This window comes from Pseudomonas sp. TE3552 (assembly GCF_056278945.1).
The window spans coordinates 2,013,668-2,239,970 of sequence record NZ_JBWBQJ010000001.1 but is presented as its reverse complement, the minus strand read 5'-3'; the positions used below and the strand labels follow the sequence as shown (position 1 = coordinate 2,239,970).

Here is a 226,303-nt window from a genome sequence, read left to right as displayed (position 1 = left end):
GTCGAGATAGTCACCAGCGTTTCGAGGAAGGCCTGAAGAAAGCCCGTGCCACCCTCGGCTATGACCAAGTGTCGGCCCTGATGACAACCACAGATAAGAGCCTGCCACGAGCACGTGAGATCATTGATGAATACTTGCGCCTTGGCTTTGATGGCATCTTCCTGCGCACGCTTTCCCCTTACGGCTTTGCTATCAAGACCAAGAAATTCATGTCTTATGACACGGAGCGCTGGCTGGAGTTTTACAAGGAAGGTCTTGAGTACATCATTGAGCTAAACAAGTCGGGCATACGATTTGTTGAGCAGTATTCCGCGATCGTGCTTACAAAAATGCTGACATCAGGGGACCCCGGGTTTGTTGACTTAATGAACCCCGCCGGTGCTGTTATCGCAGCCATCGTGTTCAACTACGACGGATCGGTCTACGCCTCAGATGAAAGCCGTATGCTTGCCGAAATGGGTGATCATACATTCCGGCTGGGGAGCATTCTTGAGCATTCATATGAGGAGATCATCCTCTCGGATCAGCTTCTCGATGCACTGGAAAGCTCCTTCACTTTAAGTGTCCCCATGTGTTCTGACTGTGCATTCGAACCTTACTGTGGCGCTGAACCTGTCTACCATCACGCAATACACAAGGATGTGGTGGCAAGAAAGCCTGAGTCGGCTTTCTGCAAGCGGAATATGTCGATCTTCAAGCACCTCATAGAACTGATGGGAAGCGATGAGCAAACAAAACGGATTTTTATGGGGTGGGCCAACCGATGCTGAAGCTCGGCGGAAAGATTATCCGAATACATGCGGTTGATGTTGATAAGGCCATCACCTTGGCCAAAGTATCAACCAGTCGGAATCTGCCCGAAGTTTTGCGACGAGAAATGGCCTACTTGGTTTCCGATAACCAGATACCCCAAGGATTCGCGCACTATCTGCTGGTTGAGAAACATCGGAATCTGGTTGATGCGCTCCCTTTGGACTCTGACTTTTCAATTCTGCCGGATGACTACAGCTATATCGGTGATGGCGACGTTGTCCGGCTTTCAGCGGATCGTCAGAGCATCCGAGTGTTGTTTCGTGCATCGTCGCTGCACAACAGTATCCTGGTCACAGAGCAGTGTAATCATTACTGCCTTATGTGTTCCCAACCGCCGAAAGCCGCTGATGACTCATGGATACTCGACGAGATTGAGAGCCTGATTCCGCTGATTCCAAAAGACACCCACGAATTGGTGTTTACTGGGGGAGAGCCAACGACCAACCGGGAGCGCTTCCTTAAGATCATCATGCTGACAAAAAGTTATCTGCCAAGAACAGCCATCCACATTCTCTCGAATGGACGTAGTTTCAAAGACCCTGCGTTCGCTGAACAGTATGCGCAGATTGAATTGCCTGACGCGATGATCGGAATCCCTGTCTATTCAGATGATCCGACACTGCATGACTACATTGTCCAGGCCCGGGGCGCATTCGATGAAACCATTCAGGGCATTCTCAATCTGAAGCGCTTGGGCCAGAAGGTTGAGATCCGAGTCGTCATTCACAAACTCTCAGTAAAGCGCCTTCCTGAATTGTGTGAGTTCATCGCACGCAATCTTCTGTTTGTTGACCATGTAGCGCTGATGGGCCTTGAGATGATGGGTTTTACCAGAGCTAATCTCGATGAGCTGTGGATCGATCCATTCGAGTACAAAGACACACTTAGCAAATCGGTTGCCATTCTGGCCAAATATGGCATGCATATCTCGGTTTACAACCATCAGCTATGCTTGGTGAATCCAGACATTGAGCCTTACTATCGCCGGTCAATCAGCGACTGGAAGAATGAATACGCCACCGAGTGCGAGGCATGCACTCGCAAGTCGGACTGCGGAGGATTTTTTTCGTCAGGGATCAAGCATGGCTACAGTAAGAGCCTAATACCTTTTGTTGATCTACGCTAATGGTCGGCATCAAGATTATTTTGTGATTTGTTGCGCGGCGGAGTAAGTTTAATTATAGAAAAATACAGTCGACATAAAAAGCCAATATCCAATGAGCCGTCAAGTTTTTTGGCGAGAGAGATATCAGGACTGAATTTACCTAAAGGGTCTCTTGCTCTTGATTTGGGGTGCGGCTATGGTCGCAATTCCGTACTATTATCAAGGTACTTTGCGAATGTAATAGCTGCTGATCTTTCTTATAAAAGCTTCAGCGATTTATGGCATTTAAATTGCAAAAATATACACCCAGTAATCCTCGATTGCAGGCAGCCACTCCCATTCTTAAATAATACATTCTCAGCTGTCATAGTTGTTCATTTATACCATGAAGATTTAATTGTTAACTTGATTGATGCAGTCCAGCCGGAAGGTTATTTTATTTATGAAAGCATTGCTGGCAATGGTGACAACTGGCGAGAGTTGAGTCTTCCTGGAGAAGTAAAAAGGCTTTTAGAAAAGCAGTTTATTGTCAAGTATTACTTAGAGCGACCTGTAGGCCCTGATAAAAGAAATGCTACCGTGAAAGTGGTTGCCCAGAAAAAAACTGGCTGACAAACAAATTTTCCTTATCAATCCTAGCGCACGCTCAATGGCTATAAGTGGCCGAAGCCCACCATATCTGCCAGTCCATCTTCGAACGCCAGCTATAGGCTTTGCATCACTCGGCACTTGGGAAACGCCGAGCATCCCCAGAACTGTTGTCCTGCTTTCGGACCTGACTTCACGGTGCAAATGAGTAATGCACTGCCGCATTTTGGGCACTTGCGCTCAGCTCTTGGATCGCTGCGGCGTTTGAGATTTCGCACATGCTCACGGTGGGTGGCCAGGGTTGGTGCGCGTCGGCCGGCTTGCAGGGCATTCACTAGTGCGTCGACTTCGGCCTCGCTGAATACCGGCTGCTGGGATGACTTGATGTAGCGGATGAAGCCGATGCCTTGGGTGACGTTGGCCGGCATCTCGGTCTTGAAGGTACTGCCACCAACGAAGGTAATGACCGAATGCAGGTGTTCCGGGTTTACGCCAAGGGTGGTCTCCAGTACCTTGAGATGCTTGTAGTTCTGCCGCAGCGGGCTCTGGAACTTGAAGGTTCTCCTGTAGAGTTTCTGCGTCCACTGCGGTTGCTTTTCGCTGCCGAAGATCCAGCCGCTCATATTCTTGGTCTCCAACACGAAGATGCCGAAGGGGGAAAGGAAGACATGGTCGATCTGGGTGCTGCCGTCGGAGGTATTCAACGTGACGTTGTGCAGGCGGCGGTAGGTCTGCTTGTCCAGTTGCCAATGAGCGAACAGGCGTACCAGGAGTTCGCCTATATGCCCCTTGGCCCAAGGTGATTTGAGCAGGCCGATTAGCAGCATCAGTGGGATAAACCAGCCGAGAGTGCCCCAGACCTGCGCGATGATGGGGGTGAAGTCCATTTCTCTGCCTCAATGATTCAGCGATTTGGGGATGCCGTGGACGCTTTCGAGCGTCTCCTTCTGGCCGATTTCTGCCCGTCACAAAGGGCTGCAGTCCAACGCAGCCGCTCGCCTAGGTGTACTTTCGGTACTTCCTGAACAGGGAGCCAATGTCGTCATCAGCCTATTCAATTCCCCCCTGGCTGTTGAGGGAAGCCATTGCTCGCTGCTCTGAAATCGGCATAAGCACAGGTTTTGTGTCCTCGACATGGATGTAGACAAACCAGCGATCCGGCGGGCAGTGAAGAATCCTGTGGACATCGAACAGCCTTTTCCCGACTTTGCCACGGGCCCCTAACATTGTGTGATCCTGTCGGATTTCCACATTTTCAATACCGTGCTGCGCCATGGCTTTGCGAAATGCTTCGTCGATTTGTTTTTTGTTGCGGCGCTGATAGGTCACATGCGTGTGGTACATCGCATAGCAAAAAAGTACGCTGAACGTCATCAATATCAGTTCGAGGCCGAACCTGCTCCAGAAAGAATCGCCCATGCCAGGTAGTCCTGAGATAGTCCTTGGGTTGTACTGTCTGTAAACATCTACCTACCATCCCTGCGTATGTTGATCAGGCGTCCATTTATGTTATGCGGCAGCAGCTCGGCAATGTCATTTGCCTGCTGCGTCGGCAGACACCTGAGTACGTCCTTCAAAAAAGCATACGAACCATGCCCGTTGAGCCGTGCTGACGGGATTCGACTCAGCATAGCAGCGGCTCGCTGGCCGTTGCTTAGCGACGTTTACTTCTGCTCGAAAGCAGCTTTGGATCGAACGTCTGCTTCTGGCCGATTCTGTTGAAAAAGTCGGCTTCGGTTTCCACGGCAGAAAAGTACGCGCCTGAGATTGAAATCTGTGTTTTTGGCAGAAGGTTCAGGACTCGGATTTCACGTAGCAGTGTGCAAAAGAGGTGTTTTCACCCATCAATGTTCGAGCGTTTTGGGAAAACCGACTTTTTCAACAGAATCGGCCAAAAGGGACACCTGGAATTCCCCAACCTTTACATCGCCTTGGAAGAGATCGCATTGGCCAACCAAACATGCCATGAGCAAACGCGGCTAGGCGCGTTCACGCCGTTATAGTCGACTCTATTGCCGACCGTACTTCCAGGAGCCTTTTCCCAGTGTCTGACATGCCGATCAACTTCGCTTACACAAAACGCTTCAACGCCGTACTCGCCTACATTGATGCCAATCTCGAAGGTGACCTGTCGGTGAAGACGTTGAGCCATGTGGCGAACTTTTCGGTGTTTCACTTCCATCGACAATTCACCGCGTTCGTAGGAGTGCCGGTCTCACGTTATGTGCAACTGATGCGGCTACGACGCGCGGCACATCGCCTGGCCGCCCTTGCTGATCACTCGGTACTGGACGCCGCACTTGGTGCCGGTTTTGAAAGTCCCGAGGCATTTTGCAGGGCGTTCAGGCGGGCGTTCGGTATGACGCCGAGTGCGTTCAGGAAGGAACCGAACTGGCAGGTCTGGAATACGGTATTCGCAATCCCCCACTTTTCCAGGACGATCATCATGCAAGTACGAATCGTAGAATTCCCTGAAGTCAGGGTAGCGGCGCTTGAGCACCGCGGACCAGCCGGGCTTGTCAATGAGAGCGTGCGCAAGTTCATCGAGTGGCGTATGCAGAGCGGACAGTCGCCGGTGGCATCGAGTCGCAGCTTTGGCATTCCCTATGGCAACCCCGATACGACACCTCCACAAGCATTCCGCTTCGCAATCTGCGGCGAGATTCACGAGGCTGTGGTGCCGAATGAGTTCGGTGTGCACGAGATCGTCATTCCCGGCGGTCGCTGCGTCGTGGTGCGACACGTGGGGTCTGCGGATCACATCGGCGAAACGATCTATCCGATTTACCGCGATTGGCTTCCTGCCAGTGGAGAGGAACTTCGTGACCACCCGTTGTTCTTCAATTACCTGAGCGTCTATCCCGAGACGCCGCAGGATCAATGGCAAACTGACGTGTATGTTCCGCTGCAATAGCGGAGCGAGCAGCTTTCGACCCAAAGCACACGCTCGCCAGGTATTTAACCGGCCAAGAGCCAACCTTCGACCGGTAAATGCGCCTGGGCAAAGTGCCTGCCATCAATGGCAGCACCCATCAGGCTCCCACTGACAATCGGATGGGTGTGGTGGCCTTGATGGATTCTCCAGGGGGGATCCCCCCCTGCAGCTGGGACTTTTCCCGTGCACGCCACTTTCCTGGGGTCATACTAAATTTCCTGGAGAACATTCTGCAGAAATGGGATTGATCAGCAAACCCGCACTCCAAGCCCACTTGAGAGATAGAAAAATCAGTTTGCTCAAGGAGTTCTTTCGCTCGGGTTAATCTTGCAAGCTGAAGCCAATAACGTGGGGCGTGGCCCGTAGCATTCTTGAAAGCTCGGGAGAAATGACTTCGTGACAAGGAACACTCCTTGGCTACAGCCGAAATCTGAATGCCGCAATCAAGGTTTTCCATCATGACTTCTTTTGCTTTTCGCTCCTGCCAATAACTCAGTCTGCCCCGCCCGTTATTGGTCGCTATGAGTCGCAGATAGGCGCATGACATCGTCATGATCTGCTCAGCGCCAAGCCCGGCGGCACCGATTGCGATGGATGTCCGTTTGTCACCGCCCGGGCTGGACTCGAAGACTTCAAAAACGTCCACGTCGCTCATTGTGACCTCTGAATGTTGGAGACGAGGTCTATTGTGGCCAGCATCAACTTGGCGAAAGCGCTTGATCGGGCCGTCCATGCGCCCGTTTGGGCCAGATCGTTAGCGGGGTTTGCGTAACCCGCTTGGGGTTAGACCCAGGTAGCGCTTGAACAGTCGAGCAAGGTAAGAGGGGGAGTCCAGGCCTACCGCGAGGCTGACTTCGAGGATCGATAGTGAAGTGCATGAGACAAGCCGGGCGGCCGTTTCCACTCGGGTGCGGTTGGTGAAATCCAGCAGGGTTTCGCCCGTAATGGCTTTGAAGATACGAGTAAGGTGACGCCGTGACAGGTGAAACTCATGCCCAATCGACTCAATATTCAACTCGGCTTCCAGATTCTCCCGAACGTAGCGCTGTATGTCGTGAACCAGCATCGCCTGCTGCTGATGTTCACTCGGCTGTGGCTGTGGCTGTGCCTGCTGACAAGCGATAACCCGCGCGCACTCCTCGAAGAGCAGATGATTGAGATGGGGTAATTGGCGCTGAAAGGCCTGCGCAGATGCACTGTCTTGCAGTTGCTCGTACAAGCGCAAGATGGTTTCTAGCGCCTCGGTTCCTTGCCAGGTCCCCGATCGATTTACCTGTTTGGCGAAACCGCAGTAACCGGCCATCTGTCCTTGGCGTTTGACGTAAGAGGGGGCGACATACAAGGTCATATGTTTCTCCCGTCCCGGAGCCGCGTGGGTTGCGTGTGCAAAGTCTGCTGGCACAAAGGAAAACGACCGGCGCGAAACGTGAGAAGTCTGGCTGCTTTCGGTCGACAGCAATAGCCCACCCTGGCGGGGTAACAGCAGCATATGACAGTCGTGGGCGTGCCAATCCACGGCGTAGCCGCTGGTGTCGCTAGTCTCCAAGTGAAACACTTCGGGCGATTTACCACTGAGTTTGGGCGACATATAGGCCATTACGTAGACCCCTTGATATTCACTGCTGTCTTGGCCATGTCCAATTGGTATTGCGCTGGCTTTACCGTGCGGTCACTGGGCGAGAGTGCCTGTTGCAACCGCCAAGCCACCGCTACACCAGGACAATACGTTTGAGCTTGGCGTTCAGTGCGGCGAACGCCGCTTCGGTACTGGCCTTATGGTTGGTGATGAGCACGTCGATGCGTTCTGGCGGGCAGAAAGCGACACGGCTCTCCACGCCAATCTTGCTGTAATCGGCGAGGATGACTACGCCTTCGGCATTGTCGGCCATGGCGCGCGCCACTTCGGCTTCGCGGTGGTCGTAGTTGCTGGCACCACGCTGGGCGTCGATGCCGACCGGCGACAACAGCGCCAGGTCGGCCCGATAGCGGCCAATTTCCGCCACCGTGGTGCTGCCGACCGTTGCTGGCGCACGGTCATCGAGTGAACCGCCCAGTACCAGCACCTCGTTGTGCCGACCGCCCGACGCGGCGGGGTTGCGCAGTTGCAGTGCCACGTTGAACGAGTTGGTGATCACGGTCAGCCCTCCCAGCTTGGCCAACTCTTCGGCAAGGATGACGGTGGTGGTGCCCGCGTCGATGAACACCGTCTGCCCATGCGACAGCAGGCTGACCGCGGCGCGCGCGAGGTCGCGCTTGAACTTGACGTTGCTTTGCGCCCGCTCGGCGATTGGCGCTTCGTCTTCAACGCGGATGGCGCCGCCGTGTATCCGCTTCAACTCTCCCTGTTCTTCCAGAGCGACCAGGTCGCGCCGCACAGTCTCGCGAGAAACATTCAGCTCCGTGACGATGCGGTCGGTGGTGACGCGCTGCAAGGTCGATAGCAGTGCGCGGATCCGCTGGTAACGCTCTTCTTGCCACATACCGGGTGTCCCTGCTGTTCGAGTCGCTGTCCGAGCCCGCATTGTGGAGGGGCGTCAGTCGCTGTCAAGTTTGGCGCGGCCCCATGATCATTGAGCTGATACGGTCTGCGCGCCATATTTGTGTAATGTTGAGGCATTATTGTTTTTTTGTGTATATGGAGCTAGCCTCGTGGCCGGACGGTTTCTTCCCCACGTCCGCATTTCGAAACACGCTTTCGCCATCGCCTCGGTTGTAACCTCTCGTCTAGAAGTAGGAGCTATGCCATGCAGCGTCGCCAGTTTCTGAACACCCTCGCCACCGTTTCCGTCGTCTCTCCGCTGTTGTTGTCATCCCGCCTGACGCAAGCCGCCACACCCCCGGCCACACCAAGTGCGCTGGACCCGGCGCGCTGGTCGCCGCTTAACCAGAAGCGTCTGCAGGCGGTGATCGATGGGCACGGCGTCAAGAGCGCGTCCTACCGTCCAGAGCAGCGCCCGTACGCGGTGTTCGACTGGGACAACACCTGCATCATGAACGACTGTGAAGAAGCGCTGCTGGTCTACCAGATCAATCATCTGCAGTACAAGCTGACGCCCGATGAGTTCGCCGCTGTGGTGCGTCAGGACGTGCCGAACGGCGCGTTCATGAAGGACTACACCACGGTGGATGGCAAGCCGGTCAAGATGGAAGACATTGCCAGCGACGTGGAAGCGGATTACCGCTGGTTGCACGCCAACTACAAGGGGCTCGCCGGCGACAAGAGCCTGGAAGAGATCCAGGCGAGCGAGCAGTACAAGGATTTTCTCGCCAAGCTCTACTTCATGTACGACGCGATCTGCGACAGTTACCCAGTGGAGATCGGCTACAAGTGGATTCTGTATTTCTACAAGAACATGACCACGGCTGAGTTGCAGGCGATGGCGGAGGCTTCCAACAACTACGCCATCGGCGACGCGCTGCGCAAGATCAAGTACGAGAGTTCGCGCACATTACCGGGCAAGGCCGGAGTGGTAGCCGATACCCATTTCCATGGCATTCGTATCCATGAGGAGATTCGCGGCCTGATGCACACGCTGCGCGCCAACGGCATCGACGTCTATGTCAGCACCGCCTCGATCGACGATGTAGTACGCGTGTTCGCGGGCAATCCCCATTACGGATACGGCGTGCCGCCTGAGAACGTGATCGGCCTGCGCATGGCGATGGAAGACGGCAAGTACACCACTCGCTATCAGCCAGACTGGCACTTCAATTACGGTCCGGGCAAGACCGTCGGCATCAAGAACGTGCTGGTTAAACAGAAGGGCTATGGCCCGGTGTTGGTGGCTGGCGACAGCGACGGCGATGCCTGGATGCTGCGCGACTTCAACGATACGGCGGTGGGGGTGATCGTCAACCGCATGAAGAAGGGCGAGATCGGCGCCGACAGCCAGCAGGCTGCTGCCCAACTGGGAAAACCGGACGCCCGTTTCGTCCTGCAAGGGCGCGACGAGCACACTGGCCTGATGATTCCAGACGAGAAATCGCTCAAGTACGGTAAAGACGAGCTTAAGCTGCTGGCTTGATGGCACTGGCTCGCGGGTGGCCGGCGGCCATCCGCGAGCCGCAGTGCAACCGGCAACCTTTGAACTGGCGGCATGAAGAGTCCGGCCACCCTGAAACAGCGACTGCGCAGAGTCGCTGTTTTTTCCTCAATGGCCTTCCGAGGCGCCAAACATGGTCTTGGCATAGATCAGGCCCAGGCCATAAGCACCACCGTTGGCGATGGAGGTTTTCACCGTCTCGTCGTAAGTCTCGGTACGTGCCCAGTCGCGCTGCAGTTCAAGCAGGTATTGCAACGAGGTCATGGGGCGGGCGCCGATCTGGATCATGCGTTGCAAGGCCATTTCGTGAGCCTCGGTGGTGACATCACCGCAGGCATCGGCAATCACGTAGACCTCGAAACCCTGGTCAATCGCCGAAAGGGCCGGCCCCACGATGCACACGGAAGTCCACAGACCGGCCAGGACGATTTTCTGTTTGCCGAAGGCGTTGACTTCGACGGCAATGCGCTCGTCTTCCCAGGTGTTCATGCTGGTGCGGTCGATCACTTTGTGGTCCGGGAACACCGACTTGATTTCGTCGAAGATCGGGCCGGAAAAACTCTTCTCGGCGACGGTAGTGAGGATGGTCGACACCTCGAAGCCACGGGCTGCCTTGGCCACAAGTGCGGCGTTATTGCGCAGGGTGACGGCATCGATCGACTTGGTCGCGAAGGACATTTGCGATTGATGGTCGATCATGATCAGGGTGTGATCGGTTGGGTTGAGCAGGGTTTTGCCAGGCGCTGCCTTTGCGATAGCCATGATGTTTTCCTTACGTATTGAGAGCGGGTTACTCATCAAGTCGAGGCCATGGTTACGCATTCCACCCAATCGGGATTGAATGGATGTGCTGCGTTTTGCAGGTTGTCGAACGCGTGCGTGGCCCGGTTTTTTTTGCCTCACTACTTGGCATTTTTGTTTTGCCTGAAAACTCTTGGTGCATTTTTTCGAGCCTTAATAGTGCAGTCGATATTAATCGAGGTACCGAGGACGAAGCTTTGTATTACAGGGGGAATAAAACTAATGAGTAGAAATTTCCCGCTTATAGGGCAAAAAAACCCCTTTAGTTGCTAATCGCACCATTTTTGCCCGCTCCAGACTTGTGCAAGTGACAAGTGGGAAAGTCGTTTTAGCGATTTGACTGGTTTTTGTCTCAAAAATGGAAATAAATGTCTCAAGGTCGTCTTTTTGCAAAGATTTTTCGTTTTTTTTCAGTGGTAACAAGAGTGGGCACAGCCCTTGCAAAAGTACTTTCAAACCACCGCAAGTGTGGTTTTCAACGAAAAAAGATAATGGGGAACGTTATAAATGGGGCGCCAGAAATCAAACCGCAAAGGCCAAATCCCTGGCGTCGGGACGCGTCAGAAGATTGCCGGAGTCATGGGGAATTTATTTCCGAATGTGACAGGAAGTTAACGACGCACACTGAGGTGCTTGACAGAAACAGTACTCACTAAAACAACGTAAGGCCTTATTTTATTGAAATAGCAAAGTGATAAGAAAATGCCGTCTGTATTGCGGCAAGGAGTGGGGTATGTCCCGAGCTTTTTTTAACGAAATGTATGATGCGAGTGGTGGCTGCCGCCCACATTACCAGGAGTTCGCGCGTTGGTTGGCGGACACACCTCTGGAGTTGCTGGATCAACGTCGTCGCGAAGCCGACCTGTTGTTCCACCGAGCCGGCATCACCTTCACCTTATACGGGGACGAGCAGGGCACCGAGCGGTTGATTCCGTTCGACATCATTCCGCGCAGCATCACAGCCCGCGAATGGCAAACGGTGGAGCGTGGCTGCATTCAACGGGTCCAGGCATTGAACATGTTCCTGGCCGACATCTACCACGGGCAACGCATTCTCAAGGAGGGCATTATTCCGGCCGAACAGGTATTGGCCAACGAGGGTTATCAGGTCGCCATGCAAGGCCTGGATTTGCATCGCGGCATTTATGCCCACATCTCCGGGGTCGATCTGGTCCGCGACGGGGATGGCAGTTACTACGTACTGGAAGACAACTTGCGCACCCCCAGCGGTGTGAGCTACATGCTCGAAGACCGCAAGATGATGATGCGCTTGTTCCCCGAACTCTTCGCCGCCCAGCGTGTGGCGCCCATCGATCACTACCCCAATCTGCTGCTGGACACCCTCAAGAGCTCCAGCCCCCTGGACAACCCGACGGCCGTGGTATTGACCCCGGGTCGCTTCAACAGCGCTTACTTCGAACACGCATTCCTGGCCCGAGAAATGGGCGTGGAACTGGTGGAAGGCGCCGACCTGTTTGTCCGCGACGATCATGTCTACATGCGCACCACCGCCGGCCCGAAACAGGTGGATGTGATCTATCGCCGCCTCGACGATGCCTTCCTCGATCCGCTGTCCTTCAATCCTGACTCCATGCTGGGTGTCCCGGGGCTGGTGGCGGCCTATCGCTCGGGGAACGTGGTCCTGGCCAACGCCGTCGGCACCGGTGTGGCCGACGACAAGTCGATCTACCCCTATGTCGACGACATGATCCGTTTCTACCTCAGCGAGGAACCGATCCTCAAGAACGTGCCGACCTGGCAATGTCGCAAACCCGAAGAGTTGTCCCATGTGCTGGCCCATCTTCCCGAGCTGGTAGTGAAGGAAACCCAGGGTTCCGGCGGCTACGGCATGCTGGTGGGCCCGGCGGCCACGGCGGCGGAAATCGAGGACTTCCGCGCGCGCCTCAAGGCACGTCCCGAGGCCTATATCGCCCAACCCACCCTGTGCCTGTCGACGTGCCCGACCTTTGTCGAGAACGGCATCGCTCCACGCCACATTGACCTGCGCCCGTTTGTTCTGTCGGGCAGCGAAACCCGTCTGGTGCCCGGTGGCCTGACCCGCGTGGCATTGCGCGAAGGCTCGCTGGTGGTGAACTCGTCTCAGGGCGGCGGCACCAAAGACACTTGGGTAGTGGAGGACTAAGACATGCTTTCAAGAACCGCTTCGGACCTCTACTGGATGTCCCGTTACCTGGAGCGCGCCGAAAACCTGGCGCGCATGCTCGAAGTCAGTTACTCGCTGTCGCTGATGCCCCAGGCCGGGCGCACCGATGGCCGCGCCGAGCTGGCGATGTCGTTATTGGCCGCCGGCACGCTCGACGACTACAACGAACGCTACGGCGAACTCAACACCGAGCGCATGCTGCATTTTTTTGCGCTGGATGAAACCAACCCCGGCAGTATCTATTGCTGTTTGCAGGCCGCCCGGGCCAACGCTCACGCGGTGCGCGGACGCATCACCGCCGACATGTGGGAGAACATCAACGCTACCTGGCTGGAGATGCGCAATATCGCCAGCAATGGCCTGGCGCGTTATGGCATCAGCCATTTCTGCGAGTGGGTCAAGGAGCGCTCGCACCTGTTTCGCGGCGCAACCTCGGGCACCATCATGCGCAACGATGCCTACTGCTTCATTCGTCTGGGCACCTTCCTTGAACGGGCCGACAACACTCTGCGCTTGCTGGATGCGCGCTACGAAATGTTCGGCGAAGAGTCGGAGGAGGTGAGTGACAACTCGGCCCGCGGCTACTACCAGTGGAGCGCCTTGCTGCGCGCCTTGTCGTCCTTCGAGGCGTTCAACGAGATCTACCGCAACGCGCCCGGTGCCGAGCAGGTGTCCGAAATGCTGCTGTTGCGCGGCGATGTGCCGCGTTCGCTGCACGCTTGCATCGAGGAACTGGACCAGATCCTCGCCAGCCTGCCGGGCAACAACGGCCGACCGGCCCAGCGCCTGGCTGCGGAACTGAATGCGCGGCTGCGTTATACCGGGATTGACGAGATTCTCGGCTTCGGTCTGCACCTGTGGCTGACTGATTTCATCTCTCAGGTTCGCCATCTTGGTCAGACCGTGCACGAGTCCTATCTGGAGGTCGTATGAAACTGTCCATACGCCACGACACCACCTACAGCTATGCCGACGAAGTCTGCACCAGCATCCAGTTCCTACGGCTGACACCGCAGAACAGCGATCGCCAGCGCATCCTCGAATGGCACCTGGAATTGCCGCGCCTGGTCCGCAGCCAGTTCGATCCTTACGGCAACATCCTGCATGTGTTGACGATGGACGAGCCCCACGGAGCTCTGGTGCTGACGGCTTATGGTCAGGTGGAAATCGATCCGGACCGTGAGTTTGAACGCGACAGCCAATCGCCTTTGCCATTTCTGCGCACCAGTCACCTGACAAAATTGGACGATGCCCTGAATGCCTTTACCGTGCAGCACTGCGGTACGCGGCGTGATCGGACGGCGCTGATCGACCTGATGACTGGCCTGGCCGACCACATGGTCTACAACCCGGGTGCGACCACGGTGGATACCACCGCAGCCGAGGCGTTTGCGGGCGGAGGAGGGGTGTGCCAGGACCACACCCACGCTTTCCTTGCCTGCGCCCGCAGCCTGGGAATTCCCGCACGTTATGTCTCTGGCTACCTGTGTACCGAAGATGAAAATCACTTGGCCAGTCATGCATGGGCCGAAGCGTGGCTCGACGATGGCTGGTACAGCTTCGACGTGACGAATCGGTTGGCCCGGCCCGAACGCCATCTGAAACTGGCGGTGGGTCTGGACTACCTGGACGCCTGTCCGGTACGCGGTATGCGTCGTGGCGGCGGGGCTGAGTCGATGCTGGCTCGGGTACAGGTAACGTCCCTGTTTCAGGTTCAACACCAATAACCCCGAGTCAGTCGCAGCAACTGGCCATACCGTCGTGGAGACGGTATGGCCTCTCATCTCAAATTCACGAGTTAACACGAATGACTTATTGCGTCGCTATGCACCTGGCCGACGGGCTGGTGTTCATCTCCGATTCAAGGACCAATGCCGGTATCGACCAGATTTCAACCTTCCGTAAGTTGTTTATTTTCAGCACGCCAGGAGAGCGGCTGATCGTACTGCAAACAGCGGGCAACCTGGCCACGTCGCAATCGGTGGTCAACCTGCTCAAGCAACGTGCTAGCGGGTCGGGTACCCATCTGCTAAATGTCCGCACGCTCTATGACGCCACCGTGCTGGTGGCCGAAACCATTCGCGAAGTCGTCGCCCGGGATCGCACCAAGTTGGCGGGCAAGACCGACTTGAGTTGTTCCTTTCTGGTCGGTGGGCAAATCGCGGACGGGCCCATGGATGTGTACAGCATTTACCCGCAAGGCAACTTCATTCAAGCGACGGAGGACACGCCGTTCCTGCAATTGGGTGAAAGCAAATACGGCAGGCCGATCCTGGATCGCAACCTGAAGTTTCGCACCTCACTCGACGAAGGCCTGCGCTGCGGGCTGATCTCGTTCGACTCGACCATGCACAGCAACCTGTCGGTGGGCATGCCGCTGGACCTGCTGGTGTACCGCAAAGACAGTTTTACCTGTGCGAAAAGTTATCGCATCACGGCCGACGACCCTTACTTCAATCGTATCCGTGCACAGTGGGCCGCCGGACTGCAAGACATGCTCGCTGCACTGCCGGAGCCTCCCGACGTGTACATGATGCCTGCATGACGTAGTCGGCTGATAACAAAAATAACGATTCACCTCTTGTTCAAGCACCGCCCCGATTCAAGGGCGGTTTGCTTGCTGCCCGGTTCAGCGCACTTGAGCGGATAAAAGTCGTTCAGTGCATGGATCAACCTGTTGCGAATGAATCGCTGCCATTGAGGCAATTGGAACTGGGTTAAACCCATGGAGGTGTTTTATGAAGAGCAAATTACCGGCTGCGGCATGGATTCTGATCGCCATGACCCTGGGGATCCTTATCGGTTACATGGTGTTCATCAACTTTCCGGACAAGGAATCGGCGACCAAAGTAGCGGGGTACATCTCCATTGTCTCGGATGTCTTTTTGCGTCTGATCAAAATGCTGATCGGGCCGCTGGTGTTCTCGACGCTGGTGGTTGGTATCGCGCATATGGGCGATGCCGCGTCGGTCGGGCGCGTTTTTGCCAAGGCTCTGGGTTGGTTCGTGACGGCTTCGTTGGTGTCTCTGGTGCTGGGGCTGGTCATGGCCAATCTGCTACAACCTGGCCACAACCTCGGCCTTCCACTGCCCGATATCGGTGCCCACACTAACCTTGCGACGTCAGCCTTCACCCTGAAGGATTTCGTCGTCCACCTGGTACCCAAATCCTTCGCCGAGGCGATGGCCAACAACGAAATCCTGCAGATCGTGGTGTTCTCCATGTTCTTCGGTGTCGCGCTGGCGGCGCTGGGCAAAAAGGCCGAGCGCCTGGTGGGTCTGATCGAAGAGTTGTCCCACGCGATGCTGAAAATCACCGGTTACGTGATGAAGTTGGCACCCATTGCAGTGATGGCCGCCATGGCCGCGACCGTGTCGGTGAACGGGTTGGCAATCCTGTTGAAATTCGCCGTCTTCATGGGCGATTTTTACCTGGGGCTGTTCTTGTTGTGGGGGCTGCTGGTGCTGGCTGGCCTGCTGTTTCTCGGACCGCGGGTGTTCAAGCTCGTGGTGTTGATCAAGGAAGCCTTTCTGCTGTCTTTTGCCACGGCGAGCTCCGAATCGGCGTATCCGAAAATTATCGAGGCCCTCGATCGCTTTGGTGTAAAGCGCAAGATCTCCAGTTTTGTCATGCCGATGGGGTACTCGTTCAACCTCGACGGCTCGATGATGTACTGCACGTTCGCAGTGCTGTTTATCGCCCAGGCTTACGGCATCGAGTTGTCCATTGGTACCCAGATCACCATGTTGCTGATTCTGATGCTGACCTCCAAAGGTATGGCCGGTGTACCGCGGGCGTCCCTGGTGGTGATTGCCGCGACGCTGAACCAGTTCAATATTCCCGAGGCCGGGCTGTTACTGATTCTGGGGGTCGATACGTTCCTCGATATGGGGCGCTCGGCAACCAATGCGGTGGGCAACTCCATTGCCACTGCCGTGGTCGCCAAATGGGAAGGCGAACTGATGAGCGAAGAAGAGGCCCTGGCTCACGCCAGAACGCTGGATCTTGAGGACGCGGTGGTATCGGCGGTCCCGGTAAAGGCCTGAAACGCGGGCGTGCAGCCTAATAGAATAATGCCCCTGCGTTTCTGATCTGCTTTTGGTACCAGCCCCGCGGGACATCAGCTCATTGCGCGGGGCTATCGGTCATTACCATCCGGTTGATTGAAAGGACACCAACAAACACAACAATGACCTACGCTTATTCCCAGATGCCTGTTCAACGAGCAGGGGCTACCCCTGATCGAAAACAACAAGAACTGTTATCGGGAGATCACACATGCTTGCCTTGTTCCGTCGATTCAGCAGCAACATGGCCGCCGCCGTCATTACCGCCGCCACGCTCGCATCACCTGTTTTTGCGCTGGACACTGTCAAGTTCATGGCCCCAGGCTCGGTCGGGGGCGGTTATGACCAGACCGCGCGGGTGCTGGGCAAAGCCATGGTCGAGGCCAAAACGGCCAAAGCCGTCACCTTCGAAAACAAGGGTGGCGCTGGCGGCACCTTGGGGTTGGCGCAATTTGCCAACGGCACCAAGGGCGATGCCAATGCCTTGATCGTCGTCGGCGCCATCATGGTCGCGGCCATCGAGCAGAACAAACCGCAAATCACCTTGAAAGACGTGACACCCATCGCCCGGCTGTTTACCGAATACAACGTGATTGCCGTGCGTGACGATTCGCCGTACAAAACCCTCGGAGATTTGCTCAAAGACTTCAAAGCCAACCCCTCCAGCATCAAGTGGGGCGGTGGCTCCAAGGGCTCGATCGATCACATTGGCATCGCCGAACTGGCGAGCAAAATGGACGTGCCCGTCAACAAGGTCAATTACGTGGCCTTCGCCGGTGGCGGCGAAGTCGTCGCCGCGGTGCTGGGTGGCCACATCACGGTGATCACCGGCGGCTACGCCGAGCTTGCCAAATACGTGCAGTCCAAGCAGTTCCGCCTACTCGCCATCGGTGCGCCCAGCCGCGTTGAAGGCATCGATGCACCGACCCTCAAAGAGGCTGGCTACGACGTGACCATTGGCAACTGGCGGGGTGTTTACGGCGCAGCAGGCCTGACGCCTGACCAGCGCAAAGAACTGACCGAAGCTGTCCTGACCGCCACCAAAAGCACTGTTTGGCAAGAAAACGTCAAAACCAATGCGTGGACTCCGAGCATTCTGACCGGAGATGATTTTGGCAAATTCGTCGAAGAAGAACATGGCCGCCTGCGGGCGATGCTGGTCAAGGTCGGGCTGCTTTGAAATGACCGGGCGCTGGAGAGTCATACCGGCCCAACTGGCGATTGGCATCGGTGTAGTGGTCATCAGCGCGGTATTGGCAATCGGCGCCTCGCGGTTTCCTCCCGAGATGGGCTTCGTCATCATGGCGGCCTACGTTTATCCCTACGCCGTCGCGGCGTTTCTGGGCATCGTTGGCCTGTTGATGTGCTATCAGGCGCTCACCGGTGGTTTTCGCAACCTTGGCGATGAGCATGACACCATCGAGGCGCAGCCCGGCGGCAAGTCCGGGGCGTCGTGGGTCACGGCGGGGCTGGTGGGCGTCGCCGTGCTCATTTCCTACATCGGCTTCGTCTTGGCGGCCGCATTGCTATTTGCCTGTTCGGCACGGGGCTTTGGCAGTCGCAGCCCGTTGCGAGACCTGGCTATCGGCATCGCGCTGACCTTACCGATCTACTGGCTTTTCACCGCAGGGCTAGGGGTTTCCCTGCCGCCCCTGATCAACGCCTGGATCTGATCCGGGCCGAAGGAGGTCGATAAGGTGGATATTCTTGCAAGTCTGGCAAGCGGCTTCGGTGCCGCGCTGGCGCCGATCAATCTGATGTGGGGCTTTATCGGTTGCCTGCTGGGCACCGCGATCGGTGTTTTGCCGGGGATCGGGCCGGCGCTGACCGTCGCCTTGCTGCTGCCGATTACCGCCAAGGTCGATCCTACCGGGGCGCTGATCATGTTCGCCGGTATCTATTACGGCGCTCAGTTTGGTGGCTCGACCACCTCGATTCTGCTCAACACTCCTGGGGAATCGTCCTCCATGGTCACGGCCCTGGAAGGCAACCTCATGGCCCGCAACGGACGGGCAGGCCCGGCGCTGGCGACGGCGGCTATCGGCTCGTTTGTGGCCGGTACTATCGCGACAATTTTGCTGACGCTGTTCGCCCCTCTGGTTGCGGCCCTGGCCCTGAAGTTCGGGCCGGCGGAGTATTTCGCGATTCTGGTGCTGGCTTTCACAACGGTGTCTGCGGTACTCGGCGCGTCGATGTTGCGCGGCTTTGCTTCATTGGGTATCGGCCTGACCATCGGCTTGATCGGCCTGGACTCGACTTCAGGCATTGCCCGCTACACCTTGGGCGTGCCCGAATTGGTCGATGGCATCGAAGTGGTGCTGGTCGCGGTGGGCTTGTTTGCGGTCGGCGAGGCCTTGTACAGCGTGCTTTACCAAAAGGAAGAAACGGGCAGTCGACATCGCCTGACCTCGTTGTGGATGACCCGCGCCGACTGGAAACGCTCGGTTCCCGCCTGGCTACGGGGCACCCTGATCGGCTTTCCATTCGGGTCGATTCCGGCCGGGGGCGCGGAAATTCCGACGTTCCTGTCCTATTCGACCGAACGCAAACTCAGCAAGTACCCCAAAGAGTTCGCGGCCAGCAAAGGCGTGGGCGCCATCGAGGGCGTCGCCGGGCCCGAGGCGGCCAATAACGCGAGCGCGACTGGTTCGCTGGTTCCGCTGCTGACGTTGGGCATACCGACCTCGGCCACGGCAGCGATTCTGTTGGCCGCGTTCCAGAACTACAACCTGCAACCGGGCCCGCTGCTGTTCCAGACCTCAGGCGAACTGGTCTGGACGCTGGTGGCTTCTTTGTACATCGGCAACGTCATCCTGCTGGTGCTGAACCTGCCGTTGGTGGGCCTTTGGGTCAAACTGCTGCAGATTCCGCGACCGTACCTGAACGCCGGGATTCTGGTGTTCGCGACCATCGGCGTGTACGGCATGCGCCATTCATCCTTCGACTTGTTTCTGATGCTGGGCATCGGCTGGGCCGGGGTGTTGATGCGGCGTTTCGACTTCCCCGTCGCCCCGGTGATAGTGGGCATGTTGCTGGGGCCGATGGCGGAAAAACAACTGCGTAACGCCTTGTCCATCAGCCAGGGCGACTGGATGATCTTTGTCACGCAACCCATCGCGGCCTCGGTGCTGGCGCTGACGCTGTTGGTGCTGCTGGTGCCATACCTGCTGCATAAACGCGGCATCAAATTGCATGAGGATGATTGAGCACTTCGGGATATTGCGCCAGTCCCGAGCTGCGTCCTTTCCGGAGCCGAACGCGGAGCGTGCGTTGAGGTATTCCCACGCAGAGCGTGGGAACGATCAAAGGTTGCGCCGTGCTGGATCACATCCAGCATCACTATCATCTGACACCCAATAATCCCTGTGGCCAGTGAAATCTTTGTGGCGAGGGAGCTTGCTCCCGTTCGGCTGCGAAGCAGTCGCAACCCCGGGATGCGGTATGCCCGGCACAAAACCGACTCATGCGAAAATCAGAAACGATACGCCTGTCGTCCTACCAGTAACCATTTTCCATCCTGTTTCTGCCAGATCTGGAAATTCTCGATTTCCGTAGGGACGATCTCGGTTCCCTTGATGGCTTGCGCCGAAAAATGATGGCGAACCAAAGCCACATCACCCGACACGGTGATTTTCTGGTTCTGCATCTCCAGGGTTTTGAACGCGCTTTTTCCGGTTTCGATGTCGGCGATGAATTCTTTCTTGTCCTGGATTTTTCCGCTGGAATGCCCGTAGGTAAGGCTTTCAGCGGTCAGCGCATTCAACTGGGGAATGTTTTTGTTCAGCATGGCTTGAGTCAGATGGTCTACCGCTGCGGCAACGTCTTTCTCGCCCGATGAGGGGGCTGCCAACACATAGCCACTGACGAGGCACAGAAAACCGATAAGCAATTTCATTTTTTTCATGGGTATTTCCTTGTTGTTATGAGGGATGACAGATGAACGCACCATCTCGTCTGTCATCGTACAACTTAGCAGGTTTTTAATTAGATGTGCATTCAGCAAATGCTAAGGAAGCCGCCCTTCGTGCCGCAGACGCGCGCTGGTGATTCGCCCTATGCCCATAACGCTCTGCGGGTGGTGGAGGCATTCCTGGCGCTAGAGCCCACTCGGCAAGCCAGAGCGTTCCATGCATCAGCAGTGCTGTTCGAAAGCCCTCTATAATGCGCGAGCTTTTGACGCATGTGTCTTCAACCGCCCGGTACTCCTTTGAAACGCGATCTTCGACTTGCCACTTTGCTGATCTTTCTGGTGTGTGTATCCGTGGTGCTGCTGACGGCCTGGCAGATATGGACAGCCCGACAAAACACGTTGAGCGATATCAATATCGACACATTGAATCTGACCCGTGCGCTCAACACTTACACCGAGGGCACGTTCAAGCAAAGTGAAGTGTTGCTGCTGGGCCTGACAGAAAGGATCGAGAAAGACGGCAGCGGCCCACCGCAGCTCGAGTGGTTGAGCAGGGTGATTGCTCAGGAGATGGCTGCACTCCCGCAATTGAATAGCGTGGTGCTGTATGACGCCCAGGGGGACTGGATATTCTCGACCAACACGTCGTTTTCAGCCAATAGCAACAACGCCGATCGTGCGTTCTTCCAGCATCACCGCGACACTCCGGATCGCGGCATATTCATCGGCCCGGCGATTCTCAGCCGTGCCACTTGCGCCTGGGTGATTTCGGTCAGTCGACGCATTGATCATCCAGATGGGCGTTTTGCCGGGGTGATCGCCGCGACCATCAGCCTCGAACATTTCCTCAAACTTTACCGAAGCATTCATGTGGGGCAATTCGGCGCGATCAGCCTGACCTCGGCCGAAGGGCGCCTGCTGGTGAGGTACCCCTTTGAGGTGGACGACATCGGTCGCGACCTGTCTCGCGCGCCGATATTTTCCGAGTACTTGCGCAACGTCTCATCAGGCACCGTGGACTTTGCCTCGAAAGTCGATGGCATCCATCGCCTCTATGCATTCAAGAGAAGCGAGCAATATCCCTTCGTGACGACGGTAGCGGTGGGGCAGGACGAGGCGATGCAGGCCTGGTGGAGACAGACAGAACAATCCGTCGCTGTCGTGGTGTTGCTGCTGGGACTCTTGGTCGCGCTGGGGCGCCGGTTGATTTCCCACATCAGTCGGCGTATTCGGGCCGAGAACAAATTGCTCTCCACCCAGACCGCGCTGATCGAGCTTAACCAGACGCTGGAGATTCTCGCCAGTGAGGACAAGCTCACCGGTCTCGCCAACCGTCGCCATTTCGATCAGTTTCTGGATGTCGAATTCAAACGCGCCAAACGACTCGCCAGCCCTCTGTCACTGATCTTGATCGATGTGGATTATTTCAAGCGCTACAACGATCACTACGGGCATCTCGCGGGAGATGAATGCCTGCGGGTCATCTGTCAGGCGATCAAGCACTGTGTGCGTCGTCCGGGGGATATGGCTGCTCGCTATGGCGGAGAAGAAATCGCCGTTGTGATGCCCAATACGGACGAGTCTGGAGCACGCACGGTTGCCGAGGCGATCCTGTCCGGGATCGCTGCCGAGCGATTGGCGCACCTGTCGAGTCCGTTCGGTATCGTGACGGTCAGCCTGGGAGTGGCGACCTGCGTCGCCAACGATAGCGATCCTGATGAAAAAGCGCTGATCGATCGCGCAGACCGCGCCCTTTACTCGGCAAAGTCGCAGGGTAGAAATCGGTTGAGTGTCGCGTGATCGATCAGGCACTTGGGGTCAAAAAATGGCCGATCCATGGCCATGCTCTGACTTCAGCTGTGCTGCCTGGCTGCGAGGCTGGCCAGGTTCCTGCTCCTGAAATGTGAGAATTGGTAGGCGATTGCCAGCCAGATGAACCATGCAGGCATCACGCACAGTGCGAGGCGGGTGTCTGGGCGAAGGGCAAGCAGGAATAGCACAAATGCAAGGAATGCCAGGGAGAACCACGCCATCGGCACGCCTCCAGGCATTTTGTAGCGGGATTGCGCATGCAGGTCGGGCCTTGCTTTGCGATAAGCAATGTAAGACGCCAGGATGGTCGACCAAGTAAAGATCACCAAGATGGCCGACACCGTCGACACGATGGTAAAGGCGGTCATGACTTCAGGGATGATGAACAGCAGCAGCACCCCCAGCAGCATCAGAAAGGTCGTGAAGGCCAGACTGATGAGCGGAACGCTGTTTTTCGACAGCCGTCTGAAGATACCGGGTGCGTTGCCCAGGTCGGCCAGGCCGAACAACATACGGCTGGACGAGAACACGCCGCTGTTGGCGGAAGACGCCGCAGAGGTCAGCACCACAAAGTTCACAATGCCGGCCGCCGCTGGAAAACCCGCGATCAGGAACAGTTCGACAAAGGGACTTTTGTTGGGCGATACCTGCTGCCATGAGGTCACCGCAATGATGCAAACCAGCGACAGAACATAAAAAAGGATGATCCTGAGCGGTATGGAATTGATGGCTTTGGGCAACGTCTTTTCGGGCGACTTGGTTTCGGCGGCCGCGGTGCCGATCAATTCCGTACCTGCGAACGAAAAGATCGCCATCTGAAAGCCGGCGAAGAAGCCGAACAGGCCATTGGGGAAGGCAGCCTGCTTGTCCAGCAAGTGCGTCAGCGATGCCGTTACGCCAGTGGGGGAGACGAAGGAGCTGGCGATCAGCAGCATACTCACGGAGATCAGCGTGACGACGGCAATTATCTTGATGATCGCGGACAAGACAGTAAGCCTGAGTTTTCAAGCCTCGATGATTGGATGCAGCCACAATTAATCGGAGAACAGCTCGAACATGAGCTGGCGCAACCAACGATTGGCCGGATCCTTGTTGTATCGGGCATGCCAGAACAGATTGATCTCGATTTTCGGCAGCTCCAGAGGCGGCGGTAGAACGGCGAGTCCGAAGGGTTGTTCGCAACTGATGGCAAACCGTTCAGGCACTGTTGCCAACAAGTCCGTGCGTTGCAGTATGTGACCTACCGCGACGAAATGCGGAACCTCCAAACGTATATTTCGCTCGATGCCGGCCCGTGCGAGGAAGCTATCGACGACGCCGTGTCCGGTGTTCGCCGCTACCACACGAACGTGGTCATAGCTGCAGAACCGTTCCAGCGTCAACGGTTCCTTGGTGGCAGGATGGCCTTTGCGGCACATGCAGACGTAGCGATGGTGGAACAAGCGCTGCTTGAAAAAACCGGCCTGAAGGTGAGGAAGCAATCCGACGGCAAGGTCGATTGCACCGTTCTGCAGCCCTTCGGCCAAGGTATCGGTGTTGTTGCGCAGCGTACTGATCGAGCAACCCGGCGCGCGTTCAGCCAGAGCATCCATCAGCCGTGGCATGAAGTAGATTTCACCAATATCGGTCATGGCCATGGTGAATCTGCGATTGCAATTGAGCGGGTCAAACGTGTCCTGTCGGCCAAGCGCATCGCGCAATGTTTGAATGGCTTGCGCAATCGGCTCAGCCAGCTGACGGGCGTAAGGCGTGGGCTCCATTCCTTGGTAGGTGCGTACGAAAAGTTCGTCGTTCAAGGCGCTACGCAAGCGCTTTAGCGCATTACTGACGGCAGGTTGAGTCAACTCAAGATTATCCGCCGCCGTTGAAACCCGACGGTCGATGAGCAGTTGGTTGAACACCAAAAGAAGATTGAGATCCAGCTCACGTAATTCCATAACGCCTCGTGCAGATTGGCTCATACCAAGGCAATAAATCGTTGCCCGTCGTTGGGTCTGCACCGCTCTGAAATGGCCGCTGCAAGAATCGCAAGCCTACCAAGTGCTAAACCGTCGCGTCCATTGTAAGGGTCGCTTGGCTTTTGCTCGTGTCCGATCTTTATTCACGTTCGAAATAATAGGTATTCGGATCACTGCATTTATCACGGTTGATGCCTTGGCCATGATCGCTGCAATGCCCAATCCTCAAGCACGTCGGCCAGCGAGTTGGGCACTGCGCAACTCCCGGAGGCATCTGAACCTCCGGCTCTATAACAATGACAAAAAGAGCGATGCCATGCGTACGATCGATGTATCAGCCCTGATTGACGGGGCACGTTTCAACGCCTTCCATGCGCGCGTGCTGTTCTGGTGCGCACTCATCATCATCTTCGACGGCTATGACCTGGTCATCTATGGGGTCGTGTTGCCCTCGCTCATGGCCGAGTGGGGGCTGAGCTCATTACAGGCGGGAGCGCTGGGTAGTTGTGCGCTGGTGGGAATGATGTTGGGCGCGCTGTTTTTCGGATCTTTGTCGGACCGGATAGGCAGACGCAAAACCATCATGATGTGCGTGACACTTTTCAGCGGTGTCACCGCGATCAACGGCTTGACGCAGAGCCCGGAGGCATTTGCGTTGTGCCGGTTTGTTGCCGGCCTGGGAATTGGCGGGGTCATGCCGAATGTTGTCGCGTTGATGAACGAGTACGCACCCAGGAAATCGCGCAGCACCTTGGTCGCCCTCATGTTCAGTGGCTACTCCCTAGGGGGGATGCTGTCCGCCGGACTGGGCATGGTGCTGATTCCCCAGTGGGGATGGCAAGCGGTGTTCTATGTGGCCTTGATCCCGCTGTTGGCATTGCCTCTGCTGATATGGCAGTTGCCCGAATCGATGGATTTTCTTCTGCGCACCGGGCAGACGGTCAAGGCCCAGACGTTACTGACGCGGGCCGTACCTGGTTATGTACGCGGCGCAGCCGATCAGTTGAACCACACCGTCGCTAAAGGCACGAACGTGTCGATTGCGCAGTTGTTCCGAGAGGGGCGCAAGTTGAGCACCTTCATGCTGTGGCTGGCGTTTTTCTGTTGCCTGTTGATGGTCTATGCATTGAGCTCCTGGTTGCCGAAACTCATGAGTGCCGCAGGATATGGCTTGAACTCGAGCCTGGCGTTTCTGGTGGCACTGAACCTTGGTGCGATCATCGGCGCGGTAGCCGGTGGGTGGCTGGGTGATCGAATAGGCATCGCCAAGGTCTTGTTCGCCTTCTTCAGTTGCGGGGCTTTGGCCCTGAGCCTGCTCGCACTCAAAGCTCCATTACCGGTGCTCTATTTACTCATCGCCGTTGCCGGCGCATGCACCATCGGCACGCAAATCCTGGCCAACGCTTGCACGGTGCAATATTACCCGCCGCAGATACGGGCCACAGGCCTGGGGTGGGCGATGGGCGTGGGGCGCACCGGTGCAATCATTGGTCCGCTGCTGGGCGGCGCACTGCATGCCTCATCGTTGCCGCTGCAGGCGAGCTTCCTCATTTTCGCAATCCCTGGATTGGTCGGGGCAATAGCCATTCTGGTCTTCCTGATACAGAACGGGGTGAACCGATCCGCACTATTATCAAGTACTGATACGTGCCCTGGAGCTCAGGCTCCAGAGACAGTTCGAATACTCCCTGATACTGGAGGTTCATCGTGAGCAATTTGAAGCTTCATCCTTCACTGGATAACGGCATAGAGCCAAGCGCCGCAAACTTCTCTGGCGGTACCCTGCAATGCCTGTGTCCGACCGATAAGGTTGAAATCAGGATTGACGCTCAGACCCTGCACAATCATGCCTGTGGCTGCAGCAAGTGCTGGAAACCCGCAGGTGCGAAATTCGCGGTCGTTGCTGTCGTTCCTCGCGATAAAGTCAGCGTCATCGCGAACGCTGAGAAGCTGGCCATCGTTGACGAGCGCGCCACCATTCAACGACATGCTTGCAAAGCGTGCCATGCGCATATGTTCGGCCGCATCGAAAATAAAGACCATGCGTTCTATGGCCTGGATTTCGTGCATACCGAGCTTTCTCCGCAAAAAGGTTGGGCGGCACCGGGCTTTGCAGCCTTCGTTTCGTCGCTCATCGAAACCGGCACTGCGCCGGAGGACATGAAGGAAATTCGCGAAAAACTGCGCGCGCTCGGTTTGGAACCTTATGACTGCTTGTCGCCAGATCTGATGGACGCATTGGCTACGCAAGTGGCGAAGTTGAATGGTGTTCTCGCATCCCGTTAAACCCCTTTGCCGAATGTATTATTCGGCACGATCCACCTTGGCTGAACCATTGGTGCAACGCCCTTCACCTGGATCCGTTTCAGGTGAAGGGCGTTGCGCTCAAGCAGCATTTTTCCGGCGAACGAATATTCACATTCGTAATGTTGAGTATGGGAGTTACGGTATTTATCAATAGCACTCAGATGGCGATGATTCAGTTACTCCAATAACAATCAGCCTCATGGGTACCTTGCTATGCATACTTCTCAATCTACTTTGCACATCGGTATTGTCGGCGGCGGTATCGCCGGCGTGGCATTGGCACTGGATCTGTGCCGCCACTCCCATCTCAGCGTGCAGTTGTTCGAATCGGCCCCCGCCTTTGGCGAGGTCGGTGCAGGTGTTTCCTTCGGCGCCAACGCCGTTCGTGCCATCGCCGGCCTGGGTATTGCCGAACCCTACCGGCAGATCGCCGACCGCACGCTTGATCCCTGGCAGGATATTTGGTTCGAATGGCGCCGCGGCGAGGATGCCGGTTACCTCGGCGCGAGTCTTGCCGAAGGGGTAGGGCAGTCTTCGGTGCACCGTGCTGACTTTCTCGACGCTCTGGCCAGCCAACTTCCTGAGGGCATCGCCCAATTCGGCAAGCGTGCGGTGAGTGTGGAACAGGATGCCGAACAGGCCCGCGTGCTGTTCACCGATGGCAGCGAGCACCGCTGCGACCTGTTGATCGCCGCTGACGGCATCAAGTCTTCGATTCGTGATCATGTGCTTCAAGGCCTCGGCCAGCCCCTTGCGGCGCCACGCTTCAGCGGTACCTGCGCCTACCGAGGAATGATCGACAGCCAACAGTTGCGCGCGGCCTATCGGGCTCGGGGTGTCGATGAACACCTTGTCGACGTTCCGCAGATGTATCTGGGGCTCGATGCACACATCCTCACATTCCCGGTCAAGCAAGGCCGGCTGATCAACGTCGTGGCGTTCATTTCCGATCGGAGTCGGCCTGACCCCTCCTGGCCGAGCGATTCCCCATGGGTTCGTAATGCCAGCCAGGAAGAAATGCTGGCGGCTTTCACCGATTGGGGCGATGCCGCGCGAGTGCTGCTCGAGTGCATTCCGGCACCGACCCTTTGGGCTTTGCATGAACTGGAAGAGCTGCCGGGTTACGTGCACGGCCGTGTAGGGCTGATCGGCGATGCGGCCCACGCCATGTTGCCGCACCAGGGCGCTGGCGCAGGGCAGGGGTTGGAAGATGCCTGGCTTTTGGCCCGGCTGCTGGCCGACCCACAGGTTCTGACGAGCCGCCCGCAAGCGGTGCTTGAGGTCTATGACGCTATTCGTCGTCCACGCGCCTGTCGTGTGCAACGTACGTCCTGGGAAGCCGGCGAGCTCTATGAACGGCGTGATCCGGCAGTAGCCGATAACGAGCAGTTACTGGGCAAAACCCTGGCAGAGCGTTTCGACTGGCTGTGGGATCACGATCTGCAATCCGACCTGCAGGAGGCTCGTGAGCAATTGGGCTGGCAAGCACCTGCCTGGTGATTTGAACCGGTACGCACGGGGCAGGCGGAGATTGCACTGCACAGGAATGTGTCGGCGACCTGGATAAATGCAGTTTGGCCAAAGGTGTCCCACCTGCGGCCTGGGTCAAGCTATGTGAGCATTGGCGGTGATGCCGCGTGTTGATGCTGCGCTGACATCCCCGTACTTTCGCCAGAAAAATCAGACAACCGGCTCGGCCGCACAACGCATTTCCCCTGAGCCTGGCTTCTGGAAAAGGACCACGTTGCCGTCTTGCCAGAAGCTGTAGCTCCCCAGGGAATCCTTGCCCGTGTAGTGGGTTCCCGAATCACTCTGCACCTGGTTCAGGGTGATCGAAGTGTTCGCCCATTTCAGGTACACGACGCCAGGCTGCGTCATAAAGAAGGTAGCGGCAATCACCGCGTTCAACCCTGCACAACGAAAAGCCAGGGGGCCTTCGGTGAGTCTGTCCGGATCCTTGGTCCTGACAATGGCCGAGCCTTGGCGTAACTGGTGCGCGCGCTCGGCATAACGTCGGATCGTGCACGCCTTGGGCGCAGGCTCGGAGGCACACTGATTGCGGTCCTCGATCCAGAACTCCTGGTCGATCAAGACTTTGTCTGGTCGCGGTACTGAATGTTCATCCGTGAGCGCCAGGCGATAAAGACGTGTCAGTTCGATATCCATCTGCGCCAGTTGCGGATCGCGACAGATAAGCTTTTCGACGGATGCCCTTGCCTCGGCGCAGTCGAAGCTGGCCTTGAAGATTGGCGGAGGAGGGGGCGCAGCATTTGCACAGGTGCTCGTCGCCGCGTACACGCTGGCAGCGAGCAGACAGGTGAAAAGGGCCGTGACCGTTTTCATTTTGGCTTCACCCAGATCATTACGTGATGCCCGGAATTGTCGTGGGGCCTATCGAGCCGTTGAACAGTCATTCGTTCGCATTGGGTGTATCGCAGTGTAAGTCAGTGTTCAAAACTTGCCACACCGTCCGGCGACCGTCTGGGGTCGTCGGATCCATACATTTGAGCGAGTGAACGTACTCAGTAGAAAGCTATACAAGACCGACAAACGACAGAATAACCAGGACGATCACAACTGCCCCGACGATGTAAATAATATTGTTCATGAAAACCACCTCTCTATCTCAACAGGATTGCAACACCAAAGGTGCCTAATACAAATGACACCCTCGCTAGCAGTTCCGTTCCTATTGATCCAGCCAGGCAGTCACCCTCGGCAGTTCCACCTGCAGCCAGTTGACCTGTGCCTAAGGCCTACGAGATCGCGTTTCGTCGCACAGTTCCAAGCTCGAATGAGCGCCAGTGCAATCAAGGGCAGCTGCCTGCTCATCATCGCCCGAACTCCGCCGGCTCTCCCAACAATGCCTTTTGCCGCCAGGCCGGTGCGCTGGTGGGGAAAAGTACTTCGGTCGGCCGGAAGCGGGCGATGCCGCATGCGGCGGCGATACGCTGGCGTTGCTGGCCCCGGGCAAGAGCTTGCTGAAAACTGCTTTCGCGCTGCTGCAGCCCCAGCACATAGCCGACGCCCGCCTGGAAATCGCCTCCATGGGCCTGCCACCAGGCTGCGATCAACTGCGGGTCGGGCCAGGGCAGATTCTCATCGGGGTCCATGTCGACATTGCAATCCTCAGGGTCGTCGTTCGGGCCAGCATCGAAATCCGGCAGGTCCTGCAATTCCAGATCGAGCAGCGCCAGGTCAGCGCCGGTCATCAGGCTGAAGGCTTCGCCGGCGACGCGGGCATGAGGCAGGTCGCTCATCTGCTGGATCAGCCAGGGCACGCTGACCGGATCGCCCAGCAGCCCAATGGCCTGGATGCCGATGCGCCGTTGTTCAGGGTTCTGTAGCAATTGGCGTATCCAGGCGATGCTGTGCTCGCGCTTTTGCCAGGCCAGCAATACACAGAGCGCGCGGTACTGGAACTCGCCCGGTTGCTCGGCGAACTGTCGCAGTGGCTCCAGGGCTTGCTCATCGCCCATTTGTGCGGTGGCCCAGTTGGCCCAGAAGCGGGTGGCTGTGTCCTTGTGTTGACGGTGGGTGCGGATTGTCGGCATCAGGTCACGACGGCGCAGCTCGCCGGCAGTGCGGGCGGCACGTGCCAGCACGCTTGGGTCAGTATCGGAAAGTCCGGTAAGCAGGGCAGGGCCGGGGTCGTGGCGGTGCATGCCACAGGCGGCCAGGCCTAGGCGGTGGAACAGGGGCTCAGGGGATGCGAGCATGCGATCGATCCAGGGCGATACCCACTCCCAGTCGAGCCAACCCAAGGCCATCAGATAACCGCGCTCCGTTTCCATGGCACTTCGCAAGTGTTCGCTAAGCCGAGACAACACTTCCGCATTTCCCGCCTCGAAGGCCAGCACCACACTGGTGAACATCTCACCGATGGCGTGTGGGTCGAGCTGAGCCAGCAAGGTGTCGTATCCAGTCTGGCCGGCGATGGCCAAGCCGTCGATGTGCGCCTCGATGCGCTGGTCGAGTTTCCGCAGCTCCTCTAGGTCGTAGTGCGGGGCGCGTACGGCGTAGCCGCGAAGCATGGTGAGGAAAGAGGCTTCCTCGGCGTGAAGGGCGACCATCTGACTCACCACGCCGTCCATCAATCCTTCCACACGAACCGCTGGATCATGTCCAGCACGGTATAGCCGGCCGCGTTGAAACAGCGCGGATCATCTTCGGGCAGTTCCCACAGCTCACGCATCCGCTCACCGGACAAATAGGTCGAGCGCACCCCGGTAATCGATCCCGGCCGCCGTCCGTGGAGACTCATCTCGGGCGCGGTAAGGCGCTGCATGACTTCATCCAGCTCGATGCTGCGGAACTCGCCCTGATCCTGAAGCAGGATGAATGCTTCAGCACCGACCTGCCGCACGACCGTCATGCAGACCGCTAGGAAGTCGCGCTTGATCTCAGCATCGAACTGGCCGTCTGTGCCGTCCTCGAACTCATAGATCGCCGGAAACGCACGGTCGCCGAAATTGAACTGGAGTCCGCCGCGATCCGTTCCTTCGCCATCAGGAAAGCTGCATAGCGCCGCGAAATAACGTCCCTGTCCGAGCCGTAGCTCTACCTCCAGGCTCAGCCAGCGATACCGCTCCAGGCATTGTTCCAGCGACACACAGTCGGCCGCGACCGAGACGGTGTCGAGCCACTCGCCGGAAACGGGGTCGACCACCAGCTCTGACACGCAATCCTGCAATCGCGCGGCCATGATATGTCTTGTCTTCAAGGCCGTGATCACGGCCAGCAACTTCTCTCTCAGACTGTCCCGAGGTAGCGATGGGAAATGGATCGATATCGGATACGAAAACGCCATACGCTAGTGCTCCTGAATTTTCCCCGACATGTGTGGCTTGTTTTCCTTCCCGAACTTGTTTTCCAGGTTGCCCCGCTGGCCTTTCGGGATGGCGACGTGCACGACGGTTCCCGGGCCGAACACATCCGGTCGCTGCGCCAACTGTTCTTCCCGCTTGAGCTGTGTGAGTCCGACCTGGCCCCAGCTCGCCTTGCACTCCTTGACGACACCCTCGCGCGTCACCACGTCGAACTCCTGGATCACCAGGCCGCAGTCCCGGCAGGTTATTTTTACCGCCACTTCCTTCGCCTGGGTCTGCTCAGCCACTTTCACCTCGAAACGCTCGCCCTTGATCAGGGTGTCGTATTTCAGCGCAGCCTCGAACAGCTCCTGTTTCTCCTTGGGGCTACCAGCCTTGTTGGCCTTGTCCACTATCCGATCCAGCTTTTTCTCCTTGCGCTGCTGCAGTTTCTTCTGTCGCCTGATGCGCACCTGCTGGTTGATCTCGTGTTCGTCCTTGGGCGGGTCACGCTTGAGGTTGGCATGAGGGCAGGACGAATCCTGGGCGACCCCGTCGGTGGTCGGTCCCGGGGGCGTCTGCGCCGGCATCGACGCATGATTGTGTGTGGTCAGGTCCAGGTGCCGGTCGACGTTCTGCCCCTCGAACTTGACGTTCATCGACCACGAGACGAAATACACCTTGCCCTTGATCTTGCTGGTGACTATACCTTTCTTGGGCGCGTTGCCCGCCTCGTCGCCGGTGCTGGTCTTGAAGTAGCTCTTGTCCTTGAGCATGACTTCCTTGCCACTGATCCTGACCGTTCGGCTGCCACGCGTCGTGTCTTTCGCATAGCCGGTATTCGGATAGGGGATGGGTACGCCGGCAGGGGTCGCCGCAGTCTGTGGCGGGGTGAAGCAGACATCAGGAAACCTGGCGATCGATACCCCGTCCCCCGCCTTGCAGGAAATCTCCCGATTGTTGGCATACACCTCGTTGGCCATCACGCAGCCCTCACAGTCTGATAACTGAGCATCGCGGCGGCGCGTTCGCCGGCGTCGTTGCCGAGGTGACAGAAGAAATTCGGGCCTTCGCCATAACCCTTGCGGCTGGCGGCCAGGGCCACGGCAAGCATGGCCGGGCCAATTGCGGCGCCGACTTCGCCGATGCAATCGGCCGGGTGCCAGAGATGGAAGAACTCCTTGCGCACGCGCAGGGTGCGGCTCAGGGCCAGGGAGGCTTCCTTGAAGTAGTACTGCTCGCCGGAAATATCGGTCAGGCGGTAGTCCATCCGTTCCAGGCCGCAGCCGGCCTCGCCGAGCGCCGCACGGATGGCTTGGGTCAGGCCTTCGGCGCGCAGGGGGATGTCTTCGGCCTCCACCGTGGCCTTCTCCACGCCGAAACCCAGGCCGATGCAAGCTAGCTGTGGCGTTTCGCTGGCGGTCGGGGCGTTGACCACCACGGCGGCGGCGCCTTCGCCAGGAATAAAACCGTTGGAGTTCTGGCTGGTGAGGAGGCGTTCGCGCTCTTCGAAAGCGGACAGGGTCGGTCCGTTGAGGAAGGAGTCGACACCGGCGATCAGCACGTGGCGATGGCCACCCCGGTAGATCAGCGTGCGCGCATTGAGCAGCGCCACCGCGGCGCTGACCCGGCCGCGGGCGATGACGTTGGAGCTGGGGTGAAAGTGCAGGCCGAGTTCGGCTTCGATGGCGTGCAGCAGCCCCTTGTCGAGGCCATCGAGGCGGCCGGGCCGTTCGGCTTCCGCCACCCCCAGCAGCAGCGGGGTCTTTTCCGGGTCGACGTTGGGGGTGCTCTGCAGCGCCTCGGCGATGGCGCGGGCGGCCATCTTGATCAGCTTGGTGCGGCCGCGCCAGGACTGTTCCAGAGGCACGCTGGCAGCGATCAGCCATTCGCCGCCGAGGTCGATAAAGCGTGTTTCCTGGAAGTTGTCGATGCCACAACGGATCGCCGCGCAGCTCGCGGGTGCGCTGAGGCCGACAGCGCTGACCATGCCGGAGCCGATGATGCAAAGCGCGGTCATCAGTCCGTCTCCTCGGGGGCGTGCTTGGCTTTTACCAGGGAGGAGAGCGACGGGTAGTAATCCTTGCCCAGTTCGCGGGCGCGCCACCAGCCCGTGGACATAGTGCCGACCAGCACCTGAGCGATCTCGAACATGTTGCGTCGTAGCGGACGGGAGACACGCCAGGTCAGTTGCACCTGGAGCGCGTCAGTGTCGATCAGCAGGGTGTCGATCACCGCCTGCACGGTTTCATGACCGCCCTTTTTCAGGAAGTAGGTCACCGGCACGTCCATTTCGGGAATGCGAAAGCCCGCGCGCTCCTGGGGCGTGAGGTTGAGCAGCAGCACATCCTCGCCGCCGCGCAGGTAATCGGTCTGCTGATCGTCAGGGGCAGCCTGAAAGTAGCGGCTGTCGAAATCCGCCGGCAGAAAGGGAAAGCAGTCGGCCAACCAGGCATCGTCGTAAGTACCGGCGAAGCGGGCGCGTCGCGGCCAGCTACGGCCGATGGGGCCGAGGGCCATAGGGCGGAAGTCGCCAGAGGGGCTGTCGATCGGCTTGCCCAATTCCTCGGTGCTCGGCATCGGCATGCCGATGATATTAATTCTATCAATGCTGCGCGGGTACCAGCCGCAACCACTCGGGTTGTCCAGGTAGCAGTGACGTATTTCGGGGGCGTTCACCATTGGACGGGAGCCACCAAAGGCTTGGGCATAGGAGATGTTCTGTTCGGTAAAAGGCTGCGGTAAGCCGGGAGAAACGCCTAATAGCCCCAGTTGCCATTGTCGGGGGCCGAGGACGGAAAAGGCCTTGCGCACCCGACCGACGCGAATGCCCGCGGCCAACTGCGTCACAGGCCGCCCGCCCGGTGCATAGGCCTTGCCACGCACCAGTACATCGCAGAATGGCTTGACCGGGGCGAAGTCCATTTCCTGCAGCGGAGCGCTGAGGCCCGGTTCGCCGAGGAAGGTGTCGGCCATCAGTAGCGGTTGCTGGGTGTCAGCAAGGGTCGCCGCGTGGCCGTCCAGCGGCAGATTGAAAGTGCCTTTGGCTACCACCACCAGGGATTCGCGGCCATCGGGCTCCATGCCCTGGGTATAGGCAGCAAGCAGTTTGCTGGCGTTGAGCAGTTCCATAGGCCGAATACCTGTCTAGTTGATCTGCACCGAACCGCCCTTGATGCGGTTGACCCCGCTGGAGCGACTGGACAGGTAGGCGCCCTGAATGATCACTTTGCCCGCGCGGGTCAGGGTGATGCTGGCCTTGCCGCAACGCAGCACGATCTCGCGTTCGGCGCTCAGTTCCAGGCATTGCTCATCCAGCCGCACGCTGGCGACTGGCACAGGTGAAGCCTGCGCGCTGACTAGATGACCGATCACCAGTGGGCGGGCTGGGTCGCCTCCTTCGAACATCAGCGCCACCTGGCCGCCGATATCCGCAGGTCTTAGCAGCGCGGTGCAACGGGCAACGATGCCGCTGCTGCTCGGGCACCCTGGATAGGTGACCGTGGGCGCACCGGCGTGCGGCAGATCGAGCAGGGTGCCGATGACGACTGCGTCGATGCGGGCCTGGATGGGTAGCGGGTACTGAACCGTCATATACATACCTCCATGTGCTAGTTCTGCAGGATCTTCTGACCTTTGATCACCACGTTCCTGTTGGCCTTGATGTTGATTGCTCCGGAGCCGTCGATGGTGATGTTCTTGCCGCGAATCATGATGGTGCCGTCCTTCTTCATGGTAATGCTGGCCGCGCCCGTGGTCAGGGTGATGGAGTCGCCGGCGGTGAGGGAAAAGTTCTTGCCGACGTCCAGGCTGTCGTTCTGCTTGATGTCAGTGGTGCGGTTCCGGGCGACGTCGCGGGATTCGTTCTGGCCGATCTGGGTACTCTGGCTGCCGTTGATCTCGATGCCTTCGTTGCCTTTGACCGTTTCATTACGGTTGCCCGTGATGCCGATGGTCTCGTTGCCGCCGACCTTTTCAGTGCGGTCCGCACCTATGGTGATGGTCTCGTTGTTGCCCACGTCCTCGGTGCGATTGGCGCCGATGGTGATCTTCTCGTCGCTGCCAACATCCTCGGTACGGTTCACGCCGATGGAGATGGTTTCGTTATTGCCGACTGTTTCCTTGCGGTCCACCCCGATTTTGATGGTTTCGTTGTTGTCCACCGTCTCAGTGCGGTCGTGTTTGACATGCACGGTTTCGTCGTTGTCGATGGTCTTGGCACGGTCGTGGCCGACCCAGTGGGTCTCGTCGTTCTCGACCTCGATGTCCTGGTTCTTCTCGGCGTGGATAAACAGTTGCTCTGCGCCTTTCTTGTCCTCCATGCGGATTTCATTGAAGTTGGCCGGTGAGCCGTCCTTGCTCGAACGGCTTTTCACCCCGCTCTGGGTGGCATTGGCCGGCAGCTTGTAGGGCACGGTCTGTTCGGCGTTGTAGACGCGGCCGGTGATGATCGGACGATCCGGGTCGCCTTCGAGGAAGCTGACGATCACTTCCTGACCGATCCGCGGGATCTGCACCGCCCCCCAGTTCTTGCCGGCCCAGGCCTGGGACACGCGTATCCAGCAGGAGCTGTTTTCGTTGGATTGGTCGTGGCGATCCCAGTAGAAATGCACTTTGACCCGACCATATTGGTCGGTCCAAATCTCCTCGCCACCGGGGCCGACCACCACGGCGGTCTGCGGCCCGCGAACAATGGGCATGGGGGTCAGGGGGAGGGGGCGGAAGGCCTGACTGGCATCCATGCAGTCCAGCTCGCTGGTAAACTGCTCAGAGAGATCCTGGGCGCCGCTTTCATAGGGCTCCTGGTGGATGTGGTATCGCGCGCTGACCACCAGGTACTCGCGGTTCTGGTCGTCGCGCTCGTAGCCGGTCAGCTTGAACAGATGGCCGGAGCCCAACCCGCGGGCGCGACCGCGAAGCTGCACGCGCTCGAACTGGCTGTGAATGGCTTCGATGCGGGTACGCGCGTAGTGCTCGCCATCGTTGCTCTGTACGTATTCACCGGGGTAGTCGTAGAGCCGGTGGTCGCCGTTGCTGTGGCTGCGCGACACACTGGAGCGCACCTCAAGGCTGGCCTGGGGGCGCTGGAAGTCGTAGTCGTTCAGCTCCAGCGAACCGGGTTGGACTTCCCGCGCAAGTTGCCAATCGTAGAAATGATCGCGCTCGCGCATTTGCTGATCGGGCGGGTAAAAGGGTACCGAGGCGTAGTCTGCCACCGTGGAGTGGGCGCCATAGTCGTCGGCCAACACCAGTACATGACGCTCCTTTTCATGGCGAAAGTAGTAATAGATGCCTTCCTGCTCCATCAACCGACTGACGAAGTCGAAGCTGGTTTCGCGGTACTGCACGCAATATTCCCACTCGCGGTAGCTGCCGCTCAGGCTGTCTTCGAAATCGGAGAAACCGAGGTCGCGGAACACCTGCTTGATGATGTCCGGCACCGTATTACTCTGGAAAATCCGGCAGTCCGAGGTGCGCGTGAGCAGCCAGAACCAGGGCCGTAGGCTGACGCGGTAGCCGGCGAACTGGCCGTGGCCGGTCAGTTGCCGGCAACTGCAGGCAATGCCGTGGAAGTAGCGTTTGCCGCCGTCGTGCAGCTCCAGGTTCAGCCCCATCGGCTTGCCCAGCAACTGGTCGAATGTGATCGAGCGGTCTTCGGAGGTGAGGTCCAATTCGTAGTGGAACAACCGCCCCAGCTCTTCTCTGCCTTCCATGCTCTGCAGCAGCAGGACATCGCCGCCGAGGGGACTGTCGACCTGCACCAAGCGGTTGTTTTGCGTGATTGCCATAAACGGCTTCCTCTGGCTCGTGTCCGGGCGTCAGTCGGCCGTCTCGAATACATAATGCAGCGCATTGTCCCGCTGGCTGATGTGCACGCCAGCCAGCGGTTTGCCCTTGAGCATGCGAGTGAGAAATTCCCGGTACATATCCGGCAACAAGGTATTGGTCAGGATGGCGTCGATCATCCGCTCGCCGCTTTCGATATCGGTGCAACGCGAGACAATCAGTTCGACCATGCTGTCGTCATAGGCGCAGGTCACCTTGTGTCCGCTTTCCACGCGTTTCTTGATCCGTTCCAGTTGCAGGCGGGTGATGGCTTTGAGCATCGCGGCGGTGGGTAACACGGCATCGCCCATCTGCCGTTCGGGTTGGCCTTGCGCTGCACATTCAAGCTCAAGGAATGCGGCGTCGTACTCTAGGTCGTCGCCACAGGGGGGGGCAGGGAAAATCGTGTCCAATAATCGCTGTATATCCACCACAGAGGTGATCTCCATATCGGCCTCGCAATCAGCATTCCGTCAGAGCGAACGTACGACTAAATCCGTTTCCTGCGGATTAACGTACTGTCTAGAGCCACTTTTGCTCATCTCTAACAACTCAAATAAAGTTTTAGCGTTGTTTAATTCTTGTCAAGAAACTCTCCGACCAATGGGGCGAACACCGAGGCGTTTCAAGATAGGTGACCGGAGGTCATTTATTTAGTTTCCTTGGTTATAGGCTTTATTCTAAACCCAGCAGAGTGCAGATCCAGTCGGGCGGTTCGCCCCTGGATAGCAAACCCGATTTGTTCAATTTCCATCGGTGCCGCCGCCGGCCTTGGCCGACCACGTGCCGGCCGAGCCCAACAGCGGGTGTTCCAGGCCCGTCGAGACCTACTCAATACCAGGCTCGACATGCTGCAAAGCTATGTGAACCTGCACACCCACACCGGCCAGATGAACCGCGCGGTCCTGTAGCAGGTGCAAAGCCTGTTTTGAGAAGTGAAGTACGGGCGAGATTGACGCCTGCCCCCGTACCAGAATGCAAAATCCTGTGGGAGCGGGCTTGCTCGCGAAAGCGATGGGTCAGCTTGCATTCATGCTGAATGTGCCGCCGTCATCGCGAGCAGGCTCGCTCCCACAGGATATGGGCGTAACTCAGGCTATAAAGTCGCTGGCGTGCAGCTCCTGGACCCCCACCAGTTGGATTTCGAACTCGGGGGTGGCGTCGGCATCGACACTGCCATAGAGAATGCCATCGGCAAAGCGCAGTTGGCCGGTGGCATTGGCAGGGTCGAAGGCGTTGCTGCCGATGAAGGTGAAGGCGTCGATAGCAGTGGTCAGCGGGTTGGCGTCCAGGCCGGTGAAGTCCAGATGATCACCCTCGGTGCTCTTGAAACCGTTGATCACATCGCGTAAAGCGCCGGCGCCCATGTCCGACAGCGCATCAAACACGTAGGTATCCGCGCCAGTGCCACCGGTGAGGTTGTCGGTGCCTGCTCCACCGATCAGCCGGTCATCGCCCGAACCGCCCACCAGCGTATCGTTGCCCGCGCCACCGTTCAGAACGTTCGCACCGCTGTTGCCCGACAGAGTGTCGGCGTAGGCGCTTCCCGTGAGGTTTTCGAAGAGCTTCACGGTGTCGAGCCCGGAGCCCACAGTGTTTTGTTGCGCTGACGTCGAGAGGTTTACGGTAACGCCGGACAGGGCGCGTTCAAAAGACACCGTGTCATTGCCATCGCGCCCGTCCAGCACGTTGTTGCCGGCTCCGGCGAACAGCGTGTTGTCCAGCGCGTTGCCCGTGCCATTGGCTGCGCCTGTGCTATCGATATACAGATGCTCGACGTTGTTGCCGAGGGTATAAGCCGCCAGGCTGCTGTGCACACTGTCGACCCCTCCAGACACCGCATTGCTGTTGGTCTCGATCACTGCGTCGTCGGCGTTGTCGACATAGTAGGTGTCGTTGCCATCGCCGCCGCTCATGCTGTCGTCCCCTGCGGCACCATCGAGCACGTTATTGGCGGCATTGCCGGTGATGAAGTTGTGCTGCTCATTGCCGGTGCCGTTGATGCCTGACACGCCGGTGAGCACCAGGTTCTCGAGATTGGCGCCCAGGGTCCAGCTGACCGAGGCCTGTACCGTATCGATCTGCGAGGTCGAGGTGTTGCTTTCCACCACGCGGTCGAGCACGTTGTTGACCACATAAATGTCGTTGCCGTCGCCACCGGTCATGGTGTCGGCGCCCAGGCCGCCATCCAGCGTGTCGTTACCCGAGCTACCCACCAGGGTATCCGCCTGGTCGGTACCGGAAATCATTCTCCGGTTGTTGTCGAAAATGTCCTGCACGCTGTTGTTGTCGTTGGGGTTGCCCTGGAAGCCAAGGTCATTGGCGATGTAGTCGGCCAGGCGCTGGCCGACGATTTCCGCCGATTCCTCGTGCAGGTGCCAGACGTCGTCGGGATACGTCAGCGGATCGACTTCGTGGCGCAAGGGGAGGTCGTTGTAGTCCACCGCCAGCTTGACGTCGGCGCGCTCGGCGGCGATGGCTTCCTGGGCGGCGTGGACATAGCCAACCCCCTCGACGATGGAGGCAATCTTCTCTTCCGAATAGCCACGGGCGCGCGCCGCGTCCTGCTCGTAGTGACCGGTTTCCATCATGTACACGTCGAAGTTGCCGAACTGGGCATGCAGGTAATCAAACACCTTTAGGGTCGCAGCCTTGTAGGCCGCTGCTGCCGCTGCTTTGTCCGTGGCTTGGGCGATCTCCTGGGCGGCTTCCTCGCCCTGGCCCCAAATGATGCCCATGGTGACGTTATTGATCGATTGCAGTTCGGTGAGCTGGTCGCGCAGCAGCGTCACGGCGCGCAACAGCGCAGCCCCGGGTTGGTTGGTGTCGGTCAGCCACCAGCACAACTTGAGTTCCTCGGCGCTGAGCGTCGACAGGCCGGTGACCGTGCTGCCGCCCACCGCGATGTCGATGCCATTGCCATCGGCATCGGTGAACTGGCTGCGCACGTCATAGGGGGTGTAGCGGTCCAGGTCGTTGACCAGCGTCGAGGTGCCGGACTGATTGTCGTCCTCCGTCATGCGCAGCAGACGCGCATTGGATTGGCCGAGGGTGGGCAGGTAGAGGATCCCCTGCTGGGCGCTCTCGGCGAACACGAAGTCGCTGGCGGTCAGGGTGTTGAGGTGGTTGCCGCTGAGGGCGATTTCAAAACGATTGCCGTTGGCATCCGCTTCGGCGGACTTGATGTAGGTCTTGTCGCCGGCTGCGTTGAGGGTGATGTACAACGTGCCATTGCGGCCATCGCCGAGGCTGAGAAAGCCCAGGCCCGAGACATCGATCTTGTCGACGCCCTCGATGAAGTCATAAATCGTGTCGGTGGCCGTGACACCACCCGTGTCGTAGTCGCGGTAGCTGTCGAGTAGGTTGGTATAGCGGAAGGTGTCGGCGCCGTCGCCGCCGTACAGCGAATCGCGCCCGGTACCGCCGTCGACGATGTCCGCGCCGGTGCCGGCCTTGATTGTGTCGTTGCCACCGAGGCCGAGGATCAAATCCGCACCCGCCGTGCCATTGAGGGTTTCGGCGTTGTTGGTGCCGGTGATGGTGTTGGCGGGCGAATCGGCCACGACCAGGGCGAAGCTATCGCTGACCGAAGCACCGGCCGGGTCCGTGGCGTTGACCTGCACGTTGTAATTGCCGGACGCGGTGCTGGTCGGCGTGCCGGTGAAGGTCAGGTTGGTGGCATTGAAGCTCAGCCACGCGGGCAGGGCGCTGCCATCGGCAAGGGTCGCGGCGTAGCTGAGGCTGTCATTATCCGGATCGGTGAAACTGGTGGCCGGCACCACGTAGCTGAACGGGGTGTTTTCGGTCGCGTTCTGATCCAGCAATGCCGTTGCCACCACCGGCGCATGGTTGGTCGGTGACGACGTGGCGAAGACGAAGTTGGCGCTGGTCAGCTTGTCGAGGTAGTTGCCGTCCAGTGCCACTTCGAAGCGGTTGCCGTTGGCGTCGGCGGTCAGGGACTTGATGTAAGTCTTGGTGCCGGTACTGTTGAGCACCACGTACACGGTGTTGTTCTTGCCATCCCCCAGGCCGGTGAAACCCATGGCCGAGAGATCGATCTTGTCGGCGGTGATATCGAAATCGGTGATCAGGTCGCCAAGGTTGGCGCCGCCGGTGTTGTAGTTGCGGTAACTGTCCAGGCGATTGGAGAACACAAAGATGTCCGCTCCGGCACCACCGGTGAGGGTGTCCATACCGGCGCCGCCGTCGAGTTTATCGTCGCCCGCGCCACCATTGAGGCTGTCGTTACCCGCCAGGCCGAGCAGGGTGTCGGCCGAATCGCTCCCCAGCAGCGAGTCGCTGCCGCTGGTGCCGGTGACCACACGATTGAAGATGAAATTGCTGGCGGTAAGGGTGCTGGCGAGGTTACCCGAGAGAATCAACTCGAAGCGATTGCCGCTGGCGTCGGCATCGTAATCCTTGATGTAGGTGCGGTTGCTGCTGGCGCTGTAGCTGACCTGCAGGGTGCCGCCATGGCCATTGCCCAGGCCGGTGAAACCGAGGCCGGCGAGGTCGATCTTGTCCTGGGTGACGTCGAAATCGGTGATGGTGTCATCGAAACTTGCGGTTGCGTTGCGGTAACTGTCGGACTGGACGGTGAAACGGAAGGTGTCGGCGCCGGTACCGCCGGTGAGTTTGTCGATGCCTGCACCACCCACCAGAATGTCGCCACCGGCCCCGCCATTGATGGTGTCGTTGCCGGCACCGCCGTAAAAAATCTCGCTGCCGGCGCTGCCCAGCAGGGTGTCATTGCCAGCCGTGCCTAGCACCGTGATCATCGGCACTGTGTCACTGACATAGCTGCCGTCGCCATAGACCAGCGTGGCACCGTTGCTGGTGTGGCTGATGATGTTGCCAATGATGGCGTTGCGATCGGTGCCGTCTTCATTGCGCTCCGCAACGCCGTAGGTCGACAGGTTGCTGCCAGTGATGATGTTGCTCTGGATGGTGTTATCGCTGCCGTTGAAGTACTTGCCGGACACACCCAGGGTGTCGTTGTAGGACTGGATGATGATCTCCGGTACGGGGTTGCCCAAGGAGTTGTTGTTGAGCGTGTTGTCGATGATCTCGACGTGGTTGCTGCCGTAGATGCGTATCCCGGCGCTGGTGTTGTCGTGAATGTCGACGCCGCTGACCATCACCTCGCTGGACATTTTGATCAACACCCCTTCGGCGCCGTTGCCGTACACCTCGCCACCGGTGATGGTGATGTTGCTGGGGGAGGGGATGTCCTCGCTGCCGCGCTGGATCACGATGCCATTGCCGCCGTTGTCGTAGGCGACGTTATTGGTCATGGTGAAATCGTGGGTGCTGGTAACGATGTTGAAACCGTGGCGGTCGTTGTCGTAGGCGATGTTGTTTTCGAAGGTGCTGTCGCTGAGGAAGTCAGCGACGAAGCCATCCAGACCGTTGCCGTGGGACACGCTGTTCTTGATGACCATATTGACGGTCTGCTCGTGGGGGTCGAAACCGTACCCGGAGCAATCCTTGATCTCGACGCTGTCGAGGGTGACGTTGGAGTCGTAGCCTGCTTCGCCGGGAATGTAGCCGTTGAACCAACCGTCGATCTTGCCTGTAGTGTTGTCACGGTTGCCGTCAATGGTGAGCTTGCTGACGCCGAAGTCGTGGGTTTCTTCGCCATAGGCGGAGCGGATGACTCCGGTGATCTTGGTGTCAGAACCGTCAGCCACCTTGACGGTGGTTGCGCCCATGCCGTCGCCGTACAGGTAGACGTTGCTCTTGAGCATCAGGCAACCGTCGGAAGGTTCCACACCTCCCGAAACGATATAAGTTCCGGTGGGCATATACACCTGCCCACCGCCTGCAGTGGCCGCCGCATCAATTGCACGCTGTATCGCCGCTGTATCGTCAGTGATGCCATCTCCTTTGGCGCCAAAATTTTGTACATTGAAAATCATGAGCTTATCTCCGTATCAGGCGAAAACCTCGGAAGATGCCAATATTCCATCGACAACCACCGTGGTTTGACCCAGCGGAGTGCAAAAGTTATGACCACATATCGGTGATGTGTCAAAAAACCGGACTAACTGATCAGCGGTTGGAGAGGTGTATCAAAAAAGTAACAGTTTGTTGGCGCTTGCTTCGATAGCGAGCGATGGCGTTGTGGGAGATTCTATGGTTGGGGGGAAGCCCTCAACCTGCTTTCGGTTGGGGTTGCGCACGCTTTGTCCGTGAGCTTGCCCAGTGATCCGCATCGACGCTATCTGGCTCGCCACCATGCCCATGGATATGCGCGCATGAACGGGCACGATCCGCATGCCTGTCTCAAAGATGTGCTGATGCGTCTGCCGACGCACAGGGCCAACGAGATTGAGCAGTTAATGCCGCACGTGTGGAAGTCCTTTTGACCACGTAGTATGTCGGTCGGCGTTCACTCCAAGATCAAATTGGACTAAGGTTTATCCCTATCAGCGTAAGTACCTAAAGGATTAGCGATGACGACTCGTATAGAAATGATGGTCGACCCGGGAGAGGAAGAGCGCTTAGCTATCCTCAGACCTTTGCGGGCTTATAATCTTTCTCATGGGAGTGATCCCAAGCCTGAGACAATCGCGTTGCTAGTCCGCGATGAGCAGACCGACGAAATTATTGGGGGGCTTTATGGTGAGATATTTTATCGCTGGTTATACATAGAGCTACTTGCGATACCCGAGCAAACTAGAGGTCAAGGCGTAGGTTCACGGCTGATCCGCATGGCGGAAGATGTCGCACGCGAAAGAAGCTGCGCTGGAATCTGGCTCGATACTTTTGATTTCCAGGCCCCATCCTTCTATGAGCGACATGGTTTCACTGAGTTTGGGCGTCTCAATGATGTCCCTCCAGAACCTAAGCGCTTTTTTCTACAGAAGCGCTTAGGTTGAGGGCAGTCCCTGCAAGGCCAGCCAGAATCACCAGGCCACCAGCGAGCATCAGCGGCGCGGTGGTGAAATCCGCCCCGGTATTACACAGGCCAGCGAAGCTCGACTCCTGTCCTGCAACATGCGCCCATTCAGGTGCTTGCGTTAACCCGCGATCTTTATTGCAAGCTCAGCGACGTGTTGACCCTGGAAACGCGCAATATCCAGTTCATTTTGTGACGGTTGCCGTTTACCGTCAGCGCCTGCCAGGGTGGTCGCGCCATAGGGCGTACCGCCGGTGATCTCGCTCATGTTGGTCAGCCCTGCGCAGGTGTAAGGCACACCCACGATGATCATCCCCTGATGCAGGAGTGTGCTGTGGAACGACGTAATAGTAGTTTCCTGGCCACCGTGCTGGGTGCCGGTCGACGCAAAGACACTGCCGATTTTCCCGACCAGCGCGCCGCTCATCCACAGTCCGCCGGTCTGGTCGAGAAACGTGCGCATCTGTCCCGCCATATTGCCGAAGCGCGTCGGGGTACCAAAGAGGATGGCATCGTAATTGCCCAGCTCGTCAGGTGTCGCCACCGGTGCCTTCTGGTCAAGTTTGACGCCGATGGCCGCTGCCTGTTCGGCCGGGATGGTTTCAGCGACACGCTTGAGCGTCACGTCTGCGCCGGGTACGGATCGTGCGCCTTCGGCCACTGCGCCAGCCATCGTTTCGAGGTGACCGTACATTGAGTAATAGAGAACCAGTACCTTCGCCATGATTTTCTCCTGGATTACGCCATTCGATTGATTAGGAAGATCTTGGGTTACACCACTGCCAACGAACAGCAGTGGGAGGCGTAGAGCACTTGGTCACGAACAACACGGTGGCTCACACCCACCCGACTGCTGGGACTTTGACGGCATGCGGATTAACACTAGCAGCTCAATATGCTGCCTGCTGGCAGACACAGACGCTTTTATTGCCCCTTCGCTTCGAGATAGAGGAGGAAGGGCGCGCAGCAAGTCCCGCATCTCGCTCAAGCATGGGCATGCGAATGGATGGTCAGGGCATCAGGTACCTTGGTGCGCTCGAGCCCACCACGTTCCAGCCACCGGAGGGTCTGCTCATAGGCGCGCTGCAGCAAAGACTCGGTCTGGTCAAAGTTGAACACCGAGACATCCACGGGGCACAAGGGCGGGACGATGTGCAGGCTGATGAGAGTACGGAAGCGTTCGATGTCGCTCACCAGTTGGCGCATGCTCATCAGATTGACGGTGTGCAGGGCTAAGGCAACCAGGCCTCGGGGCGGTTGTGTCAGGGCGCAACTCACCCCGGTCGGGATGACCACGACGTTGGTGGCTCCCAAGGTTACGGCAGTCGAAATTGGTGTATTGCTTGCCACGCCGCCGTCAACCAGGAACTGATCGGCGATTTGTACGCAGGGGAACACCAATGGGATGGCAGCGCTGGCCAGTAACGCCTGCTCAAGTTCGCCACTGGACAGAACCGTCTCGGCACCACTGAGCAGGTCGGTGGTGACAATGTGTAGGGGCAGCGCCGCCTCCTCAATACGATGAATGGGCAATGCCTGACCCAGCAATCGGTTCAAGGCCGCCGGCTGCAACAGAAAACCACGCCGTTTGATCAGCCCTCTACAGGTATCGAGCCAGGAGAGGGGAAAGATGTCCGTTTTACTCAGCCCGCGCCAGAATCCGGCGAGCGCCTCGACGCCATCGGAATCGGGTCTTGCGGCAAAGTAGGCTCCGTTGATAGCGCCTACCGAAGCGCCAACCACCATGTCGAATCGAACATTGGCCTCGACCAGGGCCCGCAACATACCCACCTGCACCGCACCCAAACTGCCGCCGCCAGCGAATACGATTGCGGTTTTGGTCGCCATGGTCGAAGTCTCGGTGCAGAAATGTATCGAATGAGTGTAGCTGGCGTGTCGACGATGGCGTTCTTGAGGACGCTATCGCCGACACGGCTGCCGTTAGCCGGTAACAATTCCATTTGTGGGACCTGCAAATGGGAAAATCATGCCTTTAAGCAATTTGAGGCAAAAAGCACGATCCGTTTCTGGGACGATGTGGGTAATTTATATATGCACTAAAATTACTCCATGCGGGAACGTTATGCTGCCACTTAATTATTTATGTTGGTTGCCGGATCGTATTTCATTAGAACCCTTGAGCACGCTTGGGCAATCCCATGATTTAAAGTCGGGTACTTGCAAGGTATTACAGCGCTATTATTCCTTACGCTCTGTCGGGATGTCTTCCAGAACACACGCAGAGATGCTTGTGGATACGCTGCGCGCGCTGATTATTGCAAACCCTCATGTGAAAGAAGTCAAAGGGTGCCTGGTGTATGCCAAAACACAAACGCATAACACATTCTTTGATAATCATTGGCTGGAAGATGTTGCCGAAGCGTGCGGGATAGGGCATTGGGAAGTACTCAGCGTCAGCTTGAACCATTGCTCTTCTGCCTTATCGGCGATTCACCTATTAAAAAACAGATTGATTAAGCGCAGCGAGCCAATGCTCCTTCTTACGGGGGAGAAGGCTTTCCACAGTGCTGTTAATCGACTGGATGATAGCGTATTGGCCGAAATACCGGCGGCGATGCTGCTCAATGCGGGGCCTGCCCAGTGGAATGTGAAGCATACAGCCGTAAGGCACATGCCCTCTTTTTATGACAATCACCGGCATGAGTCTGCTGTGCGCCGGCGCGAATTATATGCGTCGCTGGATCAGGACTATCATGATTTTTATCTGTACGCGCTGGATAAATTCAATGTTCCAGCTGAAAGCATCGACGCAATCGTTCCAGGCAATGTGGACCTGCCGATGCTTAAAAGATTCGTCAACAAATTGAATTTCAAAGGCATCCTGTTTACCGAGCATATTGCCGAGTATGGACACGCTTATTGTTCGGACGTTTTATTTAACTTGTCTGCCCTGTTGAAGAATTTCACAGGGAAAAGAATTCTCTGCCTCACCATGGGCATGGGCATTACGCTTTCATGCGTTTTAATTGAAAAAAATGAAAATAGCGAGGTTGTACATGTCAAGTCTTCTGTCGGCGGTTAATGAAGCACTCAGCGATATTATGTCTTCGGCCGTGTCGGTCAGTCTGGAAACGGATTTCAACGAAGACCTGGATTTGGATTCGGTGTTGTTTGTGCAGTTTTTATTGACACTCGAAGAAAAAGTCCCTGGGTTGATGTTTGAGCCTGATCAAATCGATCAGGATGCATTTACCACGGTCGGTAAGTTGATCAGTTGGATTGAGCAGCACGTGCAATTGGAGAACTCATATGCCTGATGGTCCGTTTAACAGAATTTATCAGCTGTTTGCGGGCAACGAGCCCGCAGAAGCCATGCGGCTATTGCGTCTTGAATTGCCCGATCAGACCAGGCGGGTGTTCAGCCAAGGTTATCAACTCATGCCGGGCGGGCGAGAGGTCACGGCCGGCCAATCAACGCAGGCGGACAGGGTGCTTGCCTCTCTTGGCCTGGATCTTCAATACCTGGAAGGGGAGCAGGCGATAGCCGCCGATGACACCTCACTCATGTTCTCCGTCGCCGCCCGTTTGGGGCTGTTGATGCGTATGTTGGACATGAGTTGGACGCATTTGTCCGCACGCCGGAGCTTTGGTGTGAAAACCACCCGGCATCAGCTGATTAAAGCCGAGTTTGCGGATGTGAACAGTCAGTGCAGCCTGTTGGTGTTGCAATGGGAAATGCGCATCGCGGCGCAGGATTTTCAGGACGTTGAAGAAGACCATTGGCAGATCACCCTGCTGACCAACAGAGCGGAAAAATTGATGGGAGGCCATGGCTATCTGCTTGGCGCGACGCACACGCTGGCCTATCTCTCGATGATGATTTATAGCCTGCATGGCAAAACGACGGGGCATTACGCCATGCCACGGCGCGATAGAGTGGGGGAGGTTGTGTGAACACATCACCGGGCTTGGTTCTGTCGCAACGCCAGGGGGCAGGCCGGGATATTGCGGATCTGCTGAAGCTTGCCTGGCCAATGATTGTCGTCGCCGTCGCGGTGTCTTTTTCACAAAACATCCAGACCGCTATTTTGGGACATGGCGCTGAGACAACGTCGATTTACTGGTTGTCGATGATCCAGCCGTTCAGCTTTTTGTTCCTGGCGATTCTCGAATGCCTGGCTATCAGTAACCAGGTATTCAGCGCCAGGTCTTTGAACCTTTGGTCAAAACAGAAGGTGCTGACGGCCACGTCCATTTTATCCGTGCTGGGCGTCCTGGTCGTGGCTTTGCTCAGTGGGACGATCGCACTCTCTTCGCCTTGGCTGGAGAAGCTGCTTCCCGTGTCGGGTGGGAGCTTTTATCAAGAGGCACTTCCCCTCTACTTCCTTTCGGTGTTGCCATTCATTCATCTGGAGATGTGTAACAGCGCCCTGCGAGGGCAGGGCAAGAGCGCATTGAGCATGTTTCTTGTGATTGCCTTTATCGTCCTGAACGCCGGTATTTGCTACACCGGCTACCACGTCTACGGGCTGGGCTTCTATTCCATTATCGTGGCCAATGCCTTGGCGTCGGGCCTGTTGATCCCGGTCGCGACATGGCTGGTATGGCGTGTCGGTCGCCAGGCGCAGGATGACCGACCGCAGGCGTTCATTGCGCGATTGAAAGGCCTGATCCAGCAGGTGGGCTTGCCGATTTTTGCGTCTTTTATCGTGGTCTTTTTCAGTTCGCTGCTGGTGTTTCCATTGATTGGAACGCTGGGTGAACAGTATGTCGCCGCGTTCCTGATCATTACCAAAATCAGGATGTTTATTGTTATTCCCGCCGTGGCCTGCGGCTCTGCCCTGGCGATCTTGATAAACCAGCGTTTGACGATCAGTAGCGGTGAAGGGCTGAAATGGCTCCTGCACCGTGGGTTGATGTTTATTGGTGGGATTTATCTTGTGCTTACCGTCGCGGTCTACTTTAGTGAAAAAACGCTGATCGGCATTCTTTCGGGTGATGGAGCGATCAGGGAAGCCAGTAGCCAGATGATGCTGATTTTATTACCGACGTTCTTCCTCACGGCGTTTGTGGCGTCTTTGCAGGCACTACTCGAGCAACTTGATCAGGCGCGCCGTGTCTTGATTCTGACGGTGATCATAGAAGTATTGATGGTGATCGTTTTATTGGTCGGTTGGGAGCGCTTCTCTAACTTGAATGCGATCATGAGCATCATCATCCTGTTCAGCGCTATTAACTTTTTGGCGTTCGCCAACGAGTACTGGCGGCTCGCGAATAAAATAGGGAGTGAGCATGTTCTTTAGTGTTATCTATCCCCTGTTGCTGATCGTTTCGCTGATCCACCAAAACTACCTTCGCGTGCTGGTGGTGATGCGGCTTCGGCCTACATTGTTAATGAAAGCCAGGGTCAGGCCAACGACTCACTATGTCCGCGTGTGCCGTTTGATAAGGATGTTCGACCTCTATTCGCTGGACATGATGTCCTCCTATCTTTCAGCGCTGTATGCATTGCATCTGTTTGAAAAGACCCGACCGTTACCCTATAAGCCCGCGGAGATGAAGCTGCTCAGCCAGTGCCGGCAGGAAAATTTCACCTGGCGGCACACTTTCGGAAAGATGTTTATTTACCCTCAACCAGAGCAGCAAACAGAGAAAGTATTGCTGCTGCATGGCTGGGATGGGCGAAGCATCATGCTCAGGCACCTCGCCCAGCGTTTGCAGGCGAAGGGATACACCGTCTTTGCACCAGACTTGCCGGCGCATGGAGTGTCCCCGGGTAAGGGCGTCTCTTTTTACGATCTTTCCAAGGCTGTCATCGATATCGAGCGACAATACGGTCCGTTTTCAGTGGTTATCGGGCACTCGTCCGGCGGGTTGGTAGGCTGCATGGCCGCATTGCAAGGGCTGCTCTTCAAGAGAATGATCTTGATCAGCAGTCCTTGCAGCTTCGGTGAGGTGCTGGATAATTATGTTCTGAGTCATAAACTACCCAGGCATATTGCAACGTCGATGAAAAAGCTCTATCAGCTACGTTATGGCGTGCACCCTGACAAAATCGGGCCCGAATTAATCGCAAAAATTAAACAGCCAGTACTGATATTGCATGACAAGGGGGACGTAAGTATCGATATGGAAGAGGCCATGGTACTTAACCATGTTCTGGGCAAAAGCAAACTGATTGTAACCGAAGGCAAGGGGCACAATGGTGCATTGCGCGATGCCACTGTGTTCAACCGTATTTCTGCTTTTCTGGACCCTACAGCGCAGGAAGATTATTTCGCTATTGTTGATCCCGCATTGCGCTTGCGCGCCACCATTAATATAGGTATCAAGCGCTCAAAGCGTTAGTTTTAAGTTCGCTGATCGCGGGTGCCAACCAAGATAACTGAGTGCCACCTCTGCATTTTCCTGCCTTCCCCTCAAGTCCTCGCCACTCTTCTTCAGCCGAGTTTGACTATCGCCTCCACTGTCGCTTCTGCTTTTTCCCGGTAATAGGGGCTGCAGCTGCACAGTGCCGCTGATTTTTTCGTGCCTTATCGATTGTACGAGTGACCTGAGGTTCGTGCGTAATCAGCTGGTTTTTATTGATTATAATGAGTTGATGTTGTTGAGCAGCATGTTGCGTGAGAAACCATTTCTTTGCATGCCAAAGATAAAATCATACTCGGAAGATTCTTTCTTTGCTTTCTGCCTGGTCGACTTCATTACGTATTGTTTGAATTTTAGCGGTGTTTCATTATAGGTTTTACTGAAGCTTCGAGAGAAATGCGGCAGGGAGGAAAAACCGCAGGCGTAGCTGATATCGGTTAATGACCATTCCGGAGCCAGATGAATAAACTCCTTTGCCAGCGCCAGCCGGACTCTCCACATCCACTTTATCGGTGTGACGTCGTAAAACAGGTTGAACATTCGACAAATATCAAACCGGGTTTTGCCACAGATTCTTTCCAGGTCATCCAAGGTGATCTCCTCTGAGATATTCTCTACGATGTAGTTTATCACTGTGACAATGCACAGCGCTTTTTCTGTATGTGCATGTTTGCTATAGATCTCAAAATGACGCTTATACAAGTCGTCCATTATTTTTTGTGTAAAGAGGGTCTTTTCAGCATTCGAGATTTTAAGATCCCACATACAGACTCCGTTCTGCAGCGTTTATGGCAAAAATTTTTTATTGTTGGGATAGGCTTTTGACTCACCCACGAACAGGCAATTGCTATGCCAGATTTTTAGCGATTCCAAGTACTTGTTTATTAAGTGTTTTTTAGGCGCTTCTCGATTTAGGGAAAGTGGAATCCCATTTTCGAACAGTTTTTTTGCGAGTCGTTATTTTACGTCCCATTATTGGGATTGCTGATTTTCGTATGGTTTGCCCATAGAAATCAGCCAATAATAAGTGCACGTTTTACTGTCGTTCCGAAAATGAGACGTCCCGCCACTGACATCAAGTCGTCCACGTGCCACCTTTATTTTTTTTGCTTAAATATCATAGCGTTACATGATTTTTTTATTTTGGCACGGAATGTGCTTTGAGTTATTCCAGTTGTTCACACTGGTATTAATATGGATATCTCGATCCCGCAGCCGGGAAATAAACGCGTACTGAAAAAGCACAGTAAGGCCATTGCGAGTGGCGTCTTTTTGCTGGTGCTGTTGCTGATTATCTATAACTATCGGTTCTCGCCTTACCAGATTGCTCGTAGCAGCGTGACGGTTGCCGAGGTCAAGTACGGTGATTTCGCCGTTGAGGTACGGGGCAATGGAGTACTTTTACCTTTGGACATCAACTGGGTCGCGGCGAACGTTGACGCTCGGGTGGAGGAAGTCATTTATAAGGCCGGGATGAAAGTCAGCAAAGGAGAGTTACTGGTTGTCATGAGTAACCCAACGCTGGAGCAGCGACTTCAGGAGAGCCAGCTGGAACTTAACGCACGCCGAGCAGAAACCGAGGCCAAAAACGCCGAGCTGCAAAATAAAATTCTCAATCAAGAGGCGTTAATGATGGATGCGAAGAGTCGATTACTTGCATCTACACTGCGTCTTGCTGCCCAGAAAAAATACATTTTGGCTGTGCCAAGGCTGGAATATGAAACCACACGCATTCTGACTGAACAGTACACTCAGCAGGTCGGTTTTGAAGAACGACGGTTAAGGACGCTTAAGCTCAGCGTCCAGGCGGATATAAAGGCGAACTTTATGCGCCTTAATAAATTGGAGTCTCTGGTTGCTTTGAATCAGCAGGAGGTTGATTCGCTCAAGGTCAAATCGCCGATAGATGGCATTTTGCAGGATGTGAAAGTCCAGGTCGGACAACGGGTAACGGTAGGCAGTGATATTGCTCGCCTTGCCAAAGAGAAAGAGCTGTATGCCGAGCTCAAAGTGCCCGAGTTGCAGTCGCGCGATCTCGCGGTCGGGCAGGCAGTCACGATCAACACGGGCCGGAGCCGGTTCACGGGTGTGTTATCGAGGGTTGATCCCGCGGTTACCAACGGTACGGTCAAGGTGGATGTAACGTTCAATCAGCCGCTGCCACAAGAGGCACGTCCTGATCTGAGTGTCGATGGATTGATCGCGGTGACGAAAATCAATAATTCGTTGTATGTCGAGCGCCCGCCATTCGCGCAGAATAACCTGCCCTCTATGCTCTACCGGCTGGATGAAAAAGATCGTTCAGCGACCAAAATGAAAGTGGATTTCGGGCAGGGTTCTGCTGACTACATTCAGATCACCAGCGGGCTTAAAGCTGGCGACAAAATAATTCTCAGTGACAGCACCGCCTGGCAGGGTGCCGATCAGATTGAAATTGCCAACTGATGCAGCTCGCGCCGGCTACCGGAACAACGCCCTGGAGACAGTAAAGATGGAACCTTTAGTAGAACTGACTGACGTAAACAAAATTTTCCTGACCGATGAAATCGAAACCCATGCGCTCAGCAAGATCACGCTCACTATTTCCAAGGGCGAGTACGTGGCCATATCGGGGCCCTCGGGCTGTGGGAAATCCACTCTGCTCTCAGTCCTGGGGTTGCTGGATACGGCTTCGAGCGGCACTTATCAGTTGGCGGGTCACAATGTCGACAATATTTCCAAGAAGCAGCGTGCGCAGGTGCGTAATCGGGACATCGGCTTCATCTTTCAGTCGTTCAACCTCATCAGTGATCTGACGATCGAAGAAAATGTCGCGCTGCCACTGACCTACCGCAGTGATATTTCCAAATCGGAACGTCAACAGCGGGTCGCCGAGGCTTTGGCCAAGGTCAATATGTCCCACCGTAGCCGTCACTATCCTTCACAACTCTCCGGCGGTCAGCAGCAGCGCGTCGCGGTGGCTCGGGCCATCGTGGGTAATCCGTCCATCCTTCTGGCGGACGAACCCACCGGTAACCTGGATTCGCACAACGCAGAAGCAGTATTGAATATCCTCGATAAGTTGCATCAGGAAGGTGCCACGATTTGCATCGTGACCCACGATCCTCGTTCGGCTGAGCGTGCACAGCGCAGTATTGTCCTGTCTGACGGAAAGGTCGTCGGCGATGGGGAACACGCGCGACAACTGACCCTGGTGAAGGAAGCATAAGATGCTTTTTGATATTCGCTATGCCTTGCGTTTACTCCTGAAAAGCCCCGGCTTCACTTTTGTTACCGTGTTGATCATGTCCTGTGGACTGGCACTGACCCTGTATATGTTTTCGGTGATCAACACCATCATGTTCACTCCGCTTCCTTATCCGGACGGAAAAAGCATGGTGCTGGTCAATCCGACCGTGAATGGCGTCAGCCTGAGTGATTCCGGGCTGAACTTCATGGACTACAGCGATATAAAGGCGCGCTCTACCCAGTTTGAGGATATGGGCTATTTCTACGCCGAGCGCGCGGATATCAGTGATGGCAGCAAGGCTGTTTCCTATATGGCCATCAGAAACACCTCGGAACTGTTCTCTTATGCAGCTGTTCAGCCATTTCGAGGGCGTGTGCTGAATCAAGAGGACGTTCAGTCAGGGGCTGAGCCTGTCGCGGTGATCAGCTATGCCATGTGGCAAAACTACTTCGCTTCCGATGAGCAACTCATTGGCCGCGATATCAGGATCAACGGCATACACACCCGCATCGTCGGCATCATGCCGCAAAATTTTGCCTTCCCGTTCTTCCATGACCTGTGGCTGCCTTCTCAGCTTGAACCCTCGCAGTACCTGGAGCGTAAGGGCGCTCCGGAAGTGTCGGTGTATGCGCGTTTGAAGCCCGGTGTGACCCTTGCGGATGCCAACCGCGACCTCAATAGAGTGATGCAGTCACTGGCGCTGGAGTACCCGGAAAGTAATAAAGGCCTTTCCGCTCAGGTATTGACGTTCCAGGAAAACTTTATGGGTGAGGAGACCACGCCAATCTTTATCGTCATGCTGTTTGCCGTCAGTTTTGTGCTGCTACTGGCTTGCTGCAATGTCGGAAATTTATTGCTGGCAAGAACGACTGAGCGTTCCAAAGAGATCGCGATCCGGGTCGCGCTGGGATCTCCCGCAGGCCGCCTGGTCATGCAAATGATGCTGGAAAGCTTATTTATCTGCTTTCTGTCCGGTGTCGTGGCGATCCTGCTGGCTGCATGGGGGCTGGAGATAACCAATACGATACTGCCTGGTTTCGTACCCAATAAAATCCCTTTCTGGTGGCAGCTGTCACTCGATAATGTGTTGGTCCTCAACGCCCTTGTCCTGGTGATCATCACGGCTGTGCTCACCAGTGCATTGCCGGCCTGGAAAATCGTCCATGGCAATTTCAATGATGTGCTGCGTGATGGCACCCGTGGTGCGCAGAGCCGCGGCGCAGGTCGGGTTTCGCGGATCCTGGTTATCTTTGAAGTGGGGCTTTCCTGCTCAATTCTGTGTATCAGTGCGCTGTTCGCATTATTGGTCTACCAGGCGACCCGCGCTGATTACGGTGTCGACACCAGTAACTACCTGACCGCGCAAATCCACCTCAACGCTAACAATTACCCTGATGATGCAAGCCGTATCCTGTTTTACCAACGCCTGCAGGACGCTGCCGCTGCGATTCCCGGAGTTGAAAGCGCAGCATTGACCACCAGTGCCGTGGGCCAGTTCACCGTGCCGCGCCAGGTGGATGTAGACTCGTCGACCAACAACAGGAACGAGCGCTGGTCTTACCCGATGGTCAATGATGTGCAGGTCATGCCGGGTAGCCTGTCGGCGATGGGTATTACCCCCATGGCGGGCAGGGAGTTCACCCACGGCGATACTCAGGACTCACAGCAGGTGGTCGTCGTCAGCCAGTCCTTTGCCGAACAGTTCTGGCCGGGAGAGCGTGATGTGATTGGCAAGCGCCTGCGTTTTCGCGATACCGATGACCAACGCTGGTACAACGTAGCAGGCGTGGTGCCCAGCGTTATTCATGGGCGGCCTTTCAGCGCATTCCGCCACCGCGCCACGGTGTACCGCTCTCTGGAGCAGCAACCCGCGTCCTCATTGATGCTGGTGCTGCGATCCCCGCATCCTGAAACGGTCGGGCCCGCCCTGATCAATGCGGTCCGTCAGGTGGACAGCAATCTCTCCGTCAATCAGATCCAGACGTTGAATGAACGCTTGGCCCGTAATACAGCCGGCTTGCATTTCATTGCCAATCTTTTCATGTTGTTCGGCCTGGTGGCGATGATATTGGCTGCAACGGGTATTTATGCGGTGATGTGCAACTTGATTAATCAGCGTACCCAGGAAATTGGCTTACGGATGGCCATGGGAGCCACTGAAAGTAATTTGTTACGTATGCTTATGATCCAGGGCGGCAAGCAGTTATTGATCGGCCTTATCATCGGCTTGCCTCTGGCATTCTTTGTTGCTCCCAAACTGACGCGCGTTCTGGGTAACGGAAACACTCCTTTTGTGCTCCTGTTCTGGATGGTAGCGCTGATGATTACGCTGGTTGTGGCGCTGGCGGTCTGGCTTCCTTCCCGACGGGCAACCAATATGTCGCCCGCCGACGCAATTCGTTATGAATAAACGACCGCCGTGCTCCCCGGGCACGGCGCTCTAAGCTGGATGCTTAAATGAACGATAAAAAACACATCCTCGTGATAGACGATGACGCGGGAATCCTGACCAGCCTCGATATCTTATTGCGCATGCAAGGGTACGACGTGACCCTGGAAACCCAGGCCGATCGCCTGCTTGCACATTTGTCCGCCAAACCTGTCGATCTGGTATTGATGGACATGAACTTTCAGAAAGACACCACGTCCGGCATGGAAGGGTTGCAGTTGCTGGCCGAGATGAAGAAGTTCGATGATTGCTTGCCGGCTGTCGCGATGACGGGGTGGGGAAGTGTCGACCTCATTGTCAACGCCATGCGTGGGGGGGCGGCCGATTTTATTCAAAAGCCTTGGGATAACGAGCGTTTGCTGAACATTGTTCAGCAGCAGATTGCCATGAGTCAGGCGCGTCGCTCAGGCAATTGCCTGCGCGAAGAAAACAAGCTGCTCAAACTGGCGCTCGAAGATGATATGGACAGCGAATGGGTTGTCCGTTCACCGGCGATGAAACGCCTGATCAGCCTGGTGGAAAAGGTGGCGGTGACTGATACCAGCGTTCTGATCCTGGGAGAAAATGGCACCGGTAAAAGCCTGCTCGCGCGTTATATCCACCAGATTTCCTCGCGCTCCGAACACAGTATCGTCGAAGTGAATATGGGGTGTATCAACGAGCAGCTATTTGAAAGCGAGATGTTTGGCCACGTAAAAGGTGCCTTTACCGACGCGCGGGAGAACCGTATCGGCCGCTTTGAATTGGCGGACAAGGGGACGCTGTTCCTCGATGAAATCGGTAACTTGCCCCTGACACAGCAAGTGAAACTGTTACGGGTGCTGGAAGAGCGGCAGTTTGAGCGCGTCGGATCTTCGCGTACCCAGACCACTCAATGCAGGATCATCGCCGCCACCAATTCCGACCTGGACAAGGCCGTGGCAGAAGGGCGGTTCCGTCAGGACCTGCTGTACCGCATGAACCTGATTCAAATCCAGCTGCCGCCGCTTCGCGAACGGCTGGAAGATATCGAGCCGCTGACTGAGCGCTTCCTCAAACGTTTTGCGCGTAAATACAACAAACCCGTGCCGGTATTATTGCCGCAGGCACGCCAGGGGCTGCTGGATTATTCATGGCCTGGGAATATCCGGGAGCTTAGCCACCTGTTGGAGCGCGCCGTGTTGCTGTGTCGCGCCAATGTGATTGATCCGGAAGACCTCTGCCTGCCGTTTTCGGTGTCATCCCAGGGCGAAGTGCGTCCGGTCAACGAATTGTCTTTAGGATTGACCGACGCGTGCACCCTGGCCGAAGCCGAAGAAACCTTACTGTTACAGCGCCTGCGTCAGTATGACGGCAATGCGGTCAAGGCCGCGGAATCGCTGGGGCTCAGCCGCAGCGCTTTTTATCGCCGGCTGGATAAACTAAAGATCTGCCATGAGTAAATTTTTTCATTCTTTTGAACTACGTCACCTGCTGCTGTGCAGCCTGGCGCCGATAGGCGCAATTATTGCCTACCTGCTGCTTTGGGTTTTTCCGCACCAGTCCATTTACCTTAAGTTTTTCACCCTGTTTGTGCTGTGTGTAACGATGGTTTATTTCTGCTATCACTTTTTTCAGCAGTTGATTTACAAAATCAACGTCATATCCAATTTGCTGGAAGCGGTAGAGCAGGAAGATTTCAGCCTGCGTGGGGTAACCAACGGGGCGGGGGCTTTCGAGGGCGTCATTGAGCAAATCAATGACATTTCCAGCCAGTTGTCGCGCCACCGCCAACAGCAGCGGGAGATGGATTTCCTGCTGCAAAAAGTGATCTCCAACATCACGGTTGCCATCTATGCCCTGGACGGCAGTCATCGGCTGATCTGGTGCAATAACGCAGCCTCGCGCATGTTGGGCACCTCATTGGATAAGTTGATTGGCGATACAGCCAGCGCCTGGCAACTGGATAAACTTTTGCACAATGCCAACACGGAGCACCCCGTCGTGTCCGATCATGAAGGGCGACCGGGCCGGTACAAAGTGACCAGTGACACCTACATGGTGGATGGTGTCCAGAATGTGCTGTTGTTCGTCAGTGATGTGGACGAAATGTTGCGTCAGGAAGAGCAGAAAGCCTGGCAAGATTTGTTGCGTGTGATAAGCCACGAAATCAACAACTCCCTCAGCCCCATCGCCTCCATCAGTCAAATGCTGCAACAACACTACCGGCACCATTCTGACAACCTGCCCCCCGGTTTTACCGAGGGCATCGATCTGATTAACCGGCGTGCACTAGAGCTGATCGCGTTTATCAGCAGCTACCGGCAGTTGAGCAAACTGGCGCCGGCGCTGAAGGAACGCGTGGATTTGACTGCCCTGGTGGCTGAGCTGCCGCTGCTGTTCTCTCACCGTGTGATTACCCTGAACGGGCCGCGTCCGTTGATGGCCAGCCTCGACCGGGTACAGATCCATCAGTTGTTGATCAACCTGATCAAGAATGCCGATGAGTCGATGGGCAGCAGCAGCGACAGTATCGATATCGAGTGGGCAGAGGAGAAGGGGCGCTTGCTGATCACCATCCTTGATCGGGGAGTGGGGCTGACTAATCCGAAGAATCTGTTCGTGCCTTTCTATACCACCAAACCCAATGGCACCGGCATCGGCCTTATCCTGTGCCGGCAAATTGCCGAAAGCCACGGCGGTTACTTGTCTCTGGAAAATCGCCATGAGCAGACCGGTTGCAAAGTCACCATCAATTTACCGCTGCAATCCCCTGCCTGAGTTGATCGAAGGCAGGGGTGTCTGCCTGCTGCAGCACTTTAACGATGCGCTGCCGGAAATGACGGTTCGCCAACGTGCGCAACGTTGGTTGCATCAGGTGCTGGCGGCCTACTTGGCGATCCCGGTTGATCAAGTGCGTATCGCCAGAACCTCTGCCGGTAAACCTTGGCTGCCGGAGTACACCTGGCTGCGCTTCAACTTGAGCCACAGCGCTCATTCGGCCGCCATCGCCCTGTGCCGGGAGTATGAGGTCGGGGTTGATCTGGAACAAATCAGCGGAAAGGTTGCGGTAAAAAAAGCCATAGCCCAGCGCTTTTTCCACGCGGATGAGCAACGCTGGCTGGCGCTTGACGAAGCCAACTACCTCACTCGCTTTACGCAGCTCTGGAGTATGAAGGAAGCCTGGCTGAAGGCCCGGGGTACGGGGCTGACTCAACCGCTTGGCAGTTTTTGCGTCATTCCACAGGCGGGCGCGAGCGGGGTGGCGCAAGTCATGGTCGCCCCCCCGGTCAGTATTGGGCAGATTCATTATTGCCAAGTGCAAGGGGAGGGGCGTTTTTGTCTGGCTTATGGTGCGATCCTTGGCTCGCAGCAACCGTCAGTTCAATGGCAGCTAAGTTACCATCAAACTGAGAGTCGCCTGTTCACCCCTGCCGTTTACGAACAATCAGAAGTTGAAATTTCGCTGGCGAAAGAGCCCGTGGCGCCAGTATCGACCTGAGCCGATGGGCTGACAGACATCCGTGCGCCGGCAGACAGGCTGCCGTTGATCCGGGGAATGTGGCACAGGGATGACTCTGCTCCCATGCTCATGCGCACATTCGCCACATCCGCAGTGAAGGGCAGCGGTTTTTTGTTAAAAGTGCCGCCCATTGACAGGTCAAGCACCAGCTCACCCGTCTTGCCCTCGATCTGGATATCTGTACCCATGCTGCCGGCAACCGCCAGTCTGGATTGATCGACGGCACACGCAGGTGCCGCGATTTTTACCCCTGCCTTTCCTGTCAGCCCCGTCAGTGGCGCGCTGGTATACAGCGTGATATCCAGCGAACGGGAGACGAAGCGATCATTTTCCGCTGCCTCATTCACGAGCAATAATGCTTTATTGTTTGTCGTCACCTGGAGCTTGTTCAGCGTATCGGCAGAGCCTGAGACCACCATTGATGACGTTGCAGCGCATTTGATCGACAGGTTGATGCCCTGCCGGACTTCGACGCTGCTGAAGGCGGTCAGCGGAAAGGTTTTTTCTGCGGCCAGTGCAGCGTAACTGGTCGTGCCGGCCAGCAGCGCAAGCATCAGCTTCATCGTGTTCCTGTTGTTCATACAACCTCCTTTTTTCACAGTAATGTCGCGAGTGTACGTAGCGTTGCTTCTACACTGTCCTGCGGCATGCCAAAGTCTACCAGCCCCGCCACTTCATCGATGCCCTCACGCTTGAGCTGTTTCAGCTGCTCGAGGCACTCTGCGGCGGAGCCAAACAAACCGTAGTGGTTGAGGTACTTTTCCACTCCCCATTTGAGTGCGTAGGCCTGCTTTTTATCAGTGCTCTCCTGATCAAGCGCAGAAGGTTCATTGAGGTTGTCAGAGAGCTGCATAAACGCGCGCAAGTAACCCGTGAGGGCCGGTCGCAGACGTGGCAACAGCGCTTCCCGATCCTCTCCGGCCTGGGTATGCATCATCAGCGTGACCTTGCCGGCCGCAGGATCCAGCCCGGCATCCTGGCGTGCAAGGCGATAGCTGGCGCAGTTTTCCTGCAGCTGTTCACGGGTTTGTGCAATCAGGTGCGTCAGCACATTCAGGCCGCGTTTTCCCGCCTCGCTGAATAACAAGGGATTGCTCCCCGTCGTGACCCAAACCGGAATGGCGGCTTGATAGGCGGGCGGCCAGGTTTGCAACGTGACCGGTTCCGGATGTCCCGGCAGGGACAGTTCGTGACGCGTCACGGACTCGCCGCGCCACAGCGACTGAATCTGCTCCAAAGAGGAGAAGAGGACCTCATGACGCTGACGGTAGTTTTGCGCCTTGAGCACAAAATCATTACGTTGCCAGCCCGCAGAAAACGCTACGCCGACCCGGCCGCGAGAGAGGTTATCCACCAGCGCCCACTCTTCAGCAACGCGCAGCGGATCATGCAAGGGGAGCACCACGCTGCCTGCACGGATCGCGATACGCTGTGTACTGGCGGCCAGCGCGGCGCTGACGACGGAGGGATTAGGAAACATCCCACCAAAAGTGTGGAAGTGTCGTTCAGGCGTCCAGATAGCATGAAAGTTGAGCTCATCCGCCAGCCTGGCGGTGCTCAGCAACTGTTCATACTTTTCTGCAAAGCTGTCGCGGGCCACGTCCGAAAAACAAAACACGCTGAGTTGCGGGATGGCATCTCCCGCCAGGTTAGGCGATGCATTCATGCGCAGTGACCCTGTCCACGGATTCGATGGTGAAACAGATAGCGCCTCTGGGCATCACATTCAGCCCATAAAGCGGCGTGAGCGCGGCGGGCGGGGTCGATGGTGCCAGGGCGAAGTGGCAATGGCTGCACAGTGTTTCAATGGCCGTAGTGAGTTGGTCCAGTGCGAGCGCCATGCCTACGCAGTTGCGTTTACCCACGCTGAAGGGCACAAAGTGCTCCCGTGCAATTTTCCGGCCTTCAAGAAAACGTTCTGGCCTGAAACTCAGGGGCTCGGACCAATAAGCCGCATTGCGATGGACCAGCCAGGGTGAAAACAGCACTTTGGTTCCGGCCGGCACGCTGACGCCGTCAATCTCCAGCGGGGCCAGGGTGCCGCGCTCGAAAAACGCCGTGACCGGGGTCATGCGCAGCGATTCCTTGACGATGGCGCTGGCCATGTCGCGCGTCCCGTGGCGGGCCTCTTCACGCACCTGGTTCTGGTAATGCGGGTGTTGTGACAGGTGGGTCAGGCACCACAGCAGCGCGATACCGGTGTTATCCACGCTGGCGACCAAATTGCCCAGCAACATGCTGATCGCCCGTTCCCGTTCCTGCGGATTGGCCTTGATATCGAGCGCCTGGCAAAAGCGTTGCAGCATGTCGACGTTCCCGCCGCCGTCGCCAGTAATCAACGGCCCGATCATTGCCTCAAGTTCCTCGCGAAACGCGGTCAGGGCCGGGTGTTGGCATAACGCGGCATAATCCGCGGTCGGCTCATCGACAATCAGTTGCAGGTAGATCCGGCGAAAGTGATTGATCAGGCTATCCAGCTGCAGAGGACTGAGCGTGGAGCCGACGAACCCTTGCGCGACGCACATCAGCGCCCATTGCAGGCAGATCTCCTGCATGGAATCTTTCTCCGGGTCCTGGAGAGTGTCCACCAGCCACTGAGCGGAGTGTTGGGTGCCTTGTTTGAGCAACGCTGATTTGGGATTGACCAGCGGTGCAGTCAGCTTTCTGGCCAGGTGCCATTCATCACCTTCCCTTGCCGTGATCAGCGACTGGCCCAGCAGTACCCGCCTGGCTGAATGACCATTGTCGAGTTCCTTGTGAAAGCTGCTTTCGTTCTCAAGGAAAAAACGGATATGTCGAGCGCCCGCCAGCAGCAGCACTTCATCCTTTTCCTCACCGATCCAGACCTTGTCCCCGTGCTGGCGAACGGCACTTTCAGCAATTTTCAGAAAGCCCAGCTGCGCAAACTTGGCTGCGGTCGGCTTGACGACCGCAATAGCATTGGAGTTATTGAGCATCGACTGCCTCCGGTAAGGCGTCTGAGGTAATGGCGGCGCAACCTACCCAGCCGCCCAGGCCCACCGACAGCAGCAGGGCGGGGCGGCCAGTATCCTGAGGGGCGTAGCGGTCGAGCAGTAACAGAGGGTCCGCGGTATAACAGTGCCCGCATTGGCTCAGCAGGTCGGTGGCGACCGATCGGTCGCGGTTTTCTGGATGGCGTAGCCAGGTTTGCCAACTGAGGCGGTTGATATTGTGCGGCAGCAGCCAGGCACGCTTGCGCACGTCTTCGGGATAGGACGACAGGGCATGCTCGACCAGATGGTTGTGGGACTGATAGAAGCGTTTGGTGTCCTCGCGAGTACCGTCCAGGCCTTGCCAGAATCCGGGGTGATAAAAGCACTGGATGCCCGACACCCTGCGTTGACCGCCACCTGGTTTGAGCAGGGCGGCCACGAAGCCGTCGGCAATCATTGTGCAGCCCGGGATATAGCGCTCAGCCAGGTCAAAGTCGGCGAGCGTGTCGCCCGCCAGCAGCGCCACGCAGCGGTGCTTGCCGCTTGCTAGCAACCGTTCGGCCAGCCGCAACCCCCAGAACAGGGTGGCGCAGTTTTGCTGGTTGAGGGTCAGCAGCGGTGCATCCGCGGCGATAAAGTTTGACCGCTGCCGCAGGGATGGCAGGTTGACGCTTTGGCGCAAGGAGGGAGAGGGCAAGCCCTGGATCATGATGACCGCATCAATCTTCTCCCCTTCATCCAGGCTGTCACCCAGTTGCTGCAGCAAGTCATGAAAACAGCCTTCGGCGCTTTCTTCATTCGCCAGGGTCGATGCCTCCCGCATGCCGAACAGTTGGCCAAATGTTCGGGCTTCTGACGGATTGCCGCCGCGATGCGCGACAACCTCGTCGAGGGACACGCGGGCAGATGGAATATAAGTGGCCAGAGAAGCAATGTTCATCGTGGACCCTCTTCGGCTGCGAACCCGCACAGGCTGATCCCGTTATCATTTTCGCTGATCAGCAGATAGTCACGTTGCGGCTCCCAGAAGGTGCGCAGCGCAACGAAAGGGGCCGCGCACAGCAACTTCGGGTTGACGGCAAACGAGCGGGCACCGGCATGCGCGGCCTCCAGTAGCCGGGCAGGGCCGATCAGGGTCAGGCGCTCCCTGGTCAACCCCAACTGCTCAACGGCGTGCGAAAGGTACTCGCTGGACCATTGCGCAAGGCGCGCGCGCCTGAAACCCCGGTAGCGCAAGCCGCGTTGCTGCTTGTTGAACAGGCAAACGCAGGCATTGTTTTCCGGTTGCAGGGCCTCCATCAGCGGCGAGAAATACATCAGGTTTTTCTGCTCGGCAATCAGCAAAAGTCCGTCCTCGTCTTTGCCGGCCAGGCAATCATTGAGGCCGTCCAGCGCATACAGACCTGCGTCCGGTCCGCGATCGCTGATCGCCAATGCCAGGCAGGCGGAAAGTCCCAATTGATGGATGGCGGCATTCACCACCGAACTGCCCATGTGCAGGTCTGGCGTCCAATGCGCCATCAGCACGGTTTTCACCCGCGCAGGCTGGATGATGGTGGCCAGCCGCGGCAACAGCACGGCGATCATGTCGCTGAAGGAGGCGCGCTCCGTGCTGGTGACCCACGCCAGCGCCCGATCGTCCTGCGGGCTGAGCGTCTCACCGTTGGCTCGAAAGAAATGCTGCGTATAAGAACGCCAGTGCGGGATATGGGGGTCCGACTCGGGCATGGCCGGATCAGTATGGTGAAACGACTGGAACACGATATCGGCAGGATCGAGGCAGAGTGTCACAGGCTGGTCCCTTGGGTTGCGGGCGGACGGAAGCTATTGAGCAGGTGGATGTTGCTGGTGCCCTCCATGTACTCGAACGCGAAGCTGTCGCGATAGCGCTTGCGCAGCAAGCGATCTTCCAGCCAGTCGTCGTGGTTGAGCCAATGGGGCAGGTGGCATGCGGCTTCCTCGACCAGGCGGGTGGCATTACGCTTGAGCTGGCTGGTGAGGGCATGCTGATGCTGGCCGTTGCTGTAGCCTTCTGCCACGGTCAGCATTTGTTGGTAGATCACATGATATTTTCGCCACAGCCGCGCGACCGAGCGCCGTGCCATGATCGGCAAGGGACGGGTGTCGAGGGCGGTAAGCAGGCCAAATGTGGTGCCCAGCGCCATGGCTGCCACCATTGGCCGATGACGCTCGAATACCAGGCTCAAGGAATTGAGCCCCTGCAGGAGTTCGCGGCGCTCGTGCCCCAGGATGTCGTCTTCCTGGACGCGATAATCCTTGAACGTCAAGCGCGTTAAACCGGCACCCGCCAAACCGACGGTGCCCAGTGGCTCACGCAACAAGGCAGGCTCGGCTTCATCAGGAAACACCATGACCAATCGCTGGCTTTGTTGATAGCGCGCAAACACAAGGCCGGCGCTTGCCAGCATGGCGCCCCCGATCAGCTTTTTGGTGCCGTTGAGCCGCCAGCCCTGTTCACTGTGCGTGAGCTCAGTAGAGATAGCCCCGGCATCTGAACCTATTTCGGGCTCCGTGACGGCAAAGAATGTCCAGGCCGGGCGTTCGGCAAAGCAGGCAAAAAAACGCGTCTGCTGCTGTTCATTGCCCAGGGTAAGGATGGCCCGCGTACTGAGGGATGCACCCGGCAACAGCATCATGACGCTGGCGTCCGTTCGGCTCAGGTACTCGATGATTTGCAAGTGCCGGGGATAGCTGACATTGGAAAATGCCGGCGTTTCCCAGGGGTTGAACCGTGAAGGTATGCCGATACAGGCGAGGCTTCTGAGCTCCGGGTCATCCAGACAGGCGATCGCCAGTTGGAGGTTGTTTTCCTCGAGCTGTCCGGCGGCAAGAAATCGCTCTGACAGCGCGTAAAGTTGTGGGTAGCGGCGGGTGATATCGCTCATAGGTGGTTGCGTTCGCGTAGAAGAAGAACCAGGCGTTAACTTAATTCGGCCTCATATCCGGGTATTGCTTGAGGTTGCAAAAGACCGGGATTTCATTGCCTGCAGGTAACTCAAGCAACAGCGAGGAAAAGGTGGCACCCATGCCGACGCTGACCAGCATCACTTTGGCGCCGGGAGCAAGCTGTTGCCCACGAATGAGTGCGGCCAGATTGAGGTAGGGGTCCGCACCGAAACAATGGCCATAGCGGGGAACATTCTGCAAAAAAACCTTTGTGCGGGGGATGGCGAGTGCATCGGCGATTTTCTGCCAGGACGACAGGTTGACATTGTGTGGGGCTATCCAGTCCAGAGCGTCCAGGGCGCAGTCGAAATGCTGCGCTGCACCGCGCATGGCATTGCTGACAAACGCGAAATAGGCATCGGCGAATTCCGGGTTGGTTCTCGGCTCATTCCCCTTGTGTTGACTGAACTGGCCGGCCTGCTCGCTGTGCCGGGCAATGACCCTGGCGCGGTCTCCCGACCGACCGAGCAGCACGGCACAGCCGGCTTCGCCCATGATGGTGGTGTCATCCAGCAACTCTACCTTCGGGTGGAAGGCTTTTTCGCCGATCAGCAGCAGGGCGTATTCCCCGTCCTTGAGGCGGCTGCACAGATACTCCACGCCCGACAACGAGGTCGCACAGTGGCCCATCGTCAGGCTGCCGTACTCGGTGTCATGGGCAAACCCGCATGCGTCGAGCACGGCCCTGCCGGTCTCGTGAAACGGTCGCAGGGTCGGCACGGTATGCGCATGCACCACATGCCGGATGCGCGCGACGACGTCAGGATGAGTGGCGACGAATTGTTCCAGGAGCTGGCGCATCAGGTCATCCACCGTGCCGGGATGACGGGGGAAGCTCTCCAGGCCGTAGAAGCGTGAAAACATCCTGACATCCAGCGCGGTCAAACCAAGAGTGAGGCCGACCTCGGCCAGTGACTTGCGCTGCTCGGGAATGTGAATGGTGATGGATTCAATATGCCCCAACATGGGTGTTCCCTTTTTCATGGTCGGCGTTTTTCGCGCCGAGAAACCCGGCCAGCGCCTGCTGGGTACGCTGATGCGAGAGAATCCCCAGGTGGCCAGTATTTTCGATGATATGCAGCTGGCTATCGGGCAACTGAGCATGGATTTGCCTGGCGTCGGCAGGGTTGATTCTTTGGTCTTGCGTGCCGTGCAAGATGAGTGCGCGCGCCCCGCGGAAGGTGTACGGGTGTGCGGTCTGCAAGTCGGCGGGCATGGGGTAGCGGTTTTGGTAATAGCTACCGAGCAGTGGCAGGTAATGTTCGTCTGCCTTGAGCAACGCCAGGTAATGCTGCAACAGGCTCGACAGTGAAGCCGGGGCTGAAAGCAGCGCCACGCGGTTGAGGATAAAACCCTGCCAGTGGGCCATCGCCGTGATGATCCCGCCGGCCGAATGGGCAACCACGGTATCGAACGGACCGTATCGGGTCTGCATTGCCAACAGTAACGAGCACTGACCGGGCAAATCGCAATTGGCCGGCGCGTGGGGGTCATGGCCCAGCAGGAAGGGTGTGTAGACCGTGTATCCCTGGGCCTGCAGCACTGCTTGCAGGTCAGACATCATCATCGGATGACCACCCCAGCCGTGCAGCAACAGCGCGCTTTTGGCCTGTGGGTCGTGGTTTTCCTCTATCAGCACCCGGCTGCGGTATTCGCCGCAGGTGACCACCTCGGTCTTCATGGTCGCCAGCTGTCGCGACTCAGCCGGACGCATCGGCAGCGGGGTGGGTTTGGCCAGGCGCTCGATCAGTGAAGCAAACTGGGTATCCATTGCTTCCCCCTATGCTTGTGCAGAAAAGATCAGATAGTGCAGCGTCGCCAGCTGGGGCGCGGAATCACCACTCAGGCGCTGCAGCGGGTCATACAGATACAGCAGGCGTTGCCCGGGTTGAAGCAGGGTGCTTGCCAGCGAACCGGCGTATTGCGGATCAAATTGCCCACTGCATATGCCCCACATTTCGATGAAGCCCGGGCATTGGGAAATCAGGCTTTGCAGCAGGGGAGTCGCACCGCGCGCCGCCGGGTGAAGGCTGTCGTAAACCAACTGTGTCGGATACGGCTCACTGATGACGCTGCGGCACAGGTCCACAGCGGCCTTTGCGTGCAGGCGTTCGCCGCAATCGATCTGTGGCCAGTGTTGATACCAGCGCGCCCGGGTCGGTAGCTCCCGGGTGGCAATAAAGTGCCGGCTGTCCGGCGTGATGGCGTCACAGGTACTGACGATATTCAGTTGACCCTGCACGAGAGGGGCGATAGTCATCGGCACTCCTGGCTGGCTTGTCGGGGAGAAAAACTCTGGTTCAGTCGGTGGATCTGTCGTGTGCCTTCGGTGTATTCAAAGGCTTTTACATCACGAAATGCCTGCCACAGGGCTGCCGGTACAGGCTGAGTGTCTACGGGGAAAGCATGGATCAGCAGGCTGACAATTTCATCGGCGAGGATCACACAGGCGGTTTTCACCATGCCGGGGCTTTTCCCCGGACTTTGCTCTTCATCTGCTTGCTGACAGACCATCGCCGCCTCACGGTAAGCGGCATACCAGCGACGCTTCATTTGCGACAGCCATTGTGACTGTGCCGGGGTCGGCGTGACGCAGGCTTGCCACTCGTGCAATGCGCGTCGCGCCACACCCAGCGCCAGAGCGCCGACACAGGGGCGCAGCGCATCGAACGTAGCCATCGCCGACTGCGCAAAACGCTGGGTCGGTTTCAAGTGCTGCCCGAGCAAATCCGCTGCCGGGATAAACAGGTTGTCGAACTGCATCAACGCCAGGTTTGCACCGTCAAGCCCGGTCAGCGCCAAGCGATGGCGGGTGATGGCCGGGTCTTGTGGCGAAAACAGAAAAGCATTGATCCCCAATTGCCCCGGTGCGGTACGCGCAAACAACACACCGGTTTCGGCGATGACTCCGTTACCGATAAACATCTTGCGCCCGGAGATAAGGTACCCGCCGTCAACCGGTGTCGCCGTGGTCTGCATGGCCCCGGCATCGCTTCCCTGTGAGGGTTCGGTCATCGCAAAGCAGGACCAGCACAATGCCCGTTGGAACTGGCCGAAAAAGGCATCCTGCTGCTGTTCGTTGCCCAGCCCGGCAACGACATAGGCCGCCATGCTCGGCCCGGGCGCGCTGAATATCAGCGCCGGGGAGACGAAGCCGATCTGTTCGTAGAGTTCATAGCGTGCGGCCAGGCTGATCACCTGACGGCTTGGCGGTACCTGGTACCGTTGCGGCAAGCCGAGAGAGTTCAGCGTCGGGGCGAATGACCACTGCCCCATGATCTGCCGTGTGTCGCCGAAGTTGCGCAGTTGGTCAGCAATCTGCTGGGCGTCTGCGCCCAACGGGCACGACTGCCCGGCGAACGCGTCATCGTAGAGTTGACTCATAGCGGGCCTGACATGATTTCAATAACCCCGGCATCAGGGTGATAGAGGTGGCTGGAGCGGTGGTTGCTGTCAAAGGCGTTGAACGGGCGCGTCAGTACGATCCAGCCGGCGCTCTTCATGACTTTGAATTGCTCGTCAAAGTCATCGACTTCAAAGCAGATATGGTAGGGCAGCGACGACTTGCCGGATTTGGCCAACAACTCGCGCAAGGGGAGATTGTTTTCCAGCGGTTCGACCAACTCTATCTGGCTGTGCCCTTCAACAGTTTCCAGCAGGGTGATGAACACTTTTTGTGCGGCAACATATTCTTTGTATCGGACGATAACCGGGAAAAACGGTTTAACCGCGACAGCCGTTGCGTCGCTGTCGCCAACCACATAACCGATATGACTAAAACGCATCGCGACGCCCTTATCCTTGGGGGAAAACGATTTACGCCGGCGCCTGTCCGGCGCCGGTGCATGGGGTGATGTGTATTTTCGCCGTGGTGGCGGGAAGTTTTTTATATGTGCTTGCAGATGGCCATCAGCTTAGGGCCAGCGGCTCTTTGTGCTGATCCACCAGTTGTTGGCGGTCGATCTTTCCATGCAGCGTCACGGGGAAGGTCTGACAAAAGAACATGGATTTGGGGATCATGTAAGGCGGTAACTGTTCTGCCAGGAACTGGCGCAGTGCGGCGCGGTGGGTTGCACTGTCCTCGCGCAATTGAATAAAAAGTTGCAGGTCGATGACCTTGCCTTCTTCCTTGATCGGCACCGCGCAACACTGGGTGACCCCCACATAGCGGCACACACTGCTTTCAATTTCAGCCAGCTCGATTCGGTTGCCGTTCAGTTTCAGTTGGCCGTCATCCCGGCCGTGGATAAACAGGGATTGTTCTTCATCCACAAACCCCCGGTCACCGGAGGCGTAGTACCGTCCGAACTCGTCATGGCTGAATGCACTGTTACGCGGGTCGTCCTCAGGCAGGTAGCCCAGCGCGACTTGCGGGCCGTATAAAAGCACCTCGCCTATTTCGCCTGGCGGCAGACTTTGACCATCGGCATCCACGATCCTGACCCCGGTCAACCCGCAGGCTTTGCCAAGGGACAGCAGGCCTGAGATGTGCTCGGGCGGATGGCCAAGCTCGAAGGTATGGGTCATGCCGGTGGTCTCGGTCGGGCCATAACCGTGCATCACCTCCAGGCCCGGGAAGCGCGCCTGCAACTGGGTCACCAACCCCAGCGAGGCGCGCTCGCCGGCCATAAAGAAGCGCTTCAGATCCGGAAACTGCTCCCCGCTGAACAAGGGGTCCTTCAACATCAAATCGACAAAGCTCGGTGTGGAAAACCAACTGGTGACCGGGTTTTGCGGATAGCGCGACATCAGGCGGATATTTTGCCGCGGCAGCATGTTGTGGCGGTGATCCAGCATCAGCAAGGCTCTGCCCTCGCACAGCACCGGGAAAAGATCCAGCAAGCCCATGTCGAAGGAGAAGCAGGCATGGCTCACATGGCATCCGTGTGCGATACCGTCGCGGATCATCGGGCTGTACCAGGTCGAGAATGCGGCGAAGTTCTCATAGCTGACGACGACGCCCTTCGGTTCACCGGTACTGCCCGAAGTGGGGAGAATATAAAAGGCTGGCTGGGTCAATTCAGGTTCGAGTGGCAGTGATGCCGGGTCGCCATTTTCCAGGGTCGATGTCACCCATTGTGGCCAGCGGTCCAGACCCTCCAGCTTCTGCGGCGTCGCCGTGAGGATCAGCTCGGCTTGGATCAGCTTGGCAATCTTTTCAATCCGCGGGACGGGGTTGGACTGGTCGGCAAAGCTAAAGCAGCAACCCTGGCTGATACACGCCAGCATGGCTGCCACGGCATCCAGTTGCTTATGGCCGTGAACCAGCACGTTACGGCCTGCCCATGGCGCGAGCACCTGGGCAATCGCGGCGGTGCGCGCACCAAGTTCGGCAAAGCTGTAGGTGCCCTGTTCGTTGATCAAGGCGGTCGCAGTGCTCTGATATTTCAGCCGCTCAAACAGCGGTTTGATTTGCGATGAAAACATGTCTTTCTCCGTTGTCCAAAGCCAGTTGGCGGGCAGCTGAACGATCCAGTTTGCCGTTGTGATTGAGTACGGTGCGGGGGGTGCTGTACCAGTAACGCGGGATTGCCCACGGGGGGAAATGGGCTTGCATGGCGTGGCCAAGTTGTGACAGTTCACAGGTTGCATTGAGGATCACGCAGGCCTGGATCGCTTCTGCGTTGCCCTTGCGCCAATATGGCTCTACCACCACATCGGCGACCAGGTTGCGGTCGCGCAGGAAGCGTTCGATTTCATGCAGGTCAATACGGTGCCCCTGTATCTTGACCTCGCCATCTTCACGCCCCAGGAAGTAATACCAGGTGCCATCAAACAGGCCGATATCACCGGTGGCGTAAGTGGCTTGCCCATCCTGCCGACTGAAACTGGCCTGACGCGCAGGTGCAGCATTGAGATAGCCAGGGCCGACACATTCGCCACTGATCAACAGTTGCCCCCGGCCCGAAGCGTCCATGGGTTGGCCGAGGTGCAGTGCCGCGCCCGGTCTCGCGCGGCCGATCGGCAGGGGCAATGACGAAGCCACCATGTCTGAGGTAATCAACACTTGCGAAGCCGCCACGGTACATTCGGTGGGGCCGTACGTATTGATCACCTCACAGCCTGGAAAACGAGCCCACAACTGGGTGACGATCTCTTTGGGCAACGTCTCGCCGCAGAAGATAAACCGGCGTAACTGCGCCAGTGTTTGCGTATTGAAGGTCGGGTCCAGCAAGTACAGGCGCATCATCGATGGCGTCGATACCCAGCAAGTCAGCTCCATGTGTGCATGCTGGGCAATCATCTTGCGGGTGTTGATCAAGTCTCGATGGTCGAGCACGGACAGTGGTTGCAGAAACTGCCAGGCGAGCCAGATTTCAAACAGGGAGACATCGAAGCAATACCGCACATTTCCCGTGATAGCCCCATCAAGTGGAAAGTCGCTGCGTATCCAGGCCACGAAATCGACCAGATTGGACAGGCTGATCTGAATGCCCTTGGGTTCCCCGGTAGTCCCCGAGGAAAACATGATGTAGGCCAGCGGGATGTCGGTCGCGTTGTCGAACCGCCTGCGGGTGCCGTCCAGTAAATGCCGCAGCGCTGCATGGTCATGGTGCTGCCAGGGCAAGGGGGCGAGGGCAATCACCTTGGCATTGGCGGCGCACAGGGGGAGGGCGTCGGTGTTCAGGATCAAGCTTGCCCCGACCGTACGGGCAATCCGTTCCAGTCGCTCGGGAGCGTTGTCTGACTCCACCGGCACAATCGGACAACCACACAGCAGGCAGGCCCACCAGGCTGCCAGAAAATCGAAGGACTTGTGGCCATAAACCAATACCGGCGCCAGAGGCGTCTCGCTTCGAGGCTGCTGGCGGACTATTTCAATGGCGATATCCTGCGCGCGCTGAGCAAGCGCCGCATAGCTGTACGTCAGTGAGTGGTGGCGCCAGGCAGTATGCGATTGATCCTCAAAGCGCATAAACACCGTTATGAGCTCAGACCAGGCGTCCATTTATGCCGCCCGGCTGGCGAGTTGGAGTTCAATGAAGTTCGACAGGCTGCCCACGGTTTCGAAGTGCTGGAATTCCAGCGTGGCAGGGTCGAGCACCAAGTCCTCGATGCGCTCCTCAAGGTACATGATGAGTTCGATATACAAACCGCTTTCAAATCCCAAGTCGCGCTCCAGGTGAGTCCGGGCACTCAGTTCCGAGAGGTTTGACGTTTCCAGAACCAGCCCGATGGCTTCAATGATGGTTGGCGTATACATGTTGGCTCCCTGTTTGTTGTGTGCTCCCGACGTTCAGGTTGTTTTCCCGGCGCGGCAGGAGGGCGGATAGCTGGCCGCGGTCAACTTTCCCGTTGTTGTTTTTGGGCAATGCTTCACTGAAGTAATAGCGGTGGGGCCGTTTATAGGCTTCGAGATGGGTCTGGCAAAAGGCTTTGAGCAGCGCGGTGTCCAAGGGAGCAACGCATTCGATACAGGCCACGATTTCATCGCCGTAAACCGGATGCGCGACACCGATCACTGCGACCTGCAACACCTCCGGCATACGCTTGAGTACGCCCTCGACTTCCCTGGGGGCGACTTTTTCGCCATTGGTTTTCAGAATGTCATCGTTGCGCGACAGAAAATAAAGCAAGCCCTGCTCATCCAGTCGGCACACGTCGCCGGTATAAAGGACCGATTCGCCGGGCAGGGGGCCTGGCCGCAGCTTCTTCGCGGTCTGCTCAGGGTTGCGCCAGTAACCGCGCATCACGGTTGCGCCACGGATCACCAGCTCACCGGTCGCATTGCTGCGGTGCTCCACGCCGTCTTCGTCCACTACCCATAGTTCGGTATTCGGGATGGCGTAGCCCACGCTGTCTTTATGCTGGGCCAGCAACGCGGGGGGCAGCCAGGTGCAGCGATGGCACTCGGTCAGCCCGTACATGGAAAAAATCTCGGCTTGCGGGAAGAGCGAGGTCAGCAGATCGATATCACTGGAGTGCAGGGCCGCCGCGGTGTTGGTGATTTTGCGCAGGGAGGAGAAGTCATAGCGTTTGGCCAATGGTGCAATGATCGCCAGCAGCGTGGGAACAATCGGCAGGACGGTGGCTTTGTGCTTGACCAGCTGTTTAAGGGCAAAGAGCGGACGGCTGAAATCCTTTTCGATAATCAGCGTTGCGCCCACCTTGGTCGCCATAATCGCTTGATACAGCCCGTAGTCGAAGCTCATGGGGATCGTGCAGAATATCCGGTCGCTGGCCGCCAATTGCAAATAGGTAGCGACAGAGTCCGCGGCGCTCAGCATATTGCGCTGGGTCAACATCACCCCTTTGGGATCGCCCGTAGAACCCGAGGTGTAGATCAGGCAGGCCAGGTCAATATCCAGCGCATCTCGAACGGGCAACGGCATGGCCGGTGCAAGTGCCGCTATTTGTTGCAGGGACAGCAGTGGCGAACCGCTCTCTTGCGCGCCGGGCGCTTGATCAAACAGCACCTGCAGGCCAGGGTTGCCGGGGGCCGCTGCCAGCGCAGTGGCCTGCCCGGCCTGGGCGATCAATAGGTGTGACGCTGCGTTGTCGAGTAACCAGCCGACCCGTGCCAGCGGTGTATCCGGATTCACCGGAACAAACACGGCCTGCAAATATTGCACAGCCCAGAAGCAGACGACGAAATCCACCCCATTGGGCAGCCATACCAATACCCTGTCGCCGCGTTCAACCTGCTGCTGACGCAAGTAGGCGGCGGTATTGAGCACACGTTGATGGAGTGCGGCCCAGGTCACTGCATGCTCACCCTCGATCAGCGCCGTTTTCTCAGGGAACTGGTGTGCAGCCAGCACCAGCCATTGGGTCAAATGGGTTGTGCTCATGTCTCATCCTCATTATTCAATTCAAGAACGATGGCTGCAAAAGTGCCGGCGATGCCGGACGCCACGGCCAGAATGGGGTGAACGGCGATAGCGTTATCGCGGTGCGCCAGCAGGCTTTTCAGGTTGAGGAACGCATCACTGCAAAAGCAATGTCCCAGTTCGTAGAGATGACGACGGTAGATGATGTCCCGGGCAAAACCTGCGCCGTCGGCGATCCTGTCGAAGGTGGGCGGGCTGATGTGGTACGGGATCAGCGTACGCAGCTCTTGAGGGCGCCGTCCTGCGTGCTGCAGCGCGGTGTGCACGGTCTCAAGCATGGTGGGGATAAAGGCGTGATCGTAGGCGTTTTCACTTTCGCGATCCGTCGCGCGCGTACGTGTGCCGTAGGCGGCCAATTGCTGGACGTGCACCGCGCCCACGCACAAGGCGCCGGGCGAGGGATTTACGCTGAGCAAGGTCGCGCAAAATGCTTCGCCGAAATAGCCATTTTGATCGACGTATTGCACGGTTTCGTGGAAGCATTTTTCGCCGGTGATCAATAAGCCACAGACGTCATCCTGCCTGGCTTGAGCCGCAGTGAGTTTAGCGTTGAGAAATTTCAGCCCGACCAGCGCCGATGCGCACGACGCCTGGGAAACAGAGAAAAACTCAAGCTCCGGGCGCCCCAGGAATGTACGCAAGTCGCTGGCCAGGACGGGGACCAGGTCAAAAGGACTGGGGCAATTCAGAGAGTGCGCCCAGGCCACATAGCCAATGCGCCCAAACAGTACCGGGTCACACTCGGCCTTGAACTGTTGCAACAGCCGCATGATCAGGTCAGGCAACGCCTCCCGTTCAAACAGGCTGGCCGACTCCATCCGATGAAAGCGGCCAAAGATCTTGGTGTTGCGCTCACCCCAGGCATATTTCTCCGCCAGGGCGGGCAGGGTGGTGAGGTTAGCGGCGACCAGACTGGTAATTGTATGGATATACATCTCAAGCCCCCGCCACAAAGCCCGCGCAGGTCAGGGAGTTACCCTCCGGCAGCATCAGCAGGATACGGTGGTTGCTCGGCGCGAGTTGTTCCAGCCGGGCCCAGGGGGCGCAGGAGAGTAACGCCTCATCCCAGCTCTCGATGCGATGGGTTGCCAGCAGCCCATGCTCGCGCAACTGTCCGGCAAAACCCGGCGTGGTCAGGATCAGCAGGGGCAGTCGTTCTTCCTCGGACGTGAACATATCCAACGTAACGAGCAGGGCATCCAGTGCCTGGTGCGTGGCCGGAAAAGGGACTTTTCGATAATGTTTAAACGCGATGCTTGCGGGTTGGCCGCCGGTCTGTTCGCCTGGCAGGCTGTGCAACATCACGACGCAGGCGCTGGCCGCGGAATTGAAACGGGCCAGGCTGGGGCTGTCATACATGATGGCATCCTGGTCGGCGATCAGCAGCAGGGCCGTTTTCCCACGGCCGCCACGGTCCCCGTCGTCGAGGTAATCCTCAATAACTTGCAACGCCAGAAACGTACTGCTCAGGCCATGATCGCTGATGGCAATACCAAAGGCGTCGTGGCAACCCGCCTCATGAATAATGGCGTTGGTCACCGAGCATCCGACCTCCACGTCCGGCGTCCAGTGGGTGAGTACCAGCAGATCCAGGTCATTGAGCGGGGCCTGGTTTGCCAGCTCCCCGACCAACTGTGTCAGCATTGTCCTGAACGTCTGGTTTTGTGCGGCATACCAGCGGTAGGCATGAAGGTCCTGGGCCTGACCCGTATGGCCGTGTGAATGAAAAAAGCCGTTGACGAAGTCCTTCACTATTTTCAATTGCCCGTCGTCCACGGCAGGCACATCGTTTTGCCTTTCAAACTGACGCCACAGGATATGAGAAGCCGCAAACTTCAGAGACATGGCGATTCCTTCAGGCGTTGGCCAAAGACAAGCGCTGGCACACCTGGGGGGCCAGCAGGGTGTCTACGCTATCTGCCGTGCGGATCAGATAAGCCTGGTCATTTTCCACAAGCACTTCTGCCGGGTGACCGAAGCTCAAAAAGCCCACTGGCGATGCACTGGCACCATAGGCACCGGAATGCCCGATACCGATCAGATCCCCCGAACGAAGCTCGGCGAGCATGATGTTTTCGCCCAGCAAGTCAGTGGGCGTACACAGGGGACCGGTCACTTGATAGCGATGCTGATCGCTGTGCCGGGATGGGCCAAGACGCGCCATCGGGAAATTTCGACGGATCAAGGAGTTGATGCCAGCGGCACTGCCGTGGCAGTTGGCACCGCCGTCACACACGGCAAACCACTCATCACGGGACGGCTTGAGGTAGTTGACCCGCGTGACAAAGATGCCTGCACGCGCAATCAGGAAGCGGCCCAGCTCAATAACGATTTTGCAGCGTGGAAAACACTGACGGTAGTCGTTCACCACAGGTAGAAGTGCCTCTCCCAGGGCGGCCAGGTCGAGTGCTTTTTCCTTGTCGAAATAGCGCACGCCAAAGCCACCGCCGACATCCACAAAGTCGAAGTCCATGTCATAGGTCTGCTGGAGCGTGGCGGCCAGTGTCAGGATGTTTTGCGTATTGTTGGCCAGGGCCTGCCAGTCAAGAATTCGGGTGCCAAGATAAACATGGATGCCTGCCAGGCGCAGTTGCGCAAGTTGCCCGAGCGTGGCGAATGTCTGCGGCAGCAATTGTTCATCGATACCAAATTGCCGGGGCTTGCCGCTCATCACCAACTTGGCTTTTTCGCCGGTGAAGTCAGGGTTGATGCGCAGGGCAATGCTCTGGGTTACTCCCAGGCCAGCGGCAATATCATTGAGTAGAACCATTTCTTCGATGGATTCGACCACCACGGCTTTAATGCCGGCAAGGCAACATTGCGTCAACTCATTAATATGTTTGCCGGGGCCGACGAAAATAATATCGCCCGGCGCCACGCCTTGGCGTAATGCAATTTCCAGCTCCACCAGGGAACATACTTCGCAGCCCGTCCCGGCCTGATGCAATAGAGCAACCAGCGTTTTATTCGGGTTGGCCTTAAGGGAGTAGAAATAATCTATGCCTTGGGGGAGGGTGCGCTTAAGTTCTGCAAAGTCTGTTTTTATCTGTGTGGCACTGTACGCATAAAAAGGCGTGGGCACTTTATCGGCCAGCAACTGATAGGGTATGTCTTCAATTTTGTCGGTGTGGATATATTGACTATCAGGAGCAAAAGCTGACATGGCTGAATTTTCCGTTTAATAACGACTCGATTCGTTTGATATCTTTAAAGTTGCCGAACAGATCGTCGTCGAGAATATCGAAGAAACTCTCGGAATCACCTGCGGTGTCGTCGACCCGTTCACCAATTGCTGTGATAAGGCCGACTAGATGTATAGAGTCCAACAGCCCCTGCGGGCCGTAGATTTCGGCACCGTGCTCGATGGCCTGTAACTTATCCTGGGCAACACCCAAGTTCTCCAGCGATGAGAGAATGAATGTGCGTGCCGTTTTTGGTGAAAAGCTCATGAATGTCACACCCCTTTAAACGTCGTTAGAGTGATCATATCCGTGGCGGACACTGAAATTTGCTTGAGATTGCAACGCAAATGCGCCCTGAATTCATAGAGCAATCCAGAGAGTGCAGGCGGAGCTTTTGTAAAAGTTCCGCTCTGACACATCATTTAACAAGTGGGCGATGTCATATGTTCATAAGCGGTCCAGCACCATGCTCTGCTGTAGGTTCAAGGACCAATGCTGTGGGAATGTTCATCGATTAATGTTCATGGGAGTAGGCCAACCAAGAGTAAAGCGCGCTCGTAACCCTGAAGCTTCGCCATTGCGCGATCGCGATACACAGGATCTGCGGCGTGAGGTACTCCTACGAACCCGGTGGCCTACGCTCCGTGGTAGTGGAGTCCTTCAATTCCGGGCGCTGGTAACAGCCTGACCTATTTGACGAATAGACTGTCCCGTGGCGGCATTGAGACAGCATGGGGGGCGGGCTCAGAATTGAGCATTGGCATTATTTTGCGATGCTGGGTTGCCCGGCCGCCAGCGAGCACCATTGATGCCCATTTTGCCCGAAAGAAGTAACATCTGAAATACTGCCCCCAGACCATTGAGGGGGAGTCAAAAGGACTGAACCTAGTGGCAGAAACTGCCCCGTCCCAGCGGGACATGGAGCATAACGTTGTTCTTCGTTTTGCCAGGGCTTTCGAAGCAAGATTTTCTACTTCAACCTGATGGATCGTTTCCCGGGTGGGCGAATACATCCCTCGGAGCTCAGGACAACGTTTTTGCAGATCATCTATTAGCTGCCAATTCTCGCTTTGCGCTCATTGAGTTTAAGGCGAGCTTCCTGGCCATTCGAACGGAGGCGAAGAAACCTCTCCGGCAAAAACTGTTTCACTTACTCGCGATGCGCAGCGATTTTCTACGTCGATGCCTGGATTTTCATTTTGTCTGCTGGGGAACGACTCATCGGCATCCTGATTGGCAGCGCGGGAATCATGGCTTGCCCGGAAACCCGCGTAGGGGCGGGTTGGGAGGCACAGTTCGCTACAATCATCTGGGGCACTACGCCCTCGTGAATTTGCTATGGCCTGCGCTCAAGGGTCGTGCAAGGGTGGTAGTAGTGTCATCGGCAGGCCATCACCAATCGGGTATCCGCTGGAACGATGTGCAATTCACGCAGGGCTACGACAAGTGGTTGGCCTATGGGCAGTCGAAGACGGCCAATGCATTGTTTGCTGTCCACCTTGATCGGCTTGGTCAACACGAGGGTGTCCGTGCTTTCTCCCTTCATCCCGGCAAGATTCTCACACCGCTCCAGCGTCATCTGGCGCAGGACGAAATGATTGCCGCCGGCTGGCTAGACGTTAACGGCCACCTTGCCGACCCGACTTTCAAGACGACGCAGCAGGGCGCGGCCACCCAAATTTGGGCCGCAACAGCTCCGCAGTTAAATGGCATGGGAGGTTTGTATTGTGAGGACTGTGAGATCGCATCGCTGGACGCAAGCGAACCACCATCCTTTGTCGGCGTCCGGCCTTATGCCGCCGACCCTGATCAAGCCGAACGTCTTTGGACGCTATCCGCTCAACTTACCGGGATTGACGCTTTTGAAAGGAAATGAGTGATCGAGAGAGAGCGTCCATATCTGCGCTGCTCTTTGTTCGTGGCTAGAGAGCTTTACATCGGCTGCGCATCGCAGAAACCGTCCATCGAGTTGAGGTTTGGATTCAGGAGGGTTTGTTGGCCGGGCGCTTATTGAGTTGCTGCCGCATAGATGGAAATAGGCTTAGCTCCGCAGAGCGTTTTTGGCTCCGTGCGTGCTGTGCTGTGGAGTAGAATGAGAACTTCACTCTTTGGATAGAGACGGATGTGAATGGTAGCGTTAGCCACTTTTTCTACTCAGAATTTCAAACCAACAGGCCTGAGCCCAACCCCCGAGATTACTACCTCCTTGCCAGTGTCTATCAGCACCATGGAGAAATGCTACTCGGGTGCTATCGACGGGGTTTCCTCAACAGTTTTTACTGCGGCGTTCGACCAGACGACCAAGACGGGCAGTTACATCGCAATTGAGAGCTTCAAAGGTGCTGTGAATGGGAAAGAAGGCGCCTTCAATTTCATCCACTCTGCCTCCACAACCGGCACTGATCGGGCAGATGAATTTTTCTGCATAGTCGGAGGCAGTGGTACCGGTGATTTGAGAGGGATATCGGGATCAGGAGGGATCAAAATCGACACCGATGGCACGCACCGTATTTGGATGAATTACCAACTCGAATAGGTCAGAAATCGTTCTGAGGTAATGCCCTAGAGGACACCACTGTCCTGGAGGTTGCATCAGGGTGTCCGATCGCGAAAGGTTAAAAATACGAGGGTAGGAAGCCGTCTGTTTGTGGAACCTCATAAGGGCAATGCCGGTAATGGGGCGTTTTCAGCTGGTCGCGGCAGTCAGAATAGTGGCCATAAACGACCTTTGGTTGCCGTTTGGCTTTATCCCTCGGACTCGCAGCCGAGATCGGTGGCTTGGCGCGTTTCAACTCCATTGACTGTTAGTCGGGGTCTTTACCGAAGAAACCGGTTGTTTGAGCAAACTCAACAAACCGCTTGTTTGCGACAGACAAATATTCGTTAGCTCGCCAGCATAGACTGAAACTCATGATCTGTGCCGGTTTGAAGGGAATGCCCAGCAAGCCGGGTACACATTGCTGAATGGAACGCAGCAGCGTAGAGGCGCCCATTCCATCCAGTGTTGCCTTGATGACCAGTGAGACGAAATTGGTCTGCAATGCTATTCGATAGCGGGCTCCGGAGGCTTCGCAGAAGGTGTCGAACATATGGCGTTGCAGGAATGTCTGGTCAAAAAGCACCATTTTCTCATCTTGCAGACGCCAGGCCTCGATAAAGGCCTCGCGCGAAAGTGGGTGGCTGTCGTTCATGCACATCACCATCTCGTCGGTGCCTAACAAAACGGAGTCCCATCCGCTCTCTACTCGACGAGACTCCAGCAGGGCGACATCAATGTCACGGCTTTCCAGGCGCTGGCTGATGTCATCCGCACTGCCTTCAATCACCGTCATCACGATACCTGGATATCTCTTGCCAAAGGCGTTGAGTACCTGCGGAATGTAGTTGATCCCGAACATGGGAGGCACGCCGAGACGAATCTCACCACTGTGTAAATGCGACAGATCCCGCAGCTCTTGACGTGCCATGTCTAGTTCGAGCAAAGCGACTTCGACACGGGCAATAAAGCTTTTTCCTTCAGCCGTCACGTTGATTTGTCGTGCCGCGCGGTTGAAAAGCGTAACGCCCAACTCCTCTTCCAATCGAGTAATGGCCATGCTCAATGCTGGTTGGGCGATGTGCAGGCTCTGCGCGGCTTTGGTGAAGCTACCTTGCCGCGCAACTTCTACGCAGCACATCAACGCTTTGAGATTCATACCAGTCATTCTCGGATCGAAACCCAAAGCATAACAATTAGTGATGAAAAAAATCACAACATAATATTTTTCGTGATGGAGGAGTCTCTTTAATATGCCTGCGATAACTGTGTTGTCGCCTTCTCGAGGCTCGCGTCCAGGCAGATGACTTGCCTCTTTCAAAACGGATTTTTACTGAATGCTCAAGTTCAATGCTCATCTCGGCTTCCAATTCAACGATTTGCCTTTTCTCCAGCGTATCGAAGCTGCAGCGGCTGCTGGATTCAAGGCGGTGGAGTTTCCTTCGCCTTATGAATTTGAAGCCAGTCAATTGGCCGCACATTTGACTCAATATTCTCTACCTCTGATCCAGTTCGCTGCACCGGCCGGAGTCACCAAGGGCATGGCTGCGTTGCAAGGCAAGGAAGAAGAGTTTCGTGCAGGTTTAGCCTTGGCCGCCAGGTATGCAAAGGTGTTGGGTTGCTCAAATGTGCACGTCATGTCTGGGATTACTGCACAAGTTTCAGCTGCGCCCAGTTTCATGAGCAACTTGGAATATGCAGTCAAATATTTTGAAGATCGGGGGTTGCGGCCCCTGATTGAAGTGATAAGCCCAAAGGAAATCCCGGGGTACTACATGTCGGATTTCAGCAAGGCGCTACGGGTGCTGGAAGCCTTCCCGAGTATTGGACTGATTCTCGATCTTTACCATGCACAGCTTTTGACCGGCGACGCCGCAAATGTTCTGGATCAGTTTTATGACCGAACCGTCCACGTACAGATTGCGGACTGCCCAGGTCGCCACGAGCCGGGGACAGGCATCTTAAATTTTGCTGAATTGTTCGCGACTCTGGAACATCGTGGATACACAGGATGGATCGGATGTGAATACCGTCCTTCCAGCACTACTGTTGCAAGCTTAGGCTGGCTCAAGTCGCAAAATACTTAGCGCTTGATGGCTGGTTGCTTCCCGTCACGAAGGGTAGCAACCGGCCAAAATCAGCCGATCGAGTAAGCTCCAGAAAAGCGGGTTGCGCGACTTTGCCATTCACAAGCTTGGGTTCGCCTGAGCGCTGCCAGACTGGCTGACGCATGCACATCGGCCGAAGCCTGCGGAGGGTCGGCGAACGTGTCTAAAACTGTTCGCAGACCCATTTGCCACGACAGCTCTAGATTTGAACCGTTAACTGGTTGGAGTCCTTAATATAAGCCCCTTGCTCTAACGTCTGATTTATAAAGATAACGACAAGTGTGCCGATACTCCAAAAGTACTTCAGGTCACTTCACGCTATTTTTGGCGATGAGCAAGGAACACAAAATGATGTCTATTCGTCAGAACGCGCTCAAAGCATCAGACGTGACCCTTTGCGGTCTGGTGTGCCTAGCTGGGGTGGCCGTCACGTTCTTGGTGCTGATTCTGTTCGCAGGGACAGAGCAGCGTACCGTTAGCGTTGCTTTTCAACTGGAGGTCGACGAAAGATTCAGTCGCCTGCAACGACGCTTTAATACTCAGGTCTTGAAACTAGACGTTGTGAGGCGTTTCTTTATCAACGCCGACGATGTCACTGAAAAGGAGTTTCTGGGATTTGTTACGCCTCTAGTTGGAGAGGACGAAGCCTATAGCTGGGTGCCAAGGATTCTCGAGAAGGATCTACAAGCGTTTCGCGCTAAGGCGCTCCTCAACGGTACCAGTGATTTTTCATATCATGAAATTAATCCCGTCACCGGTGAAAGAGTCCCCCTCACCAGCCGGCCGGAACACTGGATATTGCTCTACTTATTGAAGCGCGATGACGTAAAGATCATACCCGGCATGGATATTCTAGCTCGCCCGGGTCGCCAAGCCTTGATGAGCAAGGCACGACAAACACGTCAAATAGTTGTGTCGGAACCGTTGAAAATGACCAATGGGCAGTCGGGGGTTTTCTTTGTCGCACCTGTATTCCAGAAGCCCCCTGAGGTTCCATTGAACGATGATAATTTGCAGGGATTCGTTGTCTCCAGCGTACGCTTGGCTTCTTTGATGGAACAAGGCATTCCATTACCAAGTCTGCAACGACTGAACGTGACGCTTTCATTGATCGACACGCAGCATCAAGGGGAAAGCATTTATCAGAGCTTGGCCCCCGCGGCCCCTTCAGCGCTGTACACGCAGCGGCTGCTGAAAGTAGCCGACCAAAATTACTTGATCCAGTTTCGACCCAGCTCAACATTTCTGGTCGCCAACAGCTACGCACTGTCCATCAGCCTAATTGTCGTGTTCGGAGCAGGGTTGTCGCTGCTGCTGACCTTGATGGTGTACTTGCTGATTACGCAGCGCGCCCGCGCCCTCTTGCTGGTTGATGAGCGCACGCAAGACTTGCGTTTGTTGAACATTACCGATCACCTGACCGGAGTCTATAACCGCCGATACTTCGAAGAGTTGATGGAGCGCCTGCTCATCGAGGCTAACGTGCAATACCGCCCTCTGTCGCTGATCATGTTTGACGTCGATCACTTCAAACACATCAACGACCGCTGGGGCCATCAGTGTGGTGATAACGTTCTGAAGTCGTTGTGCACTCGAATACGTTCGGCAACACGCAAAACCGATCTGCTGTGCAGAACAGGCGGAGAAGAGTTTGCATTGATCTGCCCGGATAGCGAACTGAACGATACAAGGCTGCTGGCAGAAAAGCTTCGAGCTCTAATAAACACCCTACCATTTGATGATATTGGACAGGCGACTTGTAGCTTCGGCGTTGCAACATGGATTCCATCAGAATCGTTTGACGCCTTCATTCGGCGTGCCGATACCGCGATGTACAGTGCAAAATCAAATGGTAGAGATCAAGTCCAACTTGCCGATATGTAGCAGATCGGCTACCCCGGGTGTCACTGCGCAAAAAGCCAAAACTCGACAGCTTCGGAGCCGCGCTCTGCCTTCAGGTCATCATCCCATTGTCCAGCACGCGCCCCCTGGTAATCGTAAGCGCTCGGTTAAGTCACCGTGATTCGGACTCTGCGCTCAGAAACTTCAACAGGTAGTCGTTTTGGAACGCCTCAGACCTCGGCAGATCGTGCGGATTACATAAAGATTCGGTCGTCATCGAATTACCAAACCCGTGCTCCACTTTTAGCTTCGGTCATCAGCGCCCATTATCAGACTGAGTGTAGTGGTCAACTAATCCCGGACACGACGTTAAGTTTCATTAGACCACTACAAGGCGAGCTGGGGCTCGATCCTGGCACGGCGAACAAGCGGTTGAATCTGATCGTTAGCTTCTACCAATGGGCTAGCCGCGCCAGGGAATGCTAGTGCTTCGGAGCGCGGGCATACCAACCGTAGACTGCGATGCCGGCATAACAGGTCGCTGGCACGCTCAACGCCATCGCGAGCGTCGAGAGGTCGGCCGCATACCCTGTCAATGGCGGAATAAATGCCCCGCCAACAATGGCGCAACAGAACAGGCCCGAACCTTCCGCCGCGCGATGACCGAGCCCTGCGGTCGCAAGGGTAAAGATCGTCGGAAACATGATGGAGTTGAACAGCCCGACGGCCAGCAGCGACCATCCGGCAACAACGCCTTGTGTGGTGGCAGAGATCGTCAACAACACAATGACTGCCGTGGCGGCAAAGGCCAGCAGTTTCCCGGGCGCGAAAGTGCGCATCAGCGCCGAGCCGATAAAGCGGCCAACCAGGGCGCCACCCCAATAGAAGGCAACATGCTTGCCTGCGGCTTCGGCGGGAAGGGCCAGGGTTGTCGGCAGCATGAGGTAGTCGGTGATGAGGCTGCCAATCGTGACTTCGGCGCCGACATAGAGAAATATGCAAACGGTGCCGAGTGCAAAGCGCGGCTGCTTTAGAAGGTCGAGCGCAGCGAGTGGATTGAGACGTTCAGGTCTTGTTGACGGTTGCAGCTCATTTCTTTTCAGCCAGACGATCAAGGCGACCATGCAGATGAAGAGCGTAATGCTTGCATAGGTGTTGCTGATCACGCTGGCTTCCTGCGACAGGAAGGACGTCAGTTCTGCTGGCGACAATTCGGAGGTATCTACCGCATTGAGGGAGCCCAGGATCAGTATGGCACCCAGGTAGGGAGCGACCGTGGTTCCCAGCGAATTGAACGCATGGCCGAGGGTGAGGCGGCTGGGGGCCATTGCGGCTGTTCCGAGTAGTGAAAGCAGCGGGTTCGCAACGACCTGAACGGTTGTCACGCCAATCGCAAGCACAAAGAGGGCGCCGAGGAAGGCTGGAAACAATGCGGACTGGGTGGCAGGAATGAAGAGCAGGCATCCACCAGCCATCAGCAGCAACCCGAGGACGGCCGCTCTCATGTAGCCGATTCGCGAAATCAGCAGGCCTGCGGGTATGGCGAAAATGAAATAGGCAAAAAAGAATGACGACTGCACAAGCATGGCCTCGGTATAGCTGAGGCTGAAGAGGTGCTTGAGTTTTGGCACCAGGACATCGTTAAGGCTGGTGATGCTGCCGAGGATGAAAAACAGCGCGAACACGTAGGTGCTCATCCGTTGGGCGTGGGGTGTTGCCAAACTGTTGGTGACAGTCGCGCTAGCACTAGCATTCGTCATCACGGGCTTCCTTTCTTGTGATTGTTACTTTCAAGGAAAGCTCTATCGAGCCTTGGGCACCTTGACAGTGAGACAGCGCTATCTTTGTGCGGTGAAGTACTCGCCAAAGGAGGGTGCGCTGCCATCTGATTTTTTGTCTGTAGCTGCTACCGCTCACCCAAAGTCCGGGGCCAGTCGTTAGAGGGCGCTACCTTAGTGCCTGACTTTTCGTTTGGCAAGCCGCAGGATCTCTTGGGGGGATGCCGAGATAAAGGGTAAATTCGCTCATTTGGGCTGCAGCAGGGCCGTGGGCACTTGGACGCTCGAACTGGTTGTTCGCCGGGTCGCTACGCAGCGGTAAGCGGGCAGCTGCGATCATGAGCTTGATTCAGTCAGCCCGCATGAATGGGCATGATCCTTATGCGTATCTCAAAGATGTGCTGACGCGCCTGCCGACGTAGCGAGCGAGTGAGATCGATCAACTGCTGCCACAGCATCCCACGCCCGAAATTACAACAGGCTTACCAGTGTCGATCAGCTCCATGGAAAGTCCTATACAGGAGCTATCGATGGTGGTCCAAACTGCCAGTGTGGGTGCCGTAATTGAGAGGAGCAGGGCGCTCGCGAGGGGCAAACTGTAGTTCTAGGCAACCCCTAGCAGTGCTAGTAGGCAGCCTGGGCAAGTCCTATGAAGCGACAAGCAGAGTTTGAGATCATCTAGGAATCTTGGTTTTTTTACACGCGAGTTGCCGATTTGCGCGCGCCGAACGCCGTACCTGGCTGAACGTCAACTGCGCTATTTTTTTTGCAATTTCTGTTGCACCTAGCAGCGCCTCATCATTCCTTGCTGCATCGGCAATAGCAGCCCGATGCCGTCGGATTAAGGCCTGGATACCGCTGATAGTCATGCCTTTCCACCTTCGACTTTCTGTGAGCGTGCAGACATCAGGGAGCGCATTTTTGGTCGGCAACCCTTGAGATTCAACGTAGCCCTTCAAAATCAGAATGAACTCATGGCAGAGCGGGCGCTCATTCATGCAGGCCGTCTTGAGATAAGCCGGCCAGAGGAATAGTCGTGAATCTCGCCACACCTAGTATGAATCGATACACCTCGTATTCGGGATCGGTAAAGCGCCGGCTCTCAATATGTGCAAAAAGCCAATCCAGTTCGAGGGGCGAAAGATTTGCAGTATCCAGACTCTTATTTGGTGGGGTTTCCGGAGGCCTAGCCATGACCGGCGCCGGTTGCCCCCGAACCCCGGCACGCCACAAATAATTGATAAAAAGGAAGGTAATACCGTGCACCTTGCGCATCACTGTGCTGACGATTGGGGTCTCCGGGGCGCGTCGATAGCACGGGCGCCAAGCCGGATTAATTGGCTGTGTTGTGAAAACTGGCTGGCCACGGAACACGAAAGTACGATTAATTGAATGGAGGTTGAGGTTTGTAGCTTCTGAGCAAAGAGCGTCCATTATCAAAAAAATGATCCAAGGGACACGGAGTCGATCAAGCAGGGACAAGGCAGTGAATTTCCTGCGGTTCAGGCGTCCAACATGGGGAGAAGTTCCGCCCTGACACATTATTTAACATAATATACATTACACGTAACATGATGTTTCAGGATTAGCCCGGTTGCACGCGGATTTTGAAGCCCTCAATTCACCCAAGCCCCTCATCCTTGCGTCAGCTTCCCAATCAGCTCCGAATGCTCGGGAAACTGTTCTCTGAGCTTCTGCCGATTACCCATCTCCATATCTGCAAAATCAAACCCTGGTGAAACCGCTTCACTGATCAAACCGTATCCCGCTAAACCATTCATAAGCTGCGAAGCTTTCCAGACGCCACCAGGTACATGCAGCTGTAAACACTGCCCGGCGATAACGTCGCTGCCCATCACCACAGTATTCAACGTGCCGTCTGGAAAAATCAGGCTGTACTGAATCGGGTTTCCCAAATGGTAGTAATGAACGATGTCCGATTGATTCAGATGAAAATGACCGATCGGCGAATCCTTGGTCAGCAAGTAATAAATTGAAGTCATCAAGTGACGTTGACCACCATTGATCTCGACCATAGCGTGGTGATCTGATTGAAAGGTTCTTCGGTAGAAACCGCCTTCGATGTGTGGCTCCAGCGCCAAAGCGGCGATCACTGCTTTAGCGTCGTGAATGTGAGTATCGAATGCATTGTTGGTCATGTAGATTGCCCTCCCACAAAAATACTGCCGCTATCGCACAAATTGACTTGATAGACTATAGCTATACTAAATGACTCTTTAGTTTAGTTGGCAAGCCACCTGCAACTCTATTCCAAGCTACAGGCAATTGCGCAGGACGACGGCAAATAAAAAACCCGGCTGATAAGGCCGAGTTTTTTAGATACTCGATTAGAGTGTTGAGTCAACTTCAGGATTGAACTTCGCCCGATCAATCAACAACAGCGAGTCTGTCCATTCCCGCCACCGTAACGAGCCTCCTGACGTTCCCGAAAGAACATCTCGTAGCTCATCACCGGTTTGTCCGGGTGTTCGGTCTGCATATGCTCGACGTAGTTGTCGTAGTCGGGCATGCCGACCATCAGGCGCGCGGCCTGCCCCAGGTATTTACCCAGGCGACTCAGGTCATTGAACATGGGCACCCTCCTCGATCAAGCATTCGGCAGCGCCTGGAATGGTGCTTCTTTATCCGTACGCTCCTTGGTGCCCCAGGCGGCAATACCGACTTTGAGTGCAAAGAACAGGATGCTGAACACCACGAGCAGGAACAACACCGTCAGCGTTGCGTTGGTGTAGGCGTTGTAGATGACGTGCTGCATCTGCTCGATGCTCTTGGCCGGCGCCAGGACCTGACCGTTGGCCAACGCATCACTGTACTTCTTGGCCAGCGCGAGGAAGCCGATCGCCGGGTTGGCGTCGAACAGCTTGATGAAGCCGGCGGTGGTGGTGCAGATCAGCAGCCACACGGCGGGCAGCATGGTCACCCACACATAGCGCTGGCGTTTCATTTTGATCAGCACAACGGTTGCCAGCATTAGCGCGATTCCGGCCAGCATCTGGTTGGAGATGCCGAACAGCGGCCACAAGGTGTTGATCCCGCCCAGCGGGTCGATCACGCCTTGATAGAGCAGGTAACCCCACATTGCCACGCAACCGGCCGTCGCGATCAGGTTGGCGGTCCAGGATTCGGTGCGTTTGAGTGCCGGCACGAAGGAACCGAGCAAGTCCTGCAGCATGAAACGTCCGGCCCGGGTACCGGCGTCGACGGCGGTCAGGATGAACAGCGCTTCGAACAGGATCGCGAAGTGGTACCAGAACGCCATGGTGTTTTCACCCGGCAACACGTGGTGCAGGATCTGCGCGATACCGACCGCCAGGGTCGGCGCACCACCGGCACGGGCCAGGATGGTGGTTTCACCGATGTCCTTGGCCACTGCTTGCAAGGCTTCCGGGGTGATTGCGAAACCCCAGCTGCTGACCGTCTGAGCAACCGAAACAGCATCAGAGCCGACAAGGGCCGCCGGGCTGTTCATCGCAAAATAGACGCCCGGCTCGATCACCGAAGCGGCAACCATGGCCATGATCGCCACGAAGGACTCCATCAGCATGCCGCCGTAACCGATGTAACGGGCATGGCCTTCGCTGGCGAGCAGCTTCGGCGTGGTACCGGAAGCAATCAGTGCGTGAAAACCGGACACCGCGCCACAGGCGATGGTGATGAACAGGAACGGGAACAGCCCCCCCTTCCACACCGGCCCGGTGCCGTCGATGAATTGGGTCAATGCCGGCATTTTCAGGTCAGGCATGGTGATCAGAATGCCGATCGCCAGCGCGACGATGGTGCCGATCTTGAGGAACGTGGACAGGTAGTCACGCGGGGCCAGAATCAGCCACACCGGCAACACCGCCGCCACAAAACCGTAGCCGATCAGCATCCAGGTGATCTGCAGTCCGGTGAAGGTAAAGGCTTTGGCCCACACCGGGTCAGCGGCAATCTGCCCGCCCAGCCAGATCGACCCCAGCAGTAACGCCACGCCTATCACCGAGATTTCACCGATGCGACCCGGGCGGATGTAGCGCATGTAAATGCCCATGAACATCGCGATCGGGATGGTCGCCATCACGGTAAAGATGCCCCATGGGCTTTCGGCCAGGGCCTTGACCACGATCAGCGCCAGCACCGCGAGGATGATGATCATGATCAGGAAGCAGCCAAACAACGCGATGGTCCCGGGAATGCGGCCCATTTCTTCACGAACCATGTCGCCCAGGGAACGGCCGTTGCGGCGGGTGGACAGAAACAGCACCATGAAGTCCTGAACCGCACCGGCCAGTACCACCCCGGCAATCAGCCACAGCGTACCGGGCAGGTAGCCCATCTGCGCCGCCAATACCGGACCGACCAGCGGCCCCGCGCCGGCGATGGCCGCGAAGTGGTGACCGAAAAGTACGTGTTTGTTGGTCGGTACGTAGTCCAGACCATCATTGTTGAGTACAGCGGGAGTGGCTCGATTGGGGTCGAGTTGCATCACCTTGGTGGCGATGAACAGGCTGTAATAGCGGTATGCGACGAGGTAGATAGCGACTGCGGCGACTACGATCCAGAGGGCGTTGATGGCTTCGCCGCGGCGCAGGGCCACGACACTAAGCGCAAACGCTCCCAGGACAGCCACGGCAAACCAGGCGAGGTGTTTAGCCAGACGGGTCATTGCGTGTCTCCTGCCGACAACCCGTGGGCTGCGGCGGTAATTATTATAATTGTGTCCGCAGTGCGGAGCGGGCCCAATATCCGCCCATGCTGTCGACAAATAAATCCGCGTTACTACGTACGCGGCGTCTACGTAGTTCTACGTAGATGACGATGATCTGTCAGTTGAAATGCAACACCTGTGGGAGCGGTCTGTGGCGAGGGGGCTTGCCCCCGTTGGGCTGCGAAGCAGCCCCAAAAAATCTTTGATGTACCCAAGATCTTGTGAGTGCTACGCACTCAAACGGGGGCAAGCCCCCTCGCCACAGCCCACAGGTTTTTGCGTTTCATCACGGCCGCAGGTCACTCTGTCTCGCACCGCTACTGGAGGTGCGTATCTTTGGCATATGATGTCGGGCCTTCGCCGTCCCCCGCTCTGGCCAGGAGTAGAGATGCAGCTCAAACATAAAATCGTCGCGCTCGGGATTCTGCCGCTGGTGCTGGCGATCGCGGTCATCTGCGCGCTGGTGATTTCCCTGAACCGCCAACTGGGTGATCAACAGGCGCAATTGATCGAAGACAGCATTCTGGCCAGCAAGCGCGCAGAACTGAAAAACTACGTCGAAATGGCGCAAAGCCTGATCGCGCCGCTCTACGACAACGGCCAGGGTGACGAGCGCGCGCAACAACAAGTGCTGGAAGATCTGCGCAAGCTCAGCTTTGGCATCAATGGCTACTTCTTCGTCTACGACCGCGAGGGGCGCAGTCTGATGCACGCGCGCCAGTCTGAGCTGGTGGGCAAATACCTGTGGAACATGACGGACCCTCACGGCCTGCCGGTGATCCAGGCATTGCTCAAAAGTGCGCAATCGGGCGAAGGTTTTCAACGTTATGCCTGGAACAAACCCTCCTCCGGCCAAGTCACCGACAAGCTCGCCTACGTGGTGATGCTCGATCGTTGGGGCTGGATGCTCGGCACCGGCATCTACCTTGAGGACGTTGAACGCGCCACCCAGCAGGCGCGTGACGAAGTGGCCCAGGGCATCCGCAAAACCATGCAGGCGATTGCCGCGGTGGCCCTTGTGGCGGTGCTGTTTGTGTTTGCCAGCGGCATGACGCTGAACGTCAGCGAACATCGCCTGGCCGACAAAAAACTCCAGCGTCTGACCCAACGTATCGTCAGCTTGCAGGAGGAAGAGCGGTCACGGGTTTCCCGGGAGCTGCACGATGGCATCAGCCAGCTCCTGGTCTCTATCAAGTTTCAGTTCGAACTGGCCAGCCATGTGCTGGAGAATGGACAAGACAAGGGTTTGAGCATCTTAAGAGACGCCACGGAACGCCTGGGGGAAGCGATTGGCGAGGTTCGCAGCCTCTCTCATGACCTGCGCTCGTCGTTGCTCGACACCCTCGGCCTGCCGGCGGCAATCGGTCAACTCGCCGCCGAATTCGAGCAACGTAGCGGTCTGGTCGTGACCTTCAACGATAACGAGTTCGACTGTCACCTGGTCGATGGCGCCGCCGTCTCGTTGTTTCGCATCGTGCAGGAAGGCCTGAGTAACATCGAACGCCATGCACAGGCAAAACACGTCATCATTACCCTGCACGGCTCTGAAAAGTCTGTACGGCTGACGGTGGTCGATGACGGTATCGGTTTCAATGTCGCCCAGGTCGAACGTCGCCACGCGGGCATTGGCCTGCGCAATATCCGTGAACGTGTCGAGCATTTTGGCGGTCGATTCGACCTGACCTCGATGCCGGGAAGAAGTGAGCTGGACGTTCTGCTGCCGATGAAGATGCCCGGCGCAAAACCCTGACTCAACCCATAACAACGAGAGTGAATGCCTGCGATGAACCTGCCCTGCCCCATCCGCGTCGCCCTGGTCGATGATCACTCTTTGGTCCGCGATGGAATCAAGTCGCTGCTGGCGGTCATGGCGCCGCTGGAAGTCGTGGGCGAAGCCGAGAACGGCGCAGATGCCATTGAGATGGTCGGGCGCTGCCAGCCGGATCTGTTGCTGGTCGACATCAGCCTGAAGGACATCAACGGGCTTGAGTTGACCCGGCTGTTACGCAGCCAGTACCCGGCGCTCAAGGTGCTCGTGCTGAGCATGTACGACAACTATGAATACGTCAGTGAATCGGTTCGTTCGGGTGCCAGCGGCTATGTGCTGAAGAACGCGCCGTCACGGGAAATCATTGCGGCGATCGAAGCCATTGTCAGTGGCGGAACGTTCTACAGTGCCGAAATCGCGCAACGGCTCATCGCCGATAAAAGTACCGACAACGAGCTGACACCGCGTGAGAGTCAGGTGCTGTACAAGATGGCTCAAGGGCTGAACAACAAGGAAATGGCCCGCGAACTGGACATCAGTGTGCGGACGGTAGAAACCCATCGCCTGAGCATCCGCCGCAAGCTCAACATCGACAAACCCGCCGCCCTCGTAAAGTACGCGATCGATCACGGGATCATTTCGCGCTAGAGGCGATTCACACTGCGCTCGTATTAACGACACGTGCCGTGCGAATAAACAACGCGCGTACCTTGTCCCAGAAATTCCCGCCCAGCACGAAAAAGCTGCCGATCAACATCGCATCGCCCAGCGCCTGGAGCTGCCAGATATTGGGTCTCAGCCCCGGCCAGATAGTATCTATGTAAGGTTCGAGAAATCCCGAGATCAGCGGCAGGCAAAACATCACGAGGCCAATTCTATGGCGAGCCGGGCCTACTTCCACGTCTGTCGGTGCAAGTGTGGAGACATAACCGAACATGCTGCGCTTGAGTTGCTGAAAGCCGGATTTGCCCATAATGGCAATGACCAGAATTAGCAGAACCTTGTTACTGATAAACAAAACGCCTGTCAGTGCCGCGATCTTTGAGCCGGGCACATCCACTGCGGCAGCGATAGGCACCATCAGCCAGGATCCCAGCATCAAACAGATAATCGCGATGCCCAGTTTGAAGCGCCAACCAGCGGAACCAGGTGCATTGTCATCCTGAGGGTTGCTCATGGTCTTCTTAACCTTTTTTTAGCCGGGATTAATAGATCTTCAGAAGCGTAGCAGTTGGTCGCCCCCATGATCATTCAACATGACCTTGTATTTGTCCGAGCTGTACTAACCTAAGCGAACCGGCTCAAGTCTTAATGCCTGTTGGAGCGAGGCTTGCCCGCGAAGAATGCACCGCGGTTTTTCAGGTATTACGCGTCATCGTTCTTCGCGGGCAAGTCGGATCGCCGCACCGCTCGCTCCTACAGAATTTGTGTAGGCACTCAATACTTGGGGACGCTCGGATGAGGTTTTCCCGTGATCTGTTTGTAGTGCAGCGATGCTGACGCGCTCGGGTCGGCTGCTTCTGCTATGCGCCCTCGGCCTTGGCGGTTGCGTGCGTCTGGGGCCGGATTTTCAGTCCCCGGGCGAAGCCTGGACAAAACTCTGGAGCAGCCCTGCGCTTGAACAGGCCAGCCAGAGAAGCCTCAATCCCGACATTCGCCAGTGGTGGCAAGTGTTCGCCGACCCGGTACTCGACGCGTTGATTGCCGAGTCGGATGCTCACAATTCAAACCTGAAGATTGCCGGCCTTCGCGTCATGGAAGCCCGTGCCCAATTGGGCATTGCCCAAAGCGGACGCTATCCGCAACTGCAGCAGGCCAGCGCCGAAAGTCTGTACTTCAACCGCAATCAATCCGGCGGGAGCAACCCGCAAGACAGCCACTTCTGGCAACACAGCGCGGGCTTTGACATCGGTTGGGAACTGGACTTCTGGGGGCGTTTCAGTCGGGCCATCGAGTCCTCCGATGCCAGCTACTTCGCGGCTCAGGCCAACTATGAAGATGCACTTGTACTGATGCGCGCTCAGGTGGCCGACACTTACTTCTCGCTGCGCACCACCGAAGCGCGCTTACGTGTCGCCCGAGAAAACGCCGAACAGCAAAAACGCAACTTCGAGATCACCGAAAAACTGTTCAACAGTGGCCAGAGTGCCGAACTCGACTTGCAACAAGCCAAGACCCAATACCTGGCCACCTTGAGCAGCATTCCGGACTTTGAAGGGCAAGTACTGCGCACCCGCAACGCGTTGGCCGTGCTGATCGGACAGCCGCCCAGCGCCCTGCCCCAATTGCTCGAAAACCAGGGACTGATCCCGCTGGTGGACCGTGCCGTGCTGCAAGACGTACCGGCCAACCTGCTGCTGCGGCGACCGGACGTACGCGCCGCCGAACTCAACGTCGCCGCCCAATCGGCACTGATCGGCGTGGCAGAAACCGATTTTTACCCGTCGCTGACCTTGCTCGGCAGTATCGTCTGGACGACCGATACGCTGAAGGGCACCTCTAACAGCCTGGACCTGATCGGTGGCCCCAGCTTACGCTGGAACCTGTTTGATCACGGCCAGATCAGCAACAACGTGCGGGTACAGGATGCTCGACTGCAGCAACTGATCGAGGTTTATCGCGACAAAGTCCGTCAGGCCGCGCGCGAGGCCGACGATGCCGCCAGCGGCCTGACCAAATCACTGGAACGCGAACGCATCCTGCGCGAGGCGCAGGTCGCCGCGAAACGCTCGCTGAGCCTGGCAAATACCCAATACCGCGAAGGCTATTCGGATTTCCAGCGAGTATTGGATGCTCAACGGGCATTGCTCGAACAACAGGACAATTACCTGGTCAGCCGCAGCACTGCCGTGAGTAACCTTATCGCCCTGTACAAAGCCCTTGGCGGTGGGTGGTACAGCGCCCAGCCGACGGTCGATCAACGCACTCGCCAGCACATGGAACAACGCACCGACTGGGGCAATCTGCTGAATCAACCGGCCCCTTCGCAAGCCTCCTATCCCACGCCCGACAAGGTCAAAGCCGATGAGTGAACCCTCGCCGCCCACCACTGAGGCGCCCTCCCCCAAGACACCCGCGCCGGCTGCCGATCCGGCAAAAAAAGGCATCAAATGGGTGATGCTGCTGATCGTCCTGAGCCTGGCCTGGTACTTGTCGGCTGACCGTTTCACGCCCTATACGCAACAGGCTCGGGTGGGCGCCTTTGTCATTCCGGTAGCGGCCGAAGTGGCCGGCCGGGTGATCCGCGTCAATGTGCGCAACAACCAGGACGTCAAGGCCGGCGATGTGCTGTTCGAGGTCGATCAGCAGCCCTATCAAATAGCCGCCGACCGCGCACGGGCTGATCTTGAGTCTACTCGCCGCCAGATCGGCGCCAGCACCGCCGGCATTGCTTCCGCGCAAGCCTCGTTGCGGGCGGCCCAGGCTAACGAACTCAAGGCCCGCCAGGATAACGAACGCCTTGAAGGCTTGTACCGCGAAGACCGGGGAACCATTTCCGTGCGCTTGCTTGAAGTCTCCCGGGCCAGCCGTGAACAAGCCGTCAGCCAGGTCGCCGCGGCCCGTGCCGAAGTTCAGCGCGCACGTGAACAGGAAGGCGGCAGCGAGGAAGACAACGCGCTGTTGCGCAGCGCCGCCACCGCATTGTCAAAAGCCGAACTCGACATGGCCAATACCCAGGTCCGCGCACGCTCGGCAGGTTTGATTACTGACCTGCGCACCGACGTCGGGCAATTCGCCGCGGTCGGGACGCCGGTCATGACCTTGATTGCCATTCATGATATGTGGATCAGTGCGGACATGACCGAGAACAACCTGGGGCGGGTCCGGCCCGGGACCCCGGTGGCCGTCGTGCTGGACGCTCTGCCGGGGGAAATTTTCGAAGGAAGGGTGCGCAGCGTCGGTTACGGCGTCAGTGTGGGTCAGACGCCGGCACCGGGCACCTTGCCCACCGTGCAAAACAGTCGCGACTGGCTGCGTCCGGCCCAACGCTTTCCGGTGATCATCGAGTTTTCCGACGAGGCGATGAAGGTGCTGCGTGACAGTCGCGCCGTGCGTGCCGGGGGCCAGGCCGAAGTCATGGCTTTCCCGACGCAGAACAATCCACTCAATCCCTTGGGACGCTTGTTTGTGTGGCTGATGAGCTGGCTGTCTTATGCCTACTGAACGTGCGCCGCGTGTTCAACGCGCACTACGTCTGGCCACGGGAACGGCGTTGTGCCTGGCGGTCAGTTTCGGTCTGGCACTGCCGATCCCCTTCCTTGCGCCGGTGCTTGCCGTGTTGCTGCTGGCCACGCTTAACAAGCCTCTGCCACTCAAGGCAGGACTGATACTGTCAGTGGTCGCCATGCTGACCACCGGCATCGGCCTGTTGCTGATCCCGGTCCTGCGTTACTACCCGATCAGCGGTGTACTGCTGATCGGGGTCAGCCTGTTCCTGGCCTTTGGTTTCGGGTTGCGCGGTGGCAACACCTTGGTCGTGACCTTTCTGATCATCGGCCTGACCATGATTTCCTCGGCCGGCGTTGCCGAGTTCGATCTGGCGATCATGGTCATCGGCGCTTTGGTCAAAGGTTTGATCCTCGCCGTCATCGTCGTGGCGATCAGTCACTGGCTGTTTCCCGACCCGGCCAATGCACCCTCCCCACCCGCCACCGGCACTCTACCGGCGCAGGAAGTGGCCAGAATTGCGCTGCGTGCCACCCTGATCGTTATACCGGCGTTCCTGCTGGCACTGATCGACCCGGCGAGCTATCTGCCAATTATTTTGAAAGCGGTCAGTCTTGGTCAGCAGAGTTCGACGGTAACCACGCGCAACGCCAGTCGCGAACTGCTCGGTTCGACCTTGATGGGCGGGCTGTTGGCCATCGTGTTCTGGTGCGCGCTCAGCCTGTTCGTGCACTTGTGGATGTTCTTTCTGTGGATGCTGCTGTTTGGTTTGCTGTTGGCGCGCAAGCTCTATGCCCTGAGCCCGACTCGGCAAACCCCGGGGTTCTGGCTCAACAGCCTGGTCACGCTGATCATTCTGCTCGGCCAATCGGTTCAGGACAGTCTTGCCGGGAAAGACGTCTATACCGCCTTCGCCGTGCGCATGGGGCTGTTTATCGCCCTCACGCTCTATGCCGACCTGATGGTTCACCTAATCGAACAGCGGCAGCGAACGCCGGGCTTCAGTCAACCCGATCACTGAGAGTCAGCGGGCTACCTGATAACCAGTCCTTGCGAGCGTCTGGCTGGGGAGTTCCTGGAACAACGCTCGATAACTGCTGGAAAACCGTCCCAAATGCCAGAACGACCACTGCATCGCCACTTGCGCGACCGTGGTTTCCCCTGCCGTGCGGCTGAGCAATTCACGGCGCGCGCTGTTGAGCCTGCGCAAACGTAACCAGTGCGTGGGCGTCATCCCGGTATACGCCTTGAACGCATGCTGCAACTGACGCAGCGAAACCCCGGCCACCTGGGACAGTTCCAGCAAATTAAGGGTTTCTTCCGGGGTATCGGCGGCCCATTCGGCGACGCGTTTCATGACCGTTCGTTCTTCGGCCCGGCGCTGCAAACCGGCGTGATCGAGGCAAACGCAGGCGCTATCGAGGATGTACAGACAGTCCTCCAGCAGCTGCTGAGTCAGTGCTTCCTTGCTCGGCGGATCCAGCGTCTGCGCCAGCTGTGTCAACGTTGTACTCAGCCAGCGGCTGAACAGCGCGTTCTGCCCTGAATTGAGTGGCGACATAAACAAGCCTTCGAGCCGCGCCACGTCCAGGCCATGGCGTTGAACGAACTCCGGGCCGAACACCACGGCGATTTCCTGGTAGTTCTCCGGGGTGATCCAGATGTTGCGGCTCTCACCGTTCAACACGTACAGCGAGTTGTCGCTGCGATCGAAACAGAACGCCAGCGAGCCTTCGGGCGCGCTGAAATTCTGCTCGACCCGGGTGTTCATGTGTTCCTCGTAAATCTCCACGCCTTGCAAGTCCAGATAGCGCACCCTTCCGGCGAAATGCCCCGGTGACATCTGCTGGTAATGCTGCACCCAACCCGGTGTGGCGCGGATCTGCTCGGCCACGTCGGCGGTGTTGAAGGCTTGAACCTGTAACGGATTGCACGTTGTCATGGGTGACCTTACGCACTCGTTTGGTGCGTTTTGGTGCTGCTTAAAGTGGATAGATGGAACGGCAAGGCTCACCCAAGATAGTCGTCAACGCGTCACAGGGGAAGTGTTCGGTGGGTGAAGCCGCCCTCCCCGGCGTTAATCCAACCAACGACGAGGTCTCTATGAATGCCCCTTTCGATCAGCTGTTCACGTGGCTGAAAGATCACAAGATTACCGAGGTCGAGTGTGTGGTCAGCGACTTGACCGGCATCGCTCGCGGCAAGATTGCACCCACCAACAAGTTCCTGCATGAGCGAGGCATGCGCCTGCCGGAAAGTGTGCTGCTGCAAACGGTAACCGGGGACTTTGTCGACGACGACATCTACTACGACCTGCTCGACCCGGCCGACATCGACATGGTCTGCAAACCCGTCGCCGACGCGGTATACGTGGTGCCGTGGGCCATCGAACCCACCGCCATCGTCATCCACGACACATTCGACAAGTTCGGCAATCCCATCGAACTGTCGCCGCGCAACGTGCTGAAGAAAGTGCTGCAGCTCTACACCGACAAAGGCTGGAAGCCGATCGTCGCGCCGGAAATGGAGTTCTACCTGACCCAGCGCTGCGAAGACCCGGACTTGCCACTCAAGGCACCCCTGGGTCGTTCGGGCCGCGCGGAAAGCGGTCGCCAATCATTTTCCATCGATGCCGCCAACGAATTCGACCCACTGTTTGAAGACGTCTACGACTGGTGCGAACTCCAGGGCCTGGACCTCGATACGCTGATCCACGAAGACGGCCCGGCGCAGATGGAGATCAATTTCCGTCACGGCGATGCGCTGGACCTGGCGGACCAGATCACCGTGTTCAAACGCACCCTGCGCGAGGCGGCGCTCAAGCACAACGTCACCGCGACCTTCATGGCCAAACCGATCGGCGACGAGCCTGGCAGCGCCATGCACCTGCACCAGAGCGTGGTGGAAATCGCCACCGGCCAGCCGATCTTCGCCGATGCCGATGGGCAGATGAGCGAGCTGTTCCTGCACCACATCGGTGGCCTGCAAAAGTACATCCCCAAAGTGCTGCCGATGTTCGCGCCCAACGTCAATTCGTTCCGCCGCTTCCTGCCCGACACCTCGGCGCCGGTCAACGTCGAATGGGGCGAAGAAAACCGCACCGTCGGCCTGCGCGTGCCCACCTCCAGTCCTGACGCCATGCGCGTGGAAAACCGCTTGCCGGGCGCCGATGCCAACCCTTATCTGGCAATCGCCGCGAGCCTGTTGTGCGGCTATCTGGGCATGGTCGAAAAGGTCGAACCGAGCGCCGCCGTGCAGGGCCGTGCCTACGAGCGGCGCAATCTGCGTTTGCCGATCACCATCGAGGACGCACTGACGCGCATGGAAGAATGCAAAACCATCGAGCGTTACCTGGGGAGCAAATTCGTCCGGGGTTACGTCGCGGTCAAGCGTGCCGAACATGAAAACTTCAAGCGCGTGATCAGCTCGTGGGAGCGCGAATTCCTGCTTCTCAGCGTTTAGTCCGTAACGGCCCGCTCGCGATAACGGCCTACCAAACACCAAAGAAACGCCTGAAGAATCCAATAACTCTAAGAGGTGTCGATATGCGTCTATTGAAATCCGTGGTTCCGATCGCGCTGGCCTTGTCGTTCAGCGCCGGGGCGCAGGCTCAGCCGAGCGTCAGCGTCTACAACTGGACCGATTACATCGGCGAGACCACCCTCGCCGACTTCCAGGCGAAAACCGCGATCAAGGTGATCTACGACGTATTCGATTCCAATGAAACCCTGGAGGGCAAATTGCTCGCCGGCCGTACCGGGTATGACGTGGTAGTGCCGTCCAACCACTTTCTCGCGCGCCAGGTAAAGGCCGGCGCGTTCCTCACACTGGATCGCGCGCAGCTGCCCAACTTCAAAAACCTCGACCCGAAATTGCTGACGCTGCTGGAGAAAAATGATCCGCAGAATGCGCATTCCGTGCCGTATCTGTGGGGCACCAATGGCATCGGCTACAACGTCGACAAGGTCAAGCAAGTGCTGGGCATCGATCGCATCGATTCCTGGGCGGTGTTTTTCGAACCCGAGAACCTGAAAAAACTCAGCCAGTGCGGCGTGTCGATGATGGATTCGGCGGATGAGGTGTTCCCGGCGGTGCTGAACTACATGGGCATGGACCCACGCAGCGAGAATCCTGAGGACTTTAAAAAAGCCGAGGCCAAACTCTTGAGCATCCGGCCTTACATCACCTACTTCCATTCCTCGAAGTACGTTTCGGACCTGGCCAACGGTGATATTTGCGTGGCCTTCGGTTACTCGGGCGACGTGTTCCAGGCGGCCAACCGGGCCAAGGAAGCGAAGAACGGCGTGAACATCGCCTATTCGATTCCCAAGGAAGGCAGCAATCTGTGGTTCGACTTGCTGGCGATCCCTGCCGACGCCGGCAACCCGAAAGAGGCCCACGCGTTCATCAACTACCTGCTGGATCCGCAAGTGATCGCCAAGGTCAGCGCCTCGGTGGGTTATGCCAACCCGAATCCGTCGGCCAAACAGTACATGGACGCCGAATTGGTCAATAATCCTGAGGTCTACCCGCCCCAGGAAGTCCTCGACAAACTCTACATTTCAACCACCCCGCCCCAGGCGATCATGCGTCTGATGACCCGTTCCTGGAGCAAAGTGAAGTCCAACCAATGAATCAGTACAACAACGAACATGCCGGCTCCTATTACGCGGCGTCGGCCAACGGCATGACGCCCTGGCCCATGCTGGACTCGGACCTTGAGGCCGATGTCTGCGTGATTGGTGGCGGATTTACCGGGGTCAACACCGCGATCGAACTGGCGCAGCGCGGGCTCTCGGTGATCCTGCTGGAGGGCCGGCGGATCGGCTGGGGCGCCAGCGGGCGTAACGGCGGGCAGTTGATCCGTGGCATAGGCCATGACGTCAGTGGTTTTGCCCGTTATGTCGGTCAGGAAGGCGTGCGTTATCTGGAGCGCGCCGGCATCGAGTCAGTGGAACTGGTGGGCAATCGTATCCGTGAGCATGGGATTGATTGCGACCTGCGCTGGGGCTTCTGCGAGCTGGCCAACACCCCGGCGCAGTTCGCCGCGTTCAAGGCTGAACTGCAAAACCTCGCCGAACAGGGTTACACCCATGAAACCCGACTCGTCGGCCCCGAGCAGATCCGCCAGCAAGTAGTGGGCTCGGACCTTTATGCCGGTGGCCTGATCGACATGGGGTCGGGGCACTTGCATCCACTCAATCTGGTGCTCGGCGAAGCGCGATTGGCGCACGCCCTCGGGGTGCGGATCTTCGAGCAGAGCCCGGTACTGGAATTGATTCACGGCAGCACCGTGCAGGTTCGCTGCGCCGGCGGTACCGTACGCGCCGGCAGTCTGGTGCTGGCGTGTAACGCGCATCTGGAAGACCTCGAACCACGGCTGAGCGGCAAGGTACTGCCGGCGGGCAGTTACATCATCGCCACCGAACCTTTGGCGCCTGAGGTTGCCGCGCAATTGATCCCGCAGAACCTGGCGCTGTGCGACCAGAAAGTAGGCCTCGATTACTACCGTCTCTCGGCGGATCGACGCTTGTTGTTCGGCGGTGCCTGCCATTATTCGGGGCGCGATCCGGCAGACATCGGCGCCTATATGCGGCCGAAAATGCTCAAGGTTTTCCCGCAACTGGCGGATGTGCGCATCGACTATCAATGGGGCGGCATGATCGGTATCACCGCCAACCGCTTCCCCCAGGCCGGGCGCCTGAGTCAGTACCCGAACGTGTTCTACGCCCAGGGATATTCCGGCCATGGCCTGAACGTGACCCACTGGTGCGCACGGTTGCTGGCCGAAGCGATCCATGCCGGGCACAGCCAGGGGCTGGACGTTTTCAGCGCCGTGCCACACATGACCTTTCCCGGCGGACGAGTCCTGCGCTCGCCGCTGCTGGCCCTCGGCATGTTCTGGTATCGCTTGCGCGAATTGCTTGGCTGAGATTCGTGGTCACAGATTTGCACATACCTGTGGTGAAAGGGCTTGCCCCTACAAAAAATGCGCGGTGGCTTAACTTACCGACCCCGCCGCGTCCAGGGCGTCCCTCCAATACCCTTTCGATTTGCTCTATCCCAAGTCACTTCTATATTGAGGGGGTGCTCCGACTTTTCTGCCTACTGGCGAGTGCGGCTCATGGCGACGACTGCTCCATTGATCATCTGCGAGCACTGCGACTGCGTGTATGAAAAAGTCACGCTCGCCAAACATCAAAAAGCCCTCTGCATCCGTTGTGGCGGTGTGCTTGAGCGTTATAACGGCTTGTCGGTGGAGCAACGCCTGGCATTGAGCTTCACGGCGACGGTGTTGTGGATTTTCGCCAATTTCTATCCGGTCATGAGTATCAGCCTCAAGGGCCTGAAAAACAGTGCGACGCTGTGGGATTCGGTGTTGGCGCTGAACCAGGGGCCGATCACTTTTATGGCGATGGTAGCGGCGATTTCCATCATCATTGCGCCGATTTTCCAATTGCTCCTGCTGATCTGGGTGTTGAGCTTCGCCCTCACCTCTCGACGTTCGCCCGGCTTCAAACTGTGCATGCGCTGGCTGGAAACCCTCAGGCCCTGGAGCATGCTGGAGGTTTGCCTGCTGGGGGCCATGGTCGCGGTGTTCAAACTCGCCGGGCTACTGGATGTGCTGCCCGGTATCGGCCTGTTTTCCCTGGCCGTCCTCAGCCTGTTGCTGATCCGCATTGCCGGGCGCGATGTGCGTGATTTGTGGGACACCATATGAACAGGCCGCCGCTCGCCAGCGAGCTCAATCTGTGCCTGTGCCACAGCTGCGGCATGGCCTGCGACATGACCGATGAACCTCACGAATGCGAGCGCTGCGGCGCGCCGTTGCACCGACGCAAAGCCAATTCGCTTGCCCGCACCTGGGCCTACATGTTGGCAGCGGCGGCGTTTTACGTACCGGCCAATCTGTTGCCGGTGATGAACACCAAGATGTTCGGCAGTGGTGACGACAGTACCATCATGAGCGGTGTGCTGGAGTTCTGGGCACACGGTGCGTGGGACATTGCCCTGATCATTTTCATCGCCAGCATCGCGGTGCCCGGCGTCAAGTTCGTAGCCTTGACGCTGCTGCTGGTCACCGTGCAGCGCGACAGTCATTGGGCACGCAAAGAGCGCGCAAAGCTCTACCGTTTCGTCGAACTCATCGGCTACTGGTCGATGCTCGATGTACTGGTGGTGGCCCTGGTCGCCGCGTTGGTGAAGTTTCAGGCCCTGGGCGATATCGAACCGCGCCAGGGCATTCTGTTCTTCGGTCTGGTGGTGGTGTTCACCATGCTGTCGGCGATGAGTTTCGACCCGCGTCTGATCTGGGATAACGAGCGGGATAAACCAAACGAGGAGGTCATGGATGAAGTCGCAAGCCACTGACGGGCCACAAGCCCCCGGCCAGGCCCGTATCAAGACCCGTCGTTTCAGCGTTTCGCTGGTATGGATCGTGCCGATCGTCGCGGTACTGGTGGGCATTTCCCTGGTGATACACAGCTGGTTGCAGGAAGGCCCGACCATCACCGTCACCTTCAATACCGGTGGCGGCCTCACGGCCAACAAGACCGAGGTCAAATACCGCAACGTGGTCATCGGCCACGTCTCGGAGGTGAAGCTGAGCGGCGACCATAAACATGTCAACGCCACGATCCAGCTCGACAAACAGGCTGAAAGCTTTACCCGCGAAGACTCGCAGTTCTGGGTCGTGCGGCCACGTATCGGTGCCGGCGGCGTATCGGGCATCGATACCCTGCTGTCGGGCGACTACATTGGCGCCGACATTGGCCAGGCCAACGCCCGTTCCAAACACTTCACTGGCCTGGAAAACCCTCCGCCTATTACCTATGGCGAACCGGGCAAACGCTTCATGCTGCACACTCAGGACCTCGGCTCGCTGGATATCGGCTCCCCCGTCTACTATCGCAAGATCCCGGTCGGGCAAGTGGTGGCGTATGCGCTGGATGCCGATGGCAAAGGGGTGGACATCGAAATCTTTGTGCACTCGCCCAATGATGCCTACGTCACCGAGAACACCCGGTTCTGGAACGCCAGTGGTATTGATGTGAGCGTCGGTGCCAATGGTTTTGCGGTGAGTACCGAGTCCTTATCGTCCTTGTTGGTGGGCGGCATTGCGTTTCGCGCGCCGGAATACAGCCCCAACGATCAGCCGGCCAGCGTGGAAAAGACTTTCGAACTGTTCGAGGATCAGCAAACCGCCCTCGCCCCGCCCAATGGCAAGGCGCAATACCTGAGCCTGCGTTTCGACCAGGCCCTGCGCGGGCTCAAGGTCGATGCACCGGTGGAATTCCTCGGCATCGAATTCGGCAAAGTCGTCTCGGTCAATCTGGATTTCGACGCAAAAAAACGCAGCTTTCCGGTCAACGTCGGCATCGTGATCTACCCGCAACGCCTCGGTCAGGCTCATTACAAAATGCTTGAGGCCTTGAAGCATGATCCCAATGACGAAGCCGCGAGCGTACGCCTGATGGGCTCCTTCATCGAAAATGGCCTGCGGGCCCAGGCCCGTAGCGGCAATCTGTTGACCGGTCAGCTGTACATCTCGCTCGACTTCTACCCCAAGGCCGAGAAAGTCGTGTTTGATCCGACTGCCCGTCCCGTCGTGATCCCCACCATTCCCGGCAGCCTCGAGCAGTTGCAGGAAAAACTCGAGAGCATGGTCAACAAGATCAACCAGCTGCCCATCGAACGCATTGCCGGCAACCTCGACGGCAATCTCGTTGAGCTGCGCAAGAGCCTCGTACAGTTCAACGCCAGAACCTTGCCCGGCGTGCAGACGACCCTGGCGGACGTCAGCAAAACCTTGCAATCGGCCAGCTCGACCCTTGCCGATGATTCACCGCAACGGGAACAACTGACCCAGACCCTGGACGAACTGGGACGCATGTCGCGCTCTCTGCGTGAGCTCTCGGATTATCTGGGCCGGCATCCGGAATCCCTGATTCGCGGCCGGCCCGACAACGCCGCGCCGATGGACTTGCAGCCGCCACCGCGTAATTGAGTACAGGAGCGACATCCATGGCTTTTTCGCCGAAGATCACCCTGGTCACTGCGTTATTGTTGCTCACCGCTTGCCGCAGCGATCCGATTCAGTTCCACACCCTGACCCCCGCCCAACTGAGCGGCGCAAGCAGCAGCGCGGATATCCAGATCGAAGCCATCACAGTGCCCCCCCAGGTCGATCGCCCGCAGATAGTCATTCGCCAAGGCAAAAGTGGCCTGGCGATCCTCGAAACCGAATGGTGGGCGGCAACTCTGGTGGATGAGTTGCGCAGCGCCCTGGTCGATCAACTGGTCAACAGTGACCCGCAACGCAGAGTGTCGTTGCGCCTGAATGTACAACGCTTCGATTCGATACCCGGTCAATACGCATTGATCGACGTCAAATGGCGCCTGCGCAAACTCGGCGCCGGCGATAATCCGCCGATCACTTGCCGCAGCACGTTGCAGACCGCTTCCGGTGCGAGCATTGATGATCTGGTGGCGGCCCATCAGAACAATGTGAAGCGGTTAGCCGCGCTGATCAGCCAGGCCACGGCCGCAACTTCGAGAGGTTGTCCGGCGGCCAGATAAAAGTAATCACGCGCCTTGCAGTTCCACCGTGAAACAACAGCCGTTGGGCTGAAGATTACTGAGTTCCACTCGCCAACCCTGATGGGTACAAATCCGCTGGATCAGTGAAAGGCCCAGCCCCAGCCCTTCTCCCCGGCGCTCGTCACCGCGTACGAAAGATTGAAACATTGCATGGCGTTTTTCTTCCGGGATGCCTATGCCGCTGTCTTCGACGCAAAAATCGTGCTCTCGCAGGGTCAAGCGGATGTAGCCATGGTCGGTGTAATGCCAGGCGTTGCGCAGCAAATTGCCCATGACTGACTGCAGGAATGCCAGGTTATGGCGATGCGACGAAACCTGTTCGTCGTCGTAGATGAACTCGATGCCCTTTTCCCGGATCAGCGGCCCCCAGATCCCCACGAGAGAATCGGCAACCTCTTTCATTGTCGCGCTCGCTGCAGCACCGGAGCTTTCTCGGTCGCGAGCCAGCATCAGAAACGTATCGACCAACTGCCGCATTTCGTCACTCGCGCGGGCGATTCGACTGACTTGAGCCACGGAGCGCTGGTCAAGCGAGGGGTTGTCGAGCAGCAGTTCGCAGGAACTGGCCAATACCATCAACGGCGTGCGCAGCTCGTGGCTGACATCGCTGGTGAAGAGCTTTTCCCGGCCTAGTGCCTCACGTAACCGACCCAGGGTTTGATCAAAGGAAAGCGCCAGCTCCCCCACTTCGTCAACCGCATAGTCAGGATGAAGCGCAGGGGCCAGTTCCAGCAACTGATTGCGATGACGCACCTGGCGCGCCAGACGAATGACCGGCGCCATCACGCGCCTGGCCAGCAACCGGCCCAACAAAACCGCCAGCAGGACGCTCAAGACGAACCCGACGAGTACCACCGAGAACAACATATGTTCACGCTGTTTGAGGCTTCGCTGGTCTCGCAACAAAACATATTTGCGACCGCTCACCATGTTCACCATGGCGTAGTACTTCGAACCTGCGTAGAGGACTTCCTGAAAACCCGGTGCAAGCGCCGCGAGTTCCGTATCCAGCGCCATGGGCCCCGATTCGCCCTGGATGAAAAACAGCTCGTCCTTCTCCGGTTGATGGCTCCACCCGGTGCGGTTTTCCATCAACAGCAAGCGGTGCAGCCCTCCCATCAGGCGCGAGGCCGTGAGTTTTCGCTCCACCACATGCACGGTCGCAACGATGCCCACCGCGAATACGCCCGCGACCAAGGCGCTCATCAGGGCAAATACGATGACAATCCGTTTCGTCAGACTCTGCTTGAAATCCATTCGGTTGCATGACTCCACTACCAGTTCAAATCGCGACATCTGCTGACCCGGGCCAATGGCCGCCGAGCCGAGACGCGAGCCAAAGATAGACCACTGTGCGTGGTGTACAAGACAAGCGTTGCAACAACTAACTAAATAAACACAGAAATGCGGCTGCGCAAAATTTTCACATCCCTTTCACTACTCCGACACCTGCCTTGATCTAGTGTCTTTCCATGGCCCTTAAAGCGTTGTCACACAGGGTTGTATTTGAAAGTTGTTCTCTATTGCGTACCGACGGGTAAATAAAACGTGGTTAATTATGTATCGCGCAAACTGCCAACGGCACGAATCATTACATCGCGGCTCACTAAGCTAGTCGCGGCAGCGGCCGCTCTGGTTGTCGCTGCACTCGTCATGGGGTTTGTCTGGTGGCCCAGATCTCCGGTCAATCTGGGGACTGCCGGATCCGAGGTGACCAGCAGTCTGGTCAGTCGCTGGCAAGCCGGCGAAGTCGTGGCGCTGGTTCGCCATGCCGAGCGTTGCGACCAATCCAGCAACCCGTGCCTTGGTCCTGCCGATGGCATTACCCAAATCGGCAGCACTGCCGCAACAGCCGTGGGTCAAGGCTTTATGCAGCTGGGCATGGCGCAGACCGATGTGCTGAGCAGCCCGACCACCCGCACGGCGCAAACCTCGCACTACATGTTCGGCAAAGACGCGATGACCCAGGAATGGCTGGTCAGTTGTGGCAAAACCCTGCGTGACGATGTGGTGGCACACAAGCAAGCCCATCGAAATCTGGTGCTGGTCACCCACAGCGGTTGCATCAGCGATTTCGAAGCCCAGACCGGTTTCGAGCACGCGACGACCAGTGAGTACGGCAGTGCCTTGTTCGTGCACATTGCCGCCGACGGGCAACCTCAGGTGCTCGGCATTGTGAATACCACTGACTGGCAAACGCTGTTGCACGGTAAAGCCTTGAAACAATAATCGCGGCAAAAACGCCGATGCCGAAAAAGCGTTTTTGTTGGGGCGGACTATAACTAGTCCATAACCCTTAGATGGCTGACGCAACTTCTGTAGTCCAAATCGCTATTGCGTTGCTTTATGTAAGAAGTTTCGCTCGCGTACACGTGTACCGAGCGCAACACCATCCTTCTGCGCCAAGGTCGAGTCATGACGTCCAATAACTTGTTGCCCCACCCCGACGGCTATTTATTACGTGGCACCGCGCGTGCGCTGCCCATCACCGAACGCTGGATAGTGCCCGTCCTGCTGCTGGCGTTTGTTGTTTTCTATCTGCTGCCGCTAGTCACCCATGGTCTTTGGATTCCCGACGAAACCCGCTACGGTCAGATCAGCCAGGAAATGCTGTTGAGCGGTAACTGGGTGTCCCCGCACTTCATGGGTATCCGCTACTTCGAAAAACCCATCGCCGGTTACTGGATGATCGCCATCGGTCAAGCAGTGTTTGGCGACAACCTGTTCGGAGTACGTATCGCTTCGGCACTGAGTACCGGGCTGAGCGTCTGGCTGACTTACCTGATTGCTCGCCGATTCTGGAATGATCCGCGCAAGAGCTTCATCTGCGCCTTGCTCTACATGAGCTTCGGCCTGATCGCCGGGCAAGCCGGATACGCCAACCTCGATCCGCAATTCACGTTCTGGGTCAATTTGAGCCTGGTCGCGTTGTGGTTCGCCATCGATAGCCATTCCTCTCGCGGCAAACTCGGCGCTTGGGCGCTGTTGGGTTTTGCCTGTGGCATGGGCTTCATGACCAAGGGCTTTCTCGCCTGGCTGTTGCCAGTGCTGATCGCCCTGCCCTACATGATTTGGCAGCGACGCCTGGGAGAGCTGTTGCGCTACGGACCACTGGCGATAGTCGTGGCCGCCGTGGTGTGCCTACCGTGGGTACTTGCCATCCATCATCAGGAACCGGATTTCTGGCGGTTTTTCTTCTGGCACGAACACATTCGCCGCTTTGCTGCCGACAACGCGCAACACGCTCGTCCATGGTGGTTCTATCTGCCATTGCTGGTCGCCTCGAGCCTGCCGTGGGCCGTGTTGTTGCCGACGACGTTCGTTCAGGCCTGGCAGCAAAAGCGCCAGCCCGTGATCGGTTTTCTGTTGCTCTGGATGCTCTTGCCGTTGGCGTTCTTCAGCCTGAGTAGCGGCAAGCTGCCAACCTACATCATGCCGTGTCTGTTGCCTTTGGCGTTGCTGATGGGACACGCAGTGATGGAGCTGCTGAATCAAGGGCGAGGCCGGGCAATTCGCATCAACGGTGTACTCAACGTCGTCATCGCCACCTGCGCCCTGATCGCCTTGCTTTATCTGCAGGCCACCAAAGAAGTCTACGAAAACACCGAGATGTTCGCCTTGTCCCTGGCATTCATCGTATTGCTCGGCTGGATCATCGCCAACGCCTTGCAGGTGCTGCGACCGCTGGCGCTCTGGGCCATGCCGGCACTCGGTATCTGGCTGCTGGTGGCGTTGTTGCCGGCGGCGATGCCGAGCCAGATTGTCGATAGCAAGATGCCTGACCAGTTTATTGCCGAACATCTGGATGCGTTGAGTCAGACGACATCGCTGTTGAGTAATGATTTAGGCGCGGCATCAGCCTTGTCCTGGCGCCTGAAGCGGCCGCAGGTCGATCTTTTCAACACCATCGGCGAGCTGAAATATGGCCTCGACGACCCCGCCATGGCTTCACGTAAAGTCACCATGGACAACGTCGGGCAATGGATGACCGAGGCCCGCAAAAAAGGCGCGGTCGGCGTGGTGATGCGGGTTAACAGTGTCACGGAAATACAGGAAGTCGAGATGTTGCCCATCGATGGCAAGCGTTACCAAAGGGGCAATCTGGAGATTTTGATTTTCCCGCAGAGCCACCCCTGACATTAAAATGACATCTATTAACGGTTTTTTTGACGATTTTTTCTCATTTTGAGCTCTACATTCGCGGCGACTCAAATATGCAAATGATTCGCATTGTTCCGCTGAATCTGCGCGTGTTGACTTAAAAAAACAGGAGCCGTCGACAGAATGATTTCCCGCATCCCCTCGTTCCTTAAAAAAGCATTGCTGACCACTGCACTCCTCAGCGCCGGTCACGTGTATGCCGCTGCGCAGGCTGACGGTATCGTGGTCTACAACGCTCAACACGAAAGCCTGACCAAAGCCTGGATCGAAGGCTTCACCAAGGAAACCGGCATCAAAGTGACCGTGCGCAATGGCGACGACACCGAGATGGGCAATCAACTCGTGCAAGAAGGTGCAGCCTCCCCGGCCGACGTGTTCCTGACCGAAAACTCCCCGGCCATGGTGCTGGTCGACAACGCGGGGCTGTTTGCACCGGTTGCACCGAGCACGCTGGAACAAGTGGGCGCGGCCTATCGTCCGGCGCATGGCAAATGGGTAGGGATTGCCGCACGCTCCACAGTGTTCGTCTACAACCCGAGCAAGCTGACCGAAGCAGACTTGCCAAAATCGTTGATGGACCTCGCCGCACCGAACTGGAAAGGCCGCTGGGCCGCTTCGCCGGCCGGTGCCGACTTCCAAGCCATCGTCGCTGCTGTGCTGGAACTCAAGGGTGAAGCCGCCACCCTCGACTGGCTGAAAGCCATGAAAACCAACTTCACCGCCTACCGGGGCAACAGCGCCGTACTCAAGGCCGTCAATGCCGGCCAGATCGACAGCGGCGTGATCTATCACTATTACAGCTTCGTCGATCAGTCCAAGACCGGCGAGAACAGCAAGAACACCTCGCTGAACTACTTCAAACACAAAGATCCAGGTGCCTTTGTCAGCCTGTCCGGTGGCGGCGTTCTGGCTTCCAGCCAACACAAGGAACAGGCCCAGGCCTTCCTGAAATGGATTACCGGCAAAGACGGCCAGGCGATCCTCAAGACCGGCAACTCGTTTGAATACGCCGTGGGCAAGAACGCAGAATCCAACCCGAAACTGGTACCGCTGCAGCAACTCGACGCCCCGACTGTCGACGTCTCGAAACTCGACAGCAAAAAGGCTGTAGAGCTGATGACCCAGGCAGGGTTGCTCTAATTGCTTCCTGAAACTCTACCGGCAGAGGTCGCTGCGGCGTCCTCTGCAAACTTGCGCGCACGCTCTCGCGGCGTCTTCACGGGCCGCGGCGGCGCATGGGTGATTGGTTTGTCGGTGCTGGTGTCGTTGCTGGCCTTGCTGCCGATTGCTTTCGTCATCGGCGTGTCGGTGCAGACAGGCTGGGCGACGCTGCTGACGCTGGTATGGCGCCCACGCGTCGGCGAGTTGCTGATCAACACCGTATTGCTGGTGTTGCTCACCATTCCCTTGTGCGTTGCACTAGGGCTGGCCCTGGCCTGGTTGACGGAACGCACCAACCTGCCGGGGCGGCGCTGGTGGTCGCTGTTGGCGACGGCGCCGCTGGCGGTACCGGCATTCGTTCACAGCTATGCCTGGGTCAGTCTGGTCCCACCGATTCATGGGCTGTTTGCCGGCGTTCTGGTTTCAGTCATCGCTTACTTCCCGTTTCTTTATCTGCCGATAGCGGCGACTTTGCGCCGGCTCGATCCGGCCATCGAAGATGTCTGCGAGTCGTTGGGGCTCAAGCCCTGGGCGGTGTTTTTTCGCGTGGTGCTGCCGCAACTGCGCCTGGCCATCTGCGGCGGGGCCTTGCTGGTGGGGCTGCACCTGCTGGCCGAGTACGGCCTGTACGCGATGATCCGCTTCGACACCTTCACCACCGCCATCTTCGATCAGTTCAAATCCACCTTTAACGGGCCCGCAGCCAATATGCTGGCGGGCGTCCTCGCACTCTGCTGCGTGGCCATGCTGACCGCCGAGTCGGCTGCTCGCGGTACGGCGCGTTACGCCCGGGTCGGGTCGGGGAGCGCCCGCGAACAAAGGATCGTGCGTCTGAATCTGCGTACCACCCTACTCGCGCTCTTGCTGCAAGGCATGACCTGTGTGCTGGCACTCGGTGTGCCGTTGATCACCCTTGGCAAATGGCTGATAGCCGGGGGCGCTCAAGTCTGGCAAATGGGCGAACTGCTGCCAGCGCTGGAGCAAACACTCATGCTCGGGGCCGCTGGCGCACTCATTACCACCTGCGCGGCAATCCCGATTGCCTGGCTGTCGATTCGCTCGCCAGGCCGGTTACAGCGTGTGCTGGAAAGTTGCAACTACATCACCAGCTCGTTGCCGGGAATTGTCGTCGCGCTGGCACTGGTGACGCTGACAATTCATTTTGCCCGGCCGATTTACCAGACCACCGTCACGGTGCTGCTGGCGTATTTACTGATGTTTTTGCCCCGCGCCCTGGTGAGTTTGCGCGCAGGCATCGCCCAGGCGCCGGTGGAACTGGAGAACATGGCCCGCAGCCTCGGTCGTTCTCCCGGTCGGGCGCTGTGGCTGATCACGCTGCGTCTGGCCGCACCTGGTGCTGCCGCTGGCGCTGCGCTGGTGTTCCTGGCAGTCAGCAATGAGTTAACCGCTACCCTGCTGCTCGCCCCCAATGGCACGCGCACCCTGGCCACCGGTTTCTGGGCAATGACCAGTGAAATCGACTACGCCGCCGCTGCGCCCTATGCCTTGCTCATGATTGTGCTGTCGCTTCCATTGACCGGACTTCTTTATCACCAATCCAAACGCACGGCTGGCCGATGAACACTCTTGAACTCCAATCGATCTGCAAGTCCTACGGTTCTCAACGAGCCCTGGAGAACATCAACCTGTCGGTGCCAAAGGGAAGCCGCACGGTTATCGTCGGCCCGTCCGGTTCGGGCAAAACCACTTTGCTGCGAATGATCGCCGGTTTCGAATTCCCGGACTCGGGCAGCCTTTCGCTCAATGGTCAGACGCTGGTCGACAGCACCCACGAAGTACCCGCGCATCAACGGCTGATCGGCTATGTTCCGCAGGATGGTGCACTGTTTCCGCACATGACCGTGGCCGCCAACATCGGTTTCGGGCTCGCGGCCAAGGGCGTTGCCAAACAGGAACGTGTCGCTGAGTTGATGGACAGCGTGGCGCTGGACGCGAGCATGGCCAATCGTTGGCCGCATGAACTCTCCGGTGGCCAGCAACAGCGTGTTGCGCTGGCCCGCGCCCTGGCGCAACAACCACGGTTGATGTTGCTGGACGAGCCGTTTTCGGCGCTCGATACCGGTTTGCGCGCCGCCATGCGCAAATTGGTCGCCCGGCTTCTGGCAGACGCCGGTGTCACGACCATTCTGGTGACGCATGATCAGAGTGAAGCGTTGTCATTCGCCGATCAGTTGGCGGTGATGCGTCAGGGCCGGCTAGTGCAATCAGGACATCCACTGGACCTTTACCGCTATCCCGACGATGAACAAACCGCCCTGTTTCTCGGGGATGCCGTGGTCATGCCGGCCAGAATCGAAGCGGGTTGGGCTCATTGCGAGCTGGGGCGCGTACCGGTCAACAACCACAGAAACAACAGATCAGCGCAAATCATGCTGCGCCCCGAACAACTTCAGTTGACCAGTGCCCCCCACGGCCTGGTGCAATCGGACGGCTGTCGCGGTGTGGTCACCGAATGTGATTTCGGTGGAAATACCTGCACCTTGACTGTGGAATTGCAGACGTTGGCTGCGGATGAACGTCCGGGTCGTTCATTGCTGGTGCGCAGCTCCGGCATGCACGCGCCGCCCGCGGGTAGCGAGGTTCATGTGTCGACCATCGGGCATGCTCATGTGCTGAGCGAACCTTTGAATCGGTAACAGGTAAATCCGTCAAACGAAATCGCCTTGAATATAACAGTTCAAAAAAACAACTAAGCAATGCAGCACAAGTCCATTAAGGCGGACACTTCTCTACGCCTTTTCCTATAAAAAGCGCGGTGCACGGCAGAAGCCTGAACAGTGGCTGTATGAGCTTGAGATAAACGAATCGCCCACCGGTTTTTCATGTTCCTTTCACAAAATCACGCTTAACCTCAATGGGGTCCGAGATGACGCCTTTGTGAGCGTCCAACGTGTTGACCATGACATGAAAAGTCAACCGATGTAATTTGTCACAAATTTCCGGCAACTGCTTGATGCAGCTTTTGTTTTGGCGTCTACTCTGCAATTGGATCCAGCGCTTTTAACCTGCATGGTTATTCATTTTTAAGCTCCGAGGTGCCCATGAGTCAGGCGTTTTTACCCTTCTCCCGCCCCAGTATCGGCGACGAAGAAATTGCTGCGGTAGAGCAAGTACTGCGCTCTGGCTGGATCACTACCGGGCCGAAAAACCAGCAACTGGAAGAACACTTCGCCAACTATGTTGGCTGTCGGCATGCCGTCACATTGTCATCGGCCACCGGTGGTATGCATATCACGTTACTGGCATTGGGGATCGGGCCCGGCGACGAAGTCATCACCCCATCGCAGACCTGGGTGTCGACCGCCAACATGATCTGCCTGCTCGGCGCGACGCCGGTTTTCGTCGACGTTGACCGCGACACGTTGATGAGCGACCTGGCGAGCATCGAAGCGGCGATCACACCGCGCACCAAGGCAATCATTCCGGTGCATTACGCCGGCGCGGCGTTCGACCTCGATCCGCTCTACGATCTGGCCGACAAACATGGCATCGCCGTCATCGAAGACGCGGCTCACGCCGCGGGCACTTTCTATAAAGGTCGGCACGTCGGCGCCCAAGGCACGGCGATCTTCTCGTTCCACGCGATCAAGAACATGACCTGCGCCGAGGGCGCGATGTTCGTCAGCGACGATGAAGCCCTGGCCAATCGGGTACGCATGCTCAAGTTCCATGGCCTGGGTGTCGACGCCTACGACCGCCTCACCCACGGCCGCAAACCCCAGGCCCAGGTGATCGAACCCGGCTTCAAGTACAACCTGGCCGACATCAATGCTGCCATCGCCCTGGTGCAACTGGAGCGCCTGGACGCGATCAACGCCAAACGCACAGAGCTGGCCCAGACCTACCTGCAACGCCTCGAAGGCCTGCCGGTGCAACCGCTGGCCATTCCGGCCCATGCGCAACAGCACGCCTGGCATCTGTTCATCCTGCGCATCGACGCCGAGCGTTGCGGGCTGGATCGCGAGGCGTTCATGAAGGCGTTGCAGGAACAGAACATCGGCACCGGCATTCACTTCATCGCCACCCACCTGCACACTTACTACCGGCAGCGTTTCCCCAACATCTACCTGCCCAACACCGAATGGAACTCGGCGCGGCTGTGTTCGATCCCGTTGTTCCCCGACATGACCACCGATGATGTCGATCGTGTCGTCGGCGCCATTGAAAACACACTGGACAGAAGCCTGTGAAACCTTATCCGATCCGTTGCGTATCAATCGTCATCCCGGTCTACAACGAACAGGACAGCCTGCCCGAGTTGCTCAGGCGTACCGAAGCGGCGTGCCAGCAACTGCACCATGACTACGAAATTGTGTTGGTCGACGACGGCAGCCGCGACAACTCGGCGCAAATCCTCGAGGAGGCTGCCAGTCGCGACTGCAGCCCGGTGGTGGCGGTCATTCTCAACCGCAACTACGGCCAACATGCGGCGATCATGGCCGGGTTCGAACAATGCAAGGGCGATGTGGTGATCACCCTCGACGCCGACCTGCAAAACCCGCCGGAAGAAATCCCTCGGCTGGTGGCTCAGGCGGAACTGGGCTATGACGTGGTCGCCACGGTGCGCAATAACCGTCAGGACTCGGCCTTGCGTCGCTGGCCATCGAAGCTGATCAACCTCGCCGTGCAACGCTCCACTGGCGTCGCCATGAGCGACTACGGCTGCATGCTGCGCGCCTATCGCCGGACCATCGTCGATGCCATGCTCGCCTGCCGCGAACGCAGCACGTTCATCCCGATCCTGGCCAACAGTTTCGCCCGGCACACCACGGAAATTCTGGTGACCCACGCCGAGCGCGAACATGGCGAATCCAAATACAGCCCGATGCGCCTGATCAATCTGATGTTCGACCTGATCACCTGCATGACCACCACGCCACTGCGATTGCTGAGCATCGTCGGCTTCGGCATGGCCGGCCTCGGCGTGCTGTTCGCCATCGCGTTGATTGTACTGCGCATGGCTTTCGGCGCCGGTTGGGCGGGCGGCGGTACGTTCGTCCTGTTCGCCGTATTGTTCGTTTTCACCGGTGGGCAATTCATTGGCATGGGCCTGCTGGGCGAGTACCTGGGCCGCATGTACGGCGACGTCCGGGCACGTCCACGGTTCTTTATCGAAAAGGTTTTGCGCAGCACCCCCTCTGCTCCTGCCCCCGTTGTCACCGTTGACGGTCTCACTTCCACTTCTTCAGATCAGGTTCTCTCATGAGTGCAAAAGCTGTTGTCTTCGCTTATCACGATATTGGCTGTGCCGGCATCGAAACCCTGCTTGCCAGCGGTTTCGAGATTGCAGCCGTGTTCACCCATCCCGATGACCCGAAGGAAAATGCGTTCTATGGCTCGGTTGCGCAACTGTGCGCCCGTAAAGGCATCCCGGTGCACGCCCCGGAAGATGCCAACCACCCGCTGTGGATCGAGCGCATCAGCAAGCTCAACCCCGATTACCTGTTCTCGTTCTACTACCGCAATCTGCTGAGCGAACCACTGCTGGCCACTGCCAGTAAAGGCGCGTTCAACCTGCACGGCTCGTTGCTGCCTCGCTACCGTGGCCGGGCCCCGGCCAACTGGGTGCTGGTCAACGGTGAAACCGAAACCGGCGTGACCCTGCACCGCATGGTCAAACGTGCCGACGCCGGCGCGATCATCGCCCAGCAACGGGTGGCGATCGAGCGCACCGACACCGCGCTGACCCTGCACGGCAAATTGCGCCAGGCCGCCAGCGATCTGCTGCGCGACACCTTGCCTGCACTGCTTCAGGGCAAAATCAGCGAAACCCCGCAGGACGAATCCAAAGCCACAGTGTTTGGCCGTCGCACCCCGGCGGACGGCAAACTGGTCTGGAGCAAACCGGCCGAAGAACTGTTCAATCTGGTCCGCGCCGTGACCCAGCCTTACCCGGGCGCGTTCTGTGCCGTGGGCGAGCACAAGTTGATTGTCTGGAGCGCGGATGTCGTCAAGGGCAACGAAGGCCAGGCACCCGGTCGGGTCATCAGCGTCGATCCGCTACGCATTGCTTGCGGCGAAGATTCGCTGGTGATCAACGCCGGCCAACGCAACGACAACGGCCTGTACCTCAGCGGCCCACAACTGGCCAATGAGCTGGGGCTGGTCGACGGTTCCGTATTGCGTGGCGCCGAATCGGGCCGTGCACCGCGTCGCACCCGAGTGCTGATCCTTGGCGTCAACGGCTTCATTGGCAATCACCTGTCCGAGCGTCTGCTGCGTGACGACCGCTATGAAGTGTACGGCCTGGACATCGGCTCGGACGCCATCGAGCGCCTGCGCAGCCATCCGAACTTCCACTTCGTCGAAGGCGACATCAGCATCCACTCGGAGTGGATCGAGTACCACATCAAGAAGTGCGACGTGGTCCTGCCGCTGGTGGCGATCGCCACGCCGATCGAATACACCCGTAATCCGCTGCGGGTGTTCGAGCTGGATTTCGAAGAGAACCTGAAACTGGTTCGCTACTGCGTCAAATACAACAAGCGCGTGATCTTCCCGTCGACGTCGGAAGTCTATGGCATGTGCCAGGACGCCAACTTCGACGAAGACAGCTCCAACCTGGTGGTCGGGCCGATCAACAAGCAACGCTGGATCTACTCGATCTCCAAGCAGTTGCTCGACCGGGTGATCTGGGCCTATGGCCAGAAAGGCCTGAACTTCACCCTGTTCCGCCCTTTCAACTGGATGGGCCCACGCCTGGACCGTCTGGACTCGGCGCGCATCGGCAGCTCCCGGGCCATCACCCAATTGATCCTGAACCTGGTGGAAGGCACACCGATCCGTCTGTTCGATGGCGGCGAGCAAAAACGCTGCTTCACCGACATCGCCGATGGCGTCGAAGCCCTGGCGCGGATCATCGACAACGACAATGATGCCTGCAACGGCCAGATCATCAACATCGGCAACCCGGACAACGAAGCCAGCATTCGTCAATTGGGCGAAGAGCTGCTGCGTCAGTTCGAGGCGCACCCGTTGCGCGACAACTTCCCGCCGTTCGCCGGTTTCCGCGATATCGAAAGCAAGGCCTTCTATGGCACCGGCTATCAGGACGTGTCTCACCGCAAACCGAGCATCGCCAACGCCAAGCGTCTGCTGGATTGGGCGCCGACTGTCGAGATGAGCGAGACCATCGGCAACACGCTGGACTTCTTCTTGCGCGAAGCCATGCTTGAGATCGCGGACAAAAAACGTTGATGCAGGCAGGCCTTCGAATCGATGTCGACACCTACCGAGGCACCCGTGAGGGGGTGCCGCGGCTGCTGGAAATGCTCGATGAGGCTCAGGTCAAGGCGACGTTTTTCTTCAGCGTCGGGCCAGACAACATGGGGCGCCACCTGTGGCGCCTGATCCGCCCGCAATTTCTCTGGAAAATGCTGCGTTCCAACGCCGCCGGCCTGTATGGCTGGGACATTCTGTTGGCTGGCACCGCGTGGCCGGGCAAACCGATCGGTCGCGACCTCGGGCACCTGATGCGTCAGGCCCAGGCAGCCGGGCATGAAGTCGGCCTGCACGCTTGGGATCACCACGGCTGGCAAGCCAATGCCGGACACTGGAGCGAAGCGCAACTGATCGAACAGATTCGCCGTGGCGTCGACAGCCTCAGCGATATTCTTGGGCAAAAGGTAGAATGCTCGGCGTCCGCCGGTTGGCGGGCGGACGAGCGTGTGATCGAGGCCAAGCAGGCTTTCGGCTTTCGCTACAACAGCGATTGTCGAGGCCAGCATCTGTTCCGGCCGACCTTGGCCGATGGCAGTCCGGGGGCGCCGCAGATTCCGGTGGACCTGCCGACCTTCGACGAGGTGGTCGGCCCGACCGTCGCAGCCAAAGACTTCAACACCTTTATCCTTGAACGGTTCTCCCCGCAAAAACTCAATGTCTACACTGTCCATGCCGAAGTAGAAGGGATTCTGATGGCCAACGATTTTCGCCAATTACTGGCCGATGCTCGCCAACGTGATATTCATTTCCAGCCCTTGGGCAATTTGCTGCCCGAGGCCTGCGCTACCTTGCCGTCGGGCCGGGTCGTGCGCGGCACCCTCCAGGGCCGTGAAGGCTGGCTGGGGGTACAAGGCGCATGAGCAAACCCTGGGCATTGCCGTTATTACTGATTGTGTTGGCGCTGGCATACTTGCTGCCGCTGGGCACCCATGGTTTATGGATTCCCGACGAAACCCGTTACGCCCAGATCAGCCAGGACATGCTCCTGAGCGGTAACTGGGTGTCGCCGCACTTCATGAGTTTGCGTTACTTCGAAAAACCGGTGGCCGGCTACTGGATGATCGCCATCGGCCAGGCGCTGTTTGGCGAAAATCTATTTGGCGTGCGTATCGCCTCGGTGCTGAGTACGGGGCTTAGCGTGTTGCTGTGTTACCTGATCGCCCGCCGATTGTGGAGCGAGCCACGCAAGAGTTTCGCCTGCGCACTGCTGTACATGAGCTTTACGATCGTCGCCGGGCAAGCCGGCTACGCCAACCTCGATCCGCAATTCACTTTCTGGGTCAACCTGAGCCTGGTGGGTTTGTGGTTTGCACTGGACAGCGTCCGCCGAGGCCCGCGCCTGCTCGGTTGGGCGGTGCTGGGCCTGGCTTGCGGCATGGGCTTCATGACCAAGGGGTTCCTTGCCTGGCTGCTGCCGGTGCTGGTCGCCCTGCCCTGGATGCTCTGGCAAAAACGCTGGCGCGAATTGCTGGCTTACGGCCCGGTGGCGATTGTCGTGGCCATCGTGGTGAGTCTGCCGTGGGCCTTGTCGGTGCATGCGCAGGAGCCCGATTACTGGCGGTTCTTCTTCTGGCACGAACACATTCGCCGCTTCGCCGGGGATGACGCCCAGCACGATGCACCGTGGTGGTTCTACCTGCCGTTGCTGGTGGCATTCAGCCTGCCATGGGCGGCGTTGCTGCCATCGGCACTGAAACAGGCCTGGCAGACCCGGCGCCAGGCCAACATCGCGTTCCTGTTGCTGTGGCTGCTGATGCCACTGCTGTTTTTCAGCCTGAGCAACGGCAAACTGCCGACCTACATCATGCCCTGCCTGCTGCCCCTGGCGTTGTTGCTGGGTCATGCTTTGGCCGACCGGCTGAAGCTGGAACAGGGCCGGGCACTGGGTATCAACGGCCTGCTGAACCTGATGCTGGGCCTGATCACCCTGATTGCGCTAGTCTATCTGCAACTGAAAAAACCGCTGTACAACCATGAACTGCACAATCTGATATTGGTGTTCATCGGGTTGATCGGCTGGATCATGGCCAACCTGCTGCAAGCGTTTCGTCCGTTGCAATGCTGGGCGGCACCGGCCTTCGGCAGTTTGCTGCTGATTGGCGTACTGCCGGCCGGGATGCCCAACTCGGTGGTGGCGAACAAGATGCCTGACCAGTTCGTACTCCATCACGTCGATGAACTGGCACAGGCCGACAAGCTGTTGAGCAACGACCTCGGCGCCGCCTCGGCCCTGGCCTGGCGCCTGAAACGCCCTGACGTGGCGTTGTACAACACGATAGGTGAACTGAAATATGGCTTGGCCTATCCTGATGCAATACAGCAGCGAGTCGATCTCGATCAGGTGCAACAGTGGATGCGTGAAGCCCGCCGGAACGGTTCGGTCGGCGTGGTGATGCGGGTCAAGGGAGATGACGAACTGCAAGAAATCGAACTGCTGCCCAAGGACGGCAAACGTTATGAACAAGGCAACCTGGTGATTCTGATCTTCCCTCAGGATGCGTCATGAGCCTGTTGCTGCTACTGACCGCCTGCCTGCTGACCTGCCTGGGCCAGATCGCCCAGAAGTACGCCGTGGAAAGCTGGCGTGGCAAGACCTCGGGCTGGGGCGAGAAACTGCGCTCGCCGTGGCTGTGGCTGGCGCTCGCCTCCCTGGGACTGGGCTTGCTGGTCTGGCTGCTGGTGTTGCAGCGCCTCGAAGTCGGTATCGCCTATCCCATGCTCAGCTTGAATTTCGTGCTGATTACACTGGTCGCCCGTTTCGTCTTTCACGAAGTCATCGACCGCCGTCACTGGTTGGGCGTGGCGCTGGTGATCAGTGGCGTGGCGCTGCTGGGGCAACACGCATGAGCCTGCGTCGAGGAATCGCCTTCGCCCTGGGCAGCGTGCTGTTGGGCACCACCGCGCAGTTGGGTATGCGCTGGAGCATGACTCGCTTGCCGCATCCCGAACAATGGTTATCCGCCTTGAGCAATGGCAGCGTCGATGTGTCCGCCGTGGCCGTCGTGCTGGCCGCCATCCTCGCCTATGCCGTGTCGATGCTCACCTGGCTCGCCGCCCTGCGGGATGTGCCGCTGGGCCGGGCCTATTCACTGCTGAGCATCAGCTATGCGTTGGTGTATGTGCTGGCCGCCAGCCTGCCACTGTTCAACGAATCCTTCAGTCTTTCAAAAACCCTGGGAGTGGCTCTGGTCATCCTGGGTGTTATCACTATTAATTCTCGACCTGCTCGCGCGCCCGAACTTAGGAGTGCATCATGAAAATCAGTGTATTTGGTAGCGGTTACGTTGGTCTGGTGCAAGCCGCCGTCCTGGCTGAAGTCGGCCACGACGTAGTGTGCATGGACATTGACGAGAAAAAAGTTGCGTTGCTGCAACAAGGCCACGTCAGCATCTTCGAGCCGGGGCTGGCCAGCCTGGTGCGTGAAAGCCTGGACGCCAAGCGGCTGCACTTCACCGCGGACGAAAAATTCGCGGTGCAACATGGCCAGGTGCTGTTCATCGCCGTCGGCACGCCGTCCCGGGAGGATGGTTCGGCGGATCTGCAATACGTGTTGTCCGTGGGTGAAGCGGTGGCGCGTCATCGTGAACAGCCGGTGATCCTGGTGGAGAAATCCACCGTGCCGGTGGGCACGGGCGATACGCTGCGCGCCCATATCGAAAAGTACCTGCTCCAGGCCGGCCGGCAGTTGCAGTTCGATATCGTTTCCAACCCGGAGTTTTTGAAAGAAGGTTCGGCCGTGGCCGATTGCCGGCGCCCGGACCGCATCATCATCGGCTGTGAAGGCGATGAAGTGCGCGACGTGATGCGCGACCTCTACGCCCCGTTCAACCGCAACCATGACCGCGTCATGTTCATGGACCTGCGCAGCGCCGAGCTGACCAAATACGCCGCCAACTGCATGCTGGCGACCAAAATCAGCTTCATCAACCAGATCGCCGAACTGGCCGAACACCTGGGTGCCGACATCGAATCGGTGCGACTGGGCATCGGTGCCGATTCACGCATCGGTTACCACTTCATCTATCCCGGCTGCGGGTATGGCGGCTCGTGTTTCCCCAAGGACATGCGCGCGCTGATTCACAGTGCCGAAGAGGCCCACTGCTCCAGCGACCTGCTGCAAGCGGTGGAAGCCATCAACGAGCGGCAGAAACACAAACTGTTCGAACGCATCAACGCCTTCTACAAGGGCGATTTGCAGGGCCGGACCTTCGCCGTGTGGGGCCTGGCATTCAAGCCCAACACCGACGACATGCGCGATGCGCCAAGCCGTGTGCTGCTGGAATCGTTGTGGGCCGCCGGGGCCAATGTGCGGGCGTTCGACCCGGAAGCCATGCAGGAAACCCAACAACTTTATCCTGACGAACCGAAGCTGATGCTCATGGGCACGCCGGAATCGGTCCTCGCGGGTGCCGACGCGTTGATCATCTGCACCGAATGGCAGCAGTTCAAGGCGCCGGACTTCGACCTGATCCAGCAACGTCTTAACGCACCGGTGATTTTCGACGGGCGTAACCTGTACGACGCTGAGCGCCTGGCCCGCAGCGGATTCCTGTACTTCCCGATGGGCCGTGGTGAGTCGCGCAAGCTGCCGATTCCGCACCAACAATGGCCTGCCGCTTCGGTCGTTGCGTGACCCCCCTATCGCCCGGCATTCGTCGGCAGTCCGTGGGGCTTGGGCTGCTGACACTCATGCTGTTCATCGCCGGGGTTTATCAGCAAGCGGCGATCGGCTTCGACTCGCGCTTTGTACTGTTCGCCCAGGAGATGCTGCGCCACGGGCCGTCGGTTTTTCCGACCACCTATGGCCAGCCCTATGCTGACTATTCGGCGGTGTCGACGCTGTTTATCTGGTTGCTGTCCCTGCCGTTCGGGCAGGTCAACAGCCTCAGCGCCTGGCTGCCGAGTGCCATCGCCGCCGCCGTGATCGTCACATTGATGTACCGGTTGCTCGCGCCCATTTCCAGACGCTGGGCGCTGCTGAGCGTCGCCCTGATGCTGCTGACTATTACGTTTGTCACCGAAACCCGTGCCGTATCCCAGGACTTGATGCTGGCGGCCGTCGCCTTTTCGGTGTTCTACGTGGGGTATGCCACCGACCATTTCGCGATGCCCAGTCGGTGGCCATTGATCCTGGCCTTGTTGTTGCTTGGCTTCGGGGTTCGCGGGCCAATCGGGCTGGTGATCCCCACCGGCATGCTGTGCAGCTACTACCTGCTCAATCGCCAATGGTCACGGTTGTTCGGTTTTGGCCTGTTGGCGGCGGTGTTGCTGGTGCTATGCGTCGGCGCATTACTGTGGCTGGCCGAAGCCAGTGGTGGAACGGCCTTCATGCATGACGTGGTGCGCATGCAGTTCATGGGGCGCATGGACGGCAGTGAAGGCGTCAGTGGTTCGCTGTATTACTTCACCGCGTCGTTTGGCAACTATGCGCTCGCTTATCCACTGGCACTGCTGGTATTGGCCGCGGTCTGGCTGACGAATCCACGGCAGGCAGGTCCGGCATTACGCCTGTTGCAATACTGCACGGCGGCCGGGTTGATCGTGATGATTGGCTTATCGATTCCCCAGGCGAAAAAGGCCCGTTACCTGCTGCCGATGCTGCCCATGGCGGCGATCATTGCGGCGTACCCGTTTCAGGTGGCGCAGGGTCGGGTGTTCGGTTGGTTGCGGGGTTTGATGCAAGGGCTTTGGTTGGTGATACCGGGAGTGTTGATTGTCGCATTGCTGATCGTTCAGCGGCGTCTGCCAGCACAACCACCTGCCTTTGTGCCGGTATTGATCGTGCTTGCGGCCCTGCAAGTCATCGCGCTGGCGGCTTGGTTCCGCGCTCACTGGCGAGCCGAGGTGCTGGCCTGTTGCGCAGTCCTGGCGCTATGGTCGGTTTATATCCTGGTGTTTGAACCGGTCGAACGTCAGCTTTACGACACGCAAGCCTTCAGCCGAGCCGCGTTCGCAGAGGTTCAAAAAGCCCCGGCGCCGTTGGTGCTGCACGGCATGGGCAAAGACGCCAAGGCGATCAAGTTCATGGTTAATATCGAGCAGGATTTGCAACCGGTGTTCACCGAATCGATTCAGGAGCTGGAAGCCCTCTCGGGGCCAGCCTGGCTCATGATGGACCGAAGCGACTACAACGCCTTGCAAGGCACTCCACTGGGGGCCCAGCCACCGGTATTGAGCGGACGTTTCGATAAAAATGATTTCGTATTGCTGCACACACCTCCCTTATAGGAACTGACGCAGGCTGAGATCTTTTGATGGTTTCGATGTTGCTAAAGAGCAAGATCAAAAGATCGCAGCCTTCGGCAGCTCCTACGTAGGCAGGTATTGTCCGTTAGTTACTGTTAGCCACATTTGAACACCTTCGTTTGAGGTCAAACCGGCGCCTTCAAATCCACCCCCAACGCCAGGGCAAACGCCTTCACCAGCGGACTGCGCACGGTGTTGTGGCGCAAGATTAGATTGAACGGCGTGACGATGTTGATCAGGTCCGGACGCACCGCCCGAAATTGTCCCTGAGCCACCAGGTTTGCCGCGTAATGCTCGGGCAGAAAGCCGACGAAACGACCGGTCTTGACCAGCAGCGCTACGGCTTCTACTTGAGTCGCCGAGGCGGAGAAGCTGTCGTAGCGGGCAAAATTCAGTTTGTCGCGATGGATCGCGTAGCGGTGGTTGATGCACTCGTAATCTTGCAGCACGTTGCTGCCCATCTCCGCCTCCGGCAGCGAGAATAGTGGATGACCGACAGCGCAATACACGTACAAGCGCTCTTCATAAAGCGGGAAGTAATCGAACTCTTCTCTTTTTTGGTAAACCGGCACAATCCCCACCACTAATCGCCCCTCGACCACGCCTCGTTCCACTTCATCTAACTGAGACGCCTAAAGTTGGAACCTTACTTTCGGCGATTCTTCGTTTATTTTTCTAAGCGCGGCAACTAACGGCGAATTGTCGTCCGAAATCGTATTATCAATTACGCCCACTCCAAGGTCGCCAATAAGTTCGTTCTGTGCCGAACTAAGCCGATCACGAAAGTTATCGACCGAGGCAAATAAATCGATCGAAGCCTGGTACACCAGACGCCCTTCTTCGGTCAGGTGAAAACCCTCTCGGCCTCGGGTACACAGGCGCATGCCGATACGGATTTCCAGGTCGGAGATCTGTTTGCTGATGGCCGCAAGGCCCACATTCAGCTCATTCTGCGCAGCACTGAAGCCACCGGCCTCAACCACAGCCTTGAATACTTTGAGCAGTTTGAAGTCCAGACCGCTAAGGGCCAGCGGCGCCCGATGTACCGTTCTTTGCGGCGGGTTTCCGGAATTGGAAAGTGGGGTTTCCATAATGCTTATTTACCTCTGGCGCCCTATTCAACAATCTGTGCCCAACAACAAAAACAGTGCTGGCTAATAATAATGAACACAGAAAACAAGGCTTGGCAACCGTTAATAAATCCCACCGATCAGTGCCAACTCACTGATTTCGAACCATTAAAAGCTGACACTTCGATCAGCTCTCGCCATTTAGCAACTGCCCTCTTGAACACTGCTCAGTCATGACCACACCCGAATAATTTCCGGGAAGTGTTCCAGGCTCTGCACACCGATTTCAGTTCGCGTTACCGACGAGGAAAACAACAATGTCTCAAACCACCGACCGTCTCTGGGGTGCCCGCTTCAAAAGCGGCCCGTCCGAAGCCCTGGCGGCCCTGTCCCGTTGCCCCGAGCGCTACTTTCGCCTCACTCCGTACGACCTCGCCGGTTCCAAGGCGCACGCCCGGGAATTGCAGCGCGCAGGGCTGTTGAGCGAGCAGGAAAGCCAGACCATGCTCGACGCCCTGGAGCGTATCGGTGATGACTTCCGTGCCGGCAGCATTGCGCCGACCCTGGATGACGAAGACGTCCACACGTTCATCGAGCGCCTGCTGACCGAACGCCTCGGCGCGCTGGGCGGCAAGCTGCGCGCCGGCCGTTCACGCAACGACCAGACCGCCAACGACCTGCGCCTGTTCCTGCGTGATCACGTTCGTACACTGGCCGTTGAAGTGCTGGCCTTGCAACAAGCGTTGGTGGATCAGGCCGAGCAACACATCGAGAGCATCTGCCCGGGCTTCACCCACCTGCAGCAGGCCCAGCCGATCGTCTTCGCTCACCACTTGCTGGCCCACGCCCAATCGATGCTGCGCGATGTGCAGCGCCTGGTGGACTGGGACGCGCGCACCTCGCTGTCGCCACTGGGTGCGGCGGCCATGGCCGGTTCCGCCATCGCTCGCCTGCCCCAGCAGTCGGCCAAGGAAATGGGCTACAGCGGCGTCTGCGAAAACTCCATCGACGCCGTGGCTAGCCGCGATCATGTTGCCGAGTTCCTGTTTATCGCCAGCATGTTGGGGATCAACATTTCCCGCCTCGCCGAAGAATTCTGCTTGTGGTCGTCGCGGCAATTTCGCTGGGTGGCGCTGGACGATGCCTACGCCACCGGCAGTTCGATCATGCCGCAGAAGAAAAACCCCGACATCGCCGAACTGGCCCGGGGCAAGGCTGGCCGCTTGATCGGCAACCTGACCGGGCTGCTCTCGACGCTGAAATCCCTGCCGCTGTCCTACAACCGCGACCTCAGCGAAGACAAAAACGGCGTGCTGGACAGCGTCGACACCCTGTTGCTGGTGCTGCCAGCGATGGCCGGGATGGTTGCGACCATGAAGGTCAACGTCGAAGAACTGCGTCGTCAGGCACCGCTGGGCTTCACCCTGGCCACCGAAGTCGCCGACTGGCTGGCGGTGCGCGGCGTGCCGTTCAAGGAAGCTCACGAAATCACCGGCGCGCTGGTCCAGGCCTGTGAGAAACACGACCTCGAATTGTGGGAAGCCTCACCGGCATTGCTGGCCGAGATCGATCCACGCCTCAAACCTGAAGTGCGCGACAGCCTGACCCTCGAAGCTGCGATCGCCGCCCGCAGTGGCTGGGGCGGCACCGCGCCGCAACAGGTGCGCGAGCAGATCGGCCGACTGAAAACCGCCCTCGCCGCGCAGCAGCAATGGACCGAGGACTATCAGGGCTTTCGCCTTTAAGTCAGAGCATAAAACCTGTGGGAGCGAGCCTGCTCGCTCCCACAGGGGGGCGTGTTTGACCTGAAATACTACCGTACGGAGAACCAACATGAGCCAGACACAGGCAGAACGACTCCAGGCGGAGCGCAAACTGGCGGAAAACCAGTTCGATATCACCCAGTACCAACATGTGCCACGGCGTTACTACGGGCGGATTTTCTTCGCCAGCGTGATCGTGATCGCGATTGTCGGCCTGGTGCGCGCGTTCGCCGAAGGCAAGATCGAATGGTCGTACATCGGCCAGTTCCTCACCTCTCAGGCCATTATGTGGGGCTTGCTCAACACCATCGTCATGGCGGTGCTGGCGATGGCGCTGGGCATCGTCTTCGGGGTGATCACCGCCATCATGCGCATGTCGGCCAATCCGATCCTGCGCTATGTGGCGCTGACCTACACCTGGCTGTTTCGCGGTACGCCGCTGATTCTGCAGCTGCTGCTGTGGTTCAACCTGGCGCTGATTTTCCCCACCATCGGCATCCCCGGTCTGTTCGAAATGGACACCGTGAGCCTGATGACACCGTTTGTGGCCGCCCTCCTCGGCTTGAGCATCAACCAGGGCGCCTACACCGCCGAAGTGGTGCGCGCCGGCCTGCTCTCGGTGGACACCGGGCAGTACGAAGCCGCCAAGTCGATCGGTATGCCACGCCTGCAAGCCCTGCGCCGGATCATCCTGCCCCAGGCCATGCGGATCATCATTCCGCCGGTGGGTAACGAGTTCATCGGCATGGTGAAAATGACCTCCCTGGCGAGCGTCATCCAGTACTCGGAACTGCTCTACAACGCCCAGAACATCTACTACGCCAACGCCCGGGTAATGGAGCTGCTGATCGTCGCCGGTATCTGGTACCTGGCCACCGTCACTGTTCTGTCCTTTGGTCAAAGCCGTCTGGAGCGTCGTTTCGCTCGCGGCGCCGGCAAGCGTTCTTGAGGAGCCGCACATGAGAAGCATCGTCAAGGCCGTGAGCCTGAACAAGTACTACGACCATTTCCACGCACTCAAGGACATCAACATCGAGGTCGAGCAAGGCGAAGTGCTGTGCATCATCGGCCCGTCCGGCTCCGGCAAGAGCACACTGCTGCGCTGCGTGAATCAGCTGGAAAAAATCGACAAGGGCGGTCTGTGGGTCGACGGCGAACTGGTGGGTTACCGCATCGTCGGCAACAAGCTGCACGAGCTCAACGAGTCGCAGATCGCCCGCCAGCGCCTGGCCACCGGCATGGTGTTCCAGCGTTTCAACCTGTTCCCGCACATGACTGTGCTGCAAAACATCATCGAAGGGCCATGCCAGGTGCTCAAGCGTTCGCCCAAAGAGGCGCACGAAGAAGCCGTGGAACTGCTCGCTCGCGTCGGCCTGGCCGATAAACGCAACAGCTACCCGATTGAGCTCTCGGGTGGTCAGCAACAACGTGTCGCCATTGCCCGTGCGTTGGCCATGCGACCCAAGCTGATGCTGTTCGATGAACCCACTTCGGCACTCGACCCGGAACTGGTCGGTGAGGTGCTGTCGGTGATGCGCGATCTGGCGCAAACCGGCATGACCATGATCGTCGTCACCCATGAACTGGGCTTCGCTCGCGAAGTTTCCAACCGCATGGTGTTCATGGACGGCGGGCAGATCGTGGAGGCTGGAAGCCCCGAAGAAATACTAATAAGTCCGCAAAACCCACGCACCCAAAGCTTCATTTCTGCCGTTCGAACCTAAGCGTCCTTTGACGCTCACAACACTCATAAGAGAACGACCATGAAGAACCTAGTAATCCCAGCAGTACTTGCCAGCGTCCTGGCATCCGGTTTCGCCTTCGCTGCCGAGTTGCCGGCCAGCATCAAGGACAAGGGCGAGATCGTCGTTGCGATCATGCCGAACTATCCGCCGATGGATTTCAAGGACCCGGCCACCAACACCCTCACTGGCCTGGACTATGACTTGGGCAACGCCCTGGCCGAACGTCTGGGCGTGAAGATCAAATGGCAGGAAACCGGCTTCGAGCAAATGATCAATGCGCTGACCACCGACCGCGTGGACATGGTGCTGTCAGGCATGACCGACACCGCCGAGCGTCAGGCCAGTGTGACCTTCGTCGACTACTTCACCAGCGGTCCGCAGTTCTACACCTTGCAGAAAAACAAGGACACCAACGAGATCGTCGACCTGTGTGGCAAAAAAGTCGGCACCAGCCGTCGTACTACCTTTCCGGCGGAAATCGCCGAGTGGAGCAAAGCCAACTGCGAAGCCGCCGGCAAGCCTGCGATCAACGTGATCGGCACCGAAGGCTCGGCCGACGCCCGCGCGCAACTGCGTCAGAGCCGTATCGACGCGGCGATGCAGGGCAGCGAAACCCTGCCGTACCTCAAGACCCAGGAAAAGGACATGTACAAAACCGTGGGCCTGCCGATTTCCAAGCAGTTCTCGGGCATGGGTGTGAGCAAGAAAAAGCCTGAGCTGAGCGAAGCGGTGAAAGTCGCGTTGCAAAGCATGATCGATGACGGCAGCTACCAGGCGATCCTGAAGAAATGGGCCCTGGAACTGGGCGCGATCAAGACCGTGACCATCAACGCCGGGAAATAACACGGTTCGTAGCAGCTGCCTCGCAGGCTCGGCAGCTGCTACAGATGTTTCAACTATAAATTCTGGAGCGCCATACGATGTCCTCCTCGCTGCAACCCACCTGGCCCGATCAGCACACAGCCTGCCTCGCCCTGGCCTTCGACCTCGATGGCCCCACTGGCGATGCCATGCTCAATGGCTCGATCTGGCGCAAGCCCGAGTATTTCGGTTTCGGTGGCTATGGCCCCTATCGGGCGCTGCCGCGGATTCTCGATTTGCTGGACGAGTTTCGAATCCCGACGACGTTTTTCGTCCCGGCCTGGATCGTGGAGAACTGGCCGACGCAGTGCCAGGCGATTGTCGAGCGCGGGCATGAGGTGGCCTACCACGGCTACAAACACGAATCCTTTTACGCCCTGACGCTGGAGCAGCAGAAGGACGTGATGCACAAATCCCGCGAGGTGTTCTGGAAGCATCTGCACATCCGCGCCGAAGGTTTCCGCACACCGTCCGGCGACTGGCGGGCCGAAACACCGGCCATGCTGGTGGAGGCTGGCGTGACCTACTCCAGCAGCATGCGCGGCGATGACCGGCCCTACCTGGTCAACGTGCCGGGCTTCGATACACCGTTGGTGGAAATCCCCGGCCGCTGGGAAATGGACGACTACGCCTCCCTCGCCTACACCCGTGCGCCGGACTTTCCTTCCGGGCTCGACCGTACCGCCAGCTACGAACTGACCCTGGATAACTGGTGCCGCGAATTCGACGGCGCCATGGCTGAAGGGTTGTGCCTGACCACCCTGTTCCACCCCAAGATCACCGGCAAACCGGGGCGCATCCTGCTCCTGGAAAAACTCTTCGAACACATGCGCCAGCGCGACGACGTGTGGTTCGCCACCTGCCGCGACGTCGCCCAATGGTGGCTGAAGGAGCATCACCATGGCTGATTCCACTGTCTGGCCCAATGGCCACCGCTGCGCCGTGGTATTGACCGTCGATTACAACGACATCCACGGCATCCTCACCCAGGCCCCGGAAGTCGCCGGGCGCGACAAGACCTTGTCGGTGTGGCGCTACGGCACCCAACGCGGTGTCGAGCGTTTGCTCAGGCTTTTCGAAGAACTGGGTGTTTGCAGCAGTTGGTGCATTCCCGGCATCGTCGCCGAGGAAAACCCGCAACACATCCGGGCGATCCTGGCCGGCGGGCATGAAATCACCTGCGCCGGGTATCGCCATCAGAACTACGACAACCTGACGCTGGCCGAGCAAAGTGCCGAGGTTGCCAAGGGTTGCGAGGCTTTAGAAGTGCTGACCGGTCAGCGTCCGACAGGCTTTCGTATCCCGGCCGGCAGTGGTGCGCCGGGCTTCATCGAGGCCTTGAGGGACCACGGCATACGCTGGTCTTCGTCATGGCGCGGCGATGATTTGCCCTTCGCTCACCCGACGGCACCCGAGGTGATCGAACTGCCGTTGCATTACGAACTGGAAGACGAACCCTACTTCGCCTTCAACCTCAGCCCGGCGGTGCCGCCAGCGCAATCGCGGATCGCTTCCTACAGCCATACCCTGGGCAACCTGCAGATGGACTTCGCCGGGTTTCACCGCTTCGGGCTGTGTTATGTGCTGCGGTTGCACCCGGAAATTATCGGCACGCCTGGGCGGATCGGCGTGTTGCGGCAATTGCTTCAAAGCATTCAGCAGCACGACGACGTGTGGATCGCCACCGGTGCCGAGGTCGCTCAGTGGTGGGCCGAATCGGCAGCACCCGTAACCGAGGATCATCCGGCGGCGGTGTACGAACGCCATTATCGGGATTACCTGACATGAGTGAACGCCTGCAACGACTGGCGCAGTTCTGCGTCGACACTCGCTTCGAGGAATTACCTCCCGCATTGGTGACACAAGCCAAGCGGCACATCCTCGACACTTTCGGCGCGGCCCTGGCCGGGGCTGGTAGCGATGTCGCCAAACAGACGCGTCAGGTTTTCGAGGGCGAAGCCGGCAGCTCATTGGTCTGGGGCAGCGGTCAGCGGGTTGGCGCGGCGCAGGCTGCGATACTCAACGGTATCGCCGCCCATGCCCTGGAGTTGGACGACACCGGCGGCTGCGACCATTCCGGCGCGGTGGTGCTGCCGGCGGTAATGGCTGCACTCTCGATGTCGATAAAACCGGTGAGCGGCCGCGAGTTGATCACCGCTGTGGTCATTGGCTACGACATCGGTCGTCGAGTGCTCGAAGCCTGCGGCAGTTACTCGGCCCACAACGGCGTCGGTTGGCACTCCACGGCGACGTGTGGGGTGTTTGGTGCAGCGGCCGCCAGCGCGCGGATTATCGGTCTGGATGCGCAGCAAACCCTGGCGGCGCTGGGCATCGCCGGCAGCTTCAGCGGCGGTCTGTGGGCCTTCATTCATGATGGCTCGCAAAGCAAAAGACTTCACAGCGGTCGGGCTGCCGAAGGTGGATTGCTGGCGGCGCGATTTGCGCAGCAAGGCATCACCGGGCCGACAAAACTGTTCGATGATGTCTGGGGCGGTTTTCTCAAGACCCTCGCGGCGGATACCGCTGTGCCCGAGGCGCTGGATGCCGAACTCGGCCAAGTGTGGAAACTCGCCCGCTGCTCGATCAAACCCTACGCCGCATGCCGAGGCACGCATTCGGCGATCGATGCGTTGGGTTTGTTGTTGGATCAATTGCAGGTCAGCGTCGATCAGGTCGAGGACGTTCAGGTTTCCCTGTGCGGATTCCTTCAGGACATGTGTGGTGGTCAAGACATCAACACCCTGCCGGCCGCGCAGATGAGCCTGCGTTACGCCCTCGCGGCCCGGCTGGTCCATGGGCATTGCCGGTTGGAAGCCTACGACGACGAACAGCGCAGCCACCCGCGGATTGCACACTGGATGTCGCGCATTCACCTTGAAGTGGACCCGCGACTGTCAGAGGATGGCGAGCCTGTTGTCAGCCTGCGGACCGTGGACGGTCGGCAGGCGAGTTTGTGCGTTGAGGTGCCGTTGGGCGCGCCGGGCAATCCGCTGAGTGATGAGGCGCTGGAGGAGAAATTTTTCAGCCTGGCGGGGCGGGTGATGCCGCGACAGCAGGCGCAAGCATTGCTTGAGCAGTTGTGGCGGCTGGAAGAACTGGAATCGGTTCGGGCGCTTGATCGGTGGCTGAGTTGAATATTGTGTTGCCTGGTCCGGCCTCATCGCGGGCTTGCCCGCGATTGGCAGCAACTCGGTATCGCGTCGATACCAAAGAATCTGAATAAGGACATTTGCCCAACCGTGGCCACTTACTCGCTCGTTATCCGCCGGCTGATGATCTGCTCGCTGACCATCGTCGTCAGCCGCGCCATCACCAGCCCGTTGCTCACACTGTTTCTGAGCAACAAACTCGGCCTCAATCAACAGGACGTCGGCCTGTTGCTCGGTATCGCGGTGTTCATCGCCACCCTGCTCGCCCTTTACGGTGGTTACATCATCGACCGCCTCGAAAAGCGTCGCCTACTGATCCTCGCCATGCTTTCCAGTGCCATCGGCTTCGTGCTGCTGACCTTCGCCGAAAACCTCTACCTGACCACCGCCACCCTGGTGATCACCGAAACCGCCTCGGCATTGTTCCTGATCGGGTCCAAGGCGATCCTCAGCGAAAACCTGCCCATGGGCCAGCGCGCCAAGGCCTTTTCGTTGCGTTACACCCTGACCAACATCGGTTACGCCACCGGCCCGATGCTCGGTGTGGTGATCGCCGGGGTGCAGCCGCTGGCGCCGTTCCTGATCGCCGGCGGCATCGCGTTCTTCAGTATCTTCTTGATGAGCGGCATTCCCAGGGACTCGGCGCAGACACCCGCGATCGGCCAGCCGCAGAATTTCCTCAAAACCCTGGTCACCCTGAAGAACGACCGCACGCTGATCATGTTCACCTGCGGCTGCCTGCTCAGCACCGTGGTGCACGGTCGCTTCACCCTGTACCTGTCGCAATACCTGTTGGTCACCCACGACGCCAAACGTGCCCTGGAAACCATGGCCGCCCTGCTCGCCTGCAACGCCATCAGCGTAATCCTGCTGCAATACCAGATCGGCCGGTTTCTCAAACGCGAACAACTGCGCTACTGGATTGTCGGCGGCACCAGCCTGTTCATTCTCGGGTTGATCGGTTTCAGCCTGGCCGACAGCCTGGTGAGCTGGTGCATCGCAATGTTCATTTTCACCCTCGGCGAAATGATCATTTACCCGGCCGAGTTCCTGTTCGTCGACACCCTCGCCCCGGAAGAACTGCGCGGCAGCTACTACGGCGCGCAGAACCTGGCGGCCCTCGGCGGTGCATTGAGCCCGGTGATCTGCGGCTTCCTGCTGATGCACACACCTGCGCCGACCATGTTCTATGCCCTGAGCGGGTTGACGGCGATGGGCGGTTTGCTGTGTTTCATGAGTGGTCGGCGGGTGGCGATACTGCAAAAATAATGCACTGAAGCTGCATCAATATGAATTTGTCAGCATCGTGAATGAACGGCACACTGTGCGCCGTTCCTCCCCCAATAGTTGGAACCACTTCAAGGGCTTTCCGGGTATCCGGACAAGCCTTTTTTTTGCTCAGGTTTTGTTAAAGGATTGATTGTCGTCATGCTTGCTCGCTGGTTGCCCGCCGCCATCAACACCCGCCCCACCGAATGGAGCCGCGCCGCCATCGGCATGGCCCTGGGGACGATGTTCAGCGTCTGGTTCTGCGGTCAGGTGTTCGGCATTGAAGTGGCGCTGCACCTGATCGGGCCGCTGGGGGCTTCGGCGGTGTTGTTGTTCGCCGTGTCCTCGGGCGCACTGGCCCAGCCGTGGTCGATTCTTGGTGGTTACCTTTGCGCGGGGGTGATTTCGCTGCTGGTCGCTCACGTACTCGGGCGCACCCTCGGCAGCGCCTGCCTCGCGGCGGGCATGGCGCTGATTCTGATGTGCTGGCTGCGTTGCCTGCACCCTCCGGCCGGAGCGTTGGCGTTGTTGCTGGTGATAGCAGACCCGGCGACCATCGCCATGGACTGGAAGGCCCTGGGCCCGGTGATGCTCAGTGCCTCGACGATGCTGCTCAGCGCCCTCGCCTATAACAACCTGACGCGCATTCGTTACCCGAAACGTCCCGCTGAACCGGCACCGTTAATGCCCGCCACCGACAGTCAGGCGATCACCGCCGAGGATCTGCGACGGGCACTCGCCGACATGGAGGCCTTCTACGATGTCACCCCCGAAGACCTCGAACAGTTGATCCATGCCAGCGAGTTGCATGCCAAGCGCCGTAGCATCGGTGAAGTGCTGAGCGGCAGAGCCTGAAAACACTCGCACTCTGTGGCGAGGGGGCTTGCCCCCGTTCGACTGCGCAGCAGTCGCAGATTCGGTGATCTCGGTATTACTGAAGAAAACCGATAGCAGGTTTTGGGGCTGCTTCGCAGCCCAACGGGGGCAAGCCCCCTCGCCACAAGATGGGTTCAAAAACCGCGTCAGGCCGCAGATTGCTGCCGCGCCGGCACTGCCAAACTCACCGCGCGCACCGACGCCCCGACACTCAAGCCCAAGGTTTTCGCCGTCTGCGCATCGACAATCAACGTGCCGGCGGCAACGCGTGCGGGCGCAGCGGTAATTCGGCATTCGGCAAACTGGCGGTTGTGAATCAGGTACGTCGCCGCTTGCTCTCCCGGTGTGCCGATGCTCAGCTGCAACACCTGACTGTCACGCACTGCGCGGATGTCGCCGGTCGCGCATTCGATCAGCGGCCCGCCGTCAAAGATATCGATGTAGTCTCGATGCTCGAACCCTTCAGCCTTGAGCATGCCCAGCGCCGGCTCGGTATTGGGGTGTACGCGACCGATGACCGCTCGCGCCGCCTCAGGCAACAGGCAGGTCGGCAATGGAAACTTGGGCATCAGCTCGGCAATGAAGGTTTTGTTGCCAAGGCCTGTGAGGTAGTCGGCGTCGGCGAAATTCATCTTGAAGAAGTGCCGTCCCAGGCCTTCCCAGAAGGGTGATACGCCCTCTTCGTCCGAGTAACCGCGCATCTCCGCGATCACCTTGTCGCCGAAGTGCTGACGAAACTCCGCCAGAAACAAGAAGCGTGCCTTCGACAACAAACGGCCATTCAGACCGCTGCGGTGATCGGCGTGCAAAAACAGCGAACACAACTCCGAATGACCGGTCATGTCATTGCCCAGGAACAATGTCGGCAGTTGCTGATTGATCCCGAGGTTTTTCGACGCGGCGACAAACAGCCCCAATCGATAGTTGTACCAGGGCTCGCGCAGGCCGACGGCCCCCGCCAATGCACAGATGCCGACCGCTTCGTGCTGGTCGTTTTCCAGCACAAACAGGTAATCGGCATCGCCGCGCTCGGCTTGGCCTGCGAAGGTTTTCGCCGCCCATTCCAGGCGATGACTCAAGCGTGCCTCATCGGCCGGCAAGGTGGTCAAACCAGTCCCGGCGCTATGGGCAAGGGCTAACAGTGCCGGCAAATCTGCCGGTGTTGCAGGACGGACGATCATCGTACTTGCTCCTGGGCAGCTTTGGGCTGACGTTTTGATTGACGTTTAGATAGGAAGACTTCGGCCAACATGCAGCGCGCGCTGCCACCGCCGATGCGTTCGATGGTGTCGATGTTCACCGGTAGCGGCGTGGTGTGGGCTTCGATCAAACGACGCTGAGCGGCATCCAGCGATTGCCAGGCGGTGCGCGACATCACCAGCAAAGGCTCGCCCGCAGCGTTGTGGACTTCCAGCATGTTGCCGGCGAACGATTCCAGCTGCGCCCAGTCCAGGGCGATGACCTTCTTGCCGCTGTCTTCAAGCCGCGCGCGCAGGGCCAGGCGTTCCGCCGGCTGAGTGACGGAAGCCAGACACGCGATGGCCAGCCGTGTGCCGACACTCATCATCACGTTGGTGTGATAAATCGCCACGCCCTGGCGGTCCACCGCATTGAAGGCACACAACTCGTAACCCAAATGCTCGACCAGTTGATCCAGCGCCCGAGCGTGGGTGCGGGTGGAGTAGCCGGCATAACAAATCCGCTGCTGTCGATCCAGCACCATGCTGCCGGTGCCTTCGAGGAACACTTCCTGCTGTTCCAGGCTGGAAAGATCCAGCATCTGCTCAACCCGGTATTCGTCCCGCAGCCAGTCCAGCACGCCTTTGTCGCGCTCCAGACGCCGGTTGTGACCCTGCATCGGGTACAACACCAACGTGCCGTCGGGGTGGCTGCTCCACCAGTTGTTAGGGAAGATCGAATCGGGGGTGTGCGGGGCTTCGCGGTCGTTATGCACCAGCACTTCGACGCCATGGCTGCGCAGCGCGGCGACGTAGCCATCGAACTCTTGCAAGGCCTTGAGCTGCACGTCCTCGGACACATCGGCCGGGCGCTGGAAACGGTTGTTCGCCGCCGTGTCCTGATTGAACGAGAAACGTGTCGGGCGAATCATCAAAACGGTATTGGTGGTTTGCATGGGCACAGATTCAATGAGGGTTGAGAGGCACTCATTGTCTGTTCAGACGCGGGAAAAACCCGGTTGATAAGGAGATGGGGGGTGATGGAAACGGCTGAAAATCTGCGATCGTTCAGCCGATTCGGCGAGGGTCTGTAGCAGCGCTATTCCATGGTGGTCTTGACCATCGCCAGTTCCGGATGGCTGACCAGTTTGTCGATGTGCAACTCCGGGTCGTCGAACCAGACTTCGGTCAACACCCGGTAATGTTCCATGTCCCGGCAACGCATGCGCAGGCTGTAGTCGAACGCGCCGCTGATCAAGCGGCATTCCAGCACTTGCGGACAACCACGGACCTTGGCCTCAAAGGCCTTTTGCGCCGCCCGCCCGCTTTGGTTCGACAGCGCGACCAACACCAGCAGTGACAGGCCCGGTGTCAGTTTTTTCTCGTCGAGAATAGCCCCGTAACCACGGATAACCCCGAGCTGTTCGAGTTTGCGCACCCGTTCCAGGCACGGCCTGGGCGTGAGGTGCACGCGCTCGGAAAGCTTTTGATAAGTGATACGCCCTTCGTGGCGCAGCACTTCGATAATGGCCTGATCGATACGATCAAGCACAATCGACAGATCGCGGATATCCGCCATGTACGTCTTGCCTCACTTCAAACGACCCGATAGGAATTGCTGCAAACGGTCACTCTCTGGCTGGTCGAGGATGCTCGCATCACCTTGCTCCTCGACTCGCCCCTGATGCAAGAACAACACCTGGCTGGACACCTGCCGGGCAAAGCCCATTTCGTGGGTCACCATCAACATGGTCCGGCCTTCTTCGGCCAGCGCCTGAATCACCTTCAACACCTCGCCCACCAGCTCCGGATCGAGGGCCGAGGTCGGCTCGTCGAACAACAGAATCTCTGGTTCCACGGCCAACGCCCGGGCAATCGCGACCCGCTGTTGCTGCCCGCCGGACAGAAACGCCGGGTATTGATCGGCCACCCGTTGCGGCAAACCGACCTTGTCCAGATACGCCCGTGCGCTCTCTTCGGCGGCCTTGCGGCTGACACCCAGCACCCGGCACGGCGCCAGTATGATGTTTTCCAGTACGGTCAGATGGCTCCACAAATTGAAATGCTGGAACACCATCGCCAGGCGTGTGCGCAAGCGCTGCAACTGCGCCGGGTTGGCGACTCGCATGCCACCCGCGCCTGGGCGAGTGATGACGCGCTCACCGTCCAGCACAATGGCACCCTCGTCCGCCCGCTCCAGAAAGTTGATGCAGCGCAGCATGGTGCTTTTACCCGAACCGCTGGCACCGATCATGCTCACTACATCGCCGGCCCGTGCGTTCAACGAGACGCCTTTGAGCACTTCATTGTCACCAAAACGTTTGTACAGATTTTCAACCGTGAGTTTATACATGCAAAAATCTCCTGCGGCAGCGCTTGTTCAAGCGCTGCCGTGCTCTGTTCTGGATAGAAAGATTAGTGAGCCGGACCGAGGAAACTCAGCCAGCGCTTCTCCGCCAGACGGAACGCGCCGACCAGGCCGAACGACAGCGCGAGGTACAGCAGGCCGGCGATACCGAAGGCCTGAAAGGTCATGAAGGTCGCGGCATTGGCGTCCCGGGCGATTTTGAGAATGTCGGGAATGGTTGCGGTGAATGCCACCGACGTGGCGTGCAACATCAGGATCACTTCATTGCTGTAATACGGCAGTGCCCGGCGCAAGGCCGAGGGCAGGATCAGCCGCAGGTACAGACGCCAGCCGCTCAAGCCATAGGCATGGGCTGCCTCGATTTCACCGTAGGGAATGCTGCGGATCGCCCCGGCGAAAATTTCCACGGTGTAGGCGCAGGTGTTGAGTGTGAACGCCAGCAAGGTGCAATTCATCGCATCGCGAAAAAACGCTTCGAGCAGCGGTTGCGAGCGAACCACGGCGATGCCGTAGATCCCGCTGTAGCAAATCAGCAATTGGATATACAGCGGCGTGCCGCGAAACACATAGGTGAACAGCTGAACCGGCCAGCGCAGCAGGCCCCAGCGCGAGGTTCGAAGGATCGCCAGCGGCAGCGAGAGGAAGAACCCCATCACGATGCTCGCCACCAATAGCCACAAGGTCATCGCCAATCCGGTGAAGCTGTAGCCGTCGCTGAACAGAAACGGTTTCCAGTATTCGGCAATCAACTCGATCATCGCGCCATTCCCCGTACGCCTTGGTTATAACGCCGCTCAAGTACTCTCAGTACGTAATTCGACGCGCTGGTGATCAGCAGATACAACGCCCCCGCCAGTAGCAGGAAGTCGAGCATGTTGAAGGTGCTTTTACCGGCTTCCTGCGCCACCTTGACCAGGTCCGACAAGCCGATGATCGACACCAGCGCCGTGGCCTTGAGCAGCACCAGCCAGTTGTTGCCCAGGCTCGGCAAGGCGAACCGCATCATTTGCGGGAACACCACGAAACGAAAACGCTGCCAGCGGTTCAGCCCAAAGCTGGCGGCGGCTTCCTGTTGGCCGCGCGGCACGCTCAGGATCGCCCCGCGAAAGGTTTCGGTGAAATACGCGCCGTAGATAAAACCGAGGGTGACGACGCCGGCCACAAACGGGTCGATTTCCATGTAAGGCCAGCCCATGGCTTCGGTCAGGCTGCTCAGCCAGCCCTGCAGGCTGTAGAAAATCAGCAGCATCAGCACCAGGTCCGGCACGCCGCGAATCAACGTGGTGTAGAAAGTGGCGGGCAGGTTCAACAGCTTCAGCGGCGACAGCTTGGCCGCCGCGCCGAGCAGCCCCAGCGCCATGCTCACCAGCAGTGACAGCGCCGACAGTTTTAGGGTGACCCAGGTGCCGTGCAGCAACAAAGGGCCATAGCCTTGCAGGGCCGAAAGATCGACCCCGATCAGATTCAGGAAGGAGTTCACGCCAGTCACCTGTCTTGAGGCGCCCGCTTGCAAGCGCTGCGCCTGTTACCAGGACGCAGCACTCGGGGCGCGAGGATCAGTTGTTGTAGAGGTCCAGATCGCCGAAATGCTTCTGCTGGATCTGTGCGTAGATGCCCTTTTCATGCAGGGCCTTGATGGCGGCATTGAGCATGCCTTTGAGCTCTTCGTTGTCCTTGCGGATGCCGATGGCGATTTCCGACGGCACCAATGGGTCGCTGATGCCTTCGCTGTTCTTGAAGTCCGCCCCTTGCGGCGACGTCAGAAAGCTCATTTGCGCTTGCAGTTTGTCCTGGATCGACGCATCGAGACGCCCGTAAACCAGGTCGGCGTAAACCTGATCCTGATTCTGATAAGCCTTGAGCTTCACACCGTTCGGCCCCAGTTTGGCCTTGGCGTAGGTTTCCTGAATGGTGCCCTGCATGTAACCGATGGTCTTGCCTTGCAGCGATTCGGCGGTGGGCATCAGGCCGGAATCCTTGCGGGTGACGATGGCGGTCGGTCCGGCGTACAGGCGATCGGTAAAGTCGATCTGTTTTTTACGCGCTTCGGTCACGGTCATCGAGGACTCGATGGCGTCGAACTTGCCCGCCTTGAGAGCCGGAATCAGCCCGTCGAAGTCATTGCTGACCCACACGCACTTCAACTTCAGCTCGGCGCAGATTGCATTGCCCAGGTCCACGCCGAACCCTTGCACACCGCCATCGGCGGTGGTGGATTCAAAAGGCGGGTAACTGGGGTTGACACCAAAGCGCAGTTCTTTCCACTCCTTGGCGCTGGCAACGGTGGAACAGCACAGCAACGCGAGTACCGATACGCTCAGCCATCTAGTCTTCATCGTCTTGAATCCCGATTTATTTGGAGTTATCGCGGCCGGGCTAACCAGGCCACCTTTATGGGCAGGAACAGAGAGTCGATGCGGTTCACACCGCAACAGCGTTCTTATTGTTTTGCACAGAGTGCTTCTCACTGATCGGCACCCGGTCGAAACCCTCGACACAAGGTTTCAAACCCACGTCCAGAATGCCAACAGAAGATCGGGAGCAGGTGTCGTAAGGCCCGATGCAGACACCCCTATTGCGCTGATAAGGCTGCCTTGACAGCCGAATCGGTCGCAAGCGCCGCCCACATGCGTTTTGCGGGGTAAATTTGCATCCGGCATCACAAAAATGCAGACAACACCTGCACGTATCCCGGTTGTACAGCACAAATTTGCACTGTTACGATCCAGCATCGCTCGCGCGCGAGCTTTTCTATAAAGAACAATAAAAGCAGGGAGTTAGTGATGACTGCTCAGGTTTCAACCCCGCAAACACAGTCCATGGATGCCACGCAAAACGAAGTGTTGGCCGAGGTTCGCAATCACATCGGTCACCTGACCCTCAATCGCCCCGCCGGCCTCAATGCCATTACCCTGGACATGGTTCGCAACCTGCAATGCCAGCTCGATGCCTGGGCCCAGGATCCGCAGGTGCACGCGGTGGTGTTGCGTGGTGCCGGCGAAAAAGCTTTCTGTGCCGGCGGCGATATCCGCTCGCTGTACGACAGCTTCAAAAGCGGTGGCACATTGCACGAAGACTTCTTCGTCGAGGAATACGCCCTCGACCTCACGATCCATCACTATCGCAAACCGGTCCTGGCCTTGATGGACGGCTTTGTGCTGGGCGGCGGCATGGGGCTGGTGCAAGGCGCCGATTTGCGGGTGGTCACCGAACGCAGCCGTCTGGCGATGCCGGAAGTGGCCATCGGTTATTTCCCGGACGTCGGCGGCAGCCACTTCCTGCCGCGCATTCCCGGTGAGTTGGGCATTTACCTGGGCGTCAGCGGCGTGCAGATTCGCGCCGCCGATGCGCTCTATTGCGGCTTGGCCGACTGGTATCTGGAGAGCGCCAGCCTGGGCGAGCTGGACGAACGACTCGACCATCTGGAATGGCACGACACACCGCTCAAGGACCTGCAAGGCATGCTGGCGAAACTCGCCGTGCAACAACTGCCGGTAGCACCCTTGGCGGCGTTGCGGCCGGCCATCGATCACTTCTTCGCCCTGCCCGATGTGCCGAGTATGGTGGAACAACTGCGTGCAGTGACCGTCGCCGACAGTCATGAATGGGCCACGGCCACCGCCGATTTGCTGGAAAGCCGTTCACCGCTGGCCATGGGCGTGACCCTGGAAATGCTGCGGCGCGGTCGGCACCTGAGCCTGGAACAGTGCTTCGCCCTCGAACTGCACCTGGATCGCCAGTGGTTCGAACGCGGCGATCTGATCGAAGGCGTGCGCGCCTTGCTGATCGACAAAGACAAGAACCCGCGCTGGAACCCGCCGACTCTGCAGGCGCTGGACGCCGAGCACGTGGCGAGTTTTTTCACCGGGTTCGACCAGAGCGGGAGCTGAGCCATGCACGATATCGAATTAAGCGAAGAGCAAGTGATGATCCGCGACATGGCCCGGGATTTTGCCCGTGGCGAGATCGCGCCCCACGCACAGGCCTGGGAAAAGGCCGGCTGGATCGATGACGGCCTAGTGGCGAAGATGGGCGAACTGGGCCTGCTGGGCATGGTGGTGCCCGAGGAATGGGGCGGCACCTATGTCGACTACGTGGCCTACGCCTTGGCGGTGGAAGAGATTTCCGCCGGTGACGGCGCCACCGGTGCGCTGATGAGCATCCACAACTCCGTGGGCTGCGGGCCGGTGCTCAATTACGGCACCGAAGAACAGAAACAGGAGTGGTTGCCGGACCTCGCCAGCGGCCAGGCCATCGGTTGCTTCTGCCTCACCGAACCCCAGGCCGGTTCCGAAGCCCATAACCTGCGCACCCGCGCCGAACTGCGCGACGGCCAGTGGGTGATCAACGGCGCCAAGCAATTCGTCAGCAACGGCAAACGGGCGAAACTGGCGATCGTGTTCGCCGTGACCGATCCGGAGCTGGGCAAGCGCGGCATCTCGGCGTTCCTGGTGCCGACCGCAACAGCGGGTTTCATCGTCGACCGCAGCGAACACAAGATGGGCATTCGAGCTTCCGATACCTGCGCCGTCACCCTGAACAATTGCACCGTTCCCGAGGCCAATCTGCTGGGCGAGCGCGGCAAAGGCCTGGCCATCGCCCTCTCCAACCTCGAAGGCGGGCGCATCGGCATCGCCGCGCAAGCCTTGGGCATCGCCCGTGCAGCGTTCGAAGCGGCGCTGGCTTATGCGCGGGATAGGGTGCAGTTCGACAAGCCGATCATTGAACACCAGAGCATCGCCAATATGCTGGCCGACATGCACACCCGACTGAACGCCGCACGCTTGCTGATCCTGCACGCCGCGCGGTTGCGCAGTGCCGGCAAGCCGTGTCTGTCGGAGGCTTCACAGGCCAAATTGTTTGCCTCGGAGATGGCGGAGAAGGTCTGCTCGTCGGCGATACAGATTCATGGCGGGTATGGGTATCTGGAGGATTACCCGGTGGAGCGTTACTACCGGGATGCGCGGATCACGCAGATTTATGAGGGGTCGAGCGAGATACAGCGGATGGTGATTGCCCGGGAGTTGAAAAACTATTTGGTGTGATAGCTAAAAAGCTTCGCGGGCAAGCCTCGCTCTACAGGGGAATACATATCCTCTGTAGAAGCGAGGCTTGCCCGCGAAGACGTCCTCGAGAACGCTACATCACTTGCCTTGGAATTCGGCCTCACGCTTGGCAATAAACGCCGCCATCCCCTCCTTCTGATCCTGCGTGGCAAACGCCGCGTGGAACACTCGGCGCTCAAAGCGCACGCCTTCCGACAGGCTGACTTCGAAGGCGCGGTTGACGCTTTCCTTGATCATCATCGCAATCGGCAGCGACTTCTTCGCAATCAACGCCGCGACTTTCAGCGCTTCTTCCACAAGTTCATCCGCCGGCACGATCCGCGCCACGATCCCGCAACGCTCGGCTTCCACCGCATCGATCAAACGCCCGCTCAGGCACATTTCCATGGCCTTGGCCTTGCCCACGGCACGGGTCAGGCGCTGGGTGCCGCCCATGCCCGGCAGTACGCCGAGGTTGATTTCCGGCTGACCAAATCTGGCGTTGTCGCCGGCCAGAATGAAGTCGCACATCAGCGCCAGTTCACAGCCACCGCCCAAGGCGAAACCGTTGACCGCGGCGATGATCGGCTTGCGGCGGTTGGCCACGCGATCGCTGTCGCTGAACAGGTCGTCGAGGTAGATCTGCGGGTAGGTCAGCTCGGCCATTTCCTTGATGTCGGCACCGGCGGCGAAGGCTTTTTTCGAGCCGGTCAGCACGATGCAGCCGATGTTTGAATCGGCTTCCAGGCCATCGAGGGCGTGGTTCAGCTCGCTGACGATTTGGGCATTCAACGCGTTCAAGGCTTGCGGACGGTTGAGGGTGATCAGGCCCACACGGTCGTGGATTTCCAGCAAAATCGTTTCATAGCTCACAGATTGGACTCCTTCTCAAAGATTGCGCGAAATGACCATGCGCTGAATATCACTGGTGCCTTCGTAGATCTGGCAAACCCGCACGTCGCGGTAGATCCGCTCCAGCGGGAAGTCGTTCAGGTAACCGTAACCGCCAAGGGTTTGCAACGCCGAGGAGCAAACCTTTTCGGCCATTTCCGAGGCGAATAGCTTGGCCATGGAAGCTTCCACCAGCGCCGGTTTACCGCTGTCGCGCAACGCCGCCGCGTAATGCACCATTTGCCGGGCCACGGCGATCTGGGTCGCCATGTCCGCCAGGCGGAACGCTACCGCCTGGTGCTCGATGATCGGCTTGCCGAAGCTCTCGCGCTCACGGGCGTAGTCACGGGCCGCTTCGAATGCAGCGCGGGCCATGCCCACCGATTGCGAGGCGATGCCGACACGGCCGCCTTCGAGGTTGGCCAGGGCGATTTTGTAACCTTCGCCCTCCTCACCCAGTCGATTGGCCACCGGCACTTTCACATCCTCGAAGAGGATCTGGCAGGTATCGGAGGCGTGCTGGCCGAGTTTGTCTTCGACCCGCGCGACTTTATAGCCCGGCGCATCGGTGGGTACGATCAACGCCGTGATCCCACGCTTGCCGGCACTCGGGTCGGTCACCGCAAACACGATCACCACCCCGGCGTTTTGCCCGGAGGTAATGAACTGCTTACAGCCGTTGAGCACGTAGTGGTCGCCGTCCAGGCGGGCACGGGTTTTCAGGCTGCTGGCATCGGAGCCGGCTTGCGGTTCGGTCAGCGCAAACGCACCGAGCATCGCGCCGCTGGCCAGCGGCTTGAGGAAGCGTTCTTTCTGATCGTCGTTACCGAACTTGAGGATCGGCACGCAACCCACCGAGTTGTGCACGCTCATGATGGTCGAGCAGGCACCATCGCCGGCGGCGATTTCTTCCAGGGCCATGGCGTAGGCCAGGTAACCGGTGTCGCAACCGCCCCACTGCTCAGGCACCAGCATGCCGAAGAAGCCCAGGTCGGCCATTTCGGCGATGGCTTCCTTGGGGAAGCGATGCTCACGGTCCCATTCGGCGGCGAACGGTTTCAGCCGTTCCTGGGCAAACTGCCGGGCCGCGTCGCTGATCTGAAGTTGTTCGTCATTGGGAATCATGCCAAGTCCTTAAAAATTATCCTGAAGACGCAGAACCTGTGGGAGCGATTCTTGTGGCGAGGGGGGCTTGCCCCCGTTCGAGTGCGCAGCGCTCGCAGATTCGTGGGGCCGCTGCGCGGCCCAACGGGGGCAAGCCCCCTCGCCACAAAGCCCGCTCCCACAGGGATTGGTGTCATCCCTTAATACAGGCATTCCACGGCCATCGCCGTCGCTTCGCCGCCGCCGATGCAGATGGCTGCAACACCGCGTTTCAGGCCTTTCTGGCGCAGGGCCGAGAGCAAGGTTACGAGGATCCGCGCGCCGGAGGCACCGATCGGGTGACCCAACGCACAGGCACCGCCGTGAACGTTGATCTTCTCGTGGGGGATCTCCAGTTTGGTCATGGTCACCAAACTCACCACCGCGAAGGCTTCATTCACTTCGAACAGCTCGACTTCATCCAGCGACCAGCCGGTTTTCTTCATCAGCTTCTTGATCGCGCCCACCGGGGCCACCGGGAACAGGCCCGGGGTATCGGCAAACGCGGCGTGGCCGTGAATCACCGCCAGCGGTTTCAGCCCTTGTCTTTCTGCTTCGGAACGGCGCATCAGCACCAATGCCGCCGCGCCGTCGGAGATCGAACTGGAGTTCGCCGCCGTCACGGTGCCGCCGTCGCGGAACGCCGGTTTCAGCGAGGCGATCTTGTCCAGTTTGGCTTTCGGTGGCTGTTCGTCGTGGCTGATCAGCACCTGCTCTTTGCCGACCATCACCTGCAACGGCACGATCTCGGCGTCGAAGCTGCCGTCCTTGATCGCCTGTTGCGCGCGGGTGGTCGAGGCAATGGCAAAGGCGTCCTGAGCTTCACGGCTGAAGCCGTTGGTTTCGGCGCAATCCTCGGCGAAGGTGCCCATCAGGCGCCCCTTGTCGTACGCGTCTTCGAGGCCATCGAGGAACATGTGATCGAGTACCCGGCCATGGCCCATACGGTAGCCGCTGCGGGCGCGATCCAGCAGGAATGGCGCGTTGGACATGCTTTCCATGCCCCCGGCGACGACCACATCGGCACTGCCGGCGACCAACATGTCGTGGGCCAGGATCGTGGCCTCCATGCCCGAGCCGCACATTTTGTTCAGCGTCGTGCAGCGAGTCGATTTATCCAGCCCGGCGCCCAGTGCTGCTTGCCGCGCCGGAGCCTGGCCGAGACCGGCGGAAAGTACGCAGCCGAACAGCACTTCTTCTACGGATTCAGGGGCGATACCGGCGCGTTCAACGGCGGCACGAATCGCTGCGGCGCCCAGCTGCGGCGCGGTCAGGCTTTTCAGTTCGCCCTGGAAACCGCCCATCGGGGTGCGGACGGCGCTGACAATAACAATCGGATCGTTGGAAAGTGTCATGTCTAATCCTCCTTATTTGGCGGCCATGCGCAAGGCACCGTCGAGACGGATCACCTCGCCGTTGAGCATGCTGTTTTCTATGATATGCCTGGCCAGCGCGGCGTACTCGCTCGCCTTGCCCAGGCGCGGTGGAAACGGCACGCCAGCGGCCAGGGACTCGCGCACTTCCGGGGTCATGCCGGCCATCATCGGCGTTTCAAAAATGCCCGGTGCGATGGTCATCACGCGGATACCGAAGCGTGCGAGTTCACGGGCGGCGGGCAAGGTCAGGCTGACGATCGCGCCTTTCGACGCCGAATACGCGGCCTGGCCGATCTGGCCGTCGAAGGCCGCGGCCGAGGCGGTGTTGATGATCACACCACGCTCGCCGTCTTCATTGGCTTCGGTTTCGGCGATGGCCGCCGCCGCCAGGCGCAGCATGTTGAAACTGCCGATCAGGTTGACGTTGATCACCTGGCTGAAACTGGCCAGTGCATGGGGGCCGTTCTTGCCGAGGATCTTCTCGCCACGCACGATGCCGGCGCAATTGACCAGACCGTTGAGGCCGCCAAACGCTTTGACCGTCGCCTGCACCGCCGCTTCCGCGGCAGTTTCATTGCTGATATCCGCCACCACGCTTTGCGCGCCCAGACGTGCAGCCTGGGCCGCGACGGCTTCGGCGTTCATGTCCACCAGCATCACTTTGGCGCCAGCGGCCACCAGCATTTCAGCGGTGGCGGCACCGAGGCCGGACGCACCGCCGGTGACGAGAAAAACCTTGTTTTCGATCTGCATCATTGTTTCCTTGGATTCAAGGTGAAACGTTCTTCGCGGCGGCTTCTTGAGCCTTGGCGATTTCCTGGTTGCGCAAGATAAAGCGCTGCAATTTGCCGCTTGGGGTTTTCGGCAATTCGCTGACAAACTCGATTTCACGGGGGTACGAATGCGCCGCCAGACGCTTGCGTACGTGCTGGCGCAGTTCTTCGGCCAACGCCGGCTCGGCGCGGTATTGCGGGTTGAGCACGACAAAGGCTTTCACCAGTTCGGTGCGCTCTGGATCGGGTTTGCCGACCACCGCCGCTTCGACTACTGCCGGGTGTTCGATCAACGCGCTTTCGACGTCGAACGGGCCGACGCGGTAGCCGGATGTGGTGATCACATCGTCGCTGCGGCCGACGAAGCTGATGCTGCCGTCCGGGTTCCACTCGACGGTGTCGCCGCTCAGGTAATAGTTGCCGACGAAGGCCTTGGTCGGTGCGCCTTCGTAACCGCCGAACCAGCACATCGGCGACTGGCTACGGTCGATGGCCAGGATGCCCGGTTGGCCGACACCCAGTTCTTTGTATTCGTCGTCCAGCACCACGATGCGATGGCCCGGCGAGGCAAAACCGGCTGCGCCCATGTGAATCGGGTGATCGAGGCCATGGTGATTGCACAGGACCATGCCCAGTTCGGTCTGGCCGTAATGGTCGTGAATCACTACGCCGAGGTTGTCGGCGAACCAGCGAATCACTTCCGGGTTCAACGGCTCACCAGCGCTGCTGACGATGCGCAGTTTGCCCTTGATCGAACGGGCGAATTCATCGCCACCGGCAATCAGCAAGCGATACGCGGTCGGCGAACCGGTGAGGTTGGTGATTCCGTATTTGTTGATCACCCGGCAGGTGCTTTCAAGGGTGAACGGGCCATCGTAAAAGGTGATCGGATGCCCCATGGCCATCGGCCCTGTGACGCCGAAATATATGCCGTAGGCCCAGCCCGGATCGGCGACGTTCCAGAAGGCGTCTTCGGGGCGCAAATCCACGGCGTCGCGGGTGTAACTTTGGAACGCGACGATGGCTTTCAGCGGCACCGACAGCGCTTTCGACGGCCCGGTGGTGCCCGAGGTGAACATCAGCAGGAACGGATCTTCACCAGTCAGCAATACCGGATCGCAGACATTGGAGTAGTTGGCCAGTTCGGCCCAGAAACTGAAGTCGCCACAGACGATGCCCTGGCCCTTGGCGCCGCCGACGGTAACGATGGTCGGGCAGTCGGCCACGTCAGTGAGTTTTGGGCGGTTGACCGCGTCGGTCACCACCACTTTGGCGCCGGAACTGTTCAGACGGTGTTCGATGGCTTTCGGGCCGAAGGCGGTGAACAGTGGCTGATAGACCGCGCCGATGCGCCAGGCGGCGAACACGGTGATCAGCAATTCGATGTTGCGTGGCAACAGGCCGGCGACTTTGTCGCCCTTCTTCACGCCCTGGGCCAGCAGGAAATTGGCGAAGCGCGCGGCTTTGTCCTGCAAGTCGCTGAAGGTGTAGGTCGCGCTGCTGCCATCGCGGCCCTCCCAGAACAGCGCGATGCGCCCCGGCAAGGCATGCCGGTCGCAACACTCGACGCAGGCGTTGAGCGCGCTCAACGACCCTGTGAGCGCGGCATCGACGGTGTGCTGATAATTGAACTGTGACGTGGCAGACAAATAATCGCGCATTGCCAGAATCCCTGTGATTTTTATTAGGTTGGGGAACCGTAAATAACAGGGAAATACTCGCTCTGCGCGGGGGGGCGGGGCAATGGTCAAAGCCATCAAGTTGGGTGACTGGTTTGGCCAAGACCAGGGGTGTAGGCGTCCCTCTACGGGGACGAACTCCATCAGTCGGATTCGTTAAGAATCAAACTCCGATAATGCCCCGGATTGGACCCCGACCACTTGCGAAACGCCTTGTAGAACGAGCTGGTATCGGCAAACCCCAAACGGGTGGCGATTTCGGCGAAGCTGATGGCCGGTTCGGCCAGCCAGACGATGGCCAGTTCCTTGCGCACGCTGTCCTTGAGCCCCTGATACGTCTGCCCTTCTTCGGCCAGGCGTCGGCGCAAGGTCGAGGCCGACATGCACAGTTGCTGCGCCAGCGCCTCGGTTTCCGGCCAGTGTTCAGCGCGCAATTGCCGCAGATCGTGCTTGATCCGACTGGCCAGGCTCTCGGGGTCGCGGTACTTGACCAGAATGTTCGCCGGCGCATGGGCGAGGAAGCGTTTGAGCTCTTCGGCGCTGCGTTTGATCGGCAAATCCAGGCAGTCGGCGGAGAAAATCATCCGCGTGCGCGGCCGATCGAATCGCAGGTTCTCGGAAAACATCACCCGATAGTCATCGCAAAAATCCGGCTCCGGGCAACGCAGTTCGATGGCCAGGATCGGAATCCGCCGCCCCGCCAGCCAGCAGGCAACGCCGTGCACGATCATCCAGTAAGTGAAATAGGTGAAGGCGCGGCGCGGTTGTTCGTCGTCCTCCAGCAGGACGATTTCTGCCAGGCTTTGCTGACGAACCAGTTGCGCGGGCAGGCGCTCGAGCATCAACGACAGAAAGCTCAGGCCCGAGGTCAGCCCGGCGGCCAGGCTCGGTTGAACCATGGAACAACGACAGAGAAACTCCAGGCTGCCGGACTTGAGCTTGCGCGGGTCCATGCCAAAAAACTCATCGTCCCCACGCCGGGCCAGCAAACGCCACAAGCGCGCATAGGCGGTGGCCGGGACACGGGCGTCGGTGGAATCCAGCAACGCCGGATCGATGCCGACCTTGTTCAACACCTCTGCGGTGGCAGCGCCAGGGGCGCAACTCTGCAACAGCGCTTCGCGCACCAGTTGAATGGCGATGGTGTCTTTTTCCGACATTGACCGAGGTGAGCCTTGTTGTTTGAGTGGTGGGCATATTAGCGCAGCCCGATTGAGCAAAGGAGATCCCGTGGGAGCTTGCCCGCGAAAGCGGTGGGTCAGCCGACTGATGTCTCGAGTGTGAGTCCGCTATCGCGGGCAAGCCCGCCCACAGGGATCTTCAAGGTTGTTCAGCTTAGGTTCAGGTAAATGGCAACCGATAGCATATGAGAATGAATTTCATCATGTTACAACTTAGCACCCTATCTAATTCCCCTCCGGTGCTGAATGCTCGTTCCTTTTCTGATCATGCTGCGCGAAGGCATTGAAGCTGCGCTGATCGTTGGCATTATCGCCAGTTACCTCAAGCAGACCGGTCGCGGCCAGTGGATGCCTGCCGTATGGATCGGCGTATTCCTCGCCGTCGCATTGGCCCTTTTGGTGGGCGGTGGTCTGGAACTGGTCAGCGCCGAGTTCCCGCAAAAGCAGCAAGAACTGTTTGAAGGCGTGGTCGGCCTGCTGGCGGTCGGCATCCTCAGTTCCATGGTGTTCTGGATGCGCAAGGTGGCGCGTTCCATCAAACATTCGCTGCATGTTTCCCTCGACCACGCGCTGAGCGGTTCCAAGCACCAAGTGACGGCGCTGATCGCCATGGTGTTTTTCGCCGTGGCCCGGGAAGGCCTGGAAACGGTGTTCTTCCTGCTCGCCGTGTTCCAGCAAAGCGAAGGCGCGGCGGCACCAATCGGCGCCCTGCTCGGCCTGATCCTGGCGATCATCGTAGGCTTCCTGATCTACACCGGCAGCATGCGCCTGAACCTCGGCGCGTTCTTCCGCTGGACCGGGCTGTTCATCCTGGTGGTGGCCGCCGGGATTCTCGCCAACTCGGTGCAGGCCCTGCATGAAGCCGGCGTGTGGAATCACCTGCAAAGCGTGCTCTTCGACTTCAGCGCCACGCTGCCGATGGATGGCCCGCTGGGCTCGGTGCTGGCCGGCATGTTCGGCTATCAGGACGCGCCGACCGTCAGCACCCTCGGCGCATATCTGTTTTATCTGTTGGTGGCGCTGGTGATGTTTTTTCTCCCGGCTGCCACGCCCGCGCAAACACCCTCTTCCGTTTCCAGTCAGTAAGGGCACCCATGCCAAATCAAGCCACTCCCCAGGCTTCCCCTCCCCGCGCCTTGCGCTGGGCGGTGGCCGGTTCGGTGATCGTGATGATCGCCGCCGGTGGCCTGTTCTACTACGCCTCGAAAATGGCCGCGGCCAAGCGTCAAACCCACCATGACGAAGTGCTGGTCACTATTCACCCGCACAGCTGTGAGCCGAATGCGCTGACAGTCCCGGCTGGTCGCGCCAGTTTTCGCATCGTCAACCGTTCGGACCGTGCCGTTGAATGGGAAATCCTCGACGGTGTGCTGGTGGTCGAGGAACGGGAAAACATTGCCCCCGGCCTGAGCCAGGTAATCAATGCCAACCTGTTGCCCGGCGACTACGCGATCACCTGCGGCTTGCTGAGTAATCCGCACGGCACCTTGCATGTCACCCCGACCGCCGCCTCCGATGCGGCTGCGAAAGCACGTCCATCGATGGTGGCGTTCATTGGTCCTCTATCGGAGTTTCGCGTCTACCTGAGCAGCCAGAGTACCGCGCTGATCAAAGCCGTCGCCGCCCTGGAACAGGCGATCGAAGCCGGTGACCTGAGCCAGGCGCAAGCCTTGTATGTGCCGGCTCGCGCGGCCTATCAACGGTTGGCTCCGGCGGCCCAGCGCCTGGCGGAGCTGGACAACGCGATCAACGCCCGCGCCGATTACTTCGACAAGCGCGAGCAAGATCCGGGTTTCGTCGGTTTTCACCGCCTCGAATACGCCCTCTTTGAGCAACGCAACCTGGACGGTCTGACGCCCATTGCCCAACGCCTGAGCAGCGACGTCTTCGCACTCAAACAGCAACTGCTGGCCCAGTCTCTGCCGCCGGAGCAATTGGTGAGCATTGTGGTGCGCAACCTCAACAGCCTCGCCGATGTCCGGGCCGGCAGCGGTGAAGAGGAACGCTACAGCCACACCGACCTGAACGGCTTCGCCGCCAACCTTGATGCGAGCCGCAAAGTCGTCGAGCTGTTGCGGCCGTTGTTGAGCAAATCTGCCGCTGAACGGCTGCCGACACTCGACAGCGCGATCACTGCTTTCGGCGCTGAACTCAACGGTTTCAAGGTCAAGGATGGCTACGTCAGCTACGACACCGTCAGCGCCGAGCAACGCAAACACATCGCCGACAAGGCCAAGGTTCTGGCCGATGCACTCGATGGAATCGATCCCGCCCTTGGCCTTTCCGGCCTGTAAAAAGAAGACCACTTGTACATGAACGACTCAGAACAGTTTTCAGCACAACGCCGTCGCGTATTGATGAGCATGGGGGCCGCCGGTGTAGCGTTAGCCGGTTCCGCCCTGAGTTGCCCGGCCATGGCCGCCAGCCCCGCGCAAGTCACCGAAGCGCCAAGCAGCGACAAGACCTTGGATCGTCATGAGTTCCACGGCAAACACCAGACCGGCATCGTCACCCCGCGCCCGGCGTCGGGCATGCTGGTGTCGTTCGACGTGCTGGCCAGCGACCGCGCAGACCTGGAGCGGTTGTTTCGCACGCTCAACGAGCGCATCGCGTTCTTGATGAAGGGTGGTCCGGTGGCTCAGGTCGATCCGAAATTGCCGCCGGTGGATTCGGGGATTCTTGGCCCGGTGGTCACGCCAGACAACCTGACCATCACCGTCTCGGTGGGCGAATCGTTGTTCGATGAACGCTTCGGTCTGGCCGGCGCCAAGCCCAAGCGGCTGATCCGTATGGTCGGCTTCCCCAACGATGCGCTGGAAGCCGATTGCTGCCACGGCGACCTGAGCTTGCAGTTCTGCTCCAACACCGCCGACACCAACATCCACGCCCTGCGCGACATCGTGAAAAACCTGCCGGACCTGTTGCTGGTGCGCTGGAAACAGGAAGGCAGCGTGCCGCCGCAAGCCCCGACAAAACCCGGTGTGCCGGCGCAAAGCGCGCGCAACTTTCTGGGTTTTCGCGACGGCTCGGCCAACCCCGATTCCAACGACGCCAAGGCCATGGACAGCATTGTCTGGGTCCAGACCGGTAGCGAAGAACCGGCCTGGGCGGTCAATGGCAGCTATCAGGCGGTGCGGATTATCCGCAACTTCGTCGAACGCTGGGACCGCACGCCGCTGCAGGAACAGCAAAGCATCCTCGGCCGCATCAAGAGCACCGGCGCCCCAATGGATGGAGAGCATGAAACCCAAGTCCCGGACTACGCCAAAGACCCGCAAGGCAAGCTGACCAAACTCGACGCGCACATCCGCCTGGCCAACCCGCGCACCGCCGCGACCCAGGCCAACCTGATCCTGCGCCGGCCATTCAACTATTCCAACGGCGTGAACAAGAACGGCCAACTGGACATGGGGTTGTTGTTCATCTGTTACCAGGCGGACCTGCAAAAAGGCTTCATCACCGTGCAGACCCGACTCAACGGCGAGCCACTGGAGGAATACCTGAAACCGGTCGGCGGCGGGTACTTCTTCACCCTGCCCGGCGTAACGGACGACAAGGACTTCATCGGTCGCTCGCTTCTGAATGCCACACAGCAAAAAACCACTGCATAAGCCCCTACGGAACCGCCCCATGAAAAAGTCGCCCCTCGCGTTACTGCTGACCCTTGGTTTGCTCAACACCCCGCTTTCGGCTTTCGCGGCGACGGCGCCGCTGGAGTTGGTGGGGCCGATCTCGGACTACAAGATCTACGTCACTGAACAACTGGATGAACTGGCCAGCCACACCCGCCAGTTCACCGACGCAGTGAAAAAAGGCGACCTGGCCACCGCCAAAAAACTCTACGCACCGACCCGGGTTTACTACGAATCCATCGAGCCGATTGCCGAGCTGTTCAGTGACCTCGATGCGTCCATCGACTCGCGGGTCGACGACCATGAAAAAGGCGTAAAGGCTGAAGACTTCACCGGCTTCCATCGCCTCGAATATTCGTTGTTCTCGGAAAACAGCACCCAGGGCCTGGGCGAGTTGGCCGATGGTTTGAACAAAGACGTGAAAGACCTGCAAACCCGCGTCTCCGGCCTGACCTTCCCACCGGAAAAAGTCGTCGGCGGCGCGGCCGCGCTGCTTGAAGAAGTGGCCGCCACCAAGATTTCCGGAGAGGAAGACCGCTACAGCCACACCGACCTCTATGACTTCCAGGGCAACATCGACGGCGCGAAGAAAATCGTCGACCTGTTCCGTCCGCAGATCGAAAAGCAGGATGCGGCGTTCATGGCCAAGGTCGACAAGAACTTCGCCACGGTGAACAAGACGCTGGCCAAGTACAAAGCCGCGAGCGGTGGTTTTGAGACGTATGACAAGGTGCAGGACAGCGACCGCAAGGCGCTGGTCGGGCCGGTGAATACCCTGGCTGAGGATTTGTCGACGTTGCGGGGGAAGCTTGGTTTGAATTGAGTTTTGTGGCGTCTGGGCTATACCCATCGCGAGCAGGCTCGCGATGGCATTTGGGCAGGCACCACACCTACCCCGTCGTGTTAACCCTCACAAAATCCGATACAACAACCGCTCGATCCTTACCCGGCTCACGCGCTTGAGAAACTTGGCTACTCCCGCCGGGTAATCCGGCAATGTTTCCAGGTCCTGATAGCGCTCGACGCGACGGGTGTGCTGGAAAATCTCCGCCTGCTCTTTGTCACGCGGTTCCAGTAACTCCCCTTTCGGATCATCGATCAGCAACGCATTTTCCAGGTCGAGACGGAACGCCCGCGGGTTGAGGTTGTTGCCAGTCAGCAAGGTGTAGCGCTGATCGATCCACATGCCCTTGAGGTGATAGGTGTTGTCGCCATCCTTCCACAAATGCAGGTTCAACTTGCCGCTGTCGATGTTGCGCTGATGCCGCTTGGCGAAGCGTCGCAGGCTGATCTCGTAAAGGTACGGCAGCGCTGCGATCACCTTGAACGGTTCGCTTGGCGGAATGAAGAAATCGTTGGCGGTCTTGTCACCGACGACGATGTCGATTTTCACGCCCCGCGCCAGGGCCCGGTTGATTTCCCGGGTCACCGCTAGCGGCAAGTTGAAGTACGGCGTGCAGATGGTCAGCTGATGTTGTGCGCTGGCGATCAGTTCACAGATCACCCGGCTCAACGGATTGTTCTTGCCCACACCGAGCAAAGGGCTGACTGATAAGCCGCCCTTGACCGTGCTGCCCGCCGTGGTGTCGTACGCTGCGTGTTTGAGACGGCTGCGCAAGTCGCCGATGTCGTGGCGCAAGCTGCGGGTGGTCGGCAGGTTCGGCAGGTCGAGGCGATGCACCGCTTTGGAGGCGATCAGACCGTGCTGGATCAGGTGCTGCATCGAATCGGCCAGCGCCGAATTGTGCAGCAGGTGATAACGGTCGAAGCGGTACTTGTCGAACTTGTGCAGATAAACGTTGTTCAGGCTCGCGCCGCTATAGATCACGCAATCGTCGATCACGAAGCCCTTCAGATGCAGCACGCCGAACAGCTCGCGGGTCTGCACCGGCACGCCGTACACCGGCACTTCGCTCTCGTGGGTGCGGGTGGTTTCCTGATACCAGGCCGAGTTGCCCGGCTGCTTGCCGGCACCGATCAAACCGCGCTGGGCACGCAGCCAATCCACGACTACCACCACGTCCAGCTCCGGACGCGCCTTTTTTGCGGCGTGCAGGGCATCGAGGATTTCCTGGCCGGCCTCATCCTGTTGCAAGTACAGCGCGACGATATAGATACGCCGGGTTGCCTGAGCGATTTGCTCCAGCAGGCAACGACGGAACTCGGCAGCGCCAGAGAGGATGGTGACGGCATCGGCGGTCAGCGGAAAACTGCGCAGTTTAGGCAGCAGAGAGCGTTTGAAAAGCGACGGCATAGGGCTCGCAAAGGGTCGAATCCGAAGAACCCGAGAGCTTACACCATGGACGGGTTTGGGTCTTGTTACTGTCTGTAATGGCCTCTTCGCGGGCAAGCCTCGCTCCTACGATTTTTCATCGTTCGGGATAATTGTGACTACACAAGTCCTGTAGGAGCGAGGCTTGCCCGCGAAGGCAATTTCACAGACACAAAAATAATCCCTTGACCAAGAAGAACGATCATTCTACTGTTGGCCACATGAACGAAATCACTAGCAACGACACACGCGACATCATTCTGGATGTCACCGAAAAGTTGATCTACAAAAGTGGCATCGCTGCCACCGGCATGGATCTTCTGGTGAAAACCGCCGGCGTCTCCAGAAAAAGTATTTACCGCTACTTCGCCAACAAGGAGGAGCTCACCGTCGCGGCCCTGCAACGCCGCGATGTGCGCTGGATGCACTGGTACCGAAGTGAAGTCGGCAAGGCCCAAAGCCCGGCCGACCGGCTGCTCAACCTGTTTACCGTGCTCAAGGCCTGGTTCGCCTCCGAAGGCTTTCGCGGCTGCGCCTTCATCAATACCAGTGGCGAAACCGGCGACCCGCAAGACCCGGTTCGCCTGGTTGCCAAAGACCACAAACAGAAACTGCTCGACTACGTGTGCGAGCTGTGTACCGAACATGGCGCAAAAGACCCGGAAACGCTGGCCAAACAGCTGCTGATCCTGATCGACGGTGCCATTACCGTAGCGCTTGTGATGGGTGATCACAGTGCCGCCGATAATGCGCAATGCATGGCGCGAAAGTTATTGGACCTGTAACACTTTTAATAAGCCCGACAACTTGCATGAACGTCAATTTGATAGGGAGACTTTACATGTCTACTGCCGAAGTTCGTCCGCCATTGCCGCCGTTTACCCGTGAATCGGCCATCGAGAAAGTTCGCCTGGCCGAAGACGGCTGGAACTCCCGTGACCCGGAACGGGTGTCTCTTGCCTACACCCTGGACACTCAGTGGCGTAACCGCGCCGAATTCGCCCACAACCGCGAAGAAGCCAAAGCTTTTCTGACCCGCAAATGGGCGAAGGAACTGGACTACCGGCTGATCAAGGAACTCTGGGCCCATGGCGACAACCGCATCGCCGTGCGTTACGCCTACGAATGGCACGACGACTCGGGTAACTGGTTCCGTTCCTACGGCAACGAGAACTGGGAGTTCGACGAAAACGGCCTGATGTTCAATCGTTACGCCTGCATCAACGACATGCCGATCAAGGAAAGCGACCGCAAGTTCCACTGGCCGCTAGGCCGCCGGCCTGATGACCACCCGGGCCTGTCTGATCTGGGTCTGTAACTTCCGAAATCCCATGTGGGCGCGGGCTTGCCCGCGATGGCGATGTCACTGACAACTTATTTGTTGAATGTGAAACCGTCATCGCGGGCAAGCCTCGTTCCTACGGTATTTCATCGTTAGGGATAATTGCGATTACACCAATCCTGTAGGAGCGAGGCTTGCCCGCGAAAGGGCCAGACAGGTCGCCGCAGAAGTTGGATATGGGTAAGATACCGGCCCTTCCCCGCAGCCCCTTTTCTGCGACCCTGCCGAATAAGCCGATTCCATGCCTTTCGAACTCAGCGTTGACCTCACTACCCTGGCCGTTCTGGCTCTCGTCGCTTTCATCGCCGGTTTCATCGACGCCATCGCTGGTGGTGGCGGTCTGTTGACTACCCCGGCGCTGCTGACTGCCGGCCTGCCGCCGCACCTGGTGCTGGGCACCAACAAACTCAGTTCGACCTTCGGCTCGGCCACCGCCAGTTTCACCTTCTACCGGCGCAAGCTGTTCCATCCACGGCAATGGATGCACGCCATCGTCGGCACGCTGGTGGGTGCGCTCACCGGCGCCGTGGTCGCTCATTACTTGCCGGCGCAATGGCTGAACAAGATGCTGCCGGTGATCGTTTTCGCCTGCGGCCTGTACCTGTTGTTCGGCGGCACGCCGAAAGCGCCGCTGGACAGCGATGCACCGATCAAGAAAAAGTGGCAATCGAGCCAAGGTTTCAGCCTGGGTTTCTACGACGGCGTGGCCGGCCCGGGAACGGGTGCATTCTGGACCGTCAGCAGTCTGCTGCTCTACCCCATCGACCTGGTCAAGGCCAGCGGTGTAGCGCGCAGCATGAACTTCGTCAGCAACATCGCGGCGCTGTCGGTGTTCATCTTTTCCGGGCAAGTGGACTGGATCATCGGCCTGAGCATGGGCCTGTCGGTGATGGTCGGCGCCTTCTTCGGCGCGCGCACCGCCATCAGCGGCGGCGCGAAATTCATTCGCCCAGTGTTCATCACCGTGGTACTCGGCCTGACCGTGCGCTTAGCCTGGCAGCACTGGTTCAGCGTGGCCTAAGCGCCGCGCTACATAGACGTCGATCAGGTAGCGGGCAATCGAGCGTGACGCCGGCAACGGCGGCAGCTCGTGCACGTTGAACCACTGGGCGTCTTCGATCTCGTCTTCCTGACAGACAATCTCGCCCCCGGCGTATTCGGCATGAAAGCCGAGCATCATCGAGTGCGGGAACGGCCAGCACTGACTGCCCATGTACTGGATATTCTTGACCTCGATCCGCACCTCTTCGCGGACCTCGCGAATCAGGCAGTCTTCGGCCGACTCACCCGGCTCGGCAAACCCCGCCAAGGTACTGTAGACCCCGGGGACGAAACGCGGCGAACGGGCCAGCAGGACTTCATCGCCACGGGTCACCAGCACGATCATGCTCGGTGAAATGCGCGGGTAACTGCGCAAATCGCACGGCTCGCAGTACATCGCCCGCTCACGCGGCACCTGGGTCATCACCTGCCCGCAGTTGCCGCAATAGCGGTGTTCACGGGCCCAGGTACCGATTTGCGCGGCATAGCCGAGCACCTTGTAGACAGTGTGATCGCCGTCGAGCATGAAGGCCCGCAGGGCCTTTCCAGTTGCAGCCCGGCACTTCGCTGTGGCTGCGCAGCTCCAGCAGGTAGACCGGTTCGCCATCCAGGTGACCGATGCCGTGTTCGGCAAGAATCGACAGGTCTTGGCGCTTGAGCCATTCGCGAGGAAACAGCGCGCCATTGTCATCGAACAAAAAACCTTCGGGGCTGCGCGCCACGGCCCAGCCGCCGGGTTGATCGGTGTCCAGTACTGCGGTGGTCCAGCGTGAAATCATGGTTAATCAATCCAGAAATTCGGGTTTCTGTTTGCTCATATGGGCGGCCATGGCCACGCGCAGATCGGTGGATTGCAGCATGGCGGCGTTCCAGGTGGCGACGTATTCGAGGCCGTCGTCAATGCGATGGTCGCGCATGTAGCTGATCATCTCTTTGGTACCGGTGACCGCAATCGGCGACTTGCCGGCGATCTCGCGGGCAATGCCCATCACGCCTTCCAGCAGGCTGGCAGTATCGCTGTAGACGCGATTGACCAGGCCGATACTGCGTGCTTCATCGGCGCCAAAGGTGCGACCAGTGTAAGCCAGTTCACGCAGCATGCCGTCACCGATTATCCGTGGCAAGCGTTGCAAAGTGCCTACGTCGGCTGCCATGCCGATGTCGATTTCCTTGATGGAAAATTGCGCGTCCTCGGCGGCGTAACGCATGTCGCAGGCCGAAATCAGATCGATGGCGCCACCCAGGCAATAACCCTGAATCGCCGCCAGCACCGGTTTGCGGCAGTTGTCGACGGCATTGAACGAGGCCTGCAGCCTGAGGATCGTGCGCCGCAGCAGACGAGCATTGCGGCCGACATCCTTGCCCAGTTCATTGGCCACACCGGCCAGCATCATCAGGTCGATGCCCGAAGAAAAATGTTTGCCGGCACCACTGAGCACCACCACCCGGACTTCATCGGTATCGTCGATCCACTGGAAAATCTCGATGATCTCGCTCCAGAACGCGGCGTTCATCGAATTGATCTTTTCCGGGCGGTTGATCTGCACATGGGCGATGTTATCGGCCAGTTCGACGCTGAAAGCGGTGTATTGGGACATGGCAGTGATCCTTTACCGGGCAGGAAATGAGGGCCGAACTATAACAAGGCATCAGGGCCGGCAGTAAGGCAGCGGTTCGGCCAAATGCGGGACTGCTCCGGGAGGCTCTCCCACACCATCGAAATTAATGAGAAACCGGCTTAGCGCGCCAGCCAAGTTGTCACTATGCTTGCACCGGACTTTCCAAGGAGGAATCCGCCCATGCCAATCTCTTCACGAGCAGCCCTGCTGGTTATCGACGTACAGAACGACTTCATTCCCGGTGGTCAACTGCCGGTGCCGGAGGGCGACCTGATCGTGCCCTTGATTAACCGACTCGGGCGCCAGTTCAAGCAGGTCATCATTGCCCAGGACTGGCACCCGCCCGGCCACGCCTCGTTCGCGTCCAGCCATCCGGGGCGCAAACCTTACGACGTGATTCAGTTGCCTTATGGTGAACAAACGCTTTGGCCTGAGCATTGCGTACGGGCCACACCCGGCGCCGAGTTCCACGCGGAACTGGCCCTGCCCCACGCCCAACTGATCATCCGCAAGGGCTGCAATCCGGACATCGACAGTTATTCGGCGTTTCTGGAGGCCGATCGAACCACAACCACCGGTTTGGCCGGATACCTTAAAGAGCGCAGCATCGACACGGTTTACCTGGTCGGGCTGGCACTGGATTTCTGCGTGATGTTTTCTGCGCTGGACGCGCGGGCGGCGGGGTTCAATGCGTTTGTGGTGATGGATGCATGTCGGGCGATTGATCTGCAAGGGTCACTGGCGGCAGCGATTGAGCGGATGCAGGTGTCTGGGGTCGGGTTGATTGAATCGGGCGAATTGCTTGGTTGAACGATCATGCACAGCCCCCATGGGCAATGACTCTCTGTGGCGAGGGAGCTTGCTCCCGCTCGGCTGCGAAGCAGTCGCAAATTTTGCCCCATCCCGCGATGCAACTGAAGAAATGCAGGGGGCCGCTTCGCGGCCCAGCGGGAGCAAGCTCCCTCGCCACAGGGACGGTGAAAGATTCAGACAGGTGTCGGCAACCAAAGTCGGAACCGCGCGCCCCCTAGCGGCGACGCTTGTGCGGTCAGTGCACCGCCCTGGGCTTCCAGGGCACGGCGGCTGATCGCCAGGCCCAGCCCAAACCCGCCTGTGGCGCGGTCCCGACTGCGGTCCAGTCGATAAAATGGCTCGAAAATCCGCTCCCGCTCTTCTTCCGGAATGCCGATACCATCGTCATCCACCCAGATTTCACAGCCCTTGGGGCACACCTGCACACCGACCTGAATCCGTTTTTCGCAATAGCGCATGGCATTGCGCAGCAGGTTCTGGATCGCCCGGGCAGTCAAGCGCGGGTCCAGCGAGAAGCGTTCGAGCTGGCCGTTAAGCAGCACATCAATGACGATCTCCGGTGACTCGAGTTCTTCATCGACGCTGCCCAGAATGCTGTCGATGAATTCATCCAGCGACACCTCGACCTGTTCCGGCAGCTGCCCCGGGTTTTGCAATCGACTGTAGGACAGCAGTTCCAGCACCAGTTCATCCAGTTCGCGAATGTGCGCGACCAGGCCTTGCAGACGTTCGCGGCTGGTGGCCGGCAAGTCGTCGGACAGCGCCAGGGCCAGGCCGAAATCCAGCCGCGTCAATGGCGTGCGCAATTCGTGGGACACGGCGTTGAGCAAGTCGCGCTGTTGGTTGAGCAGGTTTTCGATGTCACCGGCCATGGTGTCGAAAACATTGGCCAGGCTACCGATGTTGGAGCTTGGAGAAATCTGCGTGCGCTCGCTCAGGTGGCCCTTGCCGAAGCGTTCGGCGGTGCTTTTTAGACGTTCCAGATCGCGCCAGTGCGGGCGCAGCCACAGTAACAGGCAGGCCAGCATGGTCGCGCCGATCAGCACGTTGATGCTCCAGTACAACCAACTGACGTCTGTCGGGTCCGGCGGCACGACCATTTCCACCACCATCTGCTCGTTCAACGGAGTTACCGCCAGGGTGCGCCAACCCCAGTCACCGATGCGCACCACGTTCTCGCCGCGCTGCAAGCGTTCACGTTCATCCGGGGTGAATTCGGCGTCGTCGTTGCGGACCAACAGGATGTGCAGCGGCTGGAATTCCTGGTCCATCTCCGCTGCCAACGCCGGCCACTGCTCGACCGGTACTGCGCGAAACTGTTTGACGATCAGCGTTTGCAAGCCTCGGGAGTAATCGAGGTTGTAGGTCACAAAACGCTCATGGAAGACCTTGATCACCAGGTCTGGCACCAGGTAGATCGCCGCGCTGAACGAGACGATGGTCACCAGATAGAGACGAAACAGAATTCTGAACATGGATTCAGCATTCCCACTCGGAGCGGCTGAACAGGTAGCCCTTGCCCCACACGGTCTTGATCTTGCGCGCCTCGCCGGCGTGGTCGTCGAACTTGCGTCGCAACTTGGAGATCGCCACGTCCACCGAGCGGTCGGTGCCGTTGAATTCGATACCGCGCAAGCGTTGCAGAATCTGATCGCGGCTCAGCACTTCGCCGGCATGCCGGGCCAGCACCACCAGCAGGTTGTATTCACCGCTGGACAATTCCACCAGTTGCCCGCGCCAGGTCACGGTGCGCTCGGACAGATCGATGCACAAATTGCCCATGAGGATGCGGTCGTTGGCGGTCTGCGGTTCGCCAAGGCTGCTGCGGCGCAGCAAGGTCCGCACGCGAGCCAGCAATACTCGCGGTTCGCAGGGTTTGGTGACGTAGTCGTCGGCGCCCATCTCCAGGCCCAGCACCTGATCATGGCTGTCGTCGCGGGCAGTGAGCATCAGGATCGGCAAGGTCGCCGAATCGGCTCGCAGCAAGCGGCAGACCTGCAAACCGTCGAGCCCCGGCAGCATCAGATCGAGGATCACCAGGTCCGGCGCGCTGACCCGCGCCCGTTCGCGCACGTGATCGCCACGGCTGATCACGCTGACTGAATAACCGTTGCGTTCCAGGTAGCTGGCAATCAGTTCGGAAAGCGCGGTGTCGTCTTCGACCAGGAGGATGTTGGGCATGGGGTGTTTCCAGAAAGTGCTGTGGTGACTGGCGAGGCCTCATCGCGGGCAAGCCCGCTCCCACAGGGATTTGATGTGGACACAAATTTTGTGAGCATCACCTGCCACTGTGGGAGCGGGCTTGCCCGCGATAGCGGTACATCTGTCGCAATAAATTTCAAGGCGTGAAGGATATACGCCCTCACGCCTGCCCGAGCAAAACCCTTACACAATTTCACACAGCGCCTACAAAGCTTCACCGCTACCCTCGTTGGCTCCCCGTAGGATACGGGAGGTCATTATTGGGGTATTCACATGTCAAAGAATCTGCTTGCCACGCTCAGCCTGATTGCACTGGCGTTGACGCTGAGCGCTTGCGACCAGGCCTCGACCGCCGAAGAACAGGCTCCGCTGGCTACCGTGCGGATCGAAACCATACAAGCCCGCCCCCTATCGATCAGCAGCGAACTGAGCGGGCGGATTGCCGCGCCACGAATTGCCGAAGTGCGCGCCCGTGTCGCCGGCGTGGTGTTGCAGCGGGCCTTTCGTGAAGGCAGCGACGTGAAAAAAGGCGATGTGCTGTTTCGTATCGACCCGGCACCGTTCAAGGCCGATCTGGACAGTGCCGAAGCCGCGCTGCGCAAGGCCGAGGCCAATGCATTCCAGGCAAAACTGCAGGAACAGCGTTACGCCCAGTTGATCGAAGGCAACGCCATCAGCGCCCAGGATTACGACAATGCCCGCGCCAATGCCCGGCAGACTGCCGCCGATGTCGCCGCCAACAAAGCCGCCGTAGAGCGGGCGAAACTGAACCTGGGTTACGCCACCGTCACCGCGCCGATTTCCGGGCGCATCGGCCGCGCACTGGTGACCGAAGGCGCGCTGGTCGGGCAGAACGAAACCACCCCTTTGGCATTGATTCAGCAGTTGAACCCGATCCACGCTGACCTGACGCAATCGACCCGTGAACTCAACGACCTGCGCCGGGCGTTCCGTTCCGGCCAATTAAAGGAAGTGGGCCAGGGCCAGGCCAAAGCCACGCTGATTCAGGACGACGGCAACCTCTATCCGCTGCCGGGCAAGTTGCTGTTCACCGACATCACCGTCGACCCGGGCACCGGTCAGATCATCCTGCGCAGCGAATTCCCCAACCCGGACCTCGACTTGCTGCCGGGCAGCTTCGTTCGCGTGCGTCTGGAGCAAGCGTTCAATCAGCAAGGCATCAGCGTGCCACAACGGGCCATCCAGCGTGACAGCGCCGGCGTTGCCCAAGTGCTGTTGCTCGACGCCGAGCAGCGGGTCGGCCAGCAACCGGTCGAACTGGGCGCGGTGCAGAACGATCGCTGGATCGTTACCAGCGGCCTCAAGCCCGGCGACCGCATCGTCACTGAAGGCCTGCAACATGCGCGCCCCGGTGAAAAAGTCCAGATCGACAACACCCCTCTTCCACTTGCCCAGGTTTCTGGTCAGTAAGCAGGACGCTTTTTTATGCCGCAGTTCTTTATCGACCGCCCGGTGTTCGCCTGGGTGATCGCCTTGTTCATCCTGCTGGCCGGTGCGTTGGCCATTGTGCAGTTGCCGGTGGCGCAGTACCCGAACGTTGCGCCGCCGAAAGTCGAAATCTATGCCACCTACCCCGGCGCATCGGCGCAGACCGTGGACGAAAGCGTGGTCAGCCTGATTGAGGAAGAGCTCAACGGCGCCGACCATCTGCTGTATTTCGAATCCCAGAGCAGCCTCGGCAGCGCCACCATTACCGCGACTTTCCAACCAGGCACTGACCCGGAAATGGCGCAGGTCGATGTGCAAAACCGCCTCAAGGTTGTGGAGTCCCGTTTGCCGCAAGCGGTCACTCAGCAAGGCTTGCAGGTTGAGAAAGTCTCCGCCGGCTTCCTGTTGCTGATCACCCTCACCTCCAGCGACGGCAAGCTCGACGACGTGGCGCTCAGCGATTACCTAGCGCGCAATGTGATGAACGAGATCAAGCGTCTGGACGGCGTCGGCAAGGCGCAGTTATACGGTGCCGAACGGGCGATGCGGATCTGGATCGATCCGCGCAAGTTGATCGGATTCAACCTGACCCCGGCCGACGTCAACGCCGCCATCGTTGCGCAGAATGCCCAGGTTTCGGCGGGCAGCATCGGCGATTTGCCGACCCGCACCACCCAGGAAATCACCGCGACCATTCTGGTCAAAGGTCAGTTGTCGACGCCTGAAGAGTTCGCTGACATCGTGCTCAAAGCCAATCCGGACGGTTCAACCGTGCGCATCCGCGATGTCGCGCGGGTGGAGATCGGCAGCCAGGAATATCAGTTTTCCACGCGCCTGAACGGCAAGCCGTCCACCGCCGTCAGCGTGCAATTGTCGCCGGGCGCCAATGCCCTGAGCACCGCGACGCTGGTGCGGGCGAAGATGGATGAACTGGCGCGCTACTTCCCGGCCGGCGTGGAATACAAGATTCCGTACGACACTTCGCCCTTCGTCAAAGTCTCGATCACCAAGGTGGTCTACACCCTCGCCGAGGCGATGGTGCTGGTGTTTGCAGTGATGTTCCTGTTCCTGCAGAACATCCGCTACACGCTGATCCCGACCCTGGTGGTGCCGGTGGCGCTGATGGGGACTTTCGCGACCATGCTCACGCTGGGCTTTTCGATCAACGTGCTGACCATGTTCGGCATGGTGTTGGCCATCGGCATTCTGGTGGACGACGCGATTGTGGTGGTGGAGAACGTCGAGCGGATCATGGCCACCGAAGGCCTGTCGCCCAAGGACGCGACGCGCAAGGCGATGAAGCAGATCACCGGGGCGATCATCGGCATTACCCTGGTGCTGGTGGCGGTGTTCATTCCGATGGCGTTCATGCAGGGCTCGGTCGGGGTGATTTACCAGCAGTTCTCGCTCTCCATGGCCACGTCGATCCTGTTCTCGGCATTCCTCGCCCTGACCTTGACCCCGGCCCTGTGCGCAACGCTGCTCAAGCCGATTGCCAAGGGTGAACATCACGCCAAGGGCGGCTTCTTTGGCTGGTTCAACCGGCGCTTCGAACAACTGACCGAGCGTTATCAGGGCTGGGTCGCCTATGCACTGAAACGCACCGGGCGTTACCTGTTGATTTACGGCGTGCTGCTGATCGGCCTGGGGCTGTGCTTCAGTCGTCTGCCCTCCTCGTTCCTGCCGGTGGAAGACCAGGGTTACACCATCACCGACATCCAGCTTCCACCGGGCGCGAGCAAGAATCGTACGGTGCAGGTGGTCGAGCAGATCGAAGCACACAACGCCACCGAACCGGGCGTCGGCGACAGCACGGTGATTCTCGGTTTCAGCTTCTCCGGTAGCGGGCAGAACGCCGCACTGGCGTTCACCACGCTCAAGGATTGGTCGGATCGGGGCAGCGATGACTCGGCGAGTTCGATTGCCGACCGGGCCAACATCGCGCTCAGTCAGATCAAGGATGCCATGGCCTTTGCGGTCCTGCCGCCGCCGGTCGATGGACTCGGCACTTCCAGTGGTTTCGAGTTCCGCCTGCAAGACCGTGGCGGCCTCGGCCACGCCACGCTGATGCAGGCGCGCAGCCAATTGCTGGCCGCCGCTGAGAAGAGCCCGGTCTTGATGAACGTGCGCGAAAGCGCCCTGGCCGAAGCGCCGCAGGTGCAACTGGAAGTCGACCGCAAGCAAGCCAACGCCTTGGGCATTTCGTTTGCCGACATCGGCAACGTGCTGTCCACCGCCGTGGGTTCGGCCTACATCAACGACTTTCCCAATCAGGGACGGATGCAGCGAGTGGTGGTCCAGGCTGAAGGCGATCAGCGCAGTCAGGTCGACGACCTGCTGAAGATTCATGTGCGTAACAACGGCGAGAACATGGTGCCGTTGTCGGCTTTCGTTCGGGCCAACTGGACCCAGGGCCCGGCGCAATTAACCCGTTACAACGGCTACCCGGCCATCAGCATTTCCGGCGAACCGGCGCCCGGCTACAGCACCGGCGAAGCCATGGCGGAAATCGAACGGCTGGTGGCGCAAGGGCCGGCGGGATTAGGGCAAGAATGGACCGGGTTGTCGTTGCAGGAACGTTTGTCCGGCAGTCAGGCACCGATTCTGCTTGGGTTGTCGCTGCTGATCGTGTTCCTGTGCCTGGCGGCGCTGTATGAGAGTTGGTCGATTCCAACCTCGGTGTTGCTGGTGGTGCCGCTGGGTGTGCTCGGCGCGGTACTGGCCGTGACGTTGCGCGGGATGCCTAACGATGTGTTCTTCAAGGTCGGGCTGATCACCATCATTGGCCTGTCGGCAAAGAACGCGATCCTGATCATCGAATTCGCCAAGAGCCTGTACGACGAAGGTCACGACCTGATCGACGCCACCCTGCAAGCCGCACGCTTGCGCCTGCGGCCGATTGTCATGACGTCACTGGCATTCATCCTTGGCGTGGTGCCATTGGCGATTGCCACCGGGGCCAGCTCGGCGAGCCAGCAAGCCATCGGCACTGGCGTGATCGGCGGGATGATCACCGCGACCTTGGCGGTGGTGTTTGTACCGGTGTTTTTTGTGGTGGTGATGAAGCTGGTGCGCAAGCGGCACAAAAACATCTAAGCCACAACACATCCCCTGTAGGAGCGAGGCTTGCCCACGAAGGCGGTGCGTCAGTCGACATTAATGTTGGATGTGACGGCCTCTTCGCGGGCAAGCCTCGCTCCTACAAGGGATTATCGTTGTGGTCACAACCTGGGCTAAGGTGTTTAGACACCCAGGCCCATCGAGTTCCCATGCCTCTACTCGCCCGCACCCACCCTCGCCTGTCCGCCGCTGCCACACTCGGCATCGCGGTGGGCATTCTGGCCCCCGCCGACTCGATCATCGGCAAAATCCTCATCGGCTGGAACACCGGGGTCTGGACCTATCTGGTACTGATGCTCTGGCTCACCGCGCGGGCCAAGGCCCCGGACGTCAAACGCATTGCCGAAGTCGAAGATGAAAACGCCGGTCTGGTGTTGCTGCTGGTGAGCATCGCGGCGCTGGCCAGCCTCGCCACCATCACCTTCGAACTCGCCGGCAGCCGAGATCTGGAAACCACCCGCAAACTGCTGCGTTACGGCTTCACCGCATTAACGGTAATCGGTTCATGGCTGCTGATCGGGGTGATTTTCAGCGTGCACTACGCAAGGTTGTATTACACCTGGAACGGCAAGGAACCGGCGCTGCGTTTTGCCGAAGGGCTGACTACCCCCAATTACTGGGACTTTTTGTATTTCTCATTCACCATCGGTGTGGCGGTGCAAACAGCCGATGTGGGCGTGGCGACGCGGGATTTGCGCAAGATCGTGCTGGCGCAATCGTTGATTGGATTTGTGTTTAATACGGCGATCCTGGGGTTTTCGATCAATATTGCGGCGGGGTTGTTTGGTTGATGGCTGCAAATACTGAAGGCAGATTACTCGCGAGGTTCCGCCCCCCGAGTAATGAACTCTAAGCCCTCAATTAAACGCACCGCCCCGTCAATACACTCACATCAATACCCGCTTGTAAACTGTCAGGTTTGACAGTTTACAAGTTTGTCACACTGGCATTTTATATACCAATCCCGCCTGCAGTTCCTATGGCGAGATATCACTTGTCATGACAGTGGAGACTGCATCAATGAACGCATTTGCGAAAGCGGCCATGCTACCTGCGGTATTGGGGACATGCAAAGGAACAATCGATGGGACTGGAACATTTGAAGCCGGTCTGGTGGAGTTGTCAGAAGCGATCTATCCCCCTCCTCATGGCGAGGCCTATGTCATGCTCGCCACAGAGCGGGAGCCCGCCCCGGTGTATACCACTAAAGAACTGAAAATTTCATTTTCCAAAGGCTTTACCGATGGCAGCTATGGGCTGTATCCAGATGCTTATACTGTTCGGGTGCTTTTTATTGACAGTTCGGTACCGGCCAAACCTGTGATCTATACACAATACCAAGGCATTGCCAGGGTTCAATACGACACTGCGAGCTCAACATTTTCGGGTGAAATCAGCGCGACTCTTGAAAATCTGGACGAGGATACCCGCAAGACAGTAAACCTGAAAATCGACTTCGAAGCGCACCCGACTGCACGCGCACGTAGAATTCCTCGTCGCCCTAAATCCACCGGGGTGTATTGCTGAATGAACAAGCAAAAAACTAAACCCAACTAAATAAATGTTAATAAAAAAGGAGCCCAAGGGCTCCTTTTTTTTTAACTCGATTATTTATTAAAACGCGTAACGTAGACCTAACGTCAGCCCACCCGGTTGACGAAAGTTTTTGCCATCGCTGTACTCATAGTCCGCATGAACTTGCAGGTTGTTTGTCATCGAGGCGGCTATACCCGTACCCAATAGCACACGCGACCCGGAAAGATTATTCTGGAACACCTTGTCGTTGACCTGCACTTCGTTGTTCTTTTCGAACTCGTAAGCACCGGAAACACGCACGTAGGGTTGCAGCGCGATATCGTCTTTCATTTTAAAGTTGCGCCCAGCCGTCATGCCAACTTCACCCAGCAGTGACCGCGCCCGATCCCCATCTGCCTGCAGATCGTTATCCAAGGAGAAGTGTTTACCCTGAACAACCACGGCGGACCACTTGGTAAACGGCTCAATGAAATAACCATCATCAAGCTTGATATGCCGACCGAATTCGACAGAGCCCCCCACCCCGGTGTTGTCGTAGTCGCCTTTAGCCCTGGCGCCATCACTCAGGCTGACTTTGGCTTCGTTACGAAAGCGGTTCACTTTCAGCACCGCGTCCGCGTAGTAACCACTGCTCGTATCCAGCCAGGTGGCGTAAGTGCCCAGATAGTAACTGTCGACATTACCTGAAGTGCCGGCGTCAAGATCGAGATCGGAGCTGCTGTGGCCCCCCATTACCCCCACCAGCCATTGACTATCCCTCAATGCCGCATCTGCGCCGAGGGTAAAACCCCGCTGGGTCTGCCGGTAACCCACCCCGGAACCATCGGCGATTTCGAATTTATTGCCATAGGTACGTCCCCAGGCTCCGGATTGGCCGGGATTGAAACGCAACTCGCCCATGCGGGTACGTAGCGACGTCAACTCGCCATACCAGGTAGGCAATGGTGTGTTGAACAGTGCCAATACCGAACGTGCGCCCGGGCTGACAATGCGCGTACTCGGGTCCAGGATCCAGTCGTTGCCACTTTTGGCCAAGGCATAAGAATAGGCCCCCTGATCAACTACATTATTGAACAGAGAAAACCGGGCATCACCACCGGCAGTTTTCACGACAGTGACGGGCTGACCAGCAGCAGGTTCAGTACCACTGCTAGCGATTACCAGCTCATGAGAGCCAGTGGCTGTTCCTGTGACATTCAACAAGTCAGTCTGACCCGTGGCCAAATCCGTGCCCATCAGGAACCGTCCATTACCTGACAGGTCAGTCACATTCAATTGATAAAAAGCGTTTTCTGCCCCGAACTTCACCGAACCGCCATTGAGAGCCAGTTTTCCTACCTGACTGTCGCCCACCAGTACCCATTGGGCAGTGTCATTGATCGTTGCGCTGGCAACATTTTCTAGACGTCCGGCAAGCACGGAGTTGTTCTGTAGCGTCAGCTCAGTAGTGCTGCCGGACTCGGTGACAACGTTGCCGTTCAACGTACTGCCATTGACGATCATCGACACATTGGCGCCCCCCTTGACTTCGAGTAGCGTATCGTTGCTGGCCAGAAGTCTGGAGTTGTTCAATGTCAGAGTGGCCGTTGAACGTTCAAAGTTATCGAAGTCCACCACAATGGCCGAGCCGCTTTTTCCCTGGACAGTGGTGTTGTCGAGATTCAGAGTGGCGGGAGCCACGCCGGTTTGATCAAGCTCTATGAACACTCCATCTTTTCCACCGATGATCGTACTGTTTTTGGCAACGGCATCGGCACTCTGAAGCCACAAGCCATAGCCCGTGTCGGCCGTCCCCTCAAGGGAGGAATCGGTGACATTGATTAGGCTGTGGGAAGACGCAAATGCACCGGCATCCACGCCTGTGATGGTGCTTTTGCCCGTGACATTGACCGTGGAGCCGTCCTCGGTGGTGGAAAACCGTACAGCCGATATCCCAAAAAAATCCCCGCTTACGGTGCTGTTATCGATATTGCCCTCACTAGAGACTAACTCAAGTCCGGATTGCCCATTGTCGCCGGCAACCGTGGCGCCACTCAGATTGACGGTAGAGTTGTTTCTTGCCGATATAGCCTGGGTGCTGCCACCCACATTGACATTGACCGTTGAACTGTCCGCATCAATACCCAGAGTCTGAGCGTTATTGACCGACAGGATTGCGCCCTGGGTCAAAAACCAACTCTCTACAGGCGCGCCATTGTTGAGGGTAACGTTACCTCCGACAATTGGAGCAGCAATAGCAAGGGAGGAAAATATAAGTGACGAGATGTAGCCCACCCCTGTTAGCAAGGGGAAACCGGCAAGCGGCATAGGATTGAATTGCATACTGGACACCTGCTTCGAAAAATGCGTGTTCGGTTTCCTGCGGCAGGCGCTGGAAACCAACGGCCTGCCTACAAAGATTCGCTAGGCTATCGAGTAATTACGCAGTTTTATGTAGGACTTTTCTTGATATAGGGGGCGATAACTCCTCCGGAATCCGCACCCAAGAGACAGGCGGGCATGAAAAACAAATTTCACGCCCACCGCTCGATACTTATGTATCAGTCAGGGATTTGGAATGGGATTAGCAATTTCACAAAAATCGTCATTATTATCCAACAAAAATACAAAGTGAATTGCTGAGTCCGACTCTTGCACAACCCCCGTCACGCTATAGGTTAACTTCCCGAAACCATCCGTTACCGGTTTGAAATTAGCCATATAGTCGCCAATATCCATCACTATCCCTTCCGAAGGCACTGTTCCGACAATGGTATGGTCTTTGGTAACTTCGGTACCCGGAATAGGGATAGTCGCATTTTCATCCGTATACCCGCCCCACTTCAACGTCACCACTCTAGTATCGAGAAGTGAAGGACTAAATGGAATCACGACTTTCAAGTTTCGACGAGTCGTTCCATCGCCTGGCGGTACGAAGTTCAATGTAGGGCAAGCAATGGCATCATTCTCAAGCCCTTGCACCAATGGCTTCGGCAAATCGATCTTAGTGATATCAACAGTGACGTCCTGCTCTCTTGACCAGACAGGGTTGTTACCCAGCACGGCCGACAATACCCATTTCAACTTCACCGTCCCACTTGGCTTTTTCGCAATAATATCCCATGGGACCGTCCCCGCTTTAATTTCTCTGCCTTCCTCCCCCGGCTGCAAAAAATAAGATGGACTAAGTTCGTCATCATCGTACCAAACCGTTATGCTTTGTCCTGATTCAGTTGCAGGAACGTTATATAGCTGAATAAATACATCCGCAGATTGGTCGTAGTCGTTATCGTCAAGTTCATTGTCAACACCTTGCGAGGAAACCAGACGAGGAAGCTCCAGATCACGGTTGACCGGATCCGGCTCGCCGGGGTTTACCGGGCCAGGATAGGAAATATCTACATCAATTTCAGTTTCTTCCCGCGCGATGTCATTGCCCGATCCACGTAACATGACATAGCTGACCTTTGTGCGAACGACACCGTCGGTCGCGCCATAAGCGACTTTAATGACAGTGGTGTAATCCACTGGAAAAACAAGTGTTGTATTTGGTCCCACGCGTTGCTCAGGCAGATCAATATTGTGCCAACTGACAATGATCGTGTCATTGGAAGAGCTCGGTTGCGGAACTGGAACTTCGACCGTCACACCCTGAGCGCAGTCTGCCACATTAATCAAGGTATCGCCGTCCGTCCCGTCCGCCAGCGGAACGACGGGCTTTTCGGGCACAGGCGGTGCCAGGCGCTGGACGGTACGTTGATTCGGCTTCGACCTTCGACTGATCCAGCCTGCCAGGTCTTTCACCACAAACGTCAGCGTATTCAAGCCTTCTTTGGAGTTTACGAAAATCAAAATCGGTAGCGTGACTTTGCCGTCACCAGGCACCAGGACGTCTTCCAATACAGGTGTGGCATAAGCGGGATCCGCAGGATCGCCCCAATAAACGTCGCATTTGTCTGTGGCCTCGTAGTTAGCTGCTATTGGTAGTGTGATCTCGATACCGTTGGGGTTTGCGCCGATGTATTCGTCATCGATAGCTTTACTGAACGGCAAGTCGGCGGGGAACGTCGCTGCCGGAGGGGAAAAATCAGAAGGAGGCGTCTTGACCTGGTAGGGTCTTGTCCTGTCGATGTGGTACTCACTGACAGTTTCGGGACTTGGGTTGACGCCCGCGGCATACATCACATAAACCAGTTCGTACTGAGTGGGCGCTTCGGGAGTGCTCAGTTCTACAAGCCTCGCGAGCGGCACTTCCAATGGTAATGGCCATACACGGTCAGCCAGCGCACCCAGACGTTTTCGATTTTCAAGGGGGATCTGGGGTTGGGTCGCCTTTGACTCGCAAAAATACACTCAAAGTATCCTGGGCATGCTCGGTGACGGGTCTGGGAATTTCATATTTCAGATTGGCACCGAGTGCGGCGGCCGGAATCCGCAAGTCACCTCCCGGCAAAGTTTGATCCGGGATAATGGCGGGATCAAGGAGAATGACACCGCCGCTCTGCAGTGATACTTGTTTTTGCAAACCGATACTTTCAACTTTAGCGTTCATCCGAATAAACTCCGTTTTAGTATTTAATTGCGCCGCCACCACAAAATTACTCCACAGCGCCTACGCCTTGCTGTTTGCTACACATCAATCAAGGTACACCCGGACCACAGGATGGCCCTCCACTCCTGACCCTATCTATCCTCACGGAATCCGGCTTTGAAAGCCCAATGGGTCGAGCGCCACGATAAACGGTGTATATCACCTTGGCAGACGCATTATTCTCCATCGGCTCTATATGAGGCGTATAAGGCTTGACCTCCACCACAAAACCATCCCGAAGTTCTGCTGTACTTAGGATGGGTTTTCGAATAAACCAATAAGTTCCAGGGATTGGCTCGCCACTGGCATTCTGGCTTAAATAGCCCCACCACTCCACCAGACACACGTCACCAACTTTGCAAAAGTCTGGAAGTGGAGGGATTTGTACATTCACCCATTCCCAGAGGGCTGGGCTAGTAGAACAATTGAGATAGCCGCTGTCATTTGCATTGGGAAACTTCACTTCATCAAGATCAGCAGGAACAGGTGTGTGATCAATCGTGAGTGTTCTGGGCGCCGACGGATGTGGATTGCCAAAGTGGTTAATCGTTTTATAGCGGACTTCGACAACACCATCATTAATCAAATATTGCGGCCCGATTCGAATGAGAAATTCCAATTCCGTAACCGGCCCGGGATGCAAAGTGGTCGAAGTGAACTCCACAACACCATCACGTTCCATCCAGACAGTGAGCTTGTCTGTTTGTCCCGGACCTGCCGGTTTGGGCCAGATGGGTACTCTGATGTCGATGCCTCGCTGCAAAAGTTCAAGCGGGATATGACCTTGCGGGTCATTTTCATCCACGCCAATCACTGTAGGCGCGTCATAAATCAGAACTTCACCAAGCGCCATGAATACTCTCCCCTGCACTTTTTTTCGGGTTACTGTTAAATCAAATTAAGCGCCTATTTTTTTTATTGGCCTACTGTCAGATCTGACAGGTGTCGCTACCGCTGGTCGGATTCCTACCGTATCTTCTGACACATTGGGCTTGACGTATTCTGTTGCCTGTTGTTTTCTGAAACCGGTTTCATGGCATCATCACCAGTATCCGAACCCATAAATCCAATAACAAGGTTTCATACCGTGAACGACTTCTCCGCCGCCCAACGCAGCCGCGTCACCATGCTCGACGTCGCCGAACACGCCGGCGTGTCCAAGGCCAGCGTCTCGCGCTTCATCGGCGATGACCGCGCCCTGCTCTCCGATGCCATCGCCCTGCGCATCGAGCAGGCGATTGCCGAATTGGGCTACCGCCCGAACCAGATGGCCCGCGGCCTGAAACGCGGGCGCACTCGTCTGATCGGCATGCTGGTGGCCGATATCCGTAACCCTTATTCGATTGCCGTGATGCACGGGGTGGAAACCGCTTGCCGTCAGCACGGCTATAGCCTGGTGGTGTGCAACACCGATCGCGATGATGAGCAGGAGCGGCAGCACCTGGCGTTGCTGCGCTCGTACAACATCGAAGGCTTGATCGTGAACACCCTCGGTCATCACCGCGATGAGCTGCGCGAACTGCATCAGGAAATGCCCATGGTGCTGGTGGATCGCAAGGTCGATCAGCTCGAGAGCGATCTGGTGGGGCTGGATAATCCGGCCGCTGTCGAGATGGCCGTTGCCCACCTTGAAGAACGCGGTTATCGCGATGTGCTGATGGTCACCGAGCCGTATGACGGCACCAGTTCGCGGATCGAGCGGGTCAGCAGTTTCAAGGCGCAGATCGAGCGGCGGCCGGCGCTCTCGGGGGCTGTGGTCGAAACCGGCGGCGATCTGACCGCTCGTTTGAAAGCCTTTCTGCAAACTCCTGGCGCGGGCCCGAAAGCGCTGTTTTGCGCCAACGGTATCGCCGCGCTGGCCAGTACTCATTCGTTGCGTGAGTTGAAGTGCAACCTGTTCGCGGATGTCGGGCTGATTGCCCTGGATGATCTGGATTGGTATCCGCTGGTGGGGAGCGGGATTACCGCCCTCGCCCAGCCGACGGCAGAGATGGGTGCGAGTGCATTCGAGTGTTTGCTCAAGCGACTGCGTGGGGATGACGGGCCGGTGCGGAACCTGGATTTTCCGGCGCGGTTGATTGTTCGGGGGTCGACCCTGGGGAATCTTCGGTGAATATTCGAGCCCCATCGCGGGCAAGCCCGCGATGGGGCCCTGAAGATCGCCACATAACGCAAACCAAATTTTTTTGACCAAAAATGAAACCGGTTTCAGAGGTGCATAACAATGAACAAACCACCCGTTTCCATCAGCCTGTCCAGCTACGGCTCCGACCTCGTTCGCCAACGTGGCCAAGGCAGTTTTGTCGAGGTGCTGTCCACTGCCGGCGCCACGCATATTGAATGGCGCGAAGAGCTGCTGACACTCGAAGACCCCACGCAATTGACCAGCGCCACGCAATCCTGGGGCCTGGAAAGCATCTATTCCTCACCGATGGAATTGTGGCTGGCCGGGCAGTCGGCCCCCAATCCTGAACTGCTCACGACCCTGAAGCGTGCCAAGGCATTCGGCGCCCAATGGCTGAAAGTCTCCCTGGGCTATTTCACCGATAACAACGATCTGCAAACACTCGCGCTGCAGTTGCAACAGAGCCCGGTGCAGCTGCTGGTGGAAAACGACCAGACCTTGCACGGTGGCCGAATCGAACCGTTCCAGCGTTTCTTCGCCGACGTCGAACAACATCAGCTGCCGATCAAGATGACTTTCGATATCGGCAACTGGCAATGGCAGGACCAATCCGCCGCCAGCGCTGCGCGGTTGCTCGGTCGACATGTCGGTTACGTGCACTGCAAAGCCGTGGCGCGCCGGGCCGATGGCAAACTGGTAGCGGTGCCGCCGGCCGCCAGCGACCTGCGGCTGTGGGGCCAACTGCTACGGCACATGGATTACGGCGTGATGCGCGCGGCGGAGTATCCACTGCAAGGCGATGACCTGGTGCAATTGACCACCGAGCATGTCGCCGCCCTCGCCCGCCTCGGACAATCCCGCCAGGAGCCTGCGCATGTCTGAGATCGATATTCTGTCGTTCGGTGAAACCATGGCGATGTTCGTCGCTGAGCAGAACGGTGAACTGGCTGACGTCGACCACTTCCACAAGCGCATTGCCGGGGCCGACAGTAATGTCGCCATTGGCTTGTCGCGGTTGGGGTTTAACGTCGCCTGGCTGAGCCGGGTGGGCGCGGACTCGTTGGGTCGGTTCGTGATCGATACGCTGGAGAAAGAAGGCCTGGATTGCAGCCACGTCGACATCGACCCGGCGCACCCCACCGGTTTTCAGCTCAAGTCCCGTAGCGACGATGGCAGCGATCCGGTTGTCGAGTACTTCCGGCGCGGGTCGGCCGCCAGTCATTTGTCGGTGCAGTCCATTGCGCCTCAACTGCTCGAGGCCAGGCATCTGCATGCCACGGGCATTCCCCCGGCGCTGTCGGAATCGGCCCGGGAGATGTCTTTCGAGCTGATGACCCGCATGCGCAGTGCCGGGCGCAGCGTGTCGTTCGACCCCAATCTGCGCCCGAGCCTGTGGGCCAGTGAGCAACAGATGATCCGCGAGATCAACCGCCTTGCCGCCCTCGCCCATTGGGTGCTGCCGGGGTTGAGCGAAGGGCGTTTATTGACCGGTTTCGATGACCCCGCCGACATCGCAGCGTTTTACCTCGACCAGGGTGCCGAGGCCGTGGCGATCAAGCTCGGGCCGCACGGCGCGTATTACCGAACCCGTCTGGATGAAGGTTTCGTTGCAGGCGTGCCCGTGGCAACGGTGGTCGATACGGTCGGTGCCGGTGACGGGTTTGCCGTCGGCCTGATCAGCGCCCTACTGGAAAACCACAGCGTTGCCCAAGCGGTGCAGCGTGCCAACTGGATCGGTAGCCGCGCGGTGCAGAGCCGTGGGGATATGGAGGGGTTGCCCGATCGGGCCGAGATGTATGCCGAATTCGAGGCCGCCAATCGCGAGTCTGCCCGCGATGAGGCCATAGCAGTCACCGCAAAAAACTGATTCAAAACCGTTACCTGCTGCGACAAAAACAACAAGCTCAGGAGCATCACTATGAAAACCGCAACACTGGCCACCCGCCGCTGGTGGTACATCATGCCCATCGTATTCATCACCTACAGCCTGGCGTATCTGGACCGCGCCAATTATGGGTTCGCCGCCGCCTCTGGGATGGCTGCAGACCTGATGATCACACCGGGGTTGTCCTCGCTGCTCGGCGCGCTGTTCTTCCTCGGCTATTTCTTCTTCCAGATTCCGGGGGCGATCTACGCCCAGAAGCACAGCGTGAAAAAGCTGATTTTCGTCAGCCTGATCCTCTGGGGCGCTCTGGCGACCTTGACCGGGATCGTCTCCAACGCCTATTGGCTGATCGTGATTCGCTTCATGCTCGGCGTGGTCGAAGCCGCCGTGATGCCGGCGATGCTGGTGTACCTGTGCCATTGGTTCACCCGCGCCGAACGTTCGCGCGCCAACACTTTCCTGATCCTCGGCAACCCGGTGACCATGCTCTGGATGTCGGTGGTGTCGGGCTACCTGATCCAGCATTTCAGCTGGCGCTGGATGTTCATCATCGAAGGCTTGCCGGCGGTGCTGTGGGCATTTATCTGGTGGCGTCTGGCCGATGACCGTCCGGCTCAGGCCAAGTGGCTGAGCGACCAGGAAAAGCACGACCTGGAAAGCGCCCTGGCCGCCGAACAGGTCGGCATCAAAGCGGTGAAAAACTACGCCGAAGCCTTCCGCTCGCCGAAGGTAATCATTCTGGCCTTGCAGTTTTTCTGCTGGAGCATTGGCGTCTACGGTTTCGTGCTGTGGCTGCCATCGATCCTCAAGGCTGGGGCGAAAATGGACATGATCGAAGCCGGTTGGCTGTCGGCGTTGCCGTACCTGGCGGCGGTGATCGGCATGCTGCTGGTGTCCTGGGGCTCGGACAAACTGCAAAAGCGTAAACGCTTCGTCTGGCCACCGCTGTTGATCGCCTCGATTGCGTTCTATGGCTCGTACGCTTTAGGCGCGGAACATTTCTGGTGGTCCTACACGCTGCTGGTGATTGCCGGTGCCTGCATGTACGCACCTTATGGGCCGTTTTTCGCCATCGTCCCGGAGATTCTTCCGGCCAACGTTGCCGGTGGGGCCATGGCATTGATCAACAGCATGGGCGCACTCGGTTCGTTTGGCGGCTCTTATCTGGTCGGTTACCTGAACAGCTCCACCGGATCGCCCGGTGCTTCGTATTTGTTGATGAGCGGCGCGTTGCTGCTGTCGGTGGTGCTGACGATTTTCCTCAAGCCCGGCGCCAGTGATCGGGTTGCTGTGCCCCGGCCGCTGGCGGCTCACTCTTGAATTGATGTAGAGATAACAACGATGAAAAAGCAGGTTGTGCTGTACAAGAAACTCTCGCCGCTGCTGATGGCTCGCTTGCATGAGCACACCGAGGTGACGCTGATCGACAGCCTCGACGCCGAGGGACTGGCGCAACTGCGCCGGGCCCTGCCCCGTGCCCAAGGGTTGCTCGGTGCCAGCCTGAAACTGGACGCCGGGTTACTGGATCTGGCGCCGAACCTGGAAGCCATTGCCAGCGTGTCCGTCGGCGTCGACAACTACGACATCGACTACCTGACCGAGCGGCGGATCCTGCTCAGCAACACACCGGACGTGTTGACCGAGACCACCGCCGACACCGGTTTCGCGCTAATCCTGGCCACCGCGCGGCGGGTGGTCGAACTGGCGAACATGGTTCGTACCGGCCAGTGGAACCGCAACATCGGCCCGACGCATTTTGGCAGCGATGTGCACGGCAAGACGCTGGGCATCATTGGCATGGGGCGGATCGGCGAAGCCTTGGCTCAGCGCGGGCATTTCGGTTTTGGCATGCCGGTTCTTTATCACAGCCATTCGCCGAAACCGGCGGTGGAGCAGCGATTCAACGCGCAATATCGCAGCCTGAGCGAATTGCTGCAGCAAGCCGATTTCGTTTGCCTGACGTTGCCGCTGACCGCTGAAACCGAAGGGTTGATCGGCGCTGAACAGTTCGCCCTGATGCGTCCCGAGACGATCTTCATCAACATTTCCCGAGGCAAGGTGGTGAATGAGCCCGCGTTGATCGAGGCGTTGCAGCAGAAGCGGATTCGCGCGGCGGGGCTGGATGTGTTCGAGCGTGAGCCATTGGGGCATGACTCGCCGTTGTTGCAGTTGAACAACGTGGTGGCGACGCCTCATATTGGGTCGGCGACGCATGAGACGCGAGAGGCGATGGCCCGGTGTGCGGTGGATAATTTGTTGGCGGCTTTGGCTGGGGAGCGGCCGGCTAATTTGGTGAATGGGCGGGCCTGGAAGGGTTAAGGGATTGATCATTCCCACGCTCCGCGTGGGAATGCATCCCGTGACGCTCCGCGTCACATCCGAACCGGACGCAGAGCGTCCATGGCAGCATTCCCACGCGGAGCGTGGGAACGATCGGACTCAATCAGGCCCGCCGCACCTGCAGCAACTCCGCCGCACACGAGGCAATCCGCTGACACGCATCCGCCAACCTCACCTGATCCACCACCAAGCCAATGCGAATATGCCCCGCCGCGCTAGGCCCGAAGGCTTCGCCGGCCAGCACCGACACGCCATACACTTCAAGCAGTCGCTCGGCAAAATCTTGCGCGTCGAGCCCGGTCTGGCGCACATCGACCATCACGAACATTCCGCCATCGGGTTTGATCGGACGGATGCCCGGGCGACCGCTCAACCTCGCGCACACCAGATCGCGACGCTGGCGATACTCCTCGCGCATCAGCGCCACTTCCGGCAAGTCTTCATCAAGGGCCACTTGCGCGGCTTTCTGGACGAAATCCGGAATCCCGAACAGCATGCACAGCGACAGATGCATCACGTGTTCGGCCAGCGGTTTGGGGCCGATCATCCAGCCGACTCGCCAGCCGGTCATGGCATGGGATTTGGACAGACTGTTGAGGGTCGCGGTGCGCTCGGCCATGCCCGGCAAACTGGCCGGGCTGATGTGCTTGCCCTCATACAACAGGTCGCTGTAGACCTCGTCACTGATCAGCCAGAGGTCATGCCGCACGCACAGCGCCGCCAGTTCCTGCCAGATGTTCAAGGACAGGCTGGCGCCGGAAGGATTGTTCGGGCTGTTGAGCAGAATGGCCCGGGTTTTAACAGTGATCAGCGCCGCGACATCCGCCGGCTCGACCCGAAAGCCGTTCTCCGGACGCACCGCCACCGGTACCACGCGGGCCCCGCAGGCACCGAACACCCCTTCATAGGTGACGTACATCGGCTCGGCGACGATCACCTCATCACCCGGATCGAGCAGGCATTGGGCAACTGCATATACCGCACACTGCGCACCGGGCAGCACGATCACATGATCGGCGTCCACCTCCTGGCCGCTGCGTCGCCGATGACGGCTGGCAATGCTGCTGCGCAAGGTGCGGCTGCCGCGAACATCCGAATAGTGGGTGTCACCGGCCAACAGGCTGTCGATCGCGGCGTGAACGATTGGCAGCGGCGTATCGAAATCCGGGTCGCCGATAGAAAGCAGCAGCACATCGACGCCCTGCTCACGCAGCTCCAGCGCTCGATCATGAATCTTCCAGGCTGCTGCTCCGTCACCATCGATTCGTTGGGTCAAGGCTGAATAGCGCATGTACTTCTCCTAACGCGCGAGTTCCAGTTTCAACCCTATCTCAAATAATGAAACGCGCCACCATGGCGTTCAAATCAACCGCCAGGCGCGACAATTCGTGGGTGGCGGCGCTGGTCTGGTTGGCCCCGGCGGCAGACTGTGTGGCCAGGTCGCGGATGTTCACCAGATTGCGGTCAACTTCACGGGACACCTGAGCCTGTTCTTCCGAGGCGCTGGCGATCACCAGGTTGCGTTCGTTGATCAGGTGAATCGATTGAGTGATCTGCTCCAGGGCGATGCCCGCCGCGCGGGCCATTTCCAGAGTACTTTGGGTGCGCTGATTGCTTTGTTGCATCGACGAAACCGCTTCGCCGGTGCCGTTCTGGATGCCGGCGACCATTTTCTCGATTTCCTGGGTCGATTGCGCGGTGCGATGGGCCAACGCCCGGACTTCGTCCGCCACCACCGCAAAACCCCGCCCGGCCTCACCGGCGCGAGCCGCTTCGATTGCAGCGTTAAGGGCCAGCAGATTGGTCTGCTCGGCAATGGCGCGGATCACGTCCAACACTTTCCCAATGTCACGACCCTGAGTGGCCAGGCCTTCGATCATCAGCGAGGTGGTTTGCACGTCGTGGGTCATGGTCTGGATCGCATCGACGGTTTCCACCACCCGATCACGACCTTCTCGGGCCGCCTGGGTCGACTGGTTCGAGGCCTCGGAAGTCGATACCGCATTGCGCGCCACTTCCTCCACCGCGGCGGTCATTTCGTTGACGGCGGTGGCGGCCTGTTCGATTTCGTTGTTCTGCTGTTGCAGGCCACGGGACGCTTCCTGGGTCACGGTGCTGAGTTCTTCAGCGGCGGCGCCCAGTTGCGTCGCGGAGCCGGCGATCTGTTCGATGGTCTTGCGCAGGTTCGCCTGCATCGTGGCCAAGGCGCCGAGCAAACGGGCCGGTTCATCGCTGCCATCGACTTCAATGACCTTGCTCAGATTGCCGCCGGCAATGGTTTCAGCCGCCAGCACCGCACGGTTCAGCGGCGTGAGGATGCTGCGGGTCAGCAGCCAGGCCAGCAGCACGGTAAGCGATGCAGCGATCACCGCCACCATCACGATACCGGTATAGGCGCTACTGTAATACTCGCCCGCTTTGACCGACGCAGCTTTGGCATCGGCGGCGTTGATCGCCACCAGTTTGTTCAACTGCTCGCCCATCTGATCGGTGCCTTCCTTGATCCGCGTGTTGATCAGGGTACGCATATCATCCAGTTTGTTCTGTTGCGACAGCTCCAGCATCTGGCTCTGGGCCTGCATGTAGTTGTCCAGGGTTGTCGAGAAAGTTTTGTACAGCGCCGCTTCTTCAGGACCGGCCGGCAAGGCGGCATAACTGGCTTGGGCGCTGCGCACCTTGTCGATGAGTACGCCGACGCGGGTCTGGGCTTCCTGCAACGCCGCCGGATCACGGTTGACCAGTACCCGGAACGAGAGAATCCGCAGACGCAGGACATTTTCCGTCACGTTGCCCAGAAACCCAATGCTGGGTAACTGCGTTGCTTCCATGTCGACAGAGGCCTGGCGGATGATTGTCATGCGGCTCACGGCAAACACACCCAGCACGATGACCAGCAAGGCTATGAAGGCGAAACCGAGGAAAGCTCGAGGCGCGATATTCAGATTACGCAGTGACATAGGATGATCTCGGTAATTGAGCGGCGAGCATCCTTGCCGTGGTCACTGTCGGGCGGGCGATGGCGCGCACCGTTCAGTTTGGCGCCACTGTTGTAATAGGTTTGTGTGCGCCTGTTAGTTGTATCGGCCGGGGTTGAGGATTTTTGCAGGGGGTTGGAGAAATATTTTTCAAGGGCGGCAGGAGTGTTTCAGTGGTGAAACACTCAAGCAATATTGTGGCTTGCATTTGTGGCGAGGGGGCTTGCCCCCGTTGGGCTGCGAAGCAGTCCTAAAATCTGCAACCTCGTTCCGCCAGGCGCACCGCAGGCACCGGATTTGCGACTGCTGCGCAGCCGAACGGGGGCAAGCCCCCTCGCCACAGTAATCTCTTGGCCACAGATTATGGTCAGGCCTTGCGGGCGGCCACCCGCCACACCCGCGCAATATCGCTGGCGCGATCACGCAACAAGCGCGGTGCCTCGGCGCAGGCTTGTTCCAGCGTCATCGGGCCGCTGGCCAAGGCAAAGGCGGCATCGATGCCATGCTCGTACAGGGCCTGATAGCCCTCGCCCAAAGTACCGGCGATGACGATGACCGGCACGCCGTGCTGCCGTGCAATGCGCGCCACGCCGAACGGTGTTTTGCCGCGCAGGGTCTGGGCATCGAAGCGACCTTCGCCGGTGATCACCAGATCGGCGCCTTTGACCGCTTCGGCCAGCCCCACCAATTCGGCCACCACTTCTACTCCAGCCTGGAACTGCGCGCCGAGAAACGCCTTGGCGGCAAACCCCAGGCCACCCGCCGCCCCGCTGCCCGGTTCGTCGCGCACGTCTTTGTCCAGGGCTTGCGCGCAGAGTTCGGCGAAGTGCCCAAGGGCATGGTCCAGTTGCTGAACTTGCGCGGGCGACGCGCCTTTCTGCGGGCCGAATATCGCTGAGGCACCGTGAGGGCCGCACAGCGGGTTATTGACGTCGGCGGCGATGTCGAAGCGCACCTTGGCCAGACGCGGATCCATGCCGCTCAAATCAAGACGGGCCAGTTGCGCCAGCGCCAGACCACCCGGTGCCAGAGGTTGGGCCTGTGCGTCCAGCAGCTTCACGCCCAAGGCCTGCATCGCCCCGGCACCGCCGTCGTTGGTGGCACTGCCGCCAATCGCCAGGATCACCCGTTGTGCTCCGGCCTCCAGCGCGGCGCGGATCAATTCTCCGGTGCCGAAGGTGCTACTGGTGCACGCATCGCGCAGGTTCGGCGGAACCAGTTGCAGGCCACTGGCCTCGGCCATTTCGATGATCGCGGTGTGGCTCTGCGGCAACCAGCCCCAGGCGGCATCGACCGTGGCACCCAGCGGCCCACGAACATGGGTACGGCGCAGTTCGCCGTCGCACGCGGCCAGAATCGACTCGACCGTACCCTCCCCGCCGTCTGCCATTGGGCATTTGAGCAATTGCGCATCCGGCCAGACTTCCGCTAGCCCAAGCGCGATGGCTTCGGCCACACCTTGTGCACTGAGACTGTCCTTGAACGAATCGGGGGCAATGACGATTTTCATGCGAATTCTCCAGTTCCAATGCGTCCATGCTGCCAGCAGGCCTGAACAATAACGCCGGTCCGCTGCACAAGCGGCCATAAGGATTATTGTTCATTCTCACAAAATCGTTCGCCGCACCTTTCGTCGTAGCAGCTGCTACGGTGCTACGGGATTGCGGTTGGGAGTTCGGTTTGGGGCAGGAGCTGGACGCCGAGGTAGAGTGCGAGCATGCCATCCAGTTTCAGTGGGTCGACGCCGCTGAGTTCGGCGATCCGCTCCATGCGATAACGCAAACTGTTACGGTGGATGCCCAAGGCATTGGCGCAGGCCTGGCTCTGGCCGTCGTGTTCGCACCAGCTGCGCAGGGTCGCCAGCAGTTGACCGTTGCCGTCCTTGGCGATGACTTTGCGCAGCGGCCGCAGCAGTTCATCCAGTGCGTCATCGTTGCGATGCCGCCAGAGCATCACCGGCAGCCGATAACGGCTCAGGGTCAGCAGGCGCGACTGCGGCAACACATCGCGTCCGTAGGCCAGCAAATCACCGACGCGCCGATAGCAGCGGCGCAACCCCGACAACCCATCGGCCTGCCCGCCCACGGCAATGCGCAAAATATTCCAGCCGAAGCCATCGAGCTTCTCCAGCAGCCGATCATTTTCGATCGCAGGCGTCACCGGTCGGCACCAGAGCAACGAAGACTTGGCCGAGCTCACGCACCAACTGTCCGGATAACGCGACATCAGCCAGGCGCTGAGCGCTTCGACGGTCTGCCCCGGGCCGTGTTCCATGCCCAATTCGAACAGGTACGGTACCCGCGTCAACTGCGGTTTGAGCCCCAGCTGCTGCGCTTCGTCCAGCAATCGCGGCGAATCCCCCGCCTCGCTGAGCAGCAGTGCCAGCAGATCGTCGCAACGCTGGCGTCGCCATTGCTGCTCGGCCTGCTGATTGCGTTGGCCCACCAACATCTCGGCGGTCATGCGCACCAGTTCGGCGTAAGTACGCAATTGCTCGGGTTCGCCGGTGATGCCCAGCACGCCAATCAAACGCTGATCGAGCAACAACGGCAGGTTAATGCCCGGCTGCACGCCTTTGAGATGAATCGCCGTTTGCGCGTCGATCTCCACCACGCGCCCGTTGGCCAGCACCAGTTGTGCGCCTTCGTGGCGGGTGTTGATGCGCTCCGGCTCGCCGCTGCCGAGAATCAGTCCCTGACTGTCCATGACGTTGACGTTGTAGGGCAGGATGGCCATCGCCCGGTCGACGATGTCCTGGGCCAGGTCGTGATCGAGTTCGAACATAGCGCGGATCCTTGAAAACGTGATGGGACGGGTTGTTCAGCCGCACAGGCGTTTGTCGCAAACCCTGTGCTCAAGCACAAAGACAACCAGCCAAGGGGTGGCCGAGACTCACTGGGCGATCAACGTTACCCTTGCGCCGCAAAAAATCATAATAAAGAGAGAGCCCGCCATGTCACAGAGCGCCACAGCTACCCTGGCCAACGCTGACGACAAAAATGCCGTCTACAAACGCATTACCCTGCGTTTGATCCCCTTCATCTTCATCTGCTACCTGTTCAACTACCTCGATCGGGTGAACGTCGGGTTTGCCAAGCTGCAGATGCTCGATGCACTGAAATTCAGCGAAACCGTGTACGGCCTCGGTGCCGGGATTTTCTTCATCGGCTACGTACTCTGTGGCGTACCGAGCAACCTGGCCCTGAACAAATTCGGCCCGCGACGCTGGATCGCGCTGATGATGATCACTTGGGGCGCACTCTCGACCTGCCTGCTGTTCGTCACCACGCCCACCGAGTTCTACACCTTGCGCCTGTTTACCGGTGCCGCCGAAGCCGGTTTTTTCCCGGGCGTGGTGCTCTATCTCTCGCAGTGGTTCCCGACGTTCCGCCGTGGCCGCATCATGGCGCTGTTCATGTCGGCGATCCCCGTGTCCGGCCTGCTCGGCAGTCCGTTTTCCGGCTGGATTCTCAACCACTTCGGCGCCGGCCAAGCCGGTTTGGCAGGCTGGCAGTGGATGTTCCTGCTGCAAGGCATCCCGACAGTAATCCTTGGCGCCCTCGCCTATTTCCTGCTTAGCGACAGCTACGCCAACGCCAAGTGGCTGACCCCTTACGAGCGTTCGGTGCTTGAGGCTGATCATGCGCAAGACCTGGCCAGCAAACCGAAAACCACCACCGACTCCCTGCGGGCAGTGTTCAAGAACCCGGCGATTTGGGCTTTCGGCCTGATTTATTTCTGCATTCAGAGCGGCGTCTACGCGATCAACTTCTGGCTGCCGTCGATCATCAAGAACCTGGGTTTCAGCAATAACCTGGTGATCGGTTGGCTCAGTGCGATTCCCTACCTGCTGGCGGCGCTGTTCATGTTGATGGTCGGCCGCTCGGCGGACCTGCGCAAAGAACGCCGCTGGCACTTGGTGGTGCCGATGTTGATGGGCGCGGTAGGCCTGTTGATCGCGGTGAATTTCGCTGCCAACCCGGCCATCGCCATCCTCGGTTTGACCCTCGCCACCATGGGCGCCCTCACTGGTTTGCCAATGTTCTGGCCAGTGCCGACGGCCATGCTTAGCGCGGGTGCGGCTGCAGGTGGGCTGGCGTTGATCAACTCCATGGGGCAGATGGCGGGATTCCTTAGCCCGTACCTGGTGGGTTGGGTCAAGGACAGCACCGGCTCGACCGATGCGGCGCTTTACCTGCTGGCGGGTGTGATTGTGTGCGGGAGTTTGCTGGCGTTGCGCATGACGCGGACGTTGCGGGCGTAAGGTTCAGGTTCAGCGAAAACAAAAACGGCCCTTTCGGGCCGTTTCTCATTTCGCGCATCCACGGATACTTTGTGGCGAGGGGGCTTGCCCCCGTTGGGTCGCGAAGCGGCCCCAAAACCATACTCCGCAGTTTGTCAGTTAATCCGCGTTTGCCGGATTACGACTGCTGCGCAGCCGAACGGGGGCAAGCCCCCTCGCCACAACAGCCCTCTAACCACCCGCCCCCACAGGAAACTGAGTCGATAATTCCGATTGCTCCGCGCAGCGGTTCTTGGTATTTGATTGAAGCTTTCCCACCGGTAAAAGGATTTCGTCATGAGCTATCGCACGCTGGGTCATTCGGGTTTACAGGTGTCGACCCTCACATTGGGCACGATGATGTTCGGCGAACAGACCAGCACCGAAGATTCCCTGCGAATCATCGACAAGGCCTGGGACCAGGGCATCAACTTCATCGACACCGCGGACGTGTACACCAACGGCCGCTCAGAAGAGATCGTCGGCGAAGCGATTGCCGGCAACCGCCACGAATGGGTGCTGGCGACCAAGGTCGGCTTCGGCCCGGTCGACGGTGTGCCGAACCGCAGCGGGCTGAGTCGCAAGCATATTTTCAACGGCATCGACGCCAGCCTGACGCGGTTGGGCACCGATTATCTGGACATCTATTACCTGCACCGCGAAGACCACAACACGCCGCTGGAAGTCACGGTGTCGGCCATTGGTGATTTGATCCGCCAGGGCAAGATCCGCTACTGGGGTTTGTCGAACTACCGTGGCTGGCGCATCGCTGAAGTGATTCGTGTGGCCGATAAGCTGGGTGTCGACAGGCCTGTCATCAGCCAGCCGCTGTACAACATCGTCAACCGTCAGGTGGAAACCGAGCAGATCACCGCCGCGCAAAACTATGGCCTCGGCGTGGTGCCGTACAGTCCGCTGGCGCGCGGTGTGCTCAGCGGCAAGTACGCGCCGGACGTGACACCCGACGCCAACAGCCGCGCCGGCCGCCAGGACAAACGCATCCTGGAAACCGAATGGCGGGTCGAGTCTTTGCGCATAGCCCAGCAGATCCAGCAATACACCGAGGGCCGTGGCGTGGGCATCGTCGAGTTCGCCATCGCCTGGGTACTGAACAACAGCGCCGTCACCTCGGCCATCGTCGGCCCGCGCACCGAAGAACAGTGGGACGCGTACACCAAGGCGCAGACGGTGAAGATCACGGCTGAGGACGAAGCGTTTATCGATTCGCTGGTGACACCGGGGCACGCCTCGACGCCGGGGTTCAATGACGTGAGCCACTTCGTGCCAGGGCGTAAACCGCGTACCGCTTGATATTTATCGCAGGCAAGCCATTTCCCACAGGGTTTTGTGTCGTTCACAAACTCCGTCGGCAATCACGGTCACTGTGGGAGCGGGCTTGCCCGCGATGGCGGTGGGTCAGTCATCCGGGATGTTGGAGAGCCAGGATGTTGTAAATATTGATCACTCGGCCAATATTCAACACAAAAACCACGTATCCTGCGCGCCCCGTTTGACCTTCAACCCGCGAGGACAGTTTGTCTAAAGGTATCGCTCTATCGGTTACAGCCTCGATGCTGTTTGCCGTCATGTATTACTACACCTCGCTGCTCTCCCCCTTGAGCGGCGTAGAGATCTTCGGTTGGCGGATGCTGCTGACCGCGCCGTGCATGACTGTGTTCATGGTGATGTCCGGTGAATGGAAGCGTGTGGTCGAGATTGTTCGCAGGCTGATCAGCAAGCCGAAGTTGCTTGTCGGCCTGATGGCTTCTGCGACGCTGCTGGGCCTGCAACTCTGGTTGTTCATGTGGGCGCCGCTCAACGGCTATAGCCTCGACGTGTCGCTGGGGTATTTCCTGTTGCCGCTGTCGATGGTCCTGACCGGACGAATCGCCTATGGCGAACGTCTTTCCTACCTGCAGAAAATAGCCGTGTTCTTCGCCACCCTTGGCGTGCTCAACGAGCTGTATCAGGTCGGCGGTTTTTCCTGGGCAACCTTGCTGGTGGTGATCGGTTATCCGATCTATTTCATCCTGCGCAAGCGCCTGGCCACGGACAACCTTGGCGGTTTATGGCTGGACATGGCCTTGATGCTGCCGGTGGCGCTCTGGTTCGTGCAGGGAGGTGAGCAAGGTTTTGGCGTCTTCGACCAACATCCGTGGCTGTCACTGCTGATCCCGCTGCTCGGTGTGATTAGCGCTTCGGCGCTGGTGGTCTACATCATTGCCAGCCGACTGCTGCCGTTCAGCCTGTTCGGGCTGTTGAGTTACGTCGAGCCGGTGCTGTTACTCGGCGTCGCGTTATTGTTGGGGGAAAGCATCAAGGCCGGCGAATGGCTGACCTACATTCCGATCTGGTTGGCGGTGGTGGTGTTGGTGTTTGAAGGGTTCAAGCATCTGGTTCGGCAACGACGCGGGCCGATGTAATTGTAGGAGCGAATCTTGCCCGCGAAGCTTTTAGCGTCTTCAAGGTCCCCTTCGCGGGCAAGCCTCGCTCAACGGTTTTGCATGATCCAAAAAAAGCCCGGCCTGCATTGCTGCTGACCGGGCTTTTTCATGCCTGAAACGGGTTAATCGGTGGAGAGCACACCCCGACGAACCTGGTCACGCTCGATGGATTCGAACAGCGCCTTGAAGTTGCCTTCACCGAAGCCATCGTCGCCTTTACGCTGGATAAATTCGAAGAACACCGGGCCCATCAGGGTTTCCGAGAAAATCTGCAACAGCAGACGTTTGTCACCCGGCTCGGACGAACCGTCAAGCAAAATGCCCCGTGCTTGCAGTTGATCGACCGGCTCGCCGTGGTTCGGCAAACGGCCTTCGAGCATTTCGTAGTAGGTGTCTGGCGGCGGCGTCATGAAGCGCATGCCGATTTTCTTCAGGCGATCCCAGGTGTCGATCAGGTTATCGGTGAGGAACGCCACGTGCTGGATGCCCTCGCCGTTGAACTGCATCAGGAACTCTTCGATCTGCCCGGCGCCCTTGGACGACTCTTCGTTCAGCGGGATGCGGATCATGCCATCCGGCGCGGTCATGGCTTTGGAGGTCAGGCCGGTGTATTCGCCCTTGATGTCGAAGTAGCGGATTTCTCGGAAGTTGAACAGTTTCTCGTAGAAGTTGGCCCAGTACGCCATGCGACCGCGATACACGTTGTGGGTCAGGTGATCGATGATCTTCAGGCCGGCGCCGACCGGGTTGCGATCCACACCTTCGATGAACACGAAGTCGATGTCGTAGATCGAGCTGCCTTCGCCGAAACGGTCGATCAGGTACAGCGGCGCGCCGCCGATGCCTTTGATCGCCGGCAGGTGCAGCTCCATCGGGCCGGTTTCGATGTGGATCGGCTGGGCGCCGAGTTCCAACGCGCGCTTGTAGGCCTTTTGCGAATCCTTGACCCGGAATGCCATGCCGCATACCGACGGACCGTGCTCGGCCGCGAAGTACGATGCCACGCTGTGGGGTTCGTTGTTGAGGATCAGGTTGATCTGGCCCTGGCGATACAGGTGCACGTCTTTGGAACGGTGGGTCGCGACCTTGGTGAAGCCCATGATCTCGAAGATCGGTTCCAGGGTATTGGGGGTCGGTGATGCGAATTCGATGAATTCAAAGCCCATCAGGCCCATTGGGTTTTCGTATAAATCTGCCATTTTGGCGCCTCATCATTTTTATCAATTAACGAATGTTAGTTGCTAGCAATGCTGAGACTGGCGGGTGGCGCGCAGGAGATGCCCCGCACGCTGCGGGCGAGGAAGTCACCGTAGATCAATTGAAACCCAAATATTTTCATTGTCGACCCAAGGCTCTTGCGGGCGATGCTTCTGCTGCCAGAAGACGATTATTCTTATATGCGTAAACCGATTCTACACAGCGTAAATCAGTTTGTCCGCCTTCTTATAAAATCCCCCTTTTTGCGGCCTGCGCAAGCGGTTTGTTGCACAGAAAAATCCCCATCAGGATCAGCCCGCCGCCCAGGCATATCGCCAAGGTCAATTGTTCGCCCAGCAACAATGCGCCAAGGAGTACAGCGGTCAGCGGATTCAAGGCAATGAACACGCCTGAACGCGTCGCACCGATTTTGCGGATACCGTCGTAATAACCAATGTAGGCCAATGCCGAGCCCAGCACGCCCAGGTACATCAGGCTCAGCCATTGTTGCGTGCCGAGTTCGGCGAGCGCCGCGACGCTTAATTCACCCCGCACGGCAGTGGTCACCCAGAGCATCAGCGTGCCCAGCAGAATCGAATACGTCACCGTCTGCACCGGCCCTAGTGTCTGATTCAGGCCTTTGGAGAACAGCGAGTAAATACCCCAGCCGAGCACACAGCCCAGGATCAACAAATCACCGATCCAGGCATCGGCATTACCGGCCAGTAACTGCGGATTGCGACTGACGATCACCAGACTGGCTCCGGCAATGCAGATCGCGATACCGGCCACTTTCGCCCGACTCAGTCGCTCCTTGAACAGCAGCCACGACGCCACGCCGATCACCGCCGGGTTCAACGCCACGATCAATGACGCCCGTGATGCGTTGATGTAGTGCAGCCCGTAAAAGAAGCACAGGTTGTAGAAAAAGATCCCGAAAAAACCCAGCAACGCCAACTGCAGCCATTGCCGAGCGCTCGGCCATACCAAAGGCACACGCGCCAGCAGCACAAACAGCGACAACGCCACGCTCGCCAGCAAAAACCGCAGGCTCGCGGCCAATAATGGACTGAGGCTGTCGGCCAAAAATCGCCCGGCGACAAATGTCCCTCCCCAGATCATGGTGACGGCGGCAAGCTTCAGATAAACCGGCACATCCGAAGAGCTCGCAAGGGTGTGTTCACACGTAGTCATAAGTCTCCACCATCAGTAATCGTGCACATGGCGTATCATTCGACTAATGCCCGATCATCGTAAAATGAGTAAATGCTCATGACTCTGACGCAACTTGAGATTTTCTCGCTGGTGGCCGAACTGCGTGGCTTCACAGCGGCAGCCCATCGTTTGGAGATTTCCCAATCCGCGGTTTCCCACGCGCTCAAGTCGCTGGAGCAGGAACTGGGCGTCGAACTGCTGCGCCGGCATCAGTCCCAGGTCGAGCTGAGTGACATCGGCCAGCAACTATTACTGCGTGCTCGGGCGATGCTCGGGCTGGCCAACACCCTGCGCCAGGAAGCGGCCGATGCCCGCGGGATGAAACGCGGCACCTTGCGCATCGGCTCGTTCGGCCCGACCTCGTCGATCAAATTGCTGCCGAGGATCTTGCAGCATTACCGCGCCGCACACCCCGGCATCGAGGTTCACATTGACGAAGGTCCGGACCGCCAGGTGATCCAGTGGCTCGAAGAGCGACGTATCGATATCGGCTTCGTGGTGTTACCCCAGGAACGTTTCGACACGGTTGCATTAATCGAAGACCAGATGGTCGCGCTGCTGCCGGCCAGTCACCCGCTGGCCACTCGCCACAGCCTCAGTTTGAGCGATTTATGTCATGACCCTTTTGTGCTGACCGAAGCCGGGTCTTCGGAACTGGTGACGCGCTTGTTCAATGCCGCGCGGTTGACGCCGAACATTCGCTATCGCTGCTCGCAGTTGCTCAGCACGCTGGACACCGTAGCCCGTGGCGATGCCCTGACCGTCGTCGCCGAAGGCTCGTTGCCTGACGACAACGATCGTCGCTACGTGAAAAAACCGCTGTCACCCCCGATCAGCCGCCAAGTCGGCCTGGCGGTGCTCGATCGGCGTCAGGCATCGCCTGCGACGCTGGCTTTTATCAAACTGGCCTCAAGCCTGAATGCTTGTTGAGCGGCATAAGCGCCGACGGCCAACTATCATGGCTGAACTCTTCTGGGAGGCGTGTTGTGCCAGCCTTTGAGAGCCCTCTTTTATCGCGATGGATTTGCGAATGCCTCTGAACGTCAAAAGCCGCCGTAAGCGTGGCACCCGGGTCGTTGTGACTGTTCTGAGCGGGCTACTCCCGGTTTTGCTGGGGTTCGCCATTCTCTATCTTCAGGCTGAACGTACCCTCAAGCAAAGTACTGAACTGACTGGCAAAGAAGCCATTCGCCAATTCGAGTTGATGCTCGACAACACCGCCCAAGCGGCGCAAGAGCTATTGCCGCTGGCCGGCCAAAACTGCAACGACGTCAAACTGGCCCTGCGTGAACAAGTCACCCGCCGACCGTTCGTGCGCTCGACCAACCTTGTATGGAACGACAACCTCTATTGCAGTTCGTTGTTCGGTGACTATCAGGAGCAGGTCAATCCCGGCAATTACACCCAAGGCAAATTGTGGCTCATGAGTGGCAACCCGGTGACGCCCAATACCGCGTTGCTGGTATATCGGCTCAGCGAAGGAAATCAGGGCGCGCTGACCACGCTGGACGGTTATCACTTGAGCAACGTGCTGCGGCTGATCGGCCGCAAGACATTGCTGTGGCTGCAAGTCGGACCGCACTGGCTGTCGGCCGACGGCAAGGTCCACAACGACGCCCCGCCCGCCTCGCCCGTGGCGCCAAGCACGCTGACGTCGCCGCGTTATGCTTTTACAGTGACCGCCGCTTTCCCTGTGGGAGAAACCTGGCGTTACATGCGCAGTGAGTACCCGCCGCTGTTCAGTCTGCTGATGTTCTTCGGTGTGGTATCAGGCTCGATCGGGCATGTTTTGCAGAAACGCTCGATGTCGCCCAGCCGTGAAATGCAGCGTGCACTGGAGGCAGGAGAGTTCATTGCGTATTTTCAACCCGTGGTGCATGGCGCCAATAAGCAGTGGTCTGGCGCTGAAGTACTGATGCGCTGGATACATCCCCGGGAAGGCCTGGTACGCCCTGATCTGTTCATCCCGTTTGCTGAACATTCCGGGTTGATCGTGCCAATGACCCGCTCATTGATGCAACAGACCGCGGCGTTGCTGGCCCCTCTATCGGCATCGTTCAAGGAGCCGTTTCACATTGGCATCAACATCACTGCCAGCCACTGTCGAGACCTTGAACTGGTCGAGGATTGCCGTGAGTTCCTCGGTGCTTTCGCGTCGGGCAGCATCAACCTGATACTGGAGTTGACCGAACGCGAACTCATCGAGCCGACAGCCATCACCCTGCAATTGTTCGAACAGCTTCGCGGGTTAGGCGTGATGATTGCTATCGATGACTTTGGCACCGGCCACTCAAGCCTGGGTTATTTGCGTCAGTTCAATGTGGACTTCCTGAAAATCGACCAGAGTTTTGTCGCCATGATCGGCGTCGACGCCCTCTCTCGACACATTCTGGACAGCATCATCGAACTCTCGGCCAAACTCGATCTGGGCATTGTCGCCGAAGGCGTGGAAACCAGGGAGCAAAGTGACTATCTGACGGCCCACGGGGTGAACTTCCTGCAAGGTTATCTGTTCGGCCGGCCGATGCCTGGTGCCGAATTCATTAGAGCATTAAGTGATCATTAACTAACCACTTTAAGCCTCAAGATCACGATGATACGCACCAAATTGAATCAAAAGACTACTCTTGTTACATGAAGAAAAAGTCAGGATTTACTCTTGGCCAATTAACTACTACAATTTTTCATGCCTGTGCAGAATTGGCAGGTGAGCCATTAATCACCGAGTCGCTTCAAGGCTCTTGGCTTATAGCTTTGTTTGCGGTTGGTATCAGCCAAACACACTATTGGAGTAAAGATATTGTCCAGACTCGCTGAATTCCGTGCAGCTGAAAAGGCCCTTCAGGAACAGCTCAAGCAGTTGGAATCGCTGAAGAACGATGCCGGGCTCAAGAAAGAAATCGAATTCGAAGAAAAGCTCCAGGGGCTGATGAAAACCTACGGCAAGAGCTTGCGCGACATCATCGCCATCCTCGATCCGAACCCGACCAAATCCGGCCTGCAGCAGGCAACTGCGCCTAAAACCCGCCGCGCTCGCGTGGTCAAGGTTTATCAGAACCCGCACACCGGTGAACTGATTGAAACCAAGGGTGGCAACCACCGCGGCCTGAAAGCCTGGAAGGAACAATACGGTGCGGCCACCGTTGATTCCTGGCTGCGTGGCTAAGCACTCGCGGTAATAAAAAAGCCCTGCTAAATGCAGGGCTTTTTCATGGGTGATCTCTAAATGTAACGATAGCCGCCGATCAACTCGCTAATTGTGGACTTACTTTGTGCTTAATCCGTTTGGCTATCTAAAAATGCATGAGCCAGAAACCTTAAACTAAAGTTTCAAGCTGTTTCGAGCTGCGGTTATGTCGTCCTGACTTGCCTTATAAACCTCGGCCTGCCCCGCGTAGGAAAGAACATAGGCCTTATCGGCGTCCACCGCAGCAACCAATGTTTGAGACAGCACATGTCGGCCGTTCTGGGTAATCGTGCAGGTAGTTTCCAGCGCCGATAGCCGGCTCAAGGTAGCCGGGTGAATCCTGGTGCAAACGCTCTGATATCCGCTCTGGAAAAAGTCCTTCTGCACCGACTTGCGCATTTCCAGCAACACACCCTCCAGGTTCACCTGGTGACCACTTTCCACTTGAGTCATGGTCAACTCCATCACCATTACCGGTGTACCGTCCTGGTCATTTTTTACTGCGCGCTGCCGGGAAACCTGTGGCTTGGCCTCATCTTGCGGAACGCTTTCGACTGTCCATCCGTTTGGCCAGGTTACGACCGGAACTTCTGCATGAGCACTGGTAACACCTGAAAGCAGACACATCAGGACGAACATCGATTGACAGGATCGGATCATTGCAATGAACACTCACGAATTGAGGCGCAAAGTCTGAGCCTCACCGGACAGTCAGGCAAGCCTGCGGTTTTGGTTTGGCGATGCCAGAGCCCTTGCGTATCATTGTCACCATTCTTGGATTTTCCGGAGGGCCCCATGAGCCTGCACGAACTCGATACATTTCCTGGCGTGACCGCCCAACCCGACACCGCCACCCAAAAGTTCGTCTTCAACCACACCATGCTGCGGGTCAAGGACATCACCAAGTCGCTGGATTTCTACACCCGCGTCCTGGGTTTCTCGCTGGTGGAGAAACGCGATTTCCCGGAAGCCGAGTTCAGCCTGTATTTCCTGGCGCTGGTCGATAAAAACCAGATCCCGGCCGATGCCGCTTCTCGCACTGAGTGGATGAAGTCGATCCCCGGCATTCTCGAACTGACCCACAACCACGGCACCGAGAACGACGCGGATTTCGCCTACCACAACGGCAACACCGACCCGCGCGGTTTCGGCCATATCTGCATTTCGGTGCCGGACATCCGCGCCGCCTGTGAACGCTTTGAAGCGCTGGGCTGTGATTTCCAGAAGCGCCTGAACGACGGCCGCATGAAGAGCCTGGCGTTCATCAAGGACCCGGATGGTTACTGGGTCGAGATCATTCAGCCAGCACCGCTGTAAAAAGCGCCGCAGATTCCCAATGTGGGAGACACAAAAAACCCCATGATCACTCATGGGGTTTTGTGTTTTCAGCGCCTGCGTTTATGCCGGGGCCGAGGTGCGGATCAGGTGATCGAATGCGCTAAGGGAAGCCTTGGCACCCTCGCCCACCGCGATCACGATTTGCTTGTACGGGACGGTGGTCACGTCACCGGCCGCGAACACACCAGGTATCGACGTCTCACCGCGAGCATCGACGATGATCTCGCCGCGTGGCGACAATTCAATGGTGCCTTTGAGCCAATCGGTATTGGGCAACAGACCGATCTGCACGAAGATCCCTTCCAGTTCGACAGTGCGCAACTCGTCCGACTGACGATCCTTGTAGCGCAGGCCGTTGACCTTCTGGCCGTCTCCGGTCACCTCAGTGGTTTGCGCACTGGTGATCACGGTAACGTTCGGCAGGCTGTGCAACTTGCGCTGCAACACCGCATCGGCACGCAGCTGTACATCGAACTCCAGCAGGGTCACGTGGGAGACGATACCGGCCAGGTCGATGGCTGCTTCGACGCCGGAGTTACCGCCACCGATCACCGCCACACGCTTGCCTTTGAACAGCGGACCGTCACAGTGCGGGCAGTACGCCACGCCCTTGTTGCGGTATTGCTGCTCACCCGGAACGTTCATTTCACGCCACCGGGCACCGGTCGCCAAAATCACGGTTTTGGCCTTCAAAGAAGCGCCGCTGGCGAAATGGATTTCGTGCAGCTCGCCATTTTTGCCCGGCACCAGCTTGTCGGCGCGTTGCAGGTTCATGATGTCCACGTCGTACTGCTTGACGTGCTCTTCCAGCGCCACGGCCAGTTTCGGCCCTTCGGTTTCCTGTACGGAGATGAAGTTCTCGATGGCCATGGTGTCGAGCACCTGGCCACCAAAACGCTCCGCCGCCACGCCGGTGCGAATGCCTTTACGAGCCGCGTAGATCGCCGCCGAAGCACCGGCCGGGCCACCGCCGACGACCAGCACGTCAAAGGCTTGTTTGGCGCTGATCTTCTCGGCCTGACGCTCGATGCCACTGGTGTCGATCTTGGCGAGGATTTCTTCCAGGCCCATGCGGCCCTGGCCGAAGTTCACACCGTTCAGGTAAATGCTTGGCACGGCCATGATCTGACGTTCGTCAACTTCAGCCTGGAACAACGCACCGTCGATGGCGACGTGACGAATGTTCGGATTCAGCACAGCCATCAGGTTCAACGCCTGGACCACGTCCGGGCAGTTCTGGCAGGACAGCGAGAAATACGTCTCGAAGTTGAACTCGCCCTTGAGCGAGCGGATCTGTTCGATCACTTCGGCACTGGCTTTCGATGGGTGGCCGCCGACTTGCAGCAAGGCCAGCACCAGGGATGTGAATTCGTGGCCCATCGGGATGCCGGCGAAACGCAGGCTGATATCGGCTCCCGGGCGGTTGATCGAGAACGATGGCTTGCGTGCATCGTCACCGTTGTCGAGCAAAGTAATCTGGGTGGAAAGACTGGCAACATCTTTCAGGAGTGCGAGCATTTCCTGGGATTTCGCACCGTCGTCGAGGGAGGCAACGATCTCGATCGGCTGGGTGACCCGTTCCAGGTACGATTTCAACTGGGCTTTAAGATTGGCGTCCAACATACGGGCGATTTCCATGTATTTGATAAAAAGAAGTCGAAAAAAAACGCCCGAGCGAATCTCGCCCGGGCGTTTTTTAAGGGCGGTGCAGCTTACTTAAGAGGTGCGGAGTTCCGCCCTGGTGAAGCGCGTCACAGACTTAGATCTTGCCGACCAGGTCCAGGGACGGAGCCAGAGTGGCCTCGCCTTCTTTCCACTTGGCTGGGCAAACCTGGCCTGGGTGAGCAGCGACGTACTGGGCAGCCTTGATTTTGCGCAGCAGCTCGGATGCGTCACGACCTACACCACCGTCGTTCAGCTCGACGATTTTGATCTGGCCTTCAGGGTTGATCACGAAAGTGCCACGGTCTGCCAGGCCAGCATCTTCAATCAGCACGTCGAAGTTGCGGGAGATGACATGAGTCGGGTCGCCGATCATGGTGTACTGGATTTTGCCGATGGCTGGCGAAGTGTTGTGCCAGGCCGCGTGGGCAAAGTGGGTATCGGTGGAAACGCTGTAGATCTCGACGCCCAGTTTCTCGAACTCGGCGTAGTTGTCAGCCAGGTCTTCCAGTTCGGTCGGGCAAACGAAAGTGAAGTCGGCTGGGTAGAAGAACACGACAGACCACTTGCCTTTCAGGTCAGCGTCCGACACTTGTACGAAGTCGCCATTTTTGTAGGCGGTAGCTTTGAACGGTTTAACTTGGCTGTTGATGATAGGCATCGTTGACTCTCCGTCAGGGGTTAAGAAGTTGATGAGGTGAATCCTACCCAGTCGATCGCCGGTTGGCTCATTGGCAAACCTGATGTTGCTGATTGGTTTTCGCTATTAGCCGACAGTATTAATAGAAGAAAACGTGATCTACAGCGTCAATGGCTTTTCAGCGATGCGGGTCATCCCGAGAAACGGGCTGGATTCAACATAGCGCATGGCGGACTTCATATCCTTCCAGCCCACGTAACTCATCAACGACTTCAAATCCCAACCGCTCTGATGGGCCCAGGTGGCAAAGCCACGACGCAAGGAGTGACTGGTGTAATGCTCGGCCGCAATGCCGGCGCGCTCCAGTGCCTGGCGCAACAACGGGATCACGCTATTGGCGTGCAAGCCCTCCTCGCTCAAATGGCCCCAACGGTCGATACCCCGAAACACTGGCCCGCGGACCAATGCGGCTTCGGTGATCCATTGGATGTAGGCCTGAACCGGACACAGGCGCTGCAAGGCCGGTGTCTGGTACGTCTGGCCGAGATTCTCGCGATCGCTCTTGCTGCGTGGCAGATAGAGGGTGATGCCTGAGCCGGCGCTGGCCTGCACGTGCTCAATCTGCACGCGACACAATTCATCACTACGAAAACCACGCCAGAAGCCGAGCAGAATCAAGGCCAAGTCGCGTCGGGCCCTCAGTAAACCCGGTTGGTCGCCCTGAGCCTTGGCGGTTTGCGCTTCCTGTTCCAGCCAGGCAACCACTTGTTCCAGATGTTGCAACTGCAACGGCTCGGCCTGTTTTTCCTGCGCCGGGTGCAGCGCGCGAATGCCCTTGAAGACTTTGCGCACCACGGGCGCCTTGGTGGGATCGGCAAAACCCTGGCTGTTATGCCACTGCGCCAGCGCGGACAAGCGCAACTTCAAGGTGTTGATCGACAGCACACCCGCATGCGCGACCAGATACCGCGCCACGCTGTCGCTGGTCGCCGGCAGAAACCCGCCCCAACTGACTTCGAAGTGCTCGATGGCTGCCCGATAGCTGCGACGGGTGTTGTCGCGGGTGGCAGCTTGTAGATAGCGGTCCAGTTCAGTCATGGGCTCAGTTCTCGAAAACGTACCGTATTGGCGATTGAAAACCCGGTCTACAGCTGATCACACGGGGTAATACCAGTATATCCCGCATGATATATAGCGGGTTTTTAACTTTTTTCGTAACATGGTACATTATGCATATTAGTGGTACGTACCACAGTATCAAATCGTAGGAGAACACATGGCACGTGGCGGCGTAAACAAAGCACTGGTGCAAGCGGCACGCTCGGCAATCCTCGCCCGCGGCGAACACCCGAGCATCGACGCAGTACGGATCGAGATGGGCAATACCGGCTCGAAAACCACGATCCATCGTTACCTGAAGGAGCTCGATGACGGCACCGAACCCGCGCAAGCACCTTCCGAGCCTATCGATGATGAGCTGACAGGCTTGGTGTCGCGGCTGGCGCAACGCCTGAAAGAACAGGCGCAAGAGCCCATCGACCAGGCACGCGCGCAGTTCGAGCAACAACGAAAAGAACTGGAAACCCAGCTACACGACGCCCGAGAAGCGAATACCGAATTGCATCAGCAATACGAAATTCAAAGCCTGGCGCTGACCCAGGAATCGGCAGAGCTGCAAGACACCCGATCCATACTGCAGACCGAGCAAACCCGTAACGCCGGGCTGAACCAGGCGCTGGCGGATTTCGAATTACGCTTACAGGACAAGGACGAGCAGATCCGCTCGCTGGAAGAAAAGCACCTGCACGCTCGCGAAGCGCTGGAGCACTACCGCAATGCCGTCAAGGACCAGCGCGAGCAGGAACAGCGACGCCATGAAGGTCAGGTGCAACAGATTCAAATGGAGTTGCGCCAGGCCCAGCAAAGCGCCCTGGTTCGCCAGGATGAAATCACCCAACTGCATCGCGACAACGAGCGCTTGCTGACCGAAAACCGTGGAACGCTGCGAGAGTTGAGCCTGCTGCAGGAACAGCTCAAGCACACCAACAGCCGACAGGATCAACTGCTGGAACAGGTCAGCCGTATCGACAGCGAACGCACCCTCCTCCAGGAACGCTTGCGCATTGCCTTGCTGGAAAGCCAGTCACTCAAGCAGAACATCGACGAACAGTCGCATATCAACAAAGCGCTGGAAGTTGAACTGATCAAGTTGCAGGCAAGCCTGGATGAAAGCGTGCGTCTGGCGGCTGTCGTTGCAACAGGGCCAGACGCATCAGCGCCGCAGAAGGACGATTAACCCGCGACTGGCGTGCGCATGGTGACGAACTCTTCGGCGGCTGTTGGATGCACGCCGATGGTTTCGTCGAAATCACGCTTGGTCGCGCCCGCCTTCAGCGCGATTGCCAGCCCCTGAACGATCTCGCCGGCCTCCGGGCCGACCATGTGACAGCCCAGGACCTTGTCGGTCTTGGCGTCCACCACCAGCTTCATCAAGGTTCGTTCCTGGCATTCGGTCAGGGTCAGTTTCATCGGCCGGAAACGACTTTCGAAGATCACCACATCGTGCCCGGCGTCTCGCGCCTCTTCTTCGGTCAGGCCGACAGTGCCGATATTCGGCAAGCTGAACACGGCGGTCGGGATCATCTTGTAATCCACCGGTCGATATTGCTCAGGCTTGAACAAACGCCGCGCCACCGCCATGCCTTCGGCCAGAGCAACCGGCGTGAGTTGCACCCGACCGATCACATCGCCAAGGGCCAGGATCGACGGTTCAGCGGTTTGATACTGCTTGTCGACCTCGACAAAGCCTTTGTCGTCGAGTTTGACGCCGGTGTTTTCCAGCCCAAGGTTATCGAGCATCGGACGCCGACCGGTGGCGTAGAACACGCAGTCCGCCTGCAGCTCGCGACCGTCCTTGAGGGTTGCCTTCAGGCTGCCATCGGCTTGCTTTTCGATGCGCTCGATGTCGGCATTGAACTGCAGGTCCATGCCGCGCTTGGTCAGCTCTTCTTGCAAATGTTTGCGCACCGAGCCGTCAAAGCCACGCAGGAACAGATCACCGCGATACAGCAGCGTAGTCTGGGCGCCCAGCCCGTGGAAAATCCCGGCAAACTCCACCGCAATGTAACCACCGCCGACCACCAGAACGCGCTTGGGCAGCTCTTTAAGGAAGAACGCCTGGTTGGAACTGATCGCATGCTCGTGCCCTGGAATCTCAGGAATCTGCGGCCAGCCACCGGTAGCAATCAAAATGTTTTTTGCGGTGTAACGCTCGCCATTGATCTCGACTTGATGCGGGTCGACGATTTTCGCGTGGCCTTCATGCAAGGTCACGCCGCTGTTGACCAGCAAATTGCGATAGACGCCATTCAGGCGATTGATCTCGCGATCCTTGTTGGCGATCAGCGTCGCCCAGTCGAACTTGGCCTCACCCGGGGTCCAGCCGAAGCCTTGCGACTGCTCGAAGTCTTCGGCGAAGTGCGCGCCGTAAACCAGCAATTTCTTCGGCACGCAGCCGACGTTCACACACGTACCGCCCAGATAACGGCTCTCAGCCACGGCGACTTTCGCACCAAAACCGGCCGCAAACCGCGCAGCCCGCACACCGCCGGAACCGGCACCAATCACATATAGGTCAAAATCGTAGGCCATTTCTATCTCCTCGGCAGGCCACCAGCATACCTGCGGGTACCCTTTGGGCAAGCATCGCAAACGATATGGGGCCGGAAAATGAAAAAGCCACCCGAAGGTGGCTTTTCAATACAAGCAGCTCAGGCGCTATCAGTAAGCCTTGCCAGTCTTGTAGAAGTTCTCGAAGCAGAAGTTGGTCGCGTCGATGTAGCCTTCGGCGCCACCGCAGTCGAAACGCTTGCCTTTGAACTTGTAGGCCATGACGCAGCCGTTTTGTGCCTGCTTCATCAGAGCGTCGGTGATCTGGATTTCGCCGCCCTTGCCTGGCTCGGTCTGTTCGATCAGGTCGAAGATGTCCGGGGTCAGGATGTAACGGCCGATGATCGCCAGATTCGACGGTGCATCTTCAGGTTTTGGCTTCTCGACCATGCTGTGAACGCGATAGATGTCGTCGCGAATCATCTCGCCGGCAATCACGCCGTACTTGTTGGTTTCTTGCGGGTCGACTTCCTGGATGGCCACGATCGAGCAGCGGAACTGCTTGTACAGCTTGACCATCTGGGTCAGTACGCCGTCGCCTTCGAGGTTGACGCACAAGTCGTCCGCCAGTACCACGGCGAAGGGTTCGTCGCCGATCAGCGGACGGCCGGTCAGAATTGCGTGGCCCAGGCCTTTCATTTCGGTCTGGCGAGTGTAGGAGAACGAGCACTCGTCGAGCAGTTTACGGATGCCGACCAGGTATTTTTCCTTGTCGGTGCCCTTGATCTGGTTTTCCAGCTCGTAGCTGATGTCGAAGTGGTCTTCCAGGGCGCGCTTGCCGCGACCGGTGACGATGGAGATTTCGGTCAACCCGGCGTCCAGTGCTTCTTCGACGCCGTACTGGATCAGTGGCTTGTTTACCACCGGCAGCATTTCTTTGGGCATGGCTTTAGTCGCTGGCAGGAAGCGAGTACCGTAACCGGCTGCTGGGAACAAGCATTTCTTGATCATATAAGTCCTTGAAAGGGCTGTGTGTACGAGTTTCGGCGCAGTCTAATCAGGCGGCGTGCACCTTACAATGCCCCGCACTGGCTAACCGACGCCATCATAGAGAAATATTCTGATGGATAGTTCCGCAGATTAATTGCACAACCTCTTATAAATAGCAGAGATCGACAGGTTTGCATGGCCATCAGCCGCAAGACAATCTGCCCTACCCTACACCCATCGGCACCCATTGCGGGCATTTGGCGCTATCATTGTGCGATTGAACCAGCCAACGAGGCAGATAGATGTCGGCAGCAAAAAGCGTCAACGGGTACCTGATCAATCAGGCAAAAGACGGCCAGTGGTGGATAGACAGCGTCGGTGGCGAGAATATTGCCGGGCCGTTTCCTACTGAAGCGTTGGCGATCGAAGTGGCATCCGTGTTGCAAGATCAACCGGCAGCCCCGAAGCGGCGTGGTAAGGACAAGCCTTGAGCTGAACCTGACATGACCGCAGCCCTGCCTTTGCGCAGGGCTTTTTTGTGATTGCCTGCAAAGAAATGGCCATTGGCTATAACCTTTCGATGCAGTCGCTGTCACAGCGCTTAGCCCCCATTACTGACGACGACCACGACATGAATAAATTTTTGCCATTGATCGCGGTACTGGCCCTGAGCGGCTGTGCCACGTCTGAAACGACTTACCTGAAAAATGGTGAGCAAGGCCTGAGCATCGACTGCTCCGGGGAAGCCAACGACTGGGCCAGCTGCTACGAAAAAGCCGATGCCTCTTGCGCTGGCACCGGCTATCGAATTGTTGGTACCGACGGCACACCTTCGACCAAGGAAAGCGACAAGACCCTGGGCGCAGACATCGGCAATTACAAGAACCGCAGTGTGGTAGTGGTCTGCAAGTAGGGCTCGCCCTGCCCTACATATGGATTTCGGCGAACTTGATCCCGAGCCCGCGCACGGTCTCGATCAAATCGTCGAGGCGGCTGAAGGACTCGACTTCATCGTTGTCATCCACCAGGAAAAAGCTGCGCCCGGCGCTTTTCTTGAAAAACACGATCCATTCCCCCGAATTCGCCGGGTTCTGAATCACGTGGGTGGCAGAGATATGACCCTCTGCATGGCGCTCCCGCACCTGCTCTCGCTTCATGCTCGACTCCAGAAATGACAATGCCGTCAAAGCGCGACTTTGACGGCATCGATGCTGACGGGAGGTAGTTTATCAGCCGGAGATGCACGCGGTGGCGGCATTGCGCACATCCCATGGGCGCAAGGGCACATTGGAGATGCGCTCATGCAGCTTGATGCTGCTGCCGCCCGAGCGGTCTTCGATGTCAAACACCGCTGCCGGCCCCGAAGAGAACTTCTGCGGCACGATAACCCGCACGCCGTCCTTATGCGGCTCGATTTGCAGGGCTCCACGGCTATCGGCCAGTTTCTCGACCAGGCATTGTGCGTACTCATGGGGCTTTTTGCCTGAAATCACGCTCATGGTGGGCAATGACTGATTGATGTCCGCGACAGTCGCGCATCCACCCATTGCCAATGCCAACGGCACGACCAGAACACCCCTCTTCATACAAAACCTCCGATAAAGACCCTCCGACAGCGCAAATGCTGTTTTTCTCCGAGGCTCGCTGCTTTTATCGCTCATAGAATTCCGAATAACTGTTTTTAATTGTCAAAGCGGACCTCGACAGCCGGATAATAACCTGTTCGGGCTGATAAACTGCGCCAATCGCCCATGCTATCGTTTTGATTTTGTAGAAAAAGCCCTTCTGGAGGCGCCTCATGAAATTTATCCACCAGCGCGAGCACCTCAACGAAGACGACATCGTCGTCATCCAGTGTTCCCAAATGTGCAACATCCGCTTGATGAACGACGCCAACTTCCGCAGTTTCAAGAATGGCGGCCGTCATACCTACCACGGTGGTGCATTCGACACCTTCCCGGCCCGGATCACCGCGCCGAGTACCGGTTTCTGGAACATCACCATCGACACGGTCAACCGCCGGCCGATCAGCGTGACCCGCAAACCGACCCTGACACACTCGATCAAGATCATCCGCCGCTCCAGCTCGAAGCTGAGCTGAGCCGGGCTCTGCGACGACCCACACGAAAACAGGCAGGAATGACCGTGGCCCAAACGACCAAGTACGTCATCAAATACAAACTCAACGGCGAACGCCGCTTCGAATTCGCCCAGCTTGAACACGGCACCGAAGAAGAAGCCAAAGCTGCACTGGACGTCATTCATGGCCAGACTGAAGACGTCATCAGCGAGATCAGTGTCAGCAAAGCGCTGTAACGCCCTGCGGAGCGACAACATGGACGTCTGCTCCCCTCGCGAATTCAACCGCAAGTGCCGGAGTGCCCACTCTGGCACCGCTCGCTAAACTGGCCGCCTCGACCTTTTGGTCAAGGAGTCAGACCCCTTGCTTACCGACCCGATTCACAACGATGCCCTCGACTGGGCCTACCTTGAGCAGCAACTCGACCAGGATGGCTGCGCAGTCATCAGGTCGCTGTTGAGCCATGAGGCCTGCGATGAAATAAGCACCTTGTACGACCGGCCTGAGCCCTTCCGCTCGAAAGTGGTGATGGCTCGCCACGGTTTTGGTCGTGGCGAGTACAAGTACTTCAAGTACCCCTTGCCGGATCCGGTGGCCCGGTTGCGCAGCGCGCTCTACCCTCGATTGGTACCAATCGCCAATCGCTGGTACGAATGCATGAACCTGCCGACCCGCTTTCCCGAATCCCATGAAGCATTTCTGCAACGCTGCCATGCCGCCGGTCAGGAACGCCCAACACCTTTATTGCTGCAATATGGCCCGCAGGACTACAACTGTTTGCATCAGGACCTGTACGGCGAGCACGTCTTCCCGCTGCAAGTGGCGATTCTTCTGTCAGAACCAGGGGAAGATTTCACTGGCGGTGAGTTTGTACTGACCGAACAACGCCCACGAATGCAGTCGCGCCCGCAAGTCATTGATCTGAGGAAAGGCGACGCGTTGATTTTTGCCGTGAGTCAGCGCCCGGTAAAAGGTGTTCGCGGCTATTACCGAGTGACCATGCGTCACGGTGTAAGCCGGCTGCACAGTGGAAAACGGCATACCCTTGGAATCATCTTTCACGATGCGTTATGACCCCATGAGCCCGATCACCCTCGATCTGTTTGCCGACGCCGAACCCGAGCAGCAGCCCAGGCGCGAGCAGATCGGCGAACAATCCTGCGTTCTTGGAGGTTTTGCCCTGCCCTGGCTCGACCGGGTACTGCCGGCACTGGAGGCGATTCTGGTCGTAGCACCGTTTCGCCAGATGGTCACGCCCGGCGGCTTCACCATGTCGGTGGCCCTGAGCAGTTGCGGCACCTGGGGCTGGACCACCGACCGCAGCGGCTACCGCTACACCCGCAACGATCCGCAGAGCGGCGCGCCCTGGCCGGAAATGCCCGAGGTGTTTTTCGAACTGGCCCAAGCGGCGGCGCGAGCAGCCGGGTTTATCGACTTCATACCGGATTCCTGCCTGATCAACCGCTATGTTCCCGGTGCCAGGATGTCATTGCATCAGGACAAAAACGAAAGTTCCTACGCAGCGCCCATTGTTTCGGTGTCGTTGGGGTTGCCGGCGACGTTTCTGTTCGGTGGCTTCGAACGAAGCGCCAAGAGCCAACGCGTGCCGCTGCTGCACGGTGATATCGTGGTGTGGGGCGGCGTTGACCGTTTGCGTTATCACGGCGTGTTGCCGATCAAGGACGGTTATCACCCACTTATGGGCGAGCAACGGATCAATTTCACCTTTCGTACCGCGCGATAATGCATTCGAATTCGACCGCAAGACCCGGAGTGTGGTGCCTCTGCTGGCTGGTTAATCTGCATGAAACGGGTCAACGGAGATGAAGCCATGACAACTCATTCGACAAAAATCGCCATCGAGAACGATCCACGCTGGGCCGCCGTGGTCGCACGCGATCCCCGCGCCGACGGGCAATTTGTTTATGCAGTGAAAACCACCGGCATCTACTGCCGCCCCAGCAGCCTGGCACGCTTGCCCAAGCCACAGAACGTCGAGTTCTTCGACACGGCCGAGCAAGCTCAGGCGGCGGGTTATCGCCCCAGCAAACGGGCGACAAAGGATCAAAGCGATGTCGCCGCACAACACGCCGCGACCGTGGCCGCCGCATGCCGTCGAATCGAATCCGCCGAGACGTTGCCAGCATTGAATGAACTGGCCGACGCGGCCGGCCTGAGCAGCTTTCACTTCCATCGAGTGTTCAAGTCCATCACCGGCCTGACGCCCAAGGGCTATGCCAGCGCCCACCGCTCACGCAGGGTTCGTGAACGCCTGGTGGACGGCGGCACGGTCACCGACGCGTTGTATGACGCCGGATTCAACTCCAACAGCCGTTTCTATGAGGCAGCGGATCAACTGCTGGGCATGAAACCGGGCGACTACCGCGCGGCCGGGCAAAACAACGACATTCGCTTTGCTGTAGGGCAGTGTTCCCTGGGAGCGATTCTAGTGGCACAAAGCGAGCGCGGCGTCTGCGCGATTCTGCTGGGGGACGATCCGCATCAATTGGTCTGTGATCTGCAGGACAAGTTTCGGCGCGCCAACCTGATTGGCGCCGATCATGAGTTCGAGCAATTGATCGCCAAAGTCGTCGGCTTTATCGAAGCCCCGGCCCTTGGCCTGGATTTGCCGCTGGACGTACGCGGCACGGCGTTTCAGGAGCGGGTGTGGCAAGCCCTGCGGGAGATTCCCGCCGGCAGCACCGCCAGTTATGCCGACATCGCTCAACGCATTGGCGCGCCCAAAGCCGTACGCGCCGTGGCCCAGGCCTGCGGCGCGAACAGCCTGGCGGTGGCGATCCCTTGCCATCGCGTGGTGCGCAGCGATGGCAACCTGTCGGGCTATCGCTGGGGCGTGGAGCGCAAGCGTCAGTTGCTGGAGCGCGAGACGCAATAATCAGCGATTCACATCCACCACCACCCGCCCGCGCAACTGACCGGCCAGCAAACGCGGCGCGGCGTCGATGGCTTCGCTCAAGCCGATTTCATGGCTGATCAGCGGCAGCAAGGCGAAGTCCAGATCCTTGGCCAGGCGATTCCAGGCCAATATCCGCCTGGCTTTGGGTTGGGTCACGCTGTTGATGCCGGCCAGGGTCACGCCGCGTAAGATGAACGGCGCGACGGAGGCCGGGAAGTCCATACCCTGGGCCAAGCCACAGGCGGCGACGGTTCCGTTGGCCCGGGTGCTGGCACAGGCGTTGGCCAGCGTGTGGCTGCCGACCGAATCGATCACCGCCGCCCAACGCTCCTTGGCCAACGGTTTGCCCGGCTCCGACAACGTAGTGCGATCAATGATTTCACTGGCACCCAATTGCTTGAGGTACTCGTGCTCGGCGGTGCGGCCGGTGGAAGCCACCACGCGATAGCCGAGTTTACTCAGCAGCGCGATGGCGAAACTGCCTACGCCGCCGTTGGCGCCGGTCACCAGCACCTCGCCCTGTTCGGGATTCACACCGTTGTGCTCCAGCGCCAGGATACTCAGCATCGCCGTGTAACCGGCCGTGCCAATGGCCATCGCTTGGGCGGCGGTGAATGCTTCGGGCAGCGGGATCAGCCAATCGCCATTCAGGCGCGCTTTCTGCGCCAATCCGCCCCAGTGTCCTTCGCCCGCCCCCCAGCCATTGAGCAGGACTTGATCACCGACCTTGTAGTCCGGATGACCGCTGGCTTCGACCGAGCCCGCCAGATCGATCCCCGGCACCATCGGGAATTTGCGCACCACCGGGCTGCTGCCGGTGATCGCCAGGCCATCCTTGAAGTTCAGCGTGCTGTACGCCACCCGCACCGTCACATCGCCTTCAGGCAATTGATCGTCACTGATCTCTTGCAGCGTGGCCCGGTAACCGCTGTCGTCTTTGTCGATCACAATGCCTTTGAACATCGCTGCCTCCCGATGGAATCACTCAGTTGTCGTGCCATTGAAATAACACATGAAACCACATCGCCGTAGCCGACTTTAAGCCAACCCACAAACTCGACTGGCCTTGGGTCAGTCATTGCTGATACAAATTCGCTTCTACCGACGTCGGAGAACACTGCAAATGAGCCAATGGCCAGATACCCGCATTCTTGACCTGTTCGGGATCGAACTGCCGATCATCCAGGCCCCTCTGGCTGGCGCGACAACTTCGGCGATGGTGATTGCGGCGAGCAACGCTGGCGGCCTGGGCTCGATGCCCGCCGCGATGCTGAGCATCGAGCAATTGCGCGAGGAACTGAAAACGATTCGTCAACACACCCAGCGCCCGTTCAGCGTCAACTTCTTCTGCCATCAACCTCCGGCACCCGATGAGCAACGCGCCCGGGACTGGAAGCATCTGCTGGAACCCTACTACCGGGAATTGGCCGTCGACTTCGATGCCCCGACGCCGGTGTCCAATCGTGCACCGTTCGATAACGCGGCCTGCGAAGTGATCGAAGAGTTTCGCCCCGCAGTGGTGAGTTTTCACTTTGGTTTGCCGGAAAAGTCTCTGTTGGACCGGGTAAAAGCCACCGGGGCGAAAATTCTTTCTTCGGCCACTACGGTGGAAGAAGCCGTCTGGCTGGAACAACACGGCTGCGATGCGATCATCGCCATGGGTTACGAAGCCGGTGGCCACCGAGGGATGTTCCTCAGTGAGGATCTGAGCAGCCAAGTGGGCACTTTCGCCCTGGTGCCACAGATTGTCGATGCGGTGAAAGTGCCGGTGATTGCGGCGGGCGGGATTGCAGATGCGCGAGGCGTTGCGGCGGCCTTTGTGCTGGGCGCTTCGGCGGTTCAGGTGGGTACGGCTTACTTGTTCACGCCGGAGGCCAAGGTCAGCGCTTCCCATCACAAGGCATTACGCACGGCCAAGGAAAGCGAGACGGCGCTCACCAACATTTTCACCGGGCGCCCGGCGCGGGGGATTCTCAACCGGGTGATGCGAGAGCTGGGGCCGATGAGCGCCAAAGCGCCGGCCTTCCCATTGGCAGGTGGTGCGTTGATGCCATTGCGGGCCAAGGGGGAAGCGGATTTCAGCAGTCTTTGGGCAGGGCAGGCGTTCACGTTGGGGGTTGAAATGAGTACGGCAGAACTGACCCGGCGCTTGGCTGATGAGGCGTTGGCCAAATTGATTCACCGCTAATCAAGCTGCGACTAACAACAACCTGTGGCGAGGGAGCTTGCTCCCGTTGGGTCGCGAAGCGGCCCCAAAAGATACGCGACTGCTTCGCAGCCGAACGGGAGCAAGCTCCCTCGCCACAGTTCGGTGCCAACCTTGCACTCTGCATCCAGCAAGTTCCGTTTACAGGCAATTCGCTATATATTCCGCTATATAGCGTTTCACTCGCCTACCACGGAGCCCGTTTCATGATCATTCGTGCCTCACGTTTTGCCCCAGCGTGCCTGTTCACCGTGTTCGCTTTCGGATCCGCCCAGGCGGACGAAGTCCAGGTTGCTGTCGCCGCCAACTTCACCGCGCCGATCCAGGCCATCGCCGCCGATTTCGAGAAAGACACCGGGCACAAACTGGTCACCTCCTTTGGTGCGACCGGCCAGTTCTACACCCAGATCAAGAACGGCGCGCCATTCGAAGTATTCCTTTCGGCGGACGACACCACACCGAAAAAACTCGAAACCGAAGGCGACACCGTCAAAGGCTCGCGCTTCACCTACGCTATCGGCACCCTGGCACTGTGGTCGGCCAAGGAAGGTTATGTCGACGCCAAGGGCAAGGTGCTGAGCGACAATCAGTATCAGCATCTGTCCATCGCCAACCCGAAAGCCGCGCCGTATGGCCTGGCCGCCACTCAGGTGCTGGCCAAGCAAGGCCTGACCGACAAGGTCAAGGACAAAATCGTCGAAGGCCAGAACATCACCCAGGCCTACCAATTCGTGTCCACTGGCAATGCCGAACTCGGTTTTGTGGCCTTGTCGCAGATCTACAAAGACGGCAAAGTCACCAGCGGTTCGGCCTGGATTGTTCCAGCCGAGCTGCATGACCCGATCAAACAAGACGCGGTGATCCTCAACAAGGGCAAGGACAACCCGGCCGCCCAGGCACTGGTTGACTACCTCAAAGGCCCGAAAGCCGCCGCTGTCATCAAATCCTACGGTTACCAACTCTAAATGACGCTATCGAGTGCCGACTATTCCGCCGTCTGGCTGACCCTGAAACTGGCGTCCCTGACGACCGTCATCCTGTTGGTCATCGGCACTCCGATTGCGTTATGGCTGTCACGCACCCGTTCCTGGCTGCGCGGCCCGGTCGGGGCGATTGTCGCCCTGCCCCTGGTGCTGCCGCCCACGGTGATCGGCTTTTACTTGTTGCTGGCCCTCGGCCCTAACGGGTGGATCGGCCACCTCACCCAATCGCTGGGCCTTGGCACGCTGACCTTCAGTTTTGCCGGGTTGGTGATCGGTTCGGTGCTGTATTCGATGCCGTTCGTGGTCCAGCCGCTGCAAAATGCTTTTTCTGCCATTGGCACTCGCCCACTGGAAGTGGCTGCAACTTTGCGCGCCAATCCGTGGGACACGTTCTTTAACGTGATTGTGCCGCTGTCCCGCCCCGGCTTCATCACGGCGGCCATTCTCGGCTTCGCCCACACCGTCGGCGAGTTCGGTGTCGTACTGATGATCGGCGGCAACATTCCCGACAAGACTCGCGTGGTTTCGGTGCAGATCTACGATCATGTCGAAGCCATGGAATACGCCCAGGCTCATTGGCTGGCCGGGGCGATGCTGGTGTTCTCCTTTGCGGTGTTGCTGGCGCTCTACTCCAGCCGTAAAACCAAAGCGGCCTGGAGCTGATCGATGATTCGTACGCGCCTGAAACTGAATTACTCGGGGTTCGCCCTAGATGTGGATTTGCAACTGCCCGGCCGTGGAGTGACGGCGCTTTACGGTCATTCCGGTTCGGGCAAGACCACCTGCCTGCGCTGTATCGCCGGGCTGGAACGGGCCGAGCAGGGTTTTATTCAGGTCAACGATGAAGTCTGGCAGGACAGTGCCCAACAGATTTTCGTCCCGCCGCATAAACGCGCCCTGGGTTATGTCTTTCAGGAAGCCAGCCTGTTTCCTCATTTATCGGTGCGGGCCAATCTTGAGTTCGGCCTCAGGCGCATCCCTCGCCAACAACGCCGGGTAGACATGGCCCATGCCACCGAGTTACTGGGGATTGGCCATTTGCTCGACCGCGATCCGCAGCACCTCTCGGGCGGCGAGCGCCAGCGGGTCGGCATCGCTCGCGCCCTGCTCACCAGCCCGAAACTGTTGCTGATGGACGAGCCGCTGGCGGCACTCGATACCCAGCGAAAAAACGAAATCCTGCCGTACCTGCAACGGCTGCACGATGAACTGGACATCCCCGTGCTGTACGTCAGCCATTCTCAGGATGAAGTCGCGCGGCTCGCCGACCACCTCGTCCTGCTCAGCAATGGTAAGGCCCTGGCCAGCGGCCCCATCGGCGAAACCCTGGCCCGGCTCGATCTGCCGCTGGCGTTGGGCGACGACGCCGGAGTGGTGATCGAAGGGCATGTCAGCGCCTATGACGCCGACTATCAGTTATTGACCTTGCAACTACCCGACACGGACCTGAGCATCCGGGTCGCCCATTCACCGATGGCCGAGGGCCAGGCACTGCGCTGCAAGGTCCAGGCGCGGGATGTCAGCCTGAGCCTGCAAGGCGCCGAGCACAGCAGCATCCTCAATCGCCTGCCGGTCACGGTTATCAGTGAAATCGGCGCCGACAACACCGCTCACGTACTGATCCGACTGAATGCAGCCGGTACACCCTTGTTGGCGCGAATCACCCGTTACTCCCGGGATCAATTGGGGATACACCCTGGCCAGTCACTCTGGGCGCAAATCAAAGCGGTGGCAGTGCTGGCCTGAATCCGTCGGCACCCCGACGATGGCGCGCGGTCAATGGCTTAACACCCTATGATTCGCAGCCCAGGATGAGCCGCCATGCCAGACACCGCGCTGCCCGATGGACTGCCGCCCGACCTGCATTATGTCGATGACAGCCAGCCTGGCATCACCCGCAAAATCCTGCGTGGCTCGTTCTGCTATTTCGACCCGACCGGCCAGCGCATTACCGACCCGGATGAAATCAAGCGCATCAATGCACTCGCGGTGCCGCCCGCCTACACCGACGTGTGGATTTGCCCCGACCCGGGCGGCCATCTGCAAGCCACCGGCCGCGACGCTCGTGGCCGCAAGCAATACCGCTATCACCCGCGCTGGCGGGAAGTGCGCGATGCCGACAAATATGCACGCCTGCGAGACTTCGGCCTGGCCCTGCCGAAACTGCGCAAACAACTGGAAGCGCTGCTGGCGACTCCCGGCTTCAGTCGCGACAAGGTCATGGCCACGGTAATTACCTTGCTCGATGCGACGCTGATCCGGGTCGGCAACACCCAATACGCCCGGGACAACCGGTCCTATGGCCTGACGACCCTGCGCAACCGTCATGTCGAGGTTAACGGCAGCGCGATCCTGTTCCAGTTTCGCGGCAAGAGCGGCATCGAGCATCAGATCAGCGTAAAAGACCGGCGCCTGGCGCGGATCATTAAGCGTTGCCTGGAGATTCCCGGGCAAAACCTCTTTCAGTATCTGGATGAAAACGGCGAACGGCACACCGTCAGTTCCTGCGACGTCAACGCCTATTTGCAGACGCTGACCGGTGCCGATTTCACCGCCAAGGACTACCGCACCTGGGCCGGCAGTGCGCTGGCATTGGCGGTATTGCGTGAGTTGCAGTGGGAATCGGAGGCCGATGCGAAGCGCCATGTGGTGGAAATGGTCAAGAACGTCGCCAGGCAACTGGGCAACACTCCGGCAGTGTGCCGCAAGTGCTACATCCACCCGGCGGTCGTCGACGGGTTCATGCGGGGCGCATTGGCCAAACTGCCTCGATCGAGGGGACGTAAAAGGCTCAGGGCAGAAGAAGTGGCACTGGCGGAGCTTCTGGAGCAGCTCATCGAGACGGCTGAATCACCGTGACGGCGCTGCTAACCGACGAACAGACCTGCCTGTTTTTTGCATGATCGCACAGGGCTTCTATTCTTGATCTGAACACGAATAGCTTCGGTGACGCCATGGAAGACATTTTCGTTGTGAAACGCTGCAACAAGATCATCGTGCATGGCCGCCGGGCCGGAGAAGCCGAACACCCACCACCCGACGCCGCCATCTGGTATCGCATCGCCGATACCCGCACCCGCGGTTTCATCGGTGACGGCTACGACCTTGAAGAGGACGCCGAGCGCGAATGTCGCCGGCTTAATGCGGTCAGCTCGTCGATGTCGTCCCGGCTGGCCTGAAGCCAGTCCGTTTTATTTTCCGGGTCTATACTTGAAGGAGCTGAAGGATCAGCGACCCATCGGCAGAAAGCTCGCTCCCCCGCGGGCTTTTTGTTGCCCTTTACCCGATTTCCTTGAACGGAGGTGTTTGTCATGTCCGAGAAAGAGTCTATTGCTACCCTGCTCACCCTGCTTGACTCCCGTCAGGTGCGCCTGGCCGCTGCATGCAAGGAGATCGCCGATTGGGTTGATAATCAAGGGGGACATCCGACAGCCCTCAGGATTCGCGATCGTCTGAACGACATCGAGAAAGACACGCCGCTGATTCGCAATGCCCTGTCTTCACTCAAACCTGTCGAGCCGCCGCTGCCTCGTTTCAAATGAGTCGACCCAGGTACCCGCAGAAGGAACAGAGCCCGATCCAGGACGCTGAACGGTGACATCATCGTCACCAGGCTTGTGCCTGCCTGCCATACGCCACACCCCACCCGGCCAATCTGCCGGGATTTTTTTGTTCGTGCCCTTCGCCTATTTCACACCGCCTTCACAATACGCGTCCTACAGTGAACCTGCTCCTTTGAAGAACCCCCTGGCCCGCCCGCATGCGGGCCATTTTTTTGCCTGCCGTATCCCGAACGAACGCTCTCACCTGCCTGTTGTCGAACGCTTACACATCACGAAGGAGATGTCCCATGGTCACTCACTTCAAAGTCGGCGGGCACCTGGCCTGCGGGCACAAAGGCAGCAATCTGACCTCCAGCAACATACTGAACCGGGTGAAATGCAGAAGCTGCCGCAACACCGATGCGTTCAAAGAAGCGCGCAAAACCGAACGCAACGCCGCACGTCGGGCCGCACGCAAGGCCAAAGCCACCCACGCCGCCAATGACTGGCGCGCAGAGTGGATCCAACGGCTGATCGAAATGCCCGGTTTGCAACGACTGCCGCGTGGTTTTACTGGCCAGCCATTTGTGTAGCTGACACGTTTGGCCTTGCCCGGCTTATGACTCGGACGCAACAAGTGACGTGCGTTGACCCTCTGTTTACTGGGTGACCACAATCTTGCCGATCATCTGCGGGTGCAGCGCACAAAAATACTCGAACTCTCCCGGCGTATTGAACACCCAGGAAAAACTGTCATTCGTATCCAGCGCCCCCGAGCGAAACACCTTGTGGGTTTCTGCAACCGTGTGCGGAATCTGATCGTCATTCACCCACGTCACTTTGGTGCCCACGGCCACGGTCAAATCCCTGGGTTGAAACATGAACTCCTTGATATCGATCTTCACCTCCTGAGCCCACGCCGGGATCGACAGCATCAGGCACACCACCGCCAACAGTCGCGTTTTCATCTGAGCGCCCTCACCTAGACCAGTGTCGAATCAATCAGCGCCAGCGGATGATCGCCCTGTGTCGCTCGCACATCGGTAATCCCCAGATAATTGCGCAATTGATCGGCAGCCACCGTCATCGGCCCCGGTGCCGGTGCCGCACCCGGTGCAGGTTGCGGATAAGCCGTGCCACGGGCGGTGTGGAAGGTGATGTTGCCTTCGACTTTCTGGATGACCTGATGGATGTGCCCGTTCAATACCGTCACTGAACCGTACTTGCGCAGCATCGCAATCGCCTGATCACCATCCTCGGTGCCCCAGCCCCACGGCTGATAAATCGTCCACAGCGGAATATGGGTAAACACGACGATGGGCGTACTGGTCGTCACCGCCCGCAAATCATCGGCCAGCCAGGCCAGTTGATCGGCGCCAAGGGTGGCTTCATGGCCAGCCTGGAAGTTGAAGACATTGACCAGCGCGATGAAATGCACGCCGTGGTCATCGAAGCTGTACCAGCCATTGCCTTTGGTGCCCTTGCCATAACGCTCCAGGTAAAGCTTGCCGCCGCCCTCGTCGAGGGTGTCGTGTTCACCCGGTACGTAATGCACGGTGGACGGCAGGCCTTTGAGCAACTGTGCGGCAGTGTCGAACTCCTCAGGCTTGGACAGGTGTGTGATGTCGCCGGTATGCAGGATCAGCGACGGCCGTTTTGGCAGCTTGATGACCTTGTCGATCGCCACCTGTAGCGTCTTGGCCGGCTCCGGGTTGGCTTCCTTGTTGAAGCCGATGTGCGAGTCGCTGATCTGCACGAAGTGAAACGTGCTGGCCAGTGCCTTGGGGTCGGCGACGTTGCCTGCCTCATCCAGCGCAAAGGCCCGGGGAATGCCGCCGCTCAGAGCCCAGATTACCCCTGCCCCGGCCCACGCCGAGCACTTGAGCAGCGTTCGGCGGTCAGGGTTCAGCAAGCCGTCGGTGCGCACTGGGGGTTTTGATTGAATGTCCATCGGTATGTCCTCGCTGGCGGACTACAGTGATGTAGCTGACACGAGGTAAACCTTGCGGGACGAGAGTTTATTCCGTGCTGGAAAACAAATTCTTTTCAGGGAATAAAAGACGACGCATCACGGTTATAGGGGGGTGACGGTGCGGAAACCACTATGAAGCGATTTGAGGAACTGATTGCGCCCCATCTGGACGCCGCTTACAACCTCGCGCGCTGGCTCACTGGCAACGACAGCGCCGCACGCGATGTCGTGCAGGAAAGCGCCCTGCGCGCCTTCAGGTTTTTGCAGCGCTTCGCCGATGGCAACGCCAAGGCCTGGTTTCTGACCATCGTTCGCAACGAAAGCTACACCTGGCTCAAAGCCTCGGCCGGGCGCCATTGGGTTGCTTTCGATGATGACATTAGCGATGAGGAAGCGGCACTGAGCCACAGCCAGACCCCGGAATTGCTGGCTATTCACACGGAAAACGCGGCGCTGATCCAGCAAGCGCTGTGCGCCCTGCCGCCGGTGTATCGTGAGGTGATTGTGCTGAAAGAACTCGAAGACATGCCTTACAAGGACATCGCTTTGGTGGTCGATATCCCCATCGGCACCGTCATGTCGAGACTGGCCCGGGGGCGCGCGATGCTCAAGCTCGAACTACTGAAGTTGCACGATCATGAATGAACTCGACTGCACGGTTTGCCAGACACGGCTGCATGGCTATCTGGATCAGGAACTCGATCCTGCGACGGCTGCGGATGTGGCTACGCATCTGGCCGCATGCGCCGAGTGCGCGCGGCAGCATGATGAAGTGAAACTGCTGAAGGTCAGTGTGAAGCACCAGGCGCCGTATTACCCGGCGCCGGCGTCGTTGGCGGCGAGCGTGTTTGCTGCTGGCGCTCCCGCGACTCGCCCCGTCGAGCGCTGGCAGAAATGGTTCGCACCAACGTTTTCCGCGGCGGCGCTGGCTTTGGCGATGGTGCTTTATGTGATGACGCCGGGCAGCGAACAACCGCTGATGGACGAGGCTGTATCCAGCCATGTCCGCTCGTTGATGGGCGAGCATCTGAACGATGTGGTGTCCTCCGACCGTCACACCGTGAAGCCCTGGTTCACCGGCAAACTCGACTTCTCGCCGCCGGTATTCGATTACTCGGCGCAGGGGTTTCCATTACTGGGCGGGCGGCTGGATTATCTGCAACACCAGACCACAGCAGCCCTGAGTTACGGGAGGGCCAGGCACATCATCAATGTGTTTATCCTGCCCTGGCCGGAGGCAGACAAGCCGCGGCAGACCCAAACGATTCGTGGCTTTAACGTGGTGTCCTGGCAAGCCAACCACATGCGTTTCGTGCTGGTTTCCGATGTGGAGAAAAGTGAACTGGAGGCGTTCAGCCAGTTGCTCAGGGACGGTGCTTGAATTGCCCGATGCTGTTGTCTAGCCCCGGGCCGTTCTGCAAGACGCGTTGGTGGTAAGGAAATTGAGGAATCTATGACTGACCGCGAGCAACTCCATCGAGATGGCTTCGCGCTGCTCCGTCGAGCGATCCCGGCTGAGTGGTTGGGTGACCTTCGTGCCGTGTTCGATACGGGCGTGAAGCCGGCGGACCAATGGCCAGTGCCGCGTGGCATGGATTGGCGCCATTCGCTGTTGGACGCTGATTCGAAGATTCAGGCTGTGTGTCGTCTGCCGGAGATCCTGGCGGTGGTTGGTGAGTTGATCGGAGAACGGTTCTTCCTCTCACAGGTGGAGGGCCGCGAGCCCCTTGCCGGTGGCGGTCATCAGCAGCTGCACCGCGACTTGTCGGCTCAACGGCCAGGCGACATTGTGAACGCCCTGGCTTATTTCGACGACTATGGCCCCGAGAATGGCGCAACACGTATCGTCCCCGGCAGCCATCGCCCTGACCAGGAAGAGCCGCCATTCGACTTCAATGACGAGTCCCGGTCTGTGCAGCTTTCAGGCTCTGCGGGTGACATCTTGGTGTTTGATGCCGATTTAGTGCATGCGGCCAGCCTGAACTCAATCGGCGCACGCCGTCGCTCCATCCTGATGAGCTATTTTTCAGAGCCGCTATACGCGTTACACCTGGAAACAGTGAGCCTGCGAAGTATTCGGATGGACACGACCGATCGGTTCGACCCTTCGGATTTTTCCTGCTCACAGAACGGAAGCTGATATGAGAAATAGTAAGGACAAAAGAGTTGTTGTCATTGGCGCGGGCGCCAGCGAGGAGATCATCGACGACAAGGCCTTTTCTGCCCTTAGCCCATGTCGTCCCGACCGATTCTTCCAGATATAGGGACACTATATTGCGGAAAAACTAAGGGCCTGCATGAGAAACCTCACGCAAGCCCTTGATATTTATGGTGCCCGAAGCCGGAATCGAACCGGCACGCCCTTACGAGCGGGGGATTTTAAGTCCCATGCGTCTACCAGTTTCGCCATTCGGGCGGTAGCGCGGTAAAGCTGTCTGGAGACTGGCCAATAACGATCTGGCAGTTCTGACGCTTGTGCAGCAGAGGTGGAAATATATACATCCCGCCCCGGTGAAGCAAGTTCGCAAATCCCCTTTTCAAGACTAAATCTTGCAGGCTTGCGAAAATAAAAAAGCTCCGTAGATCATGGATCTACGGAGCTCGTTTAAAGTGGAGGCCGAAGTCGGAATCGAACCGGCGTAGGTGGATTTGCAATCCACTGCATAACCATTTTGCTATTCGGCCTCAAACATCTGACGTCAGTAACAACAACATCAAACGTGTAAACTCGTATCTGGAAACAAGATTCTAATCTAGTATCCAACCCTTTGAAATCTAAGGGGTTTTCGTCTTCCTGAATCAGGAATGGACGCAATTCTGGACTGGTTCTAAAGGCATGTCAAGAACTGGAGAAAAATAATTCCAGGTCGCGTTTATACCACAGTGCGCCTTCAATGGCTGGCCGCCACCGCACGTTGCAACCGCTGCCGATACTCGCTGGGCGTCTCGTGCATTTCATGGCGGAAGTGTCGATTGAAATTCGACAGGTTGGCGTAACCCACTTCAAAGCAGATGTCTGCCACGCTGAAGCTGCTTTGCGCCAGCAAGCGGCAGGCGCGCTGGACCCGCAGTTTGCGTGTCAGGTCGACGAAGGTATGGCCAGTGGCGCGTTTGAAGAATTTGGAGAAGGCCGGTTCATTCATGTCCAGGCGCTGGGCGATGACCGACATCCGTAACTCGTCAGCAAGGTCGTTCAGGATGTAGTCGAAGACAATGCTCATGCGCTGGGCCGTCAATGCGTCGAGCATGGGCGCATATTGCAGGCTGGCGAGCGTCTGTTTCTCGTTGTCGGGGGCCGAGGCCAGCAATTGCAGCAATGACAGGAACAGGCACAGTCGCTGCAATCCGTGGCACTGGCCGATGTCTTCCAGCAGGCGGGCCGCTTTCTTGCGGGTATTGCCATGAAATTCGATGCCCTGTGCCGCTTGGCGAAACAGGCTTTGCAACTCGCTGAGTTCAGGGATCTTGTCGCGCAGTTGCATCAGCATCTGACCGTCGAACTGCAACACCACGTCGCGCCCCCCAATCACCTCGCCTTTGCCCAGATCGCTGATCCAGTCGTGAGGCAGGCCTGGGCCGATCAGGGCGACATGGCCAGCCTCGAACAGGCCGATATAGTCACCGGCCAACAGCCGTCCGCTGCCCTCGCGGATCAGGTGGATCTCGAATTCCGGATGATGGTTCCAGCGAGCAAGGTCGAAGGGATAGTCATGTTCATACCAACGAAAGCTGTGTTGCGGCTCGTTCAGAATGACTTCAAGCGCCGGCGGTTTGTCTGCGGTTGCGTGATGGCTCATCACTCTGGCGATCCCGTTTTTGTTGGTTTTATCAAGGCTACTGCGAAGCCCGGAACCCGGCGAAGCTGATTCGAGGCTTTACTTTGCTGACAGCCAGACTCACACCAAAGGCGCCCGTTGCCTAGCCGGTTATATGTTGGCCACTGATACTTTTTTTCCACGGATGCCACGGTTAAAAAAGTATCAGTGTCGCGTATGCCGTTCATTTGTTCAGCGCCTGGGTAGCTGTAATCCTGTGGTCATCCCGTTGCGAATATGACCCGCACCGTGGATGACCACAACAATAAAAGCTTCTGTTGCCCAGGCGCAGAGCGGAGAACACGATGAAGATCATTCCAACAGCGCTTTTTCTGTCCGCCGGATTGTCCTGCGCCCTGCTCTGCCAGGCGGCCGAAACGGTGACCATCGCCACGGTGAACAACAGCGACATGATCCGCATGCAGCGGTTGTCCAAAACGTTCGAACAGTTGCACCCTGATGTGAAGCTCAACTGGGTGGTGCTCGAAGAAAACGTATTGCGTCAGCGCCTGACCACTGACATTGCCACTCAGGGCGGCCAGTTCGACGTGCTCACCATCGGCACCTACGAGACGCCACTGTGGGGCGCCAAGCATTGGCTGGAGCCGATGAAGGATCTGCCCGCCAACTATGACCTCGCGGATATTTTCCCTTCGGTTCGCCAGGGCCTGTCGGTCAATGACACCCTCTATGCCTTGCCCTTCTATGGCGAAAGCACGGTCACTTATTACCGCACCGACCTGCTCAAGGAGGCCGGCCTGACCATGCCCGAGCATCCGACCTGGACGCAACTGGGCGAATTCGCCGGCAAGCTGCACCAGCCGGATAAGGAGCAGTATGGAATGTGCCTGCGCGGCAAAGCCGGTTGGGGTGAAAACATGGCCCTGCTGACCACCATGTCCAACGCCTTTGGTGCGCGCTGGTTCGACGAGCAGTGGCAGCCGCAACTCACCGGGCCGGAATGGACCGCTGCCGCGAACTTCTACGTCAATACCCTCAAGCAGTTCGGTCCGCCGGGCGTGTCGAGCAATGGCTTCAACGAGACGCTGGCCCTGTTCAACAGCGGTAAATGCGCGATTTGGGTCGATGCCAGCGTCGCCGGTTCCTTCATCACCGACAAAACCCAAAGCAAAGTCGCCGATAGCGTTGGCTTCGTCGCGGCGCCCACGCAAGTCACCGACAAGGGTTCGTCCTGGCTCTATGCCTGGTCGCTGGCCATCCCCGCGACGTCCAAACACAAGGAAGCCGCCAAAGCCTTTGTGACGTGGGCGACCTCCAAGGAATACATCCAACTGGTCGCCGAGAAGGATGGCATCACCAACGTACCGCCGGGCACCCGCATGTCCACCTACAGCGACGCTTATTTGCAGGCCGCGCCCTTCGCCAGTGTCACGCTGAAAATGATGCAGCACGCCGACCCAGCGCACCCTTGCGCCAAACCGGTGCCTTACGTCGGTATCCAGTACGTGACCATTCCCGAGTTCCAGGCCATTGGCACATCGGTCGGCAAGCTGATGTCTGCGGCGCTCACCGGGCAGATGCCGGTGGAGCAAGCCCTGGCCTCCGCCCAGCAAACCACCGAACGCGAGATGAAGCGCGCTGGTTATCCCAAGTAGGGGTAACCCGTGTGGGAGCGGGCTTGTGTGGCGAGGGGGCTTGTCGGAATGCCGCATCACCCCGTTCGGCTGCGAAGCAGTCGTAAACCAGACAACGCGTTGCTGACTAAGGATCGCGGTGACTGGTTTCAGGGTCGCTTTGCGACCCAACGGGGGCAAGCCCCCTCGCCACACAAGCCCGCTCCCACAGGGTTCATCGCAGACTGACGACCGCATTTAATGCCCTCAACGGGGGCGTCTCTCTATAGCTCTAATGAATGGATGGAAAAAATGAAACGTTTGGAAGGAAAAAGCGCCCTTATCACCGGTTCTGCCAGAGGCATCGGGAGAACGTTCGCGCAAGCCTATATCCGCGAAGGCGCCACAGTCGCGATCGCAGACATCAACCTGGAACGGGCGCAAGCCACCGCGGCCGAGTTGGGGCCGAATGCCTATGCGGTCGAGATGGACGTGACCGATCAGCAATCCATCGACGGTGCTATCGCGGCGGTCATAGCCACCGCAGGCAAGCTCGATATCCTGATCAACAACGCCGCCCTGTTTGATCTCGCACCGATTACCGAGATTTCTCGCGACAGCTACGAGCGGCTGTTTTCGATCAACGTTTCCGGCACCCTGTTCACCCTACAGGCCGCGGCCAAACAGATGGTCCGTCAGGGCCACGGCGGCAAGATCATCAATATGGCCAGTCAGGCCGGTCGACGGGGTGAAGCGCTCGTCGCCGTGTATTGCGCGACCAAAGCGGCAGTGATCAGCCTCACGCAATCGGCCGGTCTGAACCTCATCCCGCATAAAATCAACGTGAATGCCATCGCGCCGGGCGTGGTGGACGGTGAGCATTGGGATGGCGTCGATGCGCTGTTCGCCCGCTATGAAAACCGACCGCTCGGGGAAAAGAAAAAGCTGGCGGGTCAGGAAGTACCGTACGGACGCATGGGCACGGCAGAGGATCTGGTCGGCATGGCGATCTTCCTCGCATCGGCTGAAAGCGATTACGTCGTGGCGCAGACTTATAACGTCGATGGCGGCAATTGGATGAGCTGACGGTAGTGAGCCCGACTTGAAGCCGTGTCGAACAGGCCATGTCTACTGCCCGGTAGACATGGCCTTCTTACATTACCCTGCACCTCAAAGACGAAACCGGTGAGCGTTCTCAATGCCCGCGAATGTAGTGCTCCAGTTGCCGAATCAAATCGGCCTGCTCGACGATGGCCTCCTTCACCAGATCGCCAATCGACAGCAACCCGATCAATTCGCCGCTCTCCAGCACGGGCAGATGGCGCAAATGGCTGTCGGTCATGACCGCCATGCAACGCTCGATGCTCTGCTGACTGTCGGCGGTCACCACCGGCGCGCTCATGATCTCGCGCACCGGCGTGCCGACCGAAGATCGTCCTTGAAGCACCACCTTGCGCGCATAGTCGCGCTCGCTGATGACGCCAACCACCTGCCCTTCTTCAATGACAGGCAGCGCACCGACGTTTTTCTCGGCCATCATTTTCAGGGCGTCGAGGACCATCTGGTCCGGTGCGATGCTGTGCACTTGCTGGTTTTGCACGACCTTCAGTGTCAACAACTGTGCGGCTGTTTTCATCTACGTTCTCCGATGCGGTTCAGGGCGGCGGTCAAGCCGCCGCGACTTCCACGACGCCGGCGTTCAGGCGTACCGGCCAGACCCGCAGGCGCTGCTCCGGGTACTCCAGGCAACTGCCGTCTTCAAGACGGAAATGCTGCTTGTAGATCGGCGAAGCAACCACCAGATCCCCCTTGAGGCTGCCGATCAGTCCGCGGCCAATGACGTTCGCGCCCGATTGCGGATCATGATTGTCGATGGCGTAGAGGGTGCGGCCCTCGGCGTGCGGCAGGTAGAACAGCGCCACCTGGGCGCCGTCGAGCCAGACCACGACGCCGGAGTTGCTGACCAGATCCTGCTGGCTGCACACCGCCTGCCAGGCCTGAGCATTGGCTGCGGTTGCAGGGACTTCGACACGCTGGGTATTGGACTGACTCATCAGGCATTCTCCTCGGTGACAGGGATAAGGTTGAGTTCGGCAGCCATGATCGGCCGACGTTGACCGCGTTCCTGAACAAAATGAATGTCCGGGTCCGGGCGTTGATCGTTGACGAAAGTGCGGAAGCGCTTGAGTTTTTCCGGGTCTTTGAGGGCATTGGCCCATTCGCATTCGTAGCGGTTGACCACCAACTGCATTTGCGACTCAAGTTCTGCGCCAAGTCCCAGGCTGTCGTTGATGATCACGTCCTTGAGGTAATCCAGGCCGCCCTCCAGGCTTTCGCGCCAGACCGAGGTGCGCTGCAATTTGTCGGCGGTGCGGATGTAGAACATCAGGAAGCGGTCGATGTAACGGATCAGGGTTTCATCGTCCAGGTCGGTGGCGAACAGCTCGGCGTGGCGTGGGCGCATGCCGCCGTTCCCGGCCACGTAGAGATTCCAGCCGTTCTCGGTGGCGATCACGCCCACGTCCTTGCTCTGTGCCTCGGCACATTCACGGGTGCAGCCAGAGACGGCGAACTTGAGTTTGTG

Annotated in this window: 208 protein-coding genes, 2 tRNA genes and 10 pseudogenes (2 of these 220 cut by a window edge); 119 read left to right on the top strand and 101 right to left on the bottom strand. The window is 58.3% G+C overall.

Going from position 1 to position 226,303, the window contains the following annotated elements; all coding sequences use genetic code 11:
- The 3 genes in view from hxsB to ACZ9BB_RS09935 are tightly spaced (at most 27 nt apart) and all read left to right on the top strand, a layout consistent with a single transcriptional unit that may run on beyond the window.
- Positions 1-770, top strand: partial view of a His-Xaa-Ser system radical SAM maturase HxsB gene (gene hxsB / locus ACZ9BB_RS09945; RefSeq protein ID WP_476213610.1) — the 3' portion only. Its footprint begins 688 nt before the window's first position; only the last 770 of its 1,458 coding nucleotides appear in the window; its start codon lies beyond the left edge, outside the window; its stop codon occupies positions 768-770.
- Positions 764-1,939: a His-Xaa-Ser system radical SAM maturase HxsC gene (gene hxsC / locus ACZ9BB_RS09940; RefSeq protein ID WP_476213609.1), complete on the top strand. Its 1,176-nt coding sequence runs from the start codon at positions 764-766 to the stop codon at positions 1,937-1,939. Before hxsB ends, hxsC begins: the two co-directional genes overlap by 7 nt.
- Positions 1,940-1,966: 27 nt before the next feature.
- Positions 1,967-2,530, top strand: a complete 564-nt coding sequence (locus ACZ9BB_RS09935; protein WP_476213608.1) for a class I SAM-dependent methyltransferase — start codon at positions 1,967-1,969, stop codon at positions 2,528-2,530.
- Positions 2,531-2,622: 92 nt separating this feature from the next.
- Here the strand turns inward: ACZ9BB_RS09935 and ACZ9BB_RS09930 are convergent, their stop codons facing one another.
- The 3 genes and pseudogenes from ACZ9BB_RS09930 to ACZ9BB_RS09920 form a co-directional block, all read right to left on the bottom strand.
- Positions 2,623-3,393: a nuclease-related domain-containing protein gene (locus tag ACZ9BB_RS09930; RefSeq protein WP_476213607.1), complete on the bottom strand. Its 771-nt coding sequence runs from the start codon at positions 3,391-3,393 to the stop codon at positions 2,623-2,625.
- Between the two features lie 163 nt (positions 3,394-3,556).
- Positions 3,557-3,925, bottom strand: a complete 369-nt coding sequence (locus tag ACZ9BB_RS09925; RefSeq protein WP_427623876.1) for a hypothetical protein — start codon at positions 3,923-3,925, stop codon at positions 3,557-3,559.
- A 47-nt stretch (positions 3,926-3,972) separates the two neighbouring features.
- Positions 3,973-4,167 (bottom strand): annotated as a pseudogene (locus tag ACZ9BB_RS09920) (transposase domain-containing protein); the annotation flags it as partial.
- A gap of 383 nt (positions 4,168-4,550) precedes the next feature.
- On the opposite strand from ACZ9BB_RS09920, the gene ACZ9BB_RS09915 reads away from it, so the two are divergent.
- Positions 4,551-5,420, top strand: a complete 870-nt coding sequence (locus tag ACZ9BB_RS09915) for an AraC family transcriptional regulator (protein WP_476213606.1) — start codon at positions 4,551-4,553, stop codon at positions 5,418-5,420.
- Between the two features lie 118 nt (positions 5,421-5,538).
- Here the strand turns inward: ACZ9BB_RS09915 and ACZ9BB_RS09910 are convergent, their stop codons facing one another.
- The 3 genes from ACZ9BB_RS09910 to ACZ9BB_RS09900 all read right to left on the bottom strand — a co-directional run bounded on the left by ACZ9BB_RS09910 (position 5,539) and on the right by ACZ9BB_RS09900 (position 7,921).
- The gene (locus ACZ9BB_RS09910) at positions 5,539-6,096 is read right to left on the bottom strand and encodes a helix-turn-helix domain-containing protein (protein WP_476213605.1); all 558 of its coding nucleotides are present in this window, start codon (positions 6,094-6,096) and stop codon (positions 5,539-5,541) included.
- 99 nt (positions 6,097-6,195) lie between these two features.
- Positions 6,196-7,038 (bottom strand): helix-turn-helix domain-containing protein, encoded by an 843-nt coding sequence (locus ACZ9BB_RS09905; RefSeq protein WP_476213604.1) that lies wholly within the window; start codon positions 7,036-7,038, stop codon positions 6,196-6,198.
- A gap of 112 nt (positions 7,039-7,150) precedes the next feature.
- Positions 7,151-7,921 (bottom strand): DeoR/GlpR family DNA-binding transcription regulator, encoded by a 771-nt coding sequence (locus ACZ9BB_RS09900; protein ID WP_090322866.1) that lies wholly within the window; start codon positions 7,919-7,921, stop codon positions 7,151-7,153.
- A 264-nt stretch (positions 7,922-8,185) separates the two neighbouring features.
- On the opposite strand from ACZ9BB_RS09900, the gene ACZ9BB_RS09895 reads away from it, so the two are divergent.
- The gene (locus ACZ9BB_RS09895) at positions 8,186-9,466 is read left to right on the top strand and encodes a haloacid dehalogenase-like hydrolase (protein WP_476213603.1); all 1,281 of its coding nucleotides are present in this window, start codon (positions 8,186-8,188) and stop codon (positions 9,464-9,466) included.
- A 126-nt stretch (positions 9,467-9,592) separates the two neighbouring features.
- Here ACZ9BB_RS09895 and ACZ9BB_RS09890 read toward each other — a convergent pair whose 3' ends face one another.
- Positions 9,593-10,246 carry a hydrolase gene (locus ACZ9BB_RS09890; protein WP_429426958.1) on the bottom strand — a complete coding sequence of 218 codons (654 nt, stop codon included), beginning with the start codon at positions 10,244-10,246 and terminating at the stop codon, positions 9,593-9,595.
- Positions 10,247-11,018: 772 nt separating this feature from the next.
- On the opposite strand from ACZ9BB_RS09890, the gene ACZ9BB_RS09885 reads away from it, so the two are divergent.
- From ACZ9BB_RS09885 to ACZ9BB_RS09850, 8 genes are all read left to right on the top strand, one after another.
- Entirely contained in the window at positions 11,019-12,428 is a 1,410-nt protein-coding gene (locus ACZ9BB_RS09885; protein ID WP_476213602.1) for a circularly permuted type 2 ATP-grasp protein, read from the top strand.
- Between the two features lie 3 nt (positions 12,429-12,431).
- Complete coding sequence (locus tag ACZ9BB_RS09880; RefSeq protein ID WP_476213601.1) at positions 12,432-13,382, top strand: alpha-E domain-containing protein; 951 nt, start codon at positions 12,432-12,434, stop codon at positions 13,380-13,382.
- A complete protein-coding gene (locus ACZ9BB_RS09875; RefSeq protein ID WP_476213600.1) occupies positions 13,379-14,176 on the top strand; it encodes a transglutaminase family protein in 798 nt (265 codons plus the stop codon). The genes ACZ9BB_RS09880 and ACZ9BB_RS09875 overlap by 4 nt, the downstream gene beginning before the upstream one ends.
- Positions 14,177-14,256: 80 nt before the next feature.
- Positions 14,257-14,994 (top strand): proteasome-type protease, encoded by a 738-nt coding sequence (locus ACZ9BB_RS09870; protein ID WP_476213599.1) that lies wholly within the window; start codon positions 14,257-14,259, stop codon positions 14,992-14,994.
- 193 nt (positions 14,995-15,187) lie between these two features.
- Positions 15,188-16,495 carry a dicarboxylate/amino acid:cation symporter gene (locus tag ACZ9BB_RS09865; RefSeq protein ID WP_476213598.1) on the top strand — a complete coding sequence of 436 codons (1,308 nt, stop codon included), beginning with the start codon at positions 15,188-15,190 and terminating at the stop codon, positions 16,493-16,495.
- 232 nt (positions 16,496-16,727) lie between these two features.
- Positions 16,728-17,696, top strand: coding sequence for a Bug family tripartite tricarboxylate transporter substrate binding protein (locus ACZ9BB_RS09860; protein ID WP_476213597.1), 969 nt, complete (start codon positions 16,728-16,730; stop codon positions 17,694-17,696).
- Between the two features lies 1 nt (position 17,697).
- Positions 17,698-18,189 carry a tripartite tricarboxylate transporter TctB family protein gene (locus ACZ9BB_RS09855; RefSeq protein ID WP_476213596.1) on the top strand — a complete coding sequence of 164 codons (492 nt, stop codon included), beginning with the start codon at positions 17,698-17,700 and terminating at the stop codon, positions 18,187-18,189.
- A 24-nt stretch (positions 18,190-18,213) separates the two neighbouring features.
- A complete protein-coding gene (locus tag ACZ9BB_RS09850) occupies positions 18,214-19,722 on the top strand; it encodes a tripartite tricarboxylate transporter permease (protein ID WP_476213595.1) in 1,509 nt (502 codons plus the stop codon).
- A gap of 266 nt (positions 19,723-19,988) precedes the next feature.
- Here the strand turns inward: ACZ9BB_RS09850 and ACZ9BB_RS09845 are convergent, their stop codons facing one another.
- Positions 19,989-20,420, bottom strand: a complete 432-nt coding sequence (locus ACZ9BB_RS09845) for a nuclear transport factor 2 family protein (protein WP_476218261.1) — start codon at positions 20,418-20,420, stop codon at positions 19,989-19,991.
- 303 nt (positions 20,421-20,723) lie between these two features.
- Between ACZ9BB_RS09845 and ACZ9BB_RS09840 the strand changes: the two genes are divergently transcribed.
- Positions 20,724-22,226: a sensor domain-containing diguanylate cyclase gene (locus ACZ9BB_RS09840; protein ID WP_476213594.1), complete on the top strand. Its 1,503-nt coding sequence runs from the start codon at positions 20,724-20,726 to the stop codon at positions 22,224-22,226.
- A gap of 53 nt (positions 22,227-22,279) precedes the next feature.
- Here the strand turns inward: ACZ9BB_RS09840 and ACZ9BB_RS09835 are convergent.
- Positions 22,280-23,218: pseudogene (locus tag ACZ9BB_RS09835) on the bottom strand (amino acid permease); the annotation flags it as partial.
- Positions 23,219-23,272: 54 nt separating this feature from the next.
- Positions 23,273-24,175 carry a LysR family transcriptional regulator gene (locus ACZ9BB_RS09830; protein WP_476218259.1) on the bottom strand — a complete coding sequence of 301 codons (903 nt, stop codon included), beginning with the start codon at positions 24,173-24,175 and terminating at the stop codon, positions 23,273-23,275.
- Positions 24,176-24,512: 337 nt separating this feature from the next.
- Here ACZ9BB_RS09830 and ACZ9BB_RS09825 point away from each other — a divergent pair, with 337 nt between their 5' ends.
- The 3 genes from ACZ9BB_RS09825 (at position 24,513) to salA (ending at position 28,003) form a co-directional block, all read left to right on the top strand.
- Positions 24,513-25,907, top strand: a complete 1,395-nt coding sequence (locus tag ACZ9BB_RS09825) for an MFS transporter (protein WP_476213593.1) — start codon at positions 24,513-24,515, stop codon at positions 25,905-25,907.
- Positions 25,904-26,482 carry an S-(hydroxymethyl)glutathione synthase gene (gfa, locus tag ACZ9BB_RS09820; protein WP_476213592.1) on the top strand — a complete coding sequence of 193 codons (579 nt, stop codon included), beginning with the start codon at positions 25,904-25,906 and terminating at the stop codon, positions 26,480-26,482. Before ACZ9BB_RS09825 ends, gfa begins: the two co-directional genes overlap by 4 nt.
- 234 nt (positions 26,483-26,716) lie before the next feature.
- On the top strand, positions 26,717-28,003 hold the full coding sequence (gene salA, locus ACZ9BB_RS09815) for a salicylate 1-monooxygenase (RefSeq protein ID WP_476213591.1): 1,287 nt from the start codon (positions 26,717-26,719) through the stop codon (positions 28,001-28,003).
- A gap of 180 nt (positions 28,004-28,183) precedes the next feature.
- Here salA and ACZ9BB_RS09810 read toward each other — a convergent pair whose 3' ends face one another.
- From ACZ9BB_RS09810 to ACZ9BB_RS09765, 10 genes and pseudogenes are all read right to left on the bottom strand, one after another.
- Complete coding sequence (locus ACZ9BB_RS09810; protein ID WP_476213590.1) at positions 28,184-28,846, bottom strand: MliC family protein; 663 nt, start codon at positions 28,844-28,846, stop codon at positions 28,184-28,186.
- A 488-nt stretch (positions 28,847-29,334) separates the two neighbouring features.
- Positions 29,335-30,597, bottom strand: coding sequence for a TIGR02270 family protein (locus tag ACZ9BB_RS09805; RefSeq protein ID WP_476213589.1), 1,263 nt, complete (start codon positions 30,595-30,597; stop codon positions 29,335-29,337).
- Positions 30,597-31,313 carry a hypothetical protein gene (locus ACZ9BB_RS09800; protein WP_476213588.1) on the bottom strand — a complete coding sequence of 239 codons (717 nt, stop codon included), beginning with the start codon at positions 31,311-31,313 and terminating at the stop codon, positions 30,597-30,599. Before ACZ9BB_RS09800 ends, ACZ9BB_RS09805 begins: the two co-directional genes overlap by 1 nt.
- Before the next feature lie 560 nt (positions 31,314-31,873).
- Positions 31,874-32,294, bottom strand: a pseudogene (locus ACZ9BB_RS09795) (DUF4150 domain-containing protein); the annotation flags it as partial.
- Positions 32,294-33,334: a hypothetical protein gene (locus ACZ9BB_RS09790; protein ID WP_476218258.1), complete on the bottom strand. Its 1,041-nt coding sequence runs from the start codon at positions 33,332-33,334 to the stop codon at positions 32,294-32,296. The pseudogene ACZ9BB_RS09795 and the gene ACZ9BB_RS09790, both read right to left, overlap by 1 nt.
- Positions 33,331-34,443, bottom strand: a complete 1,113-nt coding sequence (locus tag ACZ9BB_RS09785; RefSeq protein WP_476213587.1) for a DUF2169 family type VI secretion system accessory protein — start codon at positions 34,441-34,443, stop codon at positions 33,331-33,333. The genes ACZ9BB_RS09790 and ACZ9BB_RS09785 overlap by 4 nt, the downstream gene beginning before the upstream one ends.
- Positions 34,444-34,458: 15 nt before the next feature.
- Positions 34,459-34,905: a DUF6484 domain-containing protein gene (locus ACZ9BB_RS09780; protein WP_476213586.1), complete on the bottom strand. Its 447-nt coding sequence runs from the start codon at positions 34,903-34,905 to the stop codon at positions 34,459-34,461.
- Between the two features lie 17 nt (positions 34,906-34,922).
- Positions 34,923-37,100 (bottom strand): type VI secretion system Vgr family protein, encoded by a 2,178-nt coding sequence (locus tag ACZ9BB_RS09775; protein WP_476213585.1) that lies wholly within the window; start codon positions 37,098-37,100, stop codon positions 34,923-34,925.
- A 30-nt stretch (positions 37,101-37,130) separates the two neighbouring features.
- A pseudogene (locus tag ACZ9BB_RS09770) lies at positions 37,131-37,418 on the bottom strand (type VI secretion system ATPase TssH); the annotation flags it as partial.
- 9 nt (positions 37,419-37,427) lie between these two features.
- A pseudogene (locus ACZ9BB_RS09765) lies at positions 37,428-37,586 on the bottom strand (type VI secretion system protein TssA); the annotation flags it as partial.
- 260 nt (positions 37,587-37,846) lie between these two features.
- On the opposite strand from ACZ9BB_RS09765, the pseudogene ACZ9BB_RS09760 reads away from it, so the two are divergent.
- A pseudogene (locus ACZ9BB_RS09760) lies at positions 37,847-37,932 on the top strand (hypothetical protein); the annotation flags it as partial.
- 296 nt (positions 37,933-38,228) lie between these two features.
- Here the strand turns inward: ACZ9BB_RS09760 and ACZ9BB_RS09755 are convergent.
- The gene (locus ACZ9BB_RS09755) at positions 38,229-43,055 is read right to left on the bottom strand and encodes a M10 family metallopeptidase C-terminal domain-containing protein (RefSeq protein ID WP_476213584.1); all 4,827 of its coding nucleotides are present in this window, start codon (positions 43,053-43,055) and stop codon (positions 38,229-38,231) included.
- 333 nt (positions 43,056-43,388) lie between these two features.
- Here ACZ9BB_RS09755 and ACZ9BB_RS09750 point away from each other — a divergent pair.
- Both ACZ9BB_RS09750 and ACZ9BB_RS09745 read left to right on the top strand, forming a co-directional pair.
- Positions 43,389-43,505: pseudogene (locus ACZ9BB_RS09750) on the top strand (transposase domain-containing protein); the annotation flags it as partial.
- A gap of 87 nt (positions 43,506-43,592) precedes the next feature.
- Positions 43,593-44,018 carry a GNAT family N-acetyltransferase gene (locus ACZ9BB_RS09745; protein ID WP_476213583.1) on the top strand — a complete coding sequence of 142 codons (426 nt, stop codon included), beginning with the start codon at positions 43,593-43,595 and terminating at the stop codon, positions 44,016-44,018.
- A gap of 141 nt (positions 44,019-44,159) precedes the next feature.
- Here ACZ9BB_RS09745 and wrbA read toward each other — a convergent pair whose 3' ends face one another.
- A complete protein-coding gene (gene wrbA / locus ACZ9BB_RS09740) occupies positions 44,160-44,762 on the bottom strand; it encodes an NAD(P)H:quinone oxidoreductase (RefSeq protein WP_476213582.1) in 603 nt (200 codons plus the stop codon).
- Between the two features lie 260 nt (positions 44,763-45,022).
- Positions 45,023-45,886: a patatin-like phospholipase family protein gene (locus ACZ9BB_RS09735; protein ID WP_476213581.1), complete on the bottom strand. Its 864-nt coding sequence runs from the start codon at positions 45,884-45,886 to the stop codon at positions 45,023-45,025.
- Positions 45,887-46,121: 235 nt separating this feature from the next.
- Between ACZ9BB_RS09735 and ACZ9BB_RS09730 the strand changes: the two genes are divergently transcribed.
- Genes ACZ9BB_RS09730 through ACZ9BB_RS09710 form a run of 5 tightly spaced genes read left to right on the top strand, consistent with a single transcriptional unit; the run spans position 46,122 to position 50,347 of the window.
- Positions 46,122-47,081: a 3-oxoacyl-[acyl-carrier-protein] synthase III C-terminal domain-containing protein gene (locus tag ACZ9BB_RS09730; RefSeq protein ID WP_476213580.1), complete on the top strand. Its 960-nt coding sequence runs from the start codon at positions 46,122-46,124 to the stop codon at positions 47,079-47,081.
- On the top strand, positions 47,056-47,316 hold the full coding sequence (locus ACZ9BB_RS09725; protein ID WP_052963254.1) for an acyl carrier protein: 261 nt from the start codon (positions 47,056-47,058) through the stop codon (positions 47,314-47,316). Before ACZ9BB_RS09730 ends, ACZ9BB_RS09725 begins: the two co-directional genes overlap by 26 nt.
- On the top strand, positions 47,309-47,953 hold the full coding sequence (locus tag ACZ9BB_RS09720; protein ID WP_476213579.1) for a hypothetical protein: 645 nt from the start codon (positions 47,309-47,311) through the stop codon (positions 47,951-47,953). The genes ACZ9BB_RS09725 and ACZ9BB_RS09720 overlap by 8 nt, the downstream gene beginning before the upstream one ends.
- Positions 47,950-49,302, top strand: a complete 1,353-nt coding sequence (locus tag ACZ9BB_RS09715) for an MATE family efflux transporter (protein WP_476213578.1) — start codon at positions 47,950-47,952, stop codon at positions 49,300-49,302. Before ACZ9BB_RS09720 ends, ACZ9BB_RS09715 begins: the two co-directional genes overlap by 4 nt.
- Positions 49,292-50,347, top strand: a complete 1,056-nt coding sequence (locus ACZ9BB_RS09710) for an alpha/beta fold hydrolase (protein ID WP_476213577.1) — start codon at positions 49,292-49,294, stop codon at positions 50,345-50,347. The genes ACZ9BB_RS09715 and ACZ9BB_RS09710 overlap by 11 nt, the downstream gene beginning before the upstream one ends.
- 240 nt (positions 50,348-50,587) lie before the next feature.
- On the opposite strand, the gene ACZ9BB_RS09705 is transcribed toward ACZ9BB_RS09710, so the two are convergent.
- A complete protein-coding gene (locus ACZ9BB_RS09705; protein ID WP_476213576.1) occupies positions 50,588-51,133 on the bottom strand; it encodes a helix-turn-helix transcriptional regulator in 546 nt (181 codons plus the stop codon).
- Positions 51,134-51,562: 429 nt separating this feature from the next.
- Between ACZ9BB_RS09705 and ACZ9BB_RS09700 the strand changes: the two genes are divergently transcribed.
- Genes ACZ9BB_RS09700 through ACZ9BB_RS09685 form a run of 4 tightly spaced genes read left to right on the top strand, consistent with a single transcriptional unit; the run spans position 51,563 to position 57,467 of the window.
- The gene (locus ACZ9BB_RS09700; RefSeq protein ID WP_476213575.1) at positions 51,563-52,813 is read left to right on the top strand and encodes an efflux RND transporter periplasmic adaptor subunit; all 1,251 of its coding nucleotides are present in this window, start codon (positions 51,563-51,565) and stop codon (positions 52,811-52,813) included.
- Positions 52,797-53,576 carry an ABC transporter ATP-binding protein gene (locus ACZ9BB_RS09695; RefSeq protein WP_476213574.1) on the top strand — a complete coding sequence of 260 codons (780 nt, stop codon included), beginning with the start codon at positions 52,797-52,799 and terminating at the stop codon, positions 53,574-53,576. Before ACZ9BB_RS09700 ends, ACZ9BB_RS09695 begins: the two co-directional genes overlap by 17 nt.
- A gap of 1 nt (position 53,577) precedes the next feature.
- A complete protein-coding gene (locus tag ACZ9BB_RS09690; protein WP_476213573.1) occupies positions 53,578-56,007 on the top strand; it encodes an ABC transporter permease in 2,430 nt (809 codons plus the stop codon).
- A 47-nt stretch (positions 56,008-56,054) separates the two neighbouring features.
- Positions 56,055-57,467 carry a sigma-54-dependent transcriptional regulator gene (locus ACZ9BB_RS09685; protein WP_476213572.1) on the top strand — a complete coding sequence of 471 codons (1,413 nt, stop codon included), beginning with the start codon at positions 56,055-56,057 and terminating at the stop codon, positions 57,465-57,467.
- 19 nt (positions 57,468-57,486) lie between these two features.
- Here ACZ9BB_RS09685 and ACZ9BB_RS09680 read toward each other — a convergent pair whose 3' ends face one another.
- Complete coding sequence (locus tag ACZ9BB_RS09680) at positions 57,487-57,828, bottom strand: hypothetical protein (RefSeq protein WP_476213571.1); 342 nt, start codon at positions 57,826-57,828, stop codon at positions 57,487-57,489.
- Between ACZ9BB_RS09680 and ACZ9BB_RS09675 the strand changes: the two genes are divergently transcribed.
- Positions 57,811-58,785 carry a sensor histidine kinase gene (locus ACZ9BB_RS09675; protein WP_476213570.1) on the top strand — a complete coding sequence of 325 codons (975 nt, stop codon included), beginning with the start codon at positions 57,811-57,813 and terminating at the stop codon, positions 58,783-58,785. The two genes, ACZ9BB_RS09680 and ACZ9BB_RS09675, sit on opposite strands and share 18 nt — an antisense overlap.
- Positions 58,730-59,506, top strand: a complete 777-nt coding sequence (locus ACZ9BB_RS09670) for a 4'-phosphopantetheinyl transferase family protein (RefSeq protein ID WP_476213569.1) — start codon at positions 58,730-58,732, stop codon at positions 59,504-59,506. Before ACZ9BB_RS09675 ends, ACZ9BB_RS09670 begins: the two co-directional genes overlap by 56 nt.
- Here the strand turns inward: ACZ9BB_RS09670 and ACZ9BB_RS09665 are convergent.
- The 19 genes from ACZ9BB_RS09665 to ACZ9BB_RS09575 all read right to left on the bottom strand — a co-directional run bounded on the left by ACZ9BB_RS09665 (position 59,443) and on the right by ACZ9BB_RS09575 (position 77,728).
- On the bottom strand, positions 59,443-60,108 hold the full coding sequence (locus ACZ9BB_RS09665) for a GIN domain-containing protein (RefSeq protein ID WP_476213568.1): 666 nt from the start codon (positions 60,106-60,108) through the stop codon (positions 59,443-59,445). The genes ACZ9BB_RS09670 and ACZ9BB_RS09665 overlap by 64 nt on opposite strands.
- A gap of 14 nt (positions 60,109-60,122) precedes the next feature.
- Complete coding sequence (locus ACZ9BB_RS09660; protein WP_476213567.1) at positions 60,123-61,193, bottom strand: MupA/Atu3671 family FMN-dependent luciferase-like monooxygenase; 1,071 nt, start codon at positions 61,191-61,193, stop codon at positions 60,123-60,125.
- Positions 61,177-62,484 (bottom strand): cytochrome P450, encoded by a 1,308-nt coding sequence (locus ACZ9BB_RS09655; protein WP_476213566.1) that lies wholly within the window; start codon positions 62,482-62,484, stop codon positions 61,177-61,179. The genes ACZ9BB_RS09660 and ACZ9BB_RS09655 overlap by 17 nt, the downstream gene beginning before the upstream one ends.
- Positions 62,474-63,421, bottom strand: coding sequence for a beta-ketoacyl-[acyl-carrier-protein] synthase family protein (locus ACZ9BB_RS09650; RefSeq protein ID WP_476213565.1), 948 nt, complete (start codon positions 63,419-63,421; stop codon positions 62,474-62,476). Before ACZ9BB_RS09650 ends, ACZ9BB_RS09655 begins: the two co-directional genes overlap by 11 nt.
- Entirely contained in the window at positions 63,418-64,272 is an 855-nt protein-coding gene (locus tag ACZ9BB_RS09645) for a hypothetical protein (protein WP_476213564.1), read from the bottom strand. Before ACZ9BB_RS09645 ends, ACZ9BB_RS09650 begins: the two co-directional genes overlap by 4 nt.
- A complete protein-coding gene (locus tag ACZ9BB_RS09640) occupies positions 64,269-65,387 on the bottom strand; it encodes an acyl-CoA dehydrogenase family protein (protein WP_476213563.1) in 1,119 nt (372 codons plus the stop codon). The genes ACZ9BB_RS09645 and ACZ9BB_RS09640 overlap by 4 nt, the downstream gene beginning before the upstream one ends.
- Before the next feature lie 40 nt (positions 65,388-65,427).
- Complete coding sequence (locus ACZ9BB_RS09635; RefSeq protein WP_476213562.1) at positions 65,428-66,414, bottom strand: 3-oxoacyl-[acyl-carrier-protein] synthase III C-terminal domain-containing protein; 987 nt, start codon at positions 66,412-66,414, stop codon at positions 65,428-65,430.
- Entirely contained in the window at positions 66,398-67,219 is an 822-nt protein-coding gene (locus ACZ9BB_RS09630) for an alpha/beta fold hydrolase (protein ID WP_476213561.1), read from the bottom strand. The genes ACZ9BB_RS09635 and ACZ9BB_RS09630 overlap by 17 nt, the downstream gene beginning before the upstream one ends.
- A 9-nt stretch (positions 67,220-67,228) precedes the next feature.
- On the bottom strand, positions 67,229-67,708 hold the full coding sequence (locus tag ACZ9BB_RS09625; protein ID WP_476213560.1) for a hypothetical protein: 480 nt from the start codon (positions 67,706-67,708) through the stop codon (positions 67,229-67,231).
- Complete coding sequence (locus ACZ9BB_RS09620) at positions 67,705-68,832, bottom strand: acyl-CoA dehydrogenase family protein (protein ID WP_476213559.1); 1,128 nt, start codon at positions 68,830-68,832, stop codon at positions 67,705-67,707. Before ACZ9BB_RS09620 ends, ACZ9BB_RS09625 begins: the two co-directional genes overlap by 4 nt.
- A complete protein-coding gene (locus tag ACZ9BB_RS09615) occupies positions 68,829-69,233 on the bottom strand; it encodes a VOC family protein (RefSeq protein ID WP_052963234.1) in 405 nt (134 codons plus the stop codon). The genes ACZ9BB_RS09620 and ACZ9BB_RS09615 overlap by 4 nt, the downstream gene beginning before the upstream one ends.
- A gap of 124 nt (positions 69,234-69,357) precedes the next feature.
- The gene (locus ACZ9BB_RS09610; RefSeq protein ID WP_476213558.1) at positions 69,358-70,875 is read right to left on the bottom strand and encodes an AMP-binding protein; all 1,518 of its coding nucleotides are present in this window, start codon (positions 70,873-70,875) and stop codon (positions 69,358-69,360) included.
- Entirely contained in the window at positions 70,844-72,397 is a 1,554-nt protein-coding gene (locus ACZ9BB_RS09605; protein WP_476213557.1) for an AMP-binding protein, read from the bottom strand. Before ACZ9BB_RS09605 ends, ACZ9BB_RS09610 begins: the two co-directional genes overlap by 32 nt.
- On the bottom strand, positions 72,398-72,652 hold the full coding sequence (locus ACZ9BB_RS09600) for a phosphopantetheine-binding protein (protein ID WP_008010488.1): 255 nt from the start codon (positions 72,650-72,652) through the stop codon (positions 72,398-72,400).
- Positions 72,630-74,240, bottom strand: a complete 1,611-nt coding sequence (locus tag ACZ9BB_RS09595) for a class I adenylate-forming enzyme family protein (RefSeq protein WP_476213556.1) — start codon at positions 74,238-74,240, stop codon at positions 72,630-72,632. Before ACZ9BB_RS09595 ends, ACZ9BB_RS09600 begins: the two co-directional genes overlap by 23 nt.
- Positions 74,237-75,232, bottom strand: coding sequence for a beta-ketoacyl-[acyl-carrier-protein] synthase family protein (locus tag ACZ9BB_RS09590; protein ID WP_476213555.1), 996 nt, complete (start codon positions 75,230-75,232; stop codon positions 74,237-74,239). Before ACZ9BB_RS09590 ends, ACZ9BB_RS09595 begins: the two co-directional genes overlap by 4 nt.
- Complete coding sequence (locus ACZ9BB_RS09585; RefSeq protein WP_476213554.1) at positions 75,216-76,124, bottom strand: hypothetical protein; 909 nt, start codon at positions 76,122-76,124, stop codon at positions 75,216-75,218. The genes ACZ9BB_RS09590 and ACZ9BB_RS09585 overlap by 17 nt, the downstream gene beginning before the upstream one ends.
- A 10-nt stretch (positions 76,125-76,134) precedes the next feature.
- A complete protein-coding gene (locus ACZ9BB_RS09580) occupies positions 76,135-77,442 on the bottom strand; it encodes a type III PLP-dependent enzyme domain-containing protein (RefSeq protein WP_476213553.1) in 1,308 nt (435 codons plus the stop codon).
- Positions 77,423-77,728 carry a hypothetical protein gene (locus ACZ9BB_RS09575; protein ID WP_476213552.1) on the bottom strand — a complete coding sequence of 102 codons (306 nt, stop codon included), beginning with the start codon at positions 77,726-77,728 and terminating at the stop codon, positions 77,423-77,425. Before ACZ9BB_RS09575 ends, ACZ9BB_RS09580 begins: the two co-directional genes overlap by 20 nt.
- A 664-nt stretch (positions 77,729-78,392) precedes the next feature.
- On the opposite strand from ACZ9BB_RS09575, the gene ACZ9BB_RS09570 reads away from it, so the two are divergent.
- Together ACZ9BB_RS09570 and ACZ9BB_RS09565 are read left to right on the top strand one after the other, a co-directional pair.
- Positions 78,393-79,337, top strand: a complete 945-nt coding sequence (locus ACZ9BB_RS09570) for an SDR family NAD(P)-dependent oxidoreductase (RefSeq protein WP_476213551.1) — start codon at positions 78,393-78,395, stop codon at positions 79,335-79,337.
- Between the two features lie 252 nt (positions 79,338-79,589).
- Positions 79,590-79,997 carry a DUF3224 domain-containing protein gene (locus tag ACZ9BB_RS09565; RefSeq protein WP_476213550.1) on the top strand — a complete coding sequence of 136 codons (408 nt, stop codon included), beginning with the start codon at positions 79,590-79,592 and terminating at the stop codon, positions 79,995-79,997.
- A 268-nt stretch (positions 79,998-80,265) separates the two neighbouring features.
- On the opposite strand, the gene ACZ9BB_RS09560 is transcribed toward ACZ9BB_RS09565, so the two are convergent.
- Entirely contained in the window at positions 80,266-81,156 is an 891-nt protein-coding gene (locus tag ACZ9BB_RS09560) for a LysR family transcriptional regulator (protein WP_476213549.1), read from the bottom strand.
- A 178-nt stretch (positions 81,157-81,334) separates the two neighbouring features.
- On the opposite strand from ACZ9BB_RS09560, the gene ACZ9BB_RS09555 reads away from it, so the two are divergent.
- Positions 81,335-82,084, top strand: coding sequence for a hydroxypyruvate isomerase family protein (locus tag ACZ9BB_RS09555; RefSeq protein ID WP_476213548.1), 750 nt, complete (start codon positions 81,335-81,337; stop codon positions 82,082-82,084).
- Positions 82,085-82,453: 369 nt separating this feature from the next.
- Positions 82,454-83,989: a diguanylate cyclase gene (locus ACZ9BB_RS09550; protein WP_476213547.1), complete on the top strand. Its 1,536-nt coding sequence runs from the start codon at positions 82,454-82,456 to the stop codon at positions 83,987-83,989.
- Positions 83,990-84,429: 440 nt separating this feature from the next.
- Here ACZ9BB_RS09550 and ACZ9BB_RS09545 read toward each other — a convergent pair whose 3' ends face one another.
- A complete protein-coding gene (locus tag ACZ9BB_RS09545) occupies positions 84,430-85,707 on the bottom strand; it encodes a sugar MFS transporter (RefSeq protein WP_476213546.1) in 1,278 nt (425 codons plus the stop codon).
- Between the two features lie 284 nt (positions 85,708-85,991).
- On the opposite strand from ACZ9BB_RS09545, the pseudogene ACZ9BB_RS09540 reads away from it, so the two are divergent.
- Positions 85,992-86,147 (top strand): annotated as a pseudogene (locus tag ACZ9BB_RS09540) (transposase domain-containing protein); the annotation flags it as partial.
- A gap of 252 nt (positions 86,148-86,399) precedes the next feature.
- On the opposite strand, the gene ACZ9BB_RS09535 reads toward ACZ9BB_RS09540, so the two are convergent.
- The 5 genes from ACZ9BB_RS09535 to ACZ9BB_RS09515 all read right to left on the bottom strand — a co-directional run bounded on the left by ACZ9BB_RS09535 (position 86,400) and on the right by ACZ9BB_RS09515 (position 90,391).
- Positions 86,400-86,723 (bottom strand): hypothetical protein, encoded by a 324-nt coding sequence (locus ACZ9BB_RS09535; RefSeq protein WP_476213545.1) that lies wholly within the window; start codon positions 86,721-86,723, stop codon positions 86,400-86,402.
- Positions 86,716-87,207, bottom strand: coding sequence for a hypothetical protein (locus ACZ9BB_RS09530; RefSeq protein WP_476213544.1), 492 nt, complete (start codon positions 87,205-87,207; stop codon positions 86,716-86,718). The genes ACZ9BB_RS09535 and ACZ9BB_RS09530 overlap by 8 nt, the downstream gene beginning before the upstream one ends.
- Before the next feature lie 152 nt (positions 87,208-87,359).
- On the bottom strand, positions 87,360-87,884 hold the full coding sequence (locus ACZ9BB_RS09525; RefSeq protein ID WP_476213543.1) for a cupin domain-containing protein: 525 nt from the start codon (positions 87,882-87,884) through the stop codon (positions 87,360-87,362).
- A 233-nt stretch (positions 87,885-88,117) separates the two neighbouring features.
- Positions 88,118-88,318, bottom strand: a complete 201-nt coding sequence (locus ACZ9BB_RS09520) for a YbdD/YjiX family protein (protein ID WP_476213542.1) — start codon at positions 88,316-88,318, stop codon at positions 88,118-88,120.
- A 15-nt stretch (positions 88,319-88,333) separates the two neighbouring features.
- On the bottom strand, positions 88,334-90,391 hold the full coding sequence (locus tag ACZ9BB_RS09515; protein ID WP_476213541.1) for a carbon starvation CstA family protein: 2,058 nt from the start codon (positions 90,389-90,391) through the stop codon (positions 88,334-88,336).
- A gap of 430 nt (positions 90,392-90,821) precedes the next feature.
- On the opposite strand from ACZ9BB_RS09515, the gene ACZ9BB_RS09510 reads away from it, so the two are divergent.
- Positions 90,822-92,183, top strand: coding sequence for a cache domain-containing protein (locus ACZ9BB_RS09510; RefSeq protein ID WP_476213540.1), 1,362 nt, complete (start codon positions 90,822-90,824; stop codon positions 92,181-92,183).
- 33 nt (positions 92,184-92,216) lie between these two features.
- Entirely contained in the window at positions 92,217-92,849 is a 633-nt protein-coding gene (locus ACZ9BB_RS09505) for a response regulator (protein ID WP_476218257.1), read from the top strand.
- A 7-nt stretch (positions 92,850-92,856) separates the two neighbouring features.
- On the opposite strand, the gene ACZ9BB_RS09500 is transcribed toward ACZ9BB_RS09505, so the two are convergent.
- A complete protein-coding gene (locus ACZ9BB_RS09500; protein WP_476213539.1) occupies positions 92,857-93,378 on the bottom strand; it encodes a transporter suffix domain-containing protein in 522 nt (173 codons plus the stop codon).
- A 316-nt stretch (positions 93,379-93,694) separates the two neighbouring features.
- Between ACZ9BB_RS09500 and ACZ9BB_RS09495 the strand changes: the two genes are divergently transcribed.
- Genes ACZ9BB_RS09495 through ACZ9BB_RS09485 form a run of 3 tightly spaced genes read left to right on the top strand, consistent with a single transcriptional unit; the run spans position 93,695 to position 97,389 of the window.
- Entirely contained in the window at positions 93,695-95,233 is a 1,539-nt protein-coding gene (locus ACZ9BB_RS09495; protein ID WP_476213538.1) for an efflux transporter outer membrane subunit, read from the top strand.
- Positions 95,226-96,365 (top strand): HlyD family secretion protein, encoded by a 1,140-nt coding sequence (locus ACZ9BB_RS09490; protein WP_476213537.1) that lies wholly within the window; start codon positions 95,226-95,228, stop codon positions 96,363-96,365. The genes ACZ9BB_RS09495 and ACZ9BB_RS09490 overlap by 8 nt, the downstream gene beginning before the upstream one ends.
- The gene (locus ACZ9BB_RS09485) at positions 96,355-97,389 is read left to right on the top strand and encodes a DUF2955 domain-containing protein (RefSeq protein ID WP_476213536.1); all 1,035 of its coding nucleotides are present in this window, start codon (positions 96,355-96,357) and stop codon (positions 97,387-97,389) included. The genes ACZ9BB_RS09490 and ACZ9BB_RS09485 overlap by 11 nt, the downstream gene beginning before the upstream one ends.
- Before the next feature lie 3 nt (positions 97,390-97,392).
- On the opposite strand, the gene ACZ9BB_RS09480 is transcribed toward ACZ9BB_RS09485, so the two are convergent.
- Complete coding sequence (locus tag ACZ9BB_RS09480) at positions 97,393-98,310, bottom strand: helix-turn-helix domain-containing protein (protein ID WP_476213535.1); 918 nt, start codon at positions 98,308-98,310, stop codon at positions 97,393-97,395.
- 161 nt (positions 98,311-98,471) lie between these two features.
- Between ACZ9BB_RS09480 and ACZ9BB_RS09475 the strand changes: the two genes are divergently transcribed.
- The 7 genes from ACZ9BB_RS09475 (at position 98,472) to ACZ9BB_RS09445 (ending at position 105,947) form a co-directional block, all read left to right on the top strand.
- On the top strand, positions 98,472-99,830 hold the full coding sequence (locus ACZ9BB_RS09475) for a glutamine synthetase family protein (protein ID WP_476213534.1): 1,359 nt from the start codon (positions 98,472-98,474) through the stop codon (positions 99,828-99,830).
- Positions 99,831-99,913: 83 nt separating this feature from the next.
- Entirely contained in the window at positions 99,914-101,002 is a 1,089-nt protein-coding gene (locus ACZ9BB_RS09470) for a polyamine ABC transporter substrate-binding protein (RefSeq protein WP_476213533.1), read from the top strand.
- Complete coding sequence (locus ACZ9BB_RS09465) at positions 100,999-102,300, top strand: NAD(P)/FAD-dependent oxidoreductase (RefSeq protein ID WP_476213532.1); 1,302 nt, start codon at positions 100,999-101,001, stop codon at positions 102,298-102,300. Before ACZ9BB_RS09470 ends, ACZ9BB_RS09465 begins: the two co-directional genes overlap by 4 nt.
- 192 nt (positions 102,301-102,492) lie before the next feature.
- Positions 102,493-103,089, top strand: coding sequence for a paraquat-inducible protein A (locus tag ACZ9BB_RS09460; protein ID WP_476213531.1), 597 nt, complete (start codon positions 102,493-102,495; stop codon positions 103,087-103,089).
- A complete protein-coding gene (locus ACZ9BB_RS09455; RefSeq protein ID WP_476213530.1) occupies positions 103,086-103,739 on the top strand; it encodes a paraquat-inducible protein A in 654 nt (217 codons plus the stop codon). The genes ACZ9BB_RS09460 and ACZ9BB_RS09455 overlap by 4 nt, the downstream gene beginning before the upstream one ends.
- Positions 103,720-105,375, top strand: a complete 1,656-nt coding sequence (locus ACZ9BB_RS09450) for a PqiB family protein (protein ID WP_476213529.1) — start codon at positions 103,720-103,722, stop codon at positions 105,373-105,375. The genes ACZ9BB_RS09455 and ACZ9BB_RS09450 overlap by 20 nt, the downstream gene beginning before the upstream one ends.
- A gap of 17 nt (positions 105,376-105,392) precedes the next feature.
- The gene (locus ACZ9BB_RS09445; protein ID WP_476213528.1) at positions 105,393-105,947 is read left to right on the top strand and encodes a PqiC family protein; all 555 of its coding nucleotides are present in this window, start codon (positions 105,393-105,395) and stop codon (positions 105,945-105,947) included.
- A 6-nt stretch (positions 105,948-105,953) separates the two neighbouring features.
- On the opposite strand, the gene ACZ9BB_RS09440 is transcribed toward ACZ9BB_RS09445, so the two are convergent.
- Complete coding sequence (locus tag ACZ9BB_RS09440; protein ID WP_476213527.1) at positions 105,954-107,225, bottom strand: sensor histidine kinase; 1,272 nt, start codon at positions 107,223-107,225, stop codon at positions 105,954-105,956.
- Between the two features lie 291 nt (positions 107,226-107,516).
- Here ACZ9BB_RS09440 and pmrG point away from each other — a divergent pair, with 291 nt between their 5' ends.
- The 14 genes from pmrG to ACZ9BB_RS09370 all read left to right on the top strand — a co-directional run bounded on the left by pmrG (position 107,517) and on the right by ACZ9BB_RS09370 (position 124,760).
- Complete coding sequence (gene pmrG / locus ACZ9BB_RS09435; protein ID WP_476213526.1) at positions 107,517-108,197, top strand: lipopolysaccharide core heptose(II)-phosphate phosphatase PmrG; 681 nt, start codon at positions 107,517-107,519, stop codon at positions 108,195-108,197.
- Between the two features lie 186 nt (positions 108,198-108,383).
- Positions 108,384-110,105 (top strand): lipid IV(A) 4-amino-4-deoxy-L-arabinosyltransferase, encoded by a 1,722-nt coding sequence (arnT, locus tag ACZ9BB_RS09430; protein WP_476213525.1) that lies wholly within the window; start codon positions 108,384-108,386, stop codon positions 110,103-110,105.
- 147 nt (positions 110,106-110,252) lie between these two features.
- Positions 110,253-111,269, top strand: coding sequence for an iron ABC transporter substrate-binding protein (locus tag ACZ9BB_RS09425; protein ID WP_476213524.1), 1,017 nt, complete (start codon positions 110,253-110,255; stop codon positions 111,267-111,269).
- A gap of 51 nt (positions 111,270-111,320) precedes the next feature.
- Positions 111,321-112,871, top strand: coding sequence for an ABC transporter permease (locus ACZ9BB_RS09420; RefSeq protein WP_476213523.1), 1,551 nt, complete (start codon positions 111,321-111,323; stop codon positions 112,869-112,871).
- The gene (locus ACZ9BB_RS09415; RefSeq protein ID WP_476213522.1) at positions 112,868-113,947 is read left to right on the top strand and encodes an ABC transporter ATP-binding protein; all 1,080 of its coding nucleotides are present in this window, start codon (positions 112,868-112,870) and stop codon (positions 113,945-113,947) included. Before ACZ9BB_RS09420 ends, ACZ9BB_RS09415 begins: the two co-directional genes overlap by 4 nt.
- Before the next feature lie 405 nt (positions 113,948-114,352).
- Positions 114,353-115,501 (top strand): UDP-4-amino-4-deoxy-L-arabinose aminotransferase, encoded by a 1,149-nt coding sequence (arnB, locus tag ACZ9BB_RS09410; RefSeq protein WP_476213521.1) that lies wholly within the window; start codon positions 114,353-114,355, stop codon positions 115,499-115,501.
- On the top strand, positions 115,498-116,517 hold the full coding sequence (arnC, locus tag ACZ9BB_RS09405) for an undecaprenyl-phosphate 4-deoxy-4-formamido-L-arabinose transferase (RefSeq protein ID WP_476213520.1): 1,020 nt from the start codon (positions 115,498-115,500) through the stop codon (positions 116,515-116,517). Before arnB ends, arnC begins: the two co-directional genes overlap by 4 nt.
- Positions 116,514-118,508, top strand: a complete 1,995-nt coding sequence (arnA, locus tag ACZ9BB_RS09400; RefSeq protein ID WP_476213519.1) for a bifunctional UDP-4-amino-4-deoxy-L-arabinose formyltransferase/UDP-glucuronic acid oxidase ArnA — start codon at positions 116,514-116,516, stop codon at positions 118,506-118,508. The genes arnC and arnA overlap by 4 nt, the downstream gene beginning before the upstream one ends.
- Positions 118,508-119,392, top strand: coding sequence for a 4-deoxy-4-formamido-L-arabinose-phosphoundecaprenol deformylase (gene arnD / locus ACZ9BB_RS09395; RefSeq protein WP_476213518.1), 885 nt, complete (start codon positions 118,508-118,510; stop codon positions 119,390-119,392). The genes arnA and arnD overlap by 1 nt, the downstream gene beginning before the upstream one ends.
- The gene (arnT, locus tag ACZ9BB_RS09390) at positions 119,389-121,038 is read left to right on the top strand and encodes a lipid IV(A) 4-amino-4-deoxy-L-arabinosyltransferase (protein ID WP_476213517.1); all 1,650 of its coding nucleotides are present in this window, start codon (positions 119,389-119,391) and stop codon (positions 121,036-121,038) included. Before arnD ends, arnT (ACZ9BB_RS09390) begins: the two co-directional genes overlap by 4 nt.
- Positions 121,035-121,379, top strand: a complete 345-nt coding sequence (gene arnE / locus ACZ9BB_RS09385) for a 4-amino-4-deoxy-L-arabinose-phosphoundecaprenol flippase subunit ArnE (protein WP_476213516.1) — start codon at positions 121,035-121,037, stop codon at positions 121,377-121,379. Before arnT (ACZ9BB_RS09390) ends, arnE begins: the two co-directional genes overlap by 4 nt.
- A complete protein-coding gene (gene arnF / locus ACZ9BB_RS09380; protein ID WP_476213515.1) occupies positions 121,376-121,789 on the top strand; it encodes a 4-amino-4-deoxy-L-arabinose-phosphoundecaprenol flippase subunit ArnF in 414 nt (137 codons plus the stop codon). The genes arnE and arnF overlap by 4 nt, the downstream gene beginning before the upstream one ends.
- The gene (locus ACZ9BB_RS09375; protein WP_476213514.1) at positions 121,786-123,165 is read left to right on the top strand and encodes a UDP-glucose dehydrogenase family protein; all 1,380 of its coding nucleotides are present in this window, start codon (positions 121,786-121,788) and stop codon (positions 123,163-123,165) included. Before arnF ends, ACZ9BB_RS09375 begins: the two co-directional genes overlap by 4 nt.
- Before the next feature lie 56 nt (positions 123,166-123,221).
- On the top strand, positions 123,222-124,760 hold the full coding sequence (locus ACZ9BB_RS09370; protein WP_476218255.1) for an ArnT family glycosyltransferase: 1,539 nt from the start codon (positions 123,222-123,224) through the stop codon (positions 124,758-124,760).
- A 143-nt stretch (positions 124,761-124,903) separates the two neighbouring features.
- Here ACZ9BB_RS09370 and ACZ9BB_RS09365 read toward each other — a convergent pair.
- Positions 124,904-125,869 (bottom strand): annotated as a pseudogene (locus ACZ9BB_RS09365) (LysR family transcriptional regulator).
- 296 nt (positions 125,870-126,165) lie between these two features.
- Here ACZ9BB_RS09365 and argH point away from each other — a divergent pair.
- From argH to ACZ9BB_RS09320, 9 genes are all read left to right on the top strand, one after another.
- A complete protein-coding gene (argH, locus tag ACZ9BB_RS09360) occupies positions 126,166-127,593 on the top strand; it encodes an argininosuccinate lyase (protein ID WP_476213513.1) in 1,428 nt (475 codons plus the stop codon).
- 88 nt (positions 127,594-127,681) lie between these two features.
- Positions 127,682-128,560 (top strand): amino acid ABC transporter permease, encoded by an 879-nt coding sequence (locus tag ACZ9BB_RS09355; RefSeq protein ID WP_253423049.1) that lies wholly within the window; start codon positions 127,682-127,684, stop codon positions 128,558-128,560.
- A 10-nt stretch (positions 128,561-128,570) separates the two neighbouring features.
- A complete protein-coding gene (locus ACZ9BB_RS09350) occupies positions 128,571-129,335 on the top strand; it encodes an amino acid ABC transporter ATP-binding protein (protein WP_018929141.1) in 765 nt (254 codons plus the stop codon).
- A 39-nt stretch (positions 129,336-129,374) separates the two neighbouring features.
- Positions 129,375-130,199: an ABC transporter substrate-binding protein gene (locus ACZ9BB_RS09345; protein ID WP_476213512.1), complete on the top strand. Its 825-nt coding sequence runs from the start codon at positions 129,375-129,377 to the stop codon at positions 130,197-130,199.
- Positions 130,200-130,276: 77 nt separating this feature from the next.
- On the top strand, positions 130,277-131,125 hold the full coding sequence (locus tag ACZ9BB_RS09340) for a polysaccharide deacetylase family protein (RefSeq protein ID WP_476213511.1): 849 nt from the start codon (positions 130,277-130,279) through the stop codon (positions 131,123-131,125).
- Complete coding sequence (locus ACZ9BB_RS09335) at positions 131,118-132,005, top strand: polysaccharide deacetylase family protein (protein WP_476213510.1); 888 nt, start codon at positions 131,118-131,120, stop codon at positions 132,003-132,005. The genes ACZ9BB_RS09340 and ACZ9BB_RS09335 overlap by 8 nt, the downstream gene beginning before the upstream one ends.
- The gene (locus ACZ9BB_RS09330) at positions 132,002-133,351 is read left to right on the top strand and encodes an MmgE/PrpD family protein (RefSeq protein WP_476213509.1); all 1,350 of its coding nucleotides are present in this window, start codon (positions 132,002-132,004) and stop codon (positions 133,349-133,351) included. The genes ACZ9BB_RS09335 and ACZ9BB_RS09330 overlap by 4 nt, the downstream gene beginning before the upstream one ends.
- 105 nt (positions 133,352-133,456) lie before the next feature.
- A complete protein-coding gene (locus tag ACZ9BB_RS09325; RefSeq protein WP_476213508.1) occupies positions 133,457-134,635 on the top strand; it encodes an MFS transporter in 1,179 nt (392 codons plus the stop codon).
- A gap of 159 nt (positions 134,636-134,794) precedes the next feature.
- Entirely contained in the window at positions 134,795-135,490 is a 696-nt protein-coding gene (locus ACZ9BB_RS09320) for an HPP family protein (RefSeq protein ID WP_476213507.1), read from the top strand.
- 167 nt (positions 135,491-135,657) lie between these two features.
- On the opposite strand, the gene astA is transcribed toward ACZ9BB_RS09320, so the two are convergent.
- From astA to ACZ9BB_RS09285, 7 genes are all read right to left on the bottom strand, one after another.
- Positions 135,658-136,692 (bottom strand): arginine N-succinyltransferase, encoded by a 1,035-nt coding sequence (gene astA, locus ACZ9BB_RS09315; protein WP_476213506.1) that lies wholly within the window; start codon positions 136,690-136,692, stop codon positions 135,658-135,660.
- On the bottom strand, positions 136,689-137,645 hold the full coding sequence (gene ctlX / locus ACZ9BB_RS09310) for a citrulline utilization hydrolase CtlX (protein ID WP_476213505.1): 957 nt from the start codon (positions 137,643-137,645) through the stop codon (positions 136,689-136,691). Before ctlX ends, astA begins: the two co-directional genes overlap by 4 nt.
- Positions 137,646-137,788: 143 nt before the next feature.
- Entirely contained in the window at positions 137,789-138,268 is a 480-nt protein-coding gene (locus tag ACZ9BB_RS09305; protein ID WP_007900194.1) for an Lrp/AsnC family transcriptional regulator, read from the bottom strand.
- Between the two features lie 12 nt (positions 138,269-138,280).
- Positions 138,281-139,042, bottom strand: a complete 762-nt coding sequence (locus ACZ9BB_RS09300) for an ABC transporter ATP-binding protein (RefSeq protein WP_476213504.1) — start codon at positions 139,040-139,042, stop codon at positions 138,281-138,283.
- Between the two features lie 62 nt (positions 139,043-139,104).
- Entirely contained in the window at positions 139,105-139,815 is a 711-nt protein-coding gene (locus ACZ9BB_RS09295) for an ABC transporter permease (RefSeq protein WP_476213503.1), read from the bottom strand.
- A complete protein-coding gene (locus ACZ9BB_RS09290) occupies positions 139,812-140,537 on the bottom strand; it encodes an ABC transporter permease (protein WP_008008586.1) in 726 nt (241 codons plus the stop codon). Before ACZ9BB_RS09290 ends, ACZ9BB_RS09295 begins: the two co-directional genes overlap by 4 nt.
- Before the next feature lie 76 nt (positions 140,538-140,613).
- Positions 140,614-141,393 (bottom strand): transporter substrate-binding domain-containing protein, encoded by a 780-nt coding sequence (locus ACZ9BB_RS09285; RefSeq protein WP_476213502.1) that lies wholly within the window; start codon positions 141,391-141,393, stop codon positions 140,614-140,616.
- Between the two features lie 447 nt (positions 141,394-141,840).
- Here ACZ9BB_RS09285 and ACZ9BB_RS09280 point away from each other — a divergent pair, with 447 nt between their 5' ends.
- Both ACZ9BB_RS09280 and ACZ9BB_RS09275 read left to right on the top strand, forming a co-directional pair.
- On the top strand, positions 141,841-142,947 hold the full coding sequence (locus tag ACZ9BB_RS09280; protein WP_476213501.1) for an enoyl-CoA hydratase/isomerase family protein: 1,107 nt from the start codon (positions 141,841-141,843) through the stop codon (positions 142,945-142,947).
- Positions 142,948-142,950: 3 nt separating this feature from the next.
- On the top strand, positions 142,951-144,102 hold the full coding sequence (locus ACZ9BB_RS09275; protein ID WP_476213500.1) for an acyl-CoA dehydrogenase family protein: 1,152 nt from the start codon (positions 142,951-142,953) through the stop codon (positions 144,100-144,102).
- A 99-nt stretch (positions 144,103-144,201) separates the two neighbouring features.
- On the opposite strand, the gene ACZ9BB_RS09270 is transcribed toward ACZ9BB_RS09275, so the two are convergent.
- The 6 genes from ACZ9BB_RS09270 to ACZ9BB_RS09245 form a co-directional block, all read right to left on the bottom strand.
- Positions 144,202-144,975, bottom strand: coding sequence for an enoyl-CoA hydratase (locus ACZ9BB_RS09270; RefSeq protein ID WP_476213499.1), 774 nt, complete (start codon positions 144,973-144,975; stop codon positions 144,202-144,204).
- Between the two features lie 15 nt (positions 144,976-144,990).
- Entirely contained in the window at positions 144,991-146,118 is a 1,128-nt protein-coding gene (locus ACZ9BB_RS09265) for an acyl-CoA dehydrogenase (RefSeq protein ID WP_476213498.1), read from the bottom strand.
- A 179-nt stretch (positions 146,119-146,297) separates the two neighbouring features.
- On the bottom strand, positions 146,298-147,491 hold the full coding sequence (locus ACZ9BB_RS09260) for an acetyl-CoA C-acyltransferase (protein ID WP_476213497.1): 1,194 nt from the start codon (positions 147,489-147,491) through the stop codon (positions 146,298-146,300).
- 12 nt (positions 147,492-147,503) lie between these two features.
- Positions 147,504-148,265: an SDR family NAD(P)-dependent oxidoreductase gene (locus tag ACZ9BB_RS09255; protein WP_476213496.1), complete on the bottom strand. Its 762-nt coding sequence runs from the start codon at positions 148,263-148,265 to the stop codon at positions 147,504-147,506.
- A gap of 16 nt (positions 148,266-148,281) precedes the next feature.
- Complete coding sequence (locus ACZ9BB_RS09250; RefSeq protein WP_476213495.1) at positions 148,282-149,946, bottom strand: AMP-binding protein; 1,665 nt, start codon at positions 149,944-149,946, stop codon at positions 148,282-148,284.
- A 161-nt stretch (positions 149,947-150,107) separates the two neighbouring features.
- The gene (locus tag ACZ9BB_RS09245; protein ID WP_476213494.1) at positions 150,108-151,124 is read right to left on the bottom strand and encodes an AraC family transcriptional regulator; all 1,017 of its coding nucleotides are present in this window, start codon (positions 151,122-151,124) and stop codon (positions 150,108-150,110) included.
- Positions 151,125-151,391: 267 nt separating this feature from the next.
- On the opposite strand from ACZ9BB_RS09245, the gene efeU reads away from it, so the two are divergent.
- From efeU to efeO (ACZ9BB_RS09225), 4 genes are read left to right on the top strand one after another with little or no spacing between them, the layout of a single operon-like run.
- Entirely contained in the window at positions 151,392-152,231 is an 840-nt protein-coding gene (gene efeU / locus ACZ9BB_RS09240) for an iron uptake transporter permease EfeU (protein ID WP_476213493.1), read from the top strand.
- 8 nt (positions 152,232-152,239) lie between these two features.
- Complete coding sequence (efeO, locus tag ACZ9BB_RS09235) at positions 152,240-153,439, top strand: iron uptake system protein EfeO (protein ID WP_476213492.1); 1,200 nt, start codon at positions 152,240-152,242, stop codon at positions 153,437-153,439.
- Between the two features lie 18 nt (positions 153,440-153,457).
- On the top strand, positions 153,458-154,756 hold the full coding sequence (efeB, locus tag ACZ9BB_RS09230; RefSeq protein WP_476213491.1) for an iron uptake transporter deferrochelatase/peroxidase subunit: 1,299 nt from the start codon (positions 153,458-153,460) through the stop codon (positions 154,754-154,756).
- A 19-nt stretch (positions 154,757-154,775) separates the two neighbouring features.
- Positions 154,776-155,600, top strand: coding sequence for an iron uptake system protein EfeO (gene efeO, locus ACZ9BB_RS09225; protein ID WP_476213490.1), 825 nt, complete (start codon positions 154,776-154,778; stop codon positions 155,598-155,600).
- Between the two features lie 87 nt (positions 155,601-155,687).
- Here efeO (ACZ9BB_RS09225) and pssA read toward each other — a convergent pair whose 3' ends face one another.
- Entirely contained in the window at positions 155,688-157,031 is a 1,344-nt protein-coding gene (gene pssA / locus ACZ9BB_RS09220; RefSeq protein WP_476213489.1) for a CDP-diacylglycerol--serine O-phosphatidyltransferase, read from the bottom strand.
- A gap of 239 nt (positions 157,032-157,270) precedes the next feature.
- Between pssA and ACZ9BB_RS09215 the strand changes: the two genes are divergently transcribed.
- The 3 genes from ACZ9BB_RS09215 to ACZ9BB_RS09205 all read left to right on the top strand — a co-directional run bounded on the left by ACZ9BB_RS09215 (position 157,271) and on the right by ACZ9BB_RS09205 (position 159,412).
- Complete coding sequence (locus tag ACZ9BB_RS09215) at positions 157,271-157,834, top strand: TetR/AcrR family transcriptional regulator (protein WP_476213488.1); 564 nt, start codon at positions 157,271-157,273, stop codon at positions 157,832-157,834.
- Between the two features lie 56 nt (positions 157,835-157,890).
- On the top strand, positions 157,891-158,367 hold the full coding sequence (locus tag ACZ9BB_RS09210) for a nuclear transport factor 2 family protein (protein ID WP_038983231.1): 477 nt from the start codon (positions 157,891-157,893) through the stop codon (positions 158,365-158,367).
- 265 nt (positions 158,368-158,632) lie between these two features.
- Positions 158,633-159,412, top strand: coding sequence for a TSUP family transporter (locus ACZ9BB_RS09205; RefSeq protein ID WP_476213487.1), 780 nt, complete (start codon positions 158,633-158,635; stop codon positions 159,410-159,412).
- Here ACZ9BB_RS09205 and nudC read toward each other — a convergent pair.
- The 3 genes and pseudogenes from nudC to ACZ9BB_RS09190 all read right to left on the bottom strand — a co-directional run bounded on the left by nudC (position 159,380) and on the right by ACZ9BB_RS09190 (position 161,030).
- Positions 159,380-160,039: an NAD(+) diphosphatase gene (nudC, locus tag ACZ9BB_RS09200; RefSeq protein ID WP_476213486.1), complete on the bottom strand. Its 660-nt coding sequence runs from the start codon at positions 160,037-160,039 to the stop codon at positions 159,380-159,382. The genes ACZ9BB_RS09205 and nudC overlap by 33 nt on opposite strands.
- Positions 160,035-160,211, bottom strand: a pseudogene (locus ACZ9BB_RS09195) (NAD(+) diphosphatase); the annotation flags it as partial. The pseudogene ACZ9BB_RS09195 and the gene nudC, both read right to left, overlap by 5 nt.
- 6 nt (positions 160,212-160,217) lie before the next feature.
- Positions 160,218-161,030: a crotonase/enoyl-CoA hydratase family protein gene (locus ACZ9BB_RS09190; RefSeq protein WP_476213485.1), complete on the bottom strand. Its 813-nt coding sequence runs from the start codon at positions 161,028-161,030 to the stop codon at positions 160,218-160,220.
- A 201-nt stretch (positions 161,031-161,231) separates the two neighbouring features.
- Between ACZ9BB_RS09190 and pncA the strand changes: the two genes are divergently transcribed.
- Positions 161,232-161,861: a bifunctional nicotinamidase/pyrazinamidase gene (pncA, locus tag ACZ9BB_RS09185; protein WP_476213484.1), complete on the top strand. Its 630-nt coding sequence runs from the start codon at positions 161,232-161,234 to the stop codon at positions 161,859-161,861.
- Between the two features lie 176 nt (positions 161,862-162,037).
- Here pncA and ACZ9BB_RS09180 read toward each other — a convergent pair whose 3' ends face one another.
- Together ACZ9BB_RS09180 and ACZ9BB_RS09175 are read right to left on the bottom strand one after the other, a co-directional pair.
- The gene (locus ACZ9BB_RS09180) at positions 162,038-163,339 is read right to left on the bottom strand and encodes an ATP-binding protein (protein WP_476213483.1); all 1,302 of its coding nucleotides are present in this window, start codon (positions 163,337-163,339) and stop codon (positions 162,038-162,040) included.
- A gap of 4 nt (positions 163,340-163,343) precedes the next feature.
- Positions 163,344-164,045: a response regulator gene (locus ACZ9BB_RS09175; RefSeq protein ID WP_476213482.1), complete on the bottom strand. Its 702-nt coding sequence runs from the start codon at positions 164,043-164,045 to the stop codon at positions 163,344-163,346.
- A gap of 294 nt (positions 164,046-164,339) precedes the next feature.
- Between ACZ9BB_RS09175 and ACZ9BB_RS09170 the strand changes: the two genes are divergently transcribed.
- The 4 genes from ACZ9BB_RS09170 (at position 164,340) to ACZ9BB_RS09155 (ending at position 170,162) form a co-directional block, all read left to right on the top strand.
- Positions 164,340-165,497 (top strand): efflux RND transporter periplasmic adaptor subunit, encoded by a 1,158-nt coding sequence (locus tag ACZ9BB_RS09170; RefSeq protein ID WP_476213481.1) that lies wholly within the window; start codon positions 164,340-164,342, stop codon positions 165,495-165,497.
- A 15-nt stretch (positions 165,498-165,512) separates the two neighbouring features.
- Positions 165,513-168,611, top strand: coding sequence for a multidrug efflux RND transporter permease subunit (locus tag ACZ9BB_RS09165; protein WP_476213480.1), 3,099 nt, complete (start codon positions 165,513-165,515; stop codon positions 168,609-168,611).
- A gap of 173 nt (positions 168,612-168,784) precedes the next feature.
- A complete protein-coding gene (locus ACZ9BB_RS09160; protein ID WP_123497045.1) occupies positions 168,785-169,426 on the top strand; it encodes a DUF1345 domain-containing protein in 642 nt (213 codons plus the stop codon).
- 229 nt (positions 169,427-169,655) lie between these two features.
- Complete coding sequence (locus ACZ9BB_RS09155; protein WP_476213479.1) at positions 169,656-170,162, top strand: hypothetical protein; 507 nt, start codon at positions 169,656-169,658, stop codon at positions 170,160-170,162.
- Positions 170,163-170,249: 87 nt separating this feature from the next.
- On the opposite strand, the gene ACZ9BB_RS09150 is transcribed toward ACZ9BB_RS09155, so the two are convergent.
- The 4 genes from ACZ9BB_RS09150 to ACZ9BB_RS09135 form a co-directional block, all read right to left on the bottom strand.
- Positions 170,250-172,493, bottom strand: coding sequence for an autotransporter outer membrane beta-barrel domain-containing protein (locus ACZ9BB_RS09150; RefSeq protein ID WP_476213478.1), 2,244 nt, complete (start codon positions 172,491-172,493; stop codon positions 170,250-170,252).
- 222 nt (positions 172,494-172,715) lie between these two features.
- On the bottom strand, positions 172,716-174,407 hold the full coding sequence (locus ACZ9BB_RS09145; protein ID WP_476213477.1) for a hypothetical protein: 1,692 nt from the start codon (positions 174,405-174,407) through the stop codon (positions 172,716-172,718).
- Between the two features lie 49 nt (positions 174,408-174,456).
- Entirely contained in the window at positions 174,457-174,702 is a 246-nt protein-coding gene (locus tag ACZ9BB_RS09140) for a hypothetical protein (protein ID WP_476213476.1), read from the bottom strand.
- An 88-nt stretch (positions 174,703-174,790) separates the two neighbouring features.
- Complete coding sequence (locus ACZ9BB_RS09135) at positions 174,791-175,594, bottom strand: hypothetical protein (protein WP_476213475.1); 804 nt, start codon at positions 175,592-175,594, stop codon at positions 174,791-174,793.
- A 234-nt stretch (positions 175,595-175,828) separates the two neighbouring features.
- On the opposite strand from ACZ9BB_RS09135, the gene ACZ9BB_RS09130 reads away from it, so the two are divergent.
- From ACZ9BB_RS09130 to ACZ9BB_RS09110, 5 genes are all read left to right on the top strand, one after another.
- Positions 175,829-176,854, top strand: coding sequence for a LacI family DNA-binding transcriptional regulator (locus tag ACZ9BB_RS09130; protein WP_476213474.1), 1,026 nt, complete (start codon positions 175,829-175,831; stop codon positions 176,852-176,854).
- 111 nt (positions 176,855-176,965) lie between these two features.
- Positions 176,966-177,748, top strand: a complete 783-nt coding sequence (locus ACZ9BB_RS09125; RefSeq protein WP_476213473.1) for a sugar phosphate isomerase/epimerase family protein — start codon at positions 176,966-176,968, stop codon at positions 177,746-177,748.
- Positions 177,741-178,733, top strand: a complete 993-nt coding sequence (locus ACZ9BB_RS09120; protein WP_476213472.1) for a sugar kinase — start codon at positions 177,741-177,743, stop codon at positions 178,731-178,733. The genes ACZ9BB_RS09125 and ACZ9BB_RS09120 overlap by 8 nt, the downstream gene beginning before the upstream one ends.
- 51 nt (positions 178,734-178,784) lie before the next feature.
- Complete coding sequence (locus tag ACZ9BB_RS09115) at positions 178,785-180,071, top strand: MFS transporter (RefSeq protein WP_476213471.1); 1,287 nt, start codon at positions 178,785-178,787, stop codon at positions 180,069-180,071.
- Between the two features lie 21 nt (positions 180,072-180,092).
- The gene (locus ACZ9BB_RS09110; RefSeq protein ID WP_476213470.1) at positions 180,093-181,070 is read left to right on the top strand and encodes a 2-hydroxyacid dehydrogenase; all 978 of its coding nucleotides are present in this window, start codon (positions 180,093-180,095) and stop codon (positions 181,068-181,070) included.
- 124 nt (positions 181,071-181,194) lie between these two features.
- Here the strand turns inward: ACZ9BB_RS09110 and ACZ9BB_RS09105 are convergent, their stop codons facing one another.
- The 4 genes from ACZ9BB_RS09105 to ACZ9BB_RS09090 all read right to left on the bottom strand — a co-directional run bounded on the left by ACZ9BB_RS09105 (position 181,195) and on the right by ACZ9BB_RS09090 (position 186,850).
- Entirely contained in the window at positions 181,195-182,382 is a 1,188-nt protein-coding gene (locus ACZ9BB_RS09105; RefSeq protein ID WP_476213469.1) for a pyridoxal phosphate-dependent aminotransferase, read from the bottom strand.
- A 40-nt stretch (positions 182,383-182,422) separates the two neighbouring features.
- On the bottom strand, positions 182,423-184,048 hold the full coding sequence (locus ACZ9BB_RS09100) for a methyl-accepting chemotaxis protein (RefSeq protein ID WP_476213468.1): 1,626 nt from the start codon (positions 184,046-184,048) through the stop codon (positions 182,423-182,425).
- A 385-nt stretch (positions 184,049-184,433) separates the two neighbouring features.
- Complete coding sequence (locus ACZ9BB_RS09095; protein WP_476213467.1) at positions 184,434-185,576, bottom strand: glycerate kinase; 1,143 nt, start codon at positions 185,574-185,576, stop codon at positions 184,434-184,436.
- Positions 185,577-185,719: 143 nt separating this feature from the next.
- Positions 185,720-186,850 carry a sugar diacid recognition domain-containing protein gene (locus tag ACZ9BB_RS09090; protein ID WP_476213466.1) on the bottom strand — a complete coding sequence of 377 codons (1,131 nt, stop codon included), beginning with the start codon at positions 186,848-186,850 and terminating at the stop codon, positions 185,720-185,722.
- A 169-nt stretch (positions 186,851-187,019) separates the two neighbouring features.
- On the opposite strand from ACZ9BB_RS09090, the gene ACZ9BB_RS09085 reads away from it, so the two are divergent.
- The 3 genes from ACZ9BB_RS09085 (at position 187,020) to rarD (ending at position 190,771) form a co-directional block, all read left to right on the top strand.
- Positions 187,020-188,330, top strand: coding sequence for an MFS transporter (locus tag ACZ9BB_RS09085; RefSeq protein WP_476213465.1), 1,311 nt, complete (start codon positions 187,020-187,022; stop codon positions 188,328-188,330).
- Between the two features lie 315 nt (positions 188,331-188,645).
- Positions 188,646-189,659, top strand: a complete 1,014-nt coding sequence (locus tag ACZ9BB_RS09080; RefSeq protein WP_476213464.1) for an aldo/keto reductase — start codon at positions 188,646-188,648, stop codon at positions 189,657-189,659.
- A 224-nt stretch (positions 189,660-189,883) separates the two neighbouring features.
- Positions 189,884-190,771 carry an EamA family transporter RarD gene (gene rarD / locus ACZ9BB_RS09075; protein ID WP_476213463.1) on the top strand — a complete coding sequence of 296 codons (888 nt, stop codon included), beginning with the start codon at positions 189,884-189,886 and terminating at the stop codon, positions 190,769-190,771.
- 143 nt (positions 190,772-190,914) lie between these two features.
- On the opposite strand, the gene hppD is transcribed toward rarD, so the two are convergent.
- Both hppD and ACZ9BB_RS09065 read right to left on the bottom strand, forming a co-directional pair.
- The gene (hppD, locus tag ACZ9BB_RS09070) at positions 190,915-191,991 is read right to left on the bottom strand and encodes a 4-hydroxyphenylpyruvate dioxygenase (protein ID WP_476213462.1); all 1,077 of its coding nucleotides are present in this window, start codon (positions 191,989-191,991) and stop codon (positions 190,915-190,917) included.
- Between the two features lie 244 nt (positions 191,992-192,235).
- Positions 192,236-193,183, bottom strand: coding sequence for a DMT family transporter (locus tag ACZ9BB_RS09065; RefSeq protein WP_476213461.1), 948 nt, complete (start codon positions 193,181-193,183; stop codon positions 192,236-192,238).
- A gap of 78 nt (positions 193,184-193,261) precedes the next feature.
- On the opposite strand from ACZ9BB_RS09065, the gene ACZ9BB_RS09060 reads away from it, so the two are divergent.
- The 4 genes from ACZ9BB_RS09060 to ACZ9BB_RS09045 all read left to right on the top strand — a co-directional run bounded on the left by ACZ9BB_RS09060 (position 193,262) and on the right by ACZ9BB_RS09045 (position 196,370).
- Complete coding sequence (locus ACZ9BB_RS09060; protein WP_476213460.1) at positions 193,262-194,134, top strand: LysR family transcriptional regulator; 873 nt, start codon at positions 193,262-193,264, stop codon at positions 194,132-194,134.
- A 100-nt stretch (positions 194,135-194,234) separates the two neighbouring features.
- Positions 194,235-195,770 (top strand): EAL domain-containing protein, encoded by a 1,536-nt coding sequence (locus ACZ9BB_RS09055; protein ID WP_476213459.1) that lies wholly within the window; start codon positions 194,235-194,237, stop codon positions 195,768-195,770.
- A gap of 68 nt (positions 195,771-195,838) precedes the next feature.
- Complete coding sequence (locus ACZ9BB_RS09050) at positions 195,839-196,021, top strand: hypothetical protein (RefSeq protein ID WP_476213458.1); 183 nt, start codon at positions 195,839-195,841, stop codon at positions 196,019-196,021.
- Complete coding sequence (locus tag ACZ9BB_RS09045; protein ID WP_476213457.1) at positions 196,005-196,370, top strand: histone-like nucleoid-structuring protein, MvaT/MvaU family; 366 nt, start codon at positions 196,005-196,007, stop codon at positions 196,368-196,370. Before ACZ9BB_RS09050 ends, ACZ9BB_RS09045 begins: the two co-directional genes overlap by 17 nt.
- Positions 196,371-196,526: 156 nt before the next feature.
- Here ACZ9BB_RS09045 and ACZ9BB_RS09040 read toward each other — a convergent pair whose 3' ends face one another.
- Positions 196,527-197,051: a DUF4946 domain-containing protein gene (locus tag ACZ9BB_RS09040; RefSeq protein ID WP_476213456.1), complete on the bottom strand. Its 525-nt coding sequence runs from the start codon at positions 197,049-197,051 to the stop codon at positions 196,527-196,529.
- 135 nt (positions 197,052-197,186) lie between these two features.
- On the opposite strand from ACZ9BB_RS09040, the gene gloA reads away from it, so the two are divergent.
- Positions 197,187-197,708: a lactoylglutathione lyase gene (gene gloA, locus ACZ9BB_RS09035; protein WP_476213455.1), complete on the top strand. Its 522-nt coding sequence runs from the start codon at positions 197,187-197,189 to the stop codon at positions 197,706-197,708.
- 81 nt (positions 197,709-197,789) lie between these two features.
- Here the strand turns inward: gloA and ahpF are convergent, their stop codons facing one another.
- From ahpF to ACZ9BB_RS09020, 3 genes are all read right to left on the bottom strand, one after another.
- Positions 197,790-199,352, bottom strand: a complete 1,563-nt coding sequence (gene ahpF / locus ACZ9BB_RS09030; protein WP_476213454.1) for an alkyl hydroperoxide reductase subunit F — start codon at positions 199,350-199,352, stop codon at positions 197,790-197,792.
- A gap of 136 nt (positions 199,353-199,488) precedes the next feature.
- A complete protein-coding gene (gene ahpC / locus ACZ9BB_RS09025; protein WP_476213453.1) occupies positions 199,489-200,052 on the bottom strand; it encodes an alkyl hydroperoxide reductase subunit C in 564 nt (187 codons plus the stop codon).
- A 138-nt stretch (positions 200,053-200,190) separates the two neighbouring features.
- On the bottom strand, positions 200,191-201,129 hold the full coding sequence (locus tag ACZ9BB_RS09020; RefSeq protein WP_476213452.1) for a site-specific integrase: 939 nt from the start codon (positions 201,127-201,129) through the stop codon (positions 200,191-200,193).
- Between the two features lie 178 nt (positions 201,130-201,307).
- On the opposite strand from ACZ9BB_RS09020, the gene ACZ9BB_RS09015 reads away from it, so the two are divergent.
- Positions 201,308-202,327 carry a DNA-binding protein gene (locus ACZ9BB_RS09015; protein ID WP_476213451.1) on the top strand — a complete coding sequence of 340 codons (1,020 nt, stop codon included), beginning with the start codon at positions 201,308-201,310 and terminating at the stop codon, positions 202,325-202,327.
- On the opposite strand, the gene gorA is transcribed toward ACZ9BB_RS09015, so the two are convergent.
- Complete coding sequence (gorA, locus tag ACZ9BB_RS09010) at positions 202,324-203,682, bottom strand: glutathione-disulfide reductase (protein ID WP_476213450.1); 1,359 nt, start codon at positions 203,680-203,682, stop codon at positions 202,324-202,326. The genes ACZ9BB_RS09015 and gorA overlap by 4 nt on opposite strands.
- A 129-nt stretch (positions 203,683-203,811) precedes the next feature.
- A complete protein-coding gene (gene galU, locus ACZ9BB_RS09005; RefSeq protein ID WP_003182953.1) occupies positions 203,812-204,651 on the bottom strand; it encodes a UTP--glucose-1-phosphate uridylyltransferase GalU in 840 nt (279 codons plus the stop codon).
- 281 nt (positions 204,652-204,932) lie between these two features.
- On the opposite strand from galU, the gene ACZ9BB_RS09000 reads away from it, so the two are divergent.
- Entirely contained in the window at positions 204,933-205,121 is a 189-nt protein-coding gene (locus tag ACZ9BB_RS09000; RefSeq protein WP_007935646.1) for a hypothetical protein, read from the top strand.
- 140 nt (positions 205,122-205,261) lie between these two features.
- Positions 205,262-205,543 (top strand): hypothetical protein, encoded by a 282-nt coding sequence (locus ACZ9BB_RS08995; protein ID WP_476213449.1) that lies wholly within the window; start codon positions 205,262-205,264, stop codon positions 205,541-205,543.
- Positions 205,544-205,556: 13 nt separating this feature from the next.
- Here ACZ9BB_RS08995 and ACZ9BB_RS08990 read toward each other — a convergent pair whose 3' ends face one another.
- Positions 205,557-205,787 carry a hypothetical protein gene (locus ACZ9BB_RS08990; protein WP_305426863.1) on the bottom strand — a complete coding sequence of 77 codons (231 nt, stop codon included), beginning with the start codon at positions 205,785-205,787 and terminating at the stop codon, positions 205,557-205,559.
- 72 nt (positions 205,788-205,859) lie between these two features.
- The gene (locus tag ACZ9BB_RS08985; RefSeq protein WP_476213448.1) at positions 205,860-206,216 is read right to left on the bottom strand and encodes a hypothetical protein; all 357 of its coding nucleotides are present in this window, start codon (positions 206,214-206,216) and stop codon (positions 205,860-205,862) included.
- Positions 206,217-206,428: 212 nt separating this feature from the next.
- Here ACZ9BB_RS08985 and ACZ9BB_RS08980 point away from each other — a divergent pair, with 212 nt between their 5' ends.
- From ACZ9BB_RS08980 to ada, 5 genes are all read left to right on the top strand, one after another.
- Complete coding sequence (locus tag ACZ9BB_RS08980; RefSeq protein ID WP_007900033.1) at positions 206,429-206,731, top strand: DUF1883 domain-containing protein; 303 nt, start codon at positions 206,429-206,431, stop codon at positions 206,729-206,731.
- Positions 206,732-206,775: 44 nt separating this feature from the next.
- Positions 206,776-206,946 carry a hypothetical protein gene (locus tag ACZ9BB_RS08975; protein ID WP_476218450.1) on the top strand — a complete coding sequence of 57 codons (171 nt, stop codon included), beginning with the start codon at positions 206,776-206,778 and terminating at the stop codon, positions 206,944-206,946.
- 127 nt (positions 206,947-207,073) lie between these two features.
- The gene (locus ACZ9BB_RS08970) at positions 207,074-207,784 is read left to right on the top strand and encodes a 2OG-Fe(II) oxygenase (RefSeq protein WP_476213447.1); all 711 of its coding nucleotides are present in this window, start codon (positions 207,074-207,076) and stop codon (positions 207,782-207,784) included.
- A complete protein-coding gene (gene alkB / locus ACZ9BB_RS08965; RefSeq protein WP_476213446.1) occupies positions 207,774-208,454 on the top strand; it encodes a DNA oxidative demethylase AlkB in 681 nt (226 codons plus the stop codon). Before ACZ9BB_RS08970 ends, alkB begins: the two co-directional genes overlap by 11 nt.
- A gap of 87 nt (positions 208,455-208,541) precedes the next feature.
- On the top strand, positions 208,542-209,606 hold the full coding sequence (ada, locus tag ACZ9BB_RS08960; protein ID WP_476213445.1) for a bifunctional DNA-binding transcriptional regulator/O6-methylguanine-DNA methyltransferase Ada: 1,065 nt from the start codon (positions 208,542-208,544) through the stop codon (positions 209,604-209,606).
- Here the strand turns inward: ada and acuI are convergent, their stop codons facing one another.
- The gene (acuI, locus tag ACZ9BB_RS08955; protein WP_476213444.1) at positions 209,607-210,590 is read right to left on the bottom strand and encodes an acrylyl-CoA reductase (NADPH); all 984 of its coding nucleotides are present in this window, start codon (positions 210,588-210,590) and stop codon (positions 209,607-209,609) included.
- 160 nt (positions 210,591-210,750) lie between these two features.
- Here acuI and ACZ9BB_RS08950 point away from each other — a divergent pair, with 160 nt between their 5' ends.
- The 8 genes from ACZ9BB_RS08950 to ACZ9BB_RS08915 all read left to right on the top strand — a co-directional run bounded on the left by ACZ9BB_RS08950 (position 210,751) and on the right by ACZ9BB_RS08915 (position 216,951).
- On the top strand, positions 210,751-211,815 hold the full coding sequence (locus ACZ9BB_RS08950; RefSeq protein ID WP_476213443.1) for an NAD(P)H-dependent flavin oxidoreductase: 1,065 nt from the start codon (positions 210,751-210,753) through the stop codon (positions 211,813-211,815).
- Positions 211,816-212,039: 224 nt separating this feature from the next.
- Positions 212,040-212,798, top strand: a complete 759-nt coding sequence (gene modA / locus ACZ9BB_RS08945) for a molybdate ABC transporter substrate-binding protein (protein ID WP_476213442.1) — start codon at positions 212,040-212,042, stop codon at positions 212,796-212,798.
- Positions 212,799-213,479, top strand: a complete 681-nt coding sequence (modB, locus tag ACZ9BB_RS08940; protein ID WP_476213441.1) for a molybdate ABC transporter permease subunit — start codon at positions 212,799-212,801, stop codon at positions 213,477-213,479.
- Positions 213,480-213,482: 3 nt separating this feature from the next.
- Complete coding sequence (gene modC, locus ACZ9BB_RS08935; RefSeq protein ID WP_476213440.1) at positions 213,483-214,562, top strand: molybdenum ABC transporter ATP-binding protein; 1,080 nt, start codon at positions 213,483-213,485, stop codon at positions 214,560-214,562.
- A gap of 75 nt (positions 214,563-214,637) precedes the next feature.
- The gene (locus tag ACZ9BB_RS08930) at positions 214,638-215,675 is read left to right on the top strand and encodes a DNA topoisomerase IB (RefSeq protein ID WP_476213439.1); all 1,038 of its coding nucleotides are present in this window, start codon (positions 214,638-214,640) and stop codon (positions 215,673-215,675) included.
- Between the two features lie 95 nt (positions 215,676-215,770).
- Positions 215,771-215,995, top strand: coding sequence for a hypothetical protein (locus ACZ9BB_RS08925; protein ID WP_476213438.1), 225 nt, complete (start codon positions 215,771-215,773; stop codon positions 215,993-215,995).
- A 132-nt stretch (positions 215,996-216,127) separates the two neighbouring features.
- Positions 216,128-216,358 carry a hypothetical protein gene (locus tag ACZ9BB_RS08920; protein WP_476213437.1) on the top strand — a complete coding sequence of 77 codons (231 nt, stop codon included), beginning with the start codon at positions 216,128-216,130 and terminating at the stop codon, positions 216,356-216,358.
- A gap of 308 nt (positions 216,359-216,666) precedes the next feature.
- Positions 216,667-216,951: a hypothetical protein gene (locus ACZ9BB_RS08915; RefSeq protein WP_476213436.1), complete on the top strand. Its 285-nt coding sequence runs from the start codon at positions 216,667-216,669 to the stop codon at positions 216,949-216,951.
- Positions 216,952-217,017: 66 nt separating this feature from the next.
- Here ACZ9BB_RS08915 and ACZ9BB_RS08910 read toward each other — a convergent pair whose 3' ends face one another.
- Together ACZ9BB_RS08910 and ACZ9BB_RS08905 are read right to left on the bottom strand one after the other, a co-directional pair.
- Complete coding sequence (locus tag ACZ9BB_RS08910; protein WP_476213435.1) at positions 217,018-217,326, bottom strand: cupredoxin domain-containing protein; 309 nt, start codon at positions 217,324-217,326, stop codon at positions 217,018-217,020.
- 14 nt (positions 217,327-217,340) lie between these two features.
- A complete protein-coding gene (locus ACZ9BB_RS08905; RefSeq protein ID WP_007941933.1) occupies positions 217,341-218,309 on the bottom strand; it encodes a metallophosphoesterase family protein in 969 nt (322 codons plus the stop codon).
- A gap of 153 nt (positions 218,310-218,462) precedes the next feature.
- Between ACZ9BB_RS08905 and ACZ9BB_RS08900 the strand changes: the two genes are divergently transcribed.
- The 3 genes from ACZ9BB_RS08900 (at position 218,463) to ACZ9BB_RS08890 (ending at position 220,470) form a co-directional block, all read left to right on the top strand.
- Complete coding sequence (locus tag ACZ9BB_RS08900; RefSeq protein ID WP_476213434.1) at positions 218,463-218,975, top strand: sigma-70 family RNA polymerase sigma factor; 513 nt, start codon at positions 218,463-218,465, stop codon at positions 218,973-218,975.
- The gene (locus ACZ9BB_RS08895) at positions 218,968-219,711 is read left to right on the top strand and encodes an anti-sigma factor family protein (RefSeq protein WP_476213433.1); all 744 of its coding nucleotides are present in this window, start codon (positions 218,968-218,970) and stop codon (positions 219,709-219,711) included. The genes ACZ9BB_RS08900 and ACZ9BB_RS08895 overlap by 8 nt, the downstream gene beginning before the upstream one ends.
- Positions 219,712-219,783: 72 nt before the next feature.
- Positions 219,784-220,470 carry a phytanoyl-CoA dioxygenase family protein gene (locus ACZ9BB_RS08890; protein ID WP_476213432.1) on the top strand — a complete coding sequence of 229 codons (687 nt, stop codon included), beginning with the start codon at positions 219,784-219,786 and terminating at the stop codon, positions 220,468-220,470.
- A 189-nt stretch (positions 220,471-220,659) separates the two neighbouring features.
- On the opposite strand, the gene ACZ9BB_RS08885 is transcribed toward ACZ9BB_RS08890, so the two are convergent.
- From ACZ9BB_RS08885 to ACZ9BB_RS08875, 3 genes are all read right to left on the bottom strand, one after another.
- A tRNA-Leu gene (locus ACZ9BB_RS08885) sits at positions 220,660-220,746 on the bottom strand.
- A 195-nt stretch (positions 220,747-220,941) separates the two neighbouring features.
- A tRNA-Cys gene (locus tag ACZ9BB_RS08880) sits at positions 220,942-221,015 on the bottom strand.
- Between the two features lie 206 nt (positions 221,016-221,221).
- The gene (locus tag ACZ9BB_RS08875; protein WP_476213431.1) at positions 221,222-222,127 is read right to left on the bottom strand and encodes a helix-turn-helix domain-containing protein; all 906 of its coding nucleotides are present in this window, start codon (positions 222,125-222,127) and stop codon (positions 221,222-221,224) included.
- A gap of 323 nt (positions 222,128-222,450) precedes the next feature.
- Between ACZ9BB_RS08875 and ACZ9BB_RS08870 the strand changes: the two genes are divergently transcribed.
- Together ACZ9BB_RS08870 and ACZ9BB_RS08865 are read left to right on the top strand one after the other, a co-directional pair.
- Positions 222,451-223,761 carry an ABC transporter substrate-binding protein gene (locus ACZ9BB_RS08870; RefSeq protein WP_476213430.1) on the top strand — a complete coding sequence of 437 codons (1,311 nt, stop codon included), beginning with the start codon at positions 222,451-222,453 and terminating at the stop codon, positions 223,759-223,761.
- Positions 223,762-224,031: 270 nt separating this feature from the next.
- Positions 224,032-224,805 (top strand): L-iditol 2-dehydrogenase, encoded by a 774-nt coding sequence (locus ACZ9BB_RS08865; RefSeq protein ID WP_476213429.1) that lies wholly within the window; start codon positions 224,032-224,034, stop codon positions 224,803-224,805.
- Between the two features lie 109 nt (positions 224,806-224,914).
- Here the strand turns inward: ACZ9BB_RS08865 and ACZ9BB_RS08860 are convergent, their stop codons facing one another.
- The 3 genes in view from ACZ9BB_RS08860 to nirB are tightly spaced (at most 31 nt apart) and all read right to left on the bottom strand, a layout consistent with a single transcriptional unit that may run on beyond the window.
- Positions 224,915-225,355 (bottom strand): CBS domain-containing protein, encoded by a 441-nt coding sequence (locus ACZ9BB_RS08860; RefSeq protein WP_476213428.1) that lies wholly within the window; start codon positions 225,353-225,355, stop codon positions 224,915-224,917.
- A 31-nt stretch (positions 225,356-225,386) separates the two neighbouring features.
- Positions 225,387-225,773, bottom strand: coding sequence for a nitrite reductase small subunit NirD (gene nirD / locus ACZ9BB_RS08855; protein WP_476213427.1), 387 nt, complete (start codon positions 225,771-225,773; stop codon positions 225,387-225,389).
- Positions 225,773-226,303: the 3' end of a nitrite reductase large subunit NirB gene (gene nirB / locus ACZ9BB_RS08850; RefSeq protein WP_476213426.1), read on the bottom strand. 2,031 nt of this gene lie beyond the right edge of the window; the window shows 531 of its 2,562 coding nt (coding positions 2,032-2,562); its start codon lies off the right edge, out of view — the gene reads right to left on this strand; its stop codon occupies positions 225,773-225,775. The genes nirD and nirB overlap by 1 nt, the downstream gene beginning before the upstream one ends.

Bases quoted from the DNA above. Each gene is read 5' to 3' on its own strand.
- wrbA (WP_476213582.1), bottom strand. From the start codon at position 44,762: ATGGCGAAGGTACTGGTTCTCTATTACTCAATGTACGGTCACCTCGAA.
- efeU (WP_476213493.1), top strand. From the start codon at position 151,392: ATGCTCGTTCCTTTTCTGATCATGCTGCGCGAAGGCATTGAAGCTGCG.
- ACZ9BB_RS09015 (WP_476213451.1), top strand. From the start codon at position 201,308: ATGGCACGTGGCGGCGTAAACAAAGCACTGGTGCAAGCGGCACGCTCG.
- ACZ9BB_RS09165 (WP_476213480.1), top strand. From the start codon at position 165,513: ATGCCGCAGTTCTTTATCGACCGCCCGGTGTTCGCCTGGGTGATCGCC.
- ACZ9BB_RS09640 (WP_476213563.1), bottom strand. From the start codon at position 65,387: ATGAGCGATATCACCCGCCGCTACCCACAACTTTACGCGCTGTCAGAG.
- ACZ9BB_RS09505 (WP_476218257.1), top strand. From the start codon at position 92,217: ATGAACCTGCCCTGCCCCATCCGCGTCGCCCTGGTCGATGATCACTCT.
- ACZ9BB_RS08860 (WP_476213428.1), bottom strand. From the start codon at position 225,355: ATGAAAACAGCCGCACAGTTGTTGACACTGAAGGTCGTGCAAAACCAG.
- ACZ9BB_RS09780 (WP_476213586.1), bottom strand. From the start codon at position 34,905: ATGACGGTTCAGTACCCGCTACCCATCCAGGCCCGCATCGACGCAGTC.
- ACZ9BB_RS09445 (WP_476213528.1), top strand. From the start codon at position 105,393: ATGGCTTTTTCGCCGAAGATCACCCTGGTCACTGCGTTATTGTTGCTC.
- ACZ9BB_RS09375 (WP_476213514.1), top strand. From the start codon at position 121,786: ATGAAAATCAGTGTATTTGGTAGCGGTTACGTTGGTCTGGTGCAAGCC.
- ACZ9BB_RS09055 (WP_476213459.1), top strand. From the start codon at position 194,235: ATGCCTCTGAACGTCAAAAGCCGCCGTAAGCGTGGCACCCGGGTCGTT.
- ACZ9BB_RS09255 (WP_476213496.1), bottom strand. From the start codon at position 148,265: ATGCAGATCGAAAACAAGGTTTTTCTCGTCACCGGCGGTGCGTCCGGC.
- ACZ9BB_RS08910 (WP_476213435.1), bottom strand. From the start codon at position 217,326: ATGAAAACGCGACTGTTGGCGGTGGTGTGCCTGATGCTGTCGATCCCG.
- ACZ9BB_RS09550 (WP_476213547.1), top strand. From the start codon at position 82,454: ATGATGTCTATTCGTCAGAACGCGCTCAAAGCATCAGACGTGACCCTT.
- ACZ9BB_RS09000 (WP_007935646.1), top strand. From the start codon at position 204,933: ATGTCGGCAGCAAAAAGCGTCAACGGGTACCTGATCAATCAGGCAAAA.
- ACZ9BB_RS09125 (WP_476213473.1), top strand. From the start codon at position 176,966: ATGAACAAACCACCCGTTTCCATCAGCCTGTCCAGCTACGGCTCCGAC.
- ACZ9BB_RS09355 (WP_253423049.1), top strand. From the start codon at position 127,682: ATGAGCCAGACACAGGCAGAACGACTCCAGGCGGAGCGCAAACTGGCG.
- ACZ9BB_RS09925 (WP_427623876.1), bottom strand. From the start codon at position 3,925: ATGGGCGATTCTTTCTGGAGCAGGTTCGGCCTCGAACTGATATTGATG.
- ACZ9BB_RS09670 (WP_476213569.1), top strand. From the start codon at position 58,730: ATGAGCAGACCGGTTGCAAAGTCACCATCAATTTACCGCTGCAATCCC.
- ACZ9BB_RS09880 (WP_476213601.1), top strand. From the start codon at position 12,432: ATGCTTTCAAGAACCGCTTCGGACCTCTACTGGATGTCCCGTTACCTG.
- ACZ9BB_RS09060 (WP_476213460.1), top strand. From the start codon at position 193,262: ATGACTCTGACGCAACTTGAGATTTTCTCGCTGGTGGCCGAACTGCGT.
- ACZ9BB_RS09825 (WP_476213593.1), top strand. From the start codon at position 24,513: ATGCGTACGATCGATGTATCAGCCCTGATTGACGGGGCACGTTTCAAC.
- ACZ9BB_RS09755 (WP_476213584.1), bottom strand. From the start codon at position 43,055: ATGATTTTCAATGTACAAAATTTTGGCGCCAAAGGAGATGGCATCACT.
- ahpF (WP_476213454.1), bottom strand. From the start codon at position 199,352: ATGTTGGACGCCAATCTTAAAGCCCAGTTGAAATCGTACCTGGAACGG.
- ACZ9BB_RS09895 (WP_476213603.1), top strand. From the start codon at position 8,186: ATGCAGCGTCGCCAGTTTCTGAACACCCTCGCCACCGTTTCCGTCGTC.
- gloA (WP_476213455.1), top strand. From the start codon at position 197,187: ATGAGCCTGCACGAACTCGATACATTTCCTGGCGTGACCGCCCAACCC.
- ACZ9BB_RS09890 (WP_429426958.1), bottom strand. From the start codon at position 10,246: ATGGCTATCGCAAAGGCAGCGCCTGGCAAAACCCTGCTCAACCCAACC.
- ACZ9BB_RS09700 (WP_476213575.1), top strand. From the start codon at position 51,563: ATGGATATCTCGATCCCGCAGCCGGGAAATAAACGCGTACTGAAAAAG.
- ACZ9BB_RS09215 (WP_476213488.1), top strand. From the start codon at position 157,271: ATGAACGAAATCACTAGCAACGACACACGCGACATCATTCTGGATGTC.
- ACZ9BB_RS09040 (WP_476213456.1), bottom strand. From the start codon at position 197,051: ATGATCCGATCCTGTCAATCGATGTTCGTCCTGATGTGTCTGCTTTCA.
- ACZ9BB_RS09180 (WP_476213483.1), bottom strand. From the start codon at position 163,339: ATGTTCAGAATTCTGTTTCGTCTCTATCTGGTGACCATCGTCTCGTTC.
- ACZ9BB_RS09155 (WP_476213479.1), top strand. From the start codon at position 169,656: ATGAACGCATTTGCGAAAGCGGCCATGCTACCTGCGGTATTGGGGACA.
- ACZ9BB_RS09170 (WP_476213481.1), top strand. From the start codon at position 164,340: ATGTCAAAGAATCTGCTTGCCACGCTCAGCCTGATTGCACTGGCGTTG.
- alkB (WP_476213446.1), top strand. From the start codon at position 207,774: ATGCGTTATGACCCCATGAGCCCGATCACCCTCGATCTGTTTGCCGAC.
- ACZ9BB_RS09675 (WP_476213570.1), top strand. From the start codon at position 57,811: ATGGATTTCCTGCTGCAAAAAGTGATCTCCAACATCACGGTTGCCATC.
- ACZ9BB_RS09330 (WP_476213509.1), top strand. From the start codon at position 132,002: ATGAGTGAACGCCTGCAACGACTGGCGCAGTTCTGCGTCGACACTCGC.
- arnF (WP_476213515.1), top strand. From the start codon at position 121,376: ATGAGCCTGCGTCGAGGAATCGCCTTCGCCCTGGGCAGCGTGCTGTTG.
- ACZ9BB_RS08875 (WP_476213431.1), bottom strand. From the start codon at position 222,127: ATGAGCCATCACGCAACCGCAGACAAACCGCCGGCGCTTGAAGTCATT.
- ACZ9BB_RS09710 (WP_476213577.1), top strand. From the start codon at position 49,292: ATGTTCTTTAGTGTTATCTATCCCCTGTTGCTGATCGTTTCGCTGATC.
- ACZ9BB_RS09625 (WP_476213560.1), bottom strand. From the start codon at position 67,708: ATGACTATCGCCCCTCTCGTGCAGGGTCAACTGAATATCGTCAGTACC.
- ACZ9BB_RS09285 (WP_476213502.1), bottom strand. From the start codon at position 141,393: ATGAAGACTAGATGGCTGAGCGTATCGGTACTCGCGTTGCTGTGCTGT.
- ACZ9BB_RS08890 (WP_476213432.1), top strand. From the start codon at position 219,784: ATGACTGACCGCGAGCAACTCCATCGAGATGGCTTCGCGCTGCTCCGT.
- ACZ9BB_RS09560 (WP_476213549.1), bottom strand. From the start codon at position 81,156: ATGAATCTCAAAGCGTTGATGTGCTGCGTAGAAGTTGCGCGGCAAGGT.
- ACZ9BB_RS09555 (WP_476213548.1), top strand. From the start codon at position 81,335: ATGCTCAAGTTCAATGCTCATCTCGGCTTCCAATTCAACGATTTGCCT.
- ACZ9BB_RS08985 (WP_476213448.1), bottom strand. From the start codon at position 206,216: ATGAAGAGGGGTGTTCTGGTCGTGCCGTTGGCATTGGCAATGGGTGGA.
- ACZ9BB_RS09065 (WP_476213461.1), bottom strand. From the start codon at position 193,183: ATGACTACGTGTGAACACACCCTTGCGAGCTCTTCGGATGTGCCGGTT.
- ACZ9BB_RS09140 (WP_476213476.1), bottom strand. From the start codon at position 174,702: ATGAACGCTAAAGTTGAAAGTATCGGTTTGCAAAAACAAGTATCACTG.
- ACZ9BB_RS09745 (WP_476213583.1), top strand. From the start codon at position 43,593: ATGACGACTCGTATAGAAATGATGGTCGACCCGGGAGAGGAAGAGCGC.
- ACZ9BB_RS09730 (WP_476213580.1), top strand. From the start codon at position 46,122: ATGCTGCCACTTAATTATTTATGTTGGTTGCCGGATCGTATTTCATTA.
- ACZ9BB_RS08930 (WP_476213439.1), top strand. From the start codon at position 214,638: ATGCCAGACACCGCGCTGCCCGATGGACTGCCGCCCGACCTGCATTAT.
- ACZ9BB_RS09105 (WP_476213469.1), bottom strand. From the start codon at position 182,382: ATGCGCTATTCAGCCTTGACCCAACGAATCGATGGTGACGGAGCAGCA.
- ACZ9BB_RS09265 (WP_476213498.1), bottom strand. From the start codon at position 146,118: ATGATTCCCAATGACGAACAACTTCAGATCAGCGACGCGGCCCGGCAG.
- ACZ9BB_RS09495 (WP_476213538.1), top strand. From the start codon at position 93,695: ATGCTGACGCGCTCGGGTCGGCTGCTTCTGCTATGCGCCCTCGGCCTT.
- ACZ9BB_RS09600 (WP_008010488.1), bottom strand. From the start codon at position 72,652: ATGTATACGCCAACCATCATTGAAGCCATCGGGCTGGTTCTGGAAACG.
- ACZ9BB_RS09725 (WP_052963254.1), top strand. From the start codon at position 47,056: ATGTCAAGTCTTCTGTCGGCGGTTAATGAAGCACTCAGCGATATTATG.
- ACZ9BB_RS09685 (WP_476213572.1), top strand. From the start codon at position 56,055: ATGAACGATAAAAAACACATCCTCGTGATAGACGATGACGCGGGAATC.
- ACZ9BB_RS09830 (WP_476218259.1), bottom strand. From the start codon at position 24,175: ATGGAATTACGTGAGCTGGATCTCAATCTTCTTTTGGTGTTCAACCAA.
- ACZ9BB_RS09775 (WP_476213585.1), bottom strand. From the start codon at position 37,100: ATGGCAATCACGCAAAACAACCGCTTGGTGCAGGTCGACAGTCCCCTC.
- ACZ9BB_RS09900 (WP_090322866.1), bottom strand. From the start codon at position 7,921: ATGTGGCAAGAAGAGCGTTACCAGCGGATCCGCGCACTGCTATCGACC.
- ACZ9BB_RS08950 (WP_476213443.1), top strand. From the start codon at position 210,751: ATGAGCCAATGGCCAGATACCCGCATTCTTGACCTGTTCGGGATCGAA.
- ACZ9BB_RS09475 (WP_476213534.1), top strand. From the start codon at position 98,472: ATGAATGCCCCTTTCGATCAGCTGTTCACGTGGCTGAAAGATCACAAG.
- ACZ9BB_RS09580 (WP_476213553.1), bottom strand. From the start codon at position 77,442: ATGTCAGCTTTTGCTCCTGATAGTCAATATATCCACACCGACAAAATT.
- ACZ9BB_RS09545 (WP_476213546.1), bottom strand. From the start codon at position 85,707: ATGACGAATGCTAGTGCTAGCGCGACTGTCACCAACAGTTTGGCAACA.
- ACZ9BB_RS08900 (WP_476213434.1), top strand. From the start codon at position 218,463: ATGAAGCGATTTGAGGAACTGATTGCGCCCCATCTGGACGCCGCTTAC.
- ACZ9BB_RS09610 (WP_476213558.1), bottom strand. From the start codon at position 70,875: ATGTTTTCATCGCAAATCAAACCGCTGTTTGAGCGGCTGAAATATCAG.
- ACZ9BB_RS09510 (WP_476213540.1), top strand. From the start codon at position 90,822: ATGCAGCTCAAACATAAAATCGTCGCGCTCGGGATTCTGCCGCTGGTG.
- argH (WP_476213513.1), top strand. From the start codon at position 126,166: ATGTCTCAAACCACCGACCGTCTCTGGGGTGCCCGCTTCAAAAGCGGC.
- ACZ9BB_RS09100 (WP_476213468.1), bottom strand. From the start codon at position 184,048: ATGTCACTGCGTAATCTGAATATCGCGCCTCGAGCTTTCCTCGGTTTC.
- ACZ9BB_RS09050 (WP_476213458.1), top strand. From the start codon at position 195,839: ATGAAGAAAAAGTCAGGATTTACTCTTGGCCAATTAACTACTACAATT.
- ACZ9BB_RS09440 (WP_476213527.1), bottom strand. From the start codon at position 107,225: ATGGATTTCAAGCAGAGTCTGACGAAACGGATTGTCATCGTATTTGCC.
- modB (WP_476213441.1), top strand. From the start codon at position 212,799: ATGACGCTATCGAGTGCCGACTATTCCGCCGTCTGGCTGACCCTGAAA.
- hppD (WP_476213462.1), bottom strand. From the start codon at position 191,991: ATGGCAGATTTATACGAAAACCCAATGGGCCTGATGGGCTTTGAATTC.
- arnT (WP_476213525.1), top strand. From the start codon at position 108,384: ATGACGTCCAATAACTTGTTGCCCCACCCCGACGGCTATTTATTACGT.
- ACZ9BB_RS09485 (WP_476213536.1), top strand. From the start codon at position 96,355: ATGCCTACTGAACGTGCGCCGCGTGTTCAACGCGCACTACGTCTGGCC.
- efeO (WP_476213490.1), top strand. From the start codon at position 154,776: ATGAAAAAGTCGCCCCTCGCGTTACTGCTGACCCTTGGTTTGCTCAAC.
- ACZ9BB_RS09650 (WP_476213565.1), bottom strand. From the start codon at position 63,421: ATGAACATTGCTTCTCTGGCCACTTATATTCCATCTGCCCGCGTGTCC.
- ACZ9BB_RS09335 (WP_476213510.1), top strand. From the start codon at position 131,118: ATGGCTGATTCCACTGTCTGGCCCAATGGCCACCGCTGCGCCGTGGTA.
- ACZ9BB_RS09525 (WP_476213543.1), bottom strand. From the start codon at position 87,884: ATGACCAACAATGCATTCGATACTCACATTCACGACGCTAAAGCAGTG.
- ACZ9BB_RS08920 (WP_476213437.1), top strand. From the start codon at position 216,128: ATGTCCGAGAAAGAGTCTATTGCTACCCTGCTCACCCTGCTTGACTCC.
- ACZ9BB_RS09535 (WP_476213545.1), bottom strand. From the start codon at position 86,723: ATGAATGAGCGCCCGCTCTGCCATGAGTTCATTCTGATTTTGAAGGGC.
- ACZ9BB_RS09785 (WP_476213587.1), bottom strand. From the start codon at position 34,443: ATGGAACTGCTCAACGCCAGCAAACTGCTTGCTGCCTATACCCAGGGC.
- ACZ9BB_RS09490 (WP_476213537.1), top strand. From the start codon at position 95,226: ATGAGTGAACCCTCGCCGCCCACCACTGAGGCGCCCTCCCCCAAGACA.
- ACZ9BB_RS09620 (WP_476213559.1), bottom strand. From the start codon at position 68,832: ATGAGTCAACTCTACGATGACGCGTTCGCCGGGCAGTCGTGCCCGTTG.
- ACZ9BB_RS08865 (WP_476213429.1), top strand. From the start codon at position 224,032: ATGAAACGTTTGGAAGGAAAAAGCGCCCTTATCACCGGTTCTGCCAGA.
- ACZ9BB_RS09280 (WP_476213501.1), top strand. From the start codon at position 141,841: ATGACTGCTCAGGTTTCAACCCCGCAAACACAGTCCATGGATGCCACG.
- ACZ9BB_RS09450 (WP_476213529.1), top strand. From the start codon at position 103,720: ATGAAGTCGCAAGCCACTGACGGGCCACAAGCCCCCGGCCAGGCCCGT.
- ACZ9BB_RS09665 (WP_476213568.1), bottom strand. From the start codon at position 60,108: ATGAACAACAGGAACACGATGAAGCTGATGCTTGCGCTGCTGGCCGGC.
- ACZ9BB_RS09870 (WP_476213599.1), top strand. From the start codon at position 14,257: ATGACTTATTGCGTCGCTATGCACCTGGCCGACGGGCTGGTGTTCATC.
- modA (WP_476213442.1), top strand. From the start codon at position 212,040: ATGATCATTCGTGCCTCACGTTTTGCCCCAGCGTGCCTGTTCACCGTG.
- ACZ9BB_RS09110 (WP_476213470.1), top strand. From the start codon at position 180,093: ATGAAAAAGCAGGTTGTGCTGTACAAGAAACTCTCGCCGCTGCTGATG.
- ACZ9BB_RS09455 (WP_476213530.1), top strand. From the start codon at position 103,086: ATGAACAGGCCGCCGCTCGCCAGCGAGCTCAATCTGTGCCTGTGCCAC.
- ACZ9BB_RS09115 (WP_476213471.1), top strand. From the start codon at position 178,785: ATGAAAACCGCAACACTGGCCACCCGCCGCTGGTGGTACATCATGCCC.
- astA (WP_476213506.1), bottom strand. From the start codon at position 136,692: ATGATCGTCCGTCCTGCAACACCGGCAGATTTGCCGGCACTGTTAGCC.
- gorA (WP_476213450.1), bottom strand. From the start codon at position 203,682: ATGGCCTACGATTTTGACCTATATGTGATTGGTGCCGGTTCCGGCGGT.
- ACZ9BB_RS09690 (WP_476213573.1), top strand. From the start codon at position 53,578: ATGCTTTTTGATATTCGCTATGCCTTGCGTTTACTCCTGAAAAGCCCC.
- ACZ9BB_RS09905 (WP_476213604.1), bottom strand. From the start codon at position 7,038: ATGGCCTATATGTCGCCCAAACTCAGTGGTAAATCGCCCGAAGTGTTT.
- ACZ9BB_RS09855 (WP_476213596.1), top strand. From the start codon at position 17,698: ATGACCGGGCGCTGGAGAGTCATACCGGCCCAACTGGCGATTGGCATC.
- ACZ9BB_RS09635 (WP_476213562.1), bottom strand. From the start codon at position 66,414: ATGTTGGGGCATATTGAATCCATCACCATTCACATTCCCGAGCAGCGC.
- ACZ9BB_RS09245 (WP_476213494.1), bottom strand. From the start codon at position 151,124: ATGTCGGAAAAAGACACCATCGCCATTCAACTGGTGCGCGAAGCGCTG.
- ACZ9BB_RS09930 (WP_476213607.1), bottom strand. From the start codon at position 3,393: ATGGACTTCACCCCCATCATCGCGCAGGTCTGGGGCACTCTCGGCTGG.
- arnB (WP_476213521.1), top strand. From the start codon at position 114,353: ATGAGTCAGGCGTTTTTACCCTTCTCCCGCCCCAGTATCGGCGACGAA.
- arnA (WP_476213519.1), top strand. From the start codon at position 116,514: ATGAGTGCAAAAGCTGTTGTCTTCGCTTATCACGATATTGGCTGTGCC.
- pncA (WP_476213484.1), top strand. From the start codon at position 161,232: ATGCCAATCTCTTCACGAGCAGCCCTGCTGGTTATCGACGTACAGAAC.
- ACZ9BB_RS08990 (WP_305426863.1), bottom strand. From the start codon at position 205,787: ATGAAGCGAGAGCAGGTGCGGGAGCGCCATGCAGAGGGTCATATCTCT.
- ACZ9BB_RS09575 (WP_476213552.1), bottom strand. From the start codon at position 77,728: ATGAGCTTTTCACCAAAAACGGCACGCACATTCATTCTCTCATCGCTG.
- ACZ9BB_RS09805 (WP_476213589.1), bottom strand. From the start codon at position 30,597: ATGGACGGCGTGGTGAGTCAGATGGTCGCCCTTCACGCCGAGGAAGCC.
- ACZ9BB_RS09735 (WP_476213581.1), bottom strand. From the start codon at position 45,886: ATGGCGACCAAAACCGCAATCGTATTCGCTGGCGGCGGCAGTTTGGGT.
- ACZ9BB_RS09865 (WP_476213598.1), top strand. From the start codon at position 15,188: ATGAAGAGCAAATTACCGGCTGCGGCATGGATTCTGATCGCCATGACC.
- ACZ9BB_RS09465 (WP_476213532.1), top strand. From the start codon at position 100,999: ATGAATCAGTACAACAACGAACATGCCGGCTCCTATTACGCGGCGTCG.
- ACZ9BB_RS09190 (WP_476213485.1), bottom strand. From the start codon at position 161,030: ATGTCCCAATACACCGCTTTCAGCGTCGAACTGGCCGATAACATCGCC.
- ACZ9BB_RS09295 (WP_476213503.1), bottom strand. From the start codon at position 139,815: ATGATCGAGTTGATTGCCGAATACTGGAAACCGTTTCTGTTCAGCGAC.
- ACZ9BB_RS09480 (WP_476213535.1), bottom strand. From the start codon at position 98,310: ATGACAACGTGCAATCCGTTACAGGTTCAAGCCTTCAACACCGCCGAC.
- ACZ9BB_RS08895 (WP_476213433.1), top strand. From the start codon at position 218,968: ATGAATGAACTCGACTGCACGGTTTGCCAGACACGGCTGCATGGCTAT.
- ACZ9BB_RS09340 (WP_476213511.1), top strand. From the start codon at position 130,277: ATGTCCTCCTCGCTGCAACCCACCTGGCCCGATCAGCACACAGCCTGC.
- ACZ9BB_RS08980 (WP_007900033.1), top strand. From the start codon at position 206,429: ATGAAATTTATCCACCAGCGCGAGCACCTCAACGAAGACGACATCGTC.
- ACZ9BB_RS09585 (WP_476213554.1), bottom strand. From the start codon at position 76,124: ATGTCTCTGAAGTTTGCGGCTTCTCATATCCTGTGGCGTCAGTTTGAA.
- acuI (WP_476213444.1), bottom strand. From the start codon at position 210,590: ATGTTCAAAGGCATTGTGATCGACAAAGACGACAGCGGTTACCGGGCC.
- ACZ9BB_RS09720 (WP_476213579.1), top strand. From the start codon at position 47,309: ATGCCTGATGGTCCGTTTAACAGAATTTATCAGCTGTTTGCGGGCAAC.
- arnD (WP_476213518.1), top strand. From the start codon at position 118,508: ATGCAGGCAGGCCTTCGAATCGATGTCGACACCTACCGAGGCACCCGT.
- ACZ9BB_RS09300 (WP_476213504.1), bottom strand. From the start codon at position 139,042: ATGTATAAACTCACGGTTGAAAATCTGTACAAACGTTTTGGTGACAAT.
- ACZ9BB_RS09095 (WP_476213467.1), bottom strand. From the start codon at position 185,576: ATGAAAATCGTCATTGCCCCCGATTCGTTCAAGGACAGTCTCAGTGCA.
- ACZ9BB_RS09470 (WP_476213533.1), top strand. From the start codon at position 99,914: ATGCGTCTATTGAAATCCGTGGTTCCGATCGCGCTGGCCTTGTCGTTC.
- ACZ9BB_RS09500 (WP_476213539.1), bottom strand. From the start codon at position 93,378: ATGAGCAACCCTCAGGATGACAATGCACCTGGTTCCGCTGGTTGGCGC.
- ACZ9BB_RS09810 (WP_476213590.1), bottom strand. From the start codon at position 28,846: ATGAAAACGGTCACGGCCCTTTTCACCTGTCTGCTCGCTGCCAGCGTG.
- ACZ9BB_RS09515 (WP_476213541.1), bottom strand. From the start codon at position 90,391: ATGACCCGTCTGGCTAAACACCTCGCCTGGTTTGCCGTGGCTGTCCTG.
- ACZ9BB_RS09655 (WP_476213566.1), bottom strand. From the start codon at position 62,484: ATGCTCAATAACTCCAATGCTATTGCGGTCGTCAAGCCGACCGCAGCC.
- arnT (WP_476213517.1), top strand. From the start codon at position 119,389: ATGAGCAAACCCTGGGCATTGCCGTTATTACTGATTGTGTTGGCGCTG.
- ACZ9BB_RS08915 (WP_476213436.1), top strand. From the start codon at position 216,667: ATGGTCACTCACTTCAAAGTCGGCGGGCACCTGGCCTGCGGGCACAAA.
- ACZ9BB_RS09415 (WP_476213522.1), top strand. From the start codon at position 112,868: ATGAACACTCTTGAACTCCAATCGATCTGCAAGTCCTACGGTTCTCAA.
- ACZ9BB_RS09370 (WP_476218255.1), top strand. From the start codon at position 123,222: ATGCTGTTCATCGCCGGGGTTTATCAGCAAGCGGCGATCGGCTTCGAC.
- salA (WP_476213591.1), top strand. From the start codon at position 26,717: ATGCATACTTCTCAATCTACTTTGCACATCGGTATTGTCGGCGGCGGT.
- ACZ9BB_RS09425 (WP_476213524.1), top strand. From the start codon at position 110,253: ATGATTTCCCGCATCCCCTCGTTCCTTAAAAAAGCATTGCTGACCACT.
- ACZ9BB_RS09260 (WP_476213497.1), bottom strand. From the start codon at position 147,491: ATGACACTTTCCAACGATCCGATTGTTATTGTCAGCGCCGTCCGCACC.
- ACZ9BB_RS09135 (WP_476213475.1), bottom strand. From the start codon at position 175,594: ATGGCGCTTGGTGAAGTTCTGATTTATGACGCGCCTACAGTGATTGGC.
- nirD (WP_476213427.1), bottom strand. From the start codon at position 225,773: ATGAGTCAGTCCAATACCCAGCGTGTCGAAGTCCCTGCAACCGCAGCC.
- ahpC (WP_476213453.1), bottom strand. From the start codon at position 200,052: ATGCCTATCATCAACAGCCAAGTTAAACCGTTCAAAGCTACCGCCTAC.
- ACZ9BB_RS09845 (WP_476218261.1), bottom strand. From the start codon at position 20,420: ATGAAAAAAATGAAATTGCTTATCGGTTTTCTGTGCCTCGTCAGTGGC.
- ACZ9BB_RS09210 (WP_038983231.1), top strand. From the start codon at position 157,891: ATGTCTACTGCCGAAGTTCGTCCGCCATTGCCGCCGTTTACCCGTGAA.
- ACZ9BB_RS09090 (WP_476213466.1), bottom strand. From the start codon at position 186,850: ATGTTCGAACTCGATCACGACCTGGCCCAGGACATCGTCGACCGGGCG.
- hxsC (WP_476213609.1), top strand. From the start codon at position 764: ATGCTGAAGCTCGGCGGAAAGATTATCCGAATACATGCGGTTGATGTT.
- ACZ9BB_RS09800 (WP_476213588.1), bottom strand. From the start codon at position 31,313: ATGGCGTTTTCGTATCCGATATCGATCCATTTCCCATCGCTACCTCGG.
- ACZ9BB_RS09205 (WP_476213487.1), top strand. From the start codon at position 158,633: ATGCCTTTCGAACTCAGCGTTGACCTCACTACCCTGGCCGTTCTGGCT.
- ACZ9BB_RS09860 (WP_476213597.1), top strand. From the start codon at position 16,728: ATGCTTGCCTTGTTCCGTCGATTCAGCAGCAACATGGCCGCCGCCGTC.
- ACZ9BB_RS09345 (WP_476213512.1), top strand. From the start codon at position 129,375: ATGAAGAACCTAGTAATCCCAGCAGTACTTGCCAGCGTCCTGGCATCC.
- ACZ9BB_RS09660 (WP_476213567.1), bottom strand. From the start codon at position 61,193: ATGAATGCATCGCCTAACCTGGCGGGAGATGCCATCCCGCAACTCAGC.
- efeO (WP_476213492.1), top strand. From the start codon at position 152,240: ATGCCAAATCAAGCCACTCCCCAGGCTTCCCCTCCCCGCGCCTTGCGC.
- nudC (WP_476213486.1), bottom strand. From the start codon at position 160,039: ATGGCGAACCGGTCTACCTGCTGGAGCTGCGCAGCCACAGCGAAGTGC.
- ACZ9BB_RS09460 (WP_476213531.1), top strand. From the start codon at position 102,493: ATGGCGACGACTGCTCCATTGATCATCTGCGAGCACTGCGACTGCGTG.
- ACZ9BB_RS08995 (WP_476213449.1), top strand. From the start codon at position 205,262: ATGAATAAATTTTTGCCATTGATCGCGGTACTGGCCCTGAGCGGCTGT.
- galU (WP_003182953.1), bottom strand. From the start codon at position 204,651: ATGATCAAGAAATGCTTGTTCCCAGCAGCCGGTTACGGTACTCGCTTC.
- ACZ9BB_RS09085 (WP_476213465.1), top strand. From the start codon at position 187,020: ATGTCACAGAGCGCCACAGCTACCCTGGCCAACGCTGACGACAAAAAT.
- ACZ9BB_RS09320 (WP_476213507.1), top strand. From the start codon at position 134,795: ATGCTTGCTCGCTGGTTGCCCGCCGCCATCAACACCCGCCCCACCGAA.
- ACZ9BB_RS09630 (WP_476213561.1), bottom strand. From the start codon at position 67,219: ATGGATACCCAGTTTGCTTCACTGATCGAGCGCCTGGCCAAACCCACC.
- ACZ9BB_RS09350 (WP_018929141.1), top strand. From the start codon at position 128,571: ATGAGAAGCATCGTCAAGGCCGTGAGCCTGAACAAGTACTACGACCAT.
- ACZ9BB_RS09305 (WP_007900194.1), bottom strand. From the start codon at position 138,268: ATGGCGGATATCCGCGATCTGTCGATTGTGCTTGATCGTATCGATCAG.
- ACZ9BB_RS09885 (WP_476213602.1), top strand. From the start codon at position 11,019: ATGTCCCGAGCTTTTTTTAACGAAATGTATGATGCGAGTGGTGGCTGC.
- ACZ9BB_RS08905 (WP_007941933.1), bottom strand. From the start codon at position 218,309: ATGGACATTCAATCAAAACCCCCAGTGCGCACCGACGGCTTGCTGAAC.
- ACZ9BB_RS09080 (WP_476213464.1), top strand. From the start codon at position 188,646: ATGAGCTATCGCACGCTGGGTCATTCGGGTTTACAGGTGTCGACCCTC.
- ACZ9BB_RS09175 (WP_476213482.1), bottom strand. From the start codon at position 164,045: ATGCCCAACATCCTCCTGGTCGAAGACGACACCGCGCTTTCCGAACTG.
- ACZ9BB_RS09595 (WP_476213556.1), bottom strand. From the start codon at position 74,240: ATGAGCACAACCCATTTGACCCAATGGCTGGTGCTGGCTGCACACCAG.
- ACZ9BB_RS08870 (WP_476213430.1), top strand. From the start codon at position 222,451: ATGAAGATCATTCCAACAGCGCTTTTTCTGTCCGCCGGATTGTCCTGC.
- ACZ9BB_RS09520 (WP_476213542.1), bottom strand. From the start codon at position 88,318: ATGTTCAATGACCTGAGTCGCCTGGGTAAATACCTGGGGCAGGCCGCG.
- ACZ9BB_RS09875 (WP_476213600.1), top strand. From the start codon at position 13,379: ATGAAACTGTCCATACGCCACGACACCACCTACAGCTATGCCGACGAA.
- ACZ9BB_RS08925 (WP_476213438.1), top strand. From the start codon at position 215,771: ATGGAAGACATTTTCGTTGTGAAACGCTGCAACAAGATCATCGTGCAT.
- ACZ9BB_RS09615 (WP_052963234.1), bottom strand. From the start codon at position 69,233: ATGCGTTTTAGTCATATCGGTTATGTGGTTGGCGACAGCGACGCAACG.
- arnE (WP_476213516.1), top strand. From the start codon at position 121,035: ATGAGCCTGTTGCTGCTACTGACCGCCTGCCTGCTGACCTGCCTGGGC.
- pssA (WP_476213489.1), bottom strand. From the start codon at position 157,031: ATGCCGTCGCTTTTCAAACGCTCTCTGCTGCCTAAACTGCGCAGTTTT.
- ACZ9BB_RS09275 (WP_476213500.1), top strand. From the start codon at position 142,951: ATGCACGATATCGAATTAAGCGAAGAGCAAGTGATGATCCGCGACATG.
- ACZ9BB_RS09910 (WP_476213605.1), bottom strand. From the start codon at position 6,096: ATGAGCGACGTGGACGTTTTTGAAGTCTTCGAGTCCAGCCCGGGCGGT.
- ctlX (WP_476213505.1), bottom strand. From the start codon at position 137,645: ATGCAAACCACCAATACCGTTTTGATGATTCGCCCGACACGTTTCTCG.
- ACZ9BB_RS09565 (WP_476213550.1), top strand. From the start codon at position 79,590: ATGGTAGCGTTAGCCACTTTTTCTACTCAGAATTTCAAACCAACAGGC.
- ACZ9BB_RS09605 (WP_476213557.1), bottom strand. From the start codon at position 72,397: ATGGACGCCTGGTCTGAGCTCATAACGGTGTTTATGCGCTTTGAGGAT.
- ACZ9BB_RS09020 (WP_476213452.1), bottom strand. From the start codon at position 201,129: ATGACTGAACTGGACCGCTATCTACAAGCTGCCACCCGCGACAACACC.
- ada (WP_476213445.1), top strand. From the start codon at position 208,542: ATGACAACTCATTCGACAAAAATCGCCATCGAGAACGATCCACGCTGG.
- efeB (WP_476213491.1), top strand. From the start codon at position 153,458: ATGAACGACTCAGAACAGTTTTCAGCACAACGCCGTCGCGTATTGATG.
- ACZ9BB_RS09250 (WP_476213495.1), bottom strand. From the start codon at position 149,946: ATGCGCGATTATTTGTCTGCCACGTCACAGTTCAATTATCAGCACACC.
- ACZ9BB_RS09160 (WP_123497045.1), top strand. From the start codon at position 168,785: ATGCCTCTACTCGCCCGCACCCACCCTCGCCTGTCCGCCGCTGCCACA.
- ACZ9BB_RS09705 (WP_476213576.1), bottom strand. From the start codon at position 51,133: ATGTGGGATCTTAAAATCTCGAATGCTGAAAAGACCCTCTTTACACAA.
- ACZ9BB_RS09150 (WP_476213478.1), bottom strand. From the start codon at position 172,493: ATGCAATTCAATCCTATGCCGCTTGCCGGTTTCCCCTTGCTAACAGGG.
- ACZ9BB_RS09120 (WP_476213472.1), top strand. From the start codon at position 177,741: ATGTCTGAGATCGATATTCTGTCGTTCGGTGAAACCATGGCGATGTTC.
- modC (WP_476213440.1), top strand. From the start codon at position 213,483: ATGATTCGTACGCGCCTGAAACTGAATTACTCGGGGTTCGCCCTAGAT.